The 227,125-nt window shown below is 73.9% G+C and carries 217 protein-coding genes, 4 tRNA genes and 1 pseudogene (2 of these 222 only partly in view); 163 read left to right on the forward strand and 59 right to left on the reverse strand.

The annotated features are described in order from the left end of the window. From NXY84_RS04260 to NXY84_RS04270, 3 genes are all read left to right on the forward strand, one after another. Positions 1-617: the final stretch of a Gfo/Idh/MocA family protein gene (locus NXY84_RS04260; RefSeq protein WP_258727111.1), read on the forward strand. The gene continues 754 nt to the left of window position 1, outside the view; only the last 617 of its 1,371 coding nucleotides appear in the window; the start codon falls outside the window, past its left edge; it ends in the stop codon at positions 615-617. 91 nt (positions 618-708) lie between these two features. Further along, positions 709-2,343 carry an OmpA family protein gene (locus NXY84_RS04265; protein ID WP_258725922.1) on the forward strand — a complete coding sequence of 545 codons (1,635 nt, stop codon included), beginning with the start codon at positions 709-711 and terminating at the stop codon, positions 2,341-2,343. Positions 2,344-2,450: 107 nt separating this feature from the next. After that, complete coding sequence (locus NXY84_RS04270; protein ID WP_258725923.1) at positions 2,451-3,623, forward strand: methyl-accepting chemotaxis protein; 1,173 nt, start codon at positions 2,451-2,453, stop codon at positions 3,621-3,623. 132 nt (positions 3,624-3,755) lie between these two features. On the opposite strand, the gene NXY84_RS04275 is transcribed toward NXY84_RS04270, so the two are convergent. Then, on the reverse strand, positions 3,756-5,228 hold the full coding sequence (locus tag NXY84_RS04275; protein WP_258725924.1) for a sugar porter family MFS transporter: 1,473 nt from the start codon (positions 5,226-5,228) through the stop codon (positions 3,756-3,758). A 146-nt stretch (positions 5,229-5,374) separates the two neighbouring features. On the opposite strand from NXY84_RS04275, the gene NXY84_RS04280 reads away from it, so the two are divergent. The 4 genes from NXY84_RS04280 to NXY84_RS04295 all read left to right on the forward strand — a co-directional run bounded on the left by NXY84_RS04280 (position 5,375) and on the right by NXY84_RS04295 (position 8,454). Then, complete coding sequence (locus NXY84_RS04280; RefSeq protein WP_258727112.1) at positions 5,375-5,977, forward strand: hypothetical protein; 603 nt, start codon at positions 5,375-5,377, stop codon at positions 5,975-5,977. 23 nt (positions 5,978-6,000) lie between these two features. Further along, entirely contained in the window at positions 6,001-6,435 is a 435-nt protein-coding gene (locus tag NXY84_RS04285) for a PGPGW domain-containing protein (protein ID WP_258725925.1), read from the forward strand. 385 nt (positions 6,436-6,820) lie between these two features. After that, entirely contained in the window at positions 6,821-7,441 is a 621-nt protein-coding gene (locus NXY84_RS04290; protein ID WP_258725926.1) for a DUF47 domain-containing protein, read from the forward strand. A 5-nt stretch (positions 7,442-7,446) separates the two neighbouring features. Beyond that, entirely contained in the window at positions 7,447-8,454 is a 1,008-nt protein-coding gene (locus NXY84_RS04295; RefSeq protein WP_258725927.1) for an inorganic phosphate transporter, read from the forward strand. Positions 8,455-8,485: 31 nt separating this feature from the next. Here NXY84_RS04295 and NXY84_RS04300 read toward each other — a convergent pair whose 3' ends face one another. The 6 genes from NXY84_RS04300 to NXY84_RS04325 are packed head-to-tail and all read right to left on the reverse strand — an operon-like array spanning position 8,486 to position 14,673. Beyond that, positions 8,486-9,475, reverse strand: coding sequence for an NUDIX hydrolase (locus NXY84_RS04300; protein WP_258725928.1), 990 nt, complete (start codon positions 9,473-9,475; stop codon positions 8,486-8,488). Next, the gene (locus NXY84_RS04305; RefSeq protein WP_258725929.1) at positions 9,472-11,907 is read right to left on the reverse strand and encodes an RNA degradosome polyphosphate kinase; all 2,436 of its coding nucleotides are present in this window, start codon (positions 11,905-11,907) and stop codon (positions 9,472-9,474) included. Before NXY84_RS04305 ends, NXY84_RS04300 begins: the two co-directional genes overlap by 4 nt. Next, positions 11,904-12,992, reverse strand: coding sequence for a mycothiol synthase (gene mshD, locus NXY84_RS04310; protein ID WP_309485055.1), 1,089 nt, complete (start codon positions 12,990-12,992; stop codon positions 11,904-11,906). The genes NXY84_RS04305 and mshD overlap by 4 nt, the downstream gene beginning before the upstream one ends. A gap of 49 nt (positions 12,993-13,041) precedes the next feature. Then, positions 13,042-13,605 carry an NUDIX domain-containing protein gene (locus tag NXY84_RS04315; RefSeq protein WP_258725930.1) on the reverse strand — a complete coding sequence of 188 codons (564 nt, stop codon included), beginning with the start codon at positions 13,603-13,605 and terminating at the stop codon, positions 13,042-13,044. Beyond that, on the reverse strand, positions 13,602-14,195 hold the full coding sequence (locus NXY84_RS04320; RefSeq protein ID WP_258725931.1) for a GNAT family N-acetyltransferase: 594 nt from the start codon (positions 14,193-14,195) through the stop codon (positions 13,602-13,604). The genes NXY84_RS04315 and NXY84_RS04320 overlap by 4 nt, the downstream gene beginning before the upstream one ends. 37 nt (positions 14,196-14,232) lie before the next feature. Further along, positions 14,233-14,673, reverse strand: coding sequence for a hypothetical protein (locus NXY84_RS04325; protein ID WP_258725932.1), 441 nt, complete (start codon positions 14,671-14,673; stop codon positions 14,233-14,235). A 152-nt stretch (positions 14,674-14,825) separates the two neighbouring features. Between NXY84_RS04325 and NXY84_RS04330 the strand changes: the two genes are divergently transcribed. Both NXY84_RS04330 and NXY84_RS04335 read left to right on the forward strand, forming a co-directional pair. Next, entirely contained in the window at positions 14,826-15,380 is a 555-nt protein-coding gene (locus tag NXY84_RS04330) for a toxin (protein ID WP_258725933.1), read from the forward strand. After that, a complete protein-coding gene (locus NXY84_RS04335) occupies positions 15,377-16,684 on the forward strand; it encodes an NAD(P)-binding domain-containing protein (protein ID WP_258725934.1) in 1,308 nt (435 codons plus the stop codon). The genes NXY84_RS04330 and NXY84_RS04335 overlap by 4 nt, the downstream gene beginning before the upstream one ends. 214 nt (positions 16,685-16,898) lie before the next feature. Here the strand turns inward: NXY84_RS04335 and NXY84_RS04340 are convergent, their stop codons facing one another. Together NXY84_RS04340 and NXY84_RS04345 are read right to left on the reverse strand one after the other, a co-directional pair. Then, positions 16,899-18,305, reverse strand: a complete 1,407-nt coding sequence (locus NXY84_RS04340) for a cellulase family glycosylhydrolase (RefSeq protein ID WP_258725935.1) — start codon at positions 18,303-18,305, stop codon at positions 16,899-16,901. A gap of 300 nt (positions 18,306-18,605) precedes the next feature. Then, complete coding sequence (locus NXY84_RS04345) at positions 18,606-19,061, reverse strand: MarR family winged helix-turn-helix transcriptional regulator (RefSeq protein WP_258725936.1); 456 nt, start codon at positions 19,059-19,061, stop codon at positions 18,606-18,608. A gap of 147 nt (positions 19,062-19,208) precedes the next feature. Between NXY84_RS04345 and NXY84_RS04350 the strand changes: the two genes are divergently transcribed. Next, entirely contained in the window at positions 19,209-19,820 is a 612-nt protein-coding gene (locus NXY84_RS04350) for a maleylpyruvate isomerase N-terminal domain-containing protein (RefSeq protein WP_258725937.1), read from the forward strand. A 180-nt stretch (positions 19,821-20,000) separates the two neighbouring features. Here NXY84_RS04350 and acs read toward each other — a convergent pair whose 3' ends face one another. The 3 genes from acs to NXY84_RS04365 form a co-directional block, all read right to left on the reverse strand. Then, a complete protein-coding gene (acs, locus tag NXY84_RS04355) occupies positions 20,001-22,010 on the reverse strand; it encodes an acetate--CoA ligase (RefSeq protein WP_258725938.1) in 2,010 nt (669 codons plus the stop codon). Positions 22,011-22,170: 160 nt separating this feature from the next. Next, positions 22,171-22,806: a hypothetical protein gene (locus NXY84_RS04360; protein WP_258725939.1), complete on the reverse strand. Its 636-nt coding sequence runs from the start codon at positions 22,804-22,806 to the stop codon at positions 22,171-22,173. Positions 22,807-22,855: 49 nt separating this feature from the next. Then, positions 22,856-23,830, reverse strand: a complete 975-nt coding sequence (locus tag NXY84_RS04365; RefSeq protein WP_258725940.1) for a formate/nitrite transporter family protein — start codon at positions 23,828-23,830, stop codon at positions 22,856-22,858. Positions 23,831-24,037: 207 nt separating this feature from the next. Here NXY84_RS04365 and NXY84_RS04370 point away from each other — a divergent pair, with 207 nt between their 5' ends. Together NXY84_RS04370 and NXY84_RS04375 are read left to right on the forward strand one after the other, a co-directional pair. After that, positions 24,038-25,105: an NADH:flavin oxidoreductase/NADH oxidase gene (locus NXY84_RS04370; RefSeq protein WP_258725941.1), complete on the forward strand. Its 1,068-nt coding sequence runs from the start codon at positions 24,038-24,040 to the stop codon at positions 25,103-25,105. Between the two features lie 80 nt (positions 25,106-25,185). Further along, positions 25,186-25,821 carry a DivIVA domain-containing protein gene (locus NXY84_RS04375; RefSeq protein WP_258725942.1) on the forward strand — a complete coding sequence of 212 codons (636 nt, stop codon included), beginning with the start codon at positions 25,186-25,188 and terminating at the stop codon, positions 25,819-25,821. 63 nt (positions 25,822-25,884) lie between these two features. Here NXY84_RS04375 and NXY84_RS04380 read toward each other — a convergent pair whose 3' ends face one another. Continuing rightward, the gene (locus NXY84_RS04380) at positions 25,885-27,294 is read right to left on the reverse strand and encodes an NAD-dependent malic enzyme (RefSeq protein ID WP_258725943.1); all 1,410 of its coding nucleotides are present in this window, start codon (positions 27,292-27,294) and stop codon (positions 25,885-25,887) included. 160 nt (positions 27,295-27,454) lie between these two features. Between NXY84_RS04380 and NXY84_RS04385 the strand changes: the two genes are divergently transcribed. Continuing rightward, positions 27,455-28,438, forward strand: coding sequence for a Fic family protein (locus tag NXY84_RS04385; protein ID WP_258725944.1), 984 nt, complete (start codon positions 27,455-27,457; stop codon positions 28,436-28,438). Between the two features lie 317 nt (positions 28,439-28,755). Here NXY84_RS04385 and NXY84_RS04390 read toward each other — a convergent pair whose 3' ends face one another. Further along, a complete protein-coding gene (locus NXY84_RS04390) occupies positions 28,756-29,703 on the reverse strand; it encodes an HAD family hydrolase (RefSeq protein ID WP_258725945.1) in 948 nt (315 codons plus the stop codon). A gap of 254 nt (positions 29,704-29,957) precedes the next feature. Here NXY84_RS04390 and ssd point away from each other — a divergent pair, with 254 nt between their 5' ends. The 6 genes from ssd (at position 29,958) to NXY84_RS04420 (ending at position 34,905) form a co-directional block, all read left to right on the forward strand. Then, positions 29,958-30,827, forward strand: coding sequence for a septum site-determining protein Ssd (gene ssd, locus NXY84_RS04395; protein ID WP_258725946.1), 870 nt, complete (start codon positions 29,958-29,960; stop codon positions 30,825-30,827). Continuing rightward, positions 30,824-32,158 (forward strand): TadA family conjugal transfer-associated ATPase, encoded by a 1,335-nt coding sequence (locus NXY84_RS04400; protein ID WP_396126369.1) that lies wholly within the window; start codon positions 30,824-30,826, stop codon positions 32,156-32,158. Before ssd ends, NXY84_RS04400 begins: the two co-directional genes overlap by 4 nt. A gap of 146 nt (positions 32,159-32,304) precedes the next feature. Then, complete coding sequence (locus tag NXY84_RS04405; RefSeq protein WP_258725947.1) at positions 32,305-32,865, forward strand: type II secretion system F family protein; 561 nt, start codon at positions 32,305-32,307, stop codon at positions 32,863-32,865. Continuing rightward, complete coding sequence (locus NXY84_RS04410; protein ID WP_258725948.1) at positions 32,862-33,458, forward strand: type II secretion system F family protein; 597 nt, start codon at positions 32,862-32,864, stop codon at positions 33,456-33,458. The genes NXY84_RS04405 and NXY84_RS04410 overlap by 4 nt, the downstream gene beginning before the upstream one ends. Positions 33,459-34,045: 587 nt before the next feature. Continuing rightward, on the forward strand, positions 34,046-34,489 hold the full coding sequence (locus NXY84_RS04415) for a hypothetical protein (protein ID WP_258725949.1): 444 nt from the start codon (positions 34,046-34,048) through the stop codon (positions 34,487-34,489). Positions 34,490-34,536: 47 nt separating this feature from the next. After that, positions 34,537-34,905, forward strand: a complete 369-nt coding sequence (locus NXY84_RS04420) for a DUF6188 family protein (protein ID WP_258725950.1) — start codon at positions 34,537-34,539, stop codon at positions 34,903-34,905. Positions 34,906-34,954: 49 nt separating this feature from the next. On the opposite strand, the gene NXY84_RS04425 is transcribed toward NXY84_RS04420, so the two are convergent. After that, positions 34,955-35,662, reverse strand: coding sequence for a hypothetical protein (locus NXY84_RS04425; RefSeq protein ID WP_258725951.1), 708 nt, complete (start codon positions 35,660-35,662; stop codon positions 34,955-34,957). A gap of 174 nt (positions 35,663-35,836) precedes the next feature. On the opposite strand from NXY84_RS04425, the gene NXY84_RS04430 reads away from it, so the two are divergent. After that, the gene (locus tag NXY84_RS04430) at positions 35,837-36,070 is read left to right on the forward strand and encodes a hypothetical protein (RefSeq protein WP_258725952.1); all 234 of its coding nucleotides are present in this window, start codon (positions 35,837-35,839) and stop codon (positions 36,068-36,070) included. A 33-nt stretch (positions 36,071-36,103) separates the two neighbouring features. Here the strand turns inward: NXY84_RS04430 and NXY84_RS04435 are convergent, their stop codons facing one another. Further along, positions 36,104-36,421 carry a hypothetical protein gene (locus NXY84_RS04435; RefSeq protein ID WP_258725953.1) on the reverse strand — a complete coding sequence of 106 codons (318 nt, stop codon included), beginning with the start codon at positions 36,419-36,421 and terminating at the stop codon, positions 36,104-36,106. Positions 36,422-36,603: 182 nt separating this feature from the next. Between NXY84_RS04435 and NXY84_RS04440 the strand changes: the two genes are divergently transcribed. Beyond that, positions 36,604-36,987 carry a hypothetical protein gene (locus NXY84_RS04440; protein WP_258725954.1) on the forward strand — a complete coding sequence of 128 codons (384 nt, stop codon included), beginning with the start codon at positions 36,604-36,606 and terminating at the stop codon, positions 36,985-36,987. Positions 36,988-37,031: 44 nt separating this feature from the next. Here the strand turns inward: NXY84_RS04440 and NXY84_RS04445 are convergent, their stop codons facing one another. Further along, on the reverse strand, positions 37,032-38,165 hold the full coding sequence (locus tag NXY84_RS04445) for a hypothetical protein (RefSeq protein WP_258725955.1): 1,134 nt from the start codon (positions 38,163-38,165) through the stop codon (positions 37,032-37,034). Positions 38,166-38,230: 65 nt separating this feature from the next. Between NXY84_RS04445 and NXY84_RS04450 the strand changes: the two genes are divergently transcribed. The 7 genes from NXY84_RS04450 (at position 38,231) to NXY84_RS04480 (ending at position 42,996) form a co-directional block, all read left to right on the forward strand. Continuing rightward, positions 38,231-39,268 carry a hypothetical protein gene (locus NXY84_RS04450; RefSeq protein ID WP_258725956.1) on the forward strand — a complete coding sequence of 346 codons (1,038 nt, stop codon included), beginning with the start codon at positions 38,231-38,233 and terminating at the stop codon, positions 39,266-39,268. 285 nt (positions 39,269-39,553) lie between these two features. Beyond that, on the forward strand, positions 39,554-40,201 hold the full coding sequence (locus NXY84_RS04455) for a hypothetical protein (protein ID WP_258725957.1): 648 nt from the start codon (positions 39,554-39,556) through the stop codon (positions 40,199-40,201). After that, positions 40,198-40,470 carry a helix-turn-helix domain-containing protein gene (locus tag NXY84_RS04460; RefSeq protein WP_258725958.1) on the forward strand — a complete coding sequence of 91 codons (273 nt, stop codon included), beginning with the start codon at positions 40,198-40,200 and terminating at the stop codon, positions 40,468-40,470. Before NXY84_RS04455 ends, NXY84_RS04460 begins: the two co-directional genes overlap by 4 nt. 161 nt (positions 40,471-40,631) lie before the next feature. Beyond that, entirely contained in the window at positions 40,632-41,123 is a 492-nt protein-coding gene (locus NXY84_RS04465) for a hypothetical protein (protein ID WP_258725959.1), read from the forward strand. A 150-nt stretch (positions 41,124-41,273) separates the two neighbouring features. Continuing rightward, on the forward strand, positions 41,274-41,765 hold the full coding sequence (locus tag NXY84_RS04470) for a hypothetical protein (protein ID WP_258725960.1): 492 nt from the start codon (positions 41,274-41,276) through the stop codon (positions 41,763-41,765). A gap of 47 nt (positions 41,766-41,812) precedes the next feature. Beyond that, positions 41,813-42,406 (forward strand): hypothetical protein, encoded by a 594-nt coding sequence (locus tag NXY84_RS04475; protein WP_258725961.1) that lies wholly within the window; start codon positions 41,813-41,815, stop codon positions 42,404-42,406. 206 nt (positions 42,407-42,612) lie between these two features. After that, entirely contained in the window at positions 42,613-42,996 is a 384-nt protein-coding gene (locus NXY84_RS04480) for a hypothetical protein (RefSeq protein WP_258725962.1), read from the forward strand. A gap of 125 nt (positions 42,997-43,121) precedes the next feature. Here the strand turns inward: NXY84_RS04480 and NXY84_RS04485 are convergent, their stop codons facing one another. Further along, positions 43,122-44,147 (reverse strand): S66 peptidase family protein, encoded by a 1,026-nt coding sequence (locus tag NXY84_RS04485; protein WP_258725963.1) that lies wholly within the window; start codon positions 44,145-44,147, stop codon positions 43,122-43,124. 488 nt (positions 44,148-44,635) lie between these two features. On the opposite strand from NXY84_RS04485, the gene NXY84_RS04490 reads away from it, so the two are divergent. From NXY84_RS04490 to NXY84_RS04500, 3 genes are all read left to right on the forward strand, one after another. Further along, positions 44,636-44,926 carry a DUF4244 domain-containing protein gene (locus NXY84_RS04490; RefSeq protein ID WP_258725964.1) on the forward strand — a complete coding sequence of 97 codons (291 nt, stop codon included), beginning with the start codon at positions 44,636-44,638 and terminating at the stop codon, positions 44,924-44,926. Positions 44,927-45,216: 290 nt separating this feature from the next. Continuing rightward, on the forward strand, positions 45,217-45,534 hold the full coding sequence (locus NXY84_RS04495) for a TadE family type IV pilus minor pilin (protein ID WP_258725965.1): 318 nt from the start codon (positions 45,217-45,219) through the stop codon (positions 45,532-45,534). 35 nt (positions 45,535-45,569) lie between these two features. Further along, positions 45,570-45,998, forward strand: coding sequence for an Rv3654c family TadE-like protein (locus NXY84_RS04500; protein ID WP_258725966.1), 429 nt, complete (start codon positions 45,570-45,572; stop codon positions 45,996-45,998). A 235-nt stretch (positions 45,999-46,233) separates the two neighbouring features. On the opposite strand, the gene NXY84_RS04505 is transcribed toward NXY84_RS04500, so the two are convergent. Next, positions 46,234-48,912, reverse strand: coding sequence for a DEAD/DEAH box helicase (locus NXY84_RS04505; protein ID WP_258725967.1), 2,679 nt, complete (start codon positions 48,910-48,912; stop codon positions 46,234-46,236). A 99-nt stretch (positions 48,913-49,011) separates the two neighbouring features. Beyond that, complete coding sequence (locus NXY84_RS04510; RefSeq protein WP_258725968.1) at positions 49,012-49,227, reverse strand: hypothetical protein; 216 nt, start codon at positions 49,225-49,227, stop codon at positions 49,012-49,014. 295 nt (positions 49,228-49,522) lie between these two features. Here NXY84_RS04510 and NXY84_RS04515 point away from each other — a divergent pair, with 295 nt between their 5' ends. The 7 genes from NXY84_RS04515 to NXY84_RS21840 all read left to right on the forward strand — a co-directional run bounded on the left by NXY84_RS04515 (position 49,523) and on the right by NXY84_RS21840 (position 55,883). Further along, positions 49,523-50,290 (forward strand): LamB/YcsF family protein, encoded by a 768-nt coding sequence (locus tag NXY84_RS04515; RefSeq protein WP_258725969.1) that lies wholly within the window; start codon positions 49,523-49,525, stop codon positions 50,288-50,290. Continuing rightward, complete coding sequence (locus tag NXY84_RS04520; protein WP_258725970.1) at positions 50,287-51,204, forward strand: 5-oxoprolinase subunit B family protein; 918 nt, start codon at positions 50,287-50,289, stop codon at positions 51,202-51,204. The genes NXY84_RS04515 and NXY84_RS04520 overlap by 4 nt, the downstream gene beginning before the upstream one ends. After that, complete coding sequence (locus NXY84_RS04525) at positions 51,201-52,055, forward strand: biotin-dependent carboxyltransferase family protein (protein ID WP_258725971.1); 855 nt, start codon at positions 51,201-51,203, stop codon at positions 52,053-52,055. The genes NXY84_RS04520 and NXY84_RS04525 overlap by 4 nt, the downstream gene beginning before the upstream one ends. Before the next feature lie 485 nt (positions 52,056-52,540). Continuing rightward, on the forward strand, positions 52,541-54,355 hold the full coding sequence (locus tag NXY84_RS04530; protein ID WP_258725972.1) for a ribonucleoside triphosphate reductase: 1,815 nt from the start codon (positions 52,541-52,543) through the stop codon (positions 54,353-54,355). Next, a complete protein-coding gene (locus NXY84_RS04535; RefSeq protein ID WP_258725973.1) occupies positions 54,352-55,026 on the forward strand; it encodes an anaerobic ribonucleoside-triphosphate reductase activating protein in 675 nt (224 codons plus the stop codon). Before NXY84_RS04530 ends, NXY84_RS04535 begins: the two co-directional genes overlap by 4 nt. Positions 55,027-55,239: 213 nt before the next feature. Further along, positions 55,240-55,575: an STAS domain-containing protein gene (locus tag NXY84_RS04540; protein ID WP_034630011.1), complete on the forward strand. Its 336-nt coding sequence runs from the start codon at positions 55,240-55,242 to the stop codon at positions 55,573-55,575. 95 nt (positions 55,576-55,670) lie between these two features. After that, positions 55,671-55,883, forward strand: coding sequence for a hypothetical protein (locus tag NXY84_RS21840; RefSeq protein WP_396126385.1), 213 nt, complete (start codon positions 55,671-55,673; stop codon positions 55,881-55,883). On the opposite strand, the gene NXY84_RS04545 is transcribed toward NXY84_RS21840, so the two are convergent. Beyond that, positions 55,862-56,794, reverse strand: a complete 933-nt coding sequence (locus NXY84_RS04545; protein WP_258725974.1) for a hypothetical protein — start codon at positions 56,792-56,794, stop codon at positions 55,862-55,864. The genes NXY84_RS21840 and NXY84_RS04545 overlap by 22 nt on opposite strands. Next, entirely contained in the window at positions 56,734-57,168 is a 435-nt protein-coding gene (locus tag NXY84_RS04550; RefSeq protein WP_258725975.1) for a sigma factor, read from the reverse strand. The genes NXY84_RS04545 and NXY84_RS04550 overlap by 61 nt, the downstream gene beginning before the upstream one ends. A 266-nt stretch (positions 57,169-57,434) precedes the next feature. Between NXY84_RS04550 and NXY84_RS04555 the strand changes: the two genes are divergently transcribed. From NXY84_RS04555 to NXY84_RS04565, 3 genes are all read left to right on the forward strand, one after another. After that, positions 57,435-59,732, forward strand: coding sequence for a sodium-translocating pyrophosphatase (locus NXY84_RS04555; RefSeq protein ID WP_258725976.1), 2,298 nt, complete (start codon positions 57,435-57,437; stop codon positions 59,730-59,732). A 178-nt stretch (positions 59,733-59,910) separates the two neighbouring features. Further along, a complete protein-coding gene (locus NXY84_RS04560) occupies positions 59,911-60,669 on the forward strand; it encodes an endonuclease/exonuclease/phosphatase family protein (RefSeq protein WP_258725977.1) in 759 nt (252 codons plus the stop codon). 138 nt (positions 60,670-60,807) lie between these two features. Continuing rightward, positions 60,808-62,454 (forward strand): N5-glutamine methyltransferase family protein, encoded by a 1,647-nt coding sequence (locus NXY84_RS04565; protein WP_258725978.1) that lies wholly within the window; start codon positions 60,808-60,810, stop codon positions 62,452-62,454. 4 nt (positions 62,455-62,458) lie between these two features. On the opposite strand, the gene NXY84_RS04570 is transcribed toward NXY84_RS04565, so the two are convergent. Continuing rightward, positions 62,459-63,268: a thermonuclease family protein gene (locus tag NXY84_RS04570; protein ID WP_258725979.1), complete on the reverse strand. Its 810-nt coding sequence runs from the start codon at positions 63,266-63,268 to the stop codon at positions 62,459-62,461. Between the two features lie 255 nt (positions 63,269-63,523). Here NXY84_RS04570 and NXY84_RS04575 point away from each other — a divergent pair, with 255 nt between their 5' ends. From NXY84_RS04575 to mmsB, 10 genes are all read left to right on the forward strand, one after another. Then, complete coding sequence (locus NXY84_RS04575) at positions 63,524-64,396, forward strand: ABC transporter ATP-binding protein (protein WP_258725980.1); 873 nt, start codon at positions 63,524-63,526, stop codon at positions 64,394-64,396. Beyond that, the gene (locus tag NXY84_RS04580) at positions 64,393-65,124 is read left to right on the forward strand and encodes an ABC transporter permease (RefSeq protein WP_258725981.1); all 732 of its coding nucleotides are present in this window, start codon (positions 64,393-64,395) and stop codon (positions 65,122-65,124) included. Before NXY84_RS04575 ends, NXY84_RS04580 begins: the two co-directional genes overlap by 4 nt. 35 nt (positions 65,125-65,159) lie before the next feature. Further along, positions 65,160-65,987 carry a pyrroline-5-carboxylate reductase gene (gene proC / locus NXY84_RS04585; RefSeq protein ID WP_258725982.1) on the forward strand — a complete coding sequence of 276 codons (828 nt, stop codon included), beginning with the start codon at positions 65,160-65,162 and terminating at the stop codon, positions 65,985-65,987. A gap of 8 nt (positions 65,988-65,995) precedes the next feature. Beyond that, positions 65,996-67,030 carry a LacI family DNA-binding transcriptional regulator gene (locus NXY84_RS04590; RefSeq protein WP_309485056.1) on the forward strand — a complete coding sequence of 345 codons (1,035 nt, stop codon included), beginning with the start codon at positions 65,996-65,998 and terminating at the stop codon, positions 67,028-67,030. Between the two features lie 140 nt (positions 67,031-67,170). Next, positions 67,171-68,790, forward strand: a complete 1,620-nt coding sequence (locus tag NXY84_RS04595; protein ID WP_258725983.1) for a xylulokinase — start codon at positions 67,171-67,173, stop codon at positions 68,788-68,790. 45 nt (positions 68,791-68,835) lie between these two features. Beyond that, the gene (locus NXY84_RS04600; RefSeq protein WP_258725984.1) at positions 68,836-69,612 is read left to right on the forward strand and encodes an L-ribulose-5-phosphate 4-epimerase; all 777 of its coding nucleotides are present in this window, start codon (positions 68,836-68,838) and stop codon (positions 69,610-69,612) included. After that, entirely contained in the window at positions 69,609-71,117 is a 1,509-nt protein-coding gene (gene araA, locus NXY84_RS04605; protein WP_258725985.1) for an L-arabinose isomerase, read from the forward strand. Before NXY84_RS04600 ends, araA begins: the two co-directional genes overlap by 4 nt. Before the next feature lie 327 nt (positions 71,118-71,444). Then, positions 71,445-72,587: a multiple monosaccharide ABC transporter substrate-binding protein gene (gene chvE / locus NXY84_RS04610; RefSeq protein ID WP_258725986.1), complete on the forward strand. Its 1,143-nt coding sequence runs from the start codon at positions 71,445-71,447 to the stop codon at positions 72,585-72,587. A gap of 122 nt (positions 72,588-72,709) precedes the next feature. Next, the gene (gene mmsA, locus NXY84_RS04615; protein ID WP_258725987.1) at positions 72,710-74,251 is read left to right on the forward strand and encodes a multiple monosaccharide ABC transporter ATP-binding protein; all 1,542 of its coding nucleotides are present in this window, start codon (positions 72,710-72,712) and stop codon (positions 74,249-74,251) included. Further along, the gene (gene mmsB / locus NXY84_RS04620; protein ID WP_258725988.1) at positions 74,248-75,432 is read left to right on the forward strand and encodes a multiple monosaccharide ABC transporter permease; all 1,185 of its coding nucleotides are present in this window, start codon (positions 74,248-74,250) and stop codon (positions 75,430-75,432) included. Before mmsA ends, mmsB begins: the two co-directional genes overlap by 4 nt. A gap of 89 nt (positions 75,433-75,521) precedes the next feature. Here the strand turns inward: mmsB and bla are convergent, their stop codons facing one another. Then, positions 75,522-76,607 carry a class A beta-lactamase gene (bla, locus tag NXY84_RS04625; RefSeq protein ID WP_258725989.1) on the reverse strand — a complete coding sequence of 362 codons (1,086 nt, stop codon included), beginning with the start codon at positions 76,605-76,607 and terminating at the stop codon, positions 75,522-75,524. A gap of 183 nt (positions 76,608-76,790) precedes the next feature. Here bla and NXY84_RS04630 point away from each other — a divergent pair, with 183 nt between their 5' ends. The 6 genes from NXY84_RS04630 to NXY84_RS04655 all read left to right on the forward strand — a co-directional run bounded on the left by NXY84_RS04630 (position 76,791) and on the right by NXY84_RS04655 (position 86,799). Next, positions 76,791-77,816, forward strand: coding sequence for an ABC transporter substrate-binding protein (locus NXY84_RS04630; protein ID WP_258725990.1), 1,026 nt, complete (start codon positions 76,791-76,793; stop codon positions 77,814-77,816). Between the two features lie 211 nt (positions 77,817-78,027). Beyond that, on the forward strand, positions 78,028-79,524 hold the full coding sequence (locus NXY84_RS04635) for a sugar ABC transporter ATP-binding protein (protein WP_258727116.1): 1,497 nt from the start codon (positions 78,028-78,030) through the stop codon (positions 79,522-79,524). Next, positions 79,521-80,567: an ABC transporter permease gene (locus NXY84_RS04640; protein ID WP_258725991.1), complete on the forward strand. Its 1,047-nt coding sequence runs from the start codon at positions 79,521-79,523 to the stop codon at positions 80,565-80,567. The genes NXY84_RS04635 and NXY84_RS04640 overlap by 4 nt, the downstream gene beginning before the upstream one ends. Beyond that, on the forward strand, positions 80,567-81,619 hold the full coding sequence (gene yjfF, locus NXY84_RS04645) for a galactofuranose ABC transporter, permease protein YjfF (RefSeq protein WP_258725992.1): 1,053 nt from the start codon (positions 80,567-80,569) through the stop codon (positions 81,617-81,619). Before NXY84_RS04640 ends, yjfF begins: the two co-directional genes overlap by 1 nt. Before the next feature lie 75 nt (positions 81,620-81,694). Then, positions 81,695-85,591 (forward strand): alpha-L-arabinofuranosidase C-terminal domain-containing protein, encoded by a 3,897-nt coding sequence (locus NXY84_RS04650; protein WP_258725993.1) that lies wholly within the window; start codon positions 81,695-81,697, stop codon positions 85,589-85,591. A gap of 266 nt (positions 85,592-85,857) precedes the next feature. After that, positions 85,858-86,799, forward strand: coding sequence for a hypothetical protein (locus tag NXY84_RS04655; protein WP_258725994.1), 942 nt, complete (start codon positions 85,858-85,860; stop codon positions 86,797-86,799). A gap of 79 nt (positions 86,800-86,878) precedes the next feature. On the opposite strand, the gene NXY84_RS04660 is transcribed toward NXY84_RS04655, so the two are convergent. After that, positions 86,879-87,586, reverse strand: coding sequence for a potassium channel family protein (locus NXY84_RS04660; RefSeq protein WP_258725995.1), 708 nt, complete (start codon positions 87,584-87,586; stop codon positions 86,879-86,881). Beyond that, positions 87,579-88,955 (reverse strand): TrkH family potassium uptake protein, encoded by a 1,377-nt coding sequence (locus tag NXY84_RS04665; RefSeq protein WP_258725996.1) that lies wholly within the window; start codon positions 88,953-88,955, stop codon positions 87,579-87,581. Before NXY84_RS04665 ends, NXY84_RS04660 begins: the two co-directional genes overlap by 8 nt. A gap of 233 nt (positions 88,956-89,188) precedes the next feature. Between NXY84_RS04665 and NXY84_RS04670 the strand changes: the two genes are divergently transcribed. Together NXY84_RS04670 and NXY84_RS04675 are read left to right on the forward strand one after the other, a co-directional pair. Further along, positions 89,189-90,880: a glycosyltransferase gene (locus NXY84_RS04670; protein WP_258725997.1), complete on the forward strand. Its 1,692-nt coding sequence runs from the start codon at positions 89,189-89,191 to the stop codon at positions 90,878-90,880. A 1-nt stretch (position 90,881) separates the two neighbouring features. Next, positions 90,882-91,118, forward strand: a complete 237-nt coding sequence (locus tag NXY84_RS04675; RefSeq protein ID WP_258725998.1) for a hypothetical protein — start codon at positions 90,882-90,884, stop codon at positions 91,116-91,118. 66 nt (positions 91,119-91,184) lie between these two features. Here the strand turns inward: NXY84_RS04675 and NXY84_RS04680 are convergent, their stop codons facing one another. Next, a complete protein-coding gene (locus NXY84_RS04680; RefSeq protein ID WP_258725999.1) occupies positions 91,185-91,415 on the reverse strand; it encodes a LuxR C-terminal-related transcriptional regulator in 231 nt (76 codons plus the stop codon). Positions 91,416-91,551: 136 nt separating this feature from the next. Then, a complete protein-coding gene (locus NXY84_RS04685; protein ID WP_258726000.1) occupies positions 91,552-92,886 on the reverse strand; it encodes an APC family permease in 1,335 nt (444 codons plus the stop codon). A gap of 81 nt (positions 92,887-92,967) precedes the next feature. On the opposite strand from NXY84_RS04685, the gene NXY84_RS04690 reads away from it, so the two are divergent. The 5 genes from NXY84_RS04690 (at position 92,968) to NXY84_RS04710 (ending at position 98,157) form a co-directional block, all read left to right on the forward strand. Next, positions 92,968-94,149 (forward strand): acetoin utilization protein AcuC, encoded by a 1,182-nt coding sequence (locus NXY84_RS04690; protein ID WP_258726001.1) that lies wholly within the window; start codon positions 92,968-92,970, stop codon positions 94,147-94,149. Positions 94,150-94,302: 153 nt separating this feature from the next. Then, complete coding sequence (locus NXY84_RS04695) at positions 94,303-94,512, forward strand: helix-turn-helix domain-containing protein (RefSeq protein WP_034628694.1); 210 nt, start codon at positions 94,303-94,305, stop codon at positions 94,510-94,512. Positions 94,513-94,712: 200 nt separating this feature from the next. Beyond that, positions 94,713-94,811 carry a 30S ribosomal protein bS22 gene (locus tag NXY84_RS04700; RefSeq protein WP_003792170.1) on the forward strand — a complete coding sequence of 33 codons (99 nt, stop codon included), beginning with the start codon at positions 94,713-94,715 and terminating at the stop codon, positions 94,809-94,811. A 113-nt stretch (positions 94,812-94,924) separates the two neighbouring features. After that, positions 94,925-97,066 (forward strand): glycoside hydrolase family 127 protein, encoded by a 2,142-nt coding sequence (locus tag NXY84_RS04705; protein WP_258726002.1) that lies wholly within the window; start codon positions 94,925-94,927, stop codon positions 97,064-97,066. Between the two features lie 41 nt (positions 97,067-97,107). Then, positions 97,108-98,157 (forward strand): LacI family DNA-binding transcriptional regulator, encoded by a 1,050-nt coding sequence (locus tag NXY84_RS04710; protein ID WP_258726003.1) that lies wholly within the window; start codon positions 97,108-97,110, stop codon positions 98,155-98,157. A gap of 94 nt (positions 98,158-98,251) precedes the next feature. Here NXY84_RS04710 and lgt read toward each other — a convergent pair whose 3' ends face one another. The 6 genes from lgt to NXY84_RS04740 all read right to left on the reverse strand — a co-directional run bounded on the left by lgt (position 98,252) and on the right by NXY84_RS04740 (position 104,624). After that, the gene (lgt, locus tag NXY84_RS04715; RefSeq protein WP_258726004.1) at positions 98,252-99,265 is read right to left on the reverse strand and encodes a prolipoprotein diacylglyceryl transferase; all 1,014 of its coding nucleotides are present in this window, start codon (positions 99,263-99,265) and stop codon (positions 98,252-98,254) included. A gap of 72 nt (positions 99,266-99,337) precedes the next feature. Beyond that, positions 99,338-99,994, reverse strand: a complete 657-nt coding sequence (locus tag NXY84_RS04720; protein WP_258726005.1) for a YesL family protein — start codon at positions 99,992-99,994, stop codon at positions 99,338-99,340. Positions 99,995-100,008: 14 nt separating this feature from the next. After that, complete coding sequence (locus NXY84_RS04725; protein WP_258726006.1) at positions 100,009-101,349, reverse strand: arabinan endo-1,5-alpha-L-arabinosidase; 1,341 nt, start codon at positions 101,347-101,349, stop codon at positions 100,009-100,011. 2 nt (positions 101,350-101,351) lie between these two features. Further along, positions 101,352-102,212: a carbohydrate ABC transporter permease gene (locus tag NXY84_RS04730; RefSeq protein ID WP_258726007.1), complete on the reverse strand. Its 861-nt coding sequence runs from the start codon at positions 102,210-102,212 to the stop codon at positions 101,352-101,354. 9 nt (positions 102,213-102,221) lie between these two features. Further along, a complete protein-coding gene (locus tag NXY84_RS04735) occupies positions 102,222-103,199 on the reverse strand; it encodes a carbohydrate ABC transporter permease (protein WP_258726008.1) in 978 nt (325 codons plus the stop codon). A 72-nt stretch (positions 103,200-103,271) separates the two neighbouring features. Then, positions 103,272-104,624, reverse strand: coding sequence for an ABC transporter substrate-binding protein (locus tag NXY84_RS04740; protein WP_258726009.1), 1,353 nt, complete (start codon positions 104,622-104,624; stop codon positions 103,272-103,274). A 368-nt stretch (positions 104,625-104,992) separates the two neighbouring features. Between NXY84_RS04740 and NXY84_RS04745 the strand changes: the two genes are divergently transcribed. The 3 genes from NXY84_RS04745 to NXY84_RS04755 all read left to right on the forward strand — a co-directional run bounded on the left by NXY84_RS04745 (position 104,993) and on the right by NXY84_RS04755 (position 109,009). Further along, positions 104,993-106,303, forward strand: a complete 1,311-nt coding sequence (locus tag NXY84_RS04745; protein ID WP_258726010.1) for a glycoside hydrolase family 27 protein — start codon at positions 104,993-104,995, stop codon at positions 106,301-106,303. Positions 106,304-106,385: 82 nt separating this feature from the next. Further along, complete coding sequence (locus tag NXY84_RS04750; RefSeq protein WP_258726011.1) at positions 106,386-107,897, forward strand: alpha-N-arabinofuranosidase; 1,512 nt, start codon at positions 106,386-106,388, stop codon at positions 107,895-107,897. Positions 107,898-108,016: 119 nt separating this feature from the next. Next, positions 108,017-109,009 (forward strand): arabinan endo-1,5-alpha-L-arabinosidase, encoded by a 993-nt coding sequence (locus NXY84_RS04755; RefSeq protein WP_258726012.1) that lies wholly within the window; start codon positions 108,017-108,019, stop codon positions 109,007-109,009. Positions 109,010-109,034: 25 nt separating this feature from the next. Here NXY84_RS04755 and NXY84_RS04760 read toward each other — a convergent pair whose 3' ends face one another. Further along, a complete protein-coding gene (locus tag NXY84_RS04760; RefSeq protein WP_258726013.1) occupies positions 109,035-109,295 on the reverse strand; it encodes a hypothetical protein in 261 nt (86 codons plus the stop codon). Between the two features lie 246 nt (positions 109,296-109,541). Here NXY84_RS04760 and NXY84_RS04765 point away from each other — a divergent pair, with 246 nt between their 5' ends. Next, positions 109,542-110,234: a hypothetical protein gene (locus NXY84_RS04765; RefSeq protein ID WP_258726014.1), complete on the forward strand. Its 693-nt coding sequence runs from the start codon at positions 109,542-109,544 to the stop codon at positions 110,232-110,234. Positions 110,235-110,284: 50 nt separating this feature from the next. Here the strand turns inward: NXY84_RS04765 and NXY84_RS04770 are convergent, their stop codons facing one another. Both NXY84_RS04770 and NXY84_RS04775 read right to left on the reverse strand, forming a co-directional pair. Continuing rightward, the gene (locus NXY84_RS04770) at positions 110,285-110,854 is read right to left on the reverse strand and encodes a GNAT family N-acetyltransferase (RefSeq protein WP_258726015.1); all 570 of its coding nucleotides are present in this window, start codon (positions 110,852-110,854) and stop codon (positions 110,285-110,287) included. Next, a complete protein-coding gene (locus NXY84_RS04775; RefSeq protein WP_258727117.1) occupies positions 110,851-111,636 on the reverse strand; it encodes an HAD family hydrolase in 786 nt (261 codons plus the stop codon). The genes NXY84_RS04770 and NXY84_RS04775 overlap by 4 nt, the downstream gene beginning before the upstream one ends. Before the next feature lie 174 nt (positions 111,637-111,810). On the opposite strand from NXY84_RS04775, the gene NXY84_RS04780 reads away from it, so the two are divergent. Beyond that, positions 111,811-112,122 carry a glutaredoxin family protein gene (locus NXY84_RS04780; protein WP_258726016.1) on the forward strand — a complete coding sequence of 104 codons (312 nt, stop codon included), beginning with the start codon at positions 111,811-111,813 and terminating at the stop codon, positions 112,120-112,122. Positions 112,123-112,154: 32 nt separating this feature from the next. Continuing rightward, positions 112,155-112,853 (forward strand): redox-sensing transcriptional repressor Rex, encoded by a 699-nt coding sequence (locus NXY84_RS04785; protein WP_258726017.1) that lies wholly within the window; start codon positions 112,155-112,157, stop codon positions 112,851-112,853. A 143-nt stretch (positions 112,854-112,996) separates the two neighbouring features. On the opposite strand, the gene NXY84_RS04790 is transcribed toward NXY84_RS04785, so the two are convergent. After that, positions 112,997-113,557, reverse strand: coding sequence for a YceI family protein (locus tag NXY84_RS04790; protein WP_258726018.1), 561 nt, complete (start codon positions 113,555-113,557; stop codon positions 112,997-112,999). A 174-nt stretch (positions 113,558-113,731) separates the two neighbouring features. On the opposite strand from NXY84_RS04790, the gene NXY84_RS04795 reads away from it, so the two are divergent. The 6 genes from NXY84_RS04795 (at position 113,732) to ccsB (ending at position 119,448) form a co-directional block, all read left to right on the forward strand. After that, entirely contained in the window at positions 113,732-114,268 is a 537-nt protein-coding gene (locus NXY84_RS04795; protein ID WP_258726019.1) for a MarR family winged helix-turn-helix transcriptional regulator, read from the forward strand. A 93-nt stretch (positions 114,269-114,361) separates the two neighbouring features. Then, a complete protein-coding gene (locus NXY84_RS04800) occupies positions 114,362-115,018 on the forward strand; it encodes a histidine phosphatase family protein (protein WP_258726020.1) in 657 nt (218 codons plus the stop codon). Further along, complete coding sequence (locus NXY84_RS04805) at positions 115,015-115,644, forward strand: TlpA family protein disulfide reductase (RefSeq protein WP_258726021.1); 630 nt, start codon at positions 115,015-115,017, stop codon at positions 115,642-115,644. The genes NXY84_RS04800 and NXY84_RS04805 overlap by 4 nt, the downstream gene beginning before the upstream one ends. Before the next feature lie 107 nt (positions 115,645-115,751). Beyond that, positions 115,752-116,642: a cytochrome c biogenesis CcdA family protein gene (locus NXY84_RS04810; RefSeq protein ID WP_258727118.1), complete on the forward strand. Its 891-nt coding sequence runs from the start codon at positions 115,752-115,754 to the stop codon at positions 116,640-116,642. After that, positions 116,642-118,435 carry a cytochrome c biogenesis protein ResB gene (gene resB, locus NXY84_RS04815; RefSeq protein ID WP_258726022.1) on the forward strand — a complete coding sequence of 598 codons (1,794 nt, stop codon included), beginning with the start codon at positions 116,642-116,644 and terminating at the stop codon, positions 118,433-118,435. The genes NXY84_RS04810 and resB overlap by 1 nt, the downstream gene beginning before the upstream one ends. Then, complete coding sequence (ccsB, locus tag NXY84_RS04820; RefSeq protein WP_258726023.1) at positions 118,432-119,448, forward strand: c-type cytochrome biogenesis protein CcsB; 1,017 nt, start codon at positions 118,432-118,434, stop codon at positions 119,446-119,448. Before resB ends, ccsB begins: the two co-directional genes overlap by 4 nt. Positions 119,449-119,537: 89 nt before the next feature. Here ccsB and NXY84_RS04825 read toward each other — a convergent pair whose 3' ends face one another. Continuing rightward, positions 119,538-119,948: a PLD nuclease N-terminal domain-containing protein gene (locus NXY84_RS04825; protein WP_258726024.1), complete on the reverse strand. Its 411-nt coding sequence runs from the start codon at positions 119,946-119,948 to the stop codon at positions 119,538-119,540. A 63-nt stretch (positions 119,949-120,011) separates the two neighbouring features. Here NXY84_RS04825 and NXY84_RS04830 point away from each other — a divergent pair. Next, positions 120,012-120,194: pseudogene (locus NXY84_RS04830) on the forward strand (DUF4229 domain-containing protein); the annotation flags it as partial. 204 nt (positions 120,195-120,398) lie between these two features. On the opposite strand, the gene NXY84_RS04835 reads toward NXY84_RS04830, so the two are convergent. After that, the gene (locus tag NXY84_RS04835; protein ID WP_258726025.1) at positions 120,399-121,268 is read right to left on the reverse strand and encodes a 1,4-dihydroxy-2-naphthoate polyprenyltransferase; all 870 of its coding nucleotides are present in this window, start codon (positions 121,266-121,268) and stop codon (positions 120,399-120,401) included. 84 nt (positions 121,269-121,352) lie between these two features. Further along, a complete protein-coding gene (gene menE / locus NXY84_RS04840; protein ID WP_258726026.1) occupies positions 121,353-122,597 on the reverse strand; it encodes an o-succinylbenzoate--CoA ligase in 1,245 nt (414 codons plus the stop codon). Between the two features lie 71 nt (positions 122,598-122,668). Here menE and NXY84_RS04845 point away from each other — a divergent pair, with 71 nt between their 5' ends. The 3 genes from NXY84_RS04845 (at position 122,669) to NXY84_RS04855 (ending at position 125,230) form a co-directional block, all read left to right on the forward strand. Further along, entirely contained in the window at positions 122,669-123,763 is a 1,095-nt protein-coding gene (locus NXY84_RS04845; protein ID WP_258726027.1) for a DUF3048 domain-containing protein, read from the forward strand. A 25-nt stretch (positions 123,764-123,788) separates the two neighbouring features. Further along, positions 123,789-124,904 (forward strand): DUF3048 domain-containing protein, encoded by a 1,116-nt coding sequence (locus tag NXY84_RS04850; RefSeq protein WP_258726028.1) that lies wholly within the window; start codon positions 123,789-123,791, stop codon positions 124,902-124,904. Positions 124,905-125,065: 161 nt separating this feature from the next. Then, on the forward strand, positions 125,066-125,230 hold the full coding sequence (locus NXY84_RS04855) for a hypothetical protein (protein WP_258726029.1): 165 nt from the start codon (positions 125,066-125,068) through the stop codon (positions 125,228-125,230). Positions 125,231-125,296: 66 nt separating this feature from the next. Here the strand turns inward: NXY84_RS04855 and NXY84_RS04860 are convergent, their stop codons facing one another. Further along, on the reverse strand, positions 125,297-126,268 hold the full coding sequence (locus NXY84_RS04860) for a 1,4-dihydroxy-2-naphthoyl-CoA synthase (protein WP_258726030.1): 972 nt from the start codon (positions 126,266-126,268) through the stop codon (positions 125,297-125,299). Positions 126,269-126,301: 33 nt separating this feature from the next. Here NXY84_RS04860 and NXY84_RS04865 point away from each other — a divergent pair, with 33 nt between their 5' ends. The 3 genes from NXY84_RS04865 (at position 126,302) to NXY84_RS04875 (ending at position 130,950) form a co-directional block, all read left to right on the forward strand. Next, a complete protein-coding gene (locus NXY84_RS04865) occupies positions 126,302-127,258 on the forward strand; it encodes an o-succinylbenzoate synthase (RefSeq protein WP_258726031.1) in 957 nt (318 codons plus the stop codon). Continuing rightward, entirely contained in the window at positions 127,255-129,027 is a 1,773-nt protein-coding gene (gene menD, locus NXY84_RS04870; protein WP_258726032.1) for a 2-succinyl-5-enolpyruvyl-6-hydroxy-3-cyclohexene-1-carboxylic-acid synthase, read from the forward strand. Before NXY84_RS04865 ends, menD begins: the two co-directional genes overlap by 4 nt. Before the next feature lie 138 nt (positions 129,028-129,165). Further along, complete coding sequence (locus NXY84_RS04875) at positions 129,166-130,950, forward strand: S1C family serine protease (RefSeq protein WP_258726033.1); 1,785 nt, start codon at positions 129,166-129,168, stop codon at positions 130,948-130,950. A 159-nt stretch (positions 130,951-131,109) separates the two neighbouring features. On the opposite strand, the gene NXY84_RS04880 is transcribed toward NXY84_RS04875, so the two are convergent. Then, positions 131,110-132,507 (reverse strand): isochorismate synthase MenF, encoded by a 1,398-nt coding sequence (locus NXY84_RS04880; RefSeq protein WP_396126370.1) that lies wholly within the window; start codon positions 132,505-132,507, stop codon positions 131,110-131,112. A 51-nt stretch (positions 132,508-132,558) separates the two neighbouring features. On the opposite strand from NXY84_RS04880, the gene NXY84_RS04885 reads away from it, so the two are divergent. The 19 genes from NXY84_RS04885 to NXY84_RS04975 all read left to right on the forward strand — a co-directional run bounded on the left by NXY84_RS04885 (position 132,559) and on the right by NXY84_RS04975 (position 155,017). Then, complete coding sequence (locus NXY84_RS04885) at positions 132,559-133,251, forward strand: demethylmenaquinone methyltransferase (RefSeq protein WP_258726034.1); 693 nt, start codon at positions 132,559-132,561, stop codon at positions 133,249-133,251. 197 nt (positions 133,252-133,448) lie between these two features. Then, a complete protein-coding gene (locus NXY84_RS04890) occupies positions 133,449-134,741 on the forward strand; it encodes a geranylgeranyl reductase family protein (RefSeq protein ID WP_258726035.1) in 1,293 nt (430 codons plus the stop codon). Between the two features lie 40 nt (positions 134,742-134,781). Then, positions 134,782-135,144, forward strand: coding sequence for an NADH-quinone oxidoreductase subunit A (locus tag NXY84_RS04895; protein WP_141371887.1), 363 nt, complete (start codon positions 134,782-134,784; stop codon positions 135,142-135,144). Positions 135,145-135,156: 12 nt separating this feature from the next. Then, complete coding sequence (locus tag NXY84_RS04900) at positions 135,157-135,708, forward strand: NuoB/complex I 20 kDa subunit family protein (RefSeq protein ID WP_258726036.1); 552 nt, start codon at positions 135,157-135,159, stop codon at positions 135,706-135,708. After that, entirely contained in the window at positions 135,705-136,466 is a 762-nt protein-coding gene (locus tag NXY84_RS04905; RefSeq protein WP_258726037.1) for an NADH-quinone oxidoreductase subunit C, read from the forward strand. The genes NXY84_RS04900 and NXY84_RS04905 overlap by 4 nt, the downstream gene beginning before the upstream one ends. Then, complete coding sequence (locus NXY84_RS04910; RefSeq protein WP_258726038.1) at positions 136,466-137,824, forward strand: NADH-quinone oxidoreductase subunit D; 1,359 nt, start codon at positions 136,466-136,468, stop codon at positions 137,822-137,824. Before NXY84_RS04905 ends, NXY84_RS04910 begins: the two co-directional genes overlap by 1 nt. Continuing rightward, positions 137,824-138,825 (forward strand): NADH-quinone oxidoreductase subunit NuoE, encoded by a 1,002-nt coding sequence (nuoE, locus tag NXY84_RS04915; RefSeq protein WP_258726039.1) that lies wholly within the window; start codon positions 137,824-137,826, stop codon positions 138,823-138,825. The genes NXY84_RS04910 and nuoE overlap by 1 nt, the downstream gene beginning before the upstream one ends. Continuing rightward, positions 138,825-140,171: an NADH-quinone oxidoreductase subunit NuoF gene (gene nuoF / locus NXY84_RS04920; protein WP_258726040.1), complete on the forward strand. Its 1,347-nt coding sequence runs from the start codon at positions 138,825-138,827 to the stop codon at positions 140,169-140,171. Before nuoE ends, nuoF begins: the two co-directional genes overlap by 1 nt. Continuing rightward, positions 140,168-142,813 (forward strand): NADH-quinone oxidoreductase subunit G, encoded by a 2,646-nt coding sequence (locus NXY84_RS04925; RefSeq protein WP_258726041.1) that lies wholly within the window; start codon positions 140,168-140,170, stop codon positions 142,811-142,813. Before nuoF ends, NXY84_RS04925 begins: the two co-directional genes overlap by 4 nt. Further along, positions 142,810-144,195 carry an NADH-quinone oxidoreductase subunit NuoH gene (nuoH, locus tag NXY84_RS04930; RefSeq protein WP_258726042.1) on the forward strand — a complete coding sequence of 462 codons (1,386 nt, stop codon included), beginning with the start codon at positions 142,810-142,812 and terminating at the stop codon, positions 144,193-144,195. Before NXY84_RS04925 ends, nuoH begins: the two co-directional genes overlap by 4 nt. Continuing rightward, positions 144,188-144,970 (forward strand): NADH-quinone oxidoreductase subunit NuoI, encoded by a 783-nt coding sequence (gene nuoI, locus NXY84_RS04935; protein WP_396126371.1) that lies wholly within the window; start codon positions 144,188-144,190, stop codon positions 144,968-144,970. Before nuoH ends, nuoI begins: the two co-directional genes overlap by 8 nt. Beyond that, positions 144,967-145,875 carry an NADH-quinone oxidoreductase subunit J gene (locus NXY84_RS04940; RefSeq protein WP_258726043.1) on the forward strand — a complete coding sequence of 303 codons (909 nt, stop codon included), beginning with the start codon at positions 144,967-144,969 and terminating at the stop codon, positions 145,873-145,875. Before nuoI ends, NXY84_RS04940 begins: the two co-directional genes overlap by 4 nt. After that, positions 145,872-146,171, forward strand: a complete 300-nt coding sequence (gene nuoK / locus NXY84_RS04945; protein WP_034634562.1) for an NADH-quinone oxidoreductase subunit NuoK — start codon at positions 145,872-145,874, stop codon at positions 146,169-146,171. The genes NXY84_RS04940 and nuoK overlap by 4 nt, the downstream gene beginning before the upstream one ends. A gap of 103 nt (positions 146,172-146,274) precedes the next feature. Further along, entirely contained in the window at positions 146,275-148,179 is a 1,905-nt protein-coding gene (gene nuoL / locus NXY84_RS04950) for an NADH-quinone oxidoreductase subunit L (protein ID WP_258727121.1), read from the forward strand. 15 nt (positions 148,180-148,194) lie between these two features. Continuing rightward, positions 148,195-149,739: an NADH-quinone oxidoreductase subunit M gene (locus NXY84_RS04955; protein WP_258726044.1), complete on the forward strand. Its 1,545-nt coding sequence runs from the start codon at positions 148,195-148,197 to the stop codon at positions 149,737-149,739. Then, a complete protein-coding gene (gene nuoN / locus NXY84_RS04960; protein WP_258726045.1) occupies positions 149,736-151,550 on the forward strand; it encodes an NADH-quinone oxidoreductase subunit NuoN in 1,815 nt (604 codons plus the stop codon). Before NXY84_RS04955 ends, nuoN begins: the two co-directional genes overlap by 4 nt. A gap of 47 nt (positions 151,551-151,597) precedes the next feature. Then, positions 151,598-152,605 (forward strand): polyprenyl synthetase family protein, encoded by a 1,008-nt coding sequence (locus NXY84_RS04965; RefSeq protein ID WP_258726046.1) that lies wholly within the window; start codon positions 151,598-151,600, stop codon positions 152,603-152,605. A gap of 55 nt (positions 152,606-152,660) precedes the next feature. Then, positions 152,661-154,280: an RDD family protein gene (locus NXY84_RS04970; protein ID WP_258726047.1), complete on the forward strand. Its 1,620-nt coding sequence runs from the start codon at positions 152,661-152,663 to the stop codon at positions 154,278-154,280. Further along, positions 154,277-155,017 carry a PP2C family protein-serine/threonine phosphatase gene (locus NXY84_RS04975; protein ID WP_258726048.1) on the forward strand — a complete coding sequence of 247 codons (741 nt, stop codon included), beginning with the start codon at positions 154,277-154,279 and terminating at the stop codon, positions 155,015-155,017. The genes NXY84_RS04970 and NXY84_RS04975 overlap by 4 nt, the downstream gene beginning before the upstream one ends. Here the strand turns inward: NXY84_RS04975 and rarD are convergent. Beyond that, positions 154,983-156,062 carry an EamA family transporter RarD gene (gene rarD, locus NXY84_RS04980; RefSeq protein ID WP_258726049.1) on the reverse strand — a complete coding sequence of 360 codons (1,080 nt, stop codon included), beginning with the start codon at positions 156,060-156,062 and terminating at the stop codon, positions 154,983-154,985. The genes NXY84_RS04975 and rarD overlap by 35 nt on opposite strands. A 262-nt stretch (positions 156,063-156,324) precedes the next feature. On the opposite strand from rarD, the gene NXY84_RS04985 reads away from it, so the two are divergent. Next, positions 156,325-158,148: a carbohydrate-binding module family 20 domain-containing protein gene (locus NXY84_RS04985; RefSeq protein ID WP_258726050.1), complete on the forward strand. Its 1,824-nt coding sequence runs from the start codon at positions 156,325-156,327 to the stop codon at positions 158,146-158,148. A gap of 175 nt (positions 158,149-158,323) precedes the next feature. Here NXY84_RS04985 and NXY84_RS04990 read toward each other — a convergent pair whose 3' ends face one another. Then, positions 158,324-159,379: an SMP-30/gluconolactonase/LRE family protein gene (locus NXY84_RS04990; RefSeq protein ID WP_258726051.1), complete on the reverse strand. Its 1,056-nt coding sequence runs from the start codon at positions 159,377-159,379 to the stop codon at positions 158,324-158,326. A gap of 414 nt (positions 159,380-159,793) precedes the next feature. Here NXY84_RS04990 and NXY84_RS04995 point away from each other — a divergent pair, with 414 nt between their 5' ends. The 3 genes from NXY84_RS04995 to NXY84_RS05005 all read left to right on the forward strand — a co-directional run bounded on the left by NXY84_RS04995 (position 159,794) and on the right by NXY84_RS05005 (position 163,870). Continuing rightward, positions 159,794-161,191: an FAD-dependent oxidoreductase gene (locus NXY84_RS04995; protein ID WP_258726052.1), complete on the forward strand. Its 1,398-nt coding sequence runs from the start codon at positions 159,794-159,796 to the stop codon at positions 161,189-161,191. A 302-nt stretch (positions 161,192-161,493) separates the two neighbouring features. Next, positions 161,494-162,357, forward strand: a complete 864-nt coding sequence (htpX, locus tag NXY84_RS05000) for a zinc metalloprotease HtpX (RefSeq protein WP_258726053.1) — start codon at positions 161,494-161,496, stop codon at positions 162,355-162,357. Between the two features lie 304 nt (positions 162,358-162,661). Beyond that, positions 162,662-163,870 carry an FAD-dependent oxidoreductase gene (locus NXY84_RS05005; protein ID WP_258726054.1) on the forward strand — a complete coding sequence of 403 codons (1,209 nt, stop codon included), beginning with the start codon at positions 162,662-162,664 and terminating at the stop codon, positions 163,868-163,870. A gap of 73 nt (positions 163,871-163,943) precedes the next feature. Here the strand turns inward: NXY84_RS05005 and NXY84_RS05010 are convergent, their stop codons facing one another. Further along, positions 163,944-164,441, reverse strand: a complete 498-nt coding sequence (locus NXY84_RS05010) for a YajQ family cyclic di-GMP-binding protein (RefSeq protein WP_034628745.1) — start codon at positions 164,439-164,441, stop codon at positions 163,944-163,946. A gap of 215 nt (positions 164,442-164,656) precedes the next feature. Here NXY84_RS05010 and NXY84_RS05015 point away from each other — a divergent pair. Beyond that, positions 164,657-164,741: transfer RNA gene (locus NXY84_RS05015), tRNA-Tyr, on the forward strand. A 72-nt stretch (positions 164,742-164,813) separates the two neighbouring features. On the opposite strand, the gene NXY84_RS05020 is transcribed toward NXY84_RS05015, so the two are convergent. Together NXY84_RS05020 and NXY84_RS05025 are read right to left on the reverse strand one after the other, a co-directional pair. Next, entirely contained in the window at positions 164,814-165,263 is a 450-nt protein-coding gene (locus NXY84_RS05020; RefSeq protein ID WP_258726055.1) for a hypothetical protein, read from the reverse strand. A gap of 152 nt (positions 165,264-165,415) precedes the next feature. Next, a complete protein-coding gene (locus NXY84_RS05025) occupies positions 165,416-165,619 on the reverse strand; it encodes a hypothetical protein (protein ID WP_183295426.1) in 204 nt (67 codons plus the stop codon). A gap of 326 nt (positions 165,620-165,945) precedes the next feature. On the opposite strand from NXY84_RS05025, the gene NXY84_RS05030 reads away from it, so the two are divergent. From NXY84_RS05030 to NXY84_RS05055, 6 genes are all read left to right on the forward strand, one after another. Continuing rightward, a tRNA-Thr gene (locus tag NXY84_RS05030) sits at positions 165,946-166,018 on the forward strand. 62 nt (positions 166,019-166,080) lie between these two features. Then, a tRNA-Met gene (locus NXY84_RS05035) sits at positions 166,081-166,154 on the forward strand. Positions 166,155-166,236: 82 nt separating this feature from the next. After that, on the forward strand, positions 166,237-166,407 hold the full coding sequence (rpmG, locus tag NXY84_RS05040) for a 50S ribosomal protein L33 (RefSeq protein ID WP_258726056.1): 171 nt from the start codon (positions 166,237-166,239) through the stop codon (positions 166,405-166,407). Between the two features lie 21 nt (positions 166,408-166,428). Beyond that, positions 166,429-166,878 carry a MaoC family dehydratase N-terminal domain-containing protein gene (locus NXY84_RS05045; protein ID WP_258726057.1) on the forward strand — a complete coding sequence of 150 codons (450 nt, stop codon included), beginning with the start codon at positions 166,429-166,431 and terminating at the stop codon, positions 166,876-166,878. Next, entirely contained in the window at positions 166,878-167,306 is a 429-nt protein-coding gene (locus tag NXY84_RS05050) for a MaoC family dehydratase (RefSeq protein ID WP_258726058.1), read from the forward strand. The genes NXY84_RS05045 and NXY84_RS05050 overlap by 1 nt, the downstream gene beginning before the upstream one ends. A 163-nt stretch (positions 167,307-167,469) precedes the next feature. After that, positions 167,470-168,963, forward strand: a complete 1,494-nt coding sequence (locus NXY84_RS05055) for a Tat pathway signal sequence domain protein (RefSeq protein WP_258726059.1) — start codon at positions 167,470-167,472, stop codon at positions 168,961-168,963. Positions 168,964-169,044: 81 nt separating this feature from the next. On the opposite strand, the gene NXY84_RS05060 is transcribed toward NXY84_RS05055, so the two are convergent. Then, a complete protein-coding gene (locus NXY84_RS05060) occupies positions 169,045-170,106 on the reverse strand; it encodes a LacI family DNA-binding transcriptional regulator (RefSeq protein ID WP_258727122.1) in 1,062 nt (353 codons plus the stop codon). 216 nt (positions 170,107-170,322) lie between these two features. Here NXY84_RS05060 and NXY84_RS05065 point away from each other — a divergent pair, with 216 nt between their 5' ends. The 6 genes from NXY84_RS05065 (at position 170,323) to NXY84_RS05090 (ending at position 176,676) form a co-directional block, all read left to right on the forward strand. Then, positions 170,323-171,876 (forward strand): MFS transporter, encoded by a 1,554-nt coding sequence (locus NXY84_RS05065; protein WP_258726060.1) that lies wholly within the window; start codon positions 170,323-170,325, stop codon positions 171,874-171,876. 38 nt (positions 171,877-171,914) lie between these two features. Next, a complete protein-coding gene (locus tag NXY84_RS05070; RefSeq protein ID WP_258726061.1) occupies positions 171,915-173,216 on the forward strand; it encodes an MFS transporter in 1,302 nt (433 codons plus the stop codon). Then, entirely contained in the window at positions 173,213-174,376 is a 1,164-nt protein-coding gene (locus tag NXY84_RS05075) for a UDP-N-acetylmuramate dehydrogenase (protein ID WP_258726062.1), read from the forward strand. Before NXY84_RS05070 ends, NXY84_RS05075 begins: the two co-directional genes overlap by 4 nt. A gap of 2 nt (positions 174,377-174,378) precedes the next feature. Next, the gene (locus tag NXY84_RS05080) at positions 174,379-174,900 is read left to right on the forward strand and encodes a peptidase inhibitor family I36 protein (protein ID WP_258726063.1); all 522 of its coding nucleotides are present in this window, start codon (positions 174,379-174,381) and stop codon (positions 174,898-174,900) included. Between the two features lie 70 nt (positions 174,901-174,970). Further along, positions 174,971-175,579 (forward strand): RNA polymerase sigma factor, encoded by a 609-nt coding sequence (locus NXY84_RS05085; protein ID WP_258726064.1) that lies wholly within the window; start codon positions 174,971-174,973, stop codon positions 175,577-175,579. Then, entirely contained in the window at positions 175,576-176,676 is a 1,101-nt protein-coding gene (locus NXY84_RS05090) for a hypothetical protein (RefSeq protein ID WP_258726065.1), read from the forward strand. Before NXY84_RS05085 ends, NXY84_RS05090 begins: the two co-directional genes overlap by 4 nt. A gap of 7 nt (positions 176,677-176,683) precedes the next feature. Here NXY84_RS05090 and NXY84_RS05095 read toward each other — a convergent pair whose 3' ends face one another. The 8 genes from NXY84_RS05095 to NXY84_RS05130 all read right to left on the reverse strand — a co-directional run bounded on the left by NXY84_RS05095 (position 176,684) and on the right by NXY84_RS05130 (position 186,481). Next, on the reverse strand, positions 176,684-177,721 hold the full coding sequence (locus NXY84_RS05095; RefSeq protein ID WP_258726066.1) for an adenosine deaminase: 1,038 nt from the start codon (positions 177,719-177,721) through the stop codon (positions 176,684-176,686). Positions 177,722-177,795: 74 nt separating this feature from the next. Further along, positions 177,796-178,473, reverse strand: coding sequence for a response regulator transcription factor (locus tag NXY84_RS05100; RefSeq protein WP_258726067.1), 678 nt, complete (start codon positions 178,471-178,473; stop codon positions 177,796-177,798). Continuing rightward, positions 178,470-179,945, reverse strand: coding sequence for a sensor histidine kinase (locus NXY84_RS05105; RefSeq protein ID WP_258726068.1), 1,476 nt, complete (start codon positions 179,943-179,945; stop codon positions 178,470-178,472). Before NXY84_RS05105 ends, NXY84_RS05100 begins: the two co-directional genes overlap by 4 nt. 1,343 nt (positions 179,946-181,288) lie before the next feature. Continuing rightward, on the reverse strand, positions 181,289-181,918 hold the full coding sequence (locus tag NXY84_RS05110; RefSeq protein WP_258726069.1) for a response regulator: 630 nt from the start codon (positions 181,916-181,918) through the stop codon (positions 181,289-181,291). Further along, positions 181,915-183,348 carry a sensor histidine kinase gene (locus NXY84_RS05115; protein WP_258726070.1) on the reverse strand — a complete coding sequence of 478 codons (1,434 nt, stop codon included), beginning with the start codon at positions 183,346-183,348 and terminating at the stop codon, positions 181,915-181,917. The genes NXY84_RS05110 and NXY84_RS05115 overlap by 4 nt, the downstream gene beginning before the upstream one ends. Next, positions 183,338-184,204 (reverse strand): ABC transporter permease, encoded by an 867-nt coding sequence (locus NXY84_RS05120; protein WP_258726071.1) that lies wholly within the window; start codon positions 184,202-184,204, stop codon positions 183,338-183,340. The genes NXY84_RS05115 and NXY84_RS05120 overlap by 11 nt, the downstream gene beginning before the upstream one ends. Beyond that, positions 184,201-185,121, reverse strand: a complete 921-nt coding sequence (locus NXY84_RS05125; protein WP_258726072.1) for an ABC transporter ATP-binding protein — start codon at positions 185,119-185,121, stop codon at positions 184,201-184,203. The genes NXY84_RS05120 and NXY84_RS05125 overlap by 4 nt, the downstream gene beginning before the upstream one ends. A 115-nt stretch (positions 185,122-185,236) precedes the next feature. Continuing rightward, positions 185,237-186,481 carry a pyridoxal phosphate-dependent aminotransferase gene (locus NXY84_RS05130; protein WP_258726073.1) on the reverse strand — a complete coding sequence of 415 codons (1,245 nt, stop codon included), beginning with the start codon at positions 186,479-186,481 and terminating at the stop codon, positions 185,237-185,239. 261 nt (positions 186,482-186,742) lie between these two features. On the opposite strand from NXY84_RS05130, the gene NXY84_RS05135 reads away from it, so the two are divergent. The 5 genes from NXY84_RS05135 (at position 186,743) to rplA (ending at position 189,591) form a co-directional block, all read left to right on the forward strand. Next, a tRNA-Trp gene (locus tag NXY84_RS05135) sits at positions 186,743-186,815 on the forward strand. Between the two features lie 101 nt (positions 186,816-186,916). Continuing rightward, positions 186,917-187,204, forward strand: coding sequence for a preprotein translocase subunit SecE (gene secE / locus NXY84_RS05140; protein ID WP_258726074.1), 288 nt, complete (start codon positions 186,917-186,919; stop codon positions 187,202-187,204). A gap of 102 nt (positions 187,205-187,306) precedes the next feature. Further along, a complete protein-coding gene (gene nusG / locus NXY84_RS05145) occupies positions 187,307-188,224 on the forward strand; it encodes a transcription termination/antitermination protein NusG (RefSeq protein ID WP_258726075.1) in 918 nt (305 codons plus the stop codon). 94 nt (positions 188,225-188,318) lie between these two features. After that, a complete protein-coding gene (rplK, locus tag NXY84_RS05150; protein ID WP_034634943.1) occupies positions 188,319-188,750 on the forward strand; it encodes a 50S ribosomal protein L11 in 432 nt (143 codons plus the stop codon). Positions 188,751-188,868: 118 nt separating this feature from the next. Further along, positions 188,869-189,591 (forward strand): 50S ribosomal protein L1, encoded by a 723-nt coding sequence (gene rplA, locus NXY84_RS05155; RefSeq protein WP_258726076.1) that lies wholly within the window; start codon positions 188,869-188,871, stop codon positions 189,589-189,591. 276 nt (positions 189,592-189,867) lie between these two features. Here rplA and NXY84_RS05160 read toward each other — a convergent pair whose 3' ends face one another. After that, positions 189,868-190,758 carry a hypothetical protein gene (locus tag NXY84_RS05160; protein ID WP_258726077.1) on the reverse strand — a complete coding sequence of 297 codons (891 nt, stop codon included), beginning with the start codon at positions 190,756-190,758 and terminating at the stop codon, positions 189,868-189,870. A 458-nt stretch (positions 190,759-191,216) separates the two neighbouring features. Continuing rightward, positions 191,217-192,956, reverse strand: coding sequence for a S1 family peptidase (locus NXY84_RS05165; protein WP_258726078.1), 1,740 nt, complete (start codon positions 192,954-192,956; stop codon positions 191,217-191,219). A gap of 252 nt (positions 192,957-193,208) precedes the next feature. On the opposite strand from NXY84_RS05165, the gene NXY84_RS05170 reads away from it, so the two are divergent. The 39 genes from NXY84_RS05170 to rpsM form a co-directional block, all read left to right on the forward strand. Continuing rightward, on the forward strand, positions 193,209-193,838 hold the full coding sequence (locus NXY84_RS05170) for an RNA polymerase sigma factor (protein ID WP_258726079.1): 630 nt from the start codon (positions 193,209-193,211) through the stop codon (positions 193,836-193,838). Beyond that, on the forward strand, positions 193,835-194,338 hold the full coding sequence (locus tag NXY84_RS05175; RefSeq protein WP_258726080.1) for a carboxypeptidase regulatory-like domain-containing protein: 504 nt from the start codon (positions 193,835-193,837) through the stop codon (positions 194,336-194,338). The genes NXY84_RS05170 and NXY84_RS05175 overlap by 4 nt, the downstream gene beginning before the upstream one ends. Before the next feature lie 6 nt (positions 194,339-194,344). Beyond that, positions 194,345-196,963 (forward strand): CHAT domain-containing protein, encoded by a 2,619-nt coding sequence (locus NXY84_RS05180; protein ID WP_258726081.1) that lies wholly within the window; start codon positions 194,345-194,347, stop codon positions 196,961-196,963. A 352-nt stretch (positions 196,964-197,315) separates the two neighbouring features. Next, the gene (gene rplJ / locus NXY84_RS05185; protein ID WP_141371861.1) at positions 197,316-197,849 is read left to right on the forward strand and encodes a 50S ribosomal protein L10; all 534 of its coding nucleotides are present in this window, start codon (positions 197,316-197,318) and stop codon (positions 197,847-197,849) included. An 83-nt stretch (positions 197,850-197,932) separates the two neighbouring features. Beyond that, positions 197,933-198,319 carry a 50S ribosomal protein L7/L12 gene (rplL, locus tag NXY84_RS05190; protein WP_141371860.1) on the forward strand — a complete coding sequence of 129 codons (387 nt, stop codon included), beginning with the start codon at positions 197,933-197,935 and terminating at the stop codon, positions 198,317-198,319. 580 nt (positions 198,320-198,899) lie between these two features. Continuing rightward, positions 198,900-202,409, forward strand: coding sequence for a DNA-directed RNA polymerase subunit beta (gene rpoB / locus NXY84_RS05195; protein ID WP_258726082.1), 3,510 nt, complete (start codon positions 198,900-198,902; stop codon positions 202,407-202,409). Between the two features lie 116 nt (positions 202,410-202,525). Continuing rightward, the gene (locus NXY84_RS05200) at positions 202,526-206,395 is read left to right on the forward strand and encodes a DNA-directed RNA polymerase subunit beta' (RefSeq protein WP_258726083.1); all 3,870 of its coding nucleotides are present in this window, start codon (positions 202,526-202,528) and stop codon (positions 206,393-206,395) included. Positions 206,396-207,067: 672 nt separating this feature from the next. Further along, a complete protein-coding gene (rpsL, locus tag NXY84_RS05205; protein ID WP_034625911.1) occupies positions 207,068-207,439 on the forward strand; it encodes a 30S ribosomal protein S12 in 372 nt (123 codons plus the stop codon). Between the two features lie 2 nt (positions 207,440-207,441). Next, a complete protein-coding gene (gene rpsG / locus NXY84_RS05210; protein ID WP_034625909.1) occupies positions 207,442-207,912 on the forward strand; it encodes a 30S ribosomal protein S7 in 471 nt (156 codons plus the stop codon). A 45-nt stretch (positions 207,913-207,957) separates the two neighbouring features. Next, positions 207,958-210,060 carry an elongation factor G gene (gene fusA / locus NXY84_RS05215; protein WP_258726084.1) on the forward strand — a complete coding sequence of 701 codons (2,103 nt, stop codon included), beginning with the start codon at positions 207,958-207,960 and terminating at the stop codon, positions 210,058-210,060. A 122-nt stretch (positions 210,061-210,182) separates the two neighbouring features. Continuing rightward, entirely contained in the window at positions 210,183-211,376 is a 1,194-nt protein-coding gene (gene tuf / locus NXY84_RS05220; RefSeq protein WP_034625901.1) for an elongation factor Tu, read from the forward strand. A 496-nt stretch (positions 211,377-211,872) separates the two neighbouring features. Beyond that, positions 211,873-212,181: a 30S ribosomal protein S10 gene (gene rpsJ / locus NXY84_RS05225; RefSeq protein ID WP_012867945.1), complete on the forward strand. Its 309-nt coding sequence runs from the start codon at positions 211,873-211,875 to the stop codon at positions 212,179-212,181. Positions 212,182-212,203: 22 nt separating this feature from the next. Beyond that, positions 212,204-212,863 (forward strand): 50S ribosomal protein L3, encoded by a 660-nt coding sequence (gene rplC / locus NXY84_RS05230; RefSeq protein ID WP_258726085.1) that lies wholly within the window; start codon positions 212,204-212,206, stop codon positions 212,861-212,863. Between the two features lie 4 nt (positions 212,864-212,867). Further along, a complete protein-coding gene (gene rplD, locus NXY84_RS05235) occupies positions 212,868-213,563 on the forward strand; it encodes a 50S ribosomal protein L4 (RefSeq protein WP_258726086.1) in 696 nt (231 codons plus the stop codon). Further along, positions 213,560-213,862 carry a 50S ribosomal protein L23 gene (gene rplW, locus NXY84_RS05240; protein WP_183295452.1) on the forward strand — a complete coding sequence of 101 codons (303 nt, stop codon included), beginning with the start codon at positions 213,560-213,562 and terminating at the stop codon, positions 213,860-213,862. Before rplD ends, rplW begins: the two co-directional genes overlap by 4 nt. A 34-nt stretch (positions 213,863-213,896) precedes the next feature. Further along, complete coding sequence (rplB, locus tag NXY84_RS05245; protein ID WP_034625889.1) at positions 213,897-214,736, forward strand: 50S ribosomal protein L2; 840 nt, start codon at positions 213,897-213,899, stop codon at positions 214,734-214,736. 12 nt (positions 214,737-214,748) lie between these two features. Further along, the gene (rpsS, locus tag NXY84_RS05250; protein ID WP_034625887.1) at positions 214,749-215,030 is read left to right on the forward strand and encodes a 30S ribosomal protein S19; all 282 of its coding nucleotides are present in this window, start codon (positions 214,749-214,751) and stop codon (positions 215,028-215,030) included. 55 nt (positions 215,031-215,085) lie between these two features. Then, the gene (rplV, locus tag NXY84_RS05255) at positions 215,086-215,457 is read left to right on the forward strand and encodes a 50S ribosomal protein L22 (protein WP_034625884.1); all 372 of its coding nucleotides are present in this window, start codon (positions 215,086-215,088) and stop codon (positions 215,455-215,457) included. Next, positions 215,457-216,299, forward strand: coding sequence for a 30S ribosomal protein S3 (gene rpsC / locus NXY84_RS05260; protein ID WP_034625881.1), 843 nt, complete (start codon positions 215,457-215,459; stop codon positions 216,297-216,299). Before rplV ends, rpsC begins: the two co-directional genes overlap by 1 nt. Positions 216,300-216,302: 3 nt before the next feature. Next, the gene (gene rplP / locus NXY84_RS05265; protein ID WP_123370318.1) at positions 216,303-216,719 is read left to right on the forward strand and encodes a 50S ribosomal protein L16; all 417 of its coding nucleotides are present in this window, start codon (positions 216,303-216,305) and stop codon (positions 216,717-216,719) included. Beyond that, positions 216,719-216,958, forward strand: coding sequence for a 50S ribosomal protein L29 (rpmC, locus tag NXY84_RS05270; RefSeq protein WP_034625876.1), 240 nt, complete (start codon positions 216,719-216,721; stop codon positions 216,956-216,958). The genes rplP and rpmC overlap by 1 nt, the downstream gene beginning before the upstream one ends. Positions 216,959-216,965: 7 nt before the next feature. Beyond that, positions 216,966-217,286 carry a 30S ribosomal protein S17 gene (gene rpsQ / locus NXY84_RS05275; protein ID WP_258726087.1) on the forward strand — a complete coding sequence of 107 codons (321 nt, stop codon included), beginning with the start codon at positions 216,966-216,968 and terminating at the stop codon, positions 217,284-217,286. A gap of 133 nt (positions 217,287-217,419) precedes the next feature. Continuing rightward, a complete protein-coding gene (gene rplN / locus NXY84_RS05280; RefSeq protein ID WP_034625870.1) occupies positions 217,420-217,788 on the forward strand; it encodes a 50S ribosomal protein L14 in 369 nt (122 codons plus the stop codon). A 2-nt stretch (positions 217,789-217,790) separates the two neighbouring features. After that, positions 217,791-218,132 (forward strand): 50S ribosomal protein L24, encoded by a 342-nt coding sequence (gene rplX / locus NXY84_RS05285; RefSeq protein WP_034625867.1) that lies wholly within the window; start codon positions 217,791-217,793, stop codon positions 218,130-218,132. Then, on the forward strand, positions 218,132-218,716 hold the full coding sequence (gene rplE / locus NXY84_RS05290) for a 50S ribosomal protein L5 (protein ID WP_258726088.1): 585 nt from the start codon (positions 218,132-218,134) through the stop codon (positions 218,714-218,716). The genes rplX and rplE overlap by 1 nt, the downstream gene beginning before the upstream one ends. A gap of 1 nt (position 218,717) precedes the next feature. Beyond that, positions 218,718-218,903, forward strand: coding sequence for a type Z 30S ribosomal protein S14 (locus NXY84_RS05295; RefSeq protein WP_034625862.1), 186 nt, complete (start codon positions 218,718-218,720; stop codon positions 218,901-218,903). An 88-nt stretch (positions 218,904-218,991) separates the two neighbouring features. Beyond that, positions 218,992-219,390 carry a 30S ribosomal protein S8 gene (gene rpsH, locus NXY84_RS05300; protein ID WP_034625859.1) on the forward strand — a complete coding sequence of 133 codons (399 nt, stop codon included), beginning with the start codon at positions 218,992-218,994 and terminating at the stop codon, positions 219,388-219,390. A 24-nt stretch (positions 219,391-219,414) separates the two neighbouring features. Beyond that, positions 219,415-219,954 carry a 50S ribosomal protein L6 gene (rplF, locus tag NXY84_RS05305; protein WP_258726089.1) on the forward strand — a complete coding sequence of 180 codons (540 nt, stop codon included), beginning with the start codon at positions 219,415-219,417 and terminating at the stop codon, positions 219,952-219,954. A gap of 3 nt (positions 219,955-219,957) precedes the next feature. Then, positions 219,958-220,329: a 50S ribosomal protein L18 gene (rplR, locus tag NXY84_RS05310; RefSeq protein WP_034625850.1), complete on the forward strand. Its 372-nt coding sequence runs from the start codon at positions 219,958-219,960 to the stop codon at positions 220,327-220,329. 40 nt (positions 220,330-220,369) lie between these two features. Beyond that, positions 220,370-221,017 (forward strand): 30S ribosomal protein S5, encoded by a 648-nt coding sequence (gene rpsE, locus NXY84_RS05315; protein ID WP_258726090.1) that lies wholly within the window; start codon positions 220,370-220,372, stop codon positions 221,015-221,017. Further along, a complete protein-coding gene (gene rpmD / locus NXY84_RS05320; RefSeq protein ID WP_034625838.1) occupies positions 221,017-221,199 on the forward strand; it encodes a 50S ribosomal protein L30 in 183 nt (60 codons plus the stop codon). The genes rpsE and rpmD overlap by 1 nt, the downstream gene beginning before the upstream one ends. After that, entirely contained in the window at positions 221,199-221,846 is a 648-nt protein-coding gene (gene rplO / locus NXY84_RS05325; RefSeq protein WP_258726091.1) for a 50S ribosomal protein L15, read from the forward strand. Before rpmD ends, rplO begins: the two co-directional genes overlap by 1 nt. A 188-nt stretch (positions 221,847-222,034) precedes the next feature. Continuing rightward, positions 222,035-223,330, forward strand: coding sequence for a preprotein translocase subunit SecY (secY, locus tag NXY84_RS05330; protein WP_258726092.1), 1,296 nt, complete (start codon positions 222,035-222,037; stop codon positions 223,328-223,330). Then, on the forward strand, positions 223,327-223,905 hold the full coding sequence (locus NXY84_RS05335) for an adenylate kinase (RefSeq protein ID WP_258726093.1): 579 nt from the start codon (positions 223,327-223,329) through the stop codon (positions 223,903-223,905). Before secY ends, NXY84_RS05335 begins: the two co-directional genes overlap by 4 nt. A gap of 25 nt (positions 223,906-223,930) precedes the next feature. Next, positions 223,931-224,764 carry a type I methionyl aminopeptidase gene (gene map / locus NXY84_RS05340; RefSeq protein WP_258726094.1) on the forward strand — a complete coding sequence of 278 codons (834 nt, stop codon included), beginning with the start codon at positions 223,931-223,933 and terminating at the stop codon, positions 224,762-224,764. A 334-nt stretch (positions 224,765-225,098) separates the two neighbouring features. Then, entirely contained in the window at positions 225,099-226,028 is a 930-nt protein-coding gene (locus NXY84_RS05345; RefSeq protein WP_258727309.1) for an LPXTG cell wall anchor domain-containing protein, read from the forward strand. A gap of 391 nt (positions 226,029-226,419) precedes the next feature. Next, positions 226,420-226,641, forward strand: a complete 222-nt coding sequence (infA, locus tag NXY84_RS05350; protein WP_012867920.1) for a translation initiation factor IF-1 — start codon at positions 226,420-226,422, stop codon at positions 226,639-226,641. Between the two features lie 62 nt (positions 226,642-226,703). Continuing rightward, a complete protein-coding gene (gene rpmJ / locus NXY84_RS05355) occupies positions 226,704-226,817 on the forward strand; it encodes a 50S ribosomal protein L36 (protein WP_013117849.1) in 114 nt (37 codons plus the stop codon). A 215-nt stretch (positions 226,818-227,032) separates the two neighbouring features. Next, a protein-coding gene (rpsM, locus tag NXY84_RS05360) for a 30S ribosomal protein S13 (RefSeq protein WP_034625821.1) crosses the window boundary here: on the forward strand, positions 227,033-227,125 show its beginning. Its footprint extends 288 nt past the window's final position; 93 of the gene's 381 nt are visible here — the first part of the coding sequence; the start codon lies at positions 227,033-227,035; the stop codon falls past the right edge of the window.

Here is a 227,125-nt window from a genome sequence, read left to right on the forward strand (position 1 = left end):
GCGACCCGTTCGCGCTCGACCTGACCAAGGACGCCCGGCTGCGGGCCCTCTACCTCGACGCCGAGCACCACGACGGCTACGTGCGCGACCAGGACGTCTTCGCCCCCGGCATCACGATCGAGGACAACATGGCGGTCCTCGTCGACTACCGCCGCGGCGCGACGCTCACGTACTCGCTCAACGCGCACAGCCCCTGGGAGGGGTACCGGGTCACGGTGAACGGGACCGCCGGACGAGCCGAGCTCGAGGTCGTCGAGCGCGGCGCGGTCGTGGTGGACGACGAGGGGAACGCGGTGCTCGACCCGAGCGCGACCCCCGGCGGCGCCACCGTGGACCCGGTCCGGCCCGAGGGGGAGCGCCTCGTGGTGCAGCGGCACTGGGAGCGCGCCGTCGAGCACCCCATCCCGGTCGGCGAGGGCAGCCACGGCGGAGGCGACGCGATCCTGCTGGCCGACGTCTTCCGCGGCCCGTCGGCCGACCCGCTCGGGCGTCCCGCGGGCTTCCTCGACGGCGTGCGGGCGGTTTCGGTGGGCATCGCCGCGAACCAGTCGATGCTGACGGGGCAGCCGGTGCGCGTCGCCGACCTCGGGCTGGGGGCGGACCTGACGGCGCCCTGAGCCCGGGACCGCAGGTCACCCGGACGGCCCAGGTCGAAGGCCCGGGCTCCGTATGCTGCGGGCTCCCGCCCCACCGACCGAAGGCCCTGCCGTGCACCGTCCCGCCCGCACCCGCCGTGCGCGCCTCGCCCTCGTCCTGGCCGTCACGACGGCGCTCACGCTGACCGCCTGCACGGCCGACGCGGACGACCCGGACGCCGCCGGGTCCGCGAGCCCGACGCCGACCGGGCCGACCCCGCAGACGGTGGTGGCCACTGGCTCGGGCGCGACGGGGTACACGCGGGTGGAGACGACGGTGTACCCGCTCGTGCGCAGCGGCGAGCACGTGGTGCTCACGCTCGACGTGACGGCGGTGACCCCGTCGGACGCGGAGGCGAGCGACGACGACCGCCTGTTCGCGGGCACGGTGTTCTGGGACGCGTCGGAGGCGCCGCTGGACCGCCAGGGCAGCACGGGGTTCCGGCTCCTGGACCTCGAGCGCGACCTGGTGTACCTGCCCGCGGTCGACGACGAGCCCCGCACGGTCGGCGTCGGCAACGAGTGGGCCTACGAGCTGCCCTTCGGCGTCCCGCGCCGGATCCAGCTGGCGTACGCAGCACCCGAGGCGGACGAGCTCGCGCTCGTCGTGCCGGGCGTGGGCGTCGTCCCCGACGTCCCGGTGATCGACGGCGAGGTCCCCGGCCCGCAGGCGCCGGCGACCTCCGAGCAGGACGCCCCCGACGGCAGCCCGACGACGAGCGCGACCTCCTCGCGCACCTCGACCCCGGAGCCGACAGGCCCCGAGCGGGAGCCCATCGACCTCGGGTCGGTCGTCGCCGCCGACGTCGTCCCGCTGACCACCTCGACGTTCGAGACGGAGACGCCCGACGTGCGCCGGGACGAGGACGTCGAGCGCCTGACGGTCGCGCTCGGCAGCGACGTGCTCTTCGCGAGCGAGTCGGCCGAGCTCTCGCCCGAGGCGCGGGTGGCGATCGACCGCGCCGTCGTGCTGCTGCGCGAGCGCGGGGCCGGCCAGGTCCAGGTCGTCGGGCACACCGACTCGGTCGCGGACGACGCGTCCAACCAGGTGCTCTCGGAGCAGCGGGCGGCGTCGGTCGCCGCGGTGCTGGGGACGCTGCTCGACCCGGCCGGGTACCCGCTCGTCGTGTCGGGCGCGGGGGAGCGGCAGCCGGTCGCGACGAACGACTCGCCCGAGGGGCGCCAGCAGAACCGCCGGGTCGAGCTCACCCTCGAGACGGAGCGGCTCGTCGAGGCGCTCGCCGTCGACGAGCGGCCCCTGCCGCCGGCGCCGAAGCGCACCGGGACCGGCGCGGAGGGCGTCCTGCTCGACTCCGCCGAGGACCCCGAGTACCTCGTGCGCGCACCGAGGGCCTACCTGCTCGACGGGCACCTCGTGGTGCCGTTCGAGGTGACGCCGTACCCGCCGGGCACCCAGCAGGTGAGCCTGCCTGCCTACTTCGGTCCGACTCCGGGCGACCTCATGACGAACGTGGTGCTGCTCCAGGGCGGGACGGCGATCCGACCGCTGCAGTACGCCCAGACGCACCGGGGCGAGCTCGCGAGCGCGGGCTGCGTGTGCGACGTCGACGTCAAGCAGCAGATCGCCGCGGACGACACCGCGACGTTCACGGTGGTGTTCCCCGAGCTCGGGACGCCGGAGGCCGTGATGCTGCAGGTGCTCGGTGGTGGCTTCCGACTGACGGACATCCCGGTCGACCGGTCCTGACCTCCGGCGGACCGAGCGGGGAGGACCGCGGGAGGGCCCGAGGAGATCACCTCATGTCCGGGCGCGTCCGGCCGATACGCAGGACGACCCGTGACGACTGGAGAAGCGTGATCAGCAACCGGACCAAAGCCCGCCTCGGCGTGCTCGTCCCCCTCGTGGCCCTCGTCGTCGTGTGCGTGGCGGCCCGCAGCGCGACCTCCCGCGCGGCGGCGCAGCTCGCGGGCGGTGACACCGAGGCCGCGTCCGTCACTCTCGCGTCGCTCGGCTGGCTCGTCTGGGTGCCGGTGCTCGTGCTGATCCCGGCCGTCGCGTTCGCGATGTGGGCCCAGGTCAGCGTCACCGCACCGCTCAAGCGCACCGGTGAGTTCCTGCGCCTCGTCCACTCGGGCGACCTCACGACCCGCCTGGAGGCGCTGAGCAACGACGAGCTCGGCCAGATGGGCAGCGCGCTCAACGGCACCGTCGACTGGATGGCGACGACCGTGCGCGGCCTCCGGACCAGCGCGGGCGCGCTGCGCCAGTCCGCCGACCGGCTCGCGGGGGTCAGCGGCTCGATGACGGGCGCGGCGAGCACGACGGCGACGCAGCTCGACATCGTCGACGAGGCGGCGCGCGGCGTGACCGCGGACGCCCAGACGGTGGCCGCGGGCGCCGACCAGATGCGCCAGGCCATCAACGAGATCTCGCACAACGCCGGCCAGGCCGCGCTCATCGCGGACGACGCGGTGCGGGCGGCGTCGGCGGCGCAGGAGACGGTGGGCCGTCTCGGCGACGCGAGCGCGGAGATCGGGCAGGTCATCAAGCTCATCACGTCGATCGCCGAGCAGACGAACCTCCTCGCGCTCAACGCGACCATCGAGGCGGCGCGTGCGGGCGAGGCCGGCAAGGGGTTCGCGGTCGTCGCGAGCGAGGTCAAGGAGCTCGCCCGCGAGACGGCGACCGCGACCGAGTCCATCACCACGCAGGTCGGGTCGATCCAGTCCCAGACGGGACGTGCGGCGACCGAGCTCGCGAGCGTCACGGACGTCATCAAGACGATCTCGGAGTACCAGGCGAGCATCTCCGCCGCGGTCGAGGAGCAGTCGGCGACGACCGCGCACATGTCCCGCGCGGTCGCGGGTGCAGCGGCGGGCTCCGAGCGCATCGCGAGCTCGATCTCGTCGGTGCGGTCCGCGGCCCGCGAGGCCCAGGACGGTGCGGCGGCGACCGAGTCGGCGGCGCGCGAGATGCGCGAGCTCTCCGGCGAGCTGCTCGCGATGGTCTCGACGCTCAAGGCCTGACGCGATCCCCGGACGCGCATCGGGCGCAGACCCGCACGCAGCCCGACGCACGACGACGCCCGCCCGACCCCTGCCGTGAGCGGGGGCGGGTGGGCGTCGTCGTGCCCGGGTGCGCCGGGCGCCGCGGGCGCGTCAGGTGTCGATGCGCCGGCCCGTGCGGGACACGCCCTCCATGTCCTCGAGCGCGATGCCCTTGGTCTCCGGGACCTTGGTGAGCACGAACACGAAGGACAGCGCCGCGAAGATCGCGTACATCAGGTAGGGCCCGGTCGCGCCGAACCGCTCGAGCATCGGCGGGAACGAGACGGTGATGAGGAAGTTGGCGATCCACTGGCACGCGGCGGCGACCCCGAGGGCTGCGGCGCGGATCCGGTTCGGGAACATCTCGCCGAGGAGCACCCACACGATCGGGCCCCACGACGCCCCGAAGAAGACGACGAACGCGTTCGCCGCGACGAGGGCGACGACGCCCCACGGCTCCTCGAGCCGCACGTCGGCCCCGGTCCCCGTGGAGTTCGTGAACGCGAGCGCCATGAGCCCGAGGGAGACCGCCATGCCCGCGGAGCCGGTCAGCAGGATCGGACGGCGCCCGACCCGGTCGACGAGCCCGATCGCGATGAACGTCACGAGCACGTTCGTCACCGCCGTGCCGACGGTCACCACGAACGAGTCGGACTCCTCGAAGCCCACGGCCTGCCACAGCGTGACCGAGTAGTAGAAGATCACGTTGATCCCGACGAACTGCTGGAACACCGACAGCAGGATGCCGACCCACACGATCGGCAGGAGCCCGAGGACGGGGCCGCGCAGGCTCGCCTGCTCCGCGAGCGCCTTGTCCGCCTGGATGGTCCGCTCGATCTGGTGCACGCGCTCGACGGGGTCCTCGTCGGCCCCGGAGACCGAGCGCAGCACCTTGACGGCCTCGTCCCTGCGGCCCGCGGCGACCAGGAAGCGCGGAGACTCGGGGATGCGCAGGGCCAGGACGCCGTAGACCGCGGCGGGCACGACGGCCACGAGGAACATCCAGCGCCAGGCGTCGAGCCCGAACAGCGACGGCTCGGCGGCCCCGCCCGCGGTGTTGGCGAACACCGCGTCCGAGAGCAGGGCCGCGAAGATGCCGATCGTGATCGCGAGCTGCTGGAGCGAGCCCAGGCGCCCGCGCATCGCGGCCGGCGCGATCTCCGCGATGTACGCGGGGGCGATGACGGAGGCGATGCCGATGCCGAGGCCGCCGACGACGCGCCACAGGATGAGGTCGTAGACCGAGAAGGCGAACGCGGCCCCGATCGACGACACGAAGAACAGGATCGAGCCGAGCAGCATCACCTTCGTGCGGCCCCACCGGTCGGCGAGGCGCCCGGCGCCCCACGCGCCGAGCGCGCAGCCGAGCAGCGCGACGGCGACGGCGAAGCCGGTGACGGCGGCGCTGAGTGCGAACTCGCCCTCGATCGCCTCGACCGCGCCGTTGATCACCGAGCTGTCGAAGCCGAAGAGGAACCCGCCGACGGCCGCGGCGACCGCGAGGCCGACGGCCTTGCCGTGCGACGGATGGCGGCCCGACGCCCCCGCCGAGCCCTGCGACGGTCGTGCAGCGGATGACGACATGGCGACGCCCTTTCCCTTGCTGGCCGATCACGGTCGGCGGCGCGGGAACCGTCCTCGCTGACGACGTGCGCTGCAGGATCGACCTGTCTGACAATCTAACGATGACCACCTCAGACGGCGCGGCGAGGCGTCCACGACGCCCGGCGATGCTCGACCCCCGACAGGCCGACGAGCTCCCTGGCGACATCGACCCCGCCCTGCGCTCGGAGATCGCGCACACCACGGCGGGCGCGATCGTGCACCAGGGCCGCAGCGCCGGCGACGACCCCGAGCTCGTCGCGCGGCTCGTGCGCCTCGTGGAGGCCGAGGGCCTCGACGTCGTCGCCGCGATGTGGGCGGACAGCCCCGCGGGGACGCTGCCCGGCGCGCTGTGGCGGCTGTACGTGCTGCGCGAGTGGGTCCGCCGCGACCCGCAGACGCTCGCGGAGCGCTACCGCCTGGGCGTCGAGGCGGCCCCGGTGCACGACGTCGTCGCCGGCGTCGCGAGCCCGCCCGGGCCCGGTGACCTGCGCGACCTCGCCGACGCGGTGCTCTCGGGCGTGTACACCGGCGACCTCGCGGTCGCGCTCGAGCGCGGGGCGGCGTTCTGCCGGGTGCTGGCGACGGGTGCCGCGTTCGACGCCGACCACCTCGAGGTCACGGACTCGGACGCGGCGCACCGCCTGACGCGCGGCGCGTCCTCGCTCGTGCGCACCGCGGAGGAGCTCGAGCACGCCGCGAGCCTGTGGCGCGCGGAGCGGCTCGAGTGACCGGCCCCGAGGTGCGTCCCCGCGTGCCCGACGACGCGCCGGGTCACGGCGCGGGACCGGACGGCGCGTTCCCGCGTGCTGCCGGGCCGGACGACGCGTTCCCGCGTGGTGCCGGGCCGGACGACGCGTTCCCGGGTGGTGCCGGGCCGGACGACGCGCGAGGTCCCGGCGCGGCCGAGCCGGAGCACGAGGGTGCGCTCCGGTCGGTCCGGGCGTGGCTCACGCGCCTGCCACGGCCGGTGCGCGTCCCGCTCGTCGTGGTCACGGGCACGGTCCTGCTGCTCGCGGGCGCGGCGATGCTCGTGCTCCCCGGGCCGGGGCTGCTCGTGATGTTCGCGGGCGTCGCGGTGCTCGCGGCCGAGTTCCCGTGGGCCGGGCGGCTCGTGGTCCGGATCCGGCTGCTCGCGACGCGGGTCTGGGTCCCGGTCCGGAGGTGGCTGCACCGCCGCGAGCGGTGAGCCGCCACCGGCCGTCCCGGGCGCGCCGGTCACCCGTGCGGGTGCCCGGCGCGCCGCATCCGGGTGACGCGCGTCGCCGTCCGCCGCGGTCCGCCGGTCCCGGCAGCGGCGTGCGGGTGGCCCCGCGGTGCTCGGCGAGGCGTGGGTCTCGTCACAGCGACCGGCCAGAAGGACGGGCGTACAGTTGGTCCCGACGCCGGGTCGCGGTAGCCCCGGGCTCCACTTGAAGCCGCCTCGAGCGGCCTTCGCGCCGACAGGCGCTCCCGGCCCGGCGTCACTCACCCCCCACCGCGACGTCGCGTGCTGTACAGACTCAGGGTTGCGTGTTCACCCGAGCGTTGCCCTAGCCTGTCTGCGACATGCGTCCCCTTCACCGGAGCCTCCCGTGCGCCTGCGCCTGACCCCGCGCGACACCTCGTTCTTCGACCTCCTCGCAGCATCGGCGGCTCATCTGGTCACCGGCGCCAACCTGCTCGGCGAGCTCCTGGGCGCCGACCGTCAGACCCGCAAGGAGATCGGCAAGCGCATCAGCGACGCCGAGCACCTCGCGGACGAGGCCACCCACACGATCATGCGCCGGCTCAACCAGACGTTCGTGACGCCGTTCGACCGCGACGACATCTACAACCTCGCGTCGGCGCTGGACGACTGCATGGACTTCATGGAGGAGGCCGCCGACCTCATCGTGCTCTACAAGCTCGACGGTCTGCCGGCCCGGGTCTCGGACCAGGTCCAGGTGCTGCAGCGCGCCGCGGAGCTCACCGCCGAGGCCATGCCGCGGCTGCGCTCGATGGAGAACCTGTCCGACTACTGGATCGAGATCAACCGTCTCGAGAACCAGGCGGACAAGGTCCACCGCAAGCTCCTCGCGCAGATGTTCGACGAGATCACCGACCCCATCCAGCTCATGAAGCTCAAGGAGGTCGTGGAGAAGCTCGAGGACGCCGCCGACGGCTTCGAGCGTGTCGCGAACATGGTCGAGACCATCGCGCTCAAGGAGTCCTGAGCTCGGTGGAGACTGCGCTCGTCATCGTCGTCGTCGCGTTCGCACTCGGCTTCGACTACACCAACGGCTTCCACGACGCGGCGAACGCCATCGCGACCTCGGTCTCGACGCGCGCGCTCACGCCGCGCGCGGCGCTCATCATGGCCGCGGTGATGAACTTCGCCGGCGCGCTGCTGGGCACCGAGGTCGCCGAGACGATCGCGAAGGAGATCGTCAACCTCGACGAGTCGCCGTCGTCGCACTACGCGCTCGTGGTGGTGCTGTGCGCTCTCGTCGGCGCGATCACGTGGAACCTCATCACGTGGTGGTTCGGGCTGCCGTCGTCGTCGACGCACGCGCTGATCGGCGGCCTCGTGGGCGCCGGCCTGGCCTCCGGGCTCCCGATCTACGGTGAGGCGATCTACAGCAAGGTCGTCCTGCCGATGATCTTCTCGCCGCTCATCGGCTTCGGTCTCGCGTTCTTCCTCATGGTCGCGGTGCTCTGGGTCGTGCGGAACAACGCCCCCGCCAAGACGACCCGCCGGTTCCGCCTCGCGCAGACGGCCTCCGCCGCCGCGATGGCGCTGGGGCACGGCCTGCAGGACGCGCAGAAGACGATGGGCGTGATCTTCCTCGCGCTGCTCTCGGTCGGCTGGGCCAGCCCCGACGACGGCATCCCGCTGTGGGTCAAGCTCTCGGCGGCCGCCGCGATCTCCGCGGGCACGTACGCGGGCGGCTGGCGCATCATGCGCACGCTGGGCCGCAAGATCATCGAGCTCGACCCGGCGCGCGGCTTCGTCGCCGAGTCCGTCGCGGCGATCGTGCTCTACGTCAACGCGTTCGCGCTGCACGCGCCGGTCTCGACGACGCACACGATCACGTCGGCGATCATGGGCGTCGGCGCGACGAAGCGCCTCTCGGCCGTGCGCTGGGGCGTCGCGAAGAACATCGGCGCCGCGTGGGTCCTGACCATCCCGGCCGCCGCTCTCGTGGCCGCGGTCATCTTCTGGATCCTGAGCCCGATCCTCAACTGACGCCCGGCGGGCCGCCGGCCGTCCCGCGGGCTCAGTCGTGCCGGACGGGCGTGTGCCGCTCCGTGGCGACGAGCCGCGGGCCCTTCGGCGAGTCGACGACGTGCGCGACGAGCATCTCGCCGGGCCGCAGGAACGGGTCCTCGTGCGGCAGCGCGTCGGCCACCGCGCGGCGCGAGTGCTGCGCGAGCACGTCGAGCACCGTCGGCAGCACCGGGCGGTGCGTGCACACCACGACGTCGCGCCGCGAGCCCAGCAGCGTCCCGACGAGCGCGGCGACCCGCGCGGGGGAGTCCTCGTGGCGTGACTCGGTGAGCTCGGGGACGAGCCGCGGCACCAGGTGGGTCGCGCCCGCGTACGGCGCGAGGGTCTGCGTGCACCGGGCCCAGTGGCTCGTCACCAGGTCGGTGACGCCGAACGCCGAGAGCACGGGCACCATCTGCTCGGCCTGCTCCTGACCGGTGCGCGTGAGCGGCCGGTCGTCCTCGCCGCCGGGCCAGCTGCTGCGCTTGCGCGCCTGCCCGTGCCGGGCCACCACGAGCACCCGCGTGTCGAGCCGCTGCTTCGCGTGCTCCGCGAGCAGCACGTCGAGCGGCTCGCGGTCCTCCGTGCGCGTGAGCTTCTTGCGGGCCACGTCCGCGTCGACCCAGCGCACGGCGTCGATCTCGTCGCGCGACGCGCGCGGCACCGGCGGGCGGGCCAGCAGCGCGGGGCCGTCGGGCCGCCCGGCGACCTGGGCCGCCCAGTAGTGCACGCGCTTGAGGCGGCCGTCGGAGATCCGGTACTCGAGCCCGGGCAGGCGTCGCCCGAGCACGACGTCGTGCCCCGTCTCCTCGGCGACCTCGCGGACCGCGGCGACCGCCGGCGTCTCCTCGCCCTCGAGCTTGCCCTTGGGCCAGGACCAGTCCTTGTAACGAGGACGGTGCACGAGCGCGAGCTGGAGCCGCTCCTGGCGCACGCGCCACACCAGGGCCCCCGCGGCCTCGACGACCGTCTCCGGAGCGTCCCTCGCCGTCGTGCTCACCGGCTCCCCGGGCGGCGCCGCTGACGCTGGATGAGCGCGGTCTGCTGGTCGAGCAGCGGTGCGCCGTCGGGGCCCGTGTGGTGCCGCGTCCACGTGCCGTCGGCCCCGAGGTGCCAGCTCGACGTGCCCTGGTCCATCGACTCGTCGAGGAGGCTGACGAGCTCCGCGGTCTGGTCCGGGTCGGCGAGCCGGACGAGCGCCTCGACGCGCCGGTCGAGGTTGCGGTGCATGAGGTCGGCGGAGCCGATGAACACCTCGGGCCCCTCCTCGTCCGGCTGCGAGCTCCGTGAGGACGGGATGCCGTCGGACGCCGCGAACGCGAAGATCCGCGCGTGCTCGAGGAACCGCCCGAGGATCGACCGCACGCGGATCGTCTCGCTGAGCCCTGGCACACCCGGGCGCACCGCGCAGATCCCGCGCACCACGAGGTCGACGGGAACGCCCGCCTGCGACGCGCGGTACAGCGCGTCGATCACGGCCTCGTCGACCATCGAGTTGACCTTGATCTTGATCCACGCCGGCTTGCCCGCACGCGCGGCGGCGGCCTCGCGGTCGATGCGCTCGACGAGCCCCGAGCGCACCGAGCGCGGCGCCACGAGCAGCCGGTGGAAGCGCGACTTGGGCGCGTAGCCCGAGAGCTGGTTGAACAGGCGCGTGAGGTCCTGGCCGACGTCCGGGTCGCACGTGAGCAGCCCGAGGTCGGTGTAGAGCCGCGCGGTCTTCGGGTTGTAGTTGCCGGTGCCGATGTGGCAGTAGCGGCGCAGCCCGTCGGGCTCCTGGCGCACGACGAGGCTCAGCTTGCAGTGCGTCTTGAGCCCGACGATCCCGTAGACGACGTGCACGCCGGCCTGCTCGAGCTTGCGGGCCCACGAGATGTTGGCCTGCTCGTCGAACCGGGCCTTGATCTCGACGAGCGCGAGGACCTGCTTGCCGGCCTCGGCCGCGTCGATCAGCGCGTCGACGATCGGGGAGTCGCCCGACGTCCGGTACAGGGTCTGCTTGATCGCGAGCACGTGCGGGTCGGCGGCGGCCTGCTGCAGGAACGTCTGCACGGACGTCGAGAACGAGTCGTACGGGTGGTGCAGCAGGATGTCGCGGCGGCGGATCGCGGCGAACGCGTCGCTCGCCGACGCGCTCTCGACCTCCGCGAGGTACCGGTGCGTCGAGCCCGCGAAGCGCGGGTTCTGCAGCGCCGGGCGGTCGAGGTCCGCCACGAGGTTGAGGCCCGTGTGGTCGAGCGGCGCGGGCAGCTCGTAGACCTCCTCGTCGACGACCCCGAGCTCGCGCACGAGCAGGTCGCGGATGCGCGGGGAGATCCCGTCGGCGAGCTCGAGGCGCACCGGCGGGCCGAAGCGGCGGCGCAGCAGCTCCTTCTCCATCGCCTGGAGGAGGTTCTCGGCGTCGTCCTCCTCGACCTCGACGTCCTCGTTCCGGGTGACGCGGAAGGTGTGGTACTCGACGACCTCCATGCCCGGGAACAGGTGGTCGAGGTGCTGGGAGATGACGTCCTCGAGCGGCACGAACGACGTCGGGCCCATCTCGACGGCCGCGGCCTGGTTGCTCGGGCGCCCCCGTGCGTCGACGGCGATGTACCGGGGGAGCAGCGGCGGGACCTTGACGCGCGCGAAGTGCTCCTTGCCGGTCTGCGGGTTGAGCACCACGACGGCGAGGTTGAGCGAGAGCCCCGAGATGTACGGGAACGGGTGCGCCGGGTCGACCGCGAGCGGCGTGAGCACCGGGAAGATCTGCTTGCGGAAGAACTTGTGCAGGCGCTCCTGCTCGTCGTCGCCGAGCTCGTCCCAGCGGGCGAGCGTGATGCCCTCGGCGGCGAGCGCGGGCTGGACCTGCTCGGTGAAGCAGCGGGCGTGGCGGGCCATGAGCTCGTGCGCGCGCACGCTGATCGCCTCGAGCACCTGGCGGGGGCTCAAGCCCGACGCCGCGGTCACCGCGAGCCCCGTCGCGATGCGCCGCTTGAGGCCGGCGACGCGGACCATGAAGAACTCGTCGAGGTTCGAGGCGAAGATCGCGAGGTAGCGGACGCGCTCGAGCAGCGGCTGCTCGGGGTCCTCGGCGAGCTCGAGCACGCGCTGGTTGAACGCGAGCCAGCTGATCTCGCGGTCGAGGAACCGGTCCTCGGGCAGCGGCTCGTCCTCGGCGGAGTCCGCGTGCGCCGCGGCCGGCTCGTCGGCGATGTGCTCCGCGATGTGCGCGGCGAGCTCGGGCGGCAGCGGGCGCGGCCCGGGACGCCCCGTGACGTGGTCGACCGGCGCCTCGGCCGGGTCGGCCGGGGGGAGCGGCACGGCGCGCGTGGCCTCGGCGAGGGTCACGGCGTCGTCCGGTGTCTCGACCACCGCGGCGGCCGCGGACGAGGCGCGCGTCGTGCGGGCCGAGCGGGTCGTGCGCGTGCGGCGTGCTGGCGTGGCGTCGGTCATCGTTCCATCGTTCCACTCGGAGGTGAACCGGGGGTGTCCGGCAGGGTGGGCGGGTCCGTGGGGCCCGGGGGCAGCGGCGCACGCTCGGGCGACCCGAGCAGCACGTCGACGGCGCTGCGCACGAAGCCCGCGCGCGTGTAGGTGCGCACCGCGGCGATGTTCTCGCGCTCGGTGTACAGGATCACCGAGCGCAGCCCGCGACCGGCGAGGTGCTCGAGCGCGAGGGCCGTCAGCGCGCCCCCCAGGCCGAGGCCCTGCGCGTCCGGGTCGACGCCGAGCGCGTAGATCTCGCCGACCGCCTCGGGGCTCGTCGCGTCGGGGGCGTGCACCTTGGTCCACAGGGACGCGAGCAGCGTGCCGTCGCGCTCGGCGAGCAGCAGGCCCGCGGGGTCGAACCACGGCTCGGCCTCGCGGGCGCGCAGGTCGGCGAGGGTCATCCGGCCCTGCTCGGGGTGGTCGGCGAATGCGCGCGCGTTGACGCGCAGCCACGCGTCCTCGTCCTGCCCGGGGACGAACGTGCGGACGCGCACGCCGTCGGGCAGGGGGCGCGCGGGCTCGGGGTGCGCGGGCCGGGGGCCGGGCGCCGCGGTCGGGGCGTCGGCTGGGACCCGCCCGTCAGCCGCCGCCTCCGGTGCCGGGGGCGCGAGGTCGAGGCGCATCTGCCACAGCTCGCGCACCGGCACGAGCCCGTGCCGCGCGGCCAGGGCACGCGCCGCGGGGAGGTCGCCGTGCGCCCAGACGGCGAGCGCGCCATGGGCGTCCCCGGCGGCGACCGACCCGGCGCCGCCGAGCAGCGCGGTCCCGGTCCCGCGGCGGCGGGCGTCCGGGGCGACGACGAGCTCGGCCGTCGGGTCCGGGGTCGCCGCGAGGTCGACCTGCGCGTAGCCGAGCAGCGATCCCGCCTCGTCGCGTGCGAGCACGTGGCGGACGTCGGCGGCGGCGTCGGAGAGCCACAGGAGCGGCTGCTCCGACAGCGGTGCGACCCCGTCGACGGCCTGCGCCGCCTCGGCGACCCGGCGCACGTCGGCGGCCACCGCCTCGGCGAGCGGGCCGGTCACGACGTCGAGGGCCACCATGCGGCTCATCCCACCACGGGGCCCGGGGTTCGCGCAGGGCGACGAGCCGGACCGCGCCTCACGAGGGCAGGGCCGCCTGCGCGAACCGGGCCGCGCGCGCGAGCCGGTCGCCGAGCCCGGGCGGCACCTCGTCGGGCAGGGCGTCGAGCGGCCACCACGCGACATCGGTGCTCTCGTCGCTCACCGTGACCACGTCCGCCGGGTCCGCGAGCACCACGAACCCGACGTCGAGGTGCCACGCGCACCGCGCGAAGCCGTCGCCGAGCGCGTGCCGGTCGAGGTCGGCCGCACGGGTCGTCGGGACCCGGGCGTGCGTGACCCCGGTCTCCTCGCGCAGCTCGCGGAGCGCGGCGGCGAGCAGGTCGGCGTCGCCCGCGTCGAGGTGGCCGCCAGGCTGGACCCAGAACCGTCCCTTGCGGTGGAAGCACAGCAGCGCCCGCGTGAGCGACGCGTCGAGCACGAGCGCGCTCGCCGTCACGTGCTCGCGGAGCTCCCGGCCGAGCGCGGCGTCGCCGTGCGCGGCCAGGTGCGCGAGCACGCCCGCGCGCACGTCGGCCGCCCCGGGCCCGTCGGTGCCGAGGTCCGTGACCACGCGCCGGGCGTCGTCCAGCAGCGCGCTCACGTGGCCGTCGCCCGCACCGCCGCGGCCGCCGCCGACGCCGGCCACTCGTCGGAGAGCATCGCGAACACGAGCTCGTCCGACCACTCGCCCTTGAACAGCTCGTTGCGGACGAAGTGCGCCTCGTGCCGCAGCCCGAGCCGCGCCGCGAGCCGCGCGGACGCGCCGTTGCGGGCGTCGAGCCGCGCGACGACCCGGTGCAGCCCGAGCCCGTCGAACCCGAGGCCGAGCAGCGCCGCCGCCGCCTCGTTCGCGTACCCGCGGCCCTGCACGTCGGGGTGCAGCACGTACCCGATCTCCCCGGCGGCGTGCACGACGCTGTGGAAGAACAGCACGACGTCGCCGACGAGCCGCCCGGTCCCGCGCTCCTCGACGCCGAGCGTGAGCGTCTGCCCCGCGTCCGTCAGCTCCCGTCGCGCCCAGTCGGCCGCGAGCCGGGCGCGCAGGACCTCGCGCGTCATCGGCTCGAACGGCAGGTAGCGGCACACCTCGGGGTCGCCGCGGTACGTGAGCATCGCGTCGAGGTCCGCCTCGGTCAGCGGCCGCAGCAGCAGGCGCCGGGTGGTGATCGGGTAGGTCGGTCGCAGGTGCACGGCGCCCAGCCTGGCACCCCACGACGGCGGCCGGTACTCACCCCCAGTCGCAGGCCAGGTCGGCGTCGGCGACGATCCCCGCGACGGGCCGGTCCCACGACCGCACGAACGTCTCGGCGTCCTGCGCGCTCGCGAAGTAGAGGACCCGACCCCACCACTGCACCCCCGGGTCGAGCGTCAGCGCCTCGACCGCGTTGCTCACGCACGCGAGCGGGGTGCCCCCCGCCCAGTACCCGAGGCCGGCGAGCTCCTGGTCCTGGGGCCCGTCCACGGGTGGCAGGCCGGCGGCACCGTCCGAGACCTCGAGCACCACCGCCCACCACGGGCCGGGACCGCCGTGCATGACCTCCTCCTCGCCGACCGACGGCGGCCACGTCGGTGCGGGTGGCGCGGCGACCGGCGGCGCGGGCGTGCTCGGCGTCGGCGGGGGTGCCGGCGTGCGGCTGGGGGAGGGCGTGACGGTCGGGGACGGCGGCACGTCAGGTCCTCTCCTCGTCCGGCCGTCACCTGGGTCAACGGAGACCTCCGCCGGAACGTTGGGTGCAGCCTGCCGGGCGGGCCGCCCGATCCGCACACCACCCCCGCGACGTCTCCTCGGATTGGTCCCCGTCCCGGTGGGAGACTGGGGCGGTGCCCCCGACGACCCTGCCCCGCCGTGTGCGGGTCGTCGGGATCAGCGGCGCGGGCAAGACCACGACCGCGCACGAGGCCGCCCGGAGGCTCGGCGTCCCGCACCTCGAGCTCGACGACGTCTTCTGGCTCCCGGGCTGGCAGCTGCGCGAGCTCGACGACGGGTTCCGGGAGCTGCGCGAGCGGCTCGCGCAGGCGCCGGACGGCTGGGTCGCGTGCGGGAACTGGCACACCCGGGTAGGGCCGCTGCTCGACGACGTGGAGCTCGTGGTGTGGCTCGACCACCCGCGGTGGCTGGTCATGGCGCAGGTCGTGCGCCGGACGCTCGTGCGGGCCGTGACGCGGCGTGAGCTCTGCCACGGCAACCGCGAGCTCTGGTCGGGGGTGGTCGCGCGGGACCCCGAGCGCAACATCGTGCTCTGGACCTGGACGCGGTACGCGAGCACGCAGGAGCGGTACCGGGCGCTCGCGGCGGAGGGCTCCGTGCCCGTGCTCCGGCTGCGCGGGCGGCGCGCGGTGCGTGCGTGGCTCGACGGGCTCGGGGGTGCGGCGTGAGCGGCACGGTGCCGGCGGCCGACCCGAGGTCCGCGGCCCACCCGACGTCCGGCACCGCCCCGACGTCCGGGACCGCCCCGACGACCGCGGCTGCGCCGGGGCCGCTCGCGCCGGACGTCGACGTCGTGGTCATCGGCGCGGGGCAGGCCGGGCTGTCCGCGGCCTTCCACCTGCGGCGCGTCGGGTTCGTCCCGCACGCCGAGGCCGGGCGCACGCGGTCCGGCGCGCGCGGCACGTTCGTCGTGCTCGACGCCGACGCGGCCCCGGGCGGGGCGTGGCAGCACCGCGCGGTCGGGCTGACGATGGCGCACGTCCACGGCGTCCACGAGCTGCCCGGCTCGGTGCTCCCCGACGCCGGCCCCGGCGACCTCGCGCGCGACGTCATCCGTGCGTACTTCGCGGCGTACGAGGCCGAGCACGGGCTGCACGTGCGCCGCCCGGTGCACGTCCGCGCGGTGCGGGACGTCGGGGGACCGGACCGGCTGCTCGCCGTCGAGACGGTCGAGTCGCCGGGCGCGGCGGGCCGTGGCGCCGACGCCGGGGCCGACGACGGGCCGCGGCGACGCACCGACCCGGGGCCGCGGGCGCGCACGTGGCGCGCGCGGGCGGTCGTCAACGCCACCGGGACCTGGACCAAGCCGTTCTGGCCGGCCTACCCGGGCCGCTCGACCTTCCGCGGCCGCCAGCTGCACTCGCGCGACGTGCACGACGTGGCGGACCTCGCCGGCGACCGCGTGATCGTCGTCGGCGGCGGGACGTCCGCGGTGCAGCTGCTCCTCGCGCTCGCGGACGTCGCCGCGCGCACGACCTGGGTCACGCGGCGCGAGCCCCAGTGGATCGACGACGCCGCGCTGACTCCCGAGCTCGGGCGCGAGGCGGTCGCGCGCGTGGCGGAGCGCACCGCGGCGGGCCTGCCGCCCGAGAGCGTCGTGAGCGTCACCGGGCTGCCGCTCACCGACGCGTACCGGGCCGGCATCGCGTCGGGCGTGCTCGTCCGCCGCCCCATGTTCGCCCGGCTCGTGCCGCGCGGCGCACGCTGGGAGGTCGGGTCGGTGCCCGACGACGTCCCGGTGTACGTGCGCGCCGACACGATCGTCTGGGCGACGGGGTTCCGCTCGGCCCTCGACCACCTCGCGCCGCTGCGCCTGCGCGGACCCGGCGGGGGGATCGTCATGGAGGGCACGCAGGTCGCCGCCGACCCGCGGCTCCAGCTCGTCGGGTACGGCCCGAGCGCGTCGACCGTCGGCGCGAACCGGGCCGGTCGCGAGGCGGTGCGGAACCTGCGGCGCGCGCTCGGGGTCTGAGCGCGGGGGTCGGTCTCAGGCCGGGCCGACGCCGGTGCCGCCCTGCACGCCGGCGGCCCGGCCCCGCACGCCGGCGGCCCGGCCCCGCACGCCGGCGGCCCGGCCCCGCACGCCGGCGGCCCGGCCCCGCACACCGGCGGCTCGGTCCCGAGGGATCGGGACCGAGCCGCCGGTGTCGTGCGGTGTCGCCTGACCTGGCGTCAGCCGGCGTGCGTCAGCCCGCGGTGCACGCCACCGGCACGGCGCCGGTCGGAGCCGTGCCCGCGCCGATGAAGCCGTACGTCGTGGTCGCGCCCGCGCCGAGCAGGCCGTTCCACGCCGCGTTCTTCACCGTGTTCGTCGCGCCCGAGGCCGAGTGCGTGCCGCTCCACAGCTGGGAGACGGTGCTGCCCGCAGGGAGCTGGAAGGACGTCGTCCAGCTACCGATCATCTTCGAGCCGGCCGTGACGGTGACGGACGCCTGGTAGCCGCCGCCCCAGCTGTTGCCGACCTTCAGCGTCGCGGAGCACGCGCCGGTGCCCTGGGTGGCCGTCGGGGTCGGCGTCGGGGTGGCCGTGGGGGTGGGCGTCGGCGTCGGGGTCGGGGTCACGGTGACCGTGGGGGTCGGCGTGGGCGTCGGGGTCGGGCCGCCGAAGATGGTGGCCGTCTTCGCGGTCGCCTTGATGCCGTTGGCGCCGTTGAACAGGCGCGTGCCCCACGGGGACAGCGCGTTCTTGTTGAAGCCCGTCACGAGGTCCAGGTACTCGACGCCGCCGCCGTTGCCGCTCCACGACCAGCCGAGCCAGCCGATGCCGCGCGCCTGCGACTCCGCGAGGATCGTGTCCTCGTCCGGGTTGCCGTCGGAGTGGTCGAACCCGAACTCGCCGACGATCAGCGGCAGGTTCTTGGCCTTGAACGCGTCCAGGTACGCCGTGATCGTCGAGGCCTGCGCGTACACGCCGTACATGTGCACCGAGAAGACGGTGTTCGCGTCGGGGTCGGCGGCGAAGATCGCGGCCGCGTTGTCGCGCATGATGCCGGCCCAGTCCTGGCCCCAGTTCGGCGCGTCGACGACGATCGTGTTCCTGATGCCGGCGGCGCGCAGGCGCTTGATCGCGGCCTGGTTGTCGGCGACGTAGCTCGCGTTGGTCGTCGCGTTGTTGCCGTAGGGCTCGTTGCCGATGTTGACCAGGACGTAGTCCTCCTGGCCGACGACGGCGTCCTTGACCGAGATCCAGTAGTCGGTCGCCTTCGCGAGCGTCGTGGCGCCGGACTGCTCGCCGTAGCCGGTCGTGTCGTGGACCTCCAGGATCGAGATCATCTTGTTCGCCTTGGCCAGCGAGATGACGTTCTTGACGTCCGCGACGTCGTTCCTGGTCCAGCGGTCGCCGTTGGACAGGACGGTCCGGACCGAGTTCGCGCCGAGGCTCGCCATGTCCGCGAACGACTGCGTCTGCGTCGCGTACCAGGTGTGGGCGTGGTTGACGCCCCGGAAGACGAACGGCGTGCCGTTGCGCTCGACGAGCCGGCCGTTCGCGACGTGCAGCCCGACGGGGTCGGCCGCGGTCGCCGACGTCGCGGCACCGACGGGGAGGATCAGCGCGGCGGCGAGCGCGCCCGCGACCCAGAGTCGATTCCTCATGTACTTCCTCGTTCCCAGCGCCATGTTCGTGGGCACGACGGCGCGTCAGCCTCGATGGCGGCTCTGCGTCGTTGCTGACGGGGACAGCCCGTCGTGCCGCGCACCTGGGGGTGCGTCGGGGGTCTGCCTATCACCCGCTCAGCGGCGTCCTCGATGGACGAAGCGTTTAGGCGCCCGGATCCCGGCGGTCCTGAGACGCACTCCCTGACAACGGTGGACACCGCCCTCGTGCGACACCTTCGTGGGCCCGGCGAGCGCGGGGCGCCGCACGCGCCGCCGCGCGCGGTCTCGGGTCCCGGCTCAGCCGGAGGGCGCGTCCTCGGCCCCTCCGGCGGCGAGCCTGGCGAGCACGAGCCGGAGGCGGGCGGCGTCCGCCCTCGAGAGCACCGAGTGCAGGAGCTCGTCCTCGACGGACCTGACCGCCCGCTTGACCGTCCCGTGGAGGGACCGGCCGGCCGGGGTCAACCGGACGGCGAGCTGGCGCTGGTCGCTCGCACGCTCGCGGGTGAGGAGCCCGCGGGACGCCAGCTCGTCCAGGTGCCGGCCCAGGCGCGTGGGGTCGCGCCGCGTGCGCTGCGACAGCTCGACCTGCGACACGACGTCGTCCGAGGCCAGCGCGCTGAGGATCGTGTACTCCCACATCGACAGGCCGGCGTCGCGCAGGATCGGCTCCTCCAGCGCGGCCAGCCGCGGGAAGAGCTGGGCGAGCAGCGCGCCGAGGTCCGGCTCGTCCGCCGGTGCGGGTTCCTCGGGCATGGACACTCCTCCTCCAATCATCTACCGTGGTAGACGATCTGGTCTCGCGACGCGAACTCGGCCACGCCCGTGCACGGGCTCGGCCTCCCGCTCCACCGGCCTCGGCCAGCATGTCGAGACCGCCGACATCTGAAGCGAGGACACGCGGTGGACACCCTGGCGTTGCACACCCTGACCGACGATCTCGCGTCCCTCCTCTCGGAGGTCACCGTGAGCGACCTCGACCGGCCGGTGCGGGAGCCGTTCGGCGACCTGGGCGACCTCTACCTGCACCTCCTCCGGCAGGCCGTCGACCGAGCGGCTGCCGTCGTCGGCGCGCCGATCCCGCGGGGCACGTGGCACGACCCGCTCGACCGGCCGGCGCTCGGGGGCTCCGCGGACCTCTCGGGCGACTGCGGCCTGGACCGGGCGTACCGGAGGACGGCTGACCTCCTGGAGGACGCCTTCGCGTCGGCGGGCGACGGCGCCGCGTCCTCCCGGCCCGGCGGCTCCACCGAGGCCGTCGACCTGGCCGCGCTCTACGACATCCACGCGTGCGAGACGCTCGTCCACACCTGGGACGTGGCGCAGGCGCTCGGCCTCGCGTACCGACCCGCCCCGGACGCTGCTCGACGAGCGCTGCGGACGATCGTCCTCGCGCCGTCGCACGCGCTCCCCACGCGGGCCGCGACCGCGGCCGCGGAGGAGGACGACGCCACGTTCGAGTGCGTGCTCCGGCTGTCGGGGCGCAGGCTCAGCGCGTCGTCGGCGGGCCGGTGACGACGGCCGCCCCGAGGTGACCTCGGCTCTCGTCCCACGTGGTCCGACCTGACGCCGACCGTCCCCCGGACGCCACGGAGCCCCGTCGTCCGCGTGGACGACGGGACTCCCGTCGGTGCTCCGCCCGCGCGCCGCACCCAGCCGGGGCGCGACGCCGCACCGGCCCGGTGCGCGTCCGGCTCAGTCCGCGCTCGACGCCGACGGCGTGTTCAGGCCCGCGGTGATGAGGTCCATGACCGAGGAGTCCGCGAGCGTCGTCGCGTCCCCGACGGCGCGGTGCTCCGCGACGTCGCGCAGCAGGCGCCGCATGATCTTCCCCGAGCGGGTCTTGGGCAGCTCCTGGACGACGAGGATCGTGCGCGGCTTCGCGATCGGGCCGATCTCCTTCGCGACGTGCGCGCGCAGCTCGGCCTGGACGTCCATCCCCGACTCCTGCGCCGCCGCACCCTCCTCGCTGCGCAGGATGACGAACGCGACGACCGCCTGGCCCGTCGTCTCGTCGTTCGCGCCCACGACGGCCGCCTCCGCGACGATCGGGTGCGAGACGAGCGCCGACTCGATCTCCGTCGTCGAGAGTCGGTGGCCCGAGACGTTCATGACGTCGTCGACGCGTCCCAGCAGCCAGATGTCGCCGTCCTCGTCCTTCTTGGCCCCGTCGCCGGCGAAGTACCTCCCGGGGAACCGCGACCAGTACGTCTCGCGGAACCGCTCCTCGTCGCCCCAGATGCCGCGCAGCATCGACGGCCACGGCTCCGTCAGCACGAGGTAGCCGCCCGCGCCGTTCGGCACCGGCTGCGCGTCGTCGTCGAGCACGTCCGCCGCGATGCCGGGGAGCGGCACCTGCGCCGAGCCCGGCTTCGCCGTCGTGACGCCCGGGAGCGGGGAGATCATGATCGCGCCGGTCTCGGTCTGCCACCACGTGTCGACGATCGGGGCCTTGTCGCCACCGATGACCCGCCGGTACCAGGTCCACGCCGCCGGGTTGATCGACTCGCCCACCGAGCCGAGCAGGCGGAGCGACGACAGGTCGTGCGCCGCCGGGATCTCCTCGCCCCACTTCATGCACGTGCGGATCGCGGTCGGGGCGGTGTAGAGGATCGACACCTTGTACTTCTCGACGATGCTCCACCAGCGGCCCTTGTCCGGGGTGTCCGGGGTGCCCTCGTAGATGACCTGCGTCGCGCCGTTGACCAGGGGCCCGTACACGACGTACGAGTGCCCCGTGACCCAGCCGATGTCGGCGGTGCACCAGTACACGTCGGTCTCGGGCTTGAGGTCGAAGACCGCGCGGTGCGTGAACGCCGTCTGGGTCAGGTACCCGCCGGTCGTGTGGAAGATGCCCTTGGGCTTCCCGGTGGTGCCCGACGTGTAGAGGATGAACAGCGGGTGCTCGGACTCGACCTCGACCGGCTCGTGCGTGTCGCTCGCGGAGTCGACCACGTCGTGCCACCAGACGTCACGGCCCTCGGTCCAGGCGACGTCCTGGCCGGTGCGGCGCACCACGAGCACGTGCTCGATCGACGGGGTTCCCTTGTCCAGGGCCTCGTCGACCGCGGGCTTGAGCGCGCTCGCCGAGCCGCGCCGGTAGCCGCCGTCGGCGGTGATGACGAGCTTCGCCTCGGCGTCGAGGATGCGCGAGTGCAGGGCCTCCGCGGAGAACCCGCCGAAGACGACGGAGTGCGGCGCGCCGATCCGGGCGCACGCGAGCATCGCGACGACGGCCTCGGGGATCAGCGGCATGTAGATCGCGACCCGGTCGCCCGTGCCGACGCCCAGCGCGGTGAGCGCGTTCGCGGCCCTCGAGACCTCGCGCTGCAGGTCGGCGTACGTGATCGCGCGCGCGTCGCCGGGCTCGCCCTCGAAGTGGAGCGCGACGCGGTCGCCGTTCCCGGCCTCGACGTGCCGGTCGACCGCGTTGTACGCCGCGTTGAGCCTCCCGTCGCCGAACCAGCGCGCGACGGGGGCGCCGGACCAGTCGAGCACCTCGGAGAAGGGTGTCGACCAGCTGACGAGCTCGCGGGCCTGGTCGGCCCAGAACCCCAGGCGGTCGGCCGCCGCCCACGAGTACACCTCGGGGTGGACGTTGGCCTGCGCCGCGAACTCGGGGTCCGGCGGGAACCGGCGGTCCTCCGTGAGGAGGTTCTCGATGTCCGAGGACTCGGGGTGCGTGGGTTCGGCGGCCTGAGCCACGATGTACCTCCTGCGCAGCGACGATGGTGCGAAAGGGACGAGACGTCCCCGTCCGTCGCACTCTAGTAGGACGAAAGTCCCTCGCGTGGCCCTGTCGCGCTCCCGCTCGCCGGTGCCCCGCCCCGCGCCTGCGGTTCGCGGGGCGGCCGGTCCCGGGGCCTCAGGACGCCTCGGCCGCCGCCCGGTCGGCCTCGGCCGCGTGCGCCCCGTGGCGCGCGCGCCAGTCGCCGATCGCCTTGCCGCGCCGCCGCGACTGCCACGCCGTGAGCCCAGCGACGAGCACGAGCACCCCGGTCAGCAGGACGGTGCCGGACGTGGCGGCCACGGTGGCGTTCCCGCCGGTCGTGCGCCAGCTCGTGCCGTCGAGCAGCGCCAGGACCGTGTCGCGCGCGAGCGACGGCGCGTACAGGAACACCCCGCCGGCGACGGCCGTCACGAGCCCGCCCACGATCGGCACGGTCGGCGACCACACCCCGAGGTAGACGGTCGCGGCGAGCAGCAGCACGCCGACGGAGACCAGCACGATGCCGACGACGTCGGTCGACGCGTCCCAGCCGTCCGTCTGCGCGACGAGGATGCGGGACTCGCCGACGAGCGCGACCGCGAGCCCGGCCGGCACGAGCACGAGCCCGACGACCGTGCCGAGGAGGTGGCCCGCGGGCCCGGTGCGGCGCGGTGCGTGCGGGCCGGGGAAGAGGTCCTCGCGGTCGTCGGTGGCGCGGACCGCCGGCTCCGGGCCGGTCGTCCCGGGGGTCCCGGGGGGCGTGCTCCCGGGGCGGGGGTCGGAGGTGCTCATCGCCGCTCCTTCGTGCGTCAGCGGCGCCGTCGAGCGGCACCGTCCGAACTCACGGTAGGGCGGGCTCCCGCACCTCGCGCGTCGCCGCACCGGGCGCCGTGCGCGTGTCGCCGCGCCGGACGTCGGGGTGGGGGACCGTGTCGACGACGGCGACCGGGCCGGCGCCGTCGACGGCCGCCTCGACGCGGACCGGCGCGGTCGGGGGGACGGGTGCGGGCGCGGCCGCCGGGAGCGACGCGGCGAGCAGGCCCGGGGCGGGGCGCGCGCAGTACGCGTAGGAGGCGCCGACCAGCAGGCCGCCGCCCACGAGGTTGCCGAGGCCGACGAGGGCGACGTTGCGCCCGAGCTCGAGCCACGTGGCGCCGGGGAGGCCGCCCAGCAGACCGAACGAGAACGTCGTCATGTTCGCGACCACGTGCTCGAACCCCGACGTGATGAACACGGCCACGCACGCGAAGATCATCACGAGCCGTGCGCCCTCGCTGCGGAGCCGGGCCGCGCACCACACCGCGAGGCAGACCATGAGGTTGCACAGCACGCCGCGGAAGAACAGCTGCGTGCCGGTGAGCGCGGCCTTGTGCTCGACGATCCGGGCGATCGTCTGCCCGGCCGCCGTCGACGGCCCCAGCGCACCCGACAGGTGCACGGCGGTCGCGAACACCATCGCGCCCAGCAGGTTGCCGGTGAGGCACACGAGCAGCGTCGCCCCCGCCCGGCGCCACGAGACGGTGCCGCGCATCGCGCCCTGGGTCAGGACCATCATCGCGGAGGTCGCGAGCTCACCGCCCGCGACCACGACCACCGCCAGCGCGACCCCGAAGACGAGACCCTGCACGAGCGGCGCCCACGGGGACCCGGCGACGGCGAGCGGTCCGCCCGCGGTCGTGAGGATCACCACCCCGATGCCGATGTACGCGCCGGCGAGCATGGTCTGGACGAGGTAGGCCAGCGGGCGCCGTGCGAGCGCGATCTTGGTGACCGCGGCGTGCGCGTGGTGGTCCGCCGCCTCGGCGATCGTGAGCATGCGTCCAGCGTGCCGCCCCGCGCGGTGCCGACCCTGGGACGAAAGCCCGGGCCCGGGCGGCCGGCGGGTGCGGCTCGCGGGCCGTGCCGGTCGCGTGGCGTCACCGTGCGAGACGTTCGCGACGTGCGACCGCACGCGCCGGGGCTCGGGCGTGCGGCGGCACGCGACGTCGGGAATCGAGCCCGACCCCGGGGCGTTGGTCCCGCCGTGACCCTCCTCTTCGAGCCGCTGACCCTGCGCGGCACCACGTTCCCCAACCGCGCGTGGCTCGCGCCGATGTGCCAGTACTCCGCGACCGACGGCCTGCCGGACGACTGGCACCTGGTGCACCTCGGCGCGCGGGCAGCCGGCGGCTTCGGCCTCGTGATCGCCGAGGCGACCGCGGTCGTCCCCGAGGGGCGGATCAGCCCGCAGGACACCGGGCTGTGGAACGACGCGCAGGTCGCCGCGTGGTCGCGGATCACGGACTTCGTGCGGGCCCGCGGCTCGTACTCGGGGGTCCAGCTCGCGCACGCCGGGCGCAAGGCGTCGACGTACTCGCCGTTCGCCGCGGACCGGGGCACCGTGCCGGCGTCCGAGGGAGGCTGGGCGAGCGTCGGGCCGTCCGCCCTCGCGTACCCCGGGCTCGAGGTGCCCGCCGAGCTCACCGACGCCCAGGTCGAGGCGGTGCCCGGGCAGTTCGCCGCGGCGGCCCGCCGGGCGCTCGCCGCCGGCTTCGACGTCGTCGAGCTGCACGCCGCGCACGGCTACCTGCTGCACGAGTTCCTCTCGCCGCTGTCGAACACCCGCACCGACGAGTACGGCGGCACGCTCGAGAACCGCGCCCGCCTCCTGGTCGAGACGACCGACGCGGTCCGCGCCGTCTGGCCCGACGAGAAGCCGCTGCTCGTGCGCTTCTCCGCGACCGACTGGGCCGAGGGCGGGCTCACGGTCGAGGAGGTCGGGCTCGTCGCCAAGGAGCTCGCGGGGCACGGTGTCGACCTCGTCGACGTCTCGACCGGCGGCAACGTCCCGGCGTCGATCCCCGTGGGACCCGGCTACCAGGTCCCCGCGGCGCGGGCCGTGCGCGAGACGTCCGGTCTCCCCGTGGCCGCCGTCGGGCTCATCACGACCGCCCACCAGGCCGAGCAGGTCCTCGTCGACGGCGCGGCCGACGCCGTGCTGCTCGGGCGGGTGGCGCTGCGCGACGCGTCGTGGCCGCTGCGCGCCGCGCACGAGCTCGGGGTCGACGCCACGGGGCTCACCCCGCCGCAGTACGGGCGTGCCTGGGGCTGAGACCCGCAGCCCCAGGTCCGGGGCGCATGCGCGGGCGCGTGGCACGATCGGACGTCGACCGTCACGAGGGAGCCGCCGGGATGCTGACCGCGCACGACGTCCGGGGAGCGCGGTTCGCGCGCACGAGGTTCCGTGAGGGCTACGACATCGGCGAGGTGGACGCGCTGCTCGGACGGGCGGCCGCGACGCTGGAGGTGCTCGCGGGGCAGCGGCCCGGGCCCGCGGTCCTGACCGCGCGCGACGTCGCGGACAGCCGCTTCATGGCGACGAAGTTCCGCGACGGCTACGACCAGGTCGAGGTCGACGACTTCCTCGACGCCCTGGCCACGGCGCTCGCCTCCGCGGCGGCCTCGGCGTCCCGCTCCGCCGACCCGACGGACCCGCCGGGCGCGCAGCCCCTCGCCGGTGCGCTCCGGACGGTGCTCGAGGCCCACGCCGCCGAGCGCGCGGCGCGGTCGTGGGACTCCCCAGCGTTGCGTGCGGCCGTCCCCGAGGTCACGCGGCGCGGGCCCGGCTACGTCCGGGAGGACGTCGACGCGTTCCTCGAGCGCGCGGCCCGGTCGCTCGACGACCTCCGCCGCGGCGCGACGCCGGAGCTCGGCCCGCAGGACGTGCGCGCCGCGCGGTTCCGCGAGGCGGGGTGGCGGGCCGAGCGCTACGACCAGGACGCGATCGACGCCCTGCTGGACCGCGTCGAGGCGTCGCTCGGGAACTGACCGCGGCGACCGGCACGCCGGCTCCGGCCCTCGGCCCGAGCCGCAGTCCGAAGCCGCCGGTCGTCAGCCGTGCGTGCGCGGACCCTCCGCCGCACGCGCCGCGTTCTCGACCGCCGCGGCCACGACCGTCGTGACCTCCGGGTTGAACACGCTCGGCACGATGTAGGTCGGGTTGAGCTCGTCCTCGGTGACGACCGACGCGAGCGCCGTCGCCGCCGCGAGCAGCATGCTCTCCGTGACCTTGTGCGAGCGCGCGTCGAGCAGGCCGCGGAAGACCCCGGGGAACGCGAGCACGTTGTTGATCTGGTTCGCGAAGTCGCTGCGCCCCGTGCCGACCACGGCGGCGTGCTGCGCGGCGTCGTCCGGGTCCACCTCGGGCCGCGGGTTCGCGAGCGCGAAGACGATCGAGTCCGGCGCCATCGTGGCCACGTCGTCCCCCGAGACGACGTCCGGCGCCGAGACGCCGATGAACACGTCGGCCCCCGCGAGGGCGGCCCGCAGCGTCCCGCTCACGCCCCGCGGGTTCGTGTGCTCGGCGGTCCACACCAGCTGCGGCGCGAGGCCGGGCCGCCCGGCGTGGATCACCCCGTCGATGTCCGCGACCACGACGTCGCGCGCACCCGCCGCGAGCAGCAGCTTGAGCACCGCCGTCCCCGCGGCCCCCGCGCCCGAGAGCACGATCCGCACGTCCGCGATCTGCTTGCCGACCACCTTGAGCGCGTTCGTGAGCGCCGCGACGACGACGATCGCCGTGCCGTGCTGGTCGTCGTGGAACACCGGGATGTCGAGGCGCTCGCGCAGCCGCCGCTCGACCTCGAAGCAGCGCGGCGCCGAGATGTCCTCGAGGTTGATCCCCGCGAACACCGGGGCGATCGCGCAGACCGTGTCGACGATCTCGTCGACGTCCGTGGTGTCCAGCGCGATCGGGAACGCGTCGATGTCCGCGAACCGCTTGAACAGCACGGCCTTGCCCTCCATCACCGGCAGCGCGGCGAGGGGCCCGAGGTCCCCGAGGCCGAGCACCGCGGTGCCGTCCGTGACGACGGCGATGGTGTTGCGCTTGATCGTCAGGCGCCGGGCGTCCTCGGGGTGCGCGGCGATCGCCTGGCAGACGCGCGCGACACCCGGGGTGTAGACCATCGACAGGTCGTCGCGGTTGCGCAGCGGCACCTTGGACTCGATCGACAGCTTGCCGCCCAGGTGCATGAGGAACGTGCGGTCGCTGACGCGGTCGACGACCACGCCCGGCAGTCCGCGCAGCGCCTCGACGATGTCGCCCGCGTGCTCCTCGCCGCGGGTCGCGCACGTGACGTCGACCGTCATGTGCTCGTGGCCCGACGCCGTGACGTCGAGCGCGGTGACGATCCCGCCCTCGCGCTCGATCGCCGTGGTGAGCTCGCTGACCGCGGTGGGGCGGGCCAGGACCTCGAGGCGGGCGGTGATGGACGACGACACGCTCGGCGCTGAGACCATGCGGCCATTGTGTCCGGTCGCGGGCGTCGTCGTCGGTCGACGGGCCCGGCGCGCCCCGGCGCTGCTCGGTCGGGCGGGTCGTCGGAGCGCGCCTGGTGCCGCGGTCACCGGGCCAGTGGCCAGCCGCGGGCGCGCCGGCGTCGCGCCGTAGGGTGACGCCGTGCACGAGCCGGCCGCCCCCAGGACCTCCGCCGACGACCCCCTCGCCGGCCTCGCGGCCCTGCCCGGGGTCGCGGAGGCGGTCGACGCCGCGCGCCGGGCCTGCGAGGAGCTGCGGTGGCACGAGGCGTACCGCCGGCGCTGGCGCGAGGTGCGGGCCGAGGCGGGCCTGCGCTCCGCCCGCGGCAGCGCGGCGCTCGACGGCGCCCGGGTGCCGCTCGACGTGGTGCGGGCGCTCGCGGTCGGCGCGGGGGCAGGCTCCGACCCCGGTCCCGGCGACCCGGCACGCCCCGAGCTCGCTCCAGCCGGCGCGGGGCACCCTGAGCGCGCCCGGCCCGGCCACAGCGGAGGCGCAGCCGTGGACCGGTCCGCACCCGACGTCGCCGTCGCGACCGGGGCGCTCCGGGCCGCGGCCGAGGTCGAGCGGCTCATGCCCGGGCTCGGTGCGCGCGGCGCCGCGGCGCTGCCGCCGTTCGGGCAGCTCGCGGCGCGGCTGCACGCGGCCGCCGGACGCGGCTGGGTCGCGGACGACGACCTCGGCCGGCTGCGCACCGACCAGCCGCCGCTCGACCTGCGGGGGCTCGGCGCGGCGCCGTCGGGCCCGGAGGTCGCCGCCCGGCTCGACCTCCTCGGCCGGGTGCTCCGCGAGACCCGCGTGCCCGCGGTCGTGGTCGCGGCTGTCGTGCACGGGGAGGTGCTCGCGCTGCGGCCGTTCGTCGCGGGCAACGGGCTCGTCGCGCGTGCGCTGTCGCGGCTCGTCCTCACGTCCCGCGGCCTCGACCCGACGGGTTCGCTCGTCCCCGAGCACACGTGGGCCGGCGCCCCCAACCCGTACCTGTCGGCGGCGGCGGGCTTCGCGACGGGGACGCCCGACGGGCTCGCGGGCTGGGTCGCGTTCTGCGCCCGCGGCGCGGTGGGCGGCGCGCGCGAGGCCCGGGCGGTCGCGGACGCGGTGCTCGCGGGACGGTTCCCGACGGACGGCTGAAGCGCCCCCACCGCGGGCCGGACAGGGACGACGGCGCCCGTGAGGACGCCGTCGCCGAACAACGGACCGGAGGGATAGCAGGCGTGCAACTGCGTCGTCGCTACGGGCCAGCCCGGTCGACGTGTCCTATGCGTGGACGATCGCGCGTGGGTTCCCTGCGGGTCCGGCTGTCGTGGGTCCTTCGTACTCCCGCGGGAGAGCGGAGGGAAGCGTCGAGGTGTCCGGCCTGGTCAGGCCGTCGTCTCGGCGGTCAGCCCGTGGACGCGCGGTCCGAGGGGCGGACGGCCGGGACGAACCGGACACCAACGACCGGCCGCTCAGGTCGCGGTGCGCCCGCGCCGCACGAGGTGCCAGACGAGCACCCCCACCGCCACGACGGCGCCCGCCGCGATCCCGGCCACGACAGGACGCGGCGGCGTCACCAGGGCGCGCAGGGCCACGGGCCGGGTGAACGTCAGGACCCCCCACCCCGACTCGGCGGCGAGGCGGCGCAGCGCGCGGTCGGGGTTGACGGCGAACCCGTGCCCGACCACCTCGAGCATCGGCGCGTCGGTGATGGAGTCGGAGTACGCGTAGCTCGCCGCGAGGTCGTAGCCGCGCTCGGCCGCGAGCCGGGTGATCGCGAGCGCCTTGTTCTCGCCGTAGGCGTAGAAGTCGATCGCCCCGGTGTACCGACCGTCGACGACGCTCATCCGCGTCGCGATCACGTGGTCCGCGCCGAGCACCGCCGCGATGGGCCGCACCACCTCGGCGCCCGACGCGGACACCACGACGACGTCCCGGCCCGCGGCGTGGTGCTCCTCGATGAGCGTGACCGCCTCGGCGTAGACCGCCGCGTCGATCGACTCGTGCAGCGTCTCCTCGACGATCGACGAGACCTGCGCGACGTCCCACCCCGTGACGGTCTGCGCGAGGTTGGCCCGCAGCCGCTCCGTCTGCGCCGCGTCGGCACCGCCGACCAGGTAGAGGAACTGCGCGATCGCGGTGCGTACGACTGCCCGCCGGGTCAGCAGCCCGCCCGCGAGGAACGGCCGGGAGAACGCGGTGGCCGACGACGTCGCGATGATCGTCTTGTCGAGGTCGAAGAACGCGGCGGCGCCGGGCCGGGGGCCGGAGCGCGGTGCCGCCGGCCGGGACGTCGTCGCGGACCCGGGCGGTGCCGGGGCGGTCGCGGGCGGTGGTGTCGCGGGCGCGACGTCGCGCGCGTCGTGCCCGTCCGCGCCGGAGCCCGCCGGGACCGCGTCGTCCGATCCGTTCTCGACCATGACCTGACCAGGTGCCTCTCGTCGCCCGCCGCCGGTGAGCCTAGCGGGAGCGGCCGACGCTTTGCCGGGCCTCCGGGACGGGTGCACCGCGCCGACCGGAGCCACCCGGCGCGCCGCCGGCCACCCCCAGCCCCGCGCCGCTGCCGGCAGGGCGAGCGAGTGCAGGGCACGCGCCGCGCGCAGCCCGAGACGCGTGCAGCATCGGCGGTCGCGAGCGGGTCGTCGGACCTGCCGCCGAGGCGGAGGAGGTCGGGGTGTTCGCTCGCAGCTCGGAGGTGCTCGACGCGAGGTCGGACGTCGCCGCCCGGCGTGCGCCGGGCGGGTGGCCGCGGCCCGGGGAGGTCGACGCGGCGCCGGGCGTCCCCGGGGGACCCGGTTCCCGAGCGGTCGCGTCGACGCGCGGAGCGGCGCGGCGAGCGCGCCCCGGGCGTGGCGTCGTGGGCGTCGTCGGGGCGCGCGGCGGCGCCGGCGCCTCGACGTTCGCGGCCGCGCTCGCGCACCGCCTCGCCCGGCGCGGGTCGGCGGCGCTCGTCGATCTCGAGCGCACGGGCGGTGGCGTGGACGTGCTCGTCGGGCTCGAGGGCGCCGACGGTCTGCGCTGGCCCGACCTCGTCGGTGCGCGCGGGGAGATCGCCGGCGTCGAGCTCCTCGCGCTGCTGCCGAGCTGGGGCGGGTGCACGGTGCTGAGCGCCGACCGGGCGCGTCCGGGCCCACCGCCGGCGGCAGCCGTGGACGACGTGCTCGGCGCCCTGGCGTCCGAGGTCGACCACGTCGTCGTCGACCTCGACCGGGCGGACGTCGCCGAACGGTCCGACGTGCTCGCGCTGTGCGGGGTCGTGCTCGTGGTCGTCCCGCGCGACCTGCGGGCCGTCGCGGGCGCGCTCGCCCTGCGTCCTGCGCTCGTGGAGGCCGTCGAGGACGTGCGTCTCGTCGTCCGCGGCCCCGCTCCCGGCGGTCTCAGCGCGCTTGAGCTCGCCCACGTGGTCGACCTCCCGCTCGGCGTGTCGATGGCCGCCGACCGGGCGGTCGCTGCGGCGTGCGAGCGGGGCGGGGGGCCGGCCGGCCCGGGGTTGCGGCGCGGGCCGTTGCTGCGCGCGGTCGCTCGGCTGGCGGAGGACCTGTGAGGCCGCCCACCGGCTCCGCGGCGGACGAGGAGCGCGGGGGACTGCGGCTGCAGCCGGTCGGCGCGGGGCGCTCGGCGGAGTCGGTCGGCGCGGGGTGGGCAGGCCCGCCCGGTGAGCTCGACGACGCGGCACGGTCCGGGGAGCTCGTCGGGCCGGCGCGGCGAGGGCGGCCGGTGCCGTCCGTCGACCGTGCGCTGCTCGACGACGTGCGGGACCGGCTCGCGCGGCGCGGTGCAGCGCCCGACGCGGGCGAGATCGCCGCGGCGCTGCGCGCGTCGGGCACGCTGCTCGGCAGCCGCGCGCTCGTCGATCTCGAGCGGGCCGTGCGGGCCGAGGTGCTCGGCGCCGGCCCGCTCCAGCAGTACCTCGACGACCCGGACGTCACCGACGTCCTCGTGAACGCGCCCGACGAGGTGTGGGTCGAACGGTGCGGGCGGCTCGAGCGCACGCCCCTCGAGCTCGGCAGCCCCCAGACCGTCCGGGAGCTCGCGGTCCGGCTCGCGGCCGTCGGCGGCCAGCGCCTCGACGACGCCAGCCCGACGGTCGACGCGCGCCTGCCCGACGGCACCCGACTCCACGCCGTCCTGCCGCCTGTCGCCGGCGGCTGCACGCTGCTGTCGCTGCGGGTCCTGCGGCGGCGCGCGTTCACGCTGCCCGAGCTCGTCGCGTCCGGGAGCGTCGCGCCCGCGCTCGCGCCCGTCCTGCGCGCCCTCGTCGACGCGCGCGCGAGCTTCCTCGTGTCGGGGTCGACGGGCACCGGCAAGACGACGCTGCTCGCGGCGCTGCTCTCGCTCGTCCCCGCGCACGAGCGGATCGTGTGCATCGAGGAGTCCGGCGAGCTCGCGCCGGCGCACCCGCACGTCGTCCATCTCCTCGCGCGGCACGCCAACGTCGACGGGGCGGGCGGCGTGGACCTCGCGGACCTCGTCCGGCAGGCCCTGCGCATGCGGCCCGACCGGATCGTGCTCGGCGAGTGCCGCGGCGCCGAGGTCCGCGAGGTCCTGACCGCGCTCAACACCGGGCACGACGGCGGCTGCGCGACCGTCCACGCCAACACGGCGTCGGACGTGCCGGCCCGGCTCGAGGCGCTCGCCTCCCTCGCGGGGATGTCGCGCGCGTCCGTCGCCGCGCAGGCCGCGAGCGCGCTCGACGCGGTGCTCCACGTGCGCCGCACGGGACCGCTGCGCCACCTCGCGCAGGTCGGTGTGGTGCGACGGGACGGCGACGGCGAGCTGCGCGTCGACGTCGCGGTCGACGTCGCCGGCGGCGTCGCGGTGCGGGGACCGGGGTGGCCCGTGCTCGCCGAGCGGCTCGGGCTCGGCGCACCGTGAGCAGCGTGGGGGCCGGGCTCCTGGTCGCGCTCGCCGTCCTGGCGGCGACGGGTCCACGCGGGCGGACGGCAGCACGGCTCGGTGAGCCGGCCGGGCGTCGGCCGAGGCGGGGGCGCCGTGGCGCGGACGACGGCTCGACGGGTGGCGTGCTGCCGCGACCCGGCCTGTTCGCGGCGGGGGAGCTCGCCGCCGCCGTGACGGGCGTCGCGTCGGCGCTGCGGGCGGGCAGCTCCCCGGCCCACGCGTGGCTGACCGTGACCGGGATCGTCGTGGGACCGCACGGCGTACCGGCGCTCGCGGACCTCCTCCCCGCAGGCTTGTCGCAGCACCGGACCGGGCGTGGCCTGCGCGAGCAGCACGTGCGTCGCGCGCGGGCCGTCGTGGCCGCGGGCAGGCTCGCGGCCGAGCTCGGGACGCCGCTCGGCCCCGTGCTCGACCGGGTCGCCCGGACGCTCGAGAGCGACGAGGAGCTCGACGCGGACCGCCGTGCCGCGCTGGCCGGTCCCCGGTCGACCGCCACGGTGCTGCGGTGGCTGCCCGTCCTCGGCGTCGTGCTCGGGGCGGCCCTCGGGGCGGACCCGCTCGGCGTCCTCCTCGACGGCGGGCTCGGCGCGACGTCCGCGCTCGCGGGAGCGGTGCTGCTCGGAGCCGGGCACGTGTGGACGCGACGGCTCGTCCTGGCCGCCCAGACGCCGGGTGACCGGTGAGCGCCGCGGCCGTGGCGCTCGTCGTCGCTCTCCTCGTCGGGCTCGCACGGGTGCCCTGGAGCGCCGGGCGCTCGGCGCGGCTCGCGGGGGTCGGCCGGCGGTGCGGTCGCGTCGGCCGGAGCAGACGGGTCGACCCGTCCGAAGGGGACGTGCTCGACGTCGGGGGCGGCGTCGACGTCGTGCTCGTCCTCGACCTCCTCGAGGTCGCCGTGGCGTCCGGGGCGGCGCTGCCGCGCGCCGTCCAGGCGGTCGGGGACGCCGTGGGAGGTGACGACGGAGCGGCGCTCACGGCCGCCGCTCGTGCCCTCGTCCTCGGTGCGGGCTGGCCAGCGGCGTGGTCGGCCGTGCCGTCCCGGTTCGCTCCGGTCGCCGAGTGCCTGGCGGACTCGTGGTCGTCCGGTGCGGCGCCGGGGCCACGGTTGCGCGCCGCGGCGGACGAGGTGAACCGCGACCGGCGACGCACCGCGCGCGAGGCGGCCGGCCGGCTCGGAGTGAGGCTCGTGCTCCCGCTCGGGCTGTGCCTCCTGCCGTCCTTCGTGCTCCTCGGGCTCGTCCCGGTCGTCGTGTCCCTCGCCGGAGGCCTCCTGGGCTGAGGCCCCTCCCGGCCGCGCACGCGAGCCAGACGTTGCCGCGTCCGGGGCTATTGCATAACCTGCGGCTGTCGCATCGTCGCGACCACCCGAGGGAGGTGACCCCGTGGGAACCCTGCTCGTCGCGAGCACGCCCTCGATCGGCGCCGGCCGCTCGCGCAGCCCGCGCCCGCGTCACCTGGCGCTCACCGCCGGTGGCCGACCCGCGGTCGACCCGTCACCCGGCCCGAACGGGCACCACGAAGCTGGGCGGAGCACCGGGTCCTGACCCGTGAGCACGCCCGTGAAGGCGGCGCCCGGTCCAGGGGGTGGACCGGGCGTCGCTGTGTCCGGCCCAAGGGGCCGCTGCCCGCTGCCCGGAGCTCGCAGCTCGCTGCCCGCTGTCCCGAGCCCACTGTCCACTGTCCGGAGTCCGGTGCCCTGAGCCCGCCGTTCGCAGCCGGAGTCCGTAGCCCGGGGCGCGGCGTCGCGCCGTCGAGGGGGACGAGCGCGCGTCAGCGGGGACCGACACCTGTTGTCGTCGCCCCGCGCGCGCGCGTCTCGTCGATGCGGCTGCGGGCGCGTGTTCGGATGGCTTCGTGAGGAGCCACATGCAGCAGCCATTGATGAGTGTCACCGTTCGCCGGGCGTTCGGCTGGGGGATCGTCGTCCTGGTCGACGATGATCCGGAGCACGGGGACGTCCCTGACGTCGATTCGGAGCAGCCCGTGTCCGCGACCGAGACCGGGATGGTCGTGCTGGTGCGTCACGCCACGGCCACGGACGAGTACGACGAGGACGACATGCTCGTCCTCGCGCAGGCCGAGGTGACGATTCGGCTGCTCGCGGAGTCGCAGCCCGACAACCCGACTCGTGCGGTGCTCTACACCGGTGTGCTGCGTGTGCCGTCCCGGCGCCTTTCTGTCGGGGACGCGAATGACGAGATCGTCGTGCCCGCTCACCATTCGAATCTTGTGACCGTCTCGGTCGAGGTGGGCGCCGTGATCGACGACGGGGCGGACGCGGTGCGCGTCGACCTCGCCCCGGTGCTCTAAGCGGGTCGGGTGGCATCGACGCTTCCGCGTCTTGGGTGAGTGGCGGGGTGATCGCTCTGGAAGCGCTCGTCGGGTGCCCCGTGTCGCGGCTGATGCTCGACCACCAGGTGGCGCTGCTCCTCGTCGACGATGCAAGCGAAGGGCAACGAGTCAGCGCCACCCTGATCCTCGAGGAGGCGTTCGAGCTGACGCTCGGACCAGAAGCGCACCTCGTCGACCCGGACGACCCCACGACTCTGGGACCGACCTGCCGGCTGCTGCACCAGACGATCTCCGCGGCATCCGCGGCAGACGGCGGCGCGCTGGACCTCCAGTTGGGCGACGCGATCGCGTTGTCGCTTACGCCCACGGGGAACTACGAAGCATGGGAGCTCTCCGGCACGGGCGTGCCCTCGGTGCTCGTAGGTCCCGCCTGACATGTACTCAAACGAACGTTCGAGTGCATGTCTCACGGCCGAGGGGGTGTCAGGCGCCGGGAGGGGCCCAGGACGTGAGTAGGTGGTGGGCGCGGTCTGCGACGTGGTCGAGGAGTGAGAGGTCGACGTCGGATCCGCCGAAGCGCGTGTGCAGGACGCTGCTGATGTCGTGCGCAGTGCTCGGACCGGGTAGCTCGAGCACGGTGTCGACCCAGCGGTCGTACCCGTCGGGCATCTCGACGCGCCACGCGCGCAGGCCTCGAGGATCCACTCGCCACAGAGTTTCCACGAGCTCGCTGCGCACGCGCTCGGTGACTAATCGTCTGCAGAGGGCGTTCACGTGCAGGGCGGGGAGGGTTCCGGCGTCCAGCGGCAGGGCGCTGGACGCGGCCTCGTCGTCATAGCGGAGGTCGATCAGCTCGGTGGGGTCATCGTCGGCATAGGTCACGAACGCCCACCGGCCGGCGTCGTCGCGCCAGCGCCAGCGGTTGACCGCCCATGTCTCCCGGTCGAACGCTGGGCTGGGCGTGACCGGCTGCCACCCGGACGTGGACAGGGTGCCGGTGTGGCACCGGACCGCTCCCAGTGCTGCGTTCGGATCCGGAAGCACCAGCGGTGCCCCTGGGGTTCTCTCGGAGGAGGGGAGTAGCACCAGCGTGAACATCGCGCCCCGCCGTGCTGCTCGCGCCACCAGGCCCCAGGTCGGCCGGTAGGTACCGGACGGGATCGCGTAGAGCTCTCCCTCGTGGACGCGCATGGCACTCATCATCGGGTGACGCCAGGCACTTCGTCGGCAGCGTGGCGGGTGTACTCAAACGATCGTTTTAGTGCATCCGCGTGAGCGCGTTCCCGTCGGCTTAGGTGGCACCTGAGCGGGTCGCCGCCGTTACGGGCACCGGTCTGGGACGCTCCAGGTGTGCTGAGAGTGCGCGTGACGAATGACGACCGACAAGTCCGAGTCGTGAACGTCGAGCCGTATGGCGACAGCCCGTCGCTGGAGCCGGGCGATCCACTGACCGTCGAGGTCGCCGACGGCCCGGATGTGCTCATCGAGTTCGCACTGTCGCCGGGCCCGGTTGGCGAAGTGTTGTGGATGTCGGTGGATGGAGTCGTCGTGACCGCCTCCGATCTGAAGGTCAACGGTCGGACGATCTGGCCAACCTGAGTAGCCCACGGGCGCCTCACAGGAGGCGTCTACTCACGGACGGTCGAGGGCCGCGAGCCGCTGGAGGATCCCATTGACGTGGGCGAGGTCGTGCCAGAGCACCACCATGTGCTCGTCTGGTAGCCGCGCGGCGATCTCGCGGACCGTCGCTACGTCGTCGACGAGGCTCCCGAGCGTGCACTCCTGACCGTCAGGAGTGTCACCCGGGCTGTACACCGCCTCCGTGGAGAGGACGTAGTAGAAGTCAGCGCCTAGCTCCACCCGCCCGCCGTGCCGCTTCTCGAGCTCGTCGAAGAGCAGTCCCACGACGTGCCGGAGGACAGGTAGGGAGACCACGGTCTTGTCGCCCATCGCGCCAGTGTGCCGATGCGATCTGGCCGCTCACGCGAGGCACACCGCCTCAGGGAGAGGCAGCTGCCACGTCCACGCGCGACCGATCACCCGTCTCGTCCGCATGAGACATGTACTCAAACGTTCGTTTAGGTGCACCGATGGCGCAGAGCTGGACGTAGCCAGCGCCGTAGCGTTGTGCCATGGACGACTTGGTCGCGATCCGCGAGGCGGCTGCGCTTGTGGATGTCGACCTCCGCGCCACGCTCGGTTCCTCGTGGTCGTGCCGCGCCGAAGACGACCTCACCATCACGATCAGCGACGGCCACGTGTCTGAGACGTCGCTGCTCGATCCCGCGGAGTGGTGCGAGATGCAGGGCGCACCAGATGACGAGGCGCACCGTGCCGCTGATGCCTTCGATGCGGTGACGGCTGAGGCCACCGAGATACTGCGGGTGCTCGGGCGCGAGTGGCCGGTGTGCCGGCACCACGACGTCGTGCTGGACGCTTGTGAAGGGACCTGGCTGTGCCCGGCCGGCGCTGGCCACGACGTGGCCTTCGTCGGCGAGCTCGCGTCGTCGACGTAGCCGTCTACCCCCAAGCCCCGAGTACACCGCACTCAAACGGTCGTTTAGGTGCGTCTGAGCGTGTGACAGGTGTCGTGCGCGAGGTCTCGGACGTCGTCTTCGCAGTCGTCGGTGGCGTCGGTGAGGTGCTCGGTCAGCTCGGGGGAGTCGAGGTCGATGAGCGCGCGTAGGTAGTCGAGCCGGGCCGTGGAGTGCGGAGTGAGTGCCCAGGCGCGGTGGAGCGAGGGAAGGGCGGGCTGGTGCTCGAGGCGCGCGAGGCCAGCGGCGAGGTCTTCGGTGTCGCACCACTCGCCGGTGTCCACGGCGGCGTCGAACCACTCGAGGATGGCGGGTGCGTCGGACTGGTCGCCGTGGGCGGCGACCACGTCGCGGCCGACAGCCTGCAGCCAGGGATCTGCGTCGGTGACCCAGGAGCGTGCTCGAGGCAGGGTTACGGGCCCGAGCCGGAGCAGCGCGGTCGTGAGCGCGCTGTCGCCGCGGCCGAGCTGGGCTTCGAGTTCGGCGAGGTCGAGCAGGGCGAGGTCTCCACGAGCAGCCAGCTCGCGCAGCGCCGCGCCGCGACCGCGCTGTCCTCGGGCGGTGTCGGCCGCGGACAGGAGCTCGCTTCGTGTGACGTCGGTGAAGTCCGGGCGGTGCGGGAGTTGTGGGACCGGCGCGCGGGACAGGGCGTAGGCGACCAGCGGCTCGTCGCTCCAAGCCTGCCAAGGCCCGTCAGGGGCGTGGGTCACCGCGGCGGCGAGCTCGTCGTCGTGGAGGCGGCTGAGAATGAGCTCGCGCAGGCCGTCGCGTGCAGCGGCGCCGGCGTGCGCCCAGACTTGGTCGACCGCCCACGTCCAGTCGTCCCCGGTCGTGCTCGACAGGTGCTGATGCAGGATCGCCGCGGCGGAGGTGTCCCCGAGCCGGGACATTTCGACGAGTACCGGGAACCCGATCCCAGAGAGCAGGTCGGCGTCGTGGGGGTCGATCGGAAGCTCCGCGACCGGGATCTCGAGCTCGACGACGAGACGGGCGAGGTACTCCCCGCGCTGCTCGATCTGTGGCCACCATCGTGGGTCGTGCGCGATGCACGCGAGGACGTGCTCGCGTGCGTCGGGCGCATTCAGCGCGAGGCTGTACCCGCGGCCCCGCCCGCGCTGGAGCAGACCCTGCAGCGAGTCCGGTGCCGCCCAGGTCTCCATGGGTCGCAGTCTCGCACCCACCGCACGGACGCCCGACGGGTGATTTCAAACGGACGATTGAGTGCATGTACTGGTGGGACGATGCGGTCTCGTCGAGGGTTGGGGGGCTTGTGGTGCTGCCGTACGCATACCAGGTGGCGCAGTACGACCCGCGTGACTACGAGAACGGTGCCTACGTCGGTCCGTTGGACAGCGACACCGATGAGGGGCCGCTCGAGGCTGCGTATCTGACTGCCCTTGCGGCGTTCGCCCGGGAGCTCGAGGTGACCCACCTCATCGTTCGGGGTCCGCGGTACCTCGGGGACGCGAACCCCGACGAGACACCCCTGGCCGCGGACGACGTCCTCGCGCGGCTGTTCGGCGCCGACCTCGCCGGCTACGTCGACGGCGCGGTCCTGGACATCGCGGGTGCTCAAGCTCTGGTGCAGGACAAGTTCCGGGGTGGCACGCACTACTGCACGCTCGAGGCTGACCAGATGCTCGTGCACATCGACTGGGACATGTACATGTTCGTCGGGACCGCGACGCCCTGTCCGGGCGCGGTGGCCGCGACCCATGCGGCTGGGATCTTCGCCACTAAGTGTGACTTCGTGCTCAGCGAGTGGCTCGACGACAGTTATCCGAGAATCAGCCGGCCGATCGACGCGGAGTTCTGGGCTGAGGTCGAGGCCCTCCTCGCTGTCGAGGGAGCGGTGCTGCTCGAGGAGACCGCGGCCTGGCGGCGTTGGCACCGGATCACCCTCGGTGCGCCGCGCCCGATGCTGAGGCCGCGGTGCGTGGTCTGGGTCTGGCCCGACCTCGACCCCGACGTCGACGCGGTCCTCGCGCGCCCTTCCGGCGAGATTGGGCTCGACGAGCTGGTCTGGCTCACCGCCGACGGCGCGCTCCGATCCCGCAGAGTTGTCGACGAGGACGGCGAGGACGGCTCGGCGTCCGTGGTGGTGGAAGCCACGGGAGCGCGGTCGGCTTGGTGGCGCCCTGGTCACGCTGGTCAGCAGGCGCCACTCATCGAGGCGGTACAGCCGCGGTCGTCCTCGTCCCAGCCCTCGTCGACCAACTCCCGCGGGTCCGGGTACTCGGGGTGCTGGTCGTTGCGCCAGTAGCCGATCAGTCGCAGATGCACGCGGACATCTTCGCGGCTCTTCGGATCCGCTCATACCGGCTGGCTGGCACAGTGCTCGCGCAGCCGAGGTAAGCGCCCCGATCGTCGCCGAACTACGAAGTTCCCGGGAGTGCATGCACTCAAACGATCTTCCAAGTGCACCTGACCGGACCGCCACGGGCCCGGGCTCGGGGATCGGTGGCCGCGATACCTCAAGTCGTCACATCGAATTCGATATGCACAGCACGCGTATCGACTATCGAGATGGAGCCGCGCGATGCGAGTAGTGGAAGCACCCACAGCACCTACCCGGCGCGCGGGGGTCGCGCTCCTCGTCGGCGCGGCGACCGTGATTGGGCTGCTCGGGATCCTCGCCGGCATCGCAGCAGCGATCGGCGCCGGCGCCGCGGGAGCCGGCTCGGGCGTGGCAGTCCCGGTCGTCAGCAAAGCGCAGGCCGACGTGCCCGACAACGTGTCGGCCGTGGTCAACGGCACCGGTCTGCCCGGGCGCGCGCCGGTGAGCATCACCCGGCAGGGCCCTCTCATGCTGTCCGTCTATGAAGACGTCTCGGCGCCCACGCGCATCCTCGCCCGCGCCGACGTCTGGGCATCGGCGATCGCCGCCGGAGCCGCGGTGCTGATCCTCGTCCCGGTCCTGCGGAGCACCGCGTCGCGAGACCCCTTCGCTCCGCGCAACGCACCGCGGCTCGCCCTCGCCGCGGCCGTCGCACTCGTGGGATGGGGAGCCGCCGCGCTCCTGCCGGTCGCCGTCGCGGGCACCGTGGTACCGGGCGTCGCCGCTGAGGCGGGAGCGTGGCAGCCGGTCTTCCGGCCCGACTACTGGCCGGTCGGGTTCGTCGTCGCACTCGCCGTGCTGGCGTTCGCGACCTGGCACGGCCGCCAGCTCGCCGCAGACACCGACGGCCTCGTGTGAGCTCAGAGCCCGACGACTCGGCCGGTCACGAGGTCCGGTCCCACCTGGGCGCCCTGCTCGACGCCCGAGGGACGACGCTGGTCGAGCTCGCACACCGGACGGGCGTAACCGTGGCCAACCTCTCGGTGCTCAAGAACGACCGGGCCCGCGCCGTCCGCTTCTCGACACTCACGGCGATCTGCCACGCCCTCGACTGCCAACCCGGCGACCTGCTCAGCGTGACCGCACCACACGAGCCGGACCCGCGTGCCGACGCCCCTCACGAGTGACATGTACCTGAACCTTCGTTTGAGTACACCCGTCGCGCTGCCGACGAAGTGCCCGCTTCACCCGATGATGAGTGCCACGCGTTCACCAGCGGGCTCGACGCGATGCCCTCCGGTCTAAGGCAGACCCGGATGTGGTCGAAGGTGCCGCGCGTGGGGGCGCAGTGTTCACGCGCCTGCTCGAGTTCGGAGGAGACATGTCTGACTCTGATGCATCGCTCATCGCCGCCGAACTGATGTACCTGGCGCGCGAGGGCAGCGCCACAGACCGTGCCAACGCTGCCGCGGACCCCCGCGTACCGCTCGAAGGCCTGTGGCTGCTTGCCCGCGACAGCGACCCGGGCGTGCGGGGGGCGGTGGTCCTCAACCCTGAGGTGCCGGCAGCGGTCCTTGAGGCGATCGCGGCCGCAAACGACGACCTGCGCGAGAAGGCGGGAACCCACCCGAATGCGCCGCTTGAACTCATGGAGAGCGTCCCGCTCATCTGGCACACCCAGAGGTCACTCGTTCGCTACACGGAGCGCCAGGGCACTTCCGGGCACACCCGCGACGAGCTCCTCAGCGCATGGTCGCAGGCGCACAGCCGAAGCGACTGGACGACAACCCTCGGGCAGACCTGGACCGTGATCGCGGGGGGGCCACACGAGAAGCCCTAGCACCACGCGCCCCTCGGACCGCTCCCGGCGCTGAGCAACACCCTCGGCCGTGAGACATGTACTCAAACGATCGTTTGAGTACAGCCTTGGCCCGATCCGACGGCCTGGCGCCCGGCGTCGATCGGCCGATGTCTACGGCAGAGTGACGACGTGGAACGTCAGCGCCGTGTTGCCGGCAGCGCCCGCTTCGCCGAGCTGGCACGCATGCTCGACGTCGACGTCGACGCGCGCGACGAGCACCAGCGCTGGGACGTCTACCGGCAGGCGCTGGCCCGCCCGGGGCTCGAGCCCCAACTTCTGGCCACCACGGCCAACGAGCCGGACGGCGCGATCGCGGTCGGTGTGGTCTTTGAGATGCTCGAACGCCTCGACCCGGACGCGGCCGCGCCCTGGATCGAGGCGGTGCCGGCGTCGCATCGGGACAAGGTCCTGACCCGGGCGGGTGACCTCGCGATCCTGCGGGCCTGCGTGCCACCGGACGCCGCCGCGTCGAGCGACGCGGTCGACAGCTGGTCGGACTGGCTGCAACGACGACTCGTCGACGACACTGCAAGCCTTGGCGTGCTCGCGCTGCTCGAGGTTCACGGCCGCACCCGACGAGTCCGAGGACGCGCCCGTAGCCGCCTCGCCGCGAAGCGCTGAGTTGAGCATGGGCGTCGAGCCCTGTGCCGGCATGGATGATCGTGCTCATGCCCAAGTCCTCGAAGCCGAAGAAGCCGCCTATTGACAAGAAGGCGGTCACGGCGAAACTCGAGCGCGCCCAGCAGGACCAGTTGCGCGTCCGCGTCCGCCGCTGGATTCCCGACGCAGATCCCGTCGAAGGGTTCGTCGTCGGCATTGGGCGACGATGGGTGGCCCTGGCCCAACTCTCGGACCGCATCCTCCTGGACGGCTGGGCTCTCGTGCGCCTCAAGGACATCCAGGCCGTGAAGATCTACCCCGACCCGAACACCTTCGCTACGCGGGCCCTGCGGCTCCGGTCGCAGTGGCCACCGGTTGCCCCTCCCGTCGACCTCGACCACACCGTCGCGGCCATCACCGCCGCCACCAAGGTGGCGCCGCTGCTCACGGTGCACGAGGAGTTCGCCCGGCCCGACGTGTGCTGGATCGGCATGGTCCGCTCGGTCGACGACACGACGCTCGCTCTGCATGAGGTCGACGGTGAGGCCAACTGGCTACGGAAGGTCACCATGATCGACCTCGACTCCATCACCCGACTGGACATGGGCGGTGGGTACGAGGAGGCGCTCCACCTGGTCGCCGGCGAGCCTCCAAAGCGCTGACGAGTCCACGCCCGGTCTCTCGACGCTCGAGTACATGCACACAAACGTTCGTTTAGGTACAGGTGTCGACCTCTCGCGTCGAGGCCCGCGGGGCAAGGGATAGGCAGACTGGCGTGGGGACAGTCGAACGGCCGTACCCCACGAGTGGCTACCTGGTGCACGCGGCGTTGGGCGTCCGACGGTATGAGGGGCCGAGCCTGCTGATCGTGGAACGGGATCTGCCAGAGTCGTTCGTCGGGCTGGCCGAGGACGAGCAGGACCGACGGATCGACCTGGCCTTGTCGTTCGTCTGGCGCTGGGCCGAAGCGGAGGGCGCGGACCGCATGCGGGTCGAAGTCGTGCCGAGAGACGCAGACCTTGCTCGGCAGACCGGCCTCGAGGCGACAGGCAGGCACGGCCTGTGCTTCGTCGGTCCGTTCAGCGTGGCGGCAGGCATCGAACTCTTGGCGGCGAACCCCGAGCGGGTGTGGGTATGGGCCGGAGACCGGCCCCTGGTGTTCCTGGACGAGACCTGGGACACGGTCGTCGTCCAGCTCCCCGAAGCGCAGGTCGGACGATTCTCAGCCCAGCTCACAGCCGCCCTCACGTAGGCAGCCGAACGGCCCGACGACACGGCCATCCGGCTGCCGCAGCGCAGCCCGACCGCGTACATGCACTCAAACGATCGTTCAGGTGCACGTTCCGTCGTAGCGATGCCACACGAGCCGCGCGGCGGCTACCCGCCTGTCCGCTGCCGTACCGCCGGTTCGAGCAGCGTCAATGTCTGCTGCTGCGCGTCGAGGCCGGCCCGTACACCGACGGGCATCGGCAGGTTCGGCCCGGCGTGCCCGATCTCCACGTTTCCTAGGACCGGGATGTCACGGTCGCCGAGGACGTCGAGGACGATCTCGGCCAGGCTCGGCGACGCGTCGGGACCCTCGAGCCCGGCGATGTCGCGCGGGACGCCCACGACCATGCCGGAGCTCCGGTCGAGGATGCCGGCGTGACGCAGCACGTGGAGATAGCTCCACACGTACGAGGACAGGCCACCCAGCTCCTCCCAGAACAGCACCGCGCCGTCGAACCGCTCCAGCGGCACCGCGAAGCGCGTGGCCTGCGCCAGGGCGATGCGGTTGATCACCCCGCCGATGAGCGGGCCCTCGGCACGTCCAGGTCGCCAGCACTCCCACGACGGGCTCGCCGGCAGCGTACCGATCGCCTCGGTACCGGTGAGCAGCCGGAAGTACAGCGACTCGAGCTCCCCCCGTCGCACCGGTGACACGGTCTGCCAGTTCCCGCCGAAGCCCGGCGTGGCCATGTCGGCGTGAAACCCGACCAGCCCCGTGCGCGCGTGGAGCGCCAGGTGCAGCAGCGAGATGTCGCTGTAGCCCAGGATCGGCTTGGGGTCGGCCCGGATGGCTTCGACGTCGATGAGGTCGAGGTAGCCGAACACCGTCTGGCCGCCATCGTTCGCGACGATCGCGCGCACCTCCGGATCACGCAGCAGACCGTTGAGCTCAGCGGCTATCTCCGCAGGCCGGGCCGCGCTCCACCACCGGCTCCGGCCCACCTCCAGAAGCGGCGCTCGACGCACGCGGAAACCCATGCGCTGGAGCACGAGCACCGTGCGCTCGACGTTGGGCTCGTGCGCCGCTGCCAGCGGCCCGGACAGCGCCGCGATGACGACGAGATCGCCCGGCCTCAGGGCACGCGGTCGAAGCAGCTCAGGCGGAGCAGATCCAGTCACCGGCGCAGTATCCACGCGAACGCACCACGACACGCGTGATCTTTTCCGCCTCGGCAGAGCTCGAACCGGCTTCACAGGAAGCTCGACCCCCGTGCATGTATCTGAACCTTCGTTCAAGTGCGGCGGCCGAGCCCGCGCGAGCGGTCTCGCCGGCGAGTCGCTACTCGAGCGCGGTGCACCCTCAGCCCGCTCGGCGCAGCGCCCGGTCGCCCGCGGCGGGCGGAGGCGGCCCGCGTGCGGAGCGGGAACGCGAACGTGGTCTGCGCCAGGCGCCGCGAGGGCGCCCGAGAAGGAGGACCGCCATGCGCACCACCGCCGATCTGCACCCCGCTCGACGCGCTCGCCCCGGCGGGCGAGGACCCGCGCCGACCGCGCCCCGCACGACGACCCGCGGTGCACGGCGAGCGGCCCTGGCCCGCCGCGCCGGCGGCGACGCCGACCGGCACGCCACCCACCGACCTGCCGACGCCGGCATCGGCTCCGGTGTGAGCTGCGCAGCTCCCGTGCCCGAGCGCGAGGGGTCGGCGCAGGCGCTGTCCCGCACCAACGGTTCGGCGAGGCCGGACGACGGCGTCGCGGGGACGGGACGGACGCGGACGGTCGCGCGCGTCGTCCGAGGGCCGGTCGTGCGGGGCCAGGCAGTCGTGGGGTCGGACGCCGGCATGGCCACCGCGGAGTACGCGATCGCGACGGTCGCCGCCGTGGGGTTCGCGGGTCTCCTGATGGTCGTGCTCCGCAGCGGTGAGGTGCAGGCGCTGCTCCTCGGCCTCATCCGCGGAGCGCTGTCGGTGTGACGGGGCGGCGTGGCGAGGGCGCGCGGATCCGCTCGGGCGGTGCCGTGCCGACCTGCTCGGGTGGTGCCGCGCAGGTCCGCTGGGGCCGTGCCGCACGGGACCGCCGGGGCGGCGTCGCGCGGCCCCGAGCGGACGGTGTCCCGCCGGGATGCACGGGCGGCGTCACGCGGGGGCGCTCGGGCGTCGTCGCGCCGGAGGTCGTCGACGACCGGGGGAGCGGCAGGTTGCCGGTGGCGACGCGTCCCGCTGGGAGCCTCCCGCCCGGGGGAGAGTCGCGCGAGCGCGGCAGCGTGACGGCCGAGCTGGCCGTGGCGCTGCCCGCGGTCGTGCTGGTCCTCGTCGCGGTCCTCGTCCTCGCCGCGTCGGCGCTCACCCAGCTCCGGTGCGCCGACGCCGCACGGGCCGGCGCACGTGCGGCCGCCATCGGTGAGGACGAGTCCGGTGTGCGGGCCACCGCCGCGCGGGTCGCCGGGCCGGGTGCGGACGTCAGCGTCGTCCGCGGCGGCGACTGGGTGACCGTCTCGGTGAGCGACGCGGTCGTGAGCAGCGGGCTGCGCACGGGCCCGCTCGTGGCGCGGGCGAGCGCGGTCGCACGGGTCGAGCCGTGACGCCGCCGGGGACGCGGGCGCCAGTCGAGGCGCAGGTGCGCACCGACACCCCGGCCGGCGCCCGTGCCGATGCCGACACTGCGGGGAAGGCCCGGGGTGCGCGGCGCCGGTGCTCCGACGAGATCGGCTCGGGCACGGTGCTCACGCTCGGCGTCGTGGCGGTCGCGGGGGTGCTCCTCGCGGTCGTCGCGCTGCTCGCCGGCGCGCAGGGTGCGCGGGGTCGCGCGCAGGCGGGTGCTGACCTCGCGGCGCTCGCGGCCGCGCAGCACCTGCTCGACCACGGTGGCACCGACGTGTCGGAGGCCTGCGAGGTCGCGGAGGCGGCCGCCCGCCGGAACGACGTGCGGCTCTCGTCGTGTCGCGGCGCCGGCTCCGGTGTCGTCGTCGTGACCACGGTGCGGGCATCGGCCGCCGGGCCGGCGACGGCGCGCGCGCGGGCCGGGCCGGTGTCGGCGCGTGGGTGAGGCAGCCGTCGCCGCCGGCCCGGCGCGGCGACGGGCGGGCGCTCGAGACGGGGCAGGCGGCGCAGGGACGGGCAGCACCCATGCCGGGAAGGCGGCACGAGGACGGGCACGCGCCCAGGACGTGCAGGCGGCGCAGGGACGGGCAGGCACCCATGACGGTAAGGCGGCACGAGGAAGGGCGGGCCGTGCGTGCTCGGCCCGGTCCTGGTGCGGCTCGGCCCGGCCCCTGCGCGGCTCAGCCCGGCACGGAGTGGGCGAGGACCGCGTCGAGGAGCCGGACCGCGGCGGCCTTCTCCAGGGGGTTGTTCGCGTTGCCGCACTTGGGCGACTGGACGCACGCCGGGCAGCCCCGCACGCACCGGCAGGCCGCGACGGCGTCCCGGGTGGCGCGCAGCCACGTCTCGCCCAGCGCGTACCCCCGCTCGGCGAAGCCCGCACCGCCGGGGTACGCGTCGTGCACGAACACCGTCGCCATCCCGGTGTCTGCGTGGAGCGCGGTCGACACCCCGCCGAGGTCCCAGCGGTCGCACGTCGCGAGCAGCGGGAGGAGGCCGATCGACGCGTGCTCGGCGGCGTGCAGGGCGCCCGGTGCGAGCTCGACGGTCACGCCCGCGGCCTCGAGCACCTCGACCGGTGCGGTCCACCACGTGGCCGTCGTCTGGAGCGTGCGCGCGGGCAGCTCGAGGAGCTCCGTGCCGAGCACCTGGAGGTCCGGGATGCGCTTGCGCTGGTAGCTGAGGACCTGGCTCGTGACGTCGACCGCCCCGAAGCCCCAGGTCACCGGCCCCCAGCGGCGTTCGCGCTGCACGGACCGGATCTCCGTCGTCGTGGCCCAGCGGGACCACGTCCCGTAGTCGACGTCGCGGCGCTCGACGAGCGCGACGGCGTCGGCCAGGTGCAGCTCGGAGACCACGAACGTCGCACCCTGGTGCACGTACACGGCTCCGGGATGCACCGACGCGTCGGCGGCGGCGGCGTCGACCGTGCCGAGCATCCGGCCCGTGCCGGCCTCGACGACGCGCACGGGGTCGCCCCCGGTCCCGCGCAGGTCGGTCAGCCGCGCTGCCGCCTCGGCGTGCGTCCAGAACCACCCGGCCGCCCGGCGCCGCAGCGCGCCCCGCTCGACGAGGACGTCGAGGAGCCCGCGGGTGTCCGGCCCGAACAGCGCGAGCTCGTCCTCGCGCAGCGGCAGCTCGGCGGCCGCCGCGCACAGGTGCGGCGCGAGGACGTACGGGTTCGCGGGGTCGAAGACGGTCGCCTCGACCGGGGTGTCGAACACGGCCTCCGGGTGGTGCACGAGGAACGTGTCGAGCGGGTCCTCACGGGCGATCAGCGCCACGAGGCCGTCGGCGCCGGCCCGGCCCGCGCGGCCGGCCTGCTGCCACAGCGACACGCGCGTCCCCGGCCACCCCGCGATGAGCACCGCGTCGAGACCCGTGATGTCGACGCCGAGCTCGAGCGCGTTCGTCGTGGCCAGCGCCCGCAGCCGGCCGTCGCGGATCGCGCCCTCGAGGGCGCGGCGCTCCTCGGGCAGGTAACCGCCTCGGTAGGCCGCGACCGTGCCGGCGAGGCGCTCGTCGATCTGGCTCAGGTGGTTCCGGGTCACGGTCGCGACGGACTCCGCGGCGCGCCGGGACCGCGTGAACGCGAGCGTGCGTGCCCCCGCCGCCGTGAGGTCTGCGAGCAGGTCGGCCGTCTCGGCGGTGACCGACCGACGTGGCCGGTCCGCGGGGTCCGTCACGACGTTCTCTCCCGTGCCGCGGGGGCCGGACCCCTCGTGCGGGGCGAGCGCCGCCGCACCGCCCGGGTCCACGTCCTGCGTCGGGAGGCCCGCGACGGGCGAGACCGCGACGAGGGAACGGGGGTCCGCGGCGGCGTCGGCGCCCCCCACGTCCCGGTCGGCGTCGTGGGTGATCACCGGGTCGACCGGCTCGGGGTGCGGGAGCGGCGTCGCCCACGGGTCCTCGTCGGGGACGAGGTCGGCCCACGGGCCGCTGGTGCCGGGCAGCTCGGGCGGCTGCCAGAGCACGAACGTCTTCCGCCCCGCGGGGGAGGTGTCCTCCGTGACGGTCGCGATGGAGTCCGTCCCGACGCCCAGCAGCCGGGCCGCGCTCGCCGCCGGGTCGGCGGTCGTGGCGGACGCCAGCAGGAACACCGGCCCGCCCGCACTCGCGAGCACGGGTCCGTCGGCGCGCCGACCCGCGGGTGTCGGTGCGTAGTGCACCGCGAGCCGTCGCAGCCGGCGCAGGATCGCGGCGACGTGCGCCCCGAACACCCCGCGGAACGCGTGGCACTCGTCGACCACGACGTGGCGCAGCGACCCGAGCAGCCGGGACCAGCGCCGGTGGTTCGGCAGCAGCGCGAAGTGCAGGAAGTCGGGGTTCGTCAGCACGACGTCCGCGTGCTCCTGCACCCAGCGGCGCTCGTCGAAGCCGGTGTCCCCGTCGCAGGCGGCGACCCGGAGGTCACGCGTGCGGGCCGCCGTGACGAGGCGGTCGAGGCCGCCGAGCTGGTCGTGCGCGAGCGCCTTCGTCGGGCACAGGTAGAGCACCGCGCCGCGCCGCGTGACCGTCTCGATGCGCCCCGGGTCGAGCAGCCCGGCCGCGCGGTCGGAGCGGACGGCCGTCAGCGACGGCAACCAGAACGCGAGCGACTTGCCCGAGCCCGTCGACGTCGCGAGCACCGTGTGCCGGCCGGACCACGCGGCGTCGGCGGCCTCGACCTGGTGGCGCCACGGCCGCTCGACGCCCAGCGCGCGGTACCCGGCGACGAGGTCCGGGTCGGCCCACGACGGCCAGTCCGCCCGGACACCCTCGCGCGCGGGCAGGTGGCGGACGTGCGTGAGACGGTCGTCACGGCGCCCGCCCGAGAGCAGCACGTCGAGCAGCCCGTCGGATCCCAGCACGTCGGCCATCCTTGCACCGGGGCCCGTCCGGCGACGGTCGGCGGGGCGCCGCACGGCGCGGGTCACGTGCGCCGGACCAGAGGGCGACGGCGGAGCGCCGCCGTCAGGTCACGGCTCGGGCGCGGCATGTCCCGAGCCGGGGACGTGCTGGTCCATCCTGCGGGCGAGCCGCTCCGGCTCACGGAGCCGCACGTCCCAGGCCCACCACGGCGAGCCGACCCACGGGCCTCCGACCAGCGTGACCGTCCCCATCAGCTCCTCGTCGGCGTAGATCGCGAGGATCGGGCACGGACCGGAGATCGAGCAGGTCCGGTCGTCCTGCACGTCGGCCAGGTGCAGCGCAGCGGGGAGCTGCGCCAGGGCGGCGGGGTCGTCGACGCGGGCGACGACCTCGTTCCGCCGGCGCCGCCTCCGCGTGACCGGGGTGGGTCGACTCGATGCCGCGCGTCACGACGATGCGCGTCGCCCGGTCCAGCGACTCCCGCAGGGTCTCCACCGGCCCGACCGCAGCGGCGGGGCGTGCGCCGTGGCACGGGCGTCCCGTCGGGCACGAGCACCGCCCGGGACGAGGCAGGACGCCCCCTGGCCCGTCCACCCCGCGGCGCGCCAGGATGGACGCGTGCACATCGACCTGAACTGCGACCTCGGCGAGGGGTATGCCGTGTGGCGGCTCGGGGAGCCGGGGCTCGACGCCGCGCTCCTCGACCTCGTCACGAGCGCGAACGTCGCGTGCGGCTTCCACGCGGGCGACCCGCAGATCATGGCCGCCACGTGTGCGGGAGCCGTCGAGCGGGGCGTCGCGATCGGGGCGCACGTCGGGTACCGGGACCTCGTGGGGTTCGGGCGCCGCGCCCTCGACGTGCCGGCCGACGTGCTCCGCGCCGAGACGACGTACCAGCTCGGTGCGCTCGCGGCCCTCGCGCGGTCGGCCGGGGGAGCCGTCGCCTACGTCAAGCCGCACGGCGCGCTGTACAACACCGTGGTGCACGACGAGGCGCAGGCCCGCGCGGTGGTCGACGCCGTCACGCGGTTCGACCCGGGCCTCGCGGTGCTGTGCCTGCCGGGCTCCCGGCTGCTCGAGTGCGCGCGCGAGGCGGGGCTCCGGGTCGTCGCCGAGGCGTTCGCGGACCGCGGCTACACCCCCCAGGGGACGCTCGTGCCCCGGTCGCAGCCCGGCGCCGTCGTGGCCGACCCGGCGCTCGCCGCCGCACGCGCGGTCCGGCTCGTGCGCGAGGGCGTCGTCGTGGCGGTCGACGGGACGATCGTCGAGGTCGCCGCCGAGTCGCTGTGCGTGCACTCGGACACCCCGGGCGCCCTCGCGCTGCTGCGCTCGGTGCACGCGGGGCTCGAGCTCTCGGGCGTCGAGCTCCGGTCGTTCACCGCGTGAGCCTCCCGGGCGCGCACGCGGACACCAGGGACCCCGCCCCCGGTGGGGTGCGCGTCCAGCCGTACGGCGAACGCGCGTTCCTGGTCGACGTCGCCGGCCTGGACGAGGTGCGCGCGCTCGACGCCGCGCTGCGTGCCGACCCGCCGCCCGGGACCGAGGACCTCGTCCCGGCGGCCCGCACGGTGCTCGTCCGGTTCGCCGCGGGCACGCCCGCCGGTGACGTCGAGGAGCACGTGCGCGCGGCCGCGCGCCGGGCGGCGGCCCGCACGGTGCTCGTCCGGTTCGCCGCGGGCACGCCCGCCGGTGACGTCGAGGAGCACGTGCGCGCGGCCGCGCGCCGGGCGGTGCAGGGCGGAGGCCCGGCACAGGACGCCCCCTCGCCGGAGGGTGTCGTCCGCCTGGGCGTGCACTACGACGGGCCGGATCTCGACGAGGTCGCCGCGCTGACCGGCGTGACCCGGGCGGAGGTCGTCGCTCGCCACACCGGGCGCGAGCACGTCGTCGCCTTCGGCGGCTTCATGCCGGGCTTCGCGTACCTGACGGGCGTCGACCCGGCGCTGCACGTCCCGCGCCGGTCGAGCCCGCGCGAGCGGGTGCCGGCGGGGTCGGTGGCGCTCGCGGGGGAGTTCACCGCGGTGTACCCCGCGCCGACGCCCGGGGGGTGGCGGCTGATCGGGCGGTCCGCCGCCGTGCTGTTCGACGCGGCGCGCGCCCAGCCGGCGCTGCTCGTCCCCGGTGCGCGCGTGCGTTTCGTCGACCTGGACGCCTCGGGCGGCGGAGCCGCGGGTCCGGACGATCAGAGCGCCGACGTCGTCGGTCCGGGCGCTCCGGGCGGCGGCGGCGACGGTCCGGACGATCCCGGTGGCGACAGCGCCGGTCCGGGCGCTCCTGCGCCCTCGGGGGCCCGGCCGTGATCGAGGTGCTGGTCCCGGGCCTCCTCACCCTCGTCGAGGACGGGGGCCGGCCGGGCCTCGCGGCGGTCGGCGTCGGGCGCTCGGGCGCGGCCGACCCGGCGGCGCTGCGGCTCGGCAACCGGCTGGTCGGCAACGCCCCCGGTGCGGCTGCCCTCGAGGTGCTGCTCGGCGGCCTGGAGCTGCACGCCCTGCAGACGACGGTCGTCGCGCTCACGGGTGCGCGGGGGCCGGCATGGGTCGACGACGCGCCGGCCGGCCACGGTGCGGCGCTCCGGCTCCCGGTGGGGTCGCGGCTCCGGTTGGGCGCCGCCGAGCACGGGCTGCGGACGTACGTCGCGGTGCGCGGCGGGGTGGACGTCCCCGCCGTGCTCGGGTCGCGGTCCGCCGACCGGCTCTCGGGGCTCGGGCCGGCGCCGCTCGCCGCCGGCGACCTGCTGCCCGTCGGCCAGGACACGCGCGGGTTCCCCGAGCCGGACGCCGCGCCGACGGCGGAGTCCTGGCCGGAGCGCGTGGTCCTGCCCGTGGTGCCCGGGCCGCGGCTCGACTGGTTCGCGGCGGACGCGCTCGACGTGCTCGCCCGCGGGGACTACCGCGTGACGCCGTCGAGCGACCGGGTCGCGCTCCGGCTGTCCGGCCCGCCGCTGCCGCGTGCCGACCGCGGCGAGCTGCCCTCGGAGGGTCTCGTCGTGGGCGCGGTGCAGGCCCCGCCCGACGGGCAGCCGGTGGTCTTCGGTCCCGACCACCCGGTGACCGGCGGGTACCCGGTGCTCGCTGTCGTGCGCGCGCGCGGCCTCTCGGCGGCGGCGCAGCTGCGTCCGGGCGACCCCGTGGGGTTCGTGCTCGAGCGCTGACGGCGCCGGGCCGGCCGCGGCCGCCCGAGGCGCGAGCCGTCGGAGGCGCGGCCGTCGACGGCTGCTCCGGGTGTGGTCCGGCGAACGAACGGCGTGGGCGGCCAAAGCGGCGAGCGCCGACGCGCACGGACGCCGCGCGGCGGCTGCCCGGAGGTGTCGTCGACGCCGCGCGCAGACGGGCCGGGAGCGACACGCCGGACCGTCCCGTGGACCTGCCACGTCGGTGCGCAGGCCCGCTGCCTGCCCGCGCGACAGACAGGACCTTGGTCCCCGCGCCGGCCGGGGCCCCGGGCATAGAAATGCCACATCTTGTTGCCCGGTGCCGCGATGACCACCACATCTGGTGGGGGCATATCGGGCGTGCGGCGCGGCACCGAGAACACACGACTCCGCCACCGCGCACCGCCCCCCCGCACCGCCCACCCCGCACCGCCCACCCCGCACCGCCCACCCCGCACAGTCCACCCAGCCCCCCGGAGGAACCCATGGAGCACCACCCCGTCGTCGAGGTCGGCTCGTCGATCGACGAGTACCTCGACCGCAGCGACTGGCGCGTCAACGCCAACGCCAACCAGGGCTACTCGCTCGGCGGGATGATCCTCAACACCGCGGGCAAGGTCGTGGCGAACTACTGGCTGAGCCACGTGTACGACCCGGAGATCGGGCGGGCGCACCGCGAGGGCGACCTGCACATCCACGACCTCGACATGTTCTCGGGCTACTGCGCGGGCTGGTCGCTGCGCACGCTCCTGCAGGAGGGCCTCAACGGCGTGCCCGGCAAGGTCGAGGCGCGCGCGCCGAGGCACTTCAGCTCGGCGATCGGCCAGATCGTGAACTTCCTCGGCACCATGCAGAACGAGTGGGCGGGCGCGCAGGCGTTCAGCTCGTTCGACACGTACATGGCGCCCTACGTCCGGCTCGACTCGCTGACGTACGCGCAGGTCAAGCAGGGCATCCAGGAGCTCGTCTACAACCTCAACGTGCCGTCGCGCTGGGGCACGCAGACGCCGTTCACGAACCTCACGTTCGACTGGACGTGCCCCGAGGACCTGCGCGAGCAGGTGCCGTTCGTCGCGGACGAGCCGGTCGACTTCACGTACGGCGACCTGCAGGTCGAGATGGACCTGATCAACCGCGCGTACATCGAGGTCATGACCGACGGGGACGCGAGCGGCCGGGTCTTCACGTTCCCGATCCCGACGTACAACATCACCGAGGACTTCCCGTGGGAGTCCGAGAACGCCGAGCTGCTGTTCGCGATGACCGCGAAGTACGGGCTGCCGTACTTCCAGAACTTCATCCGCTCCGACATGAAGCCGGGCGACGTGCGCTCGATGTGCTGCCGCCTCCAGCTCGACCTGCGCGAGCTGCTCAAGCGCGGGAACGGCCTGTTCGGCTCCGCGGAGCAGACGGGCTCCCTCGGCGTCGTGACGGTCAACTGCGCGCGCCTCGGCTACCTGCACCGCGGCGACGAGGCGGCCCTGCTCCGCGAGCTCGACCGCCTGCTCGACCTGGCCCGGGACTCCCTCGAGGTCAAGCGCACGGTCGTCCAGAGGTACATCGACGAGGGCCTCTTCCCGTACACGAAGCGCTACCTCGGCACGCTCGACAACCACTTCTCGACGATCGGCGTCAACGGCGTCAACGAGATGGTCCGCAACGTCACGTCGGACCTGGAGGACGTCACGACGGCCGACGGGCACGCGCTCGCGGTCCGGCTGCTCGACCACGTCCGGGCCCGGATGGTCGAGTTCCAGGAGGCGACGGGCCACCTGTACAACCTCGAGGCCACGCCGGCCGAGGGCACGACGTACCGGTTCGCCAAGGAGGACCGCAAGCGGTTCGCCGACATCCTCCAGGCGGGCACCGAGGCCAACCCGTACTACACGAACTCCTCGCAGCTCCCGGTGGGCTTCACCGACGACCCGTTCGAGGCGCTCGAGCGCCAGGAGGAGCTTCAGCGCAAGTACACGGGCGGCACGGTGCTGCACCTGTACATGTCCGAGCGGCTGAGCACCGCGCAGGCGTGCCGCGAGCTCGTCCGCCGGTCCCTGTCGACGTACCGCCTCCCGTACATCACGATCACGCCGACGTTCTCGATCTGCCCGAACCACGGCTACCTCGCGGGCGAGCACCCCACGTGCGAGCGCTGCGGCGACGAGCGCCCGGGCGCCGACCCGGTCGTGTGTGAGGTGTGGACGCGCGTCATGGGGTACCACCGGCCCGTGAGCTCGTTCAACATCGGGAAGAAGGGCGAGCACGCCGAGCGCACGCCGTTCCTCGAGCCGGTCCGCGCGTGAGCGGTGGACCGGACGCGCTGGAGATCGCCGGCCTGACGGCGCTCTCGACGTGCGACTGGCCGGGCCGGCTCGTCGCGACCCTGTTCCTGCAGGGCTGCCCGTGGGACTGCACGTACTGCCACAACCCGTCGCTGATCGACCCGCGCACCCCGGGCACCGTCCCGTGGTCGCGGGTGCGAGGCCTGCTCGCGCGACGGCACGGGCTGCTCGACGGCGTCGTGTTCTCGGGCGGCGAGCCGACGCGCCAGCACGCGCTCGGGGCGGCGATGCGCGAGGTGCGCGACGCCGGCTACCTCGTCGGGCTGCACACCTCGGGCGCCTACCCCCGCCGGCTCGAGGAGGTGCTGCCGCTCGTCGACTGGGTGGGCCTCGACATCAAGGCGCCCGCCTCGCTCTACCGGGCGATCACGCGCGTCGGCCCGAGCGCGGACGCGGCGTTCGCGTCGCTGCGCCTCGTGCTCGACGCGAGCGTCGACGTGCAGGTGCGCACGACGGTCGACCCGACGGTGCTGAGCCCCGAGGACGTCACCCGCCTCGGCTCGACGCTGCGCGGGCTCGGGGTGCGCGACCACGTCCTGCAGGAGGTCAGGCCCGACGGGACCACCGAGGCGTACCGGCGCGCGCTGGCAGACGCCCGCACGCGGTCGGCCGCCGGGTCGCCGCGCGGCTGACCGAGGTGCCCGGCCTCGGCGCTGCGGGTCGTCACCCCGGCGCCGGGTCGGGTCCCGCCGACCTGCGCGGGAACCCCGCGGGCCGAACGTGGCAGGCTCACCCGACGGGACGCTGCCCGCGAGGGTGGCGTACCGGGACGACACGGGCGCGATGCCCCCGCAGGGCACGTGCTTCTGTTTGAATGACGCCGAACCGACGAAACGGGGTGGGGCATGGACGTCGGAGTAGTCAGCCGGGCGGTGGGCGACGTGACGGTGGTCGAGGTCTCCGGGGAGATCGACGTCTACACGGCGTCGGTCCTGCGCGAACGGCTCGCGAGCCTCATCGACGAGGGTCGCACCGATCTGGTCGTGGACCTCACGCCCGTGCGCTTCATGGACTCCACGGGCCTCGGCGTCCTGGTGGGCGTGCTCAAGAAGGTGCGCGGCCACGGCGGCCGCCTCCAGCTCGTGATCGACTCGGAGCGCCTGCTCAAGGTCTTCCGCATCACGGCACTGACCCAGGTCTTCACGATCCACGAGACGGTCGACGCGGCGCTCGCGGCCTGACCCGGACGCCGGCGGTCACCCGTCCGGCCGCCGACGAGCGTTCTCCTCTCGGTCGATCTGCGCGCGCGTGCCACGATGCGCGGGTCGTCGACACCCTGGACCCCGCGTCCGTCGCGGCCGGCGTCTCGTGGTGGGAGGACCTCACGGGCGACGGCGGCGAGGGCATGGTTCAAGCCGCTCCCCAACCCGACGCGGGCCCGCAAGGGCCTCGCGCTCGAGTCGGAGGCGGTCGACCCGAGGCTCTGAGCTCCGGGGGCGTCGGCGCGCGACGCCGCGACAGGCATGCTCAGCGCTCGCGGATCCGGTAGACGAGCTCCCTCCGCCCGTCGGTCACCTGCTCCGTCAGCTCGACGGCGTAGCGGTCGTCGTGGAGCGCGAGCACGTGGCCGCCGGAGGGCATCAGGGTGTCGTCCTCGCCCGGCACCGGGTGCACGAAGCCGGCCTCGGTGAGCGCCCGCTCCGCACGGAGCCGGGCGTCGGTCCCGTCGACGGCGACGACCACCAGCCAGCGGGCCTCCGTGGTCCCCGGGAGCGTGACGACCTGCGGGGCCGTCCCCGCGATGACGGGGACGTCCGCGGGCAGGTCCGCCGGCACGGAGGCGTCGGCCGTCCCGTCACCGAGCAGCTCGAGCGACCACGGGCCGTCCACAGCCCGCTGCAGCGTCCCCCCGCCCGCGGTGTACGTCCGGTACGCGTACACCGCGTAGTCGCCGGCCGGCAGCGGTTCTCCGCCCGGCGCGTCCGCGGTGCCGCACGTGACCAGCGGGAGGCCGACGACCGCGACCTCGGTGGAGCGGGCATCGCGGTCCCCGCCCGCGCGCACGCCACCGGGGTCGACGCCGGACAGGGCGTCGTGCACGGGGCCCTCGGTCCATGCCCGCTCGGGGAGAACGAGCGCACGCCCGTCGGCCGAGCGGTCGGGGACCGCCACGATCGTGCCCTCCCGCACCGCGACGAGGAAGGGTCCCTCGGACGTGAGCCCGACGGGGGGCGCGGCGGCCTCGGAGACGTCGGACGTGGCGGCCGAGGCGACGAGCTCCCGGCCGACGAGCGCGCCCAGGTCGGTGCGGGAGTCGACGTGCCACGACGCGCTGGTCGCGATGCCGGTGCCGGTCCCGACGAGCTCGATCTCGACCGGGCCGTCGGTGTCGAGGTCGATCAGGGCGTCGACCTGCGTCCCGCACTCGCCCGGTGCCGCGTCGGGCGACGCGGTCGGCACGAGCGGGTCGCTCCGGGTGAGGACGGTCCCGGCAAGTGCGAGGTCGCGAGCGCGGCGTGCACGTCGGCCCGCGCCGCCGAGGCGTCCTCGGGGCCGTCGGTCGTCTCGGCGCCGTCGAGCAGGTGCCGCACACCGCTCCAGCGCCGCCGCCTGCGGTACCCGTCGAGGAAGACGGTGAGGACCGCCCGGCGCACGTACGCCTCCGCCGCGTGCGTCTCGCGTAGCGGACGGCCCTGGCTGAACGCCCGGACGAGCGCCTCCTGCACGAGGTCCTCGGCCTCCGCGGTACCGCCGGTCAGCAGCGCCGCGTACCGCACGAGCGCCGCGCCGCGCTCGCGCACCAGCGCGTCGAGCACGTGCTCCCAGTCCGCCACTGCGCCTCCGTCGTCGTCCCCGTGTCCTTCGGCGCACGGCAGGCGCACCTGCCTCTCATGACGACCGGGGAGGCTCGACCGTTGGTCCCGGGGACGGACCCATCGTGGCGGTCGCGGGCCGCGCCCGGCAGGCCCCGCCTCCGGACGCGTCGTCGTCCCGCGACCCGTCGTCCGCATCTGGCTAGACTTCGGCGCGTCCGACGGCAACGGGGCCGATCCGGACGGGCGTGGTTCAGGGGGGCCGCGCCGGTGCCCGAGGAGGTTGCATGCTCACGCTCGGACCCACGAGCCTCACCATCGTCAGTGTCATCGCCGCGATCGCCGTCGCCGCGCTGATCTACGCGGTCGTGCTCAGACGTCAGGTGCTCGCCGCCGGCGAGGGCACCGCGAAGATGCAGGACATCGCGCGCGCCGTGCAGGAGGGCGCGTCGGCGTACCTCGCGCGGCAGTTCAAGACGCTCGCGGCGTTCGCGCTCGTCGTGTTCCTGCTGCTGTTCCTGCTGCCGGGGGACATGGGCATCAAGGTCGGGCGGTCGATCTTCTTCCTCGTCGGCGCCGGGTTCTCGGCGGCGATCGGGTTCCTCGGCATGTGGCTCGCGACGCGGGCGAACCTCCGGGTCGCCGCCGCGGCGTCGTCCCCGGGAGGGCGGGCCGAGGGGGCGCGCATCGCGTTCCGCACCGGCGGCGTCGTCGGCATGTGCGTCGTCGGGCTGGGCCTGCTCGGTGCCGCGTCCGTCGTGCTGATCTACCGCGGCGAGGCGCCCTCGGTGCTCGAGGGCTTCGGATTCGGCGCCGCGCTGCTCGCGATGTTCATGCGCGTCGGCGGCGGCATCTTCACGAAGGCCGCGGACGTCGGTGCGGACCTCGTCGGCAAGGTCGAGCAGAACATCCCCGAGGACGACCCGCGCAACGCCGCCACGATCGCGGACAACGTGGGCGACAACGTCGGGGACTGCGCGGGCATGGCGGCGGACCTCTTCGAGTCCTACGCGGTCACGCTCGTCGCCGCGCTCATCCTGGGCAAGGCCGCGTTCGGCGAGGAGGGTCTCGTGCTCCCGCTCATCGTGACCGCGATCGGCGCGCTCGTCGCGGTCCTCGGCGTCGTCATCACCAAGGTGCGCGGCAACGAGAGCGGGCTCGCAGCCATCAACCGGGGCTTCTACACGGCGGCGCTCGTCGGGGTCCTGCTCGCGGCCGTCGCCGCGTACGTGTACCTGCCGTCGACGTTCGCCGAGCTCACGGGCGGCACCGCGGGCCTCGAGACGCACGGGGGAGACCCGCGGCTCGTCGCGACGCTCGCCGTCGCCATCGGCGTCGTCCTCGCCGGGGTCATCCTGTGGGTCACGGGCTACTTCACCGGCACGACGTCGAAGCCGACCAAGCACGTCGCCCGCACGTCGCTCACGGGTGCCGCGACCGTCGTCCTCTCGGGCATCGGCGTCGGCTTCGAGTCGGCGGTCTACACCGCGGGCATCATCGCGGCCGCGATCTGCGGTGTGTTCCTGCTGGCCGGCGGCTCGGTGTCGCTCGCGCTGTTCCTCATCGCGCTCGCGGGCTGCGGCCTGCTCACCACGGTCGGCGTGATCGTCGCGATGGACACGTTCGGCCCGGTCAGCGACAACGCGCAGGGCATCGCCGAGATGTCGGGCGACGTGACCGAGGAGGGCGCGCAGATCCTCACGGACCTCGACGCCGTCGGGAACACCACCAAGGCCGTGACCAAGGGCATCGCGATCGCGACGGCCGTGCTCGCGGCGACCGCGCTGTTCGGCTCGTACGCGGACGCCGTCTCCACGGCCCTGCGGGACGTCGGTGAGGCCGCGGTGGAGAGCGACATCGTCGCCGCGATGCTGAGCTACTCGATCATCTCGCCGATCACGCTCGTCGGGGTCATCCTGGGCGGCGCGACCGTGTTCCTGTTCTCGGGCCTCCTCATCGACGCGGTGACCCGCGCCGCCGGGGCCATCGTGTTCGAGGTGCGCCGCCAGTTCCGCGACCACCCCGGGATCATGACCGGCGAGGTCCGGCCCGAGTACGGCAAGGTCGTCGACATCTGCACGCGCGACTCGCTGCGGGAGCTCGCGACGCCGGGCCTGCTCGCGGCGTTCGCGCCCATCGCGGTCGGCTTCGGGCTCGGTATCGGCCCGCTCGCCGGGTTCCTCGCCGGCGCGATCGGCGCGGGCGTGCTCATGGCCGTGTTCCTCGCGAACTCGGGCGGGGCGTGGGACAACGCGAAGAAGATCGTCGAGGACGGCCACTACGGCGGCAAGAACTCCGAGGCGCACGCCGCCGTCGTCATCGGCGACACCGTCGGCGACCCGTTCAAGGACACCGCGGGCCCGGCGATCAACCCGCTGATCAAGGTCATGAACCTCGTGGCCCTGCTCATCGCCCCGGCGATCGTCGCGATCAGCGTGGGCGAGGACGCGAACCACGCGCTGCGGCTCGCGATCGCGCTCGCCGCGACGGCCATCGCGTTCGGCGCGGTCATCGCCTCCCGGCTGCGCGCGGCGCGCGTCGACCAGGAGGGCCGCCTCGAGCAGGAGACGCAGCTCGTGCGCTGACGTCGGGACGTGCGCGGGGCGACCCGCGCCGGGAGGTCACGAGGGGATCCGCCGGGGCCGGCGGGTCCCCTCGTGCGTCGGCGGGCGTGTGGCGCGGGCCGCGCTCCGGGGGCGCGCCGGGCGGGCCGACGTCGCGCTGGGCGGGCGTGCCCGGCGCGGAGACGGTGAGATGGGCGCCATGCCGGTGCTGCGCGTGATGACCTACAACCTCAAGGGCCTCAAGCTCGACGCCGCGGCGGCCGCCGCCGTCGTGCGGGCCGCGGACCCCGACGTGGTGGGCGTCCAGGAGCCGCCGCGCGGGCCGCTCGGCCGGTGGCGGCTGCGGCGGTTCGCGCGCGACGCGGGGCTGCGGGTCGTGGTCGGCCACGGCGGTGCACGCACGACGGCGCTGCTGGTGTCCCCGCGCGCGGGGCGGGTCGAGGACGCCCGTGCGGTGCGCCTGCCGTGGTTCGGGGCCCGCGAGCGCCGGACGGCGTGGACGCGCCGCGGCTACGCGCTCGCGACGGTCGACGGCGTGCGGGTCGTGTCGGTGCACCTCTCGCTCGACCGGCTCGAGCGTGCGCGCCACCTGGGCCGCATCCTCGCGGAGGTGGAGGCGACGCCCGGGCCGTGCGTCGTGGTGGGTGACCTCAACGAGCAGCCCGGCGGCGAGACGTGGGGCCGCCTGGGTGCGCTGCTGCGGGACGCGCACGTCGCGGCGGCGCACGACGACGGGGGCGAGGCCCCCGGCCCCGGCGGCGTGGCCGGCCGCGGGTCCGGCAGTGTCGCGGGAGAGCCGGCCCGCACGTTCAGCGCGGTGCGCCCGCGGCGGCGGATCGACGCGGTGCTCGCGAGCGCCGACCTCGTCCCGCGCGGTGCCCGGGTGCCCGACGACGACGCCGCCCGCCGGGCGAGCGACCACCTCCCGATCGTCGCGGAGCTCGAGCTGCCCGGCTGAGGAGGACCGGCTCGCGCCCGCCGAGCCGGCGGCCCGACCCGGCTCGCGCGGGCCGCCGCCCGGTCCGGACCGCCGCGGTCGACCCGGTCGGGGTCACCGCGCGACGGCGCAGCGAGGAGCGCACGGCAGGATGGTCCGGTGACCGAGCCGACCCTGCCGTCCGGAACCCCGCGTACCGACCCGGCGCTGCTCGACGCGTTGCGCGAGGACCTCGCCGGCTCCGGCTACACGGTCGACGGCGTCGAGGACCTGCTCGGTCCGCTCGCGGCGTCGGCGCTGCACCGCGAGGAGGCGGTCCCGGCGCTGCGCGCGACGGCCGGCACGGCCGACCCCCGGGCGGCGCTCGTGCGCGCGTTCGTGCTCGGCGTCGACGTGCCGCGTGCGGACCTCGAGCGCGCGCTCGGGCGGCTCGGCGTCGCGGGCGCCCAGGCGCTCGGGCTGGTCGAGGCCGCGGGCGAGGGACCCGGGGACGCGGTGCGCGCGCGGGTCGACCTCCGGCCGTACGAGGCGGCCGACGGCCTCGACACCGGGACGGCGGCCGCGGACGCGTCGGGCGGCACCGGGGGCGACGCGCAGGGCACCGTCGACTGGTGGGTCGCGTCCGACCTCGGCGAGCTCGCGACGGGCCGGGCGCTGCGCACGGACCACGTGCTCGGCGTCGGCGGCGCGTCGACGACGCTCGCGCAGGTGACCGTGCGGGACCCGCGCGCCCGCGCGCTCGACCTCGGCACGGGGTGCGGCATCCAGGCGCTGCACGCGGCCCGGCACTCCCGGTCGGTCGTCGGGACCGACATCTCCCGTCGCGCGCTCGCGTTCGCGCGGTTCAACGCGGACCTCGCAGGGGTCGCGCGCGACCGGTTCGAGCTGCGCGCGGGCTCGATGCTCGACCCGGTGAGCGGCCCGGACGAGCCGCTGTTCGACCTCGTCGTGTCCAACCCGCCGTTCGTCATCACGCCCCGCTCAGCGGCGGCGGGCCCGCAGGGCGACGTCCCGCTCTACGAGTACCGCGACGGCGGCCGCGCGGGCGACGCGATCGTGCGCGAGCTGGTCACCGGGGTCGGCGCGGTGCTGGCCCCCGGCGGCGTCGCCCAGCTGCTCGGCAACTGGGAGGTCCGCCGCGGCGAGGCGTGGCACGAGCGCGTGGGGGAGTGGGTCGAGGAGTCGGGCCTCGACGGCTGGGTCGTCCAGCGCGAGCTGCAGGACCCCGCGCAGTACGCCGAGACGTGGATCCGCGACGGCGGCACGACGCCGGACCGGGACCCCGAGGCGTGGGCGCAGCGGTACGGCGCGTGGCTCGACGACTTCGCGTCGCGCGACGTCGAGGCCGTCGGCTTCGGGATCGTGACGCTGCGCCGTCCGCTCGACGGCCCGCCGACGATGCGCCGGCTCGAGGAGGTCACGGGCGGGGTCCGTCAGCCGCTCGGCCCCGCGATCGCGGCCTCGCTCGCTGCGCACGCGTGGCTCGCGCGGCGCGACGACGACGCCCTCGCGCGCGAGCACCTGGTCGTCGCGGCCGACGTCACCGAGGAGCGCTACCTCACGCCCGGGCACAGCGACCCGAGCGTCGTGCTGCTCCGCCAGGGCGGTGCGTTCGGCCGGACGGTCCGCGCAGGGACCGCCCTGGCCGGGCTGGTCGGGGCGTGCGACGGCGAGCTCACGGTCGGGCAGGTCGTCGGCGCGCTCGCGTCGCTGCTCGGCGTCGGCGCGGACGACGTCGCCGCCGACGTGCTGCCGAGCGTCCGCGGGCTCGTCCTCGACGGGCTGCTCGCGCCCGCGGGCGCCTGAGGGGTCAGCCCCGCGCGCCGGTCGCCGGAGCCGCCGGCGTCGCGGGCGCCTCCTGGTTGAGCACGAGCTCGACCTCGCCGCGCGCCAGCTCGAGCGTCGCGACCGCGGTCTGGGCCTGCGCGGCGTACCCGATCCGGTCGCTCGCACGCAGGACGTCCCACACGGCGCCACCCTGCTCGGTGCCCATGAGGTCGACGAGCGCGTGCGCCTCCTCGATCAGCGCGTCGAGCTCGGTGCGCTGGGCGGCGAGGACCTGCGCGCCGGCCTCCTCCTCGAGAACGAGCGTCGCGGCCTCGACCCGGTCGGAGACCGAGAAGACCTGGCCGGGGATGGTGCAGTCGACCTCGGTCGAGAACAGGCCCGCGGCGTTGAACCGGGCCTCCTCCTGCGCGGCGCGCACGACCCACTCGTACGTGCGGCCCGTCTCCTCGACCACGAGGTAGCCGAGGCCGTCGGCCGCCATGACCTCGCTGAGGAGGCGGCCGTCGGACAGGAACGCCGCGGCGGTCAGGTCGCCCTCGGTCGTCGGGGTCCCCTCGACCTCGAGGCGCAGCTCGGAGTCGACGCCGGCGTACCCCGCGAGCTGGGCGGTCGCCTCGGTCGCGAGGCACTCGTCGCCCTCCGGCGCGGCCAGGTTCGTCAGGTGGAGCACGCGCTCCTGGCCGTCGAGGCGCACGCGCAGGGTGTCCCCGGACTCGACCGCGGTGACGGTCGCGAGCGTCTCGTCGGCCCCCCGGTCGAGCAGGACGAACCCGGCTGCCCCCACGGCCACGACGAGCACGGCGGCGCCGGCGATCACGAGCTTGGTCCTCACGAGCGTTCCTTTCGACTGTCGCCGCCACGCGTCGGGGGTCGGTCCCGGGCGCGGCAAAGTCGCCCGCCCGGCGACTGCACCGGACGGACGACTGTCGAGCGAGATGTGGTCGGACCATAGCGCCGGTGTGTGAACGCCACGTGTCGCGTCCGCGCCCCGTGTCACGCGTCCGGAGCAACGCGGGGCCTGCGGGGCCCCGGTTCACCCGCCGCCGGGCTCGTTGACCCCCGTCCCGCCCCGGGCCAGGGTGGGCGGATGGGCAGCCACCGGGGGACGCGCGAGCCGGACGGGAGCCCGGCCGCACCCCGGGAGGGGAGCGGCCGGCACGCAGGCCCGGCGCCGGCCGCGCCCGACGCGCCCGCGGCCCCGGCGTCGCCCGCACCCCAGGTGCCGGACGCGCCCGCGGTGCGCGCGGCCGGCCTGCGCGTCGTGCGTGGGGGCCGGCGCGGCACGGTCGTCCTCCCCGGCCTGGACGTCACGGTCCCCGCGGGGCAGGTCGTCGGGCTCCTCGGGCCGAGCGGGAGCGGCAAGAGCACGTTCCTGCGCGCGGTGGTGGGGGTCCAGGAGGTCACCGGGGGAGTCGTGGAGGTCCTGGGGCTGCCCGCGGGGTCGCCCGCGCTGCGGCACCGGGTCGGGTACGTCACGCAGACGCCGAGCGTCTACACCGACCTCACCGTCACCGAGAACCTGCGCTACTTCGCGGCGGTCGTCGGTGCGCCGCCGGGCGACGTCGCGCGCGTGCTCGACGACGTGGACCTCACGCGGCACGCACGCCGGCGCACGGGTGGGCTCTCGGGCGGCGAGCTCGCGCGCGTGTCGCTCGCCGCGGCGCTGCTCGGCAGCCCGGACCTGCTCGTGCTCGACGAGCCGACCGTCGGCCTCGACCCCGTGCTCCGGCGCGACCTCTGGGACCTGTTCCGGCGGCTGCGCGACGGCGGGACGACGCTGCTCGTGTCGAGCCACGTGATGGACGAGGCGACGCGCTGCGACCGGCTCCTCCTGCTGCGCGAGGGACGGCTCGTCGCGGACACGGACCTGCCCCAGCTCCTCGCCCGCACCGGGGCGGCGGACGTCGAGCACGCGTTCCTCACGCTCGTCGAGCGCGACGAGGCGGTGGCCGCCCGGTGAGCGCGCGACTCACGCACGCGACGGCCGCGCGCGTGCTCTCCCAGCTCCGGCACGACCACCGCACGCTCGCGGTCATGCTCGCGCTGCCGTGTGTGCTGCTGGGGCTCGTCGCCTGGATCTTCGACGGCACGCCCGTGCTGGACCGGTTCGGCCCGCTGCTGCTCGGCCTGTTCCCGATGATCGTGATGTTCCTGGTCACGAGCGTGGCGACGCTGCGGGAGCGGACGACGGGCACGCTCGAGCGGCTCATGGCGACCCCGATCGGCCGGGGCGACGTCGTGGCGGGCTACGCGCTCGCGTTCGGGCTCGCCGCCGTCGTGCAGGCGCTCGTGCTGACCGGCGTCGCGGTGGGGCTGCTGGGCATGGACGTCGCCGGGCCGGTGTGGGTCGTCGGGCTCGTCGCGGTGCTGAACGCGGTGCTCGGCTCGACGCTCGGGCTCGCGGCGTCGGTGCTCGCGCGCACCGAGTTCCAGGCGGTCCAGCTCATGCCGGCGATCGTGTTCCCGCAGATCCTCACGTGCGGCATCCTGCTGCCGCGCGACCAGATGCCGGCCCTGCTCGAGGCGGTCTCGCGCGTGCTGCCGCTCACGTACGGGGTCGACGCGCTCCAGGTGCTCGCGGCCGGCGGCGGGCTCGTCGACGTGCGCGGCGACGTGCTCGTGCTCACGGGCTTCATCCTCGCGGCGGTGCTCGTCGGGGCGACGACGCTCCGGCGGCGGACACCCTGACCGGGCGAGGCGGGCCCCGTCGGTAGTCTGGCGCCGTGAGCACTCAGCAGAACGTCCGCGTCGCGGTGCTCGGTGGCGGGGTGATGGGCGAGACGGTGGTCTCGGCGCTCCTGTCCGCGGGCTGGTCCGCGGACGACGTCGACGTGACCGAGCAGTACGCCTCGCGCGCGACCGAGCTCGCGCAGCGGTACGGCGTCAACGCGTCGGACACCAACCCGCACACGGTCCGGCACGCCGAGGTCGTGGTCGTCGCGCTCAAGCCGAACGTGGTCGGTCCCGTGCTCGAGGAGATCGCGGACTCGGTCCGCCCGGGGACGCTGGTCGTGACCGTCGCCGCGGGGCTGCCCGTCGCGTTCTACGAGCAGCGGCTCCCGGAGGGCACGCCGGTCGTCCGCGTCATGCCGAACACGCCCGCGGTCATCGGCCACGGCGCGAGCGCGATCGCCGCCGGCACGCACGCGACCGACGAGCACCTCGCGCTCGTCGAGCGGATCCTCGGCGCGACGGGGCTCGTCGTCCGGGTCGCCGAGAAGGACCTCGACGCCGTCACGGCGATCTCCGGCTCCGGCCCGGCCTACGCGTTCTACGTGATCGACGCGCTCGCGGAGGCCGGCGTGCTGCTCGGGCTCACGCGCGACCTGGCGTCGAGGCTCGCGGTCGCGACGATCGAGGGGGCCGCGGCCCTCGCGCAGCAGAGCGGCGAGCACCCGGTGGTGCTGCGCGAGCGCGTCTCGTCCCCCGGCGGGACGACGGTCGCGGGTGTGCGCGCGCTCGACGCCCACGGGGTGCGCGCCGGGATCCTCGCCGCCGCGGAGGCTGCGCGGGACCGCTCGCGGGAGCTCGCCGCCGAGTCGGCGAAGTAGGCACGGCCGTGACCGCCGGCGTGGGTGCGCCGCGCCCGCCCGCGATGAGCGACGTCGCGCAGCTCGCGGGCGTCTCGCACCAGACCGTCTCGCGCGTCCTGAACGACCACCCGAGCGTGCGCGCGGAGACGCGGGAGCGCGTGCTCGACGCGATCGCGACGCTCGGCTACCGGCGCAACAGCGCCGCGCGGGCGCTCGTGACCCGGCGCTCGGGCACGATCGGCGTCGTCACGACGGGGTCGGTGCTGTTCGGCCCGACCAGCACGCTCGTCGCGCTCGAGGAGGCCGCGCGCGACGCCGGCTACTTCGTGAGCGTCGCGACGATCAGCGTGTTCGACGCCGCGACGATGCACCGGGCGCTCGAGCACTTCATGGGCCAGGGCGTCGAGGGCATCGCGATCATCGCCCCGCAGGTCGAGGTCACCGAGGCGGTCGCGTCGTTCGACGCGCCGGTCCCGGTCGTGATGATCACGAGCTCCGCGCAGCCCGTCGGCTCGACGATCCGGACCGTGACGGTCGAGCAGACCGACGGAGCGCGGCAGGCCACCCGGCACCTCGCCGAGACGGGGCACCGCGAGATCGTGCACCTCGCGGGCCCGCAGGACTGGTTCGACGCGCGCGACCGGCTCGCGGGCTGGCGCGCGGAGTGCGCGGCGCTGGGGCTGGCGACGCCCGAGCACATCGAGGGCGACTGGACGGCCGAGCGCGGCTACGCCGTCGGCCTGCGGCTCGCGCGGGAGGGGGCCCCGAGCGCGGTCTTCGCGGCGAACGACCAGCTCGCGCTGGGCCTGCTGCGCGCGTTCTGGGAGCAGGGGCTGCGCGTGCCGCAGGACGTCGCGGTCGTGGGCTTCGACGACGTCGCGGGCTCGGCGTACTTCATCCCGCCGCTCACGACGGTCCGCCAGGACTTCGCGGCGCTCGGGCGGCTGGCGATCGACGTGCTGTCCGACGCGCTCCAGGGATCCGACGTCCGCCGCCCCGCGATCCCGGCGACGCTCGTCGTACGGGCGAGCTCGGTCGCGCCCGCCGCGCCGGTGGGCTGATCGGTGCGGTCCGCTCGCCGCTCCTTGACACTCGGCATGTGAGCGTTAACATTGACGCGCCGCGGTGTTCTGCCGACGGCGCCCCCGCTGGCGCGCCGACGCAGCCACCGGGTGCCCACCCCGTCACGGACCGGAGCGACATGGCCGTCGATCCCCAGCTCGCCCTCGACCCGCGCGCCGCGATCACGCAGGGCGCGACCGCCCTCGGCATCGAGCTCGGCTCCACCCGCATCAAGGCCTGCCTCGTCGCCCAGGACGGCACCGTCCTCGCGAGCGGCAGCCACGACTGGGAGAACCAGTACGTCGACCGCGTGTGGACGTACTCCCTCGACGCCGTCTGGACCGGCCTGCAGGAGTGCTACGCCGCCCTGCTCGCCGACGCGGAGCAGCGGCACGGCGTGCGGCCGACGACGTTCGGTGCGCTCGGCGTGTCCGCGATGATGCACGGCTACCTCGCGTTCGACGCCGACGGCGAGCTGCTCACCCCGTTCCGCACGTGGCGCAACACGACCACCGAGCGCGCCGCGACGGAGCTCACCGAGCTGTTCGGCTACAACATCCCGCTCCGCTGGTCGGTCGCCCACCTCTACCAGGCGGTCCTCGACGACGAGCCGCACGTCACCGCCGTCGCGTCCGTCACGACGCTCGCGGGCTACGTCCACCGCGCGCTGACGGGCCGGCACGTGCTGGGCGTCGGCGACGCGTCGGGCATGTTCCCGATCGACCCGGCGACCCGCACCTACGACGCGCGCCTGCTCGGGCTGTTCGACGAGCGCGTCGGCGCCCGCCGCCCCGGCCTGCGGCTCGCCGAGCTGCTCCCCGAGGTCCTCGTCGCCGGCCAGGAGGCCGGGCGGCTCACGGCCGAGGGGGCGGCGCTGCTCGACCCCACCGGGACGCTGCAGCCCGGCCTGCCGCTGTGCCCGCCCGAGGGCGACGCGGGCACCGGCATGGTCGCGACCAACGCCGTCGCGCCGCGCACGGGCAACGTCAGCGTGGGCACGAGCATCTTCGCCATGGTCGTCCTCGAGCGGCCGCTCGCGGGGGTCCACGACGAGCTCGACCTCGTGACGACGCCCGCGGGCGACCTCGTCGCGATGGTGCACTGCAACAACGGCGCGAGCGAGCTCGGGGCGTGGGCCGAGGTGTTCGGCCGGTTCGCCACGGTCCTCGGCTCCCCGGCCGCCCCGGACGACGTCTTCGGTGCGCTGCTCCGCGAGGCGCTGGAGGGCGAGGGCGACGGCGGCGGGCTGCTCGCCTACAACTACCTCTCGGGCGAGCCGATCACAGGTCTGGCCGAGGGGCGTCCGCTCGTCGTGCGCACGCCGGGCAGCCGGCTCACGCTCGCCAACTTCATGCGGACCCAGGTGTACGGCGCGTTCGGGACGCTGAGCCTGGGCATGCGTGTGCTCGAGGCGGAGGGCGTCGGCATCAGCACGCTCTTCGCGCACGGCGGCATGTTCCGCACCGCGGGCGTCGCCCAGCGGCTGCTCGCCGCCGCGGTCGGCGCCCCTGTGGCGGTCGCGCGGACGGCGAGCGAGGGCGGGCCCTGGGGGATCGCGGTGCTCGCGGCGTACCTCGCGGTCGCCGACGAGCTCGACCTCGGCGCCTTCCTCGACGCGCGGGTCTTCGGCGACGCGGCGGCGGACGTCGTCGAGCCCGACGCGGCCGACGTCGCCGGCTACGCGGCGTTCCTCGAGCGGTACGTCGCCGGCCTGGCGATCGAGCGCGCCGCGGTCGAGGCGATCGGCCACCAGGACTGACCTGCCCGCACGCGCGGCAGGACGACACGACGCAGGAGGACGGGCATGACGCGAACCCTGGACAGCTACTCGCAGGAGGTGCGCGACGTCGTCGCGCGCACGCGCGAGGTGGTCTCGACGCTGCACGCCGAGCTCCCGCGCTGGGGCCTCGTGGTGTGGACGGCCGGGAACGTCTCGCAGCGCGTCGTCGTCGACCCCGCCGGACCCGGCGGAGACGACCTCTTCGTGATCAAGCCGAGCGGTGTGACGTACGACGAGCTCACGCCGGAGTCGATGGTCGTGTGCGACCTCGACGGCGCCCTCGTCGACGGCAGCCGGGCGCCCTCGTCCGACACCGCCGCGCACGCCTACGTCTACCGGCACATGCCCGAGGTCGGCGGCGTCGTGCACACCCACTCGACGTACGCGACCGCCTGGGCCGCGCGCGCCGAGCCGGTACCGTGCGTGCTGACGATGATGGCCGACGAGTTCGGTGGCGACATCCCGGTCGGCCCGTTCGCGCTCATCGGCGACGACTCGATCGGCCGGGGCATCGTCGAGACGCTGCGCGACTCGCGCAGCCCGGCCGTCCTCATGCGCAACCACGGCCCGTTCACTATCGGGAAGGACGCCAAGGCCGCGGTCAAGGCCGCCGTCATGGTGGAGGAGGTCGCACGCACCGTGCACATCTCCCTCCAGCTCGGCACCCCGCTGCCGATCGGACAGGCGGACATCGACTCGCTGTACGCCCGGTACCAGAACGTCTACGGGCGCACGCCCGCAGCGACCGACGAGCCGGCGACGCCGCCGGTCACGCCCACAGAGCAGGAGAGCACGCGATGACGAAGCCGTACGCGGACCGTGAGGTCTGGTTCCTCACGGGGAGCCAGGACCTGTACGGCGAGGAGACGCTGCGCCAGGTCGCGGAGCAGTCGCAGGCGATCGCGCGCGAGCTCGACGACTCCTCGGACGTCCCGGTCAGCATCGTCTGGAAGCCGGTCCTCAAGGACTCGGCGTCGATCCGCCGGGCCGCGCTCGACGCGAACGCCGACGACAAGGTCATCGGCGTGATCGCGTGGATGCACACGTTCTCGCCCGCGAAGATGTGGATCGCGGGCCTCGACGCGCTGCGCACCCCGCTCCTGCACCTGCACACGCAGGCGAACGTCGAGCTCCCCTGGGACACGATCGACTTCGACTTCATGAACCTCAACCAGGCCGCGCACGGCGACCGCGAGTTCGGGTACATCCAGTCGCGCCTGAACGTCGCGCGCAAGACCGTCGTCGGGCACGTGAGCAACCCGGTCGTGCAGAGGCGCATCGGCACGTGGGTCCGGGCGTCGGCGGCGTGGGCCGCGACGCACGAGCTGAAGCTCGCGCGGTTCGGCGACAACATGCGCAACGTCGCGGTCACCGAGGGCGACAAGACCGAGGCCGAGCTGCGGTTCGGCGTCTCGGTGAACACGTGGGGCGTCAACGACCTGGTCGCGGCGGTCGACGCCGTCGCCGAGCACGCGATCGACCCGCTGGTCGCGGAGTACGAGGACCTGTACGACGTCGCGCCCGAGCTGCGCCGCGGCGGTGAGCGCCACGAGTCGCTGCGCTACGGCGCGCGCCAGGAGCTCGCGCTGCTGCAGCTCCTCGGGGACCTGGGCGCCACGGCGTTCACGACCAACTTCGAGGACCTCGGCGCCCTGCGCCAGCTCCCGGGCCTCGCGGTCCAGCGGCTCATGGCGCAGGGCTTCGGCTTCGGCGCGGAGGGCGACTGGAAGACGGCCGTCCTCGTGCGCGCCGCCAAGGTGATGGGCGCCGGGCTGCCGGGTGGCGCCTCGCTCATGGAGGACTACACGTACGACCTGACGCCGGGCGACGAGAAGATCCTCGGCGCGCACATGCTGGAGATCTGCCCGACGCTCACGACGTCGCGGCCGTCGCTCGAGGTGCACCCGCTCGGGATCGGCGGCAAGGAGGACCCGGTCCGCCTGGTCTTCGACACCGACCCGGGCCCGGGCGTCGTCGTGGCGCTGTCCGACATGCGCGACCGCTTCCGGCTCACGGCCAACGCGGTCGACGTCGTGGCGCCCGACGCGGCGCTGCCGAACCTGCCGGTCGCGCGTGCCGTGTGGCGTCCGCAGCCGGACTTCGCGACGTCCGCCGAGTCGTGGCTCACGGCCGGCGCCGCGCACCACACGGTGCTCACGACGGCGGTCGGGGTCGAGGCGTTCGAGGACTTCGCCGAGATCGCCCGCACGGAGCTGCTGGTCATCGACGCGGACACCACGCGGCGCGGCTTCCGGGAGCAGGTCCGCTGGAACGCCGCGTACTACCGACTCGCCCAGACGATCTGAGGTCTTCGCCCTTTCGTTCGACATGTGAATGCAAGCGCACCCCGGTCCTCGGGTGAGGACCGGGGTGCAGTTGCGCCCGGGGAGGTCTGCTCGCGACGTGGGAGCGCTCCTGGCCTGCGAGAACTCACCCGCCCCGTTATCAACTTGCAACTCGATGGCCCCCTCGCTGCCTTGACTTCTTGAATCCAACGTCAGGACACTGGTCCAGCACGCTTCCCCGTGCACACGGTGGCGTCCCCAGCGCCGCCGGTGAGCTCCCGGCCCGGGGCGAGGTCGCCCCGGAGCGCGGACCACACACCGCAGCACCCTCTCGAGGAGGAGATGGTCATGAAGAGGTTCAAGTTCGCAGCAGTTGGTGCTGCTCTCGTGCTCAGCCTGACGGCATGCGCAGGCGAGGGCGCCGGCAGCACGTCCGACGAGTCCGCCGGTGCCGGCAGCGACGACGGCCAGAAGTCCGTCGGCGTGGCCATGCCGACCGAGACGTCGGAGCGCTGGATCGCCGACGGCAACGCCGTCAAGGAAGGCCTCGAGGGCGCGGGCTACACCGTCGACCTCCAGTACGCCGGCGACGACATCCCCACCCAGTCGCAGCAGATCGACCAGATGATCACCAAGGGCGTCGACCTGCTCATCGTCGCCTCGATCGACGGCACCGCGCTCTCGAGCCAGCTCCAGGCCGCGGCCGACGCCGGCATCCCGGTCATCGCGTACGACCGCCTGATCCGCGACACCGAGAACGTCGACCACTACGTCACGTTCGACAACTACAAGGTCGGCGTCCAGCAGGCCACGTCGCTGCTCGTGGGCCTCGGCCTGCAGACGGCCGACGGCGCCGAGGGCACCGCGACCGGCCCGTTCAACGTCGAGCTCTTCGCGGGCTCGCTGGACGACAACAACGCGCACTTCTTCTGGGACGGCGCGTACGACACGCTCAAGCCCTTCATCGACTCCGGCAAGATCGTCGTCCCCTCGGGCCAGACGACCATCGAGCAGGCGGCGACGCTGCGCTGGCTCCAGGAGACGGCGCAGAAGCGCATGGAGGACCTGCTGACGGCCTCGTACTCCGGCGGCCAGAAGGTCGACGGCGTGCTCTCGCCGTACGACGGCATCTCGCGCGGCATCATCACGGCGCTGCAGAACGCCGGCTACGGCTCCGGTGACTCGGCCATGCCGATCATCACCGGCCAGGACGCCGAGATCGCCTCCGTCAAGCTCATCCGTGACGGCGTGCAGTTCTCGACGATCTTCAAGGACACCCGCAAGCTCGCGGCCCAGGCCGTCGCGGCGTCCGAGGACTTCCTCTCGGGCAGCGAGCCCGAGGCGAACGACACGAAGACGTACCACAACGGCGTCAAGGTCGTCCCGTCCTTCCTGCTCGAGTCGGACATCGTCTACGCCGACAACATCCAGTCGCTCCTGATCGACACGGAGTACTGGACCGAGGAGCAGGTCGCGTCCGGCCAGGCGTGACCTGACCCGACCGACCAGCGCGCCCCACGGCGCACCGGTACCAGCCCCGCCGGGCAGCACGCGACGCGTGCTGCCCGGCAGGGCTGCGGACCCCCACACCGCACCTAGTAGGACGGTCGAGCATGACCACCCAGAACATCCTGGAAATGCACTCCATCACCAAGACCTTCCCCGGGGTCAAGGCGCTGCAGGACGTCTCGCTCGCCGTGCGGCGCGGTGAGATCCACGCGATCTGCGGCGAGAACGGTGCCGGGAAGTCGACGCTGATGAAGGTGCTCTCGGGGGTCTACCCCGCGGGCACGTACGACGGCGAGATCCGCTTCGAGGGCCAGCCGGTCGAGTTCGGCTCGATCAACGACTCCGAGGACCGCGGGATCGTGATCATCCACCAGGAGCTCGCGCTCGTGCCGTTCCTGTCGGTCGCGGAGAACATCTTCCTGGGCAACGAGCGCCAGGGCCGCGGCCTCATCGACTGGAACCGCACGAACCACGAGGCGGCCGAGCTCCTCGCGCGCGTCGGCCTCCACGAGAACCCCGTGACCCCCGTCGGTCAGCTCGGCGTGGGCAAGCAGCAGCTCGTCGAGATCGCCAAGGCGCTGTCCAAGCGCGTCAAGCTGCTGATCCTCGACGAGCCGACCGCCGCGCTCAACGACTCCGACTCGGCGCACCTGCTGGGCCTGCTGCGTCAGCTGCAGGAGCAGGGCATCACGTCGATCATGATCTCCCACAAGCTCAACGAGATCGCCGAGATCGCCGACTCCACGACGATCATCCGCGACGGCCGCACGATCGAGACCCTCGACATGAAGGCCGACGCGGTCACGCAGGAGCGCATCATCAAGGCGATGGTCGGCCGCGACCTCGACCACCGGTACCCCGAGCACACCCCCACGATCGGCGCCGAGGTCCTGCGCGTCGAGGACTGGACGGTCTACCACCCCACGCAGGTGGACCGCGTCGTCGTCGACCACGCGAACCTCGACGTCCACGCCGGCGAGATCGTCGGCATCGCGGGCCTCATGGGCGCGGGCCGCACCGAGCTCGCGATGAGCCTGTTCGGGCGCAGCTACGGCCGCAACATCTCGGGCAAGGTCTTCCTGCACGGCAAGGAGATCCAGACCCGGACCGTCTCGGAGGCCATCGACCACGGCCTCGCGTACGCGACCGAGGACCGCAAGAAGTACGGCCTCAACCTCATCGAGGACATCCGCTCGAACGTCAGCGCGGCCAACCTCGGCGGGCTCTCGAAGCTCGGCTGGATCAACGGCAACGAGGAGATCAAGGTCGCCGAGGAGTACCGGGCGAGCATGAACATCAAGTCGCCGACGGTCATGGCCCTCACGGGCAAGCTCTCAGGCGGCAACCAGCAGAAGGTCGTGCTGAGCAAGTGGATCTTCACCGATCCGCAGGTGCTCATCCTCGACGAGCCGACGCGCGGCATCGACGTCGGCGCCAAGTACGAGATCTACACCATCATCAACGGCCTCGCCGACGCGGGGAAGGCGGTCATCGTCATCTCCTCCGAGCTCCCTGAGCTGCTCGGGATCTGCGACCGCATCTTCACGCTGTCCGCCGGTCGCATCACCGGCGTGCTCACGCGCGAGGACGCGACGCAGGAAGGCCTCATGGAGCTCATGACCAAGGAAAGGGAGACAGTCCGATGACTGCGGTATCGGCCTTCAGGGAGATCTTCACGCGCAACCTGCGCCAGAGCGGCATCTACATCGCGTTCGTCGCGATCGTCGGGCTGTTCACGATCCTCACGGACGGCATCCTGCTCAGCCCGATCAACATCACGAACATCGTGCTGCAGTACTCCTACATCCTGATCCTCGCGATCGGCATGGTGATCGTCATCATCGCCGGGCACATCGACCTGTCGGTCGGCTCGGTCGTAGCGCTCACGGGTGCGGTGTCCGCGGTCCTGGTGATCAAGAACGGCCAGCCGTGGTGGGTCGGCATCCTCGCCGCGATCGCGGTCGGCGCGGTCGTCGGCGCCTGGCAGGGCTTCTGGGTCGCGTACGTGGGGATCCCCGCGTTCATCGTGACGCTCGCGGGCATGCTCCTGTTCCGCGGCATGACGCTGCAGGTGCTGCAGAACATCTCGCTCTCGCCGTTCCCGGCCGAGTACCAGAAGGTCGCCGGCGGGTTCCTCAACGGCTTCCTCGGTGGTCAGGGCTTCGACGTCTTCACGCTCGTCATCGCCGCGCTCGCGGTCGTCGGCTACGCGGTGAGCGCGTTCCGCTCGCGCGTCGCCCGGCTCCGCTACAAGCAGGCCGTCGAGGCGTTCCCGCTGTTCGTGCTCCGCCTCGTGCTGATCGGCGCCGTCGTCATGGCGTTCGCCTACCAGCTCTCGCGCAGCCGCGGCCTGCCGATCGTGCTGATCATCCTCGGCGTGCTCGTGCTCGCCTACTCGGTGGTCACGAACCGCACGGTCTTCGGCCGGCACGTGTACTCGATCGGTGGCAACCTGCACGCCGCGCAGCTCTCGGGCGTCAAGGTCAAGAAGGTCAACTTCTGGATCTTCGTCAACATGGGGCTGCTCTCGGCCGTCGCCGGTGTCGTGTACTCCTCGCGCTCGAACGGCGCGCAGCCGGCCGCCGGCGAGATGTTCGAGCTCGACGCGATCGCCGCGTGCTTCATCGGCGGCGCGTCGACGACCGGTGGTGTCGGCAAGGTCACCGGTGCGATGGTCGGTGGTCTGATCATGGGCGTCATGAGCAACGGCATGCAGCTCATGGGCATCGACCAGTCGGTCCAGCAGATGATCAAGGGCCTCGTGCTGCTGCTGGCCGTCGCGTTCGACATCTACAACAAGCGCCGCGCGAGCACCGCGCGCAGCTGACGCAGGCGGGCCGCCGAGCAGGCGGTCGACGAAGGGCCCCCGTGCACCGTGCGCACGGGGGCCCGTCGTGCGTCCGGGCCGGTGCGTGCTCAGGCGACCGCGAACGCCTCGGTCACGAGGGCCGCGACGCGCGCGATCACCGCCGCGCTCGCCTCGACCGAGCCGGTGCCGGCCGCGGTCGGCGAGGTGTAGACCGCGAGCACGACCGGCGCGCCCGACGGCGGCCAGAGCACCGCGACGTCGTGCACCTCGCCGTTCGGGCCGGTGCCGGTCTTGTCGCCGACGGTCCACCCCTCCGGGACGCCCGCGCGGATCCGGTCGGCGCCCGTCGTGCTTCCGCGCATCCACCCCACGAGGGGGTCGCGGCTCTCGGGCGGCAGGCCCTCCTCGACGGCGAGGAGCCGCAGGTCGGCGGCGACCTGGGCGGGCGTGGAGGTGTCGCGCTCGTCGCCGGGCGCGCCCTGGTTGAGCTCCGGCTCCAGGCGGTCGAGGCGGGTGACCTCGTCGCCGAGCGTGCGCACGTACGCGGTGACGCCGGCCGGGCCGCCGACGAGGGTCATGAGCGCGTTGGCGGCGGTGTTGTCGCTCTGGGTGATCGCCGCGTCGCACAGCACCGCGACGGGCAGCTCCCCGCCCTCGTGCTCGGCGGTGACGGGGGAGTGGTCGACGACCTCGCCGGCCGGGATCGGGACGGGCTCGCCGAGCAGCGCAGGGCGCTCGGCGCGCAGCGCGAGGGCGGCCGCGACGACGAGGACCTTCGCGGTCGAGCACAGCAGCACGCGCTCGTCGGCCCGGTGCCCGACGACCGCGCCGGTCCCCGTGTCGATCGCGGCGACCCCGAGCGTCAGCCCCGCCTCGGTCTCGAGCGCCGCGATGGCGGCCTGCACCGCGGCGGTGTCGACCGCCGGGGCACCCTGCGCCGACGTGGCGGCCGGCGTCCCGGTGGGCGACGGCGTCGACGTGGCCGCGGCGTCGGGGGAGCCGGGCGTGCAGCCGACGAGCGGGACCGCGAGGCCCGCGAGCCCGGCGAGGAGCACCGTGCGCCTCGTGGGTCCGCCGGGGTGCGCGGTGCGCGCCGCGGCGGGCCCGGTGCGTGCGTGCCTCGCTTCCCGTGCCGTGCCGGCCGTCGTGCCGGTCGCTGTGGGCGTGCGCCAGACGTGCGCTCCGTCGTGCATGCCGGTCCCTCTCGTTCCCTGCCGACCCCCGTCGCGGGTGATCCTACGGACGCACCCGGGGCGGTGGTCCCGGCGGCGTTACCAAGACGTGATCCAAGGCCTCTTGTCATCGGACATGTGAGCGCTAACATCGGGTACAGCGGGTCGAAGACGACTCGGCGTTGCTGCTCAAGGAGGAGAAGCATGGTCAGCAGGAAGAACGCTCGGCACCGCCTCGCGGGTGCGTTCGCCGGCGTCGCGGTGCTCGCGCTCGGCCTCACCGCGTGCGGGGGCGGCGGCGGGGACACCGATGCCGGCGGGGACGCCGACGCAGGTGGCGACGCGGGCGGCGGCGACCTCATCACCGTCGGGTTCGCCCAGGTCGGCGCCGAGAGCGGCTGGCGCGCCGCCAACACGAAGTCGATCCAGGACACCCTGACCAAGGAGAACGGGTTCGACCTCAAGTTCTCCGACGCGCAGCAGAAGCAGGAGAACCAGATCCAGGCGATCCGGTCCTACATCGCGCAGGGCGTCGACGTCATCGCGTTCTCCCCGGTCGTCGAGTCCGGCTGGGACGCCGTGCTCGAGGAGGCCAAGGCCGCCGACATCCCCGTCGTGCTGACGGACCGCGCCGTCGACTCCGAGGACGAGTCCCTCTACGTGAGCTTCCTCGGCTCCGACTTCGTCGTCGAGGGCGAGAAGGCCGGCCAGTGGGTCGTCGACGAGTTCGGCGACGAGGAGGTCAACATCGTCGAGCTCCAGGGCACCACGGGCTCCGCGCCGGCGAACGACCGCAAGGCGGGCTTCGAGTCCGTGATCGAGGGCCACGACAACCTCAAGATCATCGCGTCGCAGACCGGCAACTTCACGCGGTCCGAGGGCAAGACGGTCATGGAGGGCTTCCTCCAGGCCAACCCGGACATCGACCTCGTCTACGCGCACAACGACGACATGGGCCTCGGCGCCATGGAGGCCATCGAGGCCGCGGGCAAGGTCCCGGGCGTCGACATCAAGATCGTCACGATCGACGCGGTCAAGGACGGCATGCAGGCGCTCGCCGACGGGAAGTTCAACTTCATCGTCGAGTGCTCCCCGCTGCTCGGCCCGCAGCTCGCCGAGATCGTCAAGCAGGTCGTCGCCGGTGAGACCCCCGAGAAGAGGATCATCACCGAGGAGACCACGTTCACCCAGGAGCAGGCCAAGGAGGCCCTGCCCGACCGTCAGTACTGACGCGCGACCTCGCCCGGTCCGCCGCCGCAGCGCTGCCCCGCGCAGCGCAGCCGGCGGGCCGGGCGTGACCACCGTGCACCGTGGCGGTGCCCCCGCCGCTGCGGTGCACGGTGCTCGCCCGGGCCCGCGTGCCCGAGCCCCTGAGCGACACCCGCACCGCGTCGTCCTGCCGGAAGGTCAGCCCGTGAGCCAGCCCACCCCCGTCGTCGAGATGCGTGGCATCTCCATCGAGTTCCCCGGCGTCAAGGCGCTCCAGGACGTCGACTTCACGCTCCGCCCCGGCGAGGTCCACGCCCTCATGGGCGAGAACGGCGCCGGCAAGTCGACGCTGATCAAGGCCCTCACGGGGGTCTACGCGATCGACTCCGGCAGCATCGTGGTGGACGGAGACCCCCACACGTTCACCGGCCCCGCCGCGGCGCAGGCCGCCGGGATCAGCACGGTGTACCAGGAGGTCAACCTCTGCGCGAACCTCACGGTCGCGGAGAACGTCATGCTCGGCCACGAGCCGCGCCGGCTCGGCGCGATCGACTGGCGGGCCATGCGCCGCGCCGCCGCGGAGCACCTGGCCCGGCTCGACCTCGACATCGACCCGTCCTCGCTGCTGTCGTCGCACTCGATCGCCGTCCAGCAGCTCGTCGCGATCTCGCGCGCGATGGTCGTCGACGCGAAGGTCCTCATCCTCGACGAGCCCACGTCGAGCCTCGACGCCGACGAGGTCCGCCAGCTGTTCGCGGTGATGCGCTCGCTGCGCGCCCGCGGCGTCGCGATCCTGTTCGTGAGCCACTTCCTCGAGCAGGTGTACGAGATCAGCGACCGCATGACGATCCTGCGCAACGGGCGGCTCGTGGGGGAGTACGCGACCGCCGAGCTGCCGCGCCTCGAGCTCGTGTCGAGGATGATCGGGACGTCGATGCAGGTGCTCGAGCAGCTCGAGGAGGCCCCCAAGCGCTCGGTCGCGGCGCGCGCCGACACCACGCCGTACCTGCAGGCCATCGGGCTGGGACGGCGCGGGGCCATCGAGCCGTTCGACCTCGACGTCTACGCGGGCGAGGTCGTCGGGCTCGCGGGCCTGCTCGGCTCGGGCCGCACCGAGCTCGCGCGCCTGCTCACGGGCGCCGACCGGGCGGACGCGGGCACCGTCCAGGTCGAGGGCGTGGCGACCCGGCTGCGCACGCCGCGGACGGCGCTCGGCCACAAGATCGCGTTCTCCTCGGAGGACCGCAAGGGCGAGGGCGTCATCGGCGACCTGACCGTCCGGGAGAACATCATGCTCGGGCTCCAGGCCGAGCGCGGGTGGGCCCGGCGCATCTCGGCGAAGCGGGCCGACGAGGTCGTCACGACGTACGTCGAGGCGCTCGGCATCCGCCCCGCCGACCCGGACGCGCTGCTGCGCAACCTCTCGGGCGGCAACCAGCAGAAGGTGCTGCTCGCGCGCTGGCTCGCGACGGCCCCACGGCTCCTCGTGCTCGACGAGCCGACGCGCGGGATCGACGTCGGCGCCAAGGCCGAGATCCAGCGGCTCGTGGCCGAGCTGGCGGCGGACGGCATGGCGGTCGTGTTCATCTCGGCCGAGCTCGAGGAGGTCCTGCGCCTGAGCCACCGCATCGCGGTGCTGCGGGACCGTGTGAAGATCGCCGAGGTCGCCGGCGACGAGGTCGAGCTCGACCAGGTCGTCGAGCTCATCGCCAGCGGAGGACGGTCATGAAGGACGCACTGACGACGTTCACGCGCAGCCGGATCTTCTGGCCGGTCGTCGCCCTGGTCGCGCTGCTCGTCGCGAACACCCTCAAGACCAGCAGCTTCCTGAGCGTGCGGGTCCAGGACGGGCACCTGTTCGGGGCGCTCGTCGACATCGCGCGCAACAGCTCGCCGCTCCTGCTGGTCGCGCTCGGCATGACGCTCGTGATCGCGACGCGCGGGATCGACCTCTCGGTCGGCGCGGTCGTGGCGATCTCCGGGGCGGTCGCGTGCTCGTTCATCGCGTCGTCGCCCGACCCGGCGAGCCCGGTCACGGTGCTCACGGCGGTCGGGATCGCGGTCGCGCTGTCGCTCGTGCTCGGCGTGTGGAACGGGTTCCTCGTGTCCGTGGTCGGGATCCAGCCGATCATCGCGACGCTCGTGCTCATGACCGCGGGCCGCGGCATCGCGATGCTCATCACGGGCGGGCAGATCACGACCGTCAACTCCCCGCCGTTCAAGACGATCGGCTCGGGCTTCTGGCTCGGGCTGCCGGTCGCGGTGTGGGTCGCCGGCACGGTGTTCGTCGCGGTCGCGGTGCTGACGCGCCGCACGGCCCTCGGGATGCTGCTCGAGTCGGTCGGCATCAACCCGTCGGCCTCGCGCCTCGCGGGCGTGCACGCCCGGACCCTGATCTGGACGGCGTACGCCCTCGCGGCGACGTTCGCCGGCATCGCGGGCCTCATGATCAGCTCGAACGTCATGGCGGCCGACGCGAACAACGCGGGCCTGTTCATCGAGCTCGACGCGATCCTCGCGGTCGTCATCGGCGGCACCTCGCTCGCGGGCGGCAAGTTCTCGCTCTCGGGCACGCTCGTCGGGGTGCTCGTCATCGTCACGCTCACGCTGACCGTGACGATCCTCGGGGTCCCGCCGTCGGTCACGCCGCTCTTCAAGGCCGTCGTCGTCATCGCGGTGTGCCTCCTGCAGTCCCCGGTCGTCCGGGCCAAGCTCGCCGCGCGCCGACGCCCCGCCGTCGTCGCGCCCGTCCCCGCGAAGGTCGGTGCCTGATGATCGTCCACGAGCTCGAGCCCGCTCCCAGCCCCACCGGCGGCACGCCGCCCTCCGGGGCAGCCGGCGGCGCCCTCACCCGCGTCGCGTCCGCGCTGCGTCTCGACCGGCGCTACGTGCCGGTGATCGGCACGCTCGTCGTGCTGCTCGGCATGTTCGTGCTCGGCGCGAGCCGCTACGAGAACTTCCTCTCGGGCCGCGTCATCTCGAACCTGCTGATCAACAACTCCTACCTCGTCGTGCTCGCGGTCGGCATGACGTTCGTCATCATCGCGGGCGGCATCGACCTGTCGGTCGGGGCGGTCGTCGCGCTGTCCGGCATCACCGCCGCGTCGCTGTTCCAGAGCGGCTGGCCCGCGTCCGTCGTGATCCCGCTCGTGATCCTCATCGGCTCGGTGCTCGGCCTGGTCGTCGGCGTCATGGTGCACGTGTTCGAGATACAGCCGTTCATCGCGACGCTCGCCGCGATGTTCCTGGCGCGCGGGCTCGCGTACGTCGTGAGCCTGTCGTCGATCCCGATCACCGACGAGACGATCGTGTGGCTGTCGAGCACGCGCATCCCGATCGGGGAGACGTGGTCGCTCACGCCGAGCGGCATCATCGCGCTGCTGGTCGTCGCGGTCGCGTTCGTGGTGCTGCACTACACGCGGTTCGGCCGCACGGTGTACGCGATCGGCGGCGGGGAGCAGTCGGCGGTGCTCATGGGCCTGCCGGTCGCGCGCACCAAGGTGCTGATCTACGTCATCAGCGGCACCTGCGCGGGCATCGCCGGGTTCCTGTTCACGGTGTTCTCGCGCTCGGGCTACTCGCTCACGGGCGTCGGGATGGAGCTCGACGCGATCGCGGCGGTCGTCATCGGCGGCACGCTGCTCACGGGCGGCAGCGGCTTCGTGCTGGGCTCGGTGCTGGGGGTCCTGGTGCTCGGCCTGATCCAGACGATCATCACGTTCGAGGGCACGCTCAGCTCGTGGTGGACGCGCATCGTCATCGGCGCGCTGCTGCTGGCGTTCGTCGTCATCCAGCGGCTGCTGCTGGTCCGCCGCCGCGTGTAGCGGCTCGAAGGTCTCGCGGGGGGAGGGGCCTCCTTCTCGCGCGCGTTCTACAACGTCGTAGAGAAGGAGAAGCCCATGACAGCTCCGTCAGCACGCCTGCGCCTCCCGGCGCGGATCGCGGCCCTCGGGCTCGTCGGGACGCTCGGGCTCGTCGCCCTGCCGTCCGCGACGGGTGCCGCGTCCGCCGCACCGCCGCCCGGGACGGTGCCCGAGGGGGCGTGGGTCGAGGAGTTCGACGCGTCCGCCCTCGGCGACGACTGGTCGGTGGTCAACGAGACGCCCGCGAACCTGTCGCTCACCGCGAACCCGGGCAACCTCACGCTCACCTCGCTCGCCGGCGACACGTGGCAGACGTCCAACACCGCGCGGAACGTCGTGCTCGTCGACGTGCCGGTCGGGGACTTCACGGCCGTCACGCAGGTCACCGCGCCGGTCGCCGCCGACTTCCAGGGCGCCGGCCTGATCGCGTGGCGCGACATGGACAACTACGTCCGCGCCGGCCTCGCGCACGTCTCGTTCGCCGAGGGCGGGCCCGTCGTGATCGAGAACGGCGTCGAGACCGCCGCGACGTACGGCTCGACGTTCACGGCGCGCCCGGGCTCGGCGTCCGAGGTCCTCCGGCTCCAGCGCACGGGCGACACGATCACCACGAGCTACTGGGCGGACGGTGCCTGGGCGACCGCCGCCGAGGTCACCGTCGGCTTCGACGTCACGCAGGTCGGCGTCTACGCGCTCGCGTCGCAGGCCGGGATCGCGCACGACGCCGTCTTCGACTGGTTCGCGGTCGACGCCGCCGAGGGGCAGCCGTTCGTGCCCACGGGTGACGTGACGCTGCACGGCCCGGGCGACGAGCTCCGGCACCTGACCGTCGCGACCGACGACGACGCGCGCGCGCTCGAGCTCTCCGCGACGCGGCCCGACTCGACGGTCGCGCTCACCGTGACCCCCGTCGAGGGCGGCGCCGACGGCGCGGTCCACCTCGCCGCCGGCGACCGGCCGGTCGTCGTGGCCGACGAGGCGCTCGTGCTCGGCGACGCGGGCCAGGACCCCGCGAACCTGCGGTTCGTCGACGCGGGCGGCTCGCGCCTCGTGCTCGAGGTGCTGGGTGGGACCGGCGGCTTCGTGGCCGTCGCGCACGGCGGCGCGCTCGTCGTCGGCCCGCGCGACGAGGCGGTGCGGCTCACGCTCGAGGGCGTGCGCGCCGAGCACGCGACGATCACCGTCGACGCGTCCGGCCCGACCGTCGACATGAGCGACGACCTCTACGGCATCTTCTACGAGGACATCAACCGCGCGGCGGACGGCGGGCTCTACGCCGAGCTCGTGCAGAACCGGTCGTTCGAGTACTCGACCGCCGACAACGCCTCCTACACCCCGCTCACGTCGTGGGAAGAGGTCGAGCGCGGCGGCGCCACGGGCAGCATCGAGGCGGTCGACGACGCCGAGCGCCTGAACGAGAACAACCGCACCTACCTGCGGCTCGACCTCGACGAGGCGGGCGCGGGTGCCGGCGCAGGGGTCGGCATCCGCAACCTCGGCTACAACACCGGCGTCTTCGTCGAGGCCGGCGAGACCTACCGCTTCTCGGCGTTCGTCCGCCGCACCGCCGACCACGACCGCCCGCTGACCGTCCGCGTCGAGTCCGCGGACGGCACCGAGGTCCTGGGGGAGACCACGGTCACCGCGGAGAGCGACGAGTGGACCAAGGTGACCGGCGAGATCGCCGCGACCGGCACCTCGACGACGGGCCGCCTCGTCGTGCTCGCCGACGGCACCGGGACCGTGCGCCTCGACATGGTGTCGCTGTTCCCGACCGACACCTACCAGGGCCGGGAGAACGGGCTCCGGAAGGACCTCGCGCTGCTCATCGAGGAGATGGACCCGCAGTTCGTGCGGTTCCCGGGCGGCTGCGTCACCAACGTCGGCACGTTCGACCCGTACGAGGCGCCGAACTACGACCGCAAGCGCACGTACCGCTGGAAGGAGACCATCGGCCCGCTCGAGGAGCGCCCGACCAACTACAACTTCTGGGGCTACAACCAGTCGTACGGCCTCGGCTACCTCGAGTACTTCCTGTTCGCCGAGGACCTCGGCGCCGAGCCGCTGCCCGTCGTCTCGGTCGGCGTCAACGGCTGCGGCGGACCCGCGCCGCTGACCGATCCCGAGAAGCTCCAGGAGTGGGTGCAGGACACGCTCGACCTGATCGAGTTCGCCAACGGCGACGTCACGACCGAGTGGGGCGCCGTGCGCGCGTCGCTCGGCCACCCCGAGCCGTTCGGGCTCGAGTACATCGGACTCGGCAACGAGGAGGTCCAGCGCGAGTTCCTCACGAACTACCCGCTGTTCCACGACGCCATCCGCGCCGCCCACCCGGACATCAAGATCATCTCGAACTCGGGTCAGACGTCCGCGGGCGCGTGGTTCGACGAGCTCTGGGACTTCGCCCGGGACCAGGACGCCGACCTCGTCGACGAGCACTACTACAACTCCCCGGACTGGTTCCTCGCGAACACGCACCGCTACGACGACTACGACCGCACCGGTCCGAAGGTCTTCATCGGCGAGTACGCCTCGCGCGGCAACACGTTCGGCAACGCGCTCGCCGAGGCCGCCTTCATGACGGGCATCGAGCGCAACTCCGACGTCATCGAGCTCGCGTCCTACGCGCCGCTGCTCGCCAACCAGGACTACGTGCAGTGGGCGCCGGACGCGATCTGGTTCGACAACGCCCGGGCGTACGGCTCCGCGAACTACTACGTGCAGAAGCTCTTCGCCACGAACCAGGGCGACGAGGTCCTCGCGAGCACGCTGACCGGGGCGGGCGGCGAGGTGGCGCCCGACGTGACCGGCGGCGTGGGCCTGTCCACGTGGCGCACCCAGGCCGCGTACGACGACGTCCGGGTCACCGCGAACGACACCGGCGAGGTGCTCCTCGCGGAGGACTTCGCGGACGGCACGGCCGACGGCTGGACCGCCACGAGCGGGCAGTGGGCCGTGACGGACGGCGAGTACGTGCAGTCCGACGGCGGGGTCGAGGACGCCCGCTCGACGGGCCCCGCGGCCGGCTGGAGCAACTACACCTACGAGGTCGACGCCCGGAAGATCTCCGGCACCGAGGGCTTCCTCGTGATGTTCGGCGTGCAGGACACCGGGAACTACTACTGGTGGAACCTCGGCGGGTGGAACAACACCCGCTCGGCGATCCAGCAGGCCACCGGCGGCGGCGCGACCGAGGTCACCGGGAGCACCACGACGATCGAGACCGGCCGCACCTACCGGGTCAAGATCGAGGTCTCCGGGCGCACGGTCAAGGCCTACCTCGACGGCGAGCTCGTCACCGAGTTCACCGACACCACGAGCGACGAGGACGTCCACCAGGTCGTCACGCGGGACCGCGAGACCGGCGACACGATCGTCAAGCTCGTGAACTCCTCGGCCGAGACGATCCGCACGGACGTCACCGTCGAGGGCGCGCCGGTCTCCGAGACCGGGACGATCACCGAGCTCACCGCGGACTCGCTCGCCGCGACGAACACCATGGCGGACCCGGAGAACGTCGTCCCGGTCACGCGCACGTCCGAGCGGCTCGGCAACGCGTTCACGTACGACGCGCCCGCGCACTCGGTCACGGTGATCCGGCTCGCGCCGGGCGGCGAGAAGGCGCCGTCGACCACGGCCGTCCAGCTCGCGCCGGCGAAGGTCAAGGCCGGCAAGGAGTCGAGGGCGACGGTCACCGTCCGCGCGCAGGACGGCCCCAGCTCGACGACCCCGGCCGCCGGGACGGTGACCCTGCTCGTGGGCGACCGCGTCGTCGGCGAGGCGAGGCTCGACAAGGGCCGCGCCCGGTTCACCCTGCCGGCCGACCTCGCCCCGGGGACGCACACCGTGACGGCCCGCTACGGCGGGACGGCGACCGTGGCGCCCTCGGAAGGGACGGCGACGCTGACGGTCGAGGCGAAGCCGCGCAGCTGACCGCAGCCGCCCGCACGGCGGTGACGCACCGGGGCCCCGGGTCGGTCGACGACCCGGGGCCCCGGTGGCGTCCCCGGCGCGAGCCCGGCGACCCGGATGCTGCGTCGAGCGGGTGAACTGTCGGGTATCCGGGGCTTCGACCGTTGCGCCCGATACACCCGTGACGGAACATGAAGTCCGGCGGCACCGGAACGCGGCAGGGCTCGACGACGGGCCCCGGACGGGCCGTCTCAGGGGGGAAATCAGTGAACAAGCGTGGATCAGTCATGTCCGTCTCCGTCGCCGCGTGCGCGGCCGCGGTGCTGGTCACGGGTATGGCGGCGCCCGCGTCGGCCTACTCGAAGGGCCGCACCACGCAGCTCGGGGTCGCGGAGTGCGCGACCGACATCAACGAGCGCGGCACCATCGTGCTCCGGACGTCGCTCTACCGCGACGGCCGCACCCAGCCCCTCCCGGGGGGCCTCACGTCCGCCTCGCTGATCAACAACCGTGGCCACGTGGTCGGCGCGGTCGACGGCCAGACGGCCGTCTGGAACGGCACCGAGACGGTCCTGCTGACGCCCGTGGACCCCGAGGACGCGTACGTGTTCGTCAACGCGATCAACGAGCGCGGCGACGTCGTCGGCACCTCCTCGCAGCTGGGCGGGGCGTCCCGCGCCTTCCTCCGCACCCGCGAGGGCGTCGTGACGGTGCTGTCCGCGCCGGGCGTGACCGCCGGGGCCAACGGGCTCAACGACCGCGGCCAGGTCGTCGGCTACGTGTTCGAGGACGGCGTCCAGGTCGCGGTGCGCTGGAACCGCGACGGCAGCATGACTCGCCTCGCGCCGCTCGCGGCGGGTGCCGGTGCGCTCGCGGACGACATCAACGACAACGGCCAGGTCGTCGGGTACTCCTACGACGCGTCGGGCAGCGGGCGCATGCACGCGGTGCGCTGGACGCGCGCGGACCGCGTCGAGTCCCTCGACCCGGTGGGCACGGCCATCGCGGGCGCGGTCGACGTGAACAAGTACGGGCGCGTCGTCGGCTCCCTCGCGCTCGACGGGGCGACGCAGCAGGGCTTCGTGCGCGACAGCTCCGGCCCCACGCGGGTCGTCCCGCTGAGCCAGGCGGGCCGCGTCGAGGTGCTCACCGCCGTCAACGACTACGGGCAGGCCGTCGGCTGCTCGTTCGGCGACTTCGACGAGAGCGCGGTCGTCTGGCGCTCCTGAGCTCCGTCGGGGACGCCCCCGGACGACCAGCGCCCCCGGACCTCGACCGAGGCCCGGGGGCGCTGCTGCGAGCGGGTCGTCAGGGCCGCGACGCGAAGCGCTCGAGCAGCTCGGCGTGGCCCGAGACGATGATGAGGTCGTTCGCGGAGATGCGCGTGTCCGGCTCCGCGTACACGAACTCGACGCCCGGGCTCTTGACCCCGATGACCGTGACGCCGTAGCGCTCGCGGATCTTCGACTGCGCGATCGTGAACCCCTGGGTCTCGCGCGGCGGGCGCATCTTGACGACCGTGAACCCGTCCTCGACCTCGATGTAGTCGAGCAGCTTGCCCGAGACGAGGTGCGCGACGCGCGAGCCGGCGTCGGCCTCGGGGAGGACGACGTGGTGGGCGCCGATGCGCTGCAGGATGCGCGCGTGCTCGGCGCTGATCGCCTTCGCCCAGATCTGCGGCGTGCCCAGGTCGACGAGGTTGCCGGTGATGAGGACCGACGCCTCGAGGTAGGACCCGACGCCGACGACCGCGACGGGGAAGTCGCGCGCGCCGAGCTGCTCGAGCGCCTCGGGGTTGGTGCAGTCGGCCTCGACGAGCGGGACGCGGCCCGCCCACTGCGCGACGAGCTGCGGGTCCCGCTCGACCGCGAGGACGTCCTGCCCGAGTCGTTCGAGCGTCGCGGCGATCGCGGACCCGAACCGGCCCAGGCCGATCACGAGCACGCCCGCGTCGCGCTTGGGCTCCTTGCTGCCGGGCGCGGAGCGGGTCCCGGGCTGCTGCGGTGCGTCAACCAATGATCGGCCTCTCTTCCGGGTACCGGATGACCCGACGACGGCTCCGCAGCGCGAGGGCTGCGGCGAGCGTCATCGTGCCGGTCCGGCCGATGAACATGAGTGCGACGAGCACGTACTTGCCCGCGTCCGGCAGGTCCGGGGTGATTCCGGTGCTGAGGCCCACGGTCGCGAACGCGGAGATGACCTCGAACAGGATCCGGTCGAGCGTGAGGCCCGTGATCCCGAGGAGCAGGAGGCTCGCGACGAGCACGATCGTCGCGGAGACGAGGGAGACCGCGATCGCGACCTGCAGCGCCTCGCGCGGGATGCGCCGGCCGTACGCCTCGACGTCACGGTCGCCGCGCCCCTCGGCGACGATCGCGAGCAGCATGACCGCGAGCGTCGTCACCTTGATGCCGCCCGCGGTCGACGCCGAGCCGCCGCCGACGAACATGAGCGCGTCGTTGATGAGCCACGTCCCCTCGTGCATCTCGCCGATGTCGACCGTCGAGAACCCGCCCGAGCGCGGCATGACCCCCGCGAACAGCGACGCGAGGATGGTGCCCGGCCAGTCGAGCGGCGCGAAGGTGCCCTCGTTGCGCCACTCGAACGCGGCGACGAGCACCGAGCCGACGACGACGAGCGCCGCGCTCGTGGTGAGCGTCAGCTTCGAGTGCAGGTTCCACGTGCTGGGGCGGCGCCACCGGCTGCCGATGTTCAGCAGCACGGGGAAGCCGAGGGAGCCGATGAAGACGCCGACGATGATCGGCAGCAGGACCCACCAGTCGGAGACGAACGGCTCGAGGCCCTCCGCGGTCGGGATGAAGCCGGCGTTGTTGAAGGCCGAGATCGCGTAGAAGACGCCGTACCAGACCGCGTCCCCGAGGCTCTCGCCGAGCATGAGGAACCGTGGGACGAGGATCGCGGCGATCGCACCCTCGAGCACGAGCGAGGTGACGATGACCGTCCGGAGCAGCGAGCCGACCTCGCCCAGACGGGTGGTCTTGGTCTCGGAGGTCACGAGCAGGCGCTGCGTGAGCCCGATCCGGCGGGACACCGCGAGGCCGAGGATGGACGCGAGGGTCATGACCCCGAGGGCGCCGATCTGGATGCCCACGAGGATCGTCACGAGCCCCGCGGTGGACCAGTAGGTGCCCGTCGGGACGACGACGAGGCCGGTCACGCACACCGCCGAGGTGGCCGTGAACAGCGCGTCGACGAACGACGCCCGCTCGCCCGTGGCGGTGGCCCACGGCGCCGAGAGCAGGCCCGCGAAGACGGCGACGACGGAGGCGAAGACGCCGATCGCGAGGCGCGCGGGGGACTGGCGGGCCAGCCGGTCGACCATCTCGCGACCGGACCAGAACGCTGCCGGGAGGCCCCGAGCCATCCCACCTCCTGCACCTGCGGCGCGACCTCGCGGTCTCTGGCGCGCGCCGGGACCTCTGACGGGCACCACTCTGACACGGCGAGCGGCGATTCCGGCGCCCGACGACGTCCGCCCGGCGCGTGCGCGCAGTCACATCACCCGATGACTTGGTTGAACGTTCAAGATTACCGGTGCTCCTGCCGATGAGAGGAGCACCCCCACGGACGGGGTCGGGACGGCCACGGACGGTGATGATGGACGAGCAGGGCGGCGTGAGCGTCGTCGACCACCCGGTCGACGCACGGAGCACCGGGGCGCGCGGCAGGCACGCGCTCGACCCCGCGTCCCGCGTCGGCACCCGCCCCACCACAGCCGCCGTCGACGCGAACCCCGCGCCCTCGGCCCACACCCGCCTCGCCGTCGCCGCCCACCCCGCACCCGCGGCCGGGCAGCTCCTCGGTCCTGCCGCCGACGACGCGTCGGCCGAGCCCGCGGACGTCCCGTGGCTCCAGCGCATCATCGGCCTCGTCGTCCTCACGATCGCCCTGTCCGCCGCCGCGCTGCTGTGGGTCACCGTCGGGGCCGGGGTCCCGCTCGAGGAGCACCGCCCCGCCGAGACCACGCTGCTCGGCTTCTGGCACGTGCTCTACGCCACCGAGGTGCCGACGGCCCGCGTGCTCGTCGCGGCCGTCGCGTTCGCCGTGCTCGTCGCCGCCGGCGTCGCGCTGCTCGAGCGGCGGATCGCGAACCGCTCGCGCCGCTCCGCCGATGTCCGCACCGACCCCCTCGCCCCGAAGCTCGTCATGGCGCGCACGCGCGGCGTCTGGGCGGGCCCCGTCACCGTCACCGTGCTGATCCCGGCGCACGACGAGGAGGCGTCGCTGCCCGCGACCATCGCCTCGCTGCTCACGCAGTCGCACCGTCCCGAGCGGATCGTCGTCGTCGCCGACAACTGCACCGACGGCACCGTCGAGGTCGCGCGCCGGGCGGGCGTCGAGGTCATCGAGTCGGTCGGCAACACCAAGAAGAAGGCCGGGGCCCTCAACCAGGCGCTCCGCCAGGTGCTGCCGGGCCAGGGCGACAACGACCTCGTCATGATCATGGACGCCGACACGAGCCTCGACGACGGGTTCCTCGAGGTCGCCGTCGCCCGCATGACGAGCGACCGGGCGCTGCTCGCGGTCGGTGGGCTGTTCTACGGCCAGGAGGGCTCCGGGATGCTCGGGCAGCTCCAGCGCAACGAGTACATCCGGTACGGGCGGGAGATGCGCCGGCGCCGCGGGCGCGTGCTCGTGCTGACCGGGACGGCGTCGCTGTTCCGTCCCCTCGCGCTGCGCACGGTCGCCGAGAGCCGCGGCGGCGCGCTCCCCGGCCGGCGCGGCGACGTCTACGACACCGCCGCGCTCACCGAGGACAACGAGCTCACGCTCGCGCTCAAGTCGCTCGGTGCGCTCATGATCTCGCCCGAGCAGTGCACGGTCGTCACCGAGGTCATGCCCACGTGGCGCACGCTCTGGGCGCAGCGGCTGCGCTGGCAGCGCGGCGCGCTGGAGAACCTCGGCGCGTACGGCACGACGCCCAAGACGTTCCGGTACTGGGCGCAGCAGCTCGGCATCGGCTACGGCGTCATCGCCCTGTTCTGCTACTTCGCGCTCATGGCGCTCATGCTGCTGTCGAGCGACGGCTGGATCTGGTTCCCGTTCTGGATGGGGCTCGGCGTGCTGTTCACCGTCGAGCGCGTCGTGACGGTGTGGAAGGGCGGGTGGCGCGCCCGGCTGCTCGCGGTCCTCATGGTCCCCGAGCTCCTCTTCGACGCGTTCCTCGACCTCGTCTACGTCAAGGGCGTCCTCGACATCTCCCTCGGTCGTGAGGCGGGCTGGAAGCACGTGCAGCACGCCGCGCCGGGACCCACGGCGTCCGCGCCCCTGACCGTGACGGTGGCCTGACGTGCTCGCGCAGGCGTCGGCGGTCGTCGCCGCCCAGGGGCTCGTCGGGGGATCGGTGCTGCAGTCGGGGCCGCTGCGCGTCCTCGCGGCGTTCGTCACGATCAACACCGTCATGTACAGCGCGCTCGCGCTCGCCAAGATCCTGCCCAAGCTGTACCCGGGCGGGTGGTTCCCGAGCCGCAACCGCCGCGCGGAGGACCGCAGCATCTACCCCGAGGGCTGGGACGGCGAACGCTGAGGTGCGGGCGTCGGCGCCCGGGCGCCGCAGGTCCGGGAGCGTAGAGCCCCCGGGTGCCGGCGTCCGTCAGAGCAGCCCGAGGTCCCTCGCCCGCGCGACCGCCTCGGCGCGCGTCGAGACGCCGAGCTTGCGGTAGACGCTCCGCAGCTGCGACTTCACGGTGTTGCGCGAGACCCACAGCCGCGCGGCGATCTCCTCGACCGTCACGTCCTGCGTCAGCTCGGCGAGCACGGCCTGCTCCCGCGGCGTCAGCGCGAGCCCGGTCCGGGTCGTCGGCCCCGTTCCCTGCCTGTTCATGTCGTCCCCCGGTGACGGCGGGTCCGGACGCGGCGTTGCGTCCTGTGCCGTCAGCAGAGGAGAGGGGCGGACCGGGCCGTCATGACGCGACTCCGGCGTGCCCGATGAGGCACGCCGGAGCCCGGACGGCGGGGCGTCAGCGGCGCGCGGCCGGATCCACGGCGGACGGGGCCCGGTGGGACGACCCCCGCGTCACGAGGTGCAGGACGAGCCCGACCGCGAGCAGCCCGAGCGCGAGCAGCCAGTGGCGCAGCTCCTGCTGGGTCAGCAGCACGAGGCACGAGACGATCGCGAGCACGGGGATGACGACCGGCGTGCGGAAGTGCGCGTGGTCGACCGTGTCGCGGCGCAGCACCAGGACCGCGACGTTCGTCGAGAGGAACACGAACAGCAGGAGCAGCACGACGGTCGAGGCGAGGTCGACGAGCTCGCCGGTCACCGCGAGCAGGATGGCGACCGCGGTCGTCACGACGATCGCGACGCCGGGCGTCCGGCGCCCCGGCAGCAGCCGCGCGAGGGGCGAGGGGAGCAGCCCTTGCTCGGCCATCCCGAACGCGAGGCGGCTCGCCATGATCATCGTGAGGAGCGCGCCGTTGGCGACCGCGACGAGCGCGATCACCGCGAACAGCGTCGGCGGGACGCCACCCGCGGCGCGCACGACCTCCAGCAGCGGCCCGCTCGACTCCGCGAGCTCCTGCGGACCGACGACCGCGGGGGCGACGAGCCCGACGAGCACGTACACGACCCCGGCGGTCGCGAGCGCGCCGAACAGCGCCCGGGGGTACACGCGCGAGACGTCGCGGACCTCCTCGGCGAGGTTCGCGGAGGTCTCGAAACCGACGAACGAGTAGAAGGCGATGAGCGCGCTGCCGAGCACCGCGGCGGCGGCGCCGGTGCCCTCGGGTGCCTCGGCGATGCGGCTCAGGTCCGCCTCGCCGCGACCGAGCAGCAGCGCCCCGAGCACGATCACGATCAGCAGGCCCGTGAGCTCGACCGCCGTCATCACGACGTTCGCGCCGAGCGACTCCTTGATCCCGCGGGCGTTGAGTGCCGCGACGAGCAGCAGGAACACGATCGCGGCGGGCACCGCCGGGACGTCGAGGAACTCGGCCAGGTAGTCGCCGGCGAACGCGAGCGAGAGCCCCGCGGCGCTCACGACGCCGGCCGCGAGCATCGCGAACCCGACGAGGAACGACAGCCACGGCCTGCCGTACGCGCGCTCGGCGAACACCGCCGAGCCGCCCGCCCGCGGGTACTTGGTCACGAGCTCGGCGTAGGAGAACGCCGTGAGCAGCGCCATCGCGAGCGCGACCGCGAACGCGAGCCACACGAACCCGCCCGCGGTGCCGGCCATCTCCCCGACGAGCGCGTAGATCCCGGCGCCGAGCACGTCGCCCAGGATGAAGAGGAACAGCAGCGGTCCCGTCACTGCCCGGCGCAGGCCGGGGGAGGCGGTCTCGGTCGTCGTCATGCTGAGAGTATCCGGACACCCGTCCGCTTCCGCGCGTCGAGCCCGGGAGACCGCCGGCTGCCGGACGGCTAGCGTGGGGGCATGGCGGACGTGCGGGTCGTGTGGTCCCCCGAGCTGCTGGCGTACGACTTCGGCGACGGGCACCCGATGAACCCGTTGCGCCTGGACCTCACGATGCGGCTCGCGGACGCCCTCGGGCTGCTCGGCGACGGGGCCGGCGTCCGCGTCGTGGGTGCCGAGCCCGTGGGCGACGACGTGCTGGAGACGGTCCACGAGCACGACTACGTGGTCGCCGTGCGCGCGGCGTCGGACGGCGGGAGCGGGGACCTCCTGCGTGGCCTGGGCACGACCGACGACCCGGTGTTCCGGGGCATGCACGACGCCGCGGCGAGGATCGTCGGCGGCAGCGTCGATGCGGTGCTCGCGGTCTGGGAGGGCCGCGCGCTGCACGCCGTGAACCTGACCGGCGGCATGCACCACGCGATGCCGGGCGCGGCGTCGGGCTTCTGCATCTACAACGACGCCGCTGTGGCGATCCGGCGGCTGCTCGCGGCGGGGGCACAGCGGGTCGCCTACGTCGACATCGACGCGCACCACGGCGACGGAGTCCAGAAGGTGTTCTGGGACGACCCCCGGGTGCTCACCGTCTCGGTCCACGAGAGCGGCCACACGCTGTTCCCGGGCACGGGTCACGCGCGCGAGGTCGGGGGGCCGGGTGCGCAGGGCAGCGTCGTCAACGTCGCGCTCCCCGCGCGCACGAGCGACGCCGGCTGGCTGCGGGCCATCGACGGCGTCGTCCCCGCCGTCGTGCGGGCCTTCGAGCCCGAGATCCTCGTGACCCAGCACGGGTGCGACGCCCACGTCGAGGACCCGATCACGAACCTCGACGTGAGCATCGACGCGGAGCGGGTCGCGGCCGAGCGGCTGCACGAGCTCGCGCACGAGCTCACGGGCGGGCGGTGGATCGCGCTCGGCGGCGGCGGGTACGCGGTGGTCGACGTGGTCCCGCGCGCCTGGGCGAACGTCATCGGCATCGCGTCGCACCACCCGGTGCCGGCGACGACGCGCATCCCGGAGCAGTGGCAGGTCGAGGTCGAGGCCCGGTACGGGCGGCGGGGTCCGGGCAGCATGTCGGACGGCCAGGACGCGCGGTTCCGGCCGTGGTCGGCGGGCTACGACCCGTCCGACGACGTGGACCGGGCGGTGCGTGCGACGCGCACGGCGGTGTTCCCGCTGCTCGGGCTCGACCCCGACCACGACTGAGCCGCGGCGACGGTTTTTCACTCTCGCCTCCCCTTTCACACGAGCCACACGACGGCCTAGGGTGAGCCAGCGACCCGCACGGGTTCGTCGGCGGTCCCCTCTGCCGGTGCTGGCGACGCCCCCGCGTCGTCGACGAGAACAGCGAGAAGAGCGATGTCGAGCGACCAGCCAGCACGCGTGCGGTTCCTGACCGTCGCGGAGGTCGCCGACGTGATGCGCGTGTCGAAGATGACCGTGTACCGGCTGCTGCACTCGGGCGAGATGCCGGCGGTCCGCGTCGGGCGCTCGTTCCGTGTCCCGCAGGACGCGCTCGACCACTACCTGCGCACGGCGGCCCTCGACCGGGACCGCCTGACGTCCTGACCCGTCCGGCGCGCTGCGGGTCACGCGGGGCCGCGTGCCCGTGGAGGGCGCGTCGCCGCGTGCCCTGCTGATCGCGTAAGGTAGGCGAGGACTTTCCCGTGCGTGGGCGTTTCGGCTTCATGAGCATCGACCGTGCCGCGCGTCGATCGGACGACCACCTGGGACGCGCATGCGCTCCCACCGGAAGCAAGTGAGGACCCATGGGCTCCGTCATCAAGAAGCGCCGCAAGCGGATGGCCAAGAAGAAGCACCGCAAGCTGCTGCGCAAGACGCGCCACCAGCGCCGCAACAAGAAGTGACGTCGCCGCTGCGGCGGCTGTAGTCCTGTAGTCCCCGTCAGGCCCGGCATCGTGCCGGGCCTGACGTGTTCCTGCACTTCAACGCCGCTCTACATCGATGTAGCATGGCGCGCATGACAGCGACGCAGCCGTCCGCCCCGGGCCACGCGAAGCCCGGCGCGCCCCTGGCCGAGCCGGGCCCGGGCACCGGGCCCACCGCGACCGGCGCGTCACCCCACGTCCGGCTCCAGCCTCTGCCGTTCGCCGCGACCCGGCTGTCCGAGGACGGCGAGCTGGGCCGGTGGCAGGCGCTCAACCGCACCGCGACGCTCCCGCACCTCGTGGAGAACCTCGAGTCGTCCGGTGCGCTCGACAACCTGCGGCGCGTCGCGGGGCACCACGACGGCCTGTTCCGGGGCTTCAACTTCGCCGACTCCGACGTGCACAAGTCGCTCGAGGCGATCGCGTGGGAGGCCGGGCGCCGCCCGGAGGCGCAGGACTGGGAGGGGTTCACGCGCGACGTCGTCGAGCTGCTCGCCGCCGCGCAGGACGACGACGGCTACCTCGACTCGCACTACCAGGAGCTCCCGCAAGACGGCGGGGACCCGGCGGCCCCCGCGGGCGTCGACCGCCGCTGGACCGACCTGCGCTGGGGCCACGAGCTCTACGTCCTCGGGCACCTCGTCCAGGCGGCCGTCGCGCGCACGCGCACGACCGGGCGCACCGACCTGCTCGACGTCGCCCGCCGCTTCGCCGACCACGCCGTGCGCCGGTTCGGGGCCGGGGGCGTCGAGGCGTACTGCGGGCACCCGGAGGTCGAGACCGCGCTCGTCGAGCTGTACCGGCTGACCGGCGAGCGCGCGTACCTCGACCTGGCGCAGCGCATGGTGGACCTCCGGGGGAGCGGGCTGCTCGGCTCCGGGCCGTTCGAGCCCGCGTACCACCAGGACCACGCGCCGGTGCGCGGCGTCACGGAGGCCACCGGGCACGCCGTCCGCCAGCTGTACCTCGCGGCGGGGGTCGCGGACCTCGTCGCGGAGACCGGCGACCGGGAGCTGCTCGACGCGCTCGTGCGGCTCTGGGACAGCGCGCAGGGCACCAAGGCGTACGTCACCGGCGGGCTCGGTGCCCGGCACAAGGACGAGTCGTTCGGTGACGCGTACGAGCTGCCGCCCGACCGCGCCTACGCCGAGACGTGCGCGGCGATCGCGAGCCTCCAGTGGGCGTGGCGCATGCTGCTGCTCACCGGCGAGGGCCGGTACGCCGACGAGATGGAGCGCACGCTCCACAACGCGGTCGCGGCGTCGACGTCGCTCGACGGCACGCACTTCTTCTACTCCAACCCGCTGCAGGTCCGCACGGGCCACGACGGGTCGAGCGAGTACTCGGCGTCGACGCGGCTGCCGTGGTTCGCGTGCGCGTGCTGCCCGCCGAACCTCGCGCGCCTCGTCGCGTCGCTGCACGCCTACGTCGCGACGCGCGACGAGCGGGGCGTCCAGCTGCACCTCTACGCCGACGGCACGATCACGCCGGCCGGCGACGGCGACGGGGACGTCCGGCTGCGGGTCTCGACCGCGTACCCGTGGGACGGCCGGGTGACGGTCGACGTGCTCGACGGCGGCGACCCGGGCGCCGGGGCCGGCGAGACCCGCGCGGGGGCGGCGGCGGAGGGCGACCCGCGCGGCGGGTTCGTCGGGGAGCTCGCGCTGCGCGTCCCGGGGTGGGTGCTGCCGGGGGGTGCGGTGCTCCGGGTCGACGGCGTCGAGCTCACGGTCGACGTCGCCGCGGTGCACGCGTCCGGGGGCTACGTGCGCGTCGCCCCCGGGGCCCGCCGCATCGAGCTCGACCTCGCGATGCCGCCCGTCGCGGTCCGGGCGCACCCGCGCGTCGACGCCGTGCGCGGCTGCGTGGCCCTGCGCCGTGGCCCCGTCGTCTTCTGCCTCGAGCAGGCCGACCTGCCCGCGGGCGTCGCGCTCGAGGACGTGCGGCTCGCGGCCGGCACACGGCTCGACGTCGGCCCGCCGGACCCGGCGATCGGGGCGCCGGTCACGATCGAGGCCGACGGCGTGCACGTGCCGGCGGCCGCGGGGATGCTCGCCGTGGTGGGCGCGGGGGAGGTCCCGGTGGGCGCCGGCGGCCCGGTCGGGCCCGACCTGCGGGACCCCGACGCGCCGCTCGCGCCCCTGCGGCTGCGGGCGGTCCCGTACCAGCGCTGGGCCAACCGGGACGAGGGCGCCATGCGGGTGTGGGTACCGGTGCAAGGATGGGCGCCGTGAACGGGTCGAAGCGAGGTGGCGCGCGGAACGGTACCGCGACGATGCACGATGTCGCCGAACGGGCGGGCGTCTCCATCAAGACGGTGTCGAACGTCGTCAACGGGTACCAGTACATCCGCCCGGCGACGCGTGCGCGCGTCGAGCAGGCGATCGAGGAGCTCGGGTACCAGGTCAACATCTCGGCCCGGAACCTGCGCCAGGGCCGCACCGGGATGATCGGCCTCGCGGTCCCCGAGCTGAGCCTGCCGTACTTCGCGGAGCTCGCCGACTCCGTGATCCAGGCGGCCGACGCGCGCGGGCTCACCGTGCTCATCGAGCAGACCAACTCGGTGCGCGAGCGCGAGCTCGAGGTGCTCTCGGGTCAGCGCCGCCACCTGACCGACGGCCTGATCTTCTCGCCGCTGAGCCTGGGCCCGGAGGACCGCGCGTCCTTCGAGGTCGACTTCCCGATGGTGCTGCTGGGCGAGCGCATCTTCGGGGGGCCCGCGGACCACGTGACGATGAACAACGTCGAGGCTGCCCGCGCCGCGACGCGCCACCTCCTGGACCTCGGTCGGCGCCGCGTCGCCGTGATCGGCGCGCACGAGGGCGAGTCGGTCGGCTCGGCGGCGCTGCGCGTCCAGGGGTACGAGCAGGCGCTGACGGAGGCGGGGGTCCCCCTCGACCCGGCACTCGTGGGCGAGGCGGGCCTGTGGCACCGCGCGACGGGCGCCGAGGCCATGCACCGGCTGCTCGACTCCGGGACCGAGATCGACGCGGTCTTCGCGCTCAACGACGCGCTCGCGCTCGGCGCGCTCCACGCGCTGCACGCCCGGCGCGTCGCGGTGCCGGAGCAGATCGCGGTGATCGGTTTCGACGACATCGACGACGCGGCGTACTCGTCGCCGACCCTCTCGACGGTCGCGCCGGGACGCGAGCAGATTGCCCGCACGTCGGTCGACCTGCTCATCGCGCGCATCGCGGACACCTCGCGCTCGCGCCCGTTCGAGCAGGTCGTCGCCGACTACGAGATCGTCGCGCGCGAGTCGACGCTCGGGGTCGCGGGCTCGACGCCGGTGGCGCCGGTGCTCGGGCGGTCGGTCGTCGCCTGACGGGCGGCACGCTCCCGCACGTGCGTGCGCGGCGCGAGCCGTGCCGGCGGACGCACACGCGGACGCGGACGCCCCCCGGCGGCAGGCCGTCCCGTCAGCGGGCCTCGTCCGCCCGGGTCGGCGCGTCGCCGGTCCGCACCGCCGCGTCCTCGGCACCGGCGCGCGCGTCGTCGGCAGGGCCGTGCGACCCGTCCGTCGACTGCCGGGTGTGCGGCGCGTCGTCGGCCGCCACCTGCGCGTCGTCGGCCTCCTGCGGGGCGGCGGGCTCGCGGCCCGGGACGTGCACGGACGTCTCGGGCTCGGGGTGGCGACGGCCCTGCACGACGATGATCGCCACGCCGAGCGCGACGGCGACGAGCGCGCCCCAGACGTTGGCGGGCAGGCCGAGCGGCGTGACGCTGGTGGGGTCGATCCGCAGCATCTCGAGCCACACGCGTGCGGCCCCGTACCAGACGAGGTACAGGCCGAACGCCCGGCCCCAGCGCAGCCGGAAGCGCTTCTCGAGCACGAGCACGACCACGACGCCGAGCAGGTTCCAGAGGAGCTCGTAGAGGAACAGCGGGTGGAACAGCGTGCCGTCCGGCAGGCCGTCGGGGTACGCGCCGTTGGTCGCGGGGATCTGCAGGCCCCACGGCAGCGTCGTCGGGCGCCCGAAGAGCTCGTGGTTGAACCAGTTGCCGAGGCGCCCGATCGCCTGCGCGAGCAGCATCGCCGGTGCCAGCGCGTCGGCGAACGACCAGAACCGGATCCCGGCGCGGCGGCAGCCGATCCACGCGCCGACGGCCCCGCCGAGGAGCGACCCGAGGATCGCGATGCCGCCCTCCCACACGAAGAGCACGCGCACGGGGTCCTGACCGGCGCCGAAGTAGTCGCCCCAGTGCGTGAGCACGTGGTAGACCCGGGCCCCGAGGATGCCGAAGGGGACCGCCCAGATGACGATGTCGAGCACCGCGTCGGGGTGGCCGCCGCGCGCCGTGAGCCGGCGCGAGGTGAGCCACGCGGCGGCGGCGATGCCGGCGAGCAGGCACAGCGCGTAGGTGTGGAGCGTGAGGGGTCCGACCGAGAACGACGACCAGGTCAGATCGGGGCTGGGGATGCCGGCGCGCATGGGGGTCCTCCTGTCGACCGACCGTGACCCTACCGCCCGCCTGAGCCCCGTGGGGCGCCGCGGAGGACGGGCTCAGCCGAGCGTGCGGGTCCGCGGCGCGGCCGGGTCGGCGTCCGCGGCGTCGAGGGCTTCGAGCCGGTGGTCGACGAGCCAGCCGGAGAGCAGCAGCGGCAGGCTGAGCCCGGCGAGCGGGACGAGCACGGTGAGCTGGGTGGCGACGACCGCGAGCGCCGCGAGCGTGACGAGGACCGCGAGCCCGGTCAGCGGGGACAGCAGGGGAGAGAGGGCGACGTAGCGCCAGGTCGCGAGCAGCCCGTCGTCGGACCGGCGGGTGACCGGGAACAGGTGGGCGAGCGCCACTGCCGACCACGCGCCGACGAGCGTGAGGCCGGCGAGCATCGCGCCCGCGACCGGGCCGTCGGCCACCTGGACCACGGCGAGGTCGACGGCGAGCAGCGCACCGACGACCCAGAACGGGACGCCGAGCAGCGCGTGGCGGCGGAAGCCCGAGCGGTAGGCCGACCAGAAGTCGCGCCAGAGGCGCTCGGAAGGGTCGCCCGCGACGGCCCGGGCCAGCAGCCGGCCGCCCGACGCCAGCGCGGGGAAGAGCCCGGCGAGGACGATCCCGGCCAGCGCGCCCGCCACGACCAGCAGGTTCACGGCCACGACGTGCGCGGCGACGCGCAGGAACACCATGACGCGTCCGGCCCAGCCCGCCGCCTCGGTCATCGTCCGTCCCCCCGTCAGTCCGGCAACCGGGTGCCGAAGCTCGCCGTGCCGCGGCCGTCGAGCCCCGTGACGGACCACGCGGTGCGCTCCCGCACAGCGTCCCACGACGCGAGCACGACGCCGTCGAACGACTCCGCGCCGCGCACCCACGTGATCCGGCCTCCGCCGTGGTCGCGCACGTGCGCGAGGTCGGCCGGGGTCACGGTGAGCTCGCGCGACGCGGTCACGCCGGTCGTCGCACCGTCGAAGGTGACGACGTCCCAGCGGCCGGCGAGCGCGTCGAGCCGGTCGGGGACGACCGGGCCGCCACCGGGTGCCCGCTCCTCGCGGACGCCGGCCCACGGCTGCGGCGAGACGACCGGCCAGCGCCCGTGCGTCCAGACGAGCCGGCGCACCTGCACCTCGTGCTGCGTCGGGTCGTCGCCGTCGCGGACGTGGTGCACGTAGAGCTGGTCGGGGCCGTCGGTGAGGACCGCGCCGTGCCCGGGGGCGAGCCACGTGCGCCCGCCGCGGAACCGGTGGCTCGCGAGGACCGTCGTCCCGACGAGCGCCGGGTCGGTGTCGGTGTCGGTCAGCTCGTGGCCGAGGACGTCGTGGAAGGGGCCCGTGACGTGCTCGCCGACCGCCGCGCGCACGTGGTACGTCGAGAACAGCGAGTCGTAGGAGACGAGCAGCGCGTACCCACCACCGGGCCGCGGGACCACGAACGCCCCCTCGACGGCTCCCTCGACGCTCGTCGGCCGGCGCGAGACGCACGTGCCCACGTCGCCGGGGCGGGCGGCCAGGCCCGTCCGGGCGTCCAGCGCGAGGACGTGGATGCCGCCGAAGAACGACCCGTAGACGAGCCAGTGGTCCCCGTCGGCGTCGACGACCGCGTTCGCGTCGATCGCGTTGGGTCCGGGCGTCTCGTGCCGGCTCGTCACGACGAGACCGCGGTCCTCCCACGGCCCGAGCGGGTGCGACGCGACGGCGAGCCCGATCGCGGAGGTCCGCGAGCCGAACGTCGACGCCGACCAGTACATGCGCCACTCGGTCGTCGTCGTCGTCGTCGCCCGCTCGCCGCCGCCGCCGTCGGGCGCCGCGACCGGCACCCGCACCACGTCGGGCGCCCACAGCCCGCTCGCACCCGACCACGCCGCGCCGTCGGCCGGCACGCCCTCGAGCGCGTAGCCGGCGAACTCCCACGTCGCCAGGTCGGTCGAGCGGCGCACCTGCACGCCCGCACGGGGCGGGCCGCCGGAGAACGCGTCGGTCGAGAACAGGTAGTACACGCCGTCGTCGTCGCGCACCGCGGTCGGGTCGTGGGCGTGCCGGGGTCCCCAGCCGCTCGGGTCGGCCGGGTCGAGGGTCGTCATGCTCAGCCCTTCGTGCCGGTGAGCGCGACGGACTCGATGATCTGCCGCTGGAAGATCAGGAACACGATCAGGATCGGCAGCAGGGCCACGAACGACGCGCCCATGATGAGCGGGTAGTCGCGCTGCGTCGCGAACTCGACGTTGAGGTTGGCGATGACGACCTGCAGGGTCTGCCGCGACTCGGTGTTCAGGTACAGGATCGGCGCGAGGTAGTCGTTCCAGATCGCCATGAACCAGAGGATGAACTGCGCCGCGATCGCGGGCCGGATCATCGGCAGGATCATCACGCGGAAGATCTGCAGGTAGCTCGCGCCGTCGATCTTCGCGGCCTCGACGATGGAGTCCGGGACGGACTCCAGGTACTGCCGCAGGAAGAAGATCATGATGATGTTCCCGAACAGCAGCGGGACGATCAGCGGCAGGAGGGTGTCCACCCAGCCGATCTTCGCGAACATCACGAACTGCGGGATCATGATCGTCGGGAACGGGATCATCAGACCGGACAGCAGCCCGAGGAAGATCGCGTTCTTGAACGGCAGCCGGAGCTTCGCGAGCGCGAACGCCGCGAGCGAGGACGTGATCGACCCGACGACCGTGACGGTGCCGGCCACGATGATGCTGTTCCGGAAGCCCGAGAGGATCGGGGCCTCGGACCACATGCGCGTGAACGTGTCCCACTGCGGCACGTCCGGCCACAGCACGGGCGGCAGCGCGAAGACCTCGACCTTGCTCTTGATCGCGGTCGTGAACATCCACAGCAGCGGCGCGATCATCACGACGGCGCCGAGGACCAGCACCGCGAGGACGAGCCCGTTGACGAGGCGGTTCTGGGCGGCGACGCCCATGGAGTTTCTGCGGCTCATGTCAGGCCCTCACTCGATGCTGAAGCTGTTGCGCCGGTTCAGGCGGAACTGGACGACGGTGATGACGAAGACGAGGATCCCGAGCACGATCGACATCGCCGTGGCGTAGCCCATCTGCTGGTACCGGAACGCCTGCCGGACGATGTAGTAGACGATCGACGCCGAGCTGAACTCGGGCCCGCCGGTCGGCGTCATGATGTTGATCTCGGTGAAGATCTGCGACCCGGCGATGATGTTCGTGACGATGAGGAAGAACGTCACGGGCCGCACCATCGGGAGCGTGATCGAGCGGAACCGCTGGAACGCGTTCGCGCCGTCGAGCGCCGCCGCCTCGAGCAGCGACGCGGGGACCGACTGGATGGCCGCCAGGTAGAGCAGCATCGAGTACCCGAGGCCCTTCCAGATGGCCATGATGATCAGCGCGGGCTTGACGGTCGCGGTGTTCGCGAGCCAGTCGGGACCCTGCACGCCGAACCACGAGAGCACCTGGTTCACGAGGCCGAAGTCGCCGTTGTAGGCGAACTGCCACACGATCGCGATCGCGGCGAGCGAGGAGATCACGGGGACGTAGTAGATGGTGCGCAGCGCGGTGCGCCCGGGGATCTTCCGGTTGAGGGCCAGCGCGAGCAGCATCGCGAGCACGAGCCCGATCGGGATCCCGATCATGTAGAAGAACGTGTTCCACAACGACGTGCGGAAGTACTCGTCGCCGATCAGCCGCGTGTAGTTGTCGAGGCCGACGAAGGTCATCGGCCCGAGGCCGTTCCAGCTCGTGAGCGACGCGTAGGCGGCGAACACGACCGGGTACACGGTGAAGAGCAGGAACCCGAGGACGGGTGCGGCGACGAACGCCAGCGCCCAGCGGTGCTCGCTCTTGTGCAGGCGCCGGTTGGCCTGCTTGGCCCGCTGTTCGGGCGTCAGCTCCCGGCCGGGTCCCGCGGTGCGGGGCTCGTCGGGCGGTGCGGAGATGCTCGTGGTCTGGGTCATCCGAGGAGGTCCTTTCCTCCGGTCCCCGCCGCCCGTGGTCGGCGGGCGGCGGGGACGTGGGGTGCTGGGACGTCAGCGGCCGGCGGCGGCCTGCTCGGCGGTCGCGTTCGACTCGTCGAGCAGCGACTGGATCTTGGGCTGCGTCTCGGCGAGGTAGTCGGCGGCCGTCTGCTGGCCGTCGATCACGGGCTGGATGTTCGTCCACAGCTCGTCGTACCACTGCGCGCCGTACGTGTAGGCCGCGGGCATCGCGCGCCCGTAGTCCTTCACGATGTCCAGGAACTCCTGGCGGTTGGCGGGCTCGGCGTCGGGCGCCGCGGCCCACTCCTCCGCCATGTCGACGAGGTTCGGGACCTGGATCCCGGCGTCGACGAGCGTCTGCTGAGCAGCGGCGTCGGCCGAGAGATAGGTCACGAGCTTGACGGCGTCGTCGGGCAGCTTCGTCGTGTTGGACACGCCGATGCCGAGCGAACCGATCCACGTGGCGGACTCACCGGTCTCGCCGGCGGGCCAGGGGATGAGGTCGTAGTCGAAGTCGAGCTCGTTGTAGACGCTGACGTCCCACGGGCCGACGGGGAAGAAGGCGATCTCGCCGGCCATCCACCGCTGGTAGGTGTCGAGCGTCGCGGCCTCGGAGGCCGACGGCGTGACGCCGTGCACGTTGGTGAGGTCGGCGAACCACTGGAGGGCCTCGGCGAACTCAGGGGTGTCGACGGTGACCTCGGTGCGGTCCTCGTTCGTCCAGTCCGCGCCGTTGCTCCACACGAGCGACTGCAGGTTCCACTGGACGTTGAGGCCGGTGCCCCACTGGTCGAGGGCGCCGTCGCCGTCGGTGTCCTTGGTCAGCTGCTTGGTGACGTCGACGAACTGGTCGAGCGTGTAGGGCACGTCGGGGTCGGGCAGGGGGATGCCGTTCGCCTCGAGCATCGTCTTGTTGTAGCCGAACGCGAACGGGCCGACGTCCTTGGGCAGGCCGTAGAGCGCGCCGTCGGGCGTGCCCTGGAGCTCGCCGTCGAAGCGGTAGGAGTCGACGCCGTAGTCCCACATGTTGTCGAGGTCGACGCCGCTGGCCTCGACCTCCTCGGTGATGTCCATGAGGACGCCGGAGGAGACGTACGACTGCAGGTTGGCCTGCTCGATGTAGAAGACGTCGGGCACCTTGTTGCCGGCGACCGCGGCCTGGAGCTTGGTGGAGTACTGGTCCGCGTCGGTCACGATCATGTCGACCTCGACGCCGGTGTCCGCGGTGAACTTCTTGATCGCCGTCTCGTAGGCCGTCTTCTCGTCGGGGCCCCCGCGGAACATGAACGTGAGCTTCTTCTCGCCGTCGTCCGCGCCGCCGCCGCCGCTGCTGCACGCGGTGAGGGCGAGCGTGCCGGCCAGAGCCGCGCACACGGACAAGGACAGGAGCCTCGTCTTCTTCATCTGTGCCTGCCTCCCATATCCCAAGGATCTGCGAGGTCACCACTTCGCGACCGGCGCGGGGCCGGTCAGGGTCGTCGTTGACCTCACTGCTCGTCGACGTTGTGTACAACGTCGTTCTACAACGTTGCACAACATGGCACGTTCCCGACCGGGTGGTCAAGCCACGATCGGGTAACGGTACGTCGGGGCGCGTGCCGCACCGGGCGACGTCCGCCCTGCGCCCGCTGTCCGTCCACGGCGTGAGTCGCCGGGGCCCGTGGTCGGCTCGATCCCGCTCCACCCCTCGGGTCGCTTGACCGGGGCGGGCGCGGTGGGCATGATGCGTCTACAACGATGTAGAACACGAACCCGCGAAGGAGCTGGTCGTCATGGCGCTGCTGGCGCCCACCCCACCCATGGGCTGGAACAGCTGGGACTGCTACGGGACCACGGTCACCGAGGACGAGGTGCTCGCCAACGCGCGCTTCCTCGCCGAGCACCTGCTGCCGACCGGCTGGGACACGGTGGTCGTCGACATCGCCTGGTACGACCCGACCGCGCGCGCGCACGGGTACAACGCCGGGGCGCCGCTCGCGCTCGACGCGCACGGGCGCCAGCTCCCCGCCGAGAACCGCTTCCCGTCCGCCGCCGGCGGGCACGGGTTCCGGCCGCTCGCCGACGCCGTGCACGCGCTCGACCTCCGCTTCGGCGTGCACGTCATGCGGGGCATCCCGCGCCTCGCCGTCGAGCGCGACCTGCCCGTGCACGGCACCACGTGGACCGCGCGGGACGCCGCCGACACGACCTCGACGTGCGCGTGGAACCCCGACAACTACGGGCTCGACCACGACCACCCGGCGGCGCAGGCCTACCTCGACGGGCAGGTCGCGCAGCTCGCCGACTGGGGCGTCGACCTCGTCAAGGTCGACGACATGCTCGCGCCCTACCACTCCCGGGCGATCGAGGCCTGGGCGACGGCGATCGAGCGGAGCGGGCGCGACATCGTCCTGTCCCTCTCGCCCGGCACGCACCTGTCCATCGCGCACCTCGACCACCTGCGCGGCCGCGCACAGATGTGGCGGGTCTCCGACGACCTGTGGGACCGCTGGGAGGACGTGCACGCCCAGCTCACGCGTCTCGCCCGGTGGGCCCCGCACCAGCGCCCCGGCGCGTGGGCCGACGCCGACATGCTGCCCCTCGGGCGCATCGGCATCCGCGCCGAGCGCGGCGAGGACCGCCAGAGCCGGCTCACGCTCGACGAGCAGCGCGCGCTCCTGACCCTCTGGGTCATGGCGCGCTCGCCGCTCATGATGGGCGGCGACCTGCCGACGAGCGACCCCGCGACGGTCGCGCTGCTCGCGAACCCCGCCGTCGGGCACGTGCTGCGCACGGGGCAGGACGGCCGCGAGCTCCTGCGCGAGGACCTCGGCGACGGCGAGCTCGTCGTGTGGTCCGCGCACGCCCCGACGACCCGCACACGCTACGTCGCGGTGTTCTGGACCGGGGACGCCGCGCGGCGGCACACCCTGCCGCTGACCTCCGTCGTCGGGCACCCGTCCGCTCCCACGACGTGGACGGTGCGCGACCTGTGGGACCTCGGCGACCGCGAGGACCCGCACCCGACCTGCGCCGCCGACGGCGACCTGGACCTCGACCTGCCCCCGCACGGTGTGCGCTGGCTCGCGCTCGACGCGGCCTGACGCCCCGGCACCCACCGGGCGCGACCTCCCGCCCGCGCACCCACCGACGCACGCACGACCACCGTCCGACAAGGAGCAACGCATGCTGCCCGTCTCGCTGACCGTCGACCCCGCCTTCCGGGTCGGCCCCGTCCGGCGCCGGACCTTCGGGTCCTTCGTCGAGCACCTGGGCCGGTGCGTCTACACCGGCATCCACGACCCCGAGCACCCGACCGCCGACGAGGACGGGTTCCGCGGCGACGTCATCGAGCTCACGCGCGAGCTCGGCATCTCGACGGTGCGCTATCCCGGCGGCAACTTCGTGTCCGGGTACCGCTGGGAGGACGGCATCGGCCCGCGCGACCAGCGCCCGACGCGCCTCGACGTCGCCTGGCACTCCTCGGACCCGAACCTCGTGGGCGTCGACGAGTTCATGCGCTGGACCACGAAGTCCGGCACCGAGGCGATGATGGCCGTCAACCTCGGCACGCGCGGGATCCAGGAGGCCATGGACCTGCTCGAGTACTGCAACGTCCCCGGCGGCACGCGCCTGTCGGACCTGCGGCGGGCCAACGGCGCAGCCGACCCGTACCGCGTGAAGATGTGGTGCCTCGGCAACGAGATGGACGGGCCGTGGCAGCTCGGGCAGATGTCCGCGTACGAGTACGGGCGGCTCGCGGCGCGCACCGCGGCGGGCATGCGGATGATCGACCCGGGCATCGAGCTCGTCGCGTGCGGCTCGTCGGGCGTCGTCATGCCGACGTTCGGCGAGTGGGAGCGCATCGTCCTGCAGGAGGCGTACGAGCAGGTCGACTACATCTCGGCCCACGCGTACTACTGGGAGGAGGACGGCGACCTCGGGTCGTTCCTCGCGAGCGCGGTCGACATGGACCACTTCGTGGAGTCCGTGACCGCGACCGCCGACTCGGTGCGTGCGCACAAGAAGGTCGCCAAGCGTGTGCACATCTCGTTCGACGAGTGGAACGTCTGGTACCAGGACCGCGCGGAGTCCCGCCCGCCCACCGGCGACGACTGGCCCGTCGCCCCCGTGCTGCTCGAGGACCGGTACAACGTCGCCGACGCCGTCGTGGTCGGCAACCTGCTCATCTCGCTGCTGCGGCACACCGACCGGGTGCACGCCGCGAGCCTCGCGCAGCTCGTCAACGCGATCGCGCCGATCATGACCGAGCCCGGCGGCCGGTCCTGGCGACAGACGATCTTCCACCCGTTCGCCCAGGCGTCGGCGTTCGCGTCGGGCGAGGTGCTCCGGGTCGCGATCGAGGCCCCGACCTACGAGACCGCGAAGTTCGGCGACGTGCCCGTGGCCGACGCCGTCGCCACGTGGGACGCCGAGACCGGCGCGCTCGCGCTGTTCGCGGTCAACCGCTCGACGACCGACACCGTCGAGCTCACGGTCGACGTGCGCTCGCTGCCCGGGCTGAGCAGGGTCGTGGACGCGACGTCGCTGTCGAACCCCGACCACACGTGGCAGGCCACGGCCGACGACGCGACGAGCGTCCTGCCGCGCAGCAACCCGAGCGTCAAGCTCGACTCCGGCACGCTGACCGTCGAGGTGCCGCCGGTGTCGTGGAACACCGTCCGGCTGGGGATCTGATGGCACGGCACGGGCGTGGACCCGCCCGGGGCGCGCTCCGACGTGCCGGGGCCGCCGCGGTGGCGTGCGCGCTCGCCGCCGGTCTCGCCGCGTGCACCGCGGACGACGGGGCCGCGCCCGTGCCGACCCCGACCGGCCCGGCGGCGACCGAGCTCGCGCTCTCGGGCGACCTGCGCACGCACGACCCCGCGCTCGTCGTCGGCGAGGACGGCGAGCCCTGGTACGTGTTCTCGACGGGTGACCAGCGCGTCGGGCTCGGCTCGATCCAGGTCCGCACGTCGCCCGACGGTCGCGAGTGGACCGAGGCCGGCACCGTCTGGACGGCCTCGACCCGGCCCGAGTGGGTCTACGAGCAGATCCCGGGCGTCACCAACTTCTGGGCGCCCGAGCTCGTCGAGAACGACGGCACCTGGTACCTGTACTACTCGGCGTCGACGTTCGGCTCGAACCGCTCGCTCATCGGCCTGTACACGAGCACGACGCTCGACCCGTCCGACCCGGCGTACGCCTGGGTCGACCAGGGCGAGGTCTGGCGCTCGACGCCCGGGGAGACCGACTACAACGCGATCGACGCGGGCATCGTCGAGGACGCCGACGGGACGCCGTGGATGGCGTTCGGGTCGTTCTGGGGCGGGATCCAGCTCGTCGAGCTGTCCTGGCCGAGCGGCAAGCCCGCCGACCCCGCCGCCGAGGCCGTGACGATCGCGTCGCGCCGCGGCCAGCCCAACGCGATCGAGGCGCCGTACCTCGTGGCCCGCGACGGGTGGTTCTACCTGTTCGTGTCCCGCGACGCGTGCTGCCAGGGCACCGACTCGACGTACAACATGGCGGTCGGCCGGTCCCGCGAGGTCACCGGGCCCTACGTCGACCGCGAGGGCGTCCCCCTGCTCGAGGACGGCGGGACCCCGCTGCTCGCGACGCGCGGGGACCGGGTCGGCCCCGGCGGGCAGTCCCTCTCGGCGGGGCACCTCGCGTTCCACTACTACGACGCGGGCCTCGGCGGGGACTTCCGGCTGGCGATCCGCGAGCTCGCGTGGGACGACGACGGCTGGCCCGTCGCGACGACCGCCGAGGAGCAGGCGGCGGACGCCGCGGGCGCCGACGAGGGGTGAGGGTGGTGGACGGGGGTGCGGTGGCTCAGCAGCCGGCGCCGCCCCCGTCGCCGCCACCACCCATGCCGCCACCGCCGAAGTCGCCGCCGCCCCAGCCCGAGCTGGAGTCGCCCGACGTGCCGTACCAGGCGCCCGCCCCCGCGCCGCCGACCCAGGTCGCGTCGCGCGTCGCCCAGCCGGAACGCCGTCGGCTGCCTCCGGTGCGGTTCCCGCGCGACACGGCGGCCCCGATCACGGACACCAGCACGACCGCACCGACGAACACGAGAAACAGCGTGATCTCCATGACCGCTCCCTCCGTCCCGGCAGGACGTCCGGCCCGGGGGACCGGCGCGACCGCGGCACCGTCGCCGCCCGGGGAGCGTCTCCCCGGTGTGCGAGAAGGCTAGGGCCGCGGGAGCGCGGCGTCGAGGGTCCGGAGGCGGCCGCCCCGCCCGGTCCCGACCCGCACGGCGTGGAGCCGGACGGTCGCGGCCCGCAGGTGACCGGGCGACGCGGCGCGGGCGTCAGGGCCGACGACCATACTGACGGCATGGTCGAGGTCATCACCCTGCTCACCGCCGTGGTCAGCGCCGCCGCCGCGGCGGTGAGCGCGTGGGTCGCGGTCGCGCAGTGGCGCGCGAGCAGGGCGGCGCGCGCTGCCCAGGGGTCCGGCGGCGACACGGTCACCGGCACCGGCACGGTCACCGGTACCGGGCTGCCGGGCGACCGACCGGGCGCGACGTCCGGCGCGGGACACGGCGGGGGAGCGAGCGCCCGGCCCGGCGAGCTGCCGGACGGTCCCGGTGCCACCGGACGTCCCGGGCAGCCGGAGACCACGGAGCCGGTCGGGTCGCGTCCGTCGACCGACTGGGTCGTGCCGCGCTCCGTCGACGAGCCCGGTGGGCCCGACCGGCCGACGCCGGCGCTCGCACCGGCGCCGTCCCGCACGCTCGCGGTCGCCTCCGGTGTCGCCGCCGTGTGCCTGGCGCTCACCGCGGTCGCGCTCGTCGGCTACGCCCGGGAGCAGGCGGACGGCGCGGCCGGCGACGGCCTCGCGGGGTCGGTCCTCAGCGTCGCGATGCTCCTCAGCGTGTGCGGTACGGGGCTCGCCACGTGGGTCATCGTGACCCGCCGGTCGCGCACCGCGCAGGACCAGCGCCGTGCGGCGCTCGCCTTCGCGGGCTCGCTCGCGCCATGGATCGCGCTCACGGTCGTCGACCTGGTCGGCGGGCTCGCGGGCTGACCCGTGGCGCCGCACGGCCGGGGCTGGCCGGCGCGGGAGCCCGCGACCCGTCAGGTGCCGGCGGTGCCGGTCGCGACCTCGCCGCGCAGCGCGCGCTCGAGCACGAAGTCGTCCTCGAGCCGGTCACCGACCAGGAACCGCTTGGTCCCGACGACCTCGAACCCGGCCCGTCGGTAGAACGCCTGCGCCCGGAGGTTCAGCTGGTTGACGCCGAGCCACACGCCCGCCGCCCCGGTGCGCCGCGCGGCGTCGAGCGTCGCCGCCATGAGCAGCGTCGCGACGCCCTGCCCGTGGTGCCCGGGCAGCACGTAGCACTTCGAGAGCTCGACGGTCGGGTGCAGGCGGACCGCCGCACGCACGTCCGCGTCGGCGGGCTCGCCCTCGACGAGCATCGTGTAGCCGACGGGCTGCGGGACCGCGTCGTCGTGCGCGACGAGCAGGGTCCGCGCCGGGTCCGCGAGGTACTCCGCGAACCGCTCGGGGGACAGGACCTGCGCGATGAACGCCTGCTGGGACTCGCGCGTCGACCCCGGCGGGCACGCGAGCGGAAAGGTGATCGCGGCCAGGGCGGCGAGCGCGTCGGCGTCGCCCGGCACAGCGCGGCGCACGCGCGCGCTCACGGGCGCACCGCCCGCCGGATCGCCCGGAACACCAGCCCGCCGACCCACGCGACCCCGGCGAGGCTCGCCGCGTTGACGCCGCGCCGCGCGGCTCGCCGCCGGCCACGGAACTCACGGATCGGCCAGCCGACCTCGCGCGCGTGCCGGCGCAGGCGCCCGTCCGGGTTGATCGCGCACGGGAAGCCGACCTCGGACAGGATCGGCACGTCGTTCGTCGAGTCGCCGTACGCGTACGACTGCGTGAGGTCCAGCCCGTCGCGCTCCGCGAGCGCCCGCACGGCACTGGCCTTGGCCTCTCCGTGGAGCAGGTCGCCGACGAGGTAGCCGGTGTAGAAGCCGTCCTTGTGCTCGGCGATCGTGCCGAGCGCACCGGTGACGCCGAGCCGGCGGGCGATGAGCTCGCCGACCTCGACGGGAGTCGCCGTGACCAGCCACACCTCGTGGCCGGCGGCGATGTGCTCGTCGAGCAGCTTCTGGGTGCCCGGGTAGATCCGCAGGCAGAGCACCTCGTCGTACACGTCCTCGGCGATGGCGGTCACCTCGGCGACCGAGTGCCCGGTCATGATCGACAGCGCGCGCGAGCGCACCTCGTCGATCTGGCCGAGGTTCTCCCCGAAGAGCTGGTAGCGGGACTGGTGGAGGCCGAACGAGAGCAGGTCGCGCTTGCGGAAGAACCCGCGGCGGTACAGGCCCACGGCGAGGTGGAACGCGCTCGCGCCGCGGATGATCGTGTTGTCGACGTCGAAGAACGCGCCGATCCGGGGGCGGGTCCCGGCGTCCACCGCCTCGGCGCCCGCGTCGGGGGTCGCGGGGTGCGCGCGCCCGGCGGCTCGAGGTGCGGCGTCGGGCGCCGCCACGATGTGCGGGACGACGGCCGCACCGGCGGCGGCGACCTCGTCGGGCGTTGTCGGCTCGGGCACCCCGTCACTGTAACGAGCCGTCCTAGGCTGGGGGACGTGCTCCCCGTCGACCCGTCCGAGCCCCCGGCCGCACCCGTCCGCGTCGTGCTCTACGGCCGTGCGGGCTGCCACCTGTGCGACGAGGCGCGCGAGCTCGTGCGCGCGGTGTGCGCGGGGTCCGGTGCGGGCTGGCGCGAGGTCGACGTCGACGATCCCGGCGCGCCGCCGCTGGCGAGCGGCGAGCCGGTGCTCGACGCCTACGGCGAGCTCGTGCCGGTCGTCGAGGTCGACGGGATCCGCCAGGGCTACTGGCGCATCGACGCCGCGCGGGTCCGCCAGGCCCTCGCTGCGGGACCCCCGACGTCCTAACCTGACCCGAGGACCACCCCGGGAGGTCAGAGATGGGCGCCCCTCCGCCCGGCTCCACCGACGCACCGCCGCGCGACGCCGCGCCGCTGGTGCGCCCGGCCGCGCGCACCGTGCCGCCGTCGACCGTCGCGCGGCTCCCCGGGTACCTGCGCGCGCTCGCCGAGGTCGAGGCCCAGGGGGTGCGGACCGCGTCGTCGGACGCGCTCGCGGACGTGGCCGGCGTGAGCCCCGCGCAGCTGCGCAAGGACCTGTCGTTCCTCGGCTCGCACGGCACGCGCGGGGTCGGCTACGACGTCGCGCACCTGCGGGGCCAGATCGGCGTCGTGCTCGGGCTGACGCGCCAGCGCCCGGTCGTGATCGTCGGGCTCGGGAACATGGGGCACGCGCTCGCGAACTACCCGGGCTTCGCCGAGCGGGGGTTCGTGGTCGTGGGGCTCGTCGACGCGGACCCGCGGGTCGTCGGCACCCAGGTCGCGGGACTGCGCGTCGAGCCCGCCGAGCGGCTCGTGGACGTCGTGCGCGAGGGCGGCGCGACGATGGCGGTCATCACCGTCCCGGCCGCGGCCGCGCAGGACGTGTGCGAGCGGCTGGTCGCGGCGGGCGTGCGGGGGATCCTCAACTTCGCCCCGCGCGCGCTGCAGGTGCCCGACGGCGTGGACGTGCGCTCGGTCGACCTCGGCTCGGAGCTGCAGATCCTGGCGTTCCACGACCAGGCCCGGTCGATGTCCTGAGCGCTCCCGGCCGGGAGGTCGGTCGTGGGCCGGGACGGACCTCGGGCGCGACGACCGGGGGGACGGTCGCCGCGCCCGAGGAGGATGCGGTGCGCACGTGGGTGCGCGGTGGCCCGGGGGCCGGGAGGTGCGTCAGGCGGGCGTCACGCCTGCTTGATGATCGACGCGTCGATCGTGATGACGACCTTGTCGCTGACGAGCACGCCGCCGGCCTCGAGGGCCGCGTTCCACGTCAGCCCGAAGTCCTTGCGCGAGATCGTCGTCGTGGCCTCGAAGCCGGCGCGCGTGTTGCCGAACGGGTCGACCGCGGTGCCGCTGAACTCGGTCGCGAGCTCGACCTCACGGGTCACGCCGTGGATCGTCAGGTCGCCGACGATGACGTGGTCGGAGCCGGCGGGGCGCACGGCGGTCGACGCGAAGGTCCACTCGCCGAACTGCTCGACGTCGAAGAAGTCGGCCGTCTTGAGGTGGCCGTCGCGGCCGGCGTCGCCGGTGCTGATGCTGGCGGGGTCGAGCGTCGCGGTGACGGACGTGGACGCGAGGTCCTCGCCGACGACGACGGTGCCCGAGGTGATCGCGACGGTGCCGCGGACCTTGGAGATGCCGGCGTGGCGGACCGTGAACGCAGCCTCGCTGTGCGACGCGTCGACGGCCCAGGTGCCCGTGGCGAGGTCGGACGGGACTGCGGTGGAGGTGGTGCTCATGATGATCTCCTCGGGAAGCCGTTACTTGAACCGTCAATGAAGCGTTAGTTGAGATTTCTACTACACTGAGCGTCGACGCGCAACCCCCTAGCGTGGATCGCACACGACGCCCGCTCCCGACCGTCCACCGCGCCACCCCCGCGCCCCGCCCCGAGCCCGACCCCCGGAGACCCCATGACCAGCACCGACACCCGGACCGAGACCCCCACGGACGTCCGCTGGCTCTCGCCCGAGCAGCAGACGCACTGGCGCGCGTTCCGCGACGGCACGGCGCTGCTCCTCGACGTCCTCGGCCGCGAGCTCGACGACGACAGCGGGCTCTCGCTCGGCGAGTACGAGGTCCTCGTGCGGCTGTCCGAGGCGCCGGGCCGCACGCTGCGGATGTCGGAGCTCGCCGGGGAGCTCGCGCACTCGCGGAGCCGCCTCACGCACACCATCCGGCGCATGGAGAGCGACGGCCTCGTCGCCCGGACGCCGTGCGCCGAGGACGCCCGCGGCGTCAACTGCACGATGACCGAGGCCGGCTGGCAGCGGATCGTCGACGCCGCACCAGGGCACGTCGAGGCCGTCCGCGCGAACCTCGTCGACGTCCTGACGCCCGCGCAGCTCGCGGCGCTCGGTGAGGCGATGGGCGTCGTGATCGAGCACCTGCGCACCGCGGCCCGCCCGCGGTCGTCCGCCGGCGGCTCCGGGGGTCGCGCCCGCCGCTGACCCGGCGTGCGGCGGATGGTTCCCGGCGTGGACGTCGCCCATCTCACGCCCGCGCCGGACCCAGCACACAGCCACGTTTGCGACACTGGGAGCATGGTCGCCACCACCCTGCACCTCCTGCGTCACGGCGAGGTCCACAACCCCACGGGCGTGCTCTACGGGCGCCTGCCGGGCTACCACCTCTCCGAGCGCGGGCACGCGATGGCGGCGCTCGTCGCCGAGCACCTCGCGGGCGGGCGCGGCACCGAGCGGGCCGACGTCACGGTCGTCATCGCCTCCCCGCTGCAGCGCGCGCAGGAGACCGCCGGGCCCATCGCGGCCGCGTTCGGCGTCGACGTCCGGACCGACGAGAACCTGCTCGAGGCCGAGAACCAGTTCCAGGGGATGACGTTCGGGGTCGGCGACGGGTCGCTGCGCCACCCCCAGCACTGGCCGCTGCTGCGCAACCCCTTCCGCCCCTCGTGGGGCGAGCCGTACCAGGCGCAGGTCACGCGCATGCGCGCCGCGCTCGATGCCGCACGCGAGGCCGCCCGCGGGCACCAGGCCGTCCTCGTGAGCCACCAGCTGCCCATCTGGGTCACCCGTCTCGCGTTCGAGAACCGCCGCCTGTGGCACGACCCGCGCCGACGGCAGTGCTCGCTGGCCTCGCTCACGTCGCTGCACTACGAGGACGACCGCTTCACCGGGCTGACGTACAGCGAGCCCGCCGCGGAGCTGCTGCCCGGCGCGGCGCGGGTGGCCGGCGCGTGACCTCGCGGGCTGCCGGCCGGGCCGGACGGGGTGCGCGGGCCGCCGCGGGCGCCGCCGGGCTCGTGCTCGCCCTCGGGCTGCTCGGGGCGTGCACGCCGGACGACACCAACGCGCCCGACGACGTCGTCGGGCAGGGGTACGAGTCGGGCGACGGCTCCGCGAAGGTGTGGTCCGAGGCGGACCGGTCCGAGCCCGTCGAGCTCGCCGGCACCGACTTCGCGGGCGAGGCGCAGGACGTCGCCGCGTGGCGCGGGGACGTCGTCGTCCTCAACACCTGGTACGCCGCGTGCCCGCCGTGCCGCGCCGAGGCGCCCGACCTGGTGGAGGTCGCGACCGAGTACGCCGACCGGGGCGTGCACCTGCTGGGCATCAACGGCACCGACGACGCGGGCGCCGCCGAGGCGTTCCAGCGCACGTTCGGGGTGCCCTACCCGAGCATCGCCGACACCGACGGGACCGCGATCGCGGCCCTCCAGGGCACCGTGCCGGTCCAGGCCGTGCCGACGACCGTCGTGCTCGACCGCGAGGGCCGCGTCGCCGCCCGCATCCTCGGCATCGCCGAGGGGTCGACGCTGCGCGCGCTGCTCGACGACGTGCTCGCCGAGCAGCCGGGCGCGACGACGTGACCGGCGCGGCACCGGGCCTGCTCGGGGCCGCGCACGGCGTGCTCGCCAGCGGCGGGGTCGCCGCGGACCTCGGGGACGCCTTCCAGACCACCGCCTTCTCGGGCTCGATGCTGCTCGCGGTGCCGGTCGCGCTCGTCGCGGGCTTCGTGGCGTTCGCGTCGCCCTGCGTGCTGCCGCTCGTGCCGGGCTACCTCGGCTACCTCGGGGGGATGTCGGCGGCGACGCTCGGCCCCCGCCGGGTCACCGCGGGTGCGCCCGCCCCGGCCGCGTCCGGTGCGGCGGTGAGCGGCACCGCCTCGTCGGGCCCTGCGTCGTCCGTCGCCGCCTCGTCGGCTGCCGCGTCGTCCGGCACCGCGTCGTCCGGCACCGCGTCGTCCGGCACCGCGTCGTCCGGCACCGCGCCCGCGCCCGACCGCCGGCGGCTCCTCGCGGGCGTCGGGCTGTTCGTCGCCGGGTTCACGCTCGTCTTCGTGCTGCTCGGGGTGCTCGCCGGCTCGCTCGGAGGCGTCCTGCGCGACTGGCAGGACCCGGTCAGCCGCGTGCTCGGCGCGGTCGTCGTCGTCATGGGGCTCGCGTTCCTCGGCTTCGTGCCGTTCCTGCAGCAGGAGCGGCGGGCCCACCTGAGCCCTCGCGCCGGGCTGTGGGGCGCCCCGCTGCTCGGCGTCGTGTTCGGCCTCGGCTGGACCCCGTGCATCGGCCCGACCCTCGTCGCGATCACCGCGCTGTCGCTCGACGGCGGCTCGGCCGGGCGTGGGGCGGTCCTGTCGGTCGCGTTCTGCCTCGGGCTCGGGCTGCCGTTCCTGCTGCTCGCGCTCGGCACGGCACGCAGCCGGCGCGCGCACGAGCTGCTGCGGCGCCACCGCCTCGCGGTCATGCGCGCCGGGGGAGGGCTGCTCGTGCTGCTCGGCCTCGCGCTGGTCACGGGCGTCTGGGGCACCTGGGCGCAGTGGCTGCAGGGGCTCGTGACCGGCGCCGACGTCTTCGTGCCGGTCGTCTGATGAGCACCTACACGCCCGAGGGCCTCGACGACGCGTACGCCCCCACCGACGCGTCCGACCCGGCCGGGACCGCGCCCGCCCCGCCGACGCTCCCGCAGCTCGGCGTCGCCGGCTGGCTGCGCTGGGCGTGGCGCCAGCTCACGAGCATGCGCGTCGCGCTCCTGCTGCTCATGCTCCTCGCGGTCGCCGCCGTGCCGGGCTCGGTGTGGCCGCAGCGCTCGCAGGCGCCGGAGCGCGTCGCCCAGTACCTCGTCGACCACCCGACCGCGGGGCCGTGGCTCGAGCGCGCCGGGATGTTCGACGTCTACTCCTCGGCCTGGTTCTCGGCCATCTACCTGCTGCTGTTCGTCTCCCTCGTCGGCTGCATCCTGCCGCGCACGCGCGCCCACCTGCGCGCGCTCGGCGCCCGCCCGCCGCGCACCCCGCGACGCTTCGACCGCTTCCCCGCGCAGGCCGGCGGGACCAGCGAGGACTCCCCGGAGGCCGTCGTGCGCGCCGCGGCGAGCGCGCTGCGCGGGCGGGTCTCCTGGCTGCCGCGGTACCGGGTCGACGTGCGCCGCGAGGACCGGGCGGGTGCGGCCGGGGGCCCGGGCGACGACCCGGCCGGCGCGACCGGCAGCGACCTCGCCGACGGCGCCGCGCGCTCGGGCACCTGGACCGTGTCCGCGGAGCGGGGCTACCTGCGCGAGTCCGGCAACCTGCTGTTCCACCTCGCGCTCGTCGGGCTGCTCATCTCGATCGCGACCGGCCAGCTCCTGCACTTCCGCGGTCAGGCGATCGTCGTCGAGGGGCGCGGCTTCGCGAACGCCCAGACCGACTACGACACGTTCGAGGCCGGCAGCGCGTTCGACCCCGCGGACCTCGTGCCGTTCACGCTGCGGCTCGACCGGTTCACGTCGGAGTTCGACCCCGAGACGCTCCAGTCGCGCGACTTCCTCGCCGAGGTCACGCTGACGGAGCCCGGGCGTGAGCCGAGCGCGGAGACCATCAAGGTCAACCACCCGCTCACGACCGGCGGGGCCAAGGTCTACCTGCAGGGCAACGGCTACGCGCCCGACGTCGTGGTGCGCGACGCCACCGGCGAGGTCGCGTTCTCCGGGCCCGTGCCGTTCCTGCCGCAGGACGAGGTGTACACGTCGCAGGGCGTCGTCAAGGTCCCGGACGTCTCGGGCGGGCAGGCGCAGATCGGGCTCGTCGGCTCGCTGCTGCCGACCGCGCAGCAGCTCACGGACACCATCTGGCGCTCGGTCGACCCGCAGCCGACGGACCCGGTGCTCGTGCTCGCCGTCTGGCAGGGCGACCTCGGGCTGGACGACGGCGTGCCGCAGAACGTCTACGAGCTCGACGACACCGGCATGGAGCAGGTCACCCAGCCCGACGGGACCCCCGTGACGCTGTACGTGCGCCCCGGCGAGACGGTCGAGCTGCCCGACGGGCTCGGCACGCTCGAGCTGCGCGACCTGCCGCGGTTCGTCGCGCTCGACCTGCGCCGCGACCCCGCGCTGCCGTTCGTGCTGGTCTTCGCGCTGCTCGCGTTCGCCGGCCTCGGGGTGTCGCTGTTCACGCCCCGGCGCCGCGTGTGGGTCCGCGCGACGCCCGACGGCGAGCGCCCCGGACGTACAGTGGTGAGTGCCGCGGCCCTCGCGCGCGGCGACGACGTCGGCCTCCAGGCCGAGCTCGACGAGATCGTGGGCGCTCTCGCGCTCGACCCCGTGGGCGGCGCGGACCCGGCGCAGCCCGCACCCATCCCGCGCGCCACCACGCGCGCACCGGCGGAAGAGACCAAGCCATGACCGTGGGTGACCTCAGCTCCCTGCTCGTGTGGGCCGCGATGACCGCGCTGACCGTCGCGTTCGTCGCGTCGACCGTGGCCCTCGCGCGCCTCGCGGAGGCGTCACGCCGCGTGCCGGCGGCGCGTGAGCTGGCGACCGCCGGGGCGCCGTCCGGCCCGGCGGCCCTCGAGCCCGACGCGCAGCCCGAGGTGCGTCCCGAGGGCTCCCCGAAGGCCGCCGGGATCGCGCGCTCGACGACCGTGACGGGCGCCGCCCTCCTGCTCGGCGGGATCGTGACGCGCGGCCTCGCCGCCGGGCGGTGGCCCACCGCGAACATGTACGAGTTCGCGCTCGTCGGGGCCTTCATCGCCGTCGTCGTGCTCGTGGTGGTCCAGCGCCGCCGGTTCATCCCGTTCCTCAGCGTCGTCGTGCTCGGCATCGGGGTGCTCGCGCTCGCGCTGGCGCTGACCGTGCTGTTCGTGCAGGCCGACGCGGTGCAGCCCGCTCTGCAGAGCTACTGGCTCGTGCTCCACGTCGGCGTCGCGATCATCGCGACCGGGGTGTTCACGGTCGGGTTCGCCGCCGCGGTGCTCCAGGTGCTCCAGGACGCGCGCGAGTCGGGCCGCAGCCGTGTCGGTGCCGCCGGCGAGGGCGGCAGGCCCGGCGCCCTGCACCGCTGGCGCGTGACCGGTCCGGCGTGGGCGTGGCTGCGCTCGGCGCCCTCCGCGCGCGAGCTCGAGGCGTTCTCGTTCCGGCTCAACGCGATCGGCTTCGTGCTCTGGACGTTCACGCTCATCGGCGGCGCGATCTGGGCCGAGCACGCCTGGGGCCGGTACTGGGGCTGGGACCCCAAGGAGGTCGGCACGTTCGTCGCGTGGGTCGTCTACGCCGCGTACCTGCACGCGCGCACGACGCGCGGGTGGAGCGGTCGCCGTGCGGCGTACATGGTCTTCGTCGGGTACGCCGTGGTGCTCGCGAACTTCACGGTCGTGAACCTGTTCGTCGACGGGAAGCACAGCTACTCGGGGCTCTGAGCCCCGGCCGGGCGCCGTGCGCCCGGGTCGGCTCCTCCTGGTGCGCCCGGGTCCGCTCGTCCCGGTGCGCGCGGGTCCGCTCGTCCCGGTCAGCTCGTCGAGGTCGGTTCGCTCGGGTCGGCGGGCGGCCGCGGGGGACCCGCCGGGGGCTGCGTCGGGTCCGTCGGGTCGGTGGGGCTCCCCGCGCCGGTCCCGGTCCCGCCCGCCTCGCGCTCGCGCCGGCGGCGCTCCTGCTCGAGGCGCCAGAGGAACTCCGGGTCGTCGTCGGGCGCGAGCGGCGCCTGCGGGACCGTGCCGAGACCCGGACCCCGCCCGGTGCGGCGCCCGGGCGTGCGCCGCACGAGCAGCCACGTGACCGAGCCGATGACCGGCACCAGCACCATGAAGGCCACCCACAGCACCTTGTGCAGGCCCAGGCGCTCGCGCTCGTCGCTGCGCGCGACGTCGATGACCGTGTACACGATCAGGCCGACGACCACGAGAGCGAGGAGGTTGCGCACCCGGCCACAGTAGTTCGCCGACGCGGTTCGCGACCGTCGAGCGGCGCCACCTAGGCTGGGGAGGTGCGCGTCCTGACCTACTCCCTCATGCGGCTCGGGCTGCTCGCCGTCTGCTTCGCCGGGCTCTACTGGGCCGGTGCCGGCCTCTGGGTCGCGTTCCTCGTCGCGACGTTCCTCGCCTGGGGCCTGTCGTACGTGCTGCTCGCCGGGCCCCGCGACGCCGCCGCGCTCGAGATCGCGGAGCGTGCGCAGGCGCGGGCGGCTCGCTCGGGCCGTTCGCAGCGCGAGCTCGACGACGACGCCGCCGAGGACGCCGCGGTCGACGCGGCGCTCGCCACGACCGGGCCGGGCGTCCCCGGCGTCCCGCTCGCCGCCCGTCCGGTCACCGGCACCGCCGCGTCGCTCGACGCGGACGCCGCCCAGGACGCGGTCGACGCGGGCGTCCCGGCGTCAGAGCGCGAGGCCGACGCCGAGCAGGATCCCGTAGCCGAGCTCGAGCAGGCCGGTCCCGGCGAGGACCGGGACGAGCGCGACGCCGCGCGCCCCGACCAGCACGGTGAACGCGAGCACCCCCGCCGGTAGCGCGAGCACGAGCACGAGCAGGGCCCCGGGAGCGGCGAACGCGCACGCGACCCCGAGCAGCAGCGGGAGGGTCACGAGCAGCGCGTACGCGCGCCGGGCCCGGTGGTCGCCGAGCCGGACCGCGACCGTGCGCTTGCCGACGAGCACGTCGGTCGGGATGTCGCGCAGGTTGTTGACCATGAGCAGCGCGCACGCGAGCAGCCCGACCCCGACGGCGCCGGCGGCGGCGACCCACGAGACGCGGTCCGCCTGGGTGTACGTCGTGCCGAGCACCGCGACGAGCCCGAAGAACACGAAGACGCCGACCTCGCCGAGCCCGCGGTAGCCGTACGGGCGCCGCCCCCCGGTGTAGAACCACGCGGCGGCGACGGCGAGCGCCCCGACCCCGAGCAGCCACCACTGGCCGGTGAGCAGCACGAGCACGAGCCCGAGCGCCGCGCCGACCCCGAGGGCCGCGAAGGCGGCGAGCCGCACCTGCGCCGGCGGGGCCGCGCCGGACGCGGTGAGCCGCATCGGTCCGACGCGCTCGGTGTCCGTGCCGCGCACGCCGTCGGAGTAGTCGTTCGCGTAGTTCACGCCGACCTGCAGCGCGAGCGCGACGCCGAGCGCGAGCAGCGCCCGGCCTTGGTGCGCCTGGTCGAGCTGCGCGGCGGCGCCGGTGCCGACGAGCGCCGGGGCGGCCGCCGCGGGCAGCGTGCGCGGGCGCGCACCGGCGATCCACTCGGACGTCGTGGCCATCGTGCTCCTGTCGGGTCGCGCCGCGAGCGCGGTGCTGGGGGTCGTGGTGGTGCGGGGCGGTGCGTCCGGGCGCTGCAGCGGGGGTCAGCGCCCGAGCCGGTCCGCGGCCAGCCGGGCGACCGCCGCACGGTCGGGCTTGCCGGGTCCGCGCAGCGGCAGGGACTCCACCACGACCACGGCACGGGGCGCCGCGGCGTGCCCCAGGCTACGCGCGACGGCGGCCCGGACGTCGTCGTGCGCGGGCGCGCGGGCGCCGTCGTGCAGCACGAGCACGGCGGTCACCGACTGCCCCCACTCCTGGTCGGGCAGCCCGACGACGCAGACGTCCGCGACACCGTCCAGCGCACCGAGGACCCGCTCGACCGCGGCGGGGGCGACCTTCGCGCCGCCGGTCACGAGCACGTCGTCGGCGCGCCCGAGCACGCGCAGCACGGGCCCGGCGGGCCGGTCCGTCGCGTCGTCCGGGGCCGGACCAGTGACGAGCTCGCCGAGGTCCCCGGTCCGCAGCCACCGCCGCCCGCCGCGCTCGACGAACGCCTCGCCGTCGAGGTCGGGCCGGCCGCGGTACCCGGTCGCGAGCACGGGCCCGGCGAGCAGCACGCGCCCGTCCGCGGGGTCGACGTCGACCTCGACGCCGTCGAGCGGCACGCCGTCGTACACGCACCCGCCGCACGTCTCCGACATCCCGTACGTCGTCACGACCCGCACGCCCGCCGCGCGCGCGTCCGTGAGCAGCCCGGCGGCGGTGGCGGCGCCGCCGACGAGCACCGCGTCGAACGTGCGCAGCGCGGCGAGCGCACCGGGGGAGCCGAGCAGGCGGTGCAGCTGGGTCGGCACGAGCGAGGTGTACCGGCGATGGGGCGACCCCGGCCGGTCGAGCTCGCCCACCGCCCGCTCGAACGCGTCCGCACGGAACGGCCCGGGCGCGAGCACGACCGGCTCGGTCCCCGCGAGCAGCGACCGGACCAGCACCTGCACCCCCGCGACGTGCACCGGCGGCAGCGCGAGCAGCCAGCGCCCGTGGCCACCGAGCCGGGCCGCGGTCGCCTCCCCCGACGCGCGCAGCGCCGCCGCCGAGAGCAGCACGTCCCGCGGCGCGCCCGTGGAGCCGGAGGTGCGCACGACGAGCGCGACGTCGTCGGGCACCTCACCGGGGTGCTCCGGCGCGGGCTCGTCCGCCGGGACGGGGAGCACCGCCGGGCCGGTCCCGTCGAGCGCGGCGCCGAGCGCCGCGAGCAGCGCGTGCACGGGGTCGCCCGCGGACGGTGCGGTGCCCGGGGAGCCGCCGGGACCGGACGACACGGGCACGCAGCGGACCGGACGGCTCACCGGGCCAGCGTAGGCGGGACCGTAGAGTGTGGCCGACCCGGCCGCCCGCCCGGGACCGAAGGAGCTCGCCCGTGCCCACGTCCGCGCCGCCCGTGCCCACGCGCCCCGCCCGGCACGCGCGCACCCACGCCGCCGTCGTCCTCGGGCTCGTCGCTCTCCTCGGTGCCTGCTCGGGCGGCGCGGACGCCCCGACCGACCCGCCCGTGACCCTGCCACCGGTCATCACGCCCGCGAAGCACGCCGCACCCGCCCCCGTCGTCCCGCCGCGCTGGGTGCTCACGGGCGTGCCGTCGACGGAGCTCGTCGAGCGTCCGGCGCTCGCCGTCAAGATCGAGAACCCCAAGGAGGTCCGCCCGCAGACGGGCCTCGACCAGGCGGACGTCGTCTGGGAGCAGGTCGTCGAGGGCGGGGTCACGCGCTTCGTCGCGGTCTTCCACTCGACCGTCCCCGCCGAGGTCGGCCCCATCCGCTCGGTGCGCCCGATGGACCCCGCGATCGCCGCGCCGCTGCACGGCGTCATCGCGTTCTCCGGCGGGCAGCCCGGCTTCGTGCAGGCGCTCTCCGCCGCGGGGCTGCAGACCGTGAGCCACGACGCCGGCGACGACGGCTTCTACCGGACCAAGGGCCGCACGGCGCCGCACAACGTCTTCGGCGACCCGGCGGCGTTCCTCGGGCAGGCCGACGCCGGGCACGCGGCCTCGCCGCCCGAGCAGTTCCACTTCGCGCGCCGCCCCGAGCTCGCGACCGCGGCCGTCGCCGGCACCCCGGCGGCACAGGTCGCGGTGACGATGTCGTCGTACTCGAGGCCCTCGTGGGACTGGAGCGCGGCCGACGGCGCGTGGCTGCGCTCGGAGTCCGGGACGCCCGCCACCTCCGCGTCGGGCGCGCGGCTCGCGGCGACGAACGTCGTGACGCTCCGCGTGGACCTCGTGGCGTCGGGCACCGTCGACCCGGCCGGCAGCCCGGTCCCGGAGACGAGGCTCGTCGGCTCGGGGGAGGCGCTCGTCGCGACCGGGGGCAGGACGCTCGCCGCGACCTGGACCAAGGCGTCCACGGACGCGCCGCTCACGCTCGCGACCGCCGACGGCACGGACGTGCGGCTCGCGCCGGGCGCGACGTGGGTCGAGCTCGTGCCGAACGGCTCCGGCGCGGTGACCGTCGGCTGAGCCGGCGGCGGAGGGACGGCAGGACGTGACGACGACGGGGGACGGCATGGCGCGGAGCGGGCGGACGGACACGGCGCGACCGGGCGGGCGGGGACGCGCGGCCCAGGTCGCGGCGACCCTCGCCGGCGCGGTGCTCGCGCTCGCGGCGTGCGGCTCGCCCGAGGCGGTGGCGCCCGCACCCGAGACCGTGACGGTCAGCCCGACGACCGCACCCGCGAAGGGCGCCGCGCCGGCTCCGGTCGTGCCGCCGACGTGGCCGCTGACCGGGCTGCCGGGCGAGCCCGCCCCGCGGCCGGCCCTCGCGGTGAAGGTCGAGAACACCGCGGTCGCGCGGCCGCAGAGCGGGCTCGAGCAGGCGGACGTGGTCTGGGAGACGATCGTCGAGTTCGACGTCTCCCGGCTCATCGCCGTGTTCCACTCGCAGGTGCCCGGCGAGGTCGGCCCCATCCGCTCGGTCCGGCCCATGGACCCGCCGGTGACCGCGCCCCTGCACGGCCTCCTCGCGTTCTCCGGCGGGCAGCCCGGCATCCTCGACCTCGTCGACGCCAGCGGGGTGCAGGCGCTGAGCCACGACGCCGGGGTCGAGGGCATGTACCGGGTCCGGGGCCGGTCGGCGCCGCACAACGTGTACGGCAGCCCGGAGACCTTCTGGGGGCTGGCCGACGCCGGGCACCAGGCGGCGCCCGCCGAGCAGTTCGAGTTCGCCCGCTCGCTCGACCGCGCCGCCGCCGTCGTCGCCGGGACGCCCGCGACCACGCTGGCGTTCCGGCTCTCCGCGGCGTCGAGCCCGTCGTGGACCTGGGACGGCACGTCGTGGCTGCGCTCCGAGGGCAGCACGCCCGCGGTCGCGGCGAGCGGCGCGCGGCTCGCCGCGACCAACGTCGTCTCGATCACCGCCGACCACCCCGCGACGGAGTTCGGCGCGCAGGGCGGGGCCGCGGTCCCCACCTACGTGCTCGTCGGCTCCGGGGACGCCACCGTCGCCTCGGGCGGCAAGGTCGTCCAGGTGCGCTGGCAGAAGGACGCCGACGACCAGCCCTTGCGCCTGTTCCTGCCCGACGGGTCGCCCGCGCGCCTGGCGCCGGGCACCACCTGGGTCGAGCTCGTGCCGGCCGGGTCCGGGAGCCTCACGGTCAGCTGAGACGGCAGCGCGGCGCGCGCCGGCGAGCGCGTCGCCCGAACGGCCTCAGCCCGCGGGATGACCGGGGCGACGACGTCGTGCTCCCGGCGGTGGACCGTGGGCGGTGGGCTCCGTCCCGTGGGCCGATGCGGCCCCGGCCGGCCCGGCCGCACGCTGGTGCCATGACCACGATCACGTCCGAGAGCTCCGAGGAGCGCGCCGACCGCGTGCACTCCCTCGGCGCCGTCCTCGCGTCCGTCACCATCCTGTCCGCGCTGCTCCTGGGCGCCTCCTACGCCGTCGCGCAGGTCGTCCAGGTCGCGGTCTGGGCGTTCTCCGGCAGCTGACCGCGCGCACCGGGACTGGCCGCGGCCGGACCCGGCACCCGGCCCGCACGAGCCGCGCCCGACGCGTCAGTAGGCGTACCCGAACCCCGACCAGTCCGGGTCGCGGCGCTGCAGGAACGCGTCGCGCCCCTCGACCGCCTCGTCCGTCATGTACGCGAGCCGCGTCGCCTCGCCCGCGAAGACCTGCTGCCCCGCGAGCCCGTCGTCCGCGAGGTTGAACGCGAACTTGAGCATGCGGATCGCCTGCGGCGACTTGGTCGCCACGATCCGCGCGTACTCGAGCGCCGCGTCCTCGAGGTCCGCGTGGTCGACGACGTCGTTCACCGAGCCCCAGTCGTACGCCTCCTGCGCCGAGTACTCGCGTGCGAGGAAGAAGATCTCCCGGGCCCGCTTCTGGCCGACCTGGCGCGCGAGCAGCGCCGAGCCGTAGCCGCCGTCGAACGACCCGACGTTCGCGTCGGTCTGCATGAACCGCGCGTGCTCGCGCGAGGCGATCGTCAGGTCCGCGACGACGTGCAGCGAGTGCCCGCCGCCGGCCGCCCACCCGCCCACGACGGCGACGACGACCTTGGGCATCGTCCGGATGAGCCGCTGGACCTCGAGGATGTGCAGGCGCCCGGCCCGCGCCGGGTCGATCGCGTCCGCGGTCTGCGCGTCGGGGTCGCCCGTGTACCGGTAGCCGTCGCGCCCGCGGATGCGCTGGTCGCCGCCCGAGCAGAACGCCCAGCCGCCGTCCTTGGGGCTCGGGCCGTTGCCCGTGAGCAGGACCGTGCCGACGTCCGAGGACATCCGGGCGTGGTCGAGCACGCGGTAGAGCTCGTCGACGGTGTGCGGGCGGAACGCGTTGCGCACCTCGGGCCGGTCGAACGCGACGCGGACCACGGGGAGGTCCCGCTCGACGGCGTCCGGCCCCGCGTCGGGGGAGGGTCGGGCGACCCCGCGGTGGTAGGTGAGGTCCGTGAGGTCCTCGAACCCGGCGACGGTGCGCCAGCGGGTCGGGTCGAACGTCTCGGACACCTGCGGGGGGAGCTCGCTCACCGGACCAGCCTAGGTCCCGCATAGCCTGGGTCCGTGACCCTCGACGTGTACTCGGTGCCGCTGCGCACGCGCTTCCGTGGCCTCGACGTGCGCGACGGCGTGCTGCTGCGCGGCGCGGCCGGGTGGGGCGAGTTCAGCCCGTTCTGGGACTACGACGCCGACGAGTCGGCCGCGTGGCTGCGCGCCGCGCGCGAGGCCGCGGACGAGGGCTGGCCCGCTCCGGTGCGCACGCACGTCCCGGTGAACGTGACCGTGCCCGCGGTCGACGGGCCGGCCGCGCACCGCATCGTGACGTCGTCGGGCGGGTGCCGGACCGCGAAGGTCAAGGTCGCCGAGCGCGGCCAGACCCTCGCACAGGAGATCGAGCGCCTCGAGGCGGTCCGCGACGCGCTCGGGCCCGGCGGTGCGATCCGGGTGGACGCCAACGGCGGCTGGGACGTCGAGACCGCGGTCGCGCGCCTGCGCGTCCTCGACCGCGCGGCCGGGGGGCTCGAGTACGCCGAGCAGCCGGTGCCGACGGTCGAGGGCCTCGCCGCGGTCCGCCGCGCGGTCGACCTGCCGGTCGCCGCCGACGAGTCGATCCGCCGCGCCGAGGACCCGATGGCGGTCGTGCGCGCCCGCGCCGCCGACATCGCGGTGCTCAAGGTCCAGCCGCTCGGCGGGGTGCGTGCGTGCCTCGCGCTCGCGGAGGAGACGGGGCTGCCGGTCGTCGTCTCGTCAGCGCTCGAGAGCTCGGTCGGGCTCGCCGCCGGCCTCGCCCTCGCCGCGGCCCTGCCGCACCTGCCGTACGCGTGCGGGCTCGCGACCGCGCAGCTGCTGACCGCGGACGTCACGACCGAGCCGCTGCTGCCCGTGGACGGGCAGCTCGAGGTCCGCCGCGTCGACGTCGACCCGGCTGCGCTCGACACGGTCCGCGCGCCCGAGGACGTGCGCGCACGCTGGGCGGCCCGCCTCGCGGAGGTCGAGGCCCGGTCTACGGTGGGACGGTGACGACCCCGAGCGCGCACCCGGCGACCGCGTCGGCGCGCGTGCTGCTGCAGGCGTTCGCGGCGCTCGGCGTGCGCGACGTCGTGCTGAGCCCCGGCTCGCGCAGCGCGCCGCTCGCGTACGCGCTGGCGGACGCGGCCCTGCCCGACGGCGAGCGTCCGGCGGGCGCGCCCGCGCTGCGGCTGCACGTGCGGATCGACGAGCGCACCGCGGCGTTCCTCGCGCTCGGCCTCGCGAAGGCGGCGGTCGCGCAGGGCGACGTGCGCCCGGTCGCGGTGGTCACGACGTCGGGGACCGCGGCGGCGAACCTGCACCCCGCGGCGCTCGAGGCCGCGCACGCCGGGCTCCCGCTCGTGCTCGTGACCGCCGACCGCCCGCACGAGCTGCGCGGCACGGGCGCCAACCAGACGACCGAGCAGGTCGGGCTCTTCGGCTCGGCGGTCCGCTTCGCCGCCGACGTCCCGGCGCCGACCAGCCGCCCCGGCGAGGCCCGCGACCTGCGCCACGTCGTCTCGCGCGCGCTCGCCGCCGCGGTCGGGGCGCGCACCGCCGACCCCGGACCGGTGCACCTCGACCTCGCCTACCGGGAGCCGCTCGGGCCGGGCGACGAGCCGTGGCCCGCGCCGGCCGAGGACGGGCTCGTGCGCGTGACGCCGCGCCCGGCCGCCCCGTTCGTCGCCGCCGGCGCGGAGGGCGCGCGGGTCGACGGCGTGCCGACCGTCGTCGTCGCGGGCGACGGCGCGGGGGTGGACGCGCGGCTGCTCGCCGAGGCCAACGACTGGCCGCTGCTCGCCGAGCCCTCGTCGGGCGCGTTCGGCGGCTCGCACGCGATCCCCGCGTACCGGCTCCTCCTCGGGCACCCCGCGCTCGGCGGGCAGGTGCGCCGCGCCGTCGTGCTCGGGCGCCCGACGCTGTCCCGCCCGGTCTCCCGCCTGCTCGCGCGCGGCGACGTCGAGCTCGTCGTGGTCGCCCCCCACGGCCGCGACTGGCCCGACGCCGGGCGGGCCGCGACCCACGTGCACACCGAGGTCCCCGCCGGGCTGATCGGCCGGGCCGGGCCGCCCGGGTGGCTCGACGCGTGGCGCGCCGCGGGCAAGACCGCCGCCGCCGCGGTCGACTCCGTGCTCGACCCGGGCCCCCGGGCCGCGCCGTCGCGCAGCGGGACGCGCGTGACGGGCCCGGTGCTGGCGCGCGAGGTCGTGCGGGCGACGCAGCAGCGGGACGTGCTCGTGGTCGGCTCGAGCAACCCGGTGCGCGACCTCGACCTCATGGGCGGCTGGGACTCGCCCGCGCTCGTGCTCGCCAACCGGGGGCTCGCGGGGATCGACGGCACCGTCTCGACCGCGATCGGCGTCGCCCTCGGGCTCCCGGACCGTCGCGTGCGCGCGCTCGTCGGCGACCTGACCTTCCTGCACGACGCGGGCGGGCTGCTGCGCGGGCCGCTGGAACCCACCGCGGACCTCCAGGTCGTGGTCGCGAACGACGACGGCGGCTCGATCTTCGCGACCCTCGAGCACGGCGCCCCCGAGCACGCCGCGGTGTTCGAGCGGGTCTTCGCCACGCCGCACGGCGCCGACCTCTCGGCGCTGTGCGCGGCGTACGGCGTGCGGCACACCCGCGTGAGCGACGTCGAGGGCCTCGCGCCCGCGCTGGCGGCCCCCGGGCGGGGGCTGAGCGTCGTCGAGGTGCGGGTCGACCGCGCCGGCCGCCGGGCGCTCGGCGAGCGGATCGAGTCCGAGGTGCGGGACGCGCTCGACCGCACGCTGGGCTGACCTGCGCCCCCCGGGACCGGTCGGCAGCCGGTGGGGCGAGGCCGGGTCAGGGGGCGGACTCGCAGCGAACTCCCAGGAAGGCTCGAGCATGCGCACAGGGCTGGGAGGTCTCATGGTGGAGGAGAAGGAGGACCGACCATGAGCAGCAGCACCCCCGACGTCCCGGGCGCACCGAGCCCCGAGGACCGGCCCGCCCCGGTGACGAGCGAGCAGCGAACGATGCCGACCCCCGACGCACACGGCGACGCGCACCCGCAGGTCGCGGCCACGCAGCCGATCGCGCGCCCCGCGCCCGGACCGCACGAGGCGCCGACGCAGCCGCTCTCCGCCACGCCGTCGCACGCCGAGACGCAGCCGCTCCCGGCCGCGGCCGCTGCCACGGCGCCGGCGCCGCAGCACCAGCCGGTCACGCAGGCGCTCCCCGCCACCGGCGTGCACCCGCAGCCCGCTGCTGCGGGCCACGCCCCGGGTTCCGGCCAGCCCGGCGCCGGCCACGCGGGTCCCGCGCCCGTCCCCGGCCCGACCCCGCACCCCACCAACCCGTTCCTGCCGCCGCACCCCGCGGCCCCCGCCGACCTGCGCGCCGCGCACGAGGCGCAGCACGGTGCGCCGGGCCAGGCGCCGCTCCCCGGTCAGCACGGCGGCCCGGCCGGCCCCGGCGGACCGCAGGCCCCGGCCGGGACCCGCGAGCGCGGGCGCCCGTTGTGGCTGCCCGTCGCGGCGGCCTCCGTGGCCGCGGCGCTCATCGCGACGCTCACCACGATCGGCGTCTCGGACGCGCTCGACGACGGCGACACCTCGACCCCGGCGTCGCTCACGTCGATCGGCCAGGCACAGAACGCCGAGGTGCCGGTCGAGGGCTCGAACGCGGACGACCCCGACTGGGAGGCGGTCATCGCGGCCGTCCAGAAGTCGGTCGTCGCCATCGAGGTCAGCACGCAGCAGGGCGGCTCGCAGGGCTCGGGCGTGATCATCGACGACGACGGCAACGTCGTGACGAACAACCACGTCGTCGCGGGCGCCGGCGCGGGCGAGGTCCGCGTCACGCTCTCGGACGGCCGCATCTTCGCCGCGTCGATCGTGGGGACGGACCCGACCACGGACCTCGCGGTCATCCGCCTCGACGACGCCCCGGACGACCTCACGCCCGCGGCGCTCGGCGACTCCGGCGACGTGACCGTCGGCGAGGCGGTCCTCGCGGTCGGCAACCCGCTCGGCCTCGCGAACACCGCGACGACCGGCATCGTCTCGGCGGTCGACCGCCCGGTCTCGACGTCCGAGCAGGGGAGCTCCGACACGGTCGTGACGAACGCCATCCAGATCGACGCGGCCGTCAACCCGGGGAACTCGGGCGGCCCGCTGTTCGACGCGCAGGGCCGGGTCATCGGCATCACGTCGTCGATCGCGACGCTGTCGAGCCAGTCCGGCTCGATCGGCCTCGGGTTCGCGATCCCGGTCAACCTGGCGAAGCAGATCGCCGCGCAGCTCGTCGAGGACGGCACGGCGGAGCACGCCTTCCTCGGTGTCTCGCTGAGCGACGGCACGGCGACCGCGGACGGCGTGACGCGCCGCGGCGCGGTCGTCCAGGAGGTGACGTCGGGCTCGCCCGCCGCCGAGGCCGAGCTGACCGCGGAGGACGTCATCGTCGCGATCGACGGCCGCCCGGTCGCGGGTGCCGAGTCGCTGACCGCGTACGTGCGCGAGCGCGCCGCGGGCGACGAGGCGACGCTCACCGTCGTGCGCGGCGACGAGGCCCGGGAGGTCGAGGTGACGCTCGCGGCCCGCGAGGAGACCACGACGGGCCAGGCCCCGAACCAGCTGCCGCAGCTCCCCGAGAACAGCGAGGAGATGACGCCCGAGCAGCTGTGGGAGTGGTTCCAGCAGCAGCAGCAGGGTCAGGGCGGCGGCCAGGGGAACGGCTGACCCGATCGATCTCCGGGCGCGCATCCCCCCGCGCGCCCGGTCCGGGGCGGGACCGGACCCCTGCTGGTCCCGCCTCACGCGGACGGCCGGTGCCCTCGGGCACCGGCCGTCCGTCGTGCGGGTCCGTCGTGCCTGAGCCCTGTGGCGAGCGGTGCGGCGTCAGTCCGTCGGTGCCCCGGTCGACGCCAGCGCGTCGCGCATCGGCACGAGCTTCGCCTCCGACTCCGCGAGCTCGGCGGCCGGGTCGGACGCCGCGACGATGCCGCAGCCCGCGAACAGCCGGATGCGGTGCGGGTCCTCCGGGTCGAGCGCCGCGGAGCGCAGCGCGATGCCCCACTCGCCGTCGCCGTCCCCGCCGAACCAGCCGACCGGGCCGGCGTAGCGCGCGCGGTCCATGCCCTCAATCCGGGCGATGAGCTCGCGAGCCGCGGACGTCGGCGTCCCGCACACCGCGGCCGTCGGGTGCAGCGCAGCAGCGAGCGCGAGGCTCGTGGGGTGCTCCGCGGACGCCTCGGCGCCGCCGACCAGGACGCCGGTCACGTCGCTCGCGAGGTGCAGCACGTTGGGCAGGTGCAGCACGAACGGCACGTCGGGCACGTTGATCGACGAGCAGTACGGCTCGAGGGCGTGCCCGACGGACGCGACGGCGTACTCGTGCTCCTCGAGGTCCTTGGACGAGTGCGCCAGGATCGCGGCGCGGCCCAGGTCCGCGGCGTCGTCGCCGGTGCGGCGGATCGTGCCGGCCAGCACGCGCGACGTCACGAGCCCCTTCTCGGAGCGCACGAGGAGCTCGGGCGTCGCGCCGATCAGGCCGTCGACCGAGAACGTCCAGCACGACGGGTACCGCTCGGCGAGCCGCCCGAGGGGCCAGCGCACGTCGATCGGGTGCTCGGTGCGCGCGCACACGTCGCGGGCCAGCACGGCCTTGTCGACCTCGCCCGCACGGATCGCGGCGACGGCCCGTGCGACGACGTCCTTCCAGGGCTCGGCGGGCACGGCGCCGTCGCCGTACTCGACCGTCCCGGGGGACGGCGCCGGCTCGAGGTCACCGACGAGCTCGTCGAGCGACGGCGCCCGGCGCAGCCGCCCGCCGGACTCGATCGTCGTGAGCCACGCGCGCCCGCCGCGGCGTCCCACGACGACCCGCGGGACGACGACGACGCCGCCCGCGGGGGAGTCGTCGTCGAACGCGAAGGACCCGAACGCGACCGGGCCCGTGCCCGGGACCTCGACCTCGTCGCGCACGATCGCGTGCGCGAGGACCTCGCGCCAGGCGGCTTCGGCGTCGGTGAAGCGCGACGCGCCACCGACCTCGAACCGCAGCGCCTCGCCCCAGGCGACGAGCCCGTCGCCCCGGCGCACCCAGGCGAGGGGTGCGTCCGCGGGCAGCAGGTCGGTGAGGTCCCGCGGGTCCGGGGTCGTCGCCCGGCCGCCGTCGTCAGGGTCGGCGGCGAGCGCCCCGCCGCGCCGTGCCCGGCCGAGCTCCTCGAGCCCGTCGAGGGGGACCGTGCGCACGACGAGCGGGTGCGGGACGGCGTCGGGCAGGCTGCTGGTCATCGGCTTCAGGGTACGGTCCGCAGCATGTGGATCTCCTGAGACGATGGCCACATGCCCCGCGCCAGCCTCGACAAGGACCCCCGCGACGTCGCGACGATGTTCGACGCCGTCGCGCGCCGCTACGACCTGACGAACGACGTCATCTCGCTCGGGCAGGACCGGGCCTGGCGCCGGGCCACCCTCGCGGCGCTCGCGGCCCGGCCGGGGGAGACCGTCCTGGACCTCGCCGCGGGCACGGGCACCTCGAGCGAGCCGCTCGCGGACGCGGGCGTGCGCGTGGTCCCGTGCGACCTGTCCCTCGGGATGCTCTCGGTCGGCAAGCGCCGCCGCCCGGACCTCGGCTTCGTGGCCGGCAACGCGACGCAGCTGCCGTTCGCCGACGCGTCGTTCGACGCCGTGACGATCTCGTTCGGGCTGCGCAACGTCGTGGACACCGAGGGCGCGCTCGCGGAGATGCTGCGCGTCACGCGCCCGGGCGGGCGGCTCGTCGTGTGCGAGTTCTCGACGCCGACGCTCAAGCCGTTCCGCACCGTCTACACCGAGTACCTCATGCGGGCCCTGCCGCCGGTCGCGCGCACGGTGTCGAAGGAGCCGGACGCGTACGTCTACCTCGCGGAGTCGATCCGCGCGTGGCCCGACCAGAAGGCGCTCGGGCGCACGCTGCGCCGGGCCGGCTGGGACCGCGTCGCCTACCGCAACCTCACCGGCGGGGTCGTCGCCCTGCACCGCGCGACGCGTCCCTGACCACCCTCCGCGCGCCCGCCGTGGCCGCTCAGGGGTGCCCGGCGCGCGCGTGCGGAGGTCGTGCACGAGCCGTGCGCGGGGCGTGCAGGAGCGGTGCGCCGGGAGGTGAGGCAACCCTTCCAAGACACGCTCTGTGACCGCGGTTACACTCGCTGGAAGTCGTGTGTGAACGTCTTCACAAGTGAGGCGAGACCGTCATGAACGCAGGGCACGATGACGCTGACGTCATCGTCGTGGGTGCTGGACCCGCCGGGTCCAGCGCCGCGTACTACTGCGCGTCCGCGGGTCTGTCGGTCCTCCTGCTCGAGAAGGCCGCGTTCCCGCGGGACAAGATCTGCGGCGACGGGCTGACCCCGCGCGCGGTCGCCGAGCTCGCCGCGATGGGGGTCCCCCTGCGCGAGGACCAGGGCTGGATCCGCAACCGGGGCCTGCGCGTCGTCGGGGGTGGGCACCGCCTCGAGCTGCCGTGGCCCGAGCTGTCGAGCTACCCGTCCTACGGCCTCGCGCGCAGCCGGATGAGCCTCGACCACCTGCTCGCCGACCACGCGCGCGCCGCCGGCGCCAAGCTCCTCGAGCGCACCAACGTCACGGGACCCGTGCTCGACGAGCGCACCGGCCGGGTCGTCGGCGTGACCGCGCGCCCGGTCGACGACGCGGGGCGCCGCGCGGGCGAGGAGGTCACCTACCGCGCGCCCGTCGTCATCGCCGCCGACGGCGTCTCCGCCCGGCTCGCGACGTCGCTCGGCCTCGAGAAGCGCATGGACCGCCCGATGGGCGTCGCGGTCCGCACCTACTTCCGCACCCCCCGCCACGACGACTCGTGGATGGAGAGCCACCTCGAGCTGTGGGACGGCGCCCCCGGGCGCTCGAACCTCATGCCGGGCTACGGCTGGATCTTCTCGCTCGGCGACGGCACGGCGAACGTCGGCCTGGGCAGCGTCGCCTCGACGGCCGCCGCGACGAAGGTCGACTACAAGGACCTGTTCGCGAAGTGGATGGCGAACGCCCCGGAGGAGTGGGGCTTCACGCCCGAGAACCAGCTCGCGCCCGTGCGCGGCGCGGCGCTGCCGATGGGCTTCAACCGCGGGCCGCTCTACGGCAACGGGCTCATGCTCGTGGGCGACTCGGCCGGCATGGTGAGCCCGTACAACGGCGAGGGCATCGCGTACGGGCTGCAGGCCGGGCGGATCGCCGCCGACGCCGCGGTGCAGGCCGCCGCGCGCGGGTCCGCCGCGGGCCGGGAGCGCGCGCTCGCGACGTACCAGACCCGCATGAAGGACGAGCTCGGCGGGTACTACACGCTGGGCCGCGTCTTCGTCCGGCTCATCGAGAACCCGCAGATCATGCGGATCTGCACGCGCTACGGCCTCCCGCGCCCGCTGCTCATGCGGTTCACGCTCAAGCTCCTCGCGGACTGCTACGAGCCGCGCGGCGGCGACATGGTCGACCGCGTCATCTCGGGCCTCACCCGACTGGCGCCCGCAGCATGACCTCCACCACCACGATGCCGCCCACCGGGAGGGCACACCGATGAACAACCCGTACGCGCCGCTCCTCGTGATGATGGGCATCGCCGCCGTGCTCGCGCTCGGCGGCGTCGGGGCCAGCGTGATCCTCGGCCCCAAGCGCTACAACCGCGCCAAGCTCGAGGCGTACGAGTGCGGCATCGAGCCGACCCCGCACGCGATCGGCGGCGGCCGGTTCCCGATCAAGTACTACCTGGTGGCCATGACGTTCATCATCTTCGACATCGAGGTGGTGTTCCTCTACCCCTGGGCGGTCAACTTCACGGAGCTCGCGACCTTCGGGCTCGTCGCGATGATGGGATTCCTCGTCCTGATCACGGTGCCGTTCGTGTACGAGTGGCGCCGCGGCGGGTTCGAGTGGGACTGAGGGTGAGCTGACATGGGCATCGAAGAGGCACCGTCCGGATTCCTGCTGACGACGGTCGAGAACCTCGTCGGGTACTTCCGCAAGGGGTCGCTCTGGCCCGTCACGTTCGGTCTCGCGTGCTGCGCGATCGAGATGATGGCGACCGGGACCCCGCGCTACGACATCTCCCGCTTCGGCATGGAGGTCTTCCGCGCGTCGCCGCGCCAGGCCGACCTCATGATCGTCGCGGGCCGCGTGAGCCAGAAGATGGCGCCCGTCGTGCGTCAGGTCTACGACCAGATGCCCGAGCCCAAGTGGGTCCTGTCGATGGGCGTGTGCGCGTCGTCGGGCGGCATGTTCAACAACTACGCGATCGTCCAGGGCGTCGACCACGTCGTGCCGGTCGACATCTACCTGCCCGGCTGCCCGCCGCGCCCCGAGATGCTGATCAACGCGATCCTCGCGCTGCACGACCAGATCCAGAACGCGCCGCTCGGCGTGAACCGCCGCGAGGCCGCGGCCGCCGCCGAGGCCGCCGCGCTCGAGGCGACGCCGACGTCGCACATGAAGGGGCTGCTGGCATGAGCGACGCGACCCCCGCGGGCACCACCGGCGACCCGGGCAAGCTCGGCGACGCGATCGAGAAGGTCGCCCAGCACCCGCTGCCGCCCGACCGTGCGACGCTCGAGGTCGTCGACGTCCGCCAGGGCATGTTCGGCGTCAAGGGCACGGGCGACACGTCCGGGTTCGGCGGTCTCGTGCTGCCCGTCGCGCTCCCGGGCCCGAGCGAGCGTCCGTACGGCGGCTGGTTCGACGAGGTCGTCGACGTGCTCGCGGAGATCCTCGACGAGTCCGGCACCGGCTTCACGAACGCGGTCGAGTACGTGGTCGTGGACCGCGACGAGCTCACGCTGCACGTCGCGCGCCAGCACCTCCCCGAGGTGGCCCAGGCGCTCCGCGACGACCAGGACCTGCGCTTCGAGCTGAGCCTCGGGGTCTCGGGCGTGCACTACCCGCACGAGACGGGCCGCGAGCTGCACGCGGTCTACCACCTCGTGTCGATCACGCACAGCCGCCGGATCCGCCTCGAGGTCGCGGTGGCCGACGCCGACCCGCACATCCCGTCGACCGTGTCGGTGTACCCGACGCACGACTGGCACGAGCGCGAGACGTGGGACTTCTTCGGGATCGTCTTCGACGGTCACCCCGCGCTCGCGCGCATCGAGATGCCGGACGACTGGCCCGGCCACCCGCAGCGCAAGGACTACCCCCTCGGCGGGATCCCGGTCGAGTACAAGGGCGCGAGCGTGCCGCCCCCGGACCAGCGGAGGTCGTACAGCTGATGTCCACCCACACCCCTTCCCAGCCCCGCGCCACGGGCAACGTCGTCGACGACGACACGACGGGCATCCCGTCGTTCGAGGCGAACGGCGGCGACTGGTCCGACATCGCCGAGGAGGCCGCCCGCCTCGGCGAGGAGCGCATCGTCGTCAACATGGGGCCCCAGCACCCGTCGACGCACGGCGTGCTCCGGCTCATGCTCGAGATCGACGGCGAGACCATCACCGAGGCGCGGGCCGGCATCGGCTACCTGCACACCGGCATCGAGAAGAACATGGAGTTCCGGACCTGGTCGCAGGGACCCACGTTCTGCACGCGCATGGACTACGTGGCCCCGCTGTTCCAGGAGGCCGCGTACTGCCTGGCCGTCGAGAAGCTGCTCGGCATCACCGACGACGTCCCCGAGCGGGCCACGGTCATCCGGGTCCTGATGATGGAGCTCAACCGGATCTCGTCGCACCTCGTGTGCCTCGCGACCGGCGGCAACGAGCTCGGCGCGACGACGATCATGACGGTCGGCTTCACGGCGCGCGAGGAGGTCCTCAAGATCTTCGAGCTCATCACGGGCCTGCGGATGAACCACGCGTACATCCGCCCGGGCGGCGTCGCGCAGGACATCCCGCCGGGGGCGCTCGACACGGTCCGCGAGTCGCTCGTGACGATGCGGCACTACTTCCGCCAGCTCGAGGACCTCATGCTGGCCAACCCGATCCTGCAGGCACGCCTCAAGGGCGTCGGGTACCTCAACCTCGCGGGCTGCATGGCGCTCGGCGTGACCGGCCCCGTGCTCCGCTCCGCGGGCCTGCCGTACGACGTGCGCAAGGCGAACCCGTACTGCGGCTACGAGACGTACGACTTCGAGGTCCCGACGTCGACCGAGGCCGACTCCTGGTCGCGCGTGGTCCTGCGCATGGAGGAGTGCTACCAGTCGATGCGGATCGTCGAGCAGACGCTCGACCGCCTCCAGGCGATCGGCCCGGGGCCCGTCATGGTCGCCGACAAGAAGGTCGCCTGGCCCGCGCAGCTCGCGATCGGCTCGGACGGCATGGGCAACTCGCTGGACCACATCCGGGAGATCATGGGCACCTCGATGGAGGCCCTGATCCACCACTTCAAGCTCGTGACCGAGGGCTTCCGCGTCCCGGCCGGGCAGGTCTTCCAGACGGTCGAGCAGCCTCGCGGCGAGCTCGGCGTCCACCTCGTCTCGGACGGCGGCACCAAGCCCTACCGCGCGCACTTCCGGGACCCCTCGTTCACCAACCTGCAGGCCGTCTCGCTCATGTGCGAGGGCGGCCAGGTCGCCGACGTCGTCGTCGCCGTGGCCTCGCTCGACCCCGTTCTGGGAGGGGTGGACCGCTGATGTCCGTCGAGAACAGCACGCACGCGCCCGCCGGCGCGCACCGGCCGACCGCCTACGACGAGGCGACGTTCGCCCGCCTCGCCGCCGACGCCGCGCAGATCGTCGCCCGCTACCCGCAGGCCCGTTCGGCGCTGCTGCCGATGCTGCACCTCGTGCAGAGCGAGGACGGCTACGTCTCGCCCGCGGGCATCGCGTTCTGCGGGCAGGTGCTGAGCCTCACGACCGCCGAGGTCTCCGCCGTCGCGACGTTCTACTCGCAGTACAAGCGCCGGCCCAACGGCGAGTACACGGTCGGGGTCTGCACCAACACGCTCTGCGCCGTCATGGGCGGGGACGCGATCTGGGAGGAGCTCTCGGAGCACCTCGAGGTCGGGCACGACGAGACGACCCCGGACGGCAAGGTCACGCTCGAGCGCATCGAGTGCAACGCGGCGTGCGACTACGCGCCGGTCGTGATGGTCAACTGGGAGTTCTTCGACAACCAGACCCCGGCGACCGCGGTCGAGACCGTCGACCGGCTGCGGTCCGGCGAGCCGGTCGCCCCGACGCGCGGCGCGTCGAGCGTCTGCTCGTTCAAGGCGATGTCCCGCGTGCTCGCGGGCTTCCCGGACGGCCGGGCCGACGAGGGCGTCGGTGCGGGGGAGGCGACCGTGCGCGGCACGCGCCTGGCCCGCGAGAGGGGCTGGACGGCGCCGGCGTTCCCGGGCGAGAGCGGCACCGGCACCGACGGCACCGCCGGCAAGCAGCCCGACGCGACGCCCGGCACCGCGGAGCCGGAGCCGAAGCCGCGTGCGAAGCGCCCGGCGGGGACGACGCCGCGCACCCGCACCGCTGCGGGCGCACCGGCCACGCGCACGGCGCCCGAGGCCGCGAAGGCCGCGGGCACGCCCGAGGTCGGCGCCGAGCAGTCGAGCGCGCAGCGCAGCCCGGAGGGTCCGGCGGACTCCTCCACGGCCGCGCAGGACAAGAAGCAGCAGTCCGAGCAGGCCAAGGAGTCCTGATGAGCGAGCCGACCACCCTCGCGCCGGTCCTGAGCGACATCTGGGACGCGGACCGCTCGTGGACCCTGAAGACGTACCTCGCGCACGGCGGCTACGAGGGCCTGCGCGCCGCCCTGAGGCAGGACCCCGCGACGGTCGTCACGACCGTCAAGGACTCGGGCCTGCGGGGCCGCGGCGGCGCCGGGTTCCCGTCGGGCATGAAGTGGGGCTTCCTGCCCCCGCCCGACGGCGGCCCGCGCTACCTCGTCGTCAACGCCGACGAGTCCGAGCCGGGGACCTGCAAGGACATCCCGCTCATGCTGGCGAGCCCGCAGCACCTCGTCGAGGGCGTCGCGATCACGTCGTACGCGATCGGCTGCAACCACGCCTTCATCTACGTGCGCGGCGAGGTGCTGCACGTGTACCGCCGCCTGCTGCGCGCGGTCGAGGAGGCGTACGCCGCGGGCTTCCTCGGCAAGGACGTGCTCGGCTCCGGCTACGACCTCGACGTCACCGTCCACGCCGGCGCGGGCGCCTACATCTGCGGCGAGGAGACGGCGCTGCTCGACTCGCTCGAGGGCCTGCGCGGCCAGCCGCGCCTCAAGCCGCCGTTCCCCGCGGTCGCGGGCCTGTACGCGCGCCCGACGGTCGTGAACAACGTCGAGACGATCGCGTCGGTCCCCGGGATCCTGCGCGGCGGCGCCGGCTGGTTCACGAGCATGGGCACCGAGAAGTCGGCGGGGCACGGGCTGTTCTCGCTCTCGGGCCACGTGACCCGGCCCGGGCAGTACGAGGCGCCGCTCGGCATCACGCTGCGCGAGCTCCTCGACATGGCCGGCGGCGTCCGCGAGGGCCACGAGCTCAAGTTCTGGACGCCCGGCGGCTCGTCGACCCCGATCTTCACCGCGGAGCACCTCGACATCCCGCTCGACTACGAGTCGGTCCAGAAGGCCGGGTCGATGCTCGGCACGCGCGCGCTGCAGATCTTCGACGAGACGACGTCGGTCGTCCGCGCCGTGACCCGGTGGACCGAGTTCTACAAGCACGAGTCGTGCGGCAAGTGCACGCCGTGCCGCGAGGGCACGTTCTGGCTCGCGCAGGTCCTCCAGCGCCTTGAGGCCGGCCAGGGCACGAGCGAGGACATCGACCTCCTCCTCGACCTGTGCGACAACATCCTCGGGCGCTCGTTCTGCGCGCTCGGCGACGGCGCGACGAGCCCGATCACGTCGGCCATCCAGTACTTCCGGGAGGAGTTCGAGGCGGGCACGCACACGCCCGCCGACGTCCTGTTCCCGCCCGAGCGCAGCGCGCTGTTCACCTACACCCCGCGCCGCGGCGCGGGGCAGCTCGCGGGGGTCCACGCATGACCATCACGACAGGCAAGCCCGCCACGCCCGGTTCGCCGAGCGCCGGGCCGTCGTCGCCGGGCAACGACGCCCAGGCGCCGAAGGGTCCCGACGCGGTGACGTTCACGATCGACGACGTCGAGGTCGCGGTCCCCAAGGGCACCCTCGTGATCCGCGCAGCCGAGCAGATCGGCGTCCAGATCCCGCGGTTCTGCGACCACCCGCTCCTGGCCCCGGCCGGCGCGTGCCGGCAGTGCCTCGTCGAGGTGTGGGCCCCGGGGCGCGACGGCAACCTCGCGAAGATGCCCAAGCCCCAGGCCTCGTGCACGCTCGAGGCGACGCCCGGGATGCAGGTCAAGACGCAGCTCACCTCGGCCGAGGCCGACAAGGCGCAGCACGGCGTCATGGAGCTCCTGCTCATCAACCACCCGCTCGACTGCCCGGTGTGCGACAAGGGCGGCGAGTGCCCGCTGCAGAACCAGGCGATGAGCAACGGCCGCGCCACGTCGCGCTTCGTCGACATCAAGCGCACGTTCCCCAAGCCCATCGCGATCTCGACGCAGGTCCTGCTCGACCGTGAGCGCTGCATCCTGTGCCAGCGCTGCACGCGGTTCTCCAAGGAGATCGCGGGCGACGCCTTCATCGACCTGCAGAAGCGCGGCGCGATGCAGCAGATCGGGCGCTTCGACACCGGCGTGCTCGGCTTCGTGGGCGAGGGACCGGTCGGCACGGCGCTCGAGGACGAGTCGGGGCGGCCGTTCGCGTCGTACTTCTCGGGCAACACGATCCAGATCTGCCCGGTCGGGGCGCTCACGAGCGCGACGTACCGGTTCCGCTCCCGCCCGTTCGACCTCGTGTCGACCCCCGGGATCTCCGAGCACGACTCGTGCGGCTCGGCGATCCGGGTCGACCACCGCCGGGGCGTCGTCCTGCGCCGCCTCGCGGGCGAGGACCCCGCGGTCAACGAGGAGTGGATCACCGACAAGGACCGCTTCGCGTTCACGTGGCAGTCGGCGCCGGACCGCCTGACGACCCCGCTCGTGCGGGACGAGGAGACCGGCGAGCTGCGGTCCGCGAGCTGGGCCGAGGCGCTCGACGTCGCGGCGGCGGGCCTGCAGGCGGCGCTGGCGTCCTCCGGCGCGACCGACGCCCCGCGCGGCGTCGGGGTGCTCCCGGGCGGGCGCCTGACGCTCGAGGACGCCTACGCGTACGCCAAGTTCGCCCGCGTGACGCTCGGCACCAACGACGTCGACCTGCGCGCCCGCCCCCACTCCGCGGAGGAGGAGGCGTTCCTCGCCTCGGCCGTCGCGGGTCGGGGCATGTCCGTGACCTTCGCGGACCTCGAGAAGGCGCCCAGCGTCCTGCTCGTCGGTCTCGAGGCCGAGGAGGAGGCCGGCATCACGTTCCTGCGCCTGCGCAAGGGCGTCGTCGCGGGCACCACGAAGGTCTCCGCGATCGCCCCGCTCGCGAGCCGCGGGCTCGAGCGGCTCGACGGGACGCTGCTGGCGGCGGCCCCCGGCACCGAGGCCGAGGTGCTCGACGCGGTCGGCACCGACGCGCCCGACGTGCGGCTGCAGGACCTCGCCGCGGCGCTGGTCGCACCCGGTGCGGTCATCCTCGTCGGCGAGCGCCTGGGCCTCGTGCAGGGCGGGCTCTCCGCCGCGCTGCGCCTCGCTCGGCGCACCGGCGCCCGCCTCGCGTGGGTCCCGCGCCGTGCGGGCGAGCGTGGCGGCGTCGAGGCCGGCGCGCTGCCGAGCCTCCTGCCGGGCGGTCGCCCGGTCGCCGACGCCGCGGCCCGCGTGGACGTCGCCGCCGTCTGGGGCGTCGACCACCTGCCGCAGGCGCCGGGCCGCTCGACCGCGAAGATCCTCAAGGCCGCACGCAAGGGCCGCCTCGGCGCGCTCGTGGTCGGCGGCGTCGACGTGCGCGACCTGCCGGACCCCGCGAAGGCGCGGGCCGCGCTCGCCGCGGTGCCGTTCCTCGTCTCGCTCGAGGTCCGCCGCTCCGAGGTGACCGAGCTCGCGGACGTCGTGCTGCCGGTCGCGCCGCCCGTCGAGAAGGCCGGCACGTTCCTCACGTGGGAGGGGCGCCCGCGCCCGTTCCCGCAGGCGCTGAGCTCGACCGCGATGGCCGACCACCGCGTGCTCGACCAGCTCGCGGACGCGCTGGGCGCGGACCTCGGGCTGCGCACGCTCGCGCAGGTGCACGCCGAGATCGACCAGCTCGGCGCCTGGGACGGCGCGCGCGTCGAGGAGCCGTCGGTCGAGGCCGCCGAGCCGCCGTCGGTCGCCCCCGGCGACGCGGTCCTCGCGACGTGGCACCAGCTGCTCGACGCCGGCCGGCTCCAGGACGGCGAGGCGTTCCTCGCCGGCACCGCGAAGCGCCCGGTCGCGCGCGTCTCGGCGGCGACCGCCGAGGGCGCCGGCGTCGTCGACGGCGGGCTGCTCGCGGTCTCGACCGACGCGGGCACGATCCAGCTCCCTGCGCTCGTCACCGACATGCCGGACCACGTCGTCTGGCTGCCGACCGCCTCGCCCGGGAGCCTCGTGCGTGACACCCTGCGCGCGGGCCCCGGCTCGCGCGTCCGGCTCGCGCCGGGCTCGCAGGACCTGATGGCCGGCGGCACCGACGCCGCGACGACGCACACGGAGGTGCTCGCATGAGCCTGCTCACCGGGGTGCTGCCCGCCGCCGTCGAGGGCGGCGGGGGCGTGGGGGCCGCGGCCGCCGCGGACTTCAGCAACGACAACTTCTGGATCTGGCTGCTCAAGGCGGTCGCGATCATCGTCTTCCTGCTGACGAGCGTCCTCGTCGCGATCTGGTTCGAGCGCAAGGTCGTCGCCCGCATGCAGGTCCGCCCCGGGCCCAACGTGCACGGCCCGTTCGGCCTGCTCCAGTCGCTCGCCGACGCGATGAAGCTCCTGGTCAAGGAGGACATCACCGTCAAGGCGGCCGACAAGCTCGTCTACATCCTCGCGCCGATGATCGCGGTGTTCTGCTCGCTCCTGACGTTCGCGGTCATCCCGTTCGGCCCGGCCGTGAGCCTCTTCGGCATCGTGACGCCGCTGCAGCTCACCGACTTCCCGGTCGCGACGCTGTACATCCTCGCGTGCGCGTCCGTCGGGGTGTACGGCATCGTGCTCGGCGGCTGGGCGTCGGGCTCGACGTACCCGCTGCTCGGCTCGGTGCGCTCGACGGCCCAGGTCATCTCCTACGAGCTCGCGATGGGCCTGTCCCTGGTCAGCGTGTTCATCATCGCGGGGTCGATGTCGACGTCGCAGATCGTCAGCTCGCAGACGCAGATCTGGTGGTTCCTGCCGCTGCTGCCCGCGTTCGTGATCTACGTGATCTCGATGGTCGGCGAGACCAACCGCCTGCCGTTCGACCTCCCCGAGGCCGAGGGCGAGCTCGTGTCCGGGTACATGACCGAGTACTCGTCGATGAAGTTCGCGTGGTTCTTCCTCGCGGAGTACATCAACATGCTCAACGTCTCGGCGGTCGCGACGACGCTGTTCCTGGGCGGCTGGCGCGCGCCGTGGCCGATCTCCGCGATCAACGACGGGATGTTCAACGAGGGCTGGTGGCCCGTCCTGTGGTTCCTCGCGAAGGTCTGGATGTTCATGTTCCTGTTCGTGTGGATCCGCGGCTCGGTGCTGCGCTTCCGCTACGACCAGTTCATGAAGATCGGCTGGAAGGTGCTCATCCCGATCGCGCTCGGCTGGGTCGTGTGCGTCGCCGTCGTGCAGGGCGTCCGCCAGTTCTCCGGCCTCGACCTGCGCACGACGCTGTTCGTGATCGCCGGTGTCGTGCTGGCCGGGGTGCTGGTCTCGTTCCTGATCCCCGAGAAGAAGGACGAGCCGGCGCCCGAGCGCGGCGAGCCCGAGGAGTTCGACGCGTTCGCGGGCGGCTTCCCGGTGCCCCCGCTGCCCGGCCAGGTGCTCCCGCCCTCGCCGCGCCAGCAGCGCCGCGCGCAGGCTGCCCGCGACGCCGCGGCCCAGGCCCCGACCGAGACCCCCCAGGTCACCCAGGAGGTGCACGGTGGCTGACCCCACGAACGGCCCGAAGGACGCGTCGAAGGACGTGACGGCCCGCCCGCAGGGCGGCGAGGTGGGCGCTGCGGCGCCCGCGGGCTACACCCCGCTCATCGAGCCCCGCACGGGCCTGAGCGAGATGCTCGCGCCCGTCGGCGGGTTCGGCGTGACGTTCTCGAACATGTTCCGCCCGACGGTCACCGAGCAGTACCCGTTCGAGAAGGTGCCCGCGAAGCCGCGGTACCACGGCCGCCACCAGCTCAACCGGTACGCGGACGGCCTCGAGAAGTGCATCGGCTGCGAGCTGTGCGCGTGGGCCTGCCCGGCGGACGCGATCTACGTCGAGGGCGCCGACAACGCGCCCGACGCGCAGTTCTCGCCGGGGGAGCGGTACGGCCGCGTCTACCAGATCAACTACCTGCGCTGCATCTTCTGCGGGCTGTGCATCGAGGCGTGCCCGACGCGCGCGCTCACGATGACCAACGAGTACGAGCTCGCGGGCCCGACGCGCGAGGGCCTCATCTACGAGAAGCAGGACCTGCTCGCGCCGCTCGCCGAGGGCATGCTGCCGGCGCCGCACCCCATGGTCGAGGGCACGACCGACGACGCCTACTACCGCGGCGAGATCACGGGCCCGACGCAGGCGCAGAAGGTCTGGGTCGAGCTGCACCGGCCGAGCGACCGCGACGCCGCCGCTCCCGGCGCGGGCGACGGCACGCACGCCCACCCGACCGCGGGCCACGCCCCCCACGAGCCGCTCATGCGCACTGCCGGGCAGGAGACCCGATGAGCCACCTCACGGCGGCACTGCCCGCCGCGATCACCGACGCCGGCACGACCTCGGGCGGTGAGGCGGCCCTGTTCTGGGTCCTCGCGCCGATCATGGTCCTCGCCGCGCTCGGGCTGCTGTTCGCCCGCAAGGCCGTGCACGCCGCGATGGCGGTCGTCGCGGTGATGATCTCGCTCGCGTTCCTGTACGTCGCGCAGGAGGCGCCGTTCCTCGGCGTCGTCCAGGTCGTCGTGTACACGGGCGCGGTCATGATGCTGTTCCTCTTCGTGCTCATGCTCGTGGGCGTCGACGCGTCCGACTCGCTCGTCGAGACCATCCGCGGCCAGCGCTGGATCGGCCTGGTCGCCGGCGCCGGGATCGCCGTGATGCTGATCGGGGTCGTCACGCGCGTGACCTACCCGACGGCGCGCGGGCTCGAGGCGGCGAACGCCGACACGAACCCGGTGGGCGTCGCGCGCCTCGTGTTCGGCGAGTTCGTCTTCGCGTTCGAGGTCGTCGGCGCGCTGCTCGTGACCGCGGCGCTCGGCGCGCTCGTGCTCACGCACCGCCAGCGCCTCGTGCGCAAGGTCGGCCAGAAGGAGCGGGCCGACGCGCGCGTCGCCGCCGGTGGCACCATCACGCCGCTGCCCGCGCCCGGCGTGTACGCGCGGCACAACGCGATGGACGTCCCCGCGCTCGACCCGCAGGGCAACCCGATCGACATCTCGGTCCCGCGCGTGCTGCGCATCCGCGGCCAGGAGGCGGGGACTGAGCGGTTCGCGGCGAGCCCCGGCACGCTCGTGGAGGACGGCTCCGGCGGTGGCGCGCGCCGCGACCGGCCGCTGCCCGCCGCTGCCGGTCCGGGGATGACGAGCGGCCCCGCGACGCCGATCACGACCGACCGCGGGACGGAGACAGCCCTGTGAGCCTGACCAACTACCTGGTCCTCTCGTCGATCCTCTTCGCGATCGGGGCCTCGACGGTCCTGCTGCGCCGCAACGCGATCATCGTGTTCATGGGCATCGAGCTCATGCTCAACGCGACGAACCTCGCGCTCGTGACGTTCGCGCGGATCCACGGCGACCTGACCGGCCAGGTCATGGCGTTCTTCGTCATGGTGGTCGCCGCGGCGGAGGTCGTCGTCGGGCTCGCGATCATCGTGGCGATCTTCCGTACCCGCCGGTCGGCCTCGGTCGACGACGTCAACCTGCTGAAGAGCTGAGAGGACGACGGTGCACACCCTGCTCCTCGCCCCCGCACGCCTGCGTGACGCCGCCGACGCGGCGCACGCGGCCGTCCCGCACGCCACCGCCGCCGAGGGCGCGCTGCAGACCAGCGCGTGGCTGCTGGTCGCGCTGCCGCTCGTGAGCGCCGCGGTCCTGCTGCTGCTCGGTCGCCGCGCCGACCGGTGGGGCCACTGGCTCGGCGTCGCCGCGTCCGGCGGCGCGTTCGTCGTCGGCGCCGGGCTGCTCGTGTCGCTGCTCGCTCAGGGCGCCGAGGACCGGGTGCGCGACCTGCACCTGTTCACGTGGCTCCCCGCGGGCGCGTTCAGCCTGGACGCGGGGCTGCGGCTCGACCCGCTGTCGCTCACGTTCGTGCTGCTCGTGACGTTCGTCGGCACGCTCATCCACGTGTACTCGGTCGCGTACATGGAGCACGACGCGGACCGCCGCCGGTTCTTCGCGTACCTCAACCTGTTCGTCGCCGCGATGCTCGTGCTCGTGCTCGCCGACAGCTACCTGCTGCTGTTCGTCGGGTGGGAGGGCGTCGGTCTCGCGTCCTACCTGCTCATCGGCTTCTGGAACCACCGCACGCCGTACGCGGTCGCTGCGAAGAAGGCGTTCATCGCGAACCGCATCGGCGACATCGGCCTGCTCGTCGCGCTCATGCTCATGTTCGCGACGTTCGGCGGCGTCGACTTCGCGACCGTGCACGAGGGCGTGGCCGACGCGAGCACCGGGACGCTCACCGCGATCGGGCTCATGCTGCTGCTCGCCGCGTGCGGCAAGTCGGCGCAGTTCCCGCTGCAGTCCTGGCTCGGCGACGCGATGGCCGGCCCGACGCCGGTCTCGGCGCTCATCCACGCCGCGACCATGGTCACCGCGGGCGTCTACCTCATCGTCCGCTCCGCGCCGGTGTTCGACGGCGCGCCCGACGCGCAGCTCGTCGTCGCCGTGGTCGGCGCGATCACGCTGCTGTACGGCGCGATCGTCGGCTGCGCGAAGGACGACATCAAGAAGGCGCTCGCCGCGTCGACGATGTCGCAGATCGGCTACATGGTGCTCGCCGCCGGGCTCGGCCCCGTGGGGTACGCGTTCGCGATCTTCCACCTCGTGACGCACGGCTTCTTCAAGGCCGGGATGTTCCTCGGCGCCGGCTCGGTCATGCACGGCATGGACGACCAGGTCGACATGCGCCGCTTCGGCGGGCTCGCGCGGTACATGAAGATCACGTGGCTCACGTTCATGGCCGGCTGGCTCGCGATCCTGGGCATCCCGCCGTTCTCCGGGTTCTGGAGCAAGGACAAGATCATCGAGGCCGCGTTCGTCCCGGTCGACGGGGCGCCGTGGCGCGCGTGGGTCTTCGGCGTCGTCGCGCTGCTCGGCGCGGGGATCACGGCGTTCTACATGTCGCGGCTGTTCTTCATGACGTTCGAGGGCGAGCGCCGCTGGACCGCGCGGACCGACGGAAGCGCGCAGCACCCGCACGAGGCGCCGAAGCTCATGACGGTGCCGATGGTCGTGCTCGCGGTCGGCTCGGTCGCGCTCGGCGGGCTCCTGTCGATCGGCGGCGGGTTCGCGTCGTGGCTCGAGCCGGTGACCGGGCACGTCGAGCACGAGGAGCCCGTCCTGCCCCCGTGGCTGCTCATCGTGCTGACGCTCGTCGTCGTGGTCGCCGGCGTCGTGCTCGCGTGGCGCCAGTACGCGGCCTCGACGGTCCCTGTCGTCGCCCCCGCGGGCTCGCCGCTCACGCGCGCGGCGCGCGTCGACCTGTACCAGGACGCCGTCAACCACGCCGTCCTCGTCGAGCCTGGGCAGCACCTGACCCGCTCGCTCGTCTTCGGGGACCGCCAGGTCGTCGACGGCGCGTTCTCGGGCCTCGGGCGCCTGACCATCGGGCTCGGCGACGCCGTCCGCCGGCTGCAGACGGGCTTCGCCCGCACGTACGCCGCGACGATGGCGCTCGGTCTCGTCGTCCTCGTCGTCGCCGTCCTGGCACCCCGGATCTGAGGGAGAGCACCACCGATGGCATCCGGATTCCCCTGGCTGACCGCCCTGATCGTGCTGCCGCTCGTCGGCGCCGCGGTCGTGTGGGCCCTGCCCTCCTCCGTCCGCACCCACGTGCGGCTCGTCGCGCTCGGCTTCGCGCTCGCCGAGCTGCTGCTCGGCGTCGGTGCGCTGCTCGCGTTCGACACCGCCGACTCCGCGACGCACCAGCTCACCGAGATCCAGCCGTGGATCCCGACGTTCGGCGTGAGCTACGCGGTCGGGGTCGACGGCGTCGGGCTCTCGCTCGTGCTGCTCTCGGTGCTCCTGGTCCCGCTGGTGATCCTGGCGGCGTGGCGCGAGCAGGGCGGCGACGTCGACCGGCTGCGGCACTACCTCGCGCTCGTCCTCGTGCTCGAGACGTTCATGGTCGCGGTGTTCGCCGCGCGCGACGTCTTCCTGTTCTACGTGCTCTTCGAGGCGATGCTCATCCCGGTGTACTTCATGATCGGCGCGTTCGGCGGGGCGCGCCGGCGCTACGCGGCGGTGAAGTTCCTGCTGTTCTCGCTCGCGGGCGGCCTGATCATGCTCGTCGGCGTGATCGCGCTGTACCTGCAGGGACCGGGCGGCGCGGACGGCTTCCTCGTCGACAACCTCACGGGCCTCGAGCTGCCGGTGACGACCGAGCGCTGGCTGTTCGCCGCGTTCTTCGTCGCCTTCGCGATCAAGGCACCCATGTTCCCGGTGCACACGTGGCTGCCCGACGCGGCCGAGCAGGCGCCCGCCGGGACCTCGACCCTGCTCGTCGGGGTGCTCGACAAGGTCGGCACGTTCGGCATGCTCACGCTCTGCCTGCCGCTGTTCCCGGACGCGTCGCGGTGGGCCGCGCCCGTCGTCATCGTGCTCGCGGTCGTCTCGATCCTCTACGGCGCGCTGCTCGCGATCGGGCAGAAGGACCTCATGCGCCTCATCGCGTACACGTCGGTCTCGCACTTCGGGTTCATCGTGCTCGGGATCTTCGCGTTCACGTCGACGGCCGTCTCGGGCTCGTCGTTCTACATGGTCAACCACGGGCTCTCGACGGGTGCGCTGTTCCTGCTCGCCGGCTTCCTCGTCGCGCGCCGCGGCTCGCAGCAGATCGCCGACTTCGGCGGGCTGCAGAAGGTCACCCCCGTGCTCGCCGGGACGTTCCTCGTCGTCGGCCTCTCGGCGCTCTCGCTGCCGGGCCTGTCGACGTTCGTCAGCGAGTTCCTCGTGCTCGTCGGGACGTTCGCGCGGAGCGAGCCGGCGGCGCTCGTCTCGGTCGTCGCCGTGGTGCTCGCGGCGCTCTACGTCCTGCTGACCTACCAGCGGGTGTTCACCGGACCCGTGCGCGACGAGCTAGCGACCGCGCCGGACCTCAGCGGGCGCGAGCGCTGGGTCGTCGCGCCGCTGATCGGGCTCATGCTCGTGCTCGGCTTCTACCCGGCGCCCGCGCTCGACCTCGTGCGCGAGCCCGCGGTGTCGACCGTCGACCAGGTCGGCGCCGGTGACCTGCCCACCACGACCACGGCGGTCGCGACGGACGAGGGGAACGACAAGTGACCACCTTCACCGCGCCGGAGATCGACTGGGCGCAGCTCGCGCCGGTGATCGTGGTGCTCGGCGCCGCGGTCGTCGGCGTGCTCGTCGAGGCCTTCGCCCCGCAGCGTCTGCGCCGGCCGATCCAGCTCGGGCTCTCGCTCGCCGCCACGGCCGGGGCGCTCGTCGCCGTGGCCGCGCTGTGGAACGGCGTCCAGGAGAGCGGCGGCGTCGACGTGCTCGGCGGCTCGCTCCTCGTGGACGGCCCCACGCTGGTGCTCCAGGGCGCGACCGCGCTGTTCGCGCTCCTGTCGATCCTCGTGATCGCCGACCGCACGGAGACCGGCGAGGACGCGTTCACGCCGCAGGCCGCCGCGATCCCGGGGTCCGACTACGAGGAGACCGCGCGCCGCAAGGGCCTCACGCAGACCGAGGTCTACCCGCTCGTGCTGTTCGCGACCGGCGGCATGCTGATCTTCCCGGCGACCGGGGACCTGCTCACGCTCTTCGTCGCGCTCGAGGTGCTCTCGCTCCCGCTGTACCTGCTGTGCGGGCTCGCGCGCCGTCGCCGCCTCCTGAGCCAGGAGGCCGCGATGAAGTACTTCCTGCTCGGCTCGTTCGCGTCCGCGGTGATGCTGTTCGGCATCGCGCTGCTGTACGGCTTCGCGGGCTCGGTCCGGTACGAGGAGATCGCGGCCGCCACCGGCACGGTCGTGGGCCTCGACGCGCTGCTGCTGACCGGCGCCGTCATGCTCCTGGTCGGTCTGCTCTTCAAGGTCGGGGCCGTGCCGTTCCACGCCTGGACGCCGGACGTGTACCAGGGCGCCCCGACGCCGATCACGGCGTTCATGGCGGCGTGCACCAAGGTCGCCGCGTTCGGCGCGCTCGTGCGGATCGTCTACGTCGTGCTGCCCGACCTGCAGTGGGACCTCGCGCCCGCGCTCTGGGCGGTCGCGATCCTCACGATGGTCGTCGGCACCGTCGCGGCGCTGCTCCAGACCGACGTGAAGCGCATGCTCGCGTACTCGTCGATCGCGCACGCGGGCTTCGTGCTCACCGGGATCATCGCGCTCACCCAGGAGGGTCTGGCGTCGGTGCTGTTCTACCTGCTCGCGTACGGCGCCGCGACGATCGGCGCGTTCGCGATCGTCACGCTCGTGCGCGAGCGGTCCGGGGCCGCGGGTGCGCCGGCGCTCTCGGGGGACGACCTCGACGACGCGGCGGACGGCGCGGGCGGCGCGGTGCTCGGCGAGGCCACGCACCTGTCGCAGTGGGCCGGTCTCGGTCGCACCAACCCGCTGCTCGCGGGCACGTTCACGCTGTTCCTGCTCTCGTTCGCCGGGATCCCGCTCACCGCGGGCTTCACGGGGAAGTTCGCGGTGTTCTCCGCGGCGGTGGGGGGCGGCGCGACCGTGCTCGCCGTCGTCGGCGTGCTGGCCTCGGCCGCGGCGGCGTTCTTCTACGTGCGGGTCATCGTGCTGATGTTCTTCACGAGCCCGGCGACGGACGTGCGCGAGCGGGACGAGCTGCGCGGCGCCGAGGCGGCGGGGGCCACCGCGGCCGGTCCCGCGTCGGGCCCGTCGACCGCGGGCACGGAGGCGACGGGCACGCAGGCGGCTGGCACGCAGGCGGCCGGGACGCAGGCGGCCGGGACGATGACGGGCGCCACCGCCACCGCCACGCTCGACGCGGCGCGGACGACCACCACGGTCGTGGCCTCCGAGGGCCTCACGACGGTGGCCGTCGCCATCTGCGCGGTCCTCACGCTCGTCCTCGGGGTCGTGCCCGGGCCCGTGCTCGAGGTCGTCGCCGACGCCGCGAGACTCCTCCCGTGACGGCGCGCGGTTCTCGATCACGCGCCTGCGGCGGCTAGGTTCGTCCCGTGACCTCCTCGACCTCCCTCCCGCTGGCCGACCCCGAGCTGGCCGAGCTGCTCTCGGGGCGCCTCGCGCTCGTCGAGGAGCGCCTGCGGGACGCCGTGACCCACGCGGACGCGCTCGCCGACGTCGCGTCGCGGCACCTCGTCAACGCCGGCGGGAAGCGGACGCGGCCCCTCCTCACGCTGCTCGCCTCCGAGCTGGGCGACGGCTCGCGGCGCGAGGTGCTCGACGCGGCGATCGTCGTCGAGCTCACGCATCTCGCGACCCTGTACCACGACGACGTCATGGACTCCGCGCCGCTGCGCCGCGGGGCGCCGTCGGCCCACGAGGTGTGGGGCAACTCCGTGGCGATCCTCACGGGCGACCTGCTGTTCGCGCGGGCGTCGGCCACCGTGGCCGGGCTCGGCCCGGAGGCCGTGCGCATCCAGGCGGCGACGTTCGAGCGGCTGTGCCTCGGGCAGCTCCACGAGACGGTCGGCCCCGCCGCGGGGGAGGACCCCGTCGCGCACTACCTGCAGGTGCTCTCGGACAAGACGGGCTCGCTCATCGCCACGTCGGCGCGGTTCGGCGCGATGTTCGCCGGCTGCCGCCCGAGCGTCGTGCGGACCGTCACGGCGTACGGGGAGAAGGTCGGCGTCGCGTTCCAGCTCGCCGACGACGTCCTCGACCTCACGTCCGACGGCGCGGTGACCGGCAAGACGCCGGGGACGGACCTGCGCGAGCGCGTCCCCACGATGCCTGCGCTGCTCCTGCGCCAGCGTGCCGCCTCCCCCGAGGGGACCGACGAGGACCGCGAGCTCGTGGCGCTGCTCGACGGCGACCTGACGAGCGACTCGTCGCTCGCCGAGGCCGTCGCGGCCCTGCGTGCGCACGACGTCGTCGGCCTCACCCGGCAGCGGGCGGCGGACCTCGCGCGGGCGGCCGTCGTCGAGCTCGAGCCGCTGCCGGCCGGCGCCGCGAAGGACGCGCTCGTCTCGTTCGCCGACGCGCTGGTGGACCGGGCGTCCTGACCGCGCGGCACCGCGCAGCCGCCCCCGCCGACCGATCACTTCGAAGGAGAGCACGATGAGCACGGTCCCGCGGGTGCGCGCCCAGCCCCCGGCGACGGAGTCGCTCGCCGGGACGGGCCGGCGCGTCCTCGCGCTGCTGGTCGACCAGCTCGTCGCGCTCCTGCTGGCCGCGGGCGCGAGCTCGATCGGCTACGGTCTGGCCCTCGACGCGGTCCGCAGCTCCGCGACCGACGAGGTGGCGCCCGAGGTCGGCGCGATCCTGGCGCTGCCCCTCGTGGTGCTCGCCGTCTACGGCATCGCCCAGTGGGTCGCGGAGGCGTTCACCGGGCGCACGCTGGGTGGCCTCGCGCTCGGTGTCCGCACGGTCGACGCCGACACCGGCCTCACCGTGGGTCTGGTCCGCATCTTCGTGCGCAACCTCGTCCTGGGCCTCGGGTCGCTCGTGTGCGGTGTCGGGCAGTTCGTGGTCGGCGCGTCGGGCGCGTGGGACGCGGCCGGCCGGCTGCAGGGGTGGCACGACAAGGTGGCGCGCACCGTCGTCGTCCGCACCGGGACCGGGGAGCCCGCGGTCGCCCGCGCGCCGCGGACGGAGCCCGGTCGACGCGCGGCCGACCTGAGCGCCCGCACGACGAACCCGGCCGCGGAGGCGCCCCGGCGGGCCTCCGGGTCGGGCGGCGCCGAGTCGCTCATGCGCGCGGCCCGCGCGGGCGCCGCGGTGGCCGCGTCCTCGGCCGCGGGGTCGACCGCTCCTGCGTCGACGGCGCCGGTCACCGCGAGCGTCCCCGGGCTCGTCGGTGCCGCACCGCGTCCCGACACCGACGCCGATGCCGACGCCGACGCCCTCGCCGGACGACGCGGGGAGGACCCGACGCCCCCGACCGGGACGGCGCGCGGACGGCTCGCCCCGGAGCCGGCGCGCCCGTCCGAGGCCGCGCCGGCACCCTCGTCCGAGGCCGCACCGGCACCGGAACCGGAACCGGCACCGGCACCCACGATCGACGTGCCCACCTGGTCCACCGCGCTCCCGGTCGCCCCGCCGCCCGCCGCCGCGCCGTCCGAGGTCATCACCGCGGCACCGTCGTGGGACGACCTGCTCCCGCAGCCCGGCGTCGCGGACACCGACCCGCGCCCGCGACCCGGCGTCCCGGACGTCGACCCCGGCGCGGAGCCCGCCGTCGCGCAGGCCGCGCCGCTCGACGTCCAGACGCCCACGGCCCCGACCCGGCGGCTGCGCACCACGGCGCCGCTCGCCGACCCCCTCGACGCACCGGCCACCGACGGTGACGCCGTCGCACCCGAGGGACGCACCCCCGCCGACCGCACGCCCGCCGTCGCGCCCACGGCGCGGGGCGTCCGCCTCGTGTTCGACACCGGTGAGGCGGTCACGGTCGTGGGCCGCGGCGTCGTGGGGCGCAACCCGTCGACCGCCGACAGCGGGGTGGTCGCGCACGTCGTCCCGATCGACGACCCGGCACGGTCGGTGTCGAAGACCCACCTCGAGTTCGGGGCCGACGACGGGGCGTTCTGGGTCCTCGACCGGCGCTCGACGAACGGGTCCGCCCTCGTGCACGCCGACGGGACGCGCGAGCGGCTCACCGCCGGCGTGCGGACGGCCGTCCCCGTCGGTGCGGTCGTCGAGTTCGGCGACCGGCGCTTCCGGGTGCTCGACGCGTGACCGCGGGCGAGGCGCACGGCGTGCGCTGGGGCACGGCGACGGACCGCGGTTCCCGCCGCGAGACCAACGAGGACAGCCACCTCGCGCAGTTCCCGGTGTTCGCCGTGGCCGACGGCATGGGCGGGCACGAGGCCGGGGAGGTCGCGAGCGCCTGCGCGATCGACGCGCTGCGGGCGCTCGTCGGCCCGGAGACCGTGACACCCGACGACGTGCGCGCGGCCCTCACGGCGGCGCAGCAGAGCATCCGGGAGATCCCCGTCGAGTCCGGGGCGCCTCCGGGGACGACCCTGTCGGGCGTCGTCGTCGTCGGCTCGCCGCGCGGGCGGACGTGGCTCGTCGTCAACCTCGGCGACTCCCGCACGTACCGGTGGGCGGACGGCGCGCTCGAGCGCGTGAGCGTCGACCACTCGGAGGTCGAGGAGCTCGTCGCGCGCGGGATCATCACACCCGCCGACGCGCGCACGCACCCCCGACGCCACGTCGTGACCCGCGTGCTCGGCGGCGGACGCCAGGACACGCCGGAGCCCGACTTCTTCGCGCTGCCGCTCGCGCCGGGCGACGAGGTCGTGGTGTGCACGGACGGGCTGACGGACGAGGTCCCGGAGAGCCGCATCGCGGAGATCCTGCGCCACGCGACCGGCCCGCAGGATGCGGCGGACCGCCTGCTCGCCGCGGCGCTGGTCGCGGGCGGGCACGACAACATCACCGTGCTGGTCGTCGAGGCGCTCCCGGACTGAGCGGGTTCCCGGTGCCGCCGGGCGCCGGGGTGCCGTCGGCAGGACCGGCTGCCGCCGAGCCGCGCCCGGCGGCCGCCGCCGAGCGCCGCGCGAGCCGGTCGACGTGGCCCTGGCGCGCGCCGTCGACCGCGAGCAGCACGAGCGCGACCCACACGAGCCCGAAGCCCCACCACCGTGCCGCGGGCATCTGCTCGTGCAGCACGGCGACGCCGATGACGAGCTGCAGCGTCGGGGCGATGTACTGCAGCAGCCCGACGAGCGACAGCGGCAGCCGCCGGGCGGCGGTGTTGAACAGCACGAGCGGGACGGCCGTGACGACGCCCGAGCCGACGAGCGCGAGCGTGTGCGCGGTGCCGTGCGCGCCGAACGCACCGAGCCCGGCGGCGTGCAGCCACACGAGGTAGCCGACCGCGAGCGGCGTGAGCACGAGGGTCTCGGCGGCGAGCCCGGGCACGGCGGTCACGGTGCGCCCGACGCGGTTCTTGAGCAGCCCGTACGCGCCGAAGCTGGTGGCCAGCGTGAGCGCGATCCAGGGCACGCGCCCGTAGCCGACCGCGATCACGACGACGGCGGCGGCGCCGAAGCCGAGCGCGACCCACTGCGCGGGGCGCAGCCGCTCGTGCAGCACGAGCACCGCGAGCGTGACGACGACGATCGGGTTGATGTAGTACCCGAGCGCGGCGTCGACGACCTGGTCCGTGAGGATGCCGTAGACGAACACGAGCCAGTTTACGGCGAGCAGCAGGGCCGCGGCCGTGAGCAGCACGAGCGTGCGGCCGCTGCGCAGCACGGTCAGGAACGGGCGCCAGCCGCGCGTCAGGCCGAGCAGGAGCGCGCAGAAGGCCAGCGACCAGACGATGCGGTGGGCGATGATCTCGACGGCGCCGGCGGGGGCCATGAGCGGGAAGTACAGGGGGAGGAGCCCCCACAGCGTGTAGGCGCCGATGCCGCCGGCGAGCCCGCGTCGGTCGAGCGCAGGGGCGAGGGCGGGGCCCGGCTCGTGGGGGGACGCGGGCGCGTCGGGCCGGGGGTTCGGGGTGCTCACCGCCCGACGGTAAGCCGCGCGACCGGTTGACGACCTCATCGGCGTCGCCTACTGTCCGATTGCAGCAAGTTGCAGCGAGCGTTTCTGGGTTTTTGCAGGTCGATGCAGACACCCGGGCGCGACGGGCAGCGAGCCGTTCCGCGCCCCGGGCCTGCCCCGGGACACCTCCTCCACGTGCCGGTCCCGCACCGGCGAGGCCTCCGCAGCGCCGCGGCGGCCGGATGCCCGACGACGCCGTCGGCCGACCTGAGGAGCACGACCCGTGTCCCGAACCCGCCCCACCCCGCCACGCGCGCGCCACCGGCTGCCGCGCGCCGCGGCCCTCGCCCTCGCCGCCGTGCTCGCGCTCGGCGGCCTCGTCACCGCGGCCGACGTCGCGACGGCCCCCGCCGCGCAGGCAGGCCCGCCCGGGCAGCGCAGCACCGGCGTCAACCTCTTCCAGTGGACCTGGACGTCGATCGCGCGCGAGTGCACCGACGTGCTCGGCCCGGCTGGCTACGCGTGGGTCCAGACCTCGCCGCCCAACGAGCACGCGCAGGTCGCCGGCCAGTGGTGGACGTCGTACCAGCCGGTCAGCTACAAGATCGAGTCCAAGCTCGGCACGCGCGCCGAGTACGCCGCGATGATCGCGACGTGCCGCGCCGCGGGCGTCCAGGTCATCGCCGACGTCGTCGTCAACCACATGAGCGGGCAGGCCGGCGGCACCGGGTGGGCGGGCACCCGCTTCTCGACCGAGCAGTACCCCGGCCCCGAGGGCGGCTACGGCCCGCAGGACTTCAACGACTGCCGCACGAACATCAGCAGCTACGGCGACCGGTACCAGGTGCAGAACTGCCGGCTCGTGAGCCTGCAGGACCTGCGGACGGGGTCGGAGTACGTGCGCCAGGAGATCGCGAGCTACCTGAACGACCTCATCTCGCTGGGGGTCCGCGGCTTCCGGGTCGACGCCGCGAAGCACATCCCGGCGGCGGACCTCGAGGCCATCCGGGCCAAGCTGTCCGACCCGAGCGTCTACGTCGTGCACGAGGTCATCGGCGCCGGCGGCGAGCCCGTGCAACCCCGCGAGTACCTCGGCTCGGGCGACTCGCACGAGTTCGGCTACGCCCGGCACCTCAAGGGGGCCGTCCAGGGCGGCAACCTCGCGCAGCTGCGCGACCTGCGCTCCGCGTCGTGGCTCCTACCGTCCGCCCGCGCGGGTGTGTTCGTCGACAACCACGACACGGAGCGCAACGGCGAGACGCTGACCTACAAGAACGGGTCCGACCACCGCCTGGCGAACGTCTTCGCGCTCTCCTACCCCTACGGCTGGCCCACGGTGTACTCGGGCTACGCGTTCGGCAGCAACGACCAGGGCCCGCCCCAGCAGGCGAACGGCAAGGTCAGCGAGGCCGCGTGCGGCCAGGGCACGTGGACGTGCGCGCACCGCTGGAACGAGACCGCGCACATGACCGCGTTCCGCAACGCCGTCGCCGGCACCGACCTCGTGCAGTGGTGGGACAACGGCGGCAACCAGATCGCCTACGGGCGCGGCGACAAGGGCTACGTCGCGCTCAACAAGGCGGGCGGGTCGCTGAGCCGGACGTTCCAGACCTCGCTGCCCGCAGGCCGGTACTGCGACGTGATCAGCGGCGCACCGACGTCATCCGGCTGCTCGGGGACGGTCGTGACCGTCGGCTCGAACGGTCAGGCGTCGTTCACCGTGCCGGGCAACGGGTCCGTCGCGCTGCACGTCGGGGCGAAGGCGGGCGGCACCGGTGCGACGCCGAGCCCGACGGCGAGCCCCACGAGCGCGACGGCGGGGATCTCGTTCGGTGTCCAGGCGAGCACGCAGTGGGGCCAGAACCTGTTCGTCGTCGGTGACCGCGCGGAGCTCGGCGGCTGGGACCCGGCGCGGGCCGTCGCGCTCTCGTCGGCCACCTACCCGGTCTGGCGCTCGACCGTGGCGCTCCCGGCGGGCGCGAGCGTCGCGTACAAGTACGTCCGCAAGGACGCGTCGGGCGCCGTCACGTGGGAGGGCGGCGGGAACCGCACCACGACCGTGCCCGCGAGCGGCGTGCTCACGCTGACGGACACGTGGCGCGGCTGACCGGGCCGCGTCCCTGACCGGGGGTGGCGCCGGGCGCGTGGAGGTGTACGGCGCCACCCCCTTCCCGACCGCCGCGCGTCCGCCCGGGTGAGCCCCCCGGGGCGGACGCGCGGCTCGGTCGCGGGCGGACGCCGGGGGAGCCCTCGGCGTCCGCGCGGCCCGGCGGCAGCCCCGGTCAGGGCACCGGGATCCGCGAGACGGTGAACGGGCCCGGGGCCTCGCCCGCGTTGCGCTCGCCGAACTGGCTGTTCACCACGAGCAGGCTCCCGCGCACGAGCGCCGCCGTGGTCGGGTCGTCGAACGACGGGTCGGTCGTCCGGCTGACGACGGTGCCCGACGTCAGGCGCCGGTCGAGCTCGATCGTCACGACCTGCCCGAGGTCGCCCTGGCGCTCGACCGCGTGCAGGCGCCGGCCGTCGAGCACGAGCCCGTCCCCGGCCACCGCCTCGCCGCCCAGGTCGATGCGCTGCACCGCCCCGTCGTGGAGCCGGACGCGGAACAGCGCCGCCGCGTTGGACTGCGCGAGCACCGCGTACCGGCCGTCCTTCGTCACGACGATGCCGTTCACGTTGAACCCGGTGGTGTACGTGAGCGCGGTGCCCTCGAACGCCACGTGCACCGGCAGCGTCTGCGTCCCCGAGGTCCGCCGGTCGCGCGCGTCGACCCGGTAGAGGAACGGCCGCAGCGAGTCGGTCACGTAGACGTCGCCCCGCGGGCTCACGGCGACGTCGTTGAGGAACGTCGGCGCGCCGGTCTGCTCGACCTGCCAGGACCCGACGAGCGCGCGCGTCCGCAGGTCGTAGGCGAACAGCCGGCCCGTCGCGCCGCCCGCGACGAACAGCGTGCCCCGGTCGACCTTCAGGCCGATGGCGGCCGTGCGCCCGTCGGCCCCGCCGGGCAGGAACGGCGTCGCGACCGGGTCGTCGAGGTCGCCGCGGTAGATCGTGCCGTCCGTCGTGCTGCCGACGTAGAAGTCGTCGCGCGCGACCGCGACGCCCTCGGGGAAGATGTCGTCGGCGGCGTCGCCGACCGGGTCGAGCAGGTAGGTCGTCGGCCGGTCGGGGCCGGGACCGCCGGGGCCGGCGGGGTGGCGGTCGTGCGCACCGGCGGTGCCGGGCACGAGGGCGACGAGCAGCAGCGCCGCGGCGGCCGCCGACAGCGTGCGGCCCGGGCGTCGGGACGGGCGTGCGGGGGTGCCTGCGGACGTGCGGGACCTGGGCTGGGAGTGCATCGGTGGACCCCTCCGTCGACGGGTGCCGTCGGTCCCGTCGGGCGGCGGCCCGCCGTCCCCCGCTGCCCGACGAGGGCACCGGTCCACGTCGGTCGGACGCGCGGGTCCGCGACGGACCCTGCCGGTGCAGCGCCGTCAGTCTCGCCGAGACGGCGGGTGCCTGCCTCTCGGGAGCCGCTGCTGCCGCGGCCGAGCGGGTGTCCACGCGGGTGTCCGCATGCTGGCGCCCCGTGAGATGGAGGGGTGGACCGCGACGTATGCTGGGTTCAGCACCTGTGCGCCCGGCAGCGCCGTGGGCCCCGCGACGTGTTGCACCGCCGACGTGATGATCCGCCGACGCGATGACGGCCACGACGCAGGACCGCGGCTCCAGAGCTGCCAGGGCCTCCCCGACCCGGAAGGCGTCCGCGTCCCGTGAGCACGAACCGCACCCTTCGCGTCGCCGTCGTCGGCGCAGGCCCGGCCGGCATCTACGCGGCCGACATCCTGTCGAAGACCGACCTCGACGTCAGCATCGACCTGTTCGAGCGGCTCCCCGCGCCCTTCGGCCTCGTGCGCTACGGCGTCGCGCCCGACCACCCGCGCATCAAGCAGATCATCGTCGCGCTGCACAAGGTCCTCGAGCGCGGCGACATCCGCCTGCTCGCGAACGTCGACTACGGCACCGACCTCAAGCTCGACGACCTGCGCCAGTTCTACGACGCGGTGATCTTCTCGACCGGCTCGATCCGCGACGCCTCGCTCGCGATCCCGGGCATCGAGCTCGAGGGGTCGTACGGCGCCGCGGACTTCGTGTCCTGGTACGACGGGCACCCGGACGTCGCGCGCACGTGGCCGCTCGAGGCCCAGCACGTCGCCGTCCTCGGCGCGGGCAACGTCGCGCTCGACGTCGCGCGCATCCTCGCCAAGCACGCGGACGACCTGCTGCCCACCGAGATCCCCGCGAACGTCTACGAGCAGCTCAAGGCCTCGCCCGTCACGGACGTGCACGTCTTCGCCCGCCGCGGCCCCGCGCAGGTCAAGTTCTCCCCGCTCGAGCTCCGCGAGCTCGGTCACGTGCCGGACGTCGACGTCATCGTCTACCCCGAGGACTTCGACTTCGACGAGGGCTCGATGGCCGCGATCCACTCCTCGAACCAGACCAAGCAGGTCGTCAAGACCCTCACGGACTGGACGCTCAAGGAGCCCGAGGAGAACACCGCGAGCCGGCGCATCCACCTGCACTTCCTGCACAAGCCCGTCGAGGTGCTCGGCGAGGACGGCAAGGTCGTGGGGCTGCGCACGGAGCGCACGGCGCTCAACGGCGACGGCAACGTCACGGGCACCGGCGAGCTGCACGACTGGCCGGTCCAGGCCGTGTACCGCGCGGTCGGCTACTTCGGCTCCCCGCTCGTCGACATCCCGTTCGACGACGTCGCCGGCGTCATCCCCAACCGCGAGGGCCGCGTGGTCGACGTCGACGGCGAACGCGTCCCCGGCGTGTACGCGACCGGGTGGATCAAGCGCGGGCCCGTCGGGCTCATCGGCCACACGAAGTCGGACGCGAGCGAGACCATCCGCCACCTCACGGCGGACGCGGGCGACCCGAGCGACCCGGACAACCCGTTCTTCACGGCGGCCGACCGCGACCCGGAGGCGGTCATCGACTTCCTCGCGCAGCGCGACGTGGACGTCATCGAGTGGTCCGGCTGGCAGCTCCTCGACGCGTACGAGCGGTCCCTCGGCGAGCCGCACGGCCGTGAGCGCGTCAAGCTCGTCCCGCGCGACCACATGGTCGCGATCTCGCTCGGCCGGGAGGTCGCGCAGGACTGAGCCCACTGGGCCCACTGGGCCCACCGCACGCGACACCGCCGACGGCGTCCTGGTCCTCGTGACCCGGACGCCGTCGGCGCGTCCGGACGGGCTCGCCGCCGCGACGTACCCAGCGCGCGGTGAACCGGCGCAGGAACTCCTGCGTCCGGGGCTCCTGCGGCTCCCCGAGCACCTGCTCCGGCGTCCCGCGCTCGTGCACGCGCCCGGCGGGCCCGCAGGGTCAGCACACCGAGGGAACGTCGCCGTGGTCGTGCGCGTTGTCCGGGGGGAAGCACGCACGGACCGAGGGGAGCGGCGCACGGATGGGTCACCAGCACTACAACGGGCTCAAGACCGCGGCGTTGTTCGGTGCCCTCTGGGCGGTGCTGCTCGGCATGGGCGCGCTGATCGGCAACGGTCGGCTGATCTGGGTGTTCGCGCTGGTCGGCGTGCTGACCACCGCGTACAGCTACTGGAACTCCGACAAGATCGCGATCCGCGCGATGCACGCCCGCCCGGTGAGCGAGCTCGAGCAGCCGGCGATGTACCGGATCGTGCGTGAGCTCTCGACCGCCGCCCGCCAGCCCATGCCGCGCCTGTACGTGTCCCCGACGGCGGCCCCCAACGCGTTCGCGACGGGCCGCAACCCGCGCAACGCGGCCGTCTGCTGCACCGACGGCATCCTCGCGCTGCTCGACGAGCGCGAGCTGCGCGGCGTGCTCGGCCACGAGCTCATGCACGTGTACAACCGCGACATCCTCACGTCGAGCGTCGCGGCGGCCGTCGCGGGCGTCATCACCTCGCTCGCCCAGATGATGCTGATCTTCGGCGGCGGCAACGACCGCGACCGCGGGAACCCGCTCGCCGCGCTGGCCATGGCGATCCTCGCGCCGTTCGCGGCGATGCTCGTCCAGCTCGCGGTGAGCCGGACGCGCGAGTTCGACGCCGACGAGGACGGCGCGCGCCTGACCGGGGACCCGCTGGCGCTCGCCTCGGCGCTGCGCAAGCTCGAGCTCGGGACGCAGGTGCGGCCGCTGCCGCAGGACCGCGAGCTCGTGGACGTCTCGCACCTCATGATCGCGAACCCGTTCCGCGGCGGGGGCGTCGGCCGGTTCTTCGCGACGCACCCCCCGATGCCCGACCGCATCGCCCGGCTGCAGCGCATGGCGGGCCTGCCGCCGGCGTGACGCCGTGCGGCGGGCGTCGCACGGGCGCGGCACGGCCGGCGCACCGCCGGTGCGGTGCACCCGCCGCATCCGGGTGCACCGGGCGCGCATCCGGGTGACGCGCGCGCGTCCCGCCCGGTTCGCGGTCCGCGCCGGGTCACCCTGTGAACGGACATAAGCGGACGAGCGGGACGAGCGCTAGCGTGAGCCGGCTCGTGTGCGGGGGCCGCGAGCGACGAGGGCCGGGCGGCACGGGGGCGTGCACGCCGGCACAGGCCGGTGCCGGGCCCGCTCAGGCACAGCGGTGGACGACGGAGGGACGGTCATGGGGGAACGCGCGTACGAGGTCGCCGTGGTCGGCGGCGGGGCAGCCGGGTCGGCGACGGCCTGGGCCCTCGCGCGGCGGGGGGTTCCCGTCGTGCTCCTCGAGCGTGCGGCGGCCGACGTCGCGCTCCCCGAGACCGGCGACGAGCAGATCGTGCGGCTCGCGCACCCGGACCCCGCGTACGTGCGCCTCGCGCAGTCGGCGCACGACTGGTGGGCCACGCTCGGGTCGGAGTCCGGCGAGGAGCTGCTGACGCCCGTCGCGAGCGTCGAGCACGGCCCCGTGCGTGCCGTGCGGCCCGTCACCGAGGCGCTCCTCGCGTGCGGCGCGCCGTTCGAGTACCTCACGGGCCCCGAGGCGGCGGAGCGCTGGCCCGGCATGCGGTTCGACGACCGGGTGATCGTGCAGCCGTCCGCGGCGCGGGTCGACGCCCGGCGCACCGTCGCGCTGCTGCAGCGGCAGGCCGCGGCGCACGGGGCGGACGTCCGCCACGGCGCCGAGGTCCTCGGCGTCACGCTCACCGAGGACGGCGGGGCACGGGTGCGGGTCGCCGGGGGAGTGACCGAGGGCGGCTACGCGCCCGAGCACGAGCTCGTCGTCGGCGCGGTCGTCGTCGCCGCCGGAGCCGCGACCGCGGCCCTCGTCGACGGCGTCCCCGGCCTCGAGCACCTGCCGGAGCTCCGCGTCGCCCGGACCGAGCCGGCCCGGTTCGCCGCCCGGGACGCGTCGCTGCGCGGCGAGGCGTGGGTCAGCTTCACGCACCACGTCGACCCCGAGGCGCACGCCGAGGCGCGCGGCTCGCTCGGCGTCGACGAGGGCTACCCGGCGCTCGCGGTCGACGGGCGGCACGTCCCGGGGGTCGGCGCCGTGGTCGGCCACCGGGTCCCCGCGGGCGACGCCACCGAGGACGGGTCCGGCACGAGCCCCGGCGTCCTGCGCGCGTACGTCGACGCCTGGCTGCCCGGGCTCGACCCCGACCGCGTCGAGCCCGTGACGCGCACCGCCACGACGACGCCCGACGGCGGCTTCCTGGTCGACCGCGTCGGCCCGGTCGTCGTCGGCGCGGGCTTCGGCGGCGACGGCGCGGCGCTCGCCCCCGCGCTCGGCCAGCTCCTCGCCGACCTCGCGGCCGGCCCCGCGGAGCCGTCCCCGGAGGCGCCGGACCTCGCGGCGTTCACGATCGCCCGGTTCGCGACCGTCGACGCCTGACGGACGAGGGGCCGGTCGTCGACGACGACCGGCCCCTCGCACCCCGCCGGACGCGCCGGCTGCGGGCGTCCGCTCAGCGGTAGTTGGTGAACTGCAGCGCCGCGTCGAGGTCGGCGCCCTTGAGCAGCGCGATGACCTCCTGCAGGTCGTCGCGGCTCTTGGCGGAGACCCGCACCTCGTCGCCGGTGATCGTCGACTTGACGCCCTTGGGGCCCTCGTCGCGCACGAGCTTGCCGATCTTCTTGGCGATCTCGCTGCTCAGACCCTCCTTGATCAGGGCCTCGAGGCGGTACTCCTTGCCCGACGGCTTGGGCTCCCGCTCGCCCACGTCGAGCGACTTGAGGGAGATCCCGCGCTTGATGAGCTTCGTCTCGAAGACGTCGAGGATCGCGAGCACGCGCTCCGCGGAGTTCGCCGCCATGACGATCTTCTCGCCGCTCCAGGCGATCGACGCCCCGACGTTCTTGAAGTCGTAGCGCTGCTGGATCTCCTTGACGGCCTGGTTGAGCGCGTTGTCGACCTCCTGCCGGTCGACCTTGCTGACGACGTCGAACGACGACTCGCTCGCCATGGTTGTCCTCCTCGCGGCACGCCGTGGGCGGCCCGCATCTCTCGGTGTGTCCTGCGGTCGGTCGGTCCGGGGTCGCACGCGCGCACGCCCCGCCACCTGCACCCTACGAGGCCGGTGTGCCCCGGTCTGCACCGCACGGTCCTGGGCGGCTGCGCACGCACCTCGGATTCGTTGCTATCCTTCCACCCGCACGCCGTCCGCGGCGCGCGACCCTTGGCGGGTTACCCGAGTGGCCAAAGGGGGCTGACTGTAAATCAGCTGGCAACGCCTACGGGGGTTCGAATCCCTCACCCGCCACCACGCAGAACGGCCGCCCTCTCGACGAGAGGGCGGCCGTTCCGCTTCGTGCGGTGGTCTGCTGCGCGGTCGGCGTCAGGCGGCGCAGGTGTGCGTGCCGGGCGTGACGGTGACGACCGCACCCTCGAACAGGGTGTCGAACGCGCCGGCGTCCTCGGCCGTCGCGAACGGGACGCCCACGCCGAGCGGGTCGGCGTACCCGGTGAGCGCGATGAGGCTCTCCTCCGCGCCGGACTGGCACCGGGGGTCCCAGGGCAGCGTGTCGTACCCGACCTCGGCGAGCGCGTCGACGGAGGGCTGCAGCTCCGCCTCGACGTCGGCGCCCGACTCGGCGACCCCGGTCCACACGACCCAGAACTCGCCGTCGGCCTCGTCGACGTCGATCGCCTCGGGCCACGTGAGCTCGCCGCCGGTGGCCGCGGCGTCGTCGGGCTCCTCGGACGAGCCGGTGCACCCGGCCGTCAGGGCGAGGCCGAGTGCGAGGGCGAGGGCTGCTGCGGGCGACGTGCGCCGTCGGGTGGACATGGCGGGGATGCTGGCACGCCCGCGATGTCGCCCGCGACTTCCCTAAACGATTCGCCACCCGACCGGGAGCGGCGTGCGCGACGCGGGCGTCGACGCGGCGGGAGGGGCGCCGGGGCCCCTGCTGTGAGCGCCTCGGGCGCGCCGCCCGGGGGTCAGGGGTGGTCGGCGCGGCGTGCGCGGCGCAGGTCGTCCGCGAGCTGCTGGGCCTGCGTCGACATGAGCGTGCGGTAGAGCCAGAACGCGGTCTCGACGGTCACGGCGGGCTCGCCGCCGTCGCGCGCCGCGAGCCAGTCCCGCTTGGCGGCGCGCACGTCGGCGTCGGTGATCTCCACACGGAGGGCATCGTCGATGGGCACGGACGTACTCTGACGGACGCCGGGGCGCCGCGCAGCCGTTCACGCGCGGTTCACCCGAGATATCCGGCCCTGGAGGGGCGCAGATCACCCGCCTGGAGTCATCCGGGTCTCACCATCCGGTGCTCGTGCCGGGACGTGCGTGGGTCCGCGCCACGAGCGGCGACGAGGGCCCGCACGTCGGGTGCGACGGGGCGCCGGCGGGCGTGCGGGGGAGCTCGGCCGTGGCGGCGCGGGCGCTCGTCGGGCCGCTGCCGACCTCGGTCGGGGCCCCGTCCACGGATCCGATTTCGCAGCGACGGCCCGGCCCGTGTAACCTTGCACGCGCTGCCCCGATAGCTCAGTCGGCAGAGCGTCTCCATGGTAAGGAGAAGGTCAAGGGTTCGATTCCCTTTCGGGGCTCTGTTGGTGTGTCGGGGGCTGTGACGCTCGCAGGAGCGGAGCGGCCCCCGCGCACCGATGAAGGCGGGGTAGCTCAGGTGGTTAGAGCACACGGCTCATAATCGTGGTGTCGCGGGTTCGAGTCCCGCTCCCGCTACCGCCAAGAACACAACCGCGCGTCGGCCGGCGACGCGTGCGACCAGTACGTTGCGCCCCGGGGCGCGAGAGGTGGCAAGACCATGGCCAGCAAGAGCGCAGACGTCCGCCCGAAGATCACGCTCGCGTGCACCGAGTGCAAGGAGCGAAACTACATCACTAAGAAGAACCGCCGGAACGACCCCGACCGCCTGGAGCTGAAGAAGTTCTGCCCGCGCGACGGCCGTCACACCGCGCACCGCGAGACCCGCTGACGCCTGGCGCCCACGCCAGCCGTGCCGGTCAACGCCGAGTACGCGGGACGCACGTATCCCGCGAACGCGCCCTACGAGGTCGCGCGCGAGAAGCTCCGTGAGTTCGCGGACGCCGTGTGCGCCGCGCACCCCGCCCACACCGACGTGGACGCCGCGCGCGCGCTCGGCCACCCGGACGTCATCGCGCCCCCGACCTTCGCGGTCGTGGTCGCCCAGCGTGCCGAGGCCCAGCTGTTCACCGACCCGGCCGCCGGGATCGACTTCAGCCGGGTGGTGCACGCCGACGAGCGCTTCACGCACCACCGGCCCATCCATGCGGGCGACCGCCTGGTGACGGTCCTGCACGTCGACTCGATCACCGAGCGCGCCGGCCTCGCGATGATCACGACGCGCGCCGAGATCGCGGACGCCGACGGTGCGCCGGTCGCGACCGTCGTCTCGACGCTCGCGGTGCGCGGGGAGGGCTCCTGATGGCCGCCCGCCCCGTGCTCGCCGACCTCACCGTCGGCCAGGAGGTCGGCCGCACCGAGCTCACCGTCGACCGGGCGCGGCTCGTCCGGTACGCCGGCGCGAGCGGCGACTTCAACCCGATCCACTGGAACGAGCGCGTCGCGACCGAGGTCGGGCTGCCCGGCGTCATCGCGCACGGCATGTGGACCATGGGCGCCGCGGCCACCGTGGTCGCCGACTGGGCGCAGGACCCGGGTGCGGTCGTCGACTACCAGGTGCGCTTCACGCGGCCGGTCCCGGTCCCGGACCCGGGCCACGCGGTCGTCGAGGTCGTCGCCACGATCGGGGCGCTCGACGCCGGCGAGGGCACGGCCCGCGTCGACCTGACGGTCACGTCCGGCGGCACGCGCGTGCTGGGCAAGGCCCAGGCGGTCGTCCGGCTCGCCTGAGCCCCGGCTCGTCGCACCCCGGCTCTTCCGGGCGCTCGGCCGCGCCCCGGACCACTACCCGATCGGGGGGAGTGGATGCCCGGTTCTTCCGGTTCGTGAATCGTGTCACTACGGTGTCCTCCGGGGGGTCGCACCGGCGCGGCCCCCGGGATGGGGAAACCACATGCACGAGACCGCATCACCCGCCGCGCAGCCGTCGCCCCTCGTGGCCGGCCCCTCGGACCTGACCTCGCGCCACGTCCTCGACCGGGCCGCCCTGACGCGCCGCGGCTTCCTCGCCGCCGCCGGTGTCGGTGCCGCGGGCTGGGCCGTGCTCGGCACCGCGGGCGGCGCGACCGCCCAAGGCCCCGTCGCGACCGGCGGCGGGCACGGGCACGGGTACGGCGGGGTCCGCCAGTCGAAGCGTGCCGCGCTCGAGTTCATCCGCGTCGCGACCGACTCCTACCCCGACGTCAACCCGGGGCCGCGGCTCGCGCAGAGCTACGCCGACGAGCTCGGGCTGTTCAGCACCGCCTTCGTCTACGACAACGCGCTCGCCATCAACGCGCTGCTCGCGTCGGAGCGCGGCGTGCCCGAGCACGCCCGCGTGCTCGCCGACGGCCTCGTCTACGCGATGGAGCACGACCCGGTCCACTCCGACGGACGCCTGCGCCAGGGCTACAACGTCGGCCCGTACACGTTCTACGACGGCACGCAGCAGCCGTACGGCTTCGTGCTGCCCGACGGCACCGCGAACATCGGCTGGCAGTTCGGCTTCCTCGGCACCGCGGTGGGCGACATGGCGTGGCCGGGCGTCGCCCTCGTGCAGCTGTACTTCCGGTCCCGCGAGCGGAGGTACCTCGACGCCGCGATCCGGATCGGCGAGTGGATCACGACGAACACGTGGTCGCAGGCACCGCTGGGCGGGTTCTCTTTCGGGGTCAACGGCGCGAACGAGCCGGTGCCCAACGGGTCGACCGAGCACAACATCGACTGCGTGGCGTTCTTCACGCTGCTCCTGCGCGCGACCGGCCAGCGGCGGTGGCGTGACGCCGCCGCGCACGCCCGCGCGTTCGTCGACCGCATGTGGGAGCCCGCCGTCGGGACGTTCTACACCGGGACGAACGACGGCGTGGAGATCAACCGCGCCCCGCTGCCGCTCGACCCGGCCACGTGGAGCTGGATCGCGCTGCGCGACCGGCGCTACGCGAGCTCGCTCGACTGGGCGGCCTCGGCCCTCGCCGTCACGGACGTGCCCGAGGCCCCGACGTCGCAGCTCCCGGACGGCGTGACGGTCTCCGGGGTCACGTTCAGCACCGCCAGCCTGACCTCGACCGCGCAGTACAACGGCATCACGGTGCACCCCCAGGGCGTCTGGCTCGAGGGGACCGCGCAGCTCGCGGCGTCGTACGCGGACCGCGGCGGGCGCCGGGACCGCCACCGCGCGGAGGCGCTGCTCGACCAGGTGCGCGTGGCCCAGTCGGAGCTGGGCGCGGGGCAGCACCTCGGTGGCGTGGAGCTGGCGCCCGGGGGCGGGGTCGTGGCGGCGTCGAGCCTGATCGACAGCGGCTTCGGCTTCGGCTACTTCCAGGTCCAGCACGTCGGCGCGACGTCCTGGTACCTGATGGCCGTGGAGGGCGCGAACCCGTTCCAGAAGAACGGCCTGCGCGGGCACTGAGCACGAGCGCCGGGTCGTCCCGCGTCCACGACGGACGCGGGGCGACCCCGGCGGCAGGCCTGGCGTCGCGCCCTGCGCGTCTCAGGCGGGGACGGGACCCGACGTCGTGCCGACGCGGAGCTCGACCGGCAGGACGACCGACTCGGGCTGCGACCCGGCGAGCAGCACCTCGACGGCGTTGCCGACCGCGACGCCCTTCGCCTGCAGGGGCTGCACGACGGTGGTGAGCGCGTCGGGCGCGAGCCAGGGGAGGTCGAGGCCGTCGAAGCCGGCGACGGACACGTCCTGCGGCACGCGCAGCCCGAGCTCGCGCGCGGCGAGCACCACCCCGGAGGCGAGCAGGTCGGACTGCGCGATCACCGCGGTCGGGCGGTCGGGGCGCGCGAGGAGCGCGCGTCCGGCGTCGGCGCCGTGCTCGACGAGCGACGCGGGGGTCTCCCAGGTCTCGACGGGCTCGACGCCCGCGTCCCGGACGCCCGCGAGGCGCCGGCGGGTGACCTGCCACTCGACCGCGGCGAGGCGCGCGTCGTCGACGGGGCCCGAGCGCCGGGCCTGGTCGAAGGGGAGCGTCACGGTCGCGATCCTGCGGTGACCGAGGTCGAGGAGGTGCTGCGCCAGGACCGCCATCCCGGCGCGGTCGTCGATGCCGACGGCGGCGACGCCCTCGGTCGCCTGCCCCTCGAGGAGCACGACCGGGATGCCGCGGCGGCGCAGCGTCGTCAGCACGGGGTCGTGCGGCGTCGAGCCCCACATGATGACGGCGACGTCCATCGCGGCGGACTCGACGAGCGGGTCGACCAGCGGGGCGCCGGGGCCGGTGGAGCCGGGGATGAGCAGCACGCCGAGCCCGAGCACGCCGAGCGTGTCGACCAGGCCGTCGAGCACCTGGATCGACACGGGGTCGCGGAACGAGCGCCGCAGGGCGTCGCCGATGACGACGCCGACGATGCCGGAGCGCCCGCTGCGGAGCTGGCGGCCGAGCGGGTTGGGGCCGCTGTAGCCGAGCTCGGACGCGGCGGCGAGGACGCGGTCACGGGTCGTCGCGGCGATCGGGCCCGCGCCGGAGAACGCGAGCGACGCGGTCGAGACCGAGACCCCGGCCGTGGCGGCCACGTCCGCGAGCGTGGGTCGCTGGTTCGACAGGGTGCACCGCCTCTGCAGGAGCGCCGCCGGGGCGGTCGCCGGGTGATCCGGGGTGACGTCGCGCGCCGTCGGTTGACGCCGCGGCCAGCGTACCCGCAGACTGGTCAGCATCCTCATATCGTTTCGACCCGCGTCACGCGGTGTGATCGAATCGATTCGATCCACTCGGCCACCACCACCTCGGCCGGGCTCTCACCCCCCGCTCTGGAGCTGTTCGTGACTCACCCGCGCGACCGCGTCGACCGCGTCGCTGCCCCCGTCCCCGCATCCGTCGCCCCCGCCGGCCCGGCACCCCGGACCTCGGCCGCCCTCCCGCTCGTGCGGGCGCGGTGGGTCCTCATGGGCCTGTTCGCGCTCAACGGCCTGACGTTCTCGAGCTGGCTCGCCCGGATCCCCGCGGTCCGCGACGCGCTCGAGCTCACGACGGGTCAGCTGGGATCGGTCCTGCTCGCGGGCTCGCTCGGCGCCCTCGCGACCGCCACGGTGGCCGGCGTGCTCGTCACCCGGCGCGGCGGGCGCCTCGCGCTGCTGATCTCGACCGTCGGCTTCGCGCTCGCGTACGTGCTCATCGGCGCCGGCCCGACATTCGGCTCGGTGCCGCTGCTCGCCGTCGGCATCTTCCTGACCGGCGTCTCGTTCGCGGTCGGCAACGTCCCGCTCAACGTCGAGAGCGCCTCGGTCGAGCGCCGGATGGGGCGCACCGTCCTGCCGCAGTTCCACGCGGCGTTCTCGATCGGCGCCGTCGCCGGCTCGGGCGTCGGCGCCCTCGCCGCACACCTCGACGTGCCGCTGCTCGGCCAGTTCCTCGTCACCGCGGTCGTCGGGACCGTCTGGCGCCTGCTCTCGATCCCGCACGTGGTCGTCGCCTCGCGGCCGGTGCGTGAGCGCGTGCTCGCCGACGTCGCGCCCGCAGCCGCCGGGACGCCCGCGCCGCGCACCCCGCGCCGCCGCGGCCTCGGCACCGCGCTCGACGCGTGGCGCGAGCCGCGGACCGTGCTCATCGGCGTCGTCATCATGGCGGCGGCGCTGTCCGAGGGCTCCGCGAACGACTGGCTCGCGCTCGCGGTCGTCGACGGGTTCGACCAGCCGGAGGCCGTCGGGGCCGCGGTGTTCGGGTCCTTCGTCGCCGCCATGACGGTCGTGCGCCTGCTCGGGACCCGCCTCATCGACCGCTACGGCCGCGTCGCGGTGCTCCGCACGTCCGGCGTCGTCTCGCTCGCGGGCCTGCTCCTGTTCGGCTTCGCGCCGACCCTGCCGCTCGCCGGCGTGGGCGTCGTCGCGTGGGGGCTCGGTGCCGCGCTCGCCGTACCGCTCGGTATCGCGGCCGCGTCCGACGACCCGATGCTGGCGGCCGGTCGCGTCGCCGTCGTGTCCGCGTTCTCCTCGGTCGCCTCGCTCGCCGCTCCGCCGCTGCTCGGGCTCGCCGCCGAGTCGATGGGCGCCCGCCATGCGCTCGTGCTCATCGCGGGGGCCATGGTCGTCAGCGTGAGCCTGTCGAGCCGCGTCGCGCGGGTCGAGCCGCCGGCGGTCGGCACTCCTGTGCCCGCCGCGGCGTCGCACGCCGGTCCGCAGCCGGACCCGACGCAGCCGGCCGCCCGCAGGCAGCCCGCCCCGACGCAGCCGGCCACGCCCACCGCCGCGTCCGACGGCCCGGCCCTTGCCGCGCTGGTCTCCCGCGTCGTCGCACCCGTGGGCGAGGATGACCGGGGGCGCACGTCCGCACCCGCGCCGGAGCTCGACGCCGTCGGCGCCGCCCCCGCCGCCCGATGACCACCGACCCCACCCTCCACGAGAGAGCCGATCGACCCATGTCGAGCACCCCGCACGTCACCGCCGCACCCGCCGTGGACCCGGCCCGCGTCCGCGCCGCGTCGTTCGCGGTGTTCCTCGTGTTCGTCCTCAACGGCGCGCACTTCTCCAGCTGGGCCTCGCGACTGCCGGCGGTCCGTGACGGGCTCGGCCTGACGCCCGCGCAGATGGGCGTGCTGCTGCTCGTGGGGTCGGTCGGGTCGCTCGTGTCGCTGCCGCTCTCGGGCGTCATCGTCACGCGCCTCGGCGCGGCGCGCACCGTGCTCGGGTTCGCGCTCGTCAACGCCAGCGGGCTCGTCATCGCGTCGGCGGGTGTCGCGATGGGGAACGCCGTCGTGGTCGGTGCGGGGCTCGTCGTCTTCGGCGTGGGCACCGGGGTCTGGGACGCCGCGATGAACCTCGAGGGCGCGATCGTCGAGCAGCGGCTCGGACGCACGGTCATGCCGCGGTACCACGCCGGCTTCTCGCTCGGGACGGTCGTCGCGGCCGGGCTCGCGGCCCTCGCCGCCCGCCTCGACGTCCCGGTGCACGTGCACCTGCCCGCGGTCCTCGTCGTCTCGTGCATCGGGGTCGCGTGGTGCGTGCGCCGCTTCCTGCCCGCCGCCGGTCACGCGGAGCACGCGGACGCGAGCACGGGAGCGGTCGCGCGCCGGGCGTTCGGTGCGTGGCTCGAGCCGCGCACCCTGCTCATCGGGCTCGTGGTCCTCGCGGCCGCGCTCACCGAGGGCTCCGCGAACGACTGGGTCGCGCTCGCCGTCGTCGACGGCTTCGGGACGGACGACACGGTCGGCGCGCTCGTCTTCGGGGTCTTCGTCGCGGCGATGACCGCCATGCGCTTCCTCGGCACGAACCTGCTCGACCGGTACGGGCGCGTGACGGTGCTCCGGCTCTGCGCGGCGCTCTCGCTCGTCGGCCTCCTCGTCTTCGGTCTCGTGCCCGACACGATGCTGTGGCTCGCGCTCGTCGGCGTCGTGCTGTGGGGGATGGGCGCCGCGCTCGGGTTCCCCGTGGGCATGTCCGCCGCGAGCGACGACCCGCTGCGCGCCGCGGCGCGCGTGAGCGTCGTCTCGACGGTCGGGTACTCGGCGTTCCTCGCCGGCCCGCCGCTGCTCGGCCTGCTCGCGGACCAGATCGGGTACCGCCAGGCGCTGCTCGCGATCGCCGTCCCGGTGCTCGTCGGGCTGCTCGTGGTGCGCGCGGCGGCGCCCGTCGAGCCGGTGGCGGACCACGCCGCGCACCCGGACGACCGCGCGGACGCGACCCCGGCGGACGTCCCGCCGACCGATAACCTGGCGCGGTGACGAACCCGGCTCCCGCCCCCACGCTCGCCGCGCTCACGACGCTCGCCGTCGGCGGGCCCGTCGGGCGCTACGTCGAGACGAGCACCGAGGCCGAGCTGGTCGAGGCGGTGCGCGCGGCGGACGACGCCGGCGAGCCGCTGCTCGTGCTCGGCGGCGGCTCGAACCTGCTGGTCGGCGACGCGGGGTTCGACGGCGTCGTGGTGCGCGACGTGCGGACCGGCGTCGAGACGCCCGACGCCTCGGCGTGCGCCGGTGTCACGGTCACGGTCCCGGCCGGGACGCCGTGGGACGACGTCGTCGCGCACGCGGTCGCGACCCGGCTCGTCGGCATCGAGGCGCTCTCCGGCATCCCCGGCTCGACCGGGGCGACGCCCGTGCAGAACGTCGGCGCGTACGGCCAGGAGGTCGCGCAGACGATCTCCGTGGTGCGCGTCTGGGACCGGGGGCGCGCGCGCGTGCGGACGCTGCCGCTCGTCGACCTCGCGTTCGGGTACCGCACCTCGCTGCTCAAGCGCTCGATGCGTCCCGTCGAGGGGGACCTTAGGTCGCCGTGGGGGCCCACGCCGCGCTACGTGGTGCTCGACGTGACGTTCCAGCTCCGGATCGGTCCCCTGTCGGAGCCGGTCGCGTACGCGGAGCTCGCCCGCACGCTCGGCGTCCAGGTGGGGGAGCGGGCCCCGCTCGCCGACGTCCGCGCCGCGGTGCTCGCGCTGCGCGGGGGCAAGGGCATGGTGCTCGACCCGGCGGACCCCGACACCGCGAGCGCGGGCTCGTTCTTCACGAACCCGGTGCTCGACGCGGAGGTCGCGGCCCTGCTGCCCGAGGGGGCGCCGCGCTACCCGACGGGCGACGGCCGCACCAAGACGAGCGCCGCCTGGCTCATCGAGCAGGCCGGGTTCGGGCGCGGGCACGGGCTCCCGGGGCCGGCCGCGGTCTCCACCAAGCACACGCTGGCGCTGACGAACCGCGGTGGGGCGCGCGCCGAGGACGTGCTCGCGCTGGCCCGCTCGGTGCGCGAGGGCGTGCGCGCCCGGTTCGGGATCGCGCTCGAGCCCGAGCCGGTGCTCGTGAACGCGAGCCTCGACGCCACGGGCTCGCCCGCGGCTGCGATCCGCGCACAATCCCCTGGTGAAGTCCGGGCGATCCCGGACATGGTGTAGGTATGGGGATCTTCCTGGACTGGGCACGCTCCGCCTCGAAAGCGCTGCACCGTTCCCTCGGGAGCGCGCGCGACCGGCGCACCGTGCTGACCGCCCTCCTCGGCATCGCCTCGCTCCTGCTGGGCGCGACCCCGGTGCTCCCCGAGGACGAGCTCGCCACCGACCCCGGCCACCGGGTCCTCGAGACCGTGAGCCTGCAGGGTGGCGCGGTGCTCGTCACGCACGCCGAGGTCGGGACGCTCTCGTACAGCGACTGCGCGTCGGGGAACACGTGCATCTGGACCGCCTCGCTGTACGGCGGGACGCTGTTCCAGTTCCACCAGCCCGGTGCCGTCATCGGGCTCCCCGCGGTCCCGGTCGGCTCCTACGCGAACAAGCGGTCCAAGCGGTCGACGTTCTACGAGACCGCGGGCGGCGGGGGCAGCAGCGTGTGCGCCGCGCCCTGGACCCGCAACCAGGCCGTCGGGGGCTGGCTCGCCGGCGCCCGGTCCCTGATCCAGAACGCGACCGCGACGAGCTGCTGACGCGCGCCCGGCGCTCCCACCGCAGCGTCGTGTGCCTACACTCGCCCCTGAGGTCACGAAGGGGCTGCGCGTGGACGAGGACCAGTTCGCGGCGATGTTCGCCGAGCTGTACCCCGTCGTGCTCGGGTACGCGGCCCGGCGCACCGACTGGCACGTCGCCGAGGACGTCGCCGCCCAGGCCCTCACCGTCGCGTGGCACCGCGCCGACGTCCTGCCCGAGGAGCCCGACGCACGCACCGCGTGGCTGATCGTCGTCGCGCGCAACATCCTCGCGAACTCCCAGCGCGCCCGGCTGCGCGCCGCGCGGCTCGACGTCCGCATCCGCGCCGGTCTCGCCGCGGGCGTGCCGATCGTCGAGATCGACCCCGCCGAGATCGTGACCGACCGGATGCTCGCCTCGACCGTGATGCGCAAGCTCGCCCCGCGCGACCAGGAGATCCTCCAGCTCGTCGCGTGGGACGGGCTGGACCTCGTCGCCCTCGGGCGCGTGCTCGGCTGCTCGCCCGGCACCGCGGCGATGCGTCTGCACCGCGCGCGGCACCGGCTCGAGCGGCTCGTCCAGGCGGGGCACGCGGTCGAGGACGACGGGCCCGCCCGCCCGTCCGCCCCGCGCACCGCCGAGGACGAGGACCAGGACCGGCTTCCGGGGCGCCGGGGGCTCGCGCCGCGGCGCCGATGAACGACCACGAGGTCGAGAAGGTCCGCGCCCTGCTCGGGGACACGAACCCGGTGCCCGAGCGCGTGCTCGACCGCGCCCACGAGCGCCCGGCCGCGCGCGAGGCGCTCGACCGGATCGTCCGCACCCGGCCCGACCCCGCGCGCCGGCCGCTGCCCCGGGAGGTGCGTGCCCGGGCGGGCCGCACCCGGGACGGCCTGCCCGTCCGGGTGGCCGTCGGGGTCGCCGCGGTCACCGCGCTGGCCGTCGCGGTGCTCGCGGACCCGCTCGGCACGCCCCGCGCGGTCGCCGACACCCCGCCGCTGCTCAGCTACGGGCTCGTCGTCGACACCGAGCTCGCCGAGGCGTCGGGGGACGAGGCCGCGCCCGTGCTGGCGTCCCTCGCGGACGCGGCGCGCGCCCGGGTCGAGCCGCCGCGCACCGGCGACGTGCAGTACGTGCACGTCGCCCGCTGGACCTTCGAGGGCACGACCGACGCCGGCGGGACGCGCGCCGCCGTCGTGCCCGGGACCGTCGACACCTGGGTCCGGCCCGACGGGTCGCTGCGCAGCGTCGAGCGGTCGGGCGAGCCGCTCGAGGTCGGCGGCCGCCTCCCCGGGGGCGGGGCTGCGCCCGGGCCGCCCGAGGAGCAGACGTTCGGCCCCGGTGCGAGCGACGCCCCGACGCTCGACGCCCTCGTCGGGCTCGCGCCCGACGTGCTGCGCGAGCGCCTGCTCGACGGGACGGTGTGCGCCGCGCGCGAGTCGACGCCCGACGAGACCGCGGTGTGCCTGCTCGAGGGGACGGCGCGGGTGCAGGAGCGTGCGGTCGTGAGCGGCGCGGTCGACGGCGCGATCTGGTCGGCGCTCGCGGACGAGGACCGGCTCGTGACCCTCGGCGGCGTCCTCGACCGTGCCGGGCGTCGCACGGTCGCGATCACCGTCGGGTCCGAGGCCGGCGCCCCGGTGCGGCCGATCCTGCTCGTCGACCCGGCGGACGGGGCCCTGGTCGGCGTCGAGCGGGTGCTCGTCGACGAGTCCGCGGGCTACGGGGTCCCGGCACCCGCCGTCGTGGGGTTCGACGCGTACCTCACCCGGGCGTGGGTCGACGAGAGCGGCTGAGCGCCCCTCACGCCGGGACGGCTGCGGCCGGGCCCGCGAGCCAGGCGTCGACACCGGCGAGCAGGCGGTCCCGCGTCGCGGTGCTGGCGCGGCTCGCCCGGATCGACCCGCGCGCGAGCTCGGCGAGGGCGGCGTCGTCGAAGCCGTGCACGTCGCGCGCGGTGCGGTACTGCTCCGCGAGACGGGAGCCGAACAGCAGCGGGTCGTCGGCGCCGAGCGCGACGGTCGCCCCCGCGTCGACGATGGCCCGCAGCGGCACGTCCGACGCCTGCCGGTACACGCCGAGCGACACGTTCGACGCGGGGCACAGCTCGAGCGCCACGCCCTGCTGGACGACGCGGTCGAGCAGGGCCGGGTCCTCCGCGGTGCGCACGCCGTGGCCGAGCCGGTCGGGGGCGAGGTGGTCGAGGACGTCCGCGACGTGCTCGGGGCCCAGCAGCTCGCCGCCGTGCGGGACGGACGCGAGGCCGGCGCGGCGCGCGATCGCGAACGCCGGCGCGAACTCCTCGGTGTCCCCGCGCCGCTCGTCGTTGCTCAGCCCGAACCCGACGACCTCGCCCGGCCCCTCGCCCGCGTGGCGCGCCGCGAGCCGCGCCAGCGTCCGGGCCTCGAGCGGGTGGCGCATGCGCGACGCGGCGACGACGAGCCCGACCTCGACGCCGTGGCGGGCGCTCGCGGCGCGGGCCTCGTCGAGGATGATCTCGAGCGCCGCGGACAGCCCGCCGACGTAGGGCGCGTACGACGTCGGGTCCACCTGCAGCTCGAGCCGGCCGGAGCCCTCGGCGGCGTCGTCCGCGGCCGCCTCGTCGACGATCCGGCGCAGTGCCGCCTCGGTGCGCACGCACGCCCGCGCGGCGTCGTAGAGGCGCTGGAACCGGAACCAGCCGCGCTCGTCGGCGGGGACGCGCAGCGGGTCGCCGTCGAGCAGAGCCGCGGGCAGCCGCACGCCGGAGCGCTGCGCGAGGTCGCCCAGGGTCGCGGTGCGCATGGAGCCGGTGAAGTGCAGGTGGAGGTGGGCCTTGGGGAGCAGGGCCACGTCTCGCACGCCGACAGTGTGCCAGGGCTCGCCGGGTCCGGCCGCCCGGGCCCACCGCCCGGACCGCCGGACGTCGGCCGCGCTCAGACCCCCGCGGTCGCGTCCACGAGCCGGTAGCCGACCCCCCGCACGGTGTCGAAGTGCTCGGCGCCGAGCTTCTTGCGCAGGTAGCGGACGTACACGTCGACGACGTTCGAGCCCGGGTCGAAGTCGTACCCCCACACCTGCGAGAGCAGCTGCTCACGGCTCAGGACGTGCCCGGGATGCCGCAGGAACGTCTCGGCGAGAGCGAACTCGCGCGCGGACAGGTCGACCTCCTGGGAGCCGACGCGCATGCGCCGCGTGCGCAGGTCGAGCTGGAGCGGCCCGTGGGTCAGCGTCGCGACCTCGCCGACCACCTGCGGGGTCCGCAGCCGCAGCCGGACGCGCGCGAGCAGCTCCTCGAACCGGAACGGCTTGGCCATGTAGTCGTCGGCGCCCGACTCGAGGCCCGCGACGGTGTCGGTCACCGAGCTGCGCGCCGTGAGGATGATGACCGGCAGGTGCGCCCCGGACTCCCGGAGCTGGCGCAGCACGTCGAAGCCGTCCATGTCGGCGAGCCCGAGGTCGAGCACCAGGAGGGCGTACTCGCCGGTGCGGGCCAGCGCGAGCGCCTCCGCCCCCGTCGCGACCGTGGCGGTCGCGAAGCCCTCGGACCGCAGGCCCTTGGCGATGAACGCGGCGATGCGTTCCTCGTCCTCGGCGATGAGGATCTGTGTCATGTCTGCTCCAACAGCTCGGCGGGGGTGAGACGCGGTTCTTCGACGAGGTCCAGCGCGGGGAGGTCGAGCACGAAGACGGCCCCGCTGCCCGCACCGAGCGGGGGCCGTTCGAGGGTGACGCGGCCGTGGTGCGCCGCAGCGATCGCGGCGACGATGGGCAGGCCGAGCCCGGCGCCGTCACCGCGGCGCCCGATGCGGTCGGCGCGGCCGCGGTGGAAGCGCTCGAAGATGCGCGCCTCCTCCTCGGGGGCCACACCGGGACCCTCGTCACGCACCCACAGCAGCACGCGGCCCGAGCGGATCTCGCTGCCGATGCGGATCCAGGTGCCCGGCGCGGAGACCGACACGGCGTTCGCGATGAGCTGCAGCCACGCCTGGGTGACGCGCTGGGAGTCGACGAGCACCGTCGCGTCGGCCCGGGCGGCGACCTGCCAGCGCCGGTCGCCGAGCCCGCGGGCCTTGTCCAGCACGTCGTCCGTGAGCCGCCCGACGTCCGTGGGCGCGACCCGGACGAAGTCGGGCCGCTCGGCGGTCGCGAGCGTCATGAGGTCGTTGACGAGGCGGTGCATCCGGTCGAGCTCGTCGAGCGCGAGCGCCTGGGTCGCCCGCACGTCGTCGGGGTCGTCGGGGTCGAGCAGCTCGAGGTGCCCGCGCACGATCGTCAGCGGTGTCCGCAGCTCGTGGCCCACGTCGTCGAGCAGCTCGCGCTGCGACCCGAACGCGTTCTGCAGCCGGTCGAGCATCGCGTTGACGGTGCGCGCGAGGTCGGACAGGTCGTCGGAGCCGCTGACCGAGATGCGCTCCGAGAGGTCCGACTCGGTGATGTGCCGCGCGGTGTCGCGCAGCAGCCGGACAGGCCGCAGCAGGCGCCCGACGACGAACCACGCGACCAGCGCGATCACCACGAGCGAGCCCAGCGCGACCGACGCGTACGACCGGTACACCCGCGACATCGTCGCGATCTCGGCCTGGCGGTCGATCGCGACGACGAACAGGCCCTGGTGCGGGTCGCCCGTCACCGAGACGGGCATCGCGACGAGGCGGTACTCGGTCACGGACGTGCGCACGGTCTGCAGCTCCACCGGGTCCTCGGGGGAGACCGCAGCGAGCCGGCGCAGCAGCTCCTCGTCGGCCTCGAGGCGCAGCGGCACGGACGTCGAGGCGAGCCAGCGCGGCTCGCCGTCGACGAGCGCGAGCACCCCCTCGTGCTCGGTGAAGCCGCGGCGCTGCACGGCCGCGTAGAGCAGGTCCGTCACGGTCGTGAACTCGAGCTCGGGGTTGCGCTCGGCGTCGGGGCCCTCGGCGGTCACGAAGCGCAGCACGTCGATCGCGCGCACGAGCGAGTCGTCGATGCGCTTGTCGGTGCGCTGCGCCTGCAGGAGGTACGCCGTCGCACCCGCGATCACGACGGCGAGCGCCGCGAGCAGCAGCACGGCCGAGAGGACCCGGGCGCGGACGGTCAGGTGCGCCACGCGGTCGTGCGGGGCGCGGCCCCGACGCCGTCGTGCCGAACGCATCACCACGTCCCGCCGTGCACGGCGCGTTCGTGGTGGCCGCGGTGGTCGCGGGCACCTGAGCCCGGGCCGCGCGGGTCGGGCGTCGCGGGCTGCGGTCGGGTCGGCGGGGCGACGTGCGTGTGGTCCCGCGTCGGGCGCGGGTCGGTGGCGCGTCCGGGCGCGCGACCGGCGGGCGGGCGGGCCGGGGAGCGGTCGGTGGGCGACGAGGTGGCCGGTGCGGGTGCGGCTGCGGAGGGCGTCGCCGGCACGGGAGGCGGTGCCGGTGCGGGCGGCGCTGCCGGTGCGGGGGGCGCCGCGGGCGCGGGCGTCGCCGGTCGGGCCTCGGCGGCAGCCCGGGGGACCTGCGCCGTCGGGTCGTGCGGGACCGGGCCGTGCCCTGCCCCGCCGTGGCGGCCGCCCGTCGCCGCTCGGGGGACCGGGTGCGGAGCGTCCCGGTCGTGCGGGTGCACCCGCTCGGTCGAGCTCGGCCCCCCGTTGTCCGTCTCACCGGTGGAGCCGGTCGACCGAGGGGACGGAGCGTCGCCCGACCACCACGTCGTCCGGCTGCTCCTGTCGTGCGCCGGGTCGGTCGCGAGCGTGAGCCAGGGCGTCGCGCCGGTCGCACGCGGCGTCGGGACGGTCGGCTCGGACGTCGCCGCGCCCGACGGCGTGGCCCCCGCGCCCGTCGGCACCGCAGGCCCACCGGTCGACTGCCGGCCCCTCGATGCGGTCTCCGGGTCGGCGGCACGGGCGGCGCGCGCCGTGCCCGAAACGCCGACCGGTCCGGGGGGTGCGCCGCGGGACGCTCGAGCGCCCGGTGCCGACCCTTCCGCACCGCGCCGGGCGTGCGCCGCGTCGTCGGGACGTACCGTCGCCGACCTCCCGGGCGCCGAGGTGGTCGGCGGCGGGAGCGCGGTCGCCGTCGCGCCGGGTGCGGAGTGCGCGGCCTCGTCCGGGCCGGTCGCGTCGACGTCATCCGCCTCGGCGGGGCCGGTGACGCCCACGCCGGGCGGCGACGCGGGCGGCGGGTCGATCACGGGCGGGACGGTCACCACCATCGGCTCGGCGAGCGCACCGCGGGGCTCGTTCGGCTCGGCGAAGATCGCGGAGACGCCCACGCCGAGCAGCACGACGGCAGCGGTGCCGCCGGCGACGATGCTCAGGCTTTCGGGCATACCGCACAGTATCGGGGCACTGGCGACATCTGCAGGAGACCCCGACCACGGGTGGCCGCCGGGTCCGGGCCCCGTCCGGGTGACGGACGCGCGCCCGGGCGACGGGTCCCGAGCCGCCGGTCGCCCCGCGGTGAGCCCGCCGGGTCAGGGCGCCGGCAGGATCCCGCGCTGGATCGCGATCGTGACCGCGCGCGTGCGGTCGTCGACGCCGAGCTTGGCGAACGTCCGGATCAGGTGCGTCTTCACGGTCGCCTCGGCGATGAACAGCTCGCGCCCGATCGCCGCGTTCGACAGCCCACGCGCGACCCCCGCGAGCACCTCGAGCTCGCGGGCGCTGAGCCGGTCACGGTCGGACCGGAGCTGCTCGACGAGCCGGCGCGCGACCGTCGGGGAGAGCGCGGACTCGCCGCGCGCGGCTGCCCGGACGCCGGCGACAAGCTGCTCGCGCGGCGTGTCCTTGAGCAGGTAGCCGGTCGCACCCGCCTCGACGGCCCGCAGGATGTCGGTGTCCGTCTCGTACGTGGTCAGCACCAGCACGTGCACGGACGGCGTCTCGGCACGGATGCGCGCGGTCGCCGCGGCACCGTCGAGCACCGGCATCCGCAGGTCCATCAGGACGAGGTCCGGCGTGAGCGTGCGCGCGGCGTCGACCGCGGCCTGCCCGTCCGCGGCCTCACCGACCACCTCGATGTCCGGCTCCGCGGCGAGCAGACCCGTGAGCCCCGAGCGCACGACGGGGTGGTCGTCGACGACCAGGACGCGGACGGGGTTCACGGTGCTCCTCCGGGTCGGCTGGTCGGAGCCGTGGCGCTCGCGGACCGGGCGTCAGTATCGCCCCCGCCCCCGCCCCCGCCCCGGCCCCCGCCGTCGCCGCCACCGTCGGCCGCCGCCGCAGGCATTCGTACGAGCACCCGCGTCCCGCCGCCTGGCGCCGTGCCGACGTCGAGCGTCCCGCCGCCCGCGCGCACGCGCTCCTCCATCCCGCGCAGCCCGACCCCGCGGCCCACCTCGGGCGCCATGCCGCGGCCGTCGTCGTGCACCTCGAGCTCGACCGTCCCGTCCTCGGAGCCGAGCCGCAGACGGACCCGTCGGGCGTCCGCGTGCTTGCGCACGTTCGCGAGCGCCTCCTGCGCACCGCGCAGCAGCACGACCTCGGTGTCGCGCGAGAGCGGTGCGTCCTGCCCGAGGTCGACGTCGACCTCGACGCCGGTCTCGGCGGTGAACCGCTCGGCGAGGCGCGTGAGGGCGTCGCGCAGCCCCTGCTGCTGCAGCCCCGCCGGTCCGAACGCGGCGACGAGCGCGCGGGCCTCGGCGAGGTTCTCGCGCGCGACGTCCTCGATCTGCTCGACGCGTCCCCGCGCGGCGTCGGTCGCCGCACGGTCGAGCTCCGCGCCGGCGGCCTGCGCGAGCATCACGACGCTCGTGAACCCCTGCGCGAGCGTGTCGTGGATCTCCTGCGCCAGGCGCTCGCGCTCCGCGAGGACGCCCGCCGCGTGGTTCGTCGCGGCGAGCGCGGCCTGAGCCGCCTCGAGGCGCTCGATGAGCCCGGCGCGCTCCTCGCTCTGCTCGGCGATCTGCGTGATCCACAGCCCGAGCAGCACGCTGAACATCAGGCCGATGCCCATCTGCCCGGCGATCTCGACCCACGCCGCCCGGTCCGCCCAGCCGCGCAGGCCCATCGCGACCGAGGCGCCGACGGCGAGCACGAGCGCGATGGCCGCGGCGGTCGTGCGCCGCTGGCTGAAGAACCAGATCTGGGAGTAGGCGATGAACAGCAGCAGCGTCCCCATGGGTTCGAGGCGCACGACGAGCACCACGGCCGCGACCAGCACCGCGAGGTAGACGTGCGCGAGCCGGCCGTCGCCCCGCAGCGCGGCGCGGCGCCCGATCACGGTGTACGCGGTCGCGAGCACCGCCATCGCACCGAACGAGACCGCCGTCGCAGCCGGGTCGTGGCCGTCGAACAGGAACGACGTGCAGGCGATCGCGACCATCACGTAGAACGCGACGTCCCACCCGCGCAGCGTGCGGGCCCAGAACTCCGCCCGCTCGACCCCGGGGCGCCGGGCGGGCCGGTCGGCCGGGTCCGGGGCGTCGGCCGGCACGAGTCCGATCCGGCGCAGCGCCCCGTGCGCGCCGATCGGCCGGTCGCCGCCCGTGGGGACAGCGGCCGGCCGGTCGGCGCCGGGGTCGTCAGCCCGCATCGCGCCGCGTCCACCGGAACGTGCGGACCCCGAGCGCGAGCCCGAGGACGGCCCACACCGCGAGCACGAGCGCGGCCAGGGGGTGCTCCCACGACCCGGCGACCTCCATGGGCAGGTAGGTGTCGGGCAGGAACACCGAGCGCATGCCCTGGGCCATCCACTTGAGCGGGAACACCGACGCGATCTGTTGCATCCAGGTCGGCAGGGCGTCGTACATGAAGAACACGCCGGAGACGAACTGCAGCACGAGCACGACGGGCGTCACGACCGCGCTCGCGCTGCGCCCGGTGCGCGGCACCGAGGAGAACGCGACCCCGCACACGGAGCCTGCGGCGGTCCCGAGCAGGAAGACCCACGCGAACGTGAACCAGCGGTCGGGGTCGGTCGGCAGCGGGACGTCGAACAGGAGCGCCGCGACCGCGAGCAGGAGCGCGAGCTGGACCGCCGAGGCGACGAGCACCTGCCCGACCTTGCCGAGGAAGTACGCCGCGGCAGGCAGCGGGGTGCCGCGCAGCCGCTTGAGCCCGCCCTCGTCGCGCTCCACGGCGATGGTGATGGCGAGCGACTGGAAGCTCGAGAGCATCACGCCGGTCGCGACCATCCCGGGCAGGAAGTACTGCGCGAACGGCACGGTCCCCCCGTCGGGGCCGACGCGCGCGCCGTCCTGCCCGAACACCGTCGCGAAGATGGCGAGCATGATGACGGGGTAGAGGAAGATGAACACGACCGCGTCGCGCTCGCGGAAGTACTGCCGCAGCTCGAGGCGCGTGCGCCCGACGCCGAGGCGCAGCGTGCCGGGCAGCGCGGCGGCGCGCACGAGCGGGGGACGGGTCGCCGGGGCGGTCGTGGCGGTCATCGGGTGCTCCCCTGGAGGGTCGGCACGACGGGTGCGGCCACGGAGGTCTCGACGCCGATGAGCGCGAGGTAGACGTCCTCGAGGCTCGGGTGCAGCACCTGCAGCCCGGGCACCTCGAGCGGGGCGGCCGAGCCGTGGGCGTCGGACCAGCGGGCGGCGAGCTCGACCACGGTGCGGGTCGGCTCGTCGGTGCGCACCTCCCGCGGGGCCCCGTCCTCGACCCAGCGCACGACGGCCCGCCGCGCCGCGCGCCCGCCGAGCTCGGACGGCCGGTCGAGCGCCACGACCCGTCCGTCCTGGACGACCGCGACCCGGTCGGCGAGCTGCTCGGCCTCGTCGAGGTAGTGCGTCGTCAGCAGGATCGTCGTGCCCTGGTCGCGAAGGTCGCGCACGAGGTCCCAGAACGAGCGCCGGGCCTCGGGGTCGAAGCCGGTGGTCGGCTCGTCGAGGAACAGCAGCTCGGGCCGACCGACGATGCCGAGCGCGACGTCGAGGCGCCGCCGCTGCCCGCCGGACAGCTGCCGCACGCGCGTGCGCACCTTGTCGCGGAGCCCCACGAGGTCGATCACGTGCTCGGGGTCGTGCGGGTGCGGGTAGTACGCCGCGAAGTGCCGCACGAGCTCCCCGACGTTCGCCTCGGCGAGGTCGCGGGTGTCCTGCAGCACCACGCCGATGCGCGCGCGCCACTCGCGTCCGGCGGTCTGCGGGTCCTCGCCGAGCACGCGTACGTGGCCGCCGTCGCGCTCGCGGTAGCCCTCGAGGATCTCGACGGTCGTCGTCTTGCCGGCGCCGTTGGGGCCGAGCACGGAGAAGATCTCGCCGCGGTGCAGGGCGAGGTCGAGGCCGTCGACGGCCTGCTTGTCGCCGTAGCGCTTGCGCAGCCCGCGGGCCTCGAGGGCCAGGTCGGTGGGGGTCATGGCACCAGCGTGGCCCGGCGGCGCGGGCACCGGTAGCCACCGCACGACGGTGCCCGTGTCCACCGCTCGGTGGACACGGGCACGACGTGCTGTCGACGCGGGTGGGCCGGAGCGGTCAGTCCGCGTCGGCCAGGAGCGCCTGGATGCGCCCGACGCCCTCGGCGAGGTCCTCGTCGCCGAGCGCGTACGACAGCCGCAGGAACCCGCTGGGCCCGAACGCCTCGCCGGGCACGACGGCGACCTCGGCCTGCTCGAGGATCAGCGCCGCGAGCTCCGCCGACGTCGCCGGGGTCACGCCGCGGATCGTGCGGCCGAGCACCCCTTCGACGGACGGGTAGGCGTAGAACGCGCCCTTCGGCACCGGGATCCGCACGCCGTCGATCTGCCCGAGCAGCTCGACCATCGTGCGGCGCCGGCGGTCGAACGCCTCGCGCATCGCGTGCGCCGCGGACAGGTCGCCCGTGAGCGCCGCGACGGCCGCGCGCTGCGACACGTTCGCGACGTTCGACGTGAGGTGCGACTGCAGGTTGGTCGCGGCCTTGATGACGTCGGCCGGGCCGATCATCCAGCCGACCCGCCAGCCCGTCATCGCGTAGGTCTTCGCGACGCCGTTGAGGACGATCGTCGTGTCGGCGAGCTCCGGCACCGCGCGGACGATCGGCGTGAACTGCGCGTCGTCGTACACGAGGTGCTCGTAGATCTCGTCGGTCAGGACCCAGATCCCGTGCTCGAGCGCCCACCGCCCGATCTCCGCGGTCTGCTCGGGGGAGTACACCGCGCCGGTCGGGTTCGAGGGCGAGCAGAACAGCAGGACCTTCGTGCGCTCGGTGCGCGCCGCCTCGAGCTGCTCGACCGTGACCAGGTACTCCTGGTCGGCGCCCGCGAACACCTCGACCGGCACGCCGCCCGCGAGCCGGACAGCCTCGGGGTACGTCGTCCAGTACGGCGCGGGCAGCAGGACCTCGTCGCCCGGGTCGACCACGGTCGCGAAGGCCTGGTAGACGGCCTGCTTGCCGCCGTTGGTCACGAGCACCGCGGACGCGTCGACCTCGTAGCCCGAGTCGCGCAGCGTCTTCGCCGCGATCGCCTCGCGCAGGGCGGGCAGCCCCGCGGCGGGCGTGTAGCGGTGGTTGACCGGGTCGTGCGCGGCCGCGACCGCGGCCTCGACGATGTAGTCGGGCGTCGGGAAGTCGGGCTCGCCCGCGCCGAACCCGATCACCGGGCGTCCGGCGGCCTTGAGCGCCTTCGCCTTCGCGTCGACCGCGAGCGTCGCGGACGGGGCGATGGCGGCGATGCGCGCGGAGACGCGCGAGCGGGCGGACGCGGGCTGGGCGGGTGTGTGCTGGCTCACAGGCGTCATCTTGGCAGACACCGGGCGTGCGGGCCGGGTGCGTCCCGGAAGCCGGGCGGGGGGACTCGGGGGAGTGCGGGCTGGGGGCGGGGCGTGCCGCGCCCGGGTCGGCGACGCGCGACGGCGTCGGGCCGGGTTCGACCCTGCGCCGCGCGTCGCGTACAGTGGTTCCCCGGCGGTTGACGTCCGCCATGATGAGCCGTGCCCACGCGTGGTCCGTACCCGGTCCGCTGCGCGCGCAGGTGCTGTCGTGGTGACGGAGAACGCCGTAGGGCAGTGGCGCAATTGGTAGCGCACCGGTCTCCAAAACCGGCGGTTGCGAGTTCGAGTCTCGCCTGCCCTGCGCATGGTCACGGTCCGGCGCCCAGCCGGGTCCGGCGAAGCGACGGTCCGGCGCTGCACCTCACGGGCGTCGGTGCCACACGACACACGTAGGGGACAGCTGTGAGCGAATCCGCACCGGCAGCGGCGTCCGGCGCCGAGGGCTCGGCGCCGCGCACCGAGCGTCCGAAGCCCGCGAGCACCGAGACCGCCCGTCGGGGCTTCGTCGCCCGCGTCGCGCTGTTCTTCCGCCAGGTCGTCGCCGAGCTCAAGAAGGTCGTGCGCCCGACGCGCTCGGAGCTCGTGACCTACACGGGTGTCGTGCTCGCGTTCGTCGCCGTCGTCATGGCGTTCGTGACCCTGGTCGACCTCGGGGTCGGCCGCCTGACCTCCTGGGTCTTCGGCGCCTGACCGCAGGCGACCGCACCTCCGGCTCCGCGCCGGAGCACGCCGGCTCCCGCGCGCAGCGCACGCCGGTCCGCACCACAGACAGTCGAGAAAGCAGGTTTCCACGTGACGTACGAGTCGCACGAGTCCGAGCAGGGTGCTGCCGAGACCGAGCTCGAGGACGCCCTGGCGTCGATCTCGGCGGTCGAGGCGCCCGCAGCGGGCACTGCCGACCCCGCGTCCGACGAGGACACCGCCACCACCGGTGCCGCGGACGGCGCCGAGCGCGCTGACGACGAGGCCGACGACGACGACGCGGCCGACGAGGCCGACGACGACGAGCCGGCCGACGAGACCGGGGACGCGCCCGCCGCCGACGTCGAGGACGACGAGCCCGACGTCGACGAGGACCCCGCCGCCGACGTCGAGGACGACGAGCCCGACGTCGACGAGGACCCCGTCGCCGCGTTCAAGGCCCAGCTGCGCTCGCAGCCCGGCGACTGGTACGTCATCCACTCCTACGCGGGCTACGAGAACCGCGTGAAGGCGAACCTCGAGAACCGCACGCAGAGCCTCAACATGGAGGACTACATCCACCAGGTTGAGGTCCCCATGGAGGAGGTGACGGAGATCAAGAACGCGCAGCGCAAGGTCGTGCGGCGCGTGCGGATCCCCGGCTACGTCCTCGTGCGCATGGACCTGACCGACGAGTCGTGGGGCGCCGTGCGCCACACGCCCGGCGTCACGGGCTTCGTGGGGCACACGCACCAGCCCGTCCCGCTGACGCTCGACGAGGTCTTCTCGATGCTCGCCCCGTCGCTCACGCCGGCGGCCCCGAAGGCCGGCACGAAGGCCGCCGCCGCGGAGATCAAGGTCGACTTCACCGTCGGCGAGTCCGTGACCGTCACCGACGGCCCGTTCGACACGCTGCCCGCGACGATCTCCGAGATCAACCCCGAGAGCCAGAAGCTCAAGGTGCTCGTCTCCATCTTCGGCCGGGAGACCCCGGTCGAGCTGTCGTTCGGCCAGGTCGCCAAGATCTGACGGAGCGGCACGCCTGCGGGCCCGGCACCGCCGGGCCGCACTGCAACCGGGTCATCGCCCACGGCGTCGGCCCACGACACGAACGGAAGGCATCATGCCCCCCAAGAAGAAGGTCACCGGCCTGATCAAGCTCCAGATCAAGGCCGGCGCGGCCACCCCCGCGCCGCCGATCGGTCCGGCGCTCGGTCAGCACGGCGTCAACATCATGGAGTTCTGCAAGGCCTACAACGCGGCCACCGAGTCGCAGCGTGGTGACGTCGTCCCCGTCGAGATCACGGTCTACGAGGACCGCTCCTTCACCTTCATCACGAAGACCCCGCCCGCCGCGGAGCTCATCAAGAAGGCCGCCGGCGTCGCCAAGGGCTCGCCGACCCCGCACACCGTCAAGGTCGCCACCCTGACGGCCGCGCAGGTCACCGAGATCGCCCAGACGAAGCTCGTCGACCTCAACGCCAACGACGTGGCCGCCGCCGAGAAGATCATCGCCGGCACCGCGCGCTCGATGGGCATCAAGGTCGAGGGCTGACCTCGACCCACCCCGGCCCCTGGGCCGGAGCAGCACCACCTGGAAGCATCACCCGATAAGTGCCAGTGGCAGGGCCCTGTGCGGCCCGACGACCACGACTGCCAGCCAAGGAGAGCAGATGAGCAAGCACAGCAAGGCGTACCGCGCCGCCGCCGAGAAGATCGAGGCCGGCCGCCTCTACGCCCCGCTCGACGCCGTGCGCCTCGCGCAGGCGACGGCGACCACCAAGTACGACTCGACCGTCGAGGTCGCGTTCCGTCTCGGTGTCGACCCCCGCAAGGCGGACCAGATGGTCCGCGGCACCGTCAACCTGCCGCACGGCACGGGCAAGACGGCCCGCGTCATCGTCTTCGCGACGGGTGAGCGTGCCGAGCAGGCCCGCGCCGCGGGTGCCGACGAGGTCGGTGGCGACGAGCTGATCGAGAAGGTCGCGGCCGGGTACACCGACTTCGACTCCGCCGTCGCGACGCCGGACCTCATGGGCAAGGTCGGTCGACTGGGCAAGGTCCTGGGCCCGCGTGGCCTCATGCCGAACCCGAAGACCGGCACGGTCACGATGGACGTGGCGAAGGCCGTCACCGACATCAAGGGCGGCAAGATCGAGTTCCGTGTCGACAAGCACGCGAACCTGCACTTCATCATCGGCAAGGTCTCGTTCTCCGACGTGCAGCTCGTCGAGAACTACGCGGCCGCGCTCGAGGAGGTCAACCGTCTGAAGCCCGCGTCGTCGAAGGGCCGCTACATCGCGAAGGCGACGTTCTCGACGACGAACGGCCCCGGCATCCTCGTGGACCAGAACCGCACGCGGAACCTGACCGAGGAGGACACCGAGGCCGCCTGACCTCCGTCCCCGCACTGCACGCCCGAGAGCCCGGTCCCCAGCGGACCGGGCTCTCGTGCGTGCGGCACAGGTCAGCGCCCCGACCGACCAGCCCGCCTCCGGTGCCCGGGCAGCGGGGCGCTGCCGAGCTGCCGCGTGCGACGGGCAGCAGCCCACTGCCGAGCCGCCTCGCGTGTCCGGGCAGTGCCCCTGCTGCGCCCCTGGTCCCCCCTGCGGACCGGGTGCGCGGCAGGGGCCCTGGCCCCGGGTGCGGGGTGAGAGCCGAGCGAGCTCAGGTCATCTCGGGGCGAGGAGCGCGAGGGGCCGCGCCCACAGCCCCGCGACCCAGGCGAGCTCGTCGTCGTCGGGCTCCTGGGCCCGCGCGTCGAGCGCGTCGCTCCAGGCGGCAGCCGTCACCACGGTCCTGGCGACCGCGAGCGGACGGTCCGGCTCGGCGTCGCCCCCGTGCGCCCGGTACGCGCGCATAAAGCCCGCGACAGGATCGAGGTCCCACGCCGGGTCGAGCGTCGGGGCCAGGTGCACCGCGAGCCAGTCGAGCGCCGTCGCGACGTCCCACCGGGCGTCACCGCGTCCGGCGCCGACGAGCTCGGCGCGCGGGCCGGCCGACAGCCCGACGCCACGCTCCGCCCCGAACGCCTCGGACCCCAGCCCGGTCGGCGGCCCGAGGCCTGACCACGGTCCGCCGGTCGTGGCTCCGCCGCCCGTGGTCGCAGTGCCGCCGGTGCTCGCTGCTCCGCCGGAGGCGAACGGCCCGTCGCCCGGTCGGTGGCTGCGCACCACGACCACGGCCTCGGGACCCGCGTCGTGCACCCACCGGTCCGCCACCCAGCCCGCGCCCGCCGCGGCGAGCGCGCGCCGGACCCGCGGGTGCTGCCGCACCGCCCACGCGCGACCGGCGACCGCGTGCGAGCCGTCGCGACGTCCCGTGAGGAGGTCGGGCACGAGCACCCACGGCAGGGCGACGGCGGGCGCCGTGCCCGGCACCGGGGTGCGGTGCAGCGCGACGAGGCTCTGGGCCCACGCGACGAGCAGGTCGGCGAGCGCCGCGCGGTGCGCGACCGTCGGCCCGTCGGCGCGCAGCTCGAGCACCTGCTCCTCGAGCTCCCGCACCAGGTCGACCCCCGCCTCCTGCAGGCCGCCCGGGAGCGTGCCCCAGCGGCTGCACACGTCGCCCTCGGCGAGAGCGACGGGCCCGGTGAGGTCGCCGGCCCCCGAGGAGGCAGCGGGCCGACGGTGAGGGGCGACCGCGGGGCCGGCGACAGTGGCATCCGCGACGGTGCCGGGACCGGTGACGGTGCTGGGACCGGTGACAGTGCTGGGGCCCGTGACAGCGCCGGGACTCGTAACAGTGCCGGGGCCCGTGAGAGCGCCGGAACCCGGGGTCGCGCGAGGCCCCGTGGCGTCGCCGGCGTCCGTGGCGTCACCTCGGCCCGTGACCTCGACCTGCGCTGCGACCTCGCCGCCGCACCGGCCGGGGGAGCGGGCACCGCGTGCCGTGGAGCCTGCGCCGCCCGCTCCGCCCGTCGTCGCGTCATCGACCGGGCGCACCAGGTGCAGCCCTCGCCGCGAGGCGGCCCCCCGCGCGCGTCCGCCTCCGGAACGCCCGGCCGTGACCGTCATCGCGCTCAGCGTCCCTGCGCGCCGTGGTACCGGGCGGTCAGGTAGCCGGCCCAGAACGCCTCGGCGAGCTCCCGCCGCCCCGGCAGGGGTCGCGCAGCCGTCGTCCGTCCGGGCCCGCCCGCGCCTGCCGCCTCGGTGAAGGGCTCGGTGAAGGGCTGGCGTGCGTAGGCCTCGGTGAACGGCTCCGTGAAGGGCTCCGTGAAGGGCTCCGTGAAGGGCTCGGTGAACGGCTGTCGCCCGTAAGCCTCGGTGAAGGGCTCGGTGAACGGTTCGGTGAACGGCTCCGTGAAGGGCTGGCGTGCGTAGGCCTCGGTGAAGGGCTCGGTGAAGGGCTGGCGTGCGTAGGCCTCGGTGAACGGCTCCGTGAATGGTTCGGTGAAGGGCTCGGTGAACGGCTGTCGTCCATAGGCCTCGGTGAACGGCTCCGCGAAGGGTTCGGTGAACGGCTCCGTGAAGGGCTCGGTGAACGGCTCGGTGAACGGCTGCGCCGCCGTCCCGCCCGCGCCCGACCCCGCCACGCGCCCAGCCGGCACCGCGCGTCGCACCCGCGCCGCGACGCCGTCGGACCCGTACCCCGCACGAGCCGCGACCCGCGCCCCGTCAGCCGGCGCCGCCCCGACGCGGCCCCGCACGCCCGCCGTCCCCGAGGACCCACGCCCCCGTGCGGCGCCCGCACGCGCGCGACGCGCCCGCTTGGCGACCGACCGCCGGGTGGCGATGTCGACGTCGAGCGCGTCGAGCACCGCGGCGATGGGGTTGGCCAGGCTGAAGCTCCCGTCGTCCTCGCCGGCGAACAGGAGGCCCACGACGCGCCCGCGCTCGTCGACCACGACCGAGCCGGAGTCGCCTCCCGCCGAGAACCGCTCCTCGTCGGGGCTGCGGTCGATCCGGACCTGGTCGCGCAGCGTCACGAGCCCGGTCTCGCCGCCGAAGTCGATCTGCACGGTGAAGTCGACGGAGGTGACGGTCCCGTGGCGCAGCCCGGTCGTGCGTCCCCGCTTGCGCACCGTCTGCCCGACCTTGGCCTTCGCGCGGCCGGTGATCTCCCCGATCCCGAGCACCGCCGGGTACCACCGGGTGCCGCGCGCGAGCAGCACGGCGGCGGCGTCGACGTGCTCGTCGACCACGGCCCGCTGGAGCGTGCCGAACCGGTCGGACGGCACCGCCCCGTCGATGCGGGACGGCTGGACCTGCGGGTCGCCCGCACGCCAGCCGGTGTCCACCGCGGCGACGTGGAAGTTGGTCAGCGCGAGCGCACGGCCGGTGCGGCGGTCGGTCACGAGCGCACCGAGCGTCCCGGCGACCTGGTGGGGCGTGGCGGGGCCCGTCGCGGCGCGCCGGCGCACCAGCCGCACCGGCCCGATGCTGGCCCCACCGACCATCGCGCCGTACCGCGTCGTGTCCTCGCTCGCGCCGCCGTGCTCCGGCGCGTAGGGCACCTCGTGCTGCAGGCTGATCCGGTGCGGGACGACGTCGGTCGGCACCCCGTCGATCGTCGGGGGGATCAGCTCGTCGGCGGGCACCTCGTCGGCGCTCCGCTTCGCCTGCACGTGCACGACGATCGACTGGGTCCCCGTGGGCAGACCGCCCGAGTACTTCTCGCCGATGTCGACGGCCACGACGCCGGGTCGGGAGATGAGGTCGTCCTCGGCGAGCCGCTTGACCGGGCGGATCTGCTCGCGGCTCAGCGGGGCCCCCGGCTCCGGGAGGTCGTCGCCGGCGGGCCGGTTCTCGTCTGCAGCCATGGGGTGGGGTCTCCTCGGGGGTCGAGCGGGCACGTCGGTGGCGTGCCCGCGGCGGGTGCGCCCGTGAGGAGACGGGTCCGATCCGTCTGATACGTCCGTCCGGAAGACGTTCCCAGGACGTGTATCTGGGGCGGCGGGCGGCGCCCCTCTCCCTCGACTCCGACGGCGCCTGGGCGTCTTGTCGGGGTTGTCCTGGTCGCCCTACTGTGACGGTGGGCGGCCGCCCGACGATTCCCGTGCGAGGGGTCCATGATGAGTGACGACCTGGTCGAGCCGGTCGCTTCCGAGCTCCGGCACCAGGGCGAGAGCCTGGTCGACAAGGCGGCCCACGCCGTCGTCTCCTACCGCGAGGGGGACCGAGCCCCGCTCGCCCAGCTCGTCGAGGTGCTCACCCCGCTGCTCTGGCACACCGTGCGTGCCCAGGGCGCCGAGCACGAGCAGGCCCAGGACGTCGTCCAGGGCGTCTGGCTCGCGCTGATCCGTGACATCGACTCGATCCGCGACCCCCGCGCGACCCTCCAGTGGATGCTCGTGACCGCGAAGCGGGCGGCGTGGCGCGCGGTGCGCAAGTCGCGCGACGACCTCGCGCGCGCCGAGCTCGACGAGCACGCGACCGACTGGCTCGCCGCCCCCTCCGAGGACCGTCCCGACGTCGTCGCGGTGCGCGACGAGCAGGACCGCATCCTGTGGGACCACGTGCGCGCCCTGCCCGACCGGTGCCGGTCGCTGCTGGGGCTGGTCGCGCTGGTCGACCGGCCGGACTACGCGGTGGTGTCCCGCGCGCTCGGGATGCCGGTCGGGAGCATCGGCCCGACGCGCGGCCGCTGTCTCGCCAAGCTCCGGCTCGCGCTCGTCGCGGACCCCGCGTGGGGTGCCCGGTGACGGCGGACGACCGGGCCGTCGCCCGGTACGCGACGGAGCCCATGGACGACGGCGACCTCCAGGTCCTGCGTCGCCTCGCCGTGATCGTCGACCGGGTGGACCCGGTGCCCGCGGGGCTCGTCGACCGCATCGGCCTCGCGCTCACGATCGACGCGCTGCACACCGAGATGGCGGAGCTGCGCATGATCGGCACCCCCGAGCTCGCGCTGCGGTCCGACGAGGCGAGCATCGAGGCCGTGACGATCACGTTCACCACGGACGTGCTCACGGTGATGATCACGGTGCACGCCGAGGCGGACCGCGTGCGCGTCGACGGCTGGGCGGCGCCCGCGGGCGAGCTGGCCGTCGAGCTGCACCAGGGCGGCCGGATCGAGCGCGTCACGTCGGACGCGGACGGGCGGTTCTCCTTCTCGGACCTCGGCCGCGGCCCGGCCCGGCTCGTGCTGCGCCGGCCGGAGCAGCCGGACGTCCCCGTCGTCACGCCGCAGATCGAGCTCTAGCGGACGATGCCCCCGCCCGACGGCCCGCGCACCGCGCCGGTCGCGCTGAGCAGCTTGGCCGACGCCGTCGACCGTGCGGTCGCGGAGAACGCCGACGGTCAGCCCGCCCGTGCGGCGCGGCGGCTGCGCCCGGTGCTGCGGGCGCTCGACGACCTCCCGGGAGGGACGGACGTCGAGCGCCTGCGGTCACGCGCGGCGATCGAGCTCGTGAAGAGCGACTTCGAGCTCCGCGGGGACGTCGGTGCACAGCTCGCGCGGCTCGGCCAGCTCGCGGCGGACCCCGGCGACGTGCGCGGGGGGTGGCCGGGGCGCGAGCCGGCGCTCGCGGGCCTGCGGGGGCTGCTGTACCTGCGCGCCGGGCGCATCGAGGACTCGCTGCGCGAGCTCGACGCCGCGGTCGGGGCGATCGACGCGGCCGACCCGATCGACGCGTGCCGGGCGCTGCTCAACCGCGGCGTCCTGCACATGGACCGGGGGGACCTCGGGCTCGCGCGTGCGGACCTCGCCGAGTGCGCGCGGCGGGCGCTCGACGCGGGGTTCCCGCGGCTCGTGTTCAAGGCGCAGCACAACCTCGGCTACCTCGAGTTCCTGGCCGGACGGCTGCCGCTCGCGCTCGAGCGCATGGAGGCCGCCGCGCGCAGCCTGCCGGGCCCGGCGCGGGCTATCGCGCTGCTGGACCGGGCCCGGGTGCTCCTCGAGGCGGGACTGGTCGCGGTCGCGGACTCGACGCTCGCCGAGGCCGCCGAGATCTTCGCGGCCGACCGGCTGCCGCACGACCTCGCGGAGGTCGAGCTGGCGCGGGCCGAGTGCGCGATGCTGCGGGGCGACGTCGAGCAGGCGCGGGCGTTCGCGGCGTCGGCCCGGCGCCGGTTCGCGCGGCGCGGCGACGAGGCCTGGGTGCTGCGCGCGACGCTGCTCGGGCTGCAGGTCGAGACGGCGGCGCTCGAGGCGCGGCCCGACGAGCTCCCGGTCGCCGACGCCGCGGCCCGCCGCGCGTGGGGGTCGGTGTCGTCGCGCGCGTCCCGGCTCGCGGAGCAGTGCCGGCGGTCGGGCCGGCCGGTGTGGGCGTACGCCGCCTCGCTCGTCGCGCTCGAGGCCGACCTCGCCCGGGGTGCGCTCGCGGACCCCGGGGCCTGCCTGGCCGCGCTCGGCCCGGTCGCGGCGGGCGACCCCATCTCGGTGCGCCTGCACGGCCGCCGCGTCCGGGCCCTGCTCGCGCTCGCGGCGGAGGACCCGGCGCGGGCCGGGCGGCACGTCCGCGAGGGCCAGCGGGACCTCGGCGTGCACCGGGCCCGGTTCGGGTCGCTCGACCTGCGCACGGCCGGCGCGGTGCACGGCACGCAGCTCGCGCGCATGGACCTCGACCTGGCGCTGGCCTCGGGGCAGCCGGGTGCCCTGCTCGACGCCGCCGAGCGCACCCGCGCGGTGGTCGGCGGCGCGCAGCGCGTCAACCCGCCGCGGGACCCGGACTCCGCGGCGCTGCTCGCCGAGCTCCGCCAGCTCATCGACGGGGCCCGGGAGGTCATGACGCGGCCCTCGACCGACCGGGAGCGCACCCGCGTGCGGCGCGAGGGGCTGCGGCTGAAGCAGGCGATCCTCGCGCGCTCGTGGCACCGCTCCGGCGACGTGGGGGAGGACCGGGTCGGCACGCTGCGCGAGGTCCGAGCCGCCCAGCGCGCCCGCCCGGGGACGACGGTGCTCGACGTCCTGGAGCACCGGGGCCGGCTGCTCGCGGTGCGCGTCCAGGACGACCGCGTCGAGCTGCACGAGCTGGGCGACGCCGACCGTGCGCGCGAGCAGACGCGGCGCGTGCACGCGGACCTCGAGGTCGTCTCGAACCCGCTCGTGCCGCAGGAGCTGCGCGCCGCCGCCGGTCGCTCGCTCGAGCGGGGCCTCGACGTGCTCGGCGCGACCGTCGACGTGGTGACCCGCACGCCCGAGCGGCTCGTCGTCGTCGCGAGCGGCTGGCTCGGGCTCCTGCCCTGGTCGATGCTCGCCGCGCGCCGCGGCCTCGCGACCGTCGTCGCGCCGTCGGTGCACCACTGGCTCACCTACGCGGGCTCGGCGTCGGTGGCGCCGCTCGCGGTCAGCACCGTGGCCGGGCCCGGCCTCCGGCACTCGGCGACCGAGGCGGAGGAGGTCGGTCGGCTCTGGCCCGGGTCGACGGTCCTGACGGGGGACGGCGCGACGTGCGCCGAGACGATCCGGCTGCTCGCGAGCCCTGGGGTCGTGCACCTCGCTGCGCACGGGCGCCACGAGCCCGACAACCCGCTGTTCTCCTCGGTGCGCCTCGCGGACGGGCCGCTGTTCGCCCACGAGCTCGACGCCGGCGGCTCGGCCCCGCAGCTCGTCGTGCTGTCGTGCTGCGAGGTCGGCCGGTCGAGCGTGCGCCCCGGCGGCGAGGCGCTCGGCCTCGCGAGCGTCCTGCTGCGCGCCGGGGTGGGCTGCGTCGTCGCCGCCATCGCGCCGCTGCCGGACGAGACGGCGCTGCGCGTGATGACCCGGCTGCACGGCCTGCTGCGCGCGGGCGTGCCCGTCGCGGACGCGCTCGCGGTCGCCACGAGCGAGGGCAGCGCCGTCGACGGCACGCTCGTCCCGCTCGTCTGCCTCGGCGCGCCGGTCTGAGGGCCGGTCGTCCCCGGTCCGAGGCGCGCGTCCGACGTCCGGTCCGACGGGCAGCCCGACGTCCGCGTCCCCCGCGCCCGGGCAGCGGGTTTGGTCCCGCGCCGGACGTGACGTATCGTGGACCCGCCCAAGACCGCAGGTCGTCGGCTCCCGGTCCACCCGAGCTCGTCTCGGTGCCCCGGAGGCCGCCCGAAGTCCCGCAGCAGCGGAGGCCAGCGCAGGTGAGAGTTCCCGTACGGATCGTGCCCCCGTGGTGCGTGTCCCGATGAGAGCCCCGCGCCTGCGCGGGGCTCTTTCTGTTGTCGGGGACGAGGGGTCCCCGACCCGCGGCACCACCATCGGAAGGATTGCCATGGCGAGGCCGGACAAGGCAGCCGCAGTCGCCGAGCTCACGGACCAGTTCCGCGACTCGAACGCTGCCGTGCTGACCGAGTACCGCGGGCTCACCGTCGCCCAGCTCAAGCAGCTGCGGCGCGCGCTCAGCGGCAACGCAACCTACGCCGTGGTGAAGAACACGCTGACCGCCATCGCGGCCAAGCAGGCGGGCGTCGAGGTTCCTGACGCCACGCTCGCCGGGCCCTCGGCCATCGCCTTCGTGACCGGTGACCCGGTCGAGGCTGCCAAGGGTCTGCGTGACTTCGCCAAGGCGAACCCCGCACTGGTCATCAAGGGCGGTGTCCTCGACGGACGCGCCCTGACCGCTGCGGAGGTCACCAAGCTCGCGGACCTCGAGTCCCGTGAGGTCCTGCTGGCCAAGACGGCCGGCGTGCTCAAGGCGTCGCTGTTCAAGGCGGCGTACCTGTTCACCGCGCCCTCGGCCCAGGCCGTGCGCACCGTCGAGGCCCTGCGCGTCAAGCGCGAGGAGTCGGCTGACGCTGCCGCCTGAGCCACCCGGCTCACGCGCTCCCCACCCCTGCCCCGCGACGGTCTGACCGGACCCGCGGGCACCGTACGGAAGGACACGCCATCATGGCGAAGCTCACCACCGACGAGCTCATCGACGCGTTCAAGGAGCTCACGCTCATCGAGCTCTCCGAGTTCGTCAAGGCCTTCGAGGAGGTCTTCGAGGTCACCGCTGCTGCGCCCGTCGCGGTCGCCGCTGCCGGCGGCGGCGCGGCCGCCGAGGTCGAGGAGGTCGAGGAGAAGTCGGAGTTCGACGTCGTCCTCGAGGCTGCCGGCGACAAGAAGATCCAGGTCATCAAGGAGGTGCGCGCCCTCACGAGCCTGGGCCTCAAGGAGGCCAAGGACCTCGTCGACGCCGCCCCCAAGGCCGTGCTCGAGGGTGTCAGCAAGGAGGCGGCCGACAAGGCTGTCGCCGCGCTCGAGGGCGCGGGCGCGACCGTCACCGTCAAGTGACCCGCGCGCCCGGGCGCTGAGCGCTGCGCGCTGAGTCCCGCCCGGGCGTCTCCTCCGCACGACGCGAGGAGAGCTCTGCACCACCGCGAGGCCCGTACCCCCAGGGGTGCGGGCCTCGCGCCGTCCCTGGTGGCGTGGACTGGGTCGGACGACGCCGGCCCGGAGGTGACGCCCGTCGCCGCCCTCGCCGGCGCACCTCGCGCGACGGTGCAGGTCAGGCGCCGGAGGGCGCTCGTCGGCCACGTGCCCCGCGGCGGGCGGCTCCCCGTCGTCCCCAGCCCGACCCGGACGGGTGGTGCGCGCGGGCCCGCGTTGTGCCACGATGGGCGCCGACGGCGACTGCCGCACCTCCCCGGGCACGGGTCCTTCGCCCGGGTGGAGAGCGGTCGGGCGTGGGTCGGGTGGACATGTATGCTCCGCTCGGCTACGCTAGCGCTTTGCGCTGGCCTGTGCCCGCGATCCCGTATAACCCGAGCCTGTCGACTTCGTCGTGCGCGACGTCGACCGGGCTCGCGGCCGGGGGACCGCGACCCGCCGGGCCCTGCGCAGCGTGAACTCGATCCGCAGGGAAGGACCCCTCTTGGCTGCCTCGCGCACCCCTTCTGCACCGTCCGCCGACGCCATCGCGAACCGCACCGCATCCCGTCGCATCAGCTTCGCCAAGATCCACGAGCCGCTCGAGGTCCCCGACCTCCTGGGCCTCCAGACCGAGAACTTCGACTGGCTCCTCGGCAACGAGAAGTGGCAGGCCCGCGTGGCCGCCGCGCTCGAGGCCGGCCGTCAGGACGTCCCGGAGACCGCGGGCCTCGAGGAGATCTTCGAGGAGATCTCCCCGATCGAGGACTTCGGTGGCTCGATGTCGCTGTCCTTCCGCGAGCACCGCTTCGAGCCGGCGAAGTACACGGCCGAGGAGTGCAAGGAGAAGGACTTCACGTACGCGGCCCCGCTGTTCGTCACGGCCGAGTTCGTCAACTACACCACCGGTGAGATCAAGAGCCAGACGGTCTTCATGGGCGACTTCCCGCTCATGACGGAGCGCGGCACCTTCATCATCAACGGCACCGAGCGCGTCGTCGTCTCCCAGCTCGTCCGCTCGCCGGGCGTCTACTTCGAGCGCACCGCCGACAAGACGTCGGACAAGGACGTCTTCACCGCGAAGATCATCCCGAGCCGTGGTGCGTGGCTCGAGTTCGAGATCGACAAGCGCGACAACGTCGGCGTCCGCGTCGACCGCAAGCGCAAGCAGAACGCCACGGTGCTGCTCAAGGCGCTCGGCATGACGGAGTCGGAGATCCGCGAGGAGTTCGCGCAGTTCCCGGCCGTCATCGACACCCTCGAGAAGGACCACGTCTCGACCGAGGACGAGGCCCTGCTCGACCTGTACCGCAAGATCCGCCCGGGCGAGCCGCCGACGGTCGAGGCCGGCCGCGCGCTCATCGAGAACTTCTACTTCAACCCGAAGCGCTACGACCTCGCGAAGGTCGGCCGCTACAAGGTCAACAAGAAGCTCGGCATCGACGTGCCCCTGGGCGACTCGGTGCTGTCCACGGCGGACATCGTCGCGACGATCAAGTACCTCGCCGCGCTGCACGCCGACGTCGCGACGATCAACGGCCAGCGCGCCGGCGAGCCCGTCGACGTCCGCGTCGAGACCGACGACATCGACCACTTCGGCAACCGTCGCATCCGCGCGGTCGGCGAGCTCATCCAGAACCAGGTCCGCACGGGCCTGTCGCGGATGGAGCGCGTCGTGCGCGAGCGCATGACGACGCAGGACGTCGAGGCGATCACGCCGCAGACCCTGATCAACATCCGCCCGGTCGTGGCGTCGATCAAGGAGTTCTTCGGCACGTCGCAGCTCTCGCAGTTCATGGACCAGAACAACCCGCTCGCGGGCCTGACGCACAAGCGGCGTCTGTCGGCCCTCGGCCCGGGTGGTCTGTCCCGTGACCGCGCCGGCATGGAGGTCCGTGACGTCCACCCGTCGCACTACGGCCGCATGTGCCCGATCGAGACCCCGGAAGGCCCGAACATCGGCCTCATCGGCTCGCTCGCGACGTACGGGCGGATCAACCCGTTCGGGTTCGTCGAGACGCCGTACCGCGAGGTCGTCAACGGCAAGGTCACCGACGAGGTGCACTACCTCACGGCCGACGACGAGGACCGCTACGTCATCGCGCAGGCCAACGCGCCGCTCAAGGCGAACGGTGCGTTCGCCGAGGACCGCGTCCTGGTCCGCACCAAGGGCGGCGAGGTCGAGATCGTCCCCGGCGCCCAGGTCGACTACATGGACATCTCGCCGCGCCAGATGGTGTCGGTCGCGACGGCCCTGATCCCGTTCCTCGAGCACGACGACGCCAACCGCGCGCTCATGGGCGCCAACATGCAGCGCCAGGCCGTGCCGCTCGTGCGCTCCGAGGCCCCGCTCGTCGGGACCGGCATGGAGCGTCGTGCCGCGGTCGACGCCGGTGACGTCATCGTCGCGACCAAGGCCGGTGTCGTCACCGAGGTGTCGGCCGACCTCATCACGGTCGCCAACGACGACGCGACGACGTCGACCTACCGGGTCGCGAAGTTCCGCCGCTCGAACCAGGGCACGAGCTACAACCAGCGCGTGCTCGTCGACCACGGCGCGCGCGTCGAGCCCGGCTCGGTGCTCGCGGACGGCCCGGCGACGGACGAGGGCGAGCTCGCGCTCGGCCGCAACCTGCTCGTCGCGTTCATGTCGTGGGAGGGCCACAACTACGAGGACGCGATCATCCTCAGCCAGCGTCTCGTGCAGGACGACGTGCTCTCCTCGATCCACATCGAGGAGCACGAGGTCGACGCGCGCGACACCAAGCTGGGCCCCGAGGAGATCACGCGCGACATCCCGAACGTCTCGGAGGAGGTCCTCGCGGACCTCGACGAGCGCGGGATCATCCGCATCGGCGCCGAGGTCGGCGCGGGCGACATCCTCGTCGGCAAGGTCACGCCCAAGGGCGAGACGGAGCTGACCCCGGAGGAGCGCCTGCTGCGCGCGATCTTCGGCGAGAAGGCCCGCGAGGTCCGCGACACGTCGCTCAAGGTCCCGCACGGCGAGTCCGGCACGGTCATCGAGGTCCGCACGTTCAACCGTGAGGACGGCGACGAGCTGCCCGCCGGCGTCAACGAGCTGGTCCGCGTCTACATCGCCCAGCGCCGCAAGATCACGGACGGCGACAAGCTCGCCGGCCGCCACGGCAACAAGGGCGTCATCTCGAAGATCCTCCCCGTCGAGGACATGCCGTTCCTCCCGGACGGCACCGCGGTCGACGTGGTCCTCAACCCGCTGGGTGTCCCGGGCCGCATGAACGTCGGCCAGGTCCTCGAGACGCACCTCGGGTGGGTCGCGAAGCAGGGCTGGGACATCGAGATCGCCGCGGGCGACGACCTGTCGTGGCGCGAGGGCGTCCCGGCGATCGCCGCGAGCTCCCCGGCCGGCAACCCGGTCGCCACCCCGGTGTTCGACGGCGTCCCGGAGCAGACCCTCACCGGCCTGCTCTCCTCGACGCTGCCGAACCGTGACGGCGAGCGCATGGTCGACGGCACCGGCAAGGCCCGGCTGTTCGACGGCCGCTCGGGCGAGCCGTTCCCGGAGCCGGTCGCGGTCGGCTACATGTACATCCTCAAGCTGCACCACCTGGTCGACGACAAGATCCACGCCCGCTCGACCGGCCCGTACTCGATGATCACGCAGCAGCCGCTGGGCGGTAAGGCGCAGTTCGGTGGTCAGCGGTTCGGCGAGATGGAGGTCTGGGCCCTCGAGGCGTACGGCGCTGCCTACACGCTGCAGGAGCTCCTGACCATCAAGTCGGACGACGTCCCCGGGCGCGTCAAGGTGTACGAGGCCATCGTCAAGGGTGAGAACATCCCCGACTCGGGCATCCCGGAGTCGTTCAAGGTGCTCCTCAAGGAGATGCAGTCGCTCTGCCTGAACGTCGAGGTGCTGTCGTCCGACGGTGTCTCGATCGACATGAAGGAGAACGACGACGAGGTCTACCGCGCCGCGGAGGAGCTCGGCATCGACCTGTCGCGCCGCCCGAACGCCAGCAGCATCGAAGAGATCTGACGCCGAGCCGGCCGGGCGTGCACGACGCGCGCCCGGCCCGGCCGACACCACCGCCACACCCTCCATCCGCCGGAGGACTCGCCCGAGTCCCGGCAAGCGAAGGAAGTAGGACCCCCTTGCTCGACGTCAACGTCTTCGATGAGCTGCGCATCGGCCTGGCCACGGCCGAGGACATCCGCACCTGGTCGCACGGCGAGGTGAAGAAGCCCGAGACCATCAACTACCGCACCCTCAAGCCCGAGAAGGACGGACTCTTCTGCGAGAAGATCTTCGGTCCGACCCGGGACTGGGAGTGCTACTGCGGCAAGTACAAGCGCGTGCGCTTCAAGGGCATCATCTGCGAGCGCTGCGGCGTCGAGGTCACGCGCTCGAAGGTCCGCCGTGAGCGCATGGGCCACATCGAGCTCGCCGCGCCCGTCACCCACATCTGGTTCTTCAAGGGTGTGCCGTCGCGCCTCGGCTACCTGCTCGACCTCGCCCCGAAGGACCTCGAGAAGGTCATCTACTTCGCGGCGTACATGATCACGCACGTCGACGTCGACGGCCGGCACGAGGACCTCCCGAACCTCCAGAACGAGATCGACCTGGAGAAGAAGGAGATCGCGGACCGCCGCGACAACGACATCAACGCCCGCGCCCAGAAGCTCGAGGCCGACCTGGCCGAGCTCGAGGCCGAGGGCGCCAAGGCCGACGCGCGCCGCAAGGTCCGCGACTCGGCCGAGCGCGAGATGGCGCAGATCCGCAAGCGCGCGGACGCCGAGCTCGAGCGCCTCGACACGGTCTGGGACCGGTTCAAGAACCTCAAGGTCGCGGACCTCGAGGGCGACGAGATGCTCTACCGCCAGCTCCAGGACCGGTACGGCAACTACTTCGAGGGCTCGATGGGCGCCGCGGCGATCCAGAAGCGCCTCGAGGCGTTCGACCTCGACGCCGAGTCCGAGTCGCTGCGCGACATCATCAAGAACGGCAAGGGGCAGCGCAAGACGCGTGCCCTCAAGCGCCTCAAGGTCGTCAACGCGTTCCTCACGACGAGCAACTCGCCGACCGGCATGGTCCTCGACGCGGTCCCGGTCATCCCGCCGGACCTGCGCCCGATGGTCCAGCTCGACGGTGGCCGCTTCGCCACGTCGGACCTGAACGACCTGTACCGCCGCGTGATCAACCGCAACAACCGCCTCAAGCGGCTGCTGGACCTCGGCGCGCCCGAGATCATCGTCAACAACGAGAAGCGGATGCTCCAGGAGGCCGTGGACTCGCTGTTCGACAACGGCCGCCGCGGCCGTCCGGTGACGGGTCCGGGCAACCGCCCGCTCAAGTCGATCTCGGACATGCTCAAGGGCAAGCAGGGCCGGTTCCGCCAGAACCTGCTCGGCAAGCGCGTCGACTACTCGGGCCGCTCGGTCATCGTCGTCGGCCCGCAGCTCAAGCTGCACCAGTGCGGTCTGCCCAAGCAGATGGCGCTCGAGCTGTTCAAGCCGTTCGTGATGAAGCGCCTCGTGGACCTCAACCACGCGCAGAACATCAAGTCGGCCAAGCGCATGGTCGAGCGCGCGCGCCCGGTCGTGTGGGACGTGCTCGAGGAGGTCATCACCGAGCACCCGGTGCTGCTGAACCGTGCGCCCACGCTGCACCGTCTGGGCATCCAGGCGTTCGAGCCGCAGCTCGTCGAGGGCAAGGCGATCCACCTGCACCCGCTCGTCTGCGCGGCGTTCAACGCCGACTTCGACGGTGACCAGATGGCCGTGCACCTGCCCCTGAGCGCCGAGGCGCAGGCCGAGGCCCGCATCCTCATGCTCTCGAGCAACAACATCCTCAAGCCGTCGGACGGCCGTCCGGTGACCATGCCCTCGCAGGACATGATCATCGGCCTGTTCCACCTGACGAGCGACAAGGACGGCGCGCTGGGCGAGGGCCGCCAGTTCTCCTCGGTCTCCGAGGCGATCATGGCGTTCGACCAGGGCTCGCTCGACCTCAACGCGAAGATCAAGATCCGCCTCGAGGACCTCGTCCTCGCGGAGGGCGAGGGTCCGGAGGGCTGGACCGAGGGCGACGCGCTCGTCTTCGACACCACCCTGGGTCGCGCGCTGTTCAACGAGCTGCTCCCGGTCGACTACCCGTACGAGAACGGCGTCGTCGACAAGAAGCGTCTCTCGGTCATCGTCAACGACCTCGCCGAGCGCTACCCGAAGGTTGCCGTCGCGGCGTCCCTCGACGCGCTCAAGGAGGCCGGCTTCCGCTGGGCCACCCGCTCGGGCGTCACGATCTCCATCTCGGACGTCGCGACCCCGGCCGCGAAGGCCCAGATCCTCGAGGAGCACGAGGCGCGCGCGGCTAAGGTGCAGGGCCAGTACGAGAAGGGCCTCATCACCGACGACGAGCGTCGCCAGGAGCTCATCGAGATCTGGACGCAGGCCACCGACAAGGTCGCCGACGCGATGCGCGCGAACTTCCCGAAGGAGAACACCGTCTTCAAGATGGTGGGCTCCGGGGCGCGTGGTAACTGGATGCAGGTCCGGCAGATCGCCGGCATGCGTGGTCTGGTCGCCAACCCGAAGGGCGAGATCATCCCGCGCCCGATCAAGGCGAACTACCGCGAGGGCCTGTCCGTCCTCGAGTACTTCATCGCGACGCACGGTGCCCGCAAGGGTCTGGCGGACACCGCTCTGCGGACCGCCGACTCGGGCTACCTCACGCGTCGTCTGGTGGACGTCTCGCAGGACGTCATCGTCCGCGAGGAGGACTGCGGCACCGAGCGCGGCCTGACCATGACGGTCGGCGTCCCGGCGGGCGACGGCACACTGCGTCGTCACGACAAGGTCGAGACGAGCGTGTACTCGCGCACGCTGGCGACCGAGGTCGAGATCGACGGCACCGTGATCGGCGAGGCCGGTGAGGACGTCGGTGACGTGCTCATCGACGCGCTGCTCGCGGCGGGCGTGACGGACCTCAAGGTCCGCTCGGTCCTCACGTGCGAGTCGCGCGTGGGCACGTGCGCCAAGTGCTACGGCCGTTCGCTCGCGACCGGCAAGCTCGTCGACATCGGCGAGGCCGTCGGCATCATCGCGGCCCAGTCGATCGGTGAGCCCGGCACGCAGCTCACGATGCGTACCTTCCACACCGGTGGTGTGGCCTCGGCCGACGACATCACGCAGGGTCTGCCCCGTATCCAGGAGCTGTTCGAGGCCCGCACCCCCAAGGGTGAGGGTCCGATCGCGGAGTTCTCGGGCCGGATCACGATCGACGAGTCGGACCGGGTGCGTCGCATCCTGCTCACGCCCGACGACGGCTCCGAGGAGCTCGCCTACCCGATCACGAAGCGCTCGCGCCTCCTGGTCTCGGACGGCGACCACGTCGAGGTCGGCACCCAGCTCGTCCAGGGTGCGGTGGACCCGAAGAAGGTCCTGCGCATCCTCGGCCCGCGTGCGACGCAGAAGCACCTGGTCGACGAGGTGCAGGTCGTCTACAGCTCGCAGGGTGTGGACATCCACGACAAGCACATCGAGGTCATCGTCCGGCAGATGCTCCGCCGGATCACGGTCCTCGACTCGGGCGACACGGACCTCCTGCCGGGCGAGCTCGCCGAGCGCGGCCGCTTCGAGGATGCCAACCGCCGTGCGGTCTCCGAGGGCGGTCAGCCGGCCTCGGGTCGTCCGGAGCTCATGGGCATCACGAAGGCGTCCCTCGCGACGGACTCGTGGCTGTCCGCGGCCTCCTTCCAGGAGACGACGCGCGTCCTCACCGAGGCCGCGATGTCGGGCCGCAGCGACCCGCTGCTCGGCCTCAAGGAGAACGTCATCCTCGGCAAGCTCATCCCCGCCGGTACGGGCCTCGCCCGCTACCGCAACGTGGCGGTCGAGCCCACCGAGGAGGCGAAGGCCGAGCTCTACCCGTCCTTCGGCTACGACGAGATCGACTTCCCCGCCCTGGGCCTCGGCTCGGGCGAGGCGATCCCGCTCGAGGACATCGACTTCGGCGAGTTCCGCTGAGCCGAGCCACCCGGTCCGTGTGACCGACGACCCGAGGGGGTCCACCGCCAGGTGGGCCCCCTCGGGCGTTCCCGGGGGAGGCCGGCCAGAGGCGGCCCGCACGTAGCCCGGAGCCTGTGCGACGACGGCTCGCCGGTCGACGTCGTGGTCACGCCCGAGATGGTGCAGTGGCCCGATGGCAGCCCGGCCTTCGTCGACAACCAGCAGCGCGGCGAGGAGTACGAGCTGTGGCCGCTCTGATGCGCGGTCTCCGCACGGTGTCCGCGGCGGCGCTCGCGCTCGCCGGTGTCGCCGGACGCCGGGCCTTTGACGCCCGCTGAACCGGGCGGTAACGTAGGACACCGTGCCCGCGCCGTCGGGCCCTCGTGCGTGCACACCGCCCGACGTCCCAGGGGTTCGTTCCCCGGACGGGGTCGGGTGCACCGGGTGGAGACCTCTTCTCCGCGTGCGAATCCCCGTCGATGACAGCTTCGACGAGGACCGCCGCGGGCGGACAGGGCGACACGCCCGGGCGCGGGGGTCGGTGTTCGTCGGTGCAGGAGGAAAGGCCTTCGGGCCGCTGGGACGAGGCGGGATCCGTGCGCAGCACGGGTCGGGTCGCGCTCCGGCGGTCCATCCGGACCGGGCAAGGACCCGGTCGACCAGAGTTCCACCAACAGACTCGGAGACGTAGTGCCTACGATCCAGCAGCTGGTCCGCAAGGGCCGGCAGGCGAAAGTGAACAAGTCGAAGACCCCCGCGCTCCAGGGCAGCCCGCAGCGCCGCGGTGTGTGCACCCGCGTCTACACGACCACCCCGAAGAAGCCGAACTCGGCTCTCCGCAAGGTCGCGCGCGTCAAGCTCTCGAGCCAGGTCGAGGTCACCGCGTACATCCCGGGCGTCGGCCACAACCTGCAGGAGCACTCCATCGTGCTCGTCCGCGGCGGTCGTGTGAAGGACCTGCCCGGTGTCCGCTACAAGATCGTCCGTGGCGCCCTCGACACGCAGGGCGTGAAGAACCGCAAGCAGGCGCGCAGCCGCTACGGCGCGAAGAAGGTGGGCTGACCATGCCTCGCAAGGGTCCGGCCCCGAAGCGGCCGCTCGTCATCGACCCCGTCTACGGGTCGCCGGTCGTCACGCAGCTCATCAACAAGGTGCTGCTCGACGGCAAGAAGTCCGTCGCCGAGCACATCGTCTACGGCGCGCTCGAGGGTGTCCGCGAGAAGACGCAGGGCGACCCGGTCGTCGTGCTCAAGCGTGCGCTCGAGAACGTCCGCCCCGCGCTCGAGGTCCGCTCGCGCCGCGTCGGTGGCGCGACCTACCAGGTCCCCGTCGAGGTCCGCCCCGTGCGCTCGACGACGCTGGCCCTTCGCTGGCTCACCGACTACTCGCGCGCTCGCCGCGAGAAGACGATGACCGAGCGCCTGATGAACGAGATCCTCGACGCCAGCAACGGCCTCGGTGCCGCGGTCAAGCGTCGCGAGGACATGCACAAGATGGCCGAGTCCAACAAGGCGTTCGCGCACTACCGCTGGTAATCCCGGCTTCCGCGAACCCGAGCCAACCGACAAGGGGCTGAACACGTGGCACTGGACGTGCTGACGGACCTGAACAAGGTCCGCAACATCGGCATCATGGCGCACATCGATGCCGGCAAGACGACGACCACCGAGCGGATCCTGTTCTACACCGGGGTCAACTACAAGATCGGTGAGACGCACGACGGCGCGTCGACGATGGACTGGATGGAGCAGGAGCAGGAGCGCGGCATCACGATCACGTCCGCCGCGACGACCTGCTACTGGAAGAACAACCAGATCAACATCATCGACACCCCGGGCCACGTGGACTTCACGGTCGAGGTCGAGCGCTCGCTGCGCGTCCTCGACGGTGCGGTCGCGGTGTTCGACGGCAAGGAGGGGGTCGAGCCCCAGTCCGAGACGGTGTGGCGGCAGGCGGACAAGTACGAGGTCCCGCGCATCTGCTTCGTCAACAAGATGGACAAGCTCGGCGCCGACTTCTACTTCACGGTCAAGACCATCGTCGACCGCCTGAAGGCCAAGCCGCTCGTCATTCAGCTCCCGATCGGCTCCGAGAACGACTTCATCGGCGTCGTCGACCTGGTCGAGCAGAAGGCCCTCGTGTGGCGCGGCGAGACCGCGCTCGGCGAGGAGTACTCGACCGAGGACATCCCGGCCGACCTCGTGGAGAAGGCGGAGCAGTACCGCGCCGAGCTCATCGAGGCCGTCGCCGAGACCGACGAGGCGCTGCTCGAGAAGTACCTCGGCGGCGAGGAGCTCACGGTCGCGGAGATCAAGGCGGGCATCCGCAAGCTCACCGTGGCGAGCGAGGCCTACCCGGTCCTCTGCGGCTCGGCGTTCAAGAACAAGGGCGTCCAGCCCATGCTCGACGCCGTCATCGACTACCTCCCCACGCCGCTCGACGTGCCTGCCGTGCAGGGCCACGACGTGCGCGACGAGGAGATCGTCGTCGAGCGTCACCCGGACTCGACGGAGCCGTTCTCGGCCCTCGCGTTCAAGGTCGCCTCGCACCCGTTCTTCGGGAAGCTCACCTACGTCCGCGTGTACTCCGGCAAGGTCTCGCAGGGCGCCCAGGTGCTCAACGCGACCAAGGGCAAGAAGGAGCGCATCGGGAAGCTCTTCCAGATGCACTCCAACAAGGAGAACCCGGTCGAGGACGCCACGGCCGGCCACATCTACGCGTTCATCGGGCTGAAGGACGTCACGACCGGCGACACCCTGTGCGACATCTCCGCACCGGTGGTCCTCGAGTCGATGACGTTCCCGGAGCCCGTCATCGACGTGGCGATCGAGCCGAAGACGAAGGGCGACCAGGAGAAGCTGGGCGTCGCGATCCAGAAGCTCGCCGAGGAGGACCCGACGTTCCGGGTCCGCCACGACGACGAGACCGGCCAGACCGTCATCGGCGGCATGGGCGAGCTCCACCTCGACATCCTCGTCGACCGCATGCGTCGCGAGTTCAAGGTCGAGGCGAACGTCGGCAAGCCGCAGGTGGCGTACCGCGAGACGATCCGTCGCTCGGTCGAGAAGATCGACTACGTCCACAAGAAGCAGACCGGTGGGTCGGGCCAGTACGCCAAGGTGCAGATGACCTTCGCGCCGCTGGACCCTGCCGAGGGCGAGCTGTACGAGTTCGAGAACAAGGTCACCGGTGGTCGCATCCCGCGGGAGTACATCCCGTCGGTCGACGCCGGCATCCAGAGCGCGATGGAGCTCGGCGTCCTGGCGGGCTTCCCGCTCGTGGGCGTCAAGGCCACGCTGCTCGACGGCGCTGCGCACGACGTCGACTCCTCGGAGATGGCGTTCAAGATCGCGGGCTCGATGATCCTCAAGGAAGCCGTCCGCAAGGCCGACCCGGTCCTGCTGGAGCCGGTCATGGCCGTCGAGGTGCGCACGCCCGAGGACTACATGGGTGAGGTCATCGGCGACATCAACTCCCGCCGAGGCATGATCCAGTCCATGGAGGACGCGACCGGCGTCAAGGTGATCCGGGCCCAGGTCCCGCTCTCCGAGATGTTCGGCTACGTCGGCGACCTGCGGTCGAAGACCCAGGGTCGTGCCGTGTACTCGATGCAGTTCGACAGCTACGCCGAGGTTCCTCGTAACGTTGCCGAGGAGATCATCAAGAAGACCCGGGGCGAGTAGGTCCCACAGGTCGACACCTGAAGTACCAACCACCCGACCCGTAGGACCGAACGCTCCCGGCCGTGCCAGCATGGCCGGGAGCGATCCGGAAATCTCTACCAGAGTCCTGAGGAGGACCCACAGTGGGCAAGGCGAAGTTCGAGCGCACCAAGCCGCACGTCAACATCGGCACGATCGGTCACGTCGACCACGGCAAGACCACGCTGACGGCCGCGATCTCGAAGGTGCTGCACGACAAGTACCCCGACCTCAACCCCTTCACGCCGTTCGACGAGATCGACAAGGCGCCGGAGGAGAAGCAGCGCGGTATCACGATCAACATCGCGCACGTGGAGTACCAGACGGAGAAGCGTCACTACGCGCACGTCGACGCTCCGGGTCACGCGGACTACATCAAGAACATGATCACGGGTGCGGCGCAGATGGACGGCGCGATCCTCGTGGTCGCGGCGACCGACGGCCCGATGGCCCAGACGCGCGAGCACGTCCTGCTCGCCCGTCAGGTCGGCGTCCCGTACCTGCTCGTCGCGCTCAACAAGACCGACATGGTCGACGACGAGGAGATCCTCGAGCTCGTCGAGGTCGAGGTCCGCGAGCTGCTCAGCGCGCAGGGCTTCGCCGGCGACGACGTCCCCGTCGTGCGCGTCTCGGGCCTCAAGGCCCTCGAGGGCGACCCGGTCTGGGTCAAGTCCGTCGAGGACCTGCTGGACGCGGTCGACGAGAGCGTCCCGGACCCGGTCCGCGACATCGACAAGCCGTTCCTCATGCCCATCGAGGACGTCTTCACGATCACCGGTCGTGGCACCGTCGTCACCGGTCGCGTGGAGCGCGGCAAGCTCAAGGTAAACGAGGAGGTGGAGATCGTCGGCATCAAGGAGAAGGCGATCAAGACCACGGTCACCGGCGTCGAGATGTTCCGCAAGCTGCTCGACTACGCCGAGGCCGGCGAGAACGTCGGTCTGCTCCTCCGCGGCACGAAGCGCGAGGAGGTCGAGCGCGGCCAGGTCGTCGTCAAGCCCGGCTCGATCACGCCGCACACCGAGTTCGAGGGCCAGGTCTACATCCTGGCGAAGGACGAGGGTGGCCGTCACAACCCGTTCTACGGGAACTACCGCCCCCAGTTCTACTTCCGCACCACGGACGTCACCGGCGTCATCACGCTGCCCGAGGGCACCGAGATGGTCATGCCCGGCGACAACACCGAGATCTCGGTCCAGCTGATCCAGCCGATCGCGATGGAGGAGGGCCTCGGCTTCGCCATCCGTGAGGGTGGCCGGACCGTCGGTTCGGGTCGCGTCATCAAGATCATCAAGTGATCTGACGAAGGGCCCGGGTGCTCGCACCCGGGCCCTTCGCATGCCCCCGGTCGTCCGGCGGGAGCCGCGGCCGCCGGTCGGTCGCCGGCCTCGAGCGGGTCGGCCCCACCGCCCCGGCGGCGGGTGACGGGGGAGCGTTCCTCGGGTGTGCAGCGTCACTCGCGGCAGGGATTGGAGTTCCTGCGGGGGATCTGGCACACTAGCGAGGTTGCCCGGTGAGGGTGCGCGCCACTGTGCACACGCAAGTGTGCGGATCTGCGCGGGGTTCTGCCCCTCGGAGGTCCAGCCGTGGGTGTGCATGACCCGCCCGGGCGCAGACACGTTGAGAGTCCTGCAGGCCCCGGGGTCACCCGGTGGCGGGGCTCAGTCAGCAACCAACGACCTCGCACGGGTCCACAGCGGCTGGTGCGCAGCGCAAAGGTATGTCGCGCAGAGCGACACGCCCGAGTGCGGGGGTCGGACAGAAGCGGTTCGAGAGAGAGAAGTAGACGACGCCATGGCGGGACAGAAGATCCGCATCCGGCTCAAGTCCTACGACCACGAGGTCATCGACAGCTCGGCGCGCAAGATCGTCGACACGGTGACGCGCGCTGGTGCGACGGTCGTGGGTCCGGTGCCGCTGCCGACGGAGAAGAACGTCTTCTGCGTCATCCGGTCGCCTCACAAGTACAAGGACAGCCGCGAGCACTTCGAGATGCGCACGCACAAGCGGCTCATCGACATCATCGATCCCACGCCGAAGGCGGTCGACTCGCTCATGCGTCTCGACCTGCCCGCGGACGTGAACATCGAGATCAAGCTCTGACGCTGGGAAGGAACTGATCTCTATGACTACCCAGCAGAACGCGCGCCCCGTCACGGCGCTGCTCGGCACCAAGCTCGGCATGACGCAGGTCTGGGACGCCAACGGGCGTCTCGTCCCCGTCACCGTGCTGCAGGTCGGCACCAACGTCGTGACCCAGGTCCGCTCCGCTGACACGGACGGCTACGCCGCGGTCCAGCTGGCCTACGGCCAGATCGACCCGCGCAAGGTGAGCCAGCCGCTGAAGGGCCACTTCGAGAAGGCCGGGGTCACCCCCCGCCGGCACGTGGCCGAGATCCGCACGCCGGACGCCGCCGAGTACACGCTCGGCCAGGAGATCACCGCGGCGGCCTTCGAGGCCGGCACGAAGGTCGACGTCATCGGCACCACCAAGGGCAAGGGCACCGCGGGCGTCATGAAGCGTCACGGCTTCCACGGCGTCTCGGCCTCCCACGGCTCGCACCGCAACCACCGCAAGCCCGGCTCGATCGGTGGCGCCTCGACGCCGTCGCGCGTCTTCAAGGGCATGCGCATGGCCGGCCGCATGGGCGTCGACCGTCAGACGACCCAGAACCTCACCGTGCACGCGATCGACGCCGAGAGGGGCCTGGTGCTCGTCAAGGGCGCCGTTCCCGGCCCCAAGGGCGGCGTCGTCGTCGTGCGCTCCGCCGCGAAGGGGGCATGAGCTCATGTCTGAGACCCTCACCGTGGACGTCCTGAACGCCGACGGCAAGAAGGCCGGCACCGCCGACCTGCCCGCCGAGGTCTTCGACGTCCAGACGAACGTCCCGCTGATCCACCAGGTCGTCGTCGCGCAGCTCGCTGCGGCGCGCCAGGGCACGCACTCCACGAAGACTCGTGGAGAGGTCCGTGGTGGCGGCAAGAAGCCCTACAAGCAGAAGGGCACCGGCCGCGCCCGTCAGGGCTCGACCCGCGCCCCGCAGTTCGCCGGTGGTGGCGTCGTCCACGGCCCGCAGCCGCGCGACTACTCCCAGCGGACCCCGAAGAAGATGAAGGCCGCGGCGCTCCGCGGTGCTCTCTCGGACCGCGCCCGCGCCGGTCGCGTGCACGTCGTCTCCGGCTTCGCGCCGGGTGCCGCGCCGTCGACCAAGTCCGCCCTGCAGGTTCTCGCGAACCTCTCGGGCCGCAAGAACGTCCTCGTCGTGGTCGAGCGCCAGGACGAGATCACCTGGAAGTCGCTGCGCAACGTCGAGCGGGTGCACCTGCTGGTCGCGGACCAGCTCAACACCTACGACGTGCTGATCTCGGACGACGTCGTCTTCACGCAGGGCGCGCTCGACGCGTTCCTCGCCGGCCCGGCCAAGGGCCGGGGCGCAACTGCGGTGGCCACGGAGTCCGAGGCTGCTGAGGAGGAGACGAAGTGACCGCCGTCGCCAAGGACCCCCGCGACATCCTGCTCGCTCCGGTCGTCTCGGAGAAGAGCTACGGGCTGCTCGACGAGGGCAAGTACACGTTCATCGTGGACCCGCGCGCGAACAAGACCGAGATCAAGATCGCGATCGAGCAGATCTTCTCGGTCAAGGTCGCCTCGGTGAACACGATCAACCGCAAGGGCAAGGCGCGCCGCACGAAGTTCGGCATCGGGCGCCGCAAGGACACCAAGCGGGCGATCGTCACCCTTCGCGAGGGCACCATCGACATCTTCGGCGGACCGGTCGGCTGACGCCGTCCTGAGAGCAGATTGAGGACAGATCCCCATGGGAATCCGCAAGTACAAGCCGACGACGCCGGGCCGCCGTGGCTCGTCCGTCGCCGACTTCGTCGAGATCACGCGCTCCACGCCGGAGAAGTCGCTGGTTCGTCCGCTGCACAAGACCGGCGGTCGCAACTCGACCGGTCGCGTGACCATGCGCCACCAGGGTGGCGGTCACAAGCGTGCGTACCGCGTCATCGACTTCCGTCGTCACGACAAGGACGGCGTCCCGGCGAAGGTCGCTCACATCGAGTACGACCCCAACCGCACCGCCCGCATCGCGCTCCTGCACTACGCGGACGGCGAGAAGCGCTACATCATCGCGCCGAACAAGCTGTCGCAGGGTGACGTCGTCGAGAACGGCGCCACGGCGGACATCAAGCCCGGCAACAACCTGCCGCTGCGCAACATCCCGACCGGTACGGTCATCCACGCCATCGAGCTCAAGCCCGGTGGCGGCGCGAAGATCGCCCGCTCGGCCGGTGCGTCGGTGCAGCTCGTCGCCAAGGACGGTCCGTACGCGCAGCTGCGCATGCCCTCCGGCGAGATCCGCAACGTCGACCTGCGCTGCCGCGCCACGGTCGGCGAGGTGGGCAACGCCGAGCAGTCGAACATCAACTGGGGCAAGGCCGGCCGCATGCGCTGGAAGGGCAAGCGCCCCTCCGTCCGCGGTGTCGCGATGAACCCGATCGACCACCCGCACGGTGGTGGTGAGGGCAAGACCTCCGGTGGTCGTCACCCGGTCAGCCCCTGGGGCCAGGCCGAGGGCCGTACCCGCCGTCCGAACAAGCCGAGCGACAAGCTCATCGTGCGCCGTCGGCGCACCGGCAAGAACAAGCGCTGATAGGAGCCTGAGATGCCACGCAGCCTGAAGAAGGGCCCGTTCGTCGACGGCCACCTGCAGAAGAAGGTCGACGTCCAGAACGAGAAGGGGACCAAGGCCGTCATCAAGACCTGGTCCCGCCGCTCGATGATCACGCCGGACTTCCTCGGCCACACGTTCGCGGTGCACGACGGCCGCAAGCACACGCCGGTGTTCGTCACGGAGTCGATGGTCGGGCACAAGCTCGGCGAGTTCGCCCCCACGCGTACGTTCCGCGGCCACGAGAAGGACGACCGGAAGGGCCGTCGCCGCTGACCCCCGGGTCAGACAGGTGACGTCCTTGACGGCAGAGACAGAAGGCAGGACAGCAATGGAAGCCAAGGCGAAGGCGCGGTTCGTCCGCGTCACGCCCCAGAAGGCCCGGCGCGTCGTGGACCTCATCCGTGGCAAGCAGGCCGGCGAGGCCGTGGCGGTGCTGAAGTTCGCACCGCAGGCCGCGGGGGAGACCGTCCTCAAGGTGGTCGAGAGCGCGATCGCGAACGCCCGTGAGGGTGCGAAGCGCGCGAACGAGCGTCTGGACGAGCAGGACCTCTACATCTCCGAGGTGTACGTCGACGAGGGCCCGACCCTCAAGCGGTTCCGCCCCCGGGCGCAGGGCCGTGCCAGCCAGATCCTCAAGCGCACGAGCCACATCACGGTCGTGGTCGCGGAGCGCGAGAGCACGAAGGGAAGGACCCGATAGTGGGACAGAAGGTCAACCCGCTCGGGTATCGCCTGGGCATCACGACAGACCACCGTTCGCGCTGGTTCGCCGACTCCACCAAGCCGGGGCAGCGCTACCGCGACTACGTCCGCGAGGACGTGCAGATCCGCAAGCTCATGAGCACGGGTCTGGAGCGCGCGGGCATCGCCAAGGTCGAGATCGAGCGCACGCGTGACCGCGTCCGCGTCGACATCCACACCGCCCGCCCGGGCATCGTCATCGGGCGTCGTGGCGCGGAGGCCGACCGCATCCGCGGCGAGCTCGAGAAGCTCACGGGCAAGCAGGTCCAGCTGAACATCCTCGAGGTCAAGAACGCCGAGATCGAGGCCCAGCTGGTCGCCCAGGGCATCGCCGAGCAGCTCGCGAGCCGTGTCTCGTTCCGCCGTGCCATGCGCAAGGGCATCCAGAGCGCCCAGCGCGCGGGTGCCAAGGGCATCCGGGTGCAGGTCTCCGGCCGCCTCGGTGGCGCGGAGATGAGCCGGACGGAGTTCTACCGCGAGGGTCGTGTGCCGCTGCACACGCTGCGCGCGAACATCGACTACGGCTTCTTCGAGGCCCGCACGACCTTCGGGCGCATCGGCGTCAAGGTCTGGGTCTACAAGGGCGACATGACGGAGAAGGAGTTCGCCCGCGAGCAGGCGACCCAGGCTCCGCGCCCGGCCCGTGGCCCGCGTCAGGACCGTGGCGGAGAGCGTCCGGCCCGTGGCGGGGCGCCGCGTCGCAACGACCGCACCGAGGCTCCGGCCGAGGCCGCGGCCGAGGCCCCGGCAGCAGCGACCGAGTCGGCCGCTCCTGCTCCTGAGTCCGGAACGGAGGCCTGAGCCGTGCTGATCCCGCGCAGGCTGAAGCACCGCAAGCAGCACCACCCGGGGCGCTCCGGCGCCGCGACCGGTGGTACGTCGATCTCGTTCGGTGAGTACGGCATCCAGGCTCTCGAGCCCGCCTACGTCACGAACCGGCAGATCGAGGCTGCTCGTATCGCGATGACCCGCCACATCAAGCGTGGCGGCAAGGTCTGGATCAACATCTACCCGGACCGTCCGCTCACGAAGAAGCCCGCCGAGACCCGCATGGGTTCCGGCAAGGGCTCGCCCGAGTGGTGGATCGCCAACGTCAAGCCCGGTCGAGTTCTCTTCGAGCTCGCCGGCGTCCCGGAGCCGCTGGCTCGCGAGGCCATGCGCCGCGCGCAGCACAAGCTCCCGATGAAGACCCGTTTCGTGGTTCGCGAGGGTGGTAACTGATGGCTATCGGAACCAAGGACCTGGCTCCCAGCGAGCTGGACGCCTTCGACGACGAGCGCCTGGTCGCCGAGCTGAAGAAGGCCAAGGAGGAGCTGTTCAACCTCCGCTTCCAGTCGGCGACGGGCCAGCTCGAGAGCCACGGGCGGCTCAAGGCCGTGCGCCGCGACATCGCCCGGATCTACACGATCCTGCGCGAGCGCGAGCTCGGAATCCGTACCGCCCCGAGCGCGAGCGAGTGAGGTCACGATGAGCGCGAAGACTGACGACAAGGCAACGGCCTCCTCGGCTGCCGAGGAGACCACCGTCGCCGCTGCCGCCCGTGCGGACCGCAAGGTCCGCCGCGGGTACGTGGTGAGCGACAAGATGGAGAAGACCGTCGTGGTGGAGGTCGAGGACCGGGTCAAGCACCCGCTCTACGGCAAGGTCATCCGGCGCACGAGCAAGGTCAAGGCGCACGACGAGGCCGGCACCGCCGGCGTCGGCGACCTCGTCCTGATCATGGAGACGCGTCCCCTCTCGGCCACCAAGCGGTTCCGCCTGGTGGAGATCCTCGAGAAGGCCAAGTAGTCCCCCGCAGTACTCAAGGTTGCCCACGGGCTCCGGCCGAGACACCTCGGCCGGAGCGACGTGTGCACGACGGCAACGACACGTTCGGCCAGGCTCGCCCCGCGAGAACCGGCAGACGACAGGAGTTCAGTAGATGATTCAGCAGGAGTCCCGACTTCGGGTCGCCGACAACACGGGTGCCAAGGAGATTCTGTGCATCCGCGTCCTCGGTGGCTCCGGGCGTCGCTACGCCGGCATCGGTGACGTGATCGTCGCGACGGTCAAGGACGCGATCCCCGGTGGCAACGTCAAGAAGGGCGACGTCGTCAAGGCGGTCATCGTCCGCACCCGCAAGGAGCGTCGGCGTCCCGACGGCTCGTACATCAAGTTCGACGAGAACGCGGCCGTGATCCTCAAGAACGACGGTGAGCCTCGTGGCACGCGCATCTTCGGCCCCGTGGGCCGGGAGCTGCGTGACAAGAAGTTCATGAAGATCATCTCGCTGGCTCCGGAGGTGCTCTGACCATGGCGAAGATCAAGAAGGGCGACCTCGTCGTCGTCATCTCGGGCCGTGACAAGGGCCAGCAGGGCCGCGTGCTCGAGGTCCTGACGGAGACGCAGCGCGTCGTCGTCGAGGGCGTGCAGCGCGTGACCAAGCACACCAAGGCCGGCCAGTCGGCGCGCGGCACCCGCACGGGTGGCATCGAGACCGTCGAGGCCCCCATCCACATCAGCAACGTGATGCTGGTGGACCCGGAGACCAAGAAGGGCACCCGGGTCGGCTACCGCACCGAGCAGGTCGAGCGCGACGGCCGCACCCGCAACGTCCGGGTCCGCGTCGCCAAGCGCTCCGGTAAGGACATCTGATGACCGCGATCGACGACACCACCACGCCGGACGCGCCGCTCAAGCCGCGTCTCAAGTCGCGCTACGCCGAGGAGATCGTCCCGGCGCTGCGCGAGGAGTTCAACCACGTCAACGTCAACCAGGTCGCGCGGATCGTCAAGGTCGTCGTGAACATGGGTGTCGGTGACGCCGCCAAGGACTCCAAGCTCATCGAGGGCGCGATCCGCGACCTGACCCTCATCACGGGTCAGAAGCCGCAGGTCACGAAGGCTCGCAAGTCCATCGCCCAGTTCAAGCTGCGTGAGGGCATGCCGATCGGCGCGCACGTCACGCTGCGGGGCGACCGGGCCTGGGAGTTCCTCGACCGCCTGCTCTCGACCGCTCTTCCGCGCATCCGCGACTTCCGCGGGCTGTCGCCGAAGCAGTTCGACGGGCACGGCAACTACACGTTCGGTCTCACGGAGCAGTCCATGTTCCACGAGATCGACCAGGACAAGATCGACCGCGTGCGCGGCATGGACATCACGATCGTGACGACCGCCTCGACCGACGACGAGGGCCGCTCGCTGCTGAAGCGTCTCGGCTTCCCCTTCAAGGAGGACTGACATGGCGAAGACCGCCCTGGTCAACAAGGCCGCCGGGACCCCCAAGTTCAAGGTGCGCGGCTACACCCGGTGCCAGCGGTGCGGACGTCCGCACAGCGTGTACCGCAAGTTCGGCCTCTGCCGCATCTGCGTCCGTGAGATGGCGCACCGCGGCGAGCTCCCCGGGCTCACCAAGAGCTCCTGGTAAAACCACTACGCCGAAGGTCTGTGCCCCGGTGGTGCGGCGCGAGCCGCACCACCGTGCAGATACCCCGGCGAGGAAGGGCTGACGCCCCATGACGATGACCGACCCGATCGCAGACTTCCTGACGCGTCTGCGCAACGCGAACTCCGCGCACCACGACTCGGTCTCGATGCCGTTCTCGAAGCTGAAGTCGCACATCGCGGAGATCCTTCAGGCCGAGGGCTACATCGCCGGCTGGAAGGTCGAGGACGCGCCCGTGGGCAAGTACCTCGTGATCGAGCTCAAGTACGGCCCGAACCGCGAGCGCTCGCTCGCCGGCATCAAGCGCGTGTCCAAGCCGGGCCTGCGCGTGTACGCCAAGTCGACCAACCTGCCCAAGGTGCTCGGCGGCCTCGGCGTGGCGATCCTGTCCACGTCCTCCGGTCTCCTCACCGACAAGCAGGCCGCCAAGAAGGGCGTGGGTGGGGAAGTCCTCGCCTACGTCTGGTAAGTCCGAGACGGAAAGGAGCTAGCCATGTCTCGTATCGGCAGAGTCCCCGTCCCGGTCCCCTCCGGCGTCGAGGTCACCATCGACGGCGCCGTCGTGACGGTCAAGGGCCCCAAGGGCACCCTGGCGCACACGATCGCGTCCCCCATCGAGGTCGCACGTGACGACGCGGGTGCGCTCGTGGTCACGCGTCCCAACGACGAGCGGAACTCGCGCTCGCTGCACGGCCTGACCCGCACGCTGCTCGCCAACCTCGTGACCGGTGTGACCACCGGCTACGAGAAGAAGCTCGAGATCGTCGGCACCGGTTACCGCGTCGCGGCCAAGGACGGCGGGCTCGAGTTCGCGCTCGGCTTCAGCCACCCGGTCGCCGTCACGCCGCCGGAGGGCATCACCTTCACGGTGGAGTCCCCGACGAAGTTCTCGGTCGTCGGCATCGACAAGCAGCAGGTCGGCGAGGTCGCCGCGAACATCCGCAAGATCCGCAAGCCCGAGCCGTACAAGGGCAAGGGCGTGCGCTACGCCGGCGAGAACGTCCGCCGCAAGGTCGGAAAGGCTGGTAAGTAAGCCATGGCCATCGGGATCAGGGGCAAGGGCAAGGCGATCGCGCGTACGCGCCGTCACCTGCGGCTCCGCAAGAAGATCAGTGGTTCGACCGCCCGTCCGCGTCTCGTCGTGACCCGGTCCGCCCGGCACATCACGGCGCAGGTCGTCGACGACAGCGTCGGTCGCACCCTCGCGTCGGCGTCGACCCTCGAGTCGGACCTGCGAGCACTGGGCGACGACAAGACGGCCAAGGCGCGCAAGGTTGGCGAGCTCGTCGCCGAGCGCGCGAAGGCCGCCGGCATCGACGCGGTGGTCTTCGACCGCGGCGGCAACAAGTACCACGGTCGTGTGGCAGCAGTCGCCGACGGGGCCCGCGAAGGCGGTCTGGCCCTGTGACGACGACCACCGACTCCGCATCGAAGAAGAGGACTCACTGATGGCTGCTCCTCAGCGCAGCAACACCGGCGGCGCGCCCCAGGGCGCGGCCGGCGGCGGCGACCGTCGTGACGGCGGTCGTCGTGACGGCGGCGGGCGTCGTGGCGACGCCGCAGAGAAGAGCGCCTTCGTCGAGCGCGTCGTGACGATCAACCGCGTGGCCAAGGTCGTCAAGGGTGGCCGCCGGTTCAGCTTCACCGCGCTCGTCGTGGTGGGCGACGGTGACGGCACGGTCGGCGTCGGCTACGGGAAGGCCAAGGAGGTGCCCGCCGCGATCGCGAAGGGTGTCGAGGAGGCCAAGAAGAACTTCTTCAAGGTCCCGCGCATCCAGGGCACCATCCCGCACCCCATCCAGGGTGAGGCCGCGGCCGGTGTCGTCTTCCTGCGTCCGGCGTCGCCGGGTACCGGTGTGATCGCCGGTGGTCCGGTGCGCGCCGTGCTCGAGTGCGCCGGCATCCACGACGTCCTGAGCAAGTCGCTCGGCTCGTCGAACGCGATCAACATCGTGCACGCGACGGTCGCGGCCCTCCGTGGCCTCGAGCAGCCCGAGGCCGTGGCGGCTCGCCGTGGCCTGCCGCTCGAGCACGTCGCCCCGGCCCCGCTGCTGCGGGCGCAGGCGGCGGGCATCGCTGCGAAGGTGGGTGCGTGATGGCCCGTCTCAAGGTGACCCAGACCAAGTCCGCCATCGGCGGACGGCAGAACCAGCGCGACACGCTGCGCACCCTGGGCCTCAAGCGGATCGGCGACGTCGTCGTCAAGGAGGACCGTCCTGAGATCCGCGGCATGGTCTCCACGGTGACGCACCTCGTCGCTGTCGAGGAGGTCGAGTGATGGCTGACGACAAGAAGGCCACGGACGACGCCGAGGTGACCACCCCGGCGAAGAAGGCCCCGGCCAAGAAGGCGGCGGCCAAGAAGGCTCCGGCCGAGACGGCCGCGACCACGGAGTCCGCCGCGGAGGCGCCCAAGGTCGCGACCACGAAGGCCGCGGCGAAGCCTGCCGCGACGAAGGCCGTCGCCGAGGAGCAGGGCGCGGGCGGCACGCTGCGCGTGCACCACCTGCGTCCGGCGCCGGGCGCCAAGACCGCCAAGACCCGCGTGGGTCGTGGTGAGGCGTCCAAGGGCAAGACGGCCGGTCGTGGTACCAAGGGCACGAAGGCCCGCTACCAGGTGCCGGACCGGTTCGAGGGCGGGCAGATGCCGCTGCACATGCGGCTGCCCAAGCTCCGCGGCTTCCGCAACCCGTTCCGCGTCGAGTACCAGGTCGTGAACCTGGACAAGCTCTCGGCGCTGTACCCGAGCGGTGGTGACGTCACGGTCGAGGACCTCGTCGCCAAGGGGGCCGTCCGCAAGGGCGCCCCGGTGAAGGTGCTCGGCACGGGCGAGCTGACGGTGAAGCTGTCGGTCGCCGTGGACGCCTACTCGTCGTCGGCCAAGGACAAGATCCTGGCTGCCGGCGGGAGCGTCGCGCAGGACTGATCGCAGGACGGGGTCGGCAGGGCACTGCTCCTGCCGGCCCCGTTCTCGCATCTTGGCGGATGTCCGTTAAGGTGCCCGGGGTTGCTCAGCGTCGCGCCACACGGTGGTAGCGGTGCCAGAGGGCCCATCGGAGACGACCGGATCGGCCCGGCCGTACGACACACCGCCACGGCGGAGCAGGAGGACAGGTGCTCAGCGCATTCGTGCGGGCGTTCAGGACGCCCGACCTGCGGCGCAAGCTGCTCTTCACGATCGGCATCATGGTGGTGTTCCGGGTGGGCTCGTTCCTGCCCACCCCCGGGGTCTCCTACACCAACGTGAACGCCTGCATCGCGCAGACCCAGGACAACGACCTGCTCGGCCTGGTCAACCTGTTCAGCGGAGGCGCGCTGCTCCAGCTGTCGGTGTTCGCGCTCGGGATCATGCCGTACATCACGGCGAGCATCATCGTGCAGCTGCTGCGCGTGGTCATCCCGCGCTTCGAGGCGCTGCACCAGGAGGGCCAGTCGGGCACCGCGAAGCTCACGCAGTACACGCGGTACCTGACGATCGGCCTCGCGATCCTGCAGTCGACGACCGTCATCACGATCGCGCGGACCGGGCAGCTGTTCTCGGGTTGCACCGTCGACGTGATTCCGGACGACACGCCGACCACAATCATTCTCATGGTCCTGACCATGACCGCCGGCACCGGCCTGATCATGTGGCTCGGCGAGCTCATCTCCGAGCGCGGCATCGGCAACGGCATGTCGCTGCTCATCTTCACGTCGATCGCCGCGACCTTCCCCTCGGCCATGTGGTCCATCGCGGGCGGCGCCGGCGGCTTCGGCAAGTTCCTGATCGTGCTGGCGATCGTCGTGCTCGTCATCGCGCTCGTCGTCTTCGTCGAGCAGTCGCAGCGCCGCATCCCGGTGCAGTACGCCAAGCGGATGGTCGGCCGGAAGATGTACGGCGGCTCGAGCACCTACATCCCGATCAAGATCAACATCGCGGGCATCATCCCGGTCATCTTCGCGTCGTCGCTGCTCGCCGTCCCGGGGCTCATCGCCCAGTTCGGCGACCCGACGCAGGAGTGGGTCGCGTGGGTGAGCAGGAACCTCGCCGACCCGGGCGCGCCGCTGCACCTCGCGATCTACGTCGTCCTGATCGTCTTCTTCTGCTACTTCTACACGGCGATCACGTTCAACCCGGACGAGGTCGCGGACAACATGAAGAAGTACGGCGGGTTCATCCCCGGCATCCGGGCCGGGCGCCCGACGGCCGAGTACCTCGACTACGTCATCACGCGCATCACCGCGCCGGGGTCGGTGTACCTCGCGCTGGTCGCGCTCATCCCGACGATCGCGTTCATCGTGCTCGGCGTCGGGACCAACATCCCGTTCGGTGGAGCCTCGATCCTCATCGTCGTCGGCGTCGGCCTCGAGACGGTGAAGCAGATCGAGTCGCAGCTCCAGCAGCGGCACTACGAAGGGTTCCTGCGTTGACAGCACGGCTCGTGATCATGGGACCGCAGGGCGCGGGCAAGGGGACGCAGGCGGCACGGCTCGCCGACCGTCTCGGCGTCCCAGCGATCTCCACCGGCGACATCTTCCGCGCGAACATCAAGGGCGGCACCGACCTCGGGCGCCTCGCGCAGGAGTACACCGCCCAGGGCGAGCTCGTGCCCGACTCCGTGACCAACGACATGGTGCGCGACCGGCTCGCGCAGCAGGACGTCGCCGAGGGCTTCATCCTCGACGGGTATCCGCGCAACGCCGCCCAGGTGACCGAGCTCGACGAGATCCTCGCCGCGCTGGGCACCCGCCTGGACGCGGTCGTCGAGCTCACCGCCGACCGGGACGAGCTCCTGGCCCGGCTGCGCAACCGCGCGCAGGTCGAGGGCCGGGAGGACGACACCGAGGAGGCCATCGCGCGCCGCCTCGACATCTACGCCGAGCAGACCGCTCCGCTGACGACCGCCTACGGCGAGCGCGGCCTGCTGGTCCGCGTCGACGGGATCGGCGGGATCGACGAGGTCACGGCGCGTCTGACGGACGCGCTCGCACCCGCGCTCGGCTGACGCCGGGTCGACGGGGGAGAGCCCGGTGTTCGGCCGCGAGCGGATCGAGTACAAGACGCGCGAGCAGGTCCTGGTCATGCGGCGGGCGGGACTGGTGGTCGCGGACGCGCTCGACGCGGTGCGGGCACAGGCCCGTGCGGGCATGACGACCGCCGACCTCGACGCGATCGCCGCGGACGTCATCCGGCGGGCGGGGGCGACCCCGTCCTTCCTCGGCTACGAGGGCTACCCGGCGACGTTGTGCGTCTCCGTGAACGACGAGGTCGTGCACGGCATCCCGGGCCCACGGGTGCTCGGCCCGGGCGACGTGGTCTCGGTCGACTGCGGCGCGATCGTCGACGGCTGGCACGGCGACTCGGCGATCACGGTGGTGCTCCCGGGCGCGGACCCGGCCGACGAGCAGCTGAGCGCGGTCACGGAGCGCGCGATGTGGGCCGGCATCGCCGCGCTCTCCTCCGCCGCACGGCTCGCCGCGGTGGGGGAGGCCGTCGAGGACGTCGTCGAGGCGGCGGCAGCGGACGGCGGGCCGGCCTACGGCATCGTGCAGGAGTTCGTCGGCCACGGGATCGGCTCGGCGATGCACCAGCCGCCCGAGGTGCTCAACTACCGCAGCCGTGACCGAGGGGCACGCGTGCGCCCGGGGCTGTGCGTCGCGATCGAGCCCATGATCACCCGTGGGGACCAGGCGACCCGCACGCTCGAGGACGACTGGACCGCGGTCACCGTCGACGGCTCCCGGGCGGCGCACTGGGAGCACTCCGTCGCGGTGCTGGAGGACGGCATCGTCGTCCTGACCGCGCGCGACGGGGGAGCGGCGCGGCTCGGGGAGCACGGCGTCACGGTCGTCGCGCTCGACTGAGCCGGACGCGGACCCGTCGGGAGCCGGGCTGCCGGTCGGGGACTCCACCGCCCCGCCGGCGCACCGCCGCGCGCCGCGGGTCACCCGGCGGTGGTGCGCGTGCGCCCGGGTCGCCGGCCCGCTGGGCCGTCCGGGGACGATCTCGCGAAATCAGGTGCAAAACCCGGACAGGTGTCCGGTTCGTCGGCTACCGTCCCCTATGTACGGGATCGACCGTCCCGTGACCCCATCGCCGCGGCCCCTGGGTGCTCGCGCGGTGGCGGACGGAGACGGTGCGATCCTCCCTCGGGTAGTCGCGTCCCTGCCGCCTGCCCCCGGACCGATTGGTTAGCCCATGCTGCACGGCCTGCGTCCCTCCGCCCACGACCGCGGTGCCGCCCCGAGGCGACGGGCACTGGCCCTGACGCTGGTCACCGGGGTGATCGCCGCCTCGACGTTCGCGGCCGCCGCGCCCGCGTCCGCCACGGACAAGTCGTACGGGAAGCCGCACGCGGTCGCCGCGTACGTCTACAAGAAGATCGACCCGGCGAAGAACGCCGCGTGGGAGAACTCGACCGAGCAGTTCCTCGTGGCGGCGTGGGACGGCAAGGAGTACCGCCTCACGCTCTCGCTCGAGGAGGTCCAGGCCGCCGTGGGCGAGCCGGTCTGCGGTCCGGGCTGGGGCATCCAGCAGGACAAGGCGTTCGGGACGACGGCGGTCTTCACGGACCCGGACAAGCAGCCGTGGTACCCGAACAGCTACATCGGCTGGTGGGACTCGAACAAGGGCGGGTACCAGCCCGGCAAGCTCTACCAGGCCGCGCACTGGAACCTCGAGCGCATCGTCGGGTCGGTGCCCGCGTGCGACGAGGTCGCGCCGAGCCCCAGCGTGACGCCGACGCCCGTCGTGACGCCGTCGCCCGTGCCGCCGGTCCCGCCGGTCACGACCCCGACGCCGGAGCCCACGGCGGACCCGACGCCGACGCCTACCCCGTCGGTGACGCCGACGAGCGAGGTCTCGGCCGCGCCGGTCCCGTCGACGACCCCGACCCCGACCCCGTCAGCGTCGCCCACCGTGCCCGGTGCGAGCGAGGTGCTGAACGCCGCGCCGACCCCGAGCCCGACGTCCACGTCCGAGGTCCTCGCCGCCGCTCCGCCCAGCGGCCGGGTCCTCGCCGCGACGGGCTCGTCCGTCGGCCCGATGCTCGCGGTCGCGGGTGTGCTCGTCGCCGGTGGCGCCGGCCTGGTCGTCGCACGCCAGCGCCGGGCTCGCCAGCAGGGCTGACCCGCACGTCGAGCGACGGGCGGTCCGGGGTCCTCCCCGGGCCGCCCGTTCGTCGTGCGGCCGTGCCGAAGGTCACGCGGAGGGCCCGCCGGAGCCACCCGACCGTGGTTTCTTCTCCAGCGTCGATGCCGTAGGATTGCCCGTTGGGTGTGTGCGCCCCTTCGGGCGTTCGACCGGCATGCAGAGCGGCGGTGTCGCCTCCGTGGGAGTCCTCGACCCTCACGGAACGGTCCAGCGGCTCGTGGGTCCAGCGTTCGGGGACCTGGCGCGTCGGTGCACTCCCGACCACGGAGCGTGTGAGCGGTTCTCGCTGTCCGGGCCACGGCCCGGGCGGCGCAGAGGGCGCGGGCCGACGTGGTGCGTCTCATCCATCAGAGAGTTAGCGGAGGATATGGCAAAGAAGGACGGTGTCATCGAGATCGAGGGCAGCGTTGTCGAGGCCCTGCCGAACGCGATGTTTCGCGTGGAGCTGGCCAACGGCCACAAGGTGCTCGCCCACATCTCGGGGAAGATGCGTCAGCACTACATCCGGATCCTCCCCGAGGACCGCGTGGTCGTTGAGCTGAGCCCGTACGACCTGTCCCGCGGCCGGATCGTCTACCGCTACAAGTAACCGCCACTCGATCACGCCGTCGGTCCGGGAAACCGGGCGCCACGGCGGCGGAGGAACACGCAATGAAGGTCAAGCCCAGCGTCAAGAAGATCTGCGACAAGTGCAAGGTCATCCGCCGGCACGGTCGCGTCCAGGTGATCTGCGAGAACCTGCGCCACAAGCAGCGCCAGGGCTGACGCCCTGACGCTCGGCAGGCCCGAGCAGCACCACCGGCCCCCGCCCCCGGTTCTCCCGGGAAGGGCCAGCAAGCGCACAGCCACTCCGGCGCAGCACCACGGACCCCCGGGTCCGCGGGACCGCGCCGGCGAACCCTCGGTCGGAGGCCGGGGCCCGCAGAACGCGGGAGGGCCGTGCGGAAGACCTCCGATGCAGTACAGGAGCCACCAGGCACATGGCACGTCTTGTCGGCGTCGACCTCCCCCGCGAGAAGCGGCTCGAGATCGCGCTCACCTACATCTTCGGCGTCGGCCGGACCCGCGCCCAG

This window comes from Cellulomonas sp. NS3 (assembly GCF_024757985.1).
Taxonomy (GTDB): domain Bacteria; phylum Actinomycetota; class Actinomycetes; order Actinomycetales; family Cellulomonadaceae; genus Cellulomonas_A.

What these genes read in the sequence shown, in the direction of transcription:
- NXY84_RS04275 (WP_258725924.1), bottom strand. Translation starts at nt 5,228, where the DNA reads ATGTCGTCATCCGCTGCACGACCGTCGCAGGGCTCGGCGGGGGCGTCG.
- NXY84_RS04280 (WP_258727112.1), top strand. Translation starts at nt 5,375, where the DNA reads ATGCTCGACCCCCGACAGGCCGACGAGCTCCCTGGCGACATCGACCCC.
- NXY84_RS04305 (WP_258725929.1), bottom strand. Translation starts at nt 11,907, where the DNA reads ATGACCGACGCCACGCCAGCACGCCGCACGCGCACGACCCGCTCGGCC.
- mshD (WP_309485055.1), bottom strand. Translation starts at nt 12,992, where the DNA reads ATGAGCCGCATGGTGGCCCTCGACGTCGTGACCGGCCCGCTCGCCGAG.
- NXY84_RS04340 (WP_258725935.1), bottom strand. Translation starts at nt 18,305, where the DNA reads ATGAGGAATCGACTCTGGGTCGCGGGCGCGCTCGCCGCCGCGCTGATC.
- NXY84_RS04345 (WP_258725936.1), bottom strand. Translation starts at nt 19,061, where the DNA reads ATGCCCGAGGAACCCGCACCGGCGGACGAGCCGGACCTCGGCGCGCTG.
- NXY84_RS04360 (WP_258725939.1), bottom strand. Translation starts at nt 22,806, where the DNA reads ATGAGCACCTCCGACCCCCGCCCCGGGAGCACGCCCCCCGGGACCCCC.
- NXY84_RS04365 (WP_258725940.1), bottom strand. Translation starts at nt 23,830, where the DNA reads ATGCTCACGATCGCCGAGGCGGCGGACCACCACGCGCACGCCGCGGTC.
- NXY84_RS04375 (WP_258725942.1), top strand. Translation starts at nt 25,186, where the DNA reads ATGCTGACCGCGCACGACGTCCGGGGAGCGCGGTTCGCGCGCACGAGG.
- NXY84_RS04380 (WP_258725943.1), bottom strand. Translation starts at nt 27,294, where the DNA reads ATGGTCTCAGCGCCGAGCGTGTCGTCGTCCATCACCGCCCGCCTCGAG.
- NXY84_RS04390 (WP_258725945.1), bottom strand. Translation starts at nt 29,703, where the DNA reads ATGGTCGAGAACGGATCGGACGACGCGGTCCCGGCGGGCTCCGGCGCG.
- NXY84_RS04415 (WP_258725949.1), top strand. Translation starts at nt 34,046, where the DNA reads ATGCAGCAGCCATTGATGAGTGTCACCGTTCGCCGGGCGTTCGGCTGG.
- NXY84_RS04425 (WP_258725951.1), bottom strand. Translation starts at nt 35,662, where the DNA reads ATGCGCGTCCACGAGGGAGAGCTCTACGCGATCCCGTCCGGTACCTAC.
- NXY84_RS04435 (WP_258725953.1), bottom strand. Translation starts at nt 36,421, where the DNA reads ATGGGCGACAAGACCGTGGTCTCCCTACCTGTCCTCCGGCACGTCGTG.
- NXY84_RS04440 (WP_258725954.1), top strand. Translation starts at nt 36,604, where the DNA reads ATGGACGACTTGGTCGCGATCCGCGAGGCGGCTGCGCTTGTGGATGTC.
- NXY84_RS04445 (WP_258725955.1), bottom strand. Translation starts at nt 38,165, where the DNA reads ATGGAGACCTGGGCGGCACCGGACTCGCTGCAGGGTCTGCTCCAGCGC.
- NXY84_RS04450 (WP_258725956.1), top strand. Translation starts at nt 38,231, where the DNA reads ATGTACTGGTGGGACGATGCGGTCTCGTCGAGGGTTGGGGGGCTTGTG.
- NXY84_RS04475 (WP_258725961.1), top strand. Translation starts at nt 41,813, where the DNA reads ATGCCCAAGTCCTCGAAGCCGAAGAAGCCGCCTATTGACAAGAAGGCG.
- NXY84_RS04505 (WP_258725967.1), bottom strand. Translation starts at nt 48,912, where the DNA reads ATGGCCGACGTGCTGGGATCCGACGGGCTGCTCGACGTGCTGCTCTCG.
- NXY84_RS04530 (WP_258725972.1), top strand. Translation starts at nt 52,541, where the DNA reads ATGGAGCACCACCCCGTCGTCGAGGTCGGCTCGTCGATCGACGAGTAC.
- NXY84_RS04540 (WP_034630011.1), top strand. Translation starts at nt 55,240, where the DNA reads ATGGACGTCGGAGTAGTCAGCCGGGCGGTGGGCGACGTGACGGTGGTC.
- NXY84_RS04555 (WP_258725976.1), top strand. Translation starts at nt 57,435, where the DNA reads ATGCTCACGCTCGGACCCACGAGCCTCACCATCGTCAGTGTCATCGCC.
- NXY84_RS04560 (WP_258725977.1), top strand. Translation starts at nt 59,911, where the DNA reads ATGCCGGTGCTGCGCGTGATGACCTACAACCTCAAGGGCCTCAAGCTC.
- NXY84_RS04575 (WP_258725980.1), top strand. Translation starts at nt 63,524, where the DNA reads ATGGGCAGCCACCGGGGGACGCGCGAGCCGGACGGGAGCCCGGCCGCA.
- NXY84_RS04595 (WP_258725983.1), top strand. Translation starts at nt 67,171, where the DNA reads ATGGCCGTCGATCCCCAGCTCGCCCTCGACCCGCGCGCCGCGATCACG.
- NXY84_RS04600 (WP_258725984.1), top strand. Translation starts at nt 68,836, where the DNA reads ATGACGCGAACCCTGGACAGCTACTCGCAGGAGGTGCGCGACGTCGTC.
- araA (WP_258725985.1), top strand. Translation starts at nt 69,609, where the DNA reads ATGACGAAGCCGTACGCGGACCGTGAGGTCTGGTTCCTCACGGGGAGC.
- chvE (WP_258725986.1), top strand. Translation starts at nt 71,445, where the DNA reads ATGAAGAGGTTCAAGTTCGCAGCAGTTGGTGCTGCTCTCGTGCTCAGC.
- mmsA (WP_258725987.1), top strand. Translation starts at nt 72,710, where the DNA reads ATGACCACCCAGAACATCCTGGAAATGCACTCCATCACCAAGACCTTC.
- mmsB (WP_258725988.1), top strand. Translation starts at nt 74,248, where the DNA reads ATGACTGCGGTATCGGCCTTCAGGGAGATCTTCACGCGCAACCTGCGC.
- bla (WP_258725989.1), bottom strand. Translation starts at nt 76,607, where the DNA reads ATGCACGACGGAGCGCACGTCTGGCGCACGCCCACAGCGACCGGCACG.
- NXY84_RS04630 (WP_258725990.1), top strand. Translation starts at nt 76,791, where the DNA reads ATGGTCAGCAGGAAGAACGCTCGGCACCGCCTCGCGGGTGCGTTCGCC.
- NXY84_RS04635 (WP_258727116.1), top strand. Translation starts at nt 78,028, where the DNA reads ATGCGTGGCATCTCCATCGAGTTCCCCGGCGTCAAGGCGCTCCAGGAC.
- NXY84_RS04640 (WP_258725991.1), top strand. Translation starts at nt 79,521, where the DNA reads ATGAAGGACGCACTGACGACGTTCACGCGCAGCCGGATCTTCTGGCCG.
- yjfF (WP_258725992.1), top strand. Translation starts at nt 80,567, where the DNA reads ATGATCGTCCACGAGCTCGAGCCCGCTCCCAGCCCCACCGGCGGCACG.
- NXY84_RS04650 (WP_258725993.1), top strand. Translation starts at nt 81,695, where the DNA reads ATGACAGCTCCGTCAGCACGCCTGCGCCTCCCGGCGCGGATCGCGGCC.
- NXY84_RS04655 (WP_258725994.1), top strand. Translation starts at nt 85,858, where the DNA reads ATGTCCGTCTCCGTCGCCGCGTGCGCGGCCGCGGTGCTGGTCACGGGT.
- NXY84_RS04665 (WP_258725996.1), bottom strand. Translation starts at nt 88,955, where the DNA reads ATGGCTCGGGGCCTCCCGGCAGCGTTCTGGTCCGGTCGCGAGATGGTC.
- NXY84_RS04670 (WP_258725997.1), top strand. Translation starts at nt 89,189, where the DNA reads ATGGACGAGCAGGGCGGCGTGAGCGTCGTCGACCACCCGGTCGACGCA.
- NXY84_RS04680 (WP_258725999.1), bottom strand. Translation starts at nt 91,415, where the DNA reads ATGAACAGGCAGGGAACGGGGCCGACGACCCGGACCGGGCTCGCGCTG.
- NXY84_RS04685 (WP_258726000.1), bottom strand. Translation starts at nt 92,886, where the DNA reads ATGACGACGACCGAGACCGCCTCCCCCGGCCTGCGCCGGGCAGTGACG.
- NXY84_RS04690 (WP_258726001.1), top strand. Translation starts at nt 92,968, where the DNA reads ATGGCGGACGTGCGGGTCGTGTGGTCCCCCGAGCTGCTGGCGTACGAC.
- NXY84_RS04695 (WP_034628694.1), top strand. Translation starts at nt 94,303, where the DNA reads ATGTCGAGCGACCAGCCAGCACGCGTGCGGTTCCTGACCGTCGCGGAG.
- NXY84_RS04700 (WP_003792170.1), top strand. Translation starts at nt 94,713, where the DNA reads ATGGGCTCCGTCATCAAGAAGCGCCGCAAGCGGATGGCCAAGAAGAAG.
- NXY84_RS04705 (WP_258726002.1), top strand. Translation starts at nt 94,925, where the DNA reads ATGACAGCGACGCAGCCGTCCGCCCCGGGCCACGCGAAGCCCGGCGCG.
- NXY84_RS04710 (WP_258726003.1), top strand. Translation starts at nt 97,108, where the DNA reads ATGCACGATGTCGCCGAACGGGCGGGCGTCTCCATCAAGACGGTGTCG.
- lgt (WP_258726004.1), bottom strand. Translation starts at nt 99,265, where the DNA reads ATGCGCGCCGGCATCCCCAGCCCCGATCTGACCTGGTCGTCGTTCTCG.
- NXY84_RS04720 (WP_258726005.1), bottom strand. Translation starts at nt 99,994, where the DNA reads ATGACCGAGGCGGCGGGCTGGGCCGGACGCGTCATGGTGTTCCTGCGC.
- NXY84_RS04725 (WP_258726006.1), bottom strand. Translation starts at nt 101,349, where the DNA reads ATGACGACCCTCGACCCGGCCGACCCGAGCGGCTGGGGACCCCGGCAC.
- NXY84_RS04730 (WP_258726007.1), bottom strand. Translation starts at nt 102,212, where the DNA reads ATGAGCCGCAGAAACTCCATGGGCGTCGCCGCCCAGAACCGCCTCGTC.
- NXY84_RS04735 (WP_258726008.1), bottom strand. Translation starts at nt 103,199, where the DNA reads ATGACCCAGACCACGAGCATCTCCGCACCGCCCGACGAGCCCCGCACC.
- NXY84_RS04740 (WP_258726009.1), bottom strand. Translation starts at nt 104,624, where the DNA reads ATGAAGAAGACGAGGCTCCTGTCCTTGTCCGTGTGCGCGGCTCTGGCC.
- NXY84_RS04745 (WP_258726010.1), top strand. Translation starts at nt 104,993, where the DNA reads ATGGCGCTGCTGGCGCCCACCCCACCCATGGGCTGGAACAGCTGGGAC.
- NXY84_RS04750 (WP_258726011.1), top strand. Translation starts at nt 106,386, where the DNA reads ATGCTGCCCGTCTCGCTGACCGTCGACCCCGCCTTCCGGGTCGGCCCC.
- NXY84_RS04760 (WP_258726013.1), bottom strand. Translation starts at nt 109,295, where the DNA reads ATGGAGATCACGCTGTTTCTCGTGTTCGTCGGTGCGGTCGTGCTGGTG.
- NXY84_RS04765 (WP_258726014.1), top strand. Translation starts at nt 109,542, where the DNA reads ATGGTCGAGGTCATCACCCTGCTCACCGCCGTGGTCAGCGCCGCCGCC.
- NXY84_RS04785 (WP_258726017.1), top strand. Translation starts at nt 112,155, where the DNA reads ATGGGCGCCCCTCCGCCCGGCTCCACCGACGCACCGCCGCGCGACGCC.
- NXY84_RS04790 (WP_258726018.1), bottom strand. Translation starts at nt 113,557, where the DNA reads ATGAGCACCACCTCCACCGCAGTCCCGTCCGACCTCGCCACGGGCACC.
- NXY84_RS04795 (WP_258726019.1), top strand. Translation starts at nt 113,732, where the DNA reads ATGACCAGCACCGACACCCGGACCGAGACCCCCACGGACGTCCGCTGG.
- NXY84_RS04800 (WP_258726020.1), top strand. Translation starts at nt 114,362, where the DNA reads ATGGTCGCCACCACCCTGCACCTCCTGCGTCACGGCGAGGTCCACAAC.
- NXY84_RS04810 (WP_258727118.1), top strand. Translation starts at nt 115,752, where the DNA reads ATGCTGCTCGCGGTGCCGGTCGCGCTCGTCGCGGGCTTCGTGGCGTTC.
- resB (WP_258726022.1), top strand. Translation starts at nt 116,642, where the DNA reads ATGAGCACCTACACGCCCGAGGGCCTCGACGACGCGTACGCCCCCACC.
- ccsB (WP_258726023.1), top strand. Translation starts at nt 118,432, where the DNA reads ATGACCGTGGGTGACCTCAGCTCCCTGCTCGTGTGGGCCGCGATGACC.
- NXY84_RS04835 (WP_258726025.1), bottom strand. Translation starts at nt 121,268, where the DNA reads ATGGCCACGACGTCCGAGTGGATCGCCGGTGCGCGCCCGCGCACGCTG.
- NXY84_RS04855 (WP_258726029.1), top strand. Translation starts at nt 125,066, where the DNA reads ATGACCACGATCACGTCCGAGAGCTCCGAGGAGCGCGCCGACCGCGTG.
- NXY84_RS04875 (WP_258726033.1), top strand. Translation starts at nt 129,166, where the DNA reads ATGAGCAGCAGCACCCCCGACGTCCCGGGCGCACCGAGCCCCGAGGAC.
- NXY84_RS04880 (WP_396126370.1), bottom strand. Translation starts at nt 132,507, where the DNA reads ATGACCAGCAGCCTGCCCGACGCCGTCCCGCACCCGCTCGTCGTGCGC.
- NXY84_RS04885 (WP_258726034.1), top strand. Translation starts at nt 132,559, where the DNA reads ATGCCCCGCGCCAGCCTCGACAAGGACCCCCGCGACGTCGCGACGATG.
- NXY84_RS04890 (WP_258726035.1), top strand. Translation starts at nt 133,449, where the DNA reads ATGAACGCAGGGCACGATGACGCTGACGTCATCGTCGTGGGTGCTGGA.
- NXY84_RS04895 (WP_141371887.1), top strand. Translation starts at nt 134,782, where the DNA reads ATGAACAACCCGTACGCGCCGCTCCTCGTGATGATGGGCATCGCCGCC.
- NXY84_RS04900 (WP_258726036.1), top strand. Translation starts at nt 135,157, where the DNA reads ATGGGCATCGAAGAGGCACCGTCCGGATTCCTGCTGACGACGGTCGAG.
- NXY84_RS04905 (WP_258726037.1), top strand. Translation starts at nt 135,705, where the DNA reads ATGAGCGACGCGACCCCCGCGGGCACCACCGGCGACCCGGGCAAGCTC.
- NXY84_RS04910 (WP_258726038.1), top strand. Translation starts at nt 136,466, where the DNA reads ATGTCCACCCACACCCCTTCCCAGCCCCGCGCCACGGGCAACGTCGTC.
- nuoE (WP_258726039.1), top strand. Translation starts at nt 137,824, where the DNA reads ATGTCCGTCGAGAACAGCACGCACGCGCCCGCCGGCGCGCACCGGCCG.
- nuoF (WP_258726040.1), top strand. Translation starts at nt 138,825, where the DNA reads ATGAGCGAGCCGACCACCCTCGCGCCGGTCCTGAGCGACATCTGGGAC.
- NXY84_RS04925 (WP_258726041.1), top strand. Translation starts at nt 140,168, where the DNA reads ATGACCATCACGACAGGCAAGCCCGCCACGCCCGGTTCGCCGAGCGCC.
- nuoH (WP_258726042.1), top strand. Translation starts at nt 142,810, where the DNA reads ATGAGCCTGCTCACCGGGGTGCTGCCCGCCGCCGTCGAGGGCGGCGGG.
- NXY84_RS04940 (WP_258726043.1), top strand. Translation starts at nt 144,967, where the DNA reads ATGAGCCACCTCACGGCGGCACTGCCCGCCGCGATCACCGACGCCGGC.
- NXY84_RS04955 (WP_258726044.1), top strand. Translation starts at nt 148,195, where the DNA reads ATGGCATCCGGATTCCCCTGGCTGACCGCCCTGATCGTGCTGCCGCTC.
- NXY84_RS04970 (WP_258726047.1), top strand. Translation starts at nt 152,661, where the DNA reads ATGAGCACGGTCCCGCGGGTGCGCGCCCAGCCCCCGGCGACGGAGTCG.
- NXY84_RS04990 (WP_258726051.1), bottom strand. Translation starts at nt 159,379, where the DNA reads ATGCACTCCCAGCCCAGGTCCCGCACGTCCGCAGGCACCCCCGCACGC.
- htpX (WP_258726053.1), top strand. Translation starts at nt 161,494, where the DNA reads ATGGGTCACCAGCACTACAACGGGCTCAAGACCGCGGCGTTGTTCGGT.
- NXY84_RS05005 (WP_258726054.1), top strand. Translation starts at nt 162,662, where the DNA reads ATGGGGGAACGCGCGTACGAGGTCGCCGTGGTCGGCGGCGGGGCAGCC.
- NXY84_RS05010 (WP_034628745.1), bottom strand. Translation starts at nt 164,441, where the DNA reads ATGGCGAGCGAGTCGTCGTTCGACGTCGTCAGCAAGGTCGACCGGCAG.
- NXY84_RS05020 (WP_258726055.1), bottom strand. Translation starts at nt 165,263, where the DNA reads ATGTCCACCCGACGGCGCACGTCGCCCGCAGCAGCCCTCGCCCTCGCA.
- rpmG (WP_258726056.1), top strand. Translation starts at nt 166,237, where the DNA reads ATGGCCAGCAAGAGCGCAGACGTCCGCCCGAAGATCACGCTCGCGTGC.
- NXY84_RS05050 (WP_258726058.1), top strand. Translation starts at nt 166,878, where the DNA reads ATGGCCGCCCGCCCCGTGCTCGCCGACCTCACCGTCGGCCAGGAGGTC.
- NXY84_RS05055 (WP_258726059.1), top strand. Translation starts at nt 167,470, where the DNA reads ATGCACGAGACCGCATCACCCGCCGCGCAGCCGTCGCCCCTCGTGGCC.
- NXY84_RS05070 (WP_258726061.1), top strand. Translation starts at nt 171,915, where the DNA reads ATGTCGAGCACCCCGCACGTCACCGCCGCACCCGCCGTGGACCCGGCC.
- NXY84_RS05080 (WP_258726063.1), top strand. Translation starts at nt 174,379, where the DNA reads ATGGGGATCTTCCTGGACTGGGCACGCTCCGCCTCGAAAGCGCTGCAC.
- NXY84_RS05090 (WP_258726065.1), top strand. Translation starts at nt 175,576, where the DNA reads ATGAACGACCACGAGGTCGAGAAGGTCCGCGCCCTGCTCGGGGACACG.
- NXY84_RS05100 (WP_258726067.1), bottom strand. Translation starts at nt 178,473, where the DNA reads ATGACACAGATCCTCATCGCCGAGGACGAGGAACGCATCGCCGCGTTC.
- NXY84_RS05115 (WP_258726070.1), bottom strand. Translation starts at nt 183,348, where the DNA reads ATGCGGGCTGACGACCCCGGCGCCGACCGGCCGGCCGCTGTCCCCACG.
- NXY84_RS05120 (WP_258726071.1), bottom strand. Translation starts at nt 184,204, where the DNA reads ATGACCGCCACGACCGCCCCGGCGACCCGTCCCCCGCTCGTGCGCGCC.
- NXY84_RS05125 (WP_258726072.1), bottom strand. Translation starts at nt 185,121, where the DNA reads ATGACCCCCACCGACCTGGCCCTCGAGGCCCGCGGGCTGCGCAAGCGC.
- NXY84_RS05130 (WP_258726073.1), bottom strand. Translation starts at nt 186,481, where the DNA reads ATGACGCCTGTGAGCCAGCACACACCCGCCCAGCCCGCGTCCGCCCGC.
- rplK (WP_034634943.1), top strand. Translation starts at nt 188,319, where the DNA reads ATGCCCCCCAAGAAGAAGGTCACCGGCCTGATCAAGCTCCAGATCAAG.
- rplA (WP_258726076.1), top strand. Translation starts at nt 188,869, where the DNA reads ATGAGCAAGCACAGCAAGGCGTACCGCGCCGCCGCCGAGAAGATCGAG.
- NXY84_RS05165 (WP_258726078.1), bottom strand. Translation starts at nt 192,956, where the DNA reads ATGGCTGCAGACGAGAACCGGCCCGCCGGCGACGACCTCCCGGAGCCG.
- NXY84_RS05170 (WP_258726079.1), top strand. Translation starts at nt 193,209, where the DNA reads ATGAGTGACGACCTGGTCGAGCCGGTCGCTTCCGAGCTCCGGCACCAG.
- NXY84_RS05180 (WP_258726081.1), top strand. Translation starts at nt 194,345, where the DNA reads ATGCCCCCGCCCGACGGCCCGCGCACCGCGCCGGTCGCGCTGAGCAGC.
- rplJ (WP_141371861.1), top strand. Translation starts at nt 197,316, where the DNA reads ATGGCGAGGCCGGACAAGGCAGCCGCAGTCGCCGAGCTCACGGACCAG.
- rplL (WP_141371860.1), top strand. Translation starts at nt 197,933, where the DNA reads ATGGCGAAGCTCACCACCGACGAGCTCATCGACGCGTTCAAGGAGCTC.
- rpsG (WP_034625909.1), top strand. Translation starts at nt 207,442, where the DNA reads ATGCCTCGCAAGGGTCCGGCCCCGAAGCGGCCGCTCGTCATCGACCCC.
- rpsJ (WP_012867945.1), top strand. Translation starts at nt 211,873, where the DNA reads ATGGCGGGACAGAAGATCCGCATCCGGCTCAAGTCCTACGACCACGAG.
- rplC (WP_258726085.1), top strand. Translation starts at nt 212,204, where the DNA reads ATGACTACCCAGCAGAACGCGCGCCCCGTCACGGCGCTGCTCGGCACC.
- rplD (WP_258726086.1), top strand. Translation starts at nt 212,868, where the DNA reads ATGTCTGAGACCCTCACCGTGGACGTCCTGAACGCCGACGGCAAGAAG.
- rplB (WP_034625889.1), top strand. Translation starts at nt 213,897, where the DNA reads ATGGGAATCCGCAAGTACAAGCCGACGACGCCGGGCCGCCGTGGCTCG.
- rpsS (WP_034625887.1), top strand. Translation starts at nt 214,749, where the DNA reads ATGCCACGCAGCCTGAAGAAGGGCCCGTTCGTCGACGGCCACCTGCAG.
- rplV (WP_034625884.1), top strand. Translation starts at nt 215,086, where the DNA reads ATGGAAGCCAAGGCGAAGGCGCGGTTCGTCCGCGTCACGCCCCAGAAG.
- rpmC (WP_034625876.1), top strand. Translation starts at nt 216,719, where the DNA reads ATGGCTATCGGAACCAAGGACCTGGCTCCCAGCGAGCTGGACGCCTTC.
- rpsQ (WP_258726087.1), top strand. Translation starts at nt 216,966, where the DNA reads ATGAGCGCGAAGACTGACGACAAGGCAACGGCCTCCTCGGCTGCCGAG.
- rplN (WP_034625870.1), top strand. Translation starts at nt 217,420, where the DNA reads ATGATTCAGCAGGAGTCCCGACTTCGGGTCGCCGACAACACGGGTGCC.
- rplX (WP_034625867.1), top strand. Translation starts at nt 217,791, where the DNA reads ATGGCGAAGATCAAGAAGGGCGACCTCGTCGTCGTCATCTCGGGCCGT.
- rplE (WP_258726088.1), top strand. Translation starts at nt 218,132, where the DNA reads ATGACCGCGATCGACGACACCACCACGCCGGACGCGCCGCTCAAGCCG.
- NXY84_RS05295 (WP_034625862.1), top strand. Translation starts at nt 218,718, where the DNA reads ATGGCGAAGACCGCCCTGGTCAACAAGGCCGCCGGGACCCCCAAGTTC.
- rpsH (WP_034625859.1), top strand. Translation starts at nt 218,992, where the DNA reads ATGACGATGACCGACCCGATCGCAGACTTCCTGACGCGTCTGCGCAAC.
- rplF (WP_258726089.1), top strand. Translation starts at nt 219,415, where the DNA reads ATGTCTCGTATCGGCAGAGTCCCCGTCCCGGTCCCCTCCGGCGTCGAG.
- rplR (WP_034625850.1), top strand. Translation starts at nt 219,958, where the DNA reads ATGGCCATCGGGATCAGGGGCAAGGGCAAGGCGATCGCGCGTACGCGC.
- rpsE (WP_258726090.1), top strand. Translation starts at nt 220,370, where the DNA reads ATGGCTGCTCCTCAGCGCAGCAACACCGGCGGCGCGCCCCAGGGCGCG.
- rpmD (WP_034625838.1), top strand. Translation starts at nt 221,017, where the DNA reads ATGGCCCGTCTCAAGGTGACCCAGACCAAGTCCGCCATCGGCGGACGG.
- rplO (WP_258726091.1), top strand. Translation starts at nt 221,199, where the DNA reads ATGGCTGACGACAAGAAGGCCACGGACGACGCCGAGGTGACCACCCCG.
- NXY84_RS05345 (WP_258727309.1), top strand. Translation starts at nt 225,099, where the DNA reads ATGCTGCACGGCCTGCGTCCCTCCGCCCACGACCGCGGTGCCGCCCCG.
- infA (WP_012867920.1), top strand. Translation starts at nt 226,420, where the DNA reads ATGGCAAAGAAGGACGGTGTCATCGAGATCGAGGGCAGCGTTGTCGAG.
- rpmJ (WP_013117849.1), top strand. Translation starts at nt 226,704, where the DNA reads ATGAAGGTCAAGCCCAGCGTCAAGAAGATCTGCGACAAGTGCAAGGTC.